Below are 230,686 nucleotides of genomic sequence, written 5' to 3'. Positions count from 1 at the left end.
CAGCCCGCCCCGTCACCCTCAGCCCGCCCCGATATTAACCAATTGGTAGCTTTGTTGCGCGGGAAGGTTGTGTGCCGTGGTATACTAACCTCATCCCCTTCCAAGATACCGGAGGCACTCATGACGTTCATTTCCACCAAAAGTTGTAGCGACCTCGTCGCTGAGGCAGAGAGCGTAATTTCCTACATTTCTGTCGACGATGCGCAGAAATTCCTCGAGACGGGCAACGCAGAGTTTATTGATGTGCGGGTCTATCGGGAACTGGAGAAAACCGGCGTGATACCGGGTGCCCATTCCTGCCCGCGCGGGTTGCTGGAATTCTGGCTCGATCAGGAAAGCCCCTATGCAAGAGAGGTCTTTACCCTCGACAAGATGTTCATCTTCTACTGCGATAACGGCTGGCGTTCGACACTGAGCACCCGGCTCGCTCAGGACATGGGCCTGCAAAACGCCCATTGCCTCAAAGGCGGGCTTGACCGCTGGACGACGGCTCAGGGCCGGGTAACTCCCTACCATTGGTAATCGCAACGCCCCTGAACCACGATAGGGCTGGCGACACTCAAAGCGCGCCTGCCCTTCGGCCCCTACACATCAATGCGCTGGACAGATCCGCCGCGAATGCGCGCCGGATTGGTCACATCGCATAAAAAACGACCCCCCTTCGTCGAAAATACGACTGCACGGGCCGGACGAACCCCTATGGTCGGCCCTGATATGCGCACGATCCTCTCATTTGCCGCCCTCTTTTTGTCCGTCATCCTGCTGCAGCTCTCGACCGGGGGCGTTGGGCCACTGGATGCGATCTCTGGCGCGGCGATGGGATTTGACAATCGCCAGATCGGCTTGCTCGGCTCGGCGCATTTCTTTGGCTTTTTTATCGGCTGCTGGTGGGCGCCCCGGTTGATGGGCCGCGTCGGCCATTCCCGCGCCTTTGCAGTCTGCACCGCCCTTGGCGCGATGGGCCTTTTGGCACATACACTCACCGATAACCCCTATGCATGGGCGGCGATGCGCATTGCATCGGGTCTTTGTGTGGCGGGCTGTTACACCGTGATTGAGGCATGGCTGAACGCCAAGGTCACCAATGAGAACCGCGGCCGCACATCTGGGCTTTACCGGATCGCCGACACCGGCGCCTCTCTGGCGGCACAGTTGATGATCGCGGTGCTGCCGCCCGCAAATTACATCTCATATAACCTGCTGGCGATCCTGTGTTGCGCCACGCTGCTGCCGCTGATGATGACGCGCGCAAGCCAGCCCAAGATACCCTCCGCACCGCGCCTGCGCCCCGGTCTGGCGTGGCGGTGCTCGCCCCTTGGGGTGGCGGGGGTTATCGTCTCAGCCCTCAGCGGCGCATCCTTCCGGATGGTGGGGCCAATCTATGGCCAGGAGGTCGGCCTGATGATCGACCAGATCGCCTTTTTCCTTGCAGCCTTTGTTCTCGGCGGCGCGCTGGCGCAATATCCCGTGGGCTGGCTTGCGGATAAATTCGACCGCCGCTGGGTGCTGATATGGCTCTCGGGCGTGTCGATGATCGCCTGCGCTTTGACCCTACCCGCAAGTGGCGGAGGCACTTTGGCGATCATGGTTTCAGCCGCCTTCTTTGGCCTGACCACGGTGCCGATTTTTTCGGTCTCGGCGGCGCACGCCAATGACTTTGCCACATCCGAAGAGCGGGTGGAGCTGTCGGCAGCCTTGATGTTTTTCTATGCTACCGGCGCGATTGCAGCCCCTTTGCTGGCCTCTGCCCTCATTGAGGCCTTCGGCCCCGGCGCATTGTTCGTCTTTATCGCGGTGGGGCATGCCGGGCTGATCATCTTTGGCCTTGCAAGGATGCGCAGCCGCGCCACCCCAACCGAACGCACCCGCTACGTCTATGCGCCGCGCACGTCATTCACGATCGGCAAGATGCTGAAACGCGCCCGTGAGGGGCGGCAGTAGGAGTGCCCTGCCTGTCGTAGGCGAGGCACGCATGTCGGTTTGCGATGCGGGACGAAGCCGCCGTTTACTAAAACGGCGCGTCACCAACAACCTTCATCCACGGCGAACGCCACTGGGGAGCCGGGTAATTATCGGGCCAAAATTCCTTTTGACGTACTATCAGGCCGTCTCTTAGCTTATGAAACGTAATAGCCCGCGCATGCATTGAACCGTCCGAGATCAGTACGTCTGAAACAGCATCATGATCAGCGAAGACAATTGATTGGATCGAAAAAGTCCATTTTCCCTCAGTAGGGTAAGCGGCATTGAAGCGAGCGAAATTTTCCCGACCGGTTAGGTATTCACAGGTTTGCGGCATGAAGTACTCAAAGTCAGGATGCAACCAAAGTGCCGCTTTCGCAAAATCATTGGTTGCCATGGCTTCCCAAAAGCTTTCAATGATCTCCCGTGTCATCTTCTGAGCCCAAGCTGTTAAGGATGAACTTTGATATTCCGCAACTGTGAAGAAGGTCAATGTGGACTCAAAGCTGCCAAACCTGAACTCCCGTTCCAGCGCGCCCAAAACAAAAAGGGCCAGCGCGCGGCCAGCCCTTTTCCGATGTCTCAGCGCATCAGCGCTTAGTGCACCTCTGAGGTCTTCGCCTCATCCGTTGCCTCCGGGCCGGCGGCGACTTCGGGGGCGATGTCATCGCCCTCCAGCATGCCGTTCACCACGCCGGACACGCCGTCCTCCATCGAGATCCCCAGTTCACGCCCCAGTGCTTTGAGCGCGGGCATCTGCACCGCCATGCCCATGATGGAATCGAGCGCCTGATTGACCACGGGTTTGTCGCCAGAGGCGCCCGCGCTGCTGTAGGCCGCGCCGCCGCCCACGCCACCGACCTGATGGATCTTGATCGAGTCGATTTTCTCGGCCGGTTTCACCATCTCTGCAATGATCGAGGGCATCGCCTCGATGCGGGCGAGGTCAACCTTCATGCGCACCAGTTCGGGCGAGAGCGCATTGTCGGCCTCGACCAGCGCGCGTTTACCTTCGGCCTCCGCCAGCATGTCGTTCTTCTTGGCCTCCGCGCGAATATTAAGCGCATCGGCCTCGGCCTGTGCTTCTTCGCGGCGGGCTTCGGCGCGGTCAACGGCGGCTTCTTTTTCGGCCTGTGCGGCCAGACGAATGCCGGTGGCCTGACGCTCCGCCTCGCGGGCGGCCTCGATCAGGACGATCTGCTTTTGACGCTCGGCCTCGGCCACCTGACGGGCGGTTGCCACGGCTTCGGTTGCTTTGGTCGCTTCGGCGCGCGCCAGATCCGCCGAGGCGCGGGCGCGGCTTTCTTCCTCGGATTTCTGCGCGATGATGACCTGACGTTCCTGCTCGGCCACCTCTAGTTCGCGCTCCTTGGTGATCTCGGCCACCCGGATCTTGCGCTCGCGCTCGATCTCGGCAGAGCGGATGGCTTCCTCTCGGGCGATGCGGGCGCGTTCGGTTTCACGCACCGAGTCCTCGGTCCGGGCGGCGATTTCCGCCTCTTGCGCCACGCGCATAGTTTCCACCTGCTGCATCTGTTCGATGCGGGCCTGCTGTTCGTCCTGATCGATCAGCAGTTTCTGGCGTTCCCCTTCCATCGCAGCGCGGCGCACGGCGACCTCTGCATCGGCGTCGATCTGCGCGCGTTCTTTTTTCGAGGTGGCGATCACCTCGGCCAGTTTGCGCATGCCCACCGCGTTAAAGGCGTTGTTTTCATCCAGCGCTTCAAACGGCGTCTGATCGAGTGCCGTGAGCGAGACAGATTCCAGCGACAGACCGTTTTTCAACAGATCCTCGGAGACCGCATTTTGCACTTCCTGCACAAAGTCGGCGCGGTTTTCATGCAGCCCGTCCATGGTCATCTGCGCGGCCACCGCGCGCAGACCGTCGATGAGCTTGCCTTCGATCATCTCGCGCAGCTGTTCCACATCAAAGGTCCGGTCGCCCAGCGTCTGTGCCGCGCGCGAGATGCCTTCTTCGGTGGCCATCACCGAGACGTAGAATTCCACGCCCACATCGACCCGCATACGGTCCTGAGTGATCAGCGCAGCCTCGTCTGATCGCTGCACCTCCAGACGCAGGGTCTTCATGTTGACGGGGCTGATCTCATGCAGCAACGGGATCACTATGGTCCCGCCGTCCATGATGACCTTTTTGCCGCCCGAACCGGTCTTCACCAGGCTCACCTCGCGGGTGGCGCGGCGGTAGAGCCGCCCCAGAACAAGCCCGATCAGGGCCACAAACATCAATATGGTGATCACGCTCACCAGCAGGAATGAAAAGTCCATCCCAATCCTCCTTCAGGTCAAAGTTTCGTTTAAATTCAAGGTGGGGCTGCCCCCGCGCGGCTCAGTCAGAGAGGGGCACGAGAACATATCGTTCGGCGCGTCGGTCACGGATCACCAGCACCTCGGTGCCCTGGGCAATCTGTTCCTGATCGCTCAGGGGTTCGGCGCGCAGATAATGGGCGTTGCCAAAACGGTCCATGACGCGGACCTCGGCGGGGCGCCCGCGGGACGCGGTGCCTTGGGTGATGGTTCCACGGCGGCGGCCGAGGGACCCTTCGGACAGGGCTTCGGTCTTGGTCTGCGGCAACAGCCGCGCGAAGGCCGCGCCAAAACCGCGTGCAAACCATAGCGCGAACACAGCTGCCGGGAGGGAAACCAGACCAGCCGGGGCAAAGATCTGGAACAGATCCCTGAGGCTGAGTTGCAAGGCCATTCCCGAAAGGCCAAAGGCCATCAACGCAGAGCCGAGCCAGATCAGAAAGGGCATCCGCCCGATGCCAAGCCAGCTGAGTACGCCGCCCCCGCCGGAAATCTCTGGCGCGGTTGCGGGCGCATCCGCCTCCAGACCGTCCAGCCCGTCGATGTCGAGCGCATCCAGATCAACGCCATCCAGCGCGTCCAGATCGACGCCGCCAATATCGAGATCCGCGTCCAGCTCCACACCGCCGGGACCATCCAGATCAGCGTCGCTGTCCCCCGCCAGAAGGCTGCCCCCGAGCAGCAATGCCAGAACTTCCATCCCCACCAATCCGAGCAAAAGTGCCAGTGCCATGGTGAAAGGGGCAAAGGCCCCGTCGAGAAGAAGATCTGTCATTCGCAAATAATATCCACTTTGTATGCCATTGTATGCAACCTATGTGGTCACGCAACCGTGAGGTTTCAAGGGCTTGGGGTTCAAATTCGTCCTTAACCTCTTGCAACCCCGCCAGTGGGTCAAGGTGAAGAGCACCGATTGCACGCCATATTTGCCGCTTTCTTCACATCGCCGGATAACATGGGGTTTTCGTACCTTCCCGCATGGGATAGATGAGCGGCCAGACAAGCGACGTGGATGGACGATATGGCCCGAATTCTCATCACCTCGGCACTGCCCTATATCAATGGGATCAAGCACCTCGGCAACCTCGTGGGAAGCCAGCTGCCCGCCGATCTCTATGCCCGCTACAACCGGGGACGCGGCAATGAGGTGATGTTCCTCTGCGCCACCGACGAACACGGCACCCCCGCCGAACTGGCCGCTGCCAAGGCGGGCAAACCCGTGGCCGACTATTGCGCCGAGATGCACGAGGTCCAGGCCGACATCGCCAAGCGGTTTGGCCTGTCGTTTGACCATTACGGCCGTTCCTCCAGCCCGCAGAACCACGCGTTGACCCAGCATTTCGCGGGCAAGCTGGAAGAGGCCGGGCTGATCACCGAAGTGTCGGAAAAACAGGTCTATTCCAACGCCGATGGCCGCTTCCTGCCCGACCGCTATATCGAGGGCACCTGCCCCAACTGCGGCTTCGAGAAGGCGCGCGGCGATCAGTGCGAGGAATGCACCAAGCAGCTCGATCCGACTGACCTCATCAACCCGCGCTCGGCGATCTCGGGTTCGACCGACCTTGAGGTGCGCGAAACCAAGCACCTGTTCCTACGCCAATCCGCAATGCGCGACCAATTGGATCAATGGATCGACAGCAAATCTGACTGGCCGGTGCTGACCACCTCGATCGCCAAGAAATGGCTGCATGACGGCGACGGCTTGCAGGACCGGGGCATCACCCGTGACCTCGACTGGGGCATCGCGGTCAAAAAAGGCACCGAGGACTGGCCCGGCATGGAAGGCAAGGTCTTCTACGTCTGGTTCGACGCGCCGATCGAATATATCGCTGCTGCTGGCGAATGGGCCGAGGCACACGGCAAATCGGATGCGGACTGGGAGCGCTGGTGGCGCACCGACAAGGGCGCGGATGATGTGAAATACGTCCAGTTCATGGGCAAGGATAACGTCCCCTTCCACACCCTGTCCTTCCCTGCGACCCTGCTGGGATCGGGCGAGCCGTGGAAGATGGTGGATCACCTCAAGTCGTTCAACTACCTGAACTATGACGGCGGCCAGTTCTCTACTTCGCAAGGGCGCGGCGTGTTCATGGATCAGGCACTGGAGATCCTGCCGTCGGACTACTGGCGCTGGTGGCTGCTGTCCCATGCCCCCGAAAGTTCCGACTCGGAGTTCACATGGGAAAACTTCCAGCAATCCGTGAACAAGGATCTGGCGGATGTGCTTGGCAACTTTGTCTCGCGCATCACCAAATTCTGCCGCTCGAAATTTGGCGAGCAGGTGCCCGAGGGAGGCGCATGGGGCGAGCAGGAACAGGCCCTCATTGAGGAGCTCTCCACCCGCATCGGCGCTTATGAGCGCCACATGGAGGCGATGGAGGTACGCAAATCGGCGCAAGAGCTGCGCGCGATCTGGGTTGCGGGCAATGAATACCTGCAATCTGCCGCGCCGTGGTCGGTGTTCAAGGAAGACCCCGAGCGCGCCGCTGGCCAGGTGCGTCTGGGTCTCAACCTGATCCGTCTCTATGCGGTGTTGTCGGCCCCCTTCATCCCCGATGCCTCTGATCGCCTGTTTGAGGCATTGGGCACCGAGGATCGCGACTGGCCCGAAGACGTCGCCGCAGCGCTCGCCGCCCTGCCCGCAGGCCATACCTTTACCGTGCCGGAGGTGCTCTTTGCCAAGATCACCGACGAGCAGCGCGAGGAATGGCAGGCGCGTTTTGCAGGCGGACGCGACGCCTGATCTGCTGCTGCGGATGGTTTAAAGATCAAAAGCCGCACCTGAGGGGGCGGCTTTTCTCATTGGTTTTGCGCTCGTCCCAACAGGTAAAGACCGAGCCGTCAGCAATCAGGACAATCAGGCGGCAGAAGCGTCAATCACACGCAATTCTGGCCAGAACTCCAACCACTTCTTCGCCTTCTTGCGATATGTGACCGGATCAAAGGTTTCATGTTCAGCAGGGCGAACCGTCAAATCCTGTAAATCCCTAAACCCTTGTGGCGCATAGACCTCGTACCCTGCGCGCTCTGTCTTTCGCACGCCAACCATACACGCCTTCGCGAGAAACCGGTCGACGCCTTCTGTGGCGCGAGACAAGGGTTTGTAAGGAATGCCGAATTTCACCTCATACCACAGGTGCACCCGCGCTTGATTGCGAATCTCAATATCCGCATCGACTTCCCCTAACTCCTGTAGTGCCCGTTGAATGGCTTCATCTTCGGCCTCCCACGACAGATCGGAGGCGTCGAAATAAAATACATCGTAATCGGTGATACCAAACTCCGGAGGCCGACCGGTTTGTTGGTTCCACACGGTTTGAAAAAGACACCCAGCAACCAGCCATGCATCCTTCAGGCCGGTCGCACTCAGACCGTCCAGAACCTGATCCACAACCGGGTTGCCGCGCACAACCGTTAGAAACTCATCTTCCGTCACCGCCAGCCACCATTTATGCCCTTACCTTTGAATGTGAAATTGCGCGCGCGAACCTTGCCTGTCAAAGATATCCGAAAATCAGGACGCCATTGTGACGCCCGCCCTCCTGACCTATTGCAGAAGTCACCGGCAACGACGAAGGTGCCGCCATGGCAACCGAATTAGAGTTTTCCATTTCTGCGCTGACCGCCCCGGCGAGACGCCACATCCGGGTGTTTCAGGTACATCAGTTCCTTGATCGTTTTGCGATGGGTTTGACGGTTGCCGTTGTCGCGCTGGCGTTGACCGACCGTGGCATGGACCTGTTCCAGATTTCCCTGCTTTTTGGGATCTACTCCATCACCACCATGGCGATGGAACTCCCATTTGGGGGCTTGGCCGATAACATTGGGCGCAAGCCGGTTTTTCTGGCCGCGGTTGTTGCCAGCCTGATCTCCCTCGCCCTGTTTCTTTCAACCCGCGATTTCTATGTTCTCGCGCTCTCTTTTGCCTTCATCGGCTTTGGACGTGCGCTTCGGTCGGGCACGCTGGATGCGTGGTTTGTTGAAACATTCAAAGCAGTTGCGCCCAATGTGGATGTGCAGCCCGCACTTGCCAAAGCGCAGTGGGCCAATGCCATGGGCTTGGCTGTGGGGGCCGTATTGGGAGGCATACTGCCCGATCTGTTTGGCCCGGCGGCAGAGAGATTGGGTTTCAGTCCCTATGATGTTTCTTATGCGGCGAGCATGGCTGTGATGCTTGGCGTGTTCGCCTACACCCTGCGTGTCATTGTTGAAAAACCGCGCCCGCTGAACCTGCAAGCTCTGAAACAGGGGTTTGTCTCCGTCCCGCTGGTAATCAAAGACGCAGGCCTGCTTGCGCTGCGGCATCCGGCACTGTCGGTGCTTTTGGCGGCTTTAGCCTTGTTCCTGATGGCGAGCAACCCGGTCGAAGTGATCTGGCCCACGCATGCAAAACCGATGCTGGACGAAAGCTATGCAAATACGCTCATTGGTGTGCTGACTGCGGCGTATTTCTTTTCTATCGCCTTTGGGGCGTCGCTCTCCCCTCGCATCAGTCGGATTTTCAAACGGCGACATGCCACGACGCTTGCGGCGGCGTTTGCAGGGTTGGCCGTGGTTCAGATTGCACTGGCCCTCCAAGGCGGCATCATCGGCTTTGTTGTGGTTTTTATCCTCTATTCCGTTTGCCTTGGGATAACCGAGACGCCCGCCAGCAGCATTTTGCACAGATGCGTCGAAGATCACCAGCGCTCGACCATGCTGTCTCTGAGGTCGCTGATGCAGCAACTCGGCGGCGCGTTGGGGATGGTCTTTGCGGGTGCTGTCGCTGAGATTTACTCCACGCCCACGGCATGGATGATCGGCGCGGTGTTTCTGTTTGTCGCCGTGTTTCTGATCTCTGTGCTCGCAAGGCGGCTCGCCGCAGAGGTTGAATAACGGCCCCGCAAGCGCACATTGCCCCATCAAACCCCACCCCTTGGGGCAGGGTTTGATCGCCGGAGCGCCGCCTGTCAGAGCAGGACTTCTCCCCCCTCCCCCGGCAAGAGCAGGTTCCACTCGGGCCTCAACGCAGCATGCAAGCGCTGCATCACCTCTGGCCCTTCGCGAAAGAGGGAATAGGTTGTGTGGTGCACCGGCAGAACGGAGCGCGCGCCCACCTGTGCGGCGAAATCCATCGCCTGCCCCCCATCCATGGAAATCTGCCCCAGCGCCCCATCACCGCCGACCGCACCGATATGCGGAATAAACAGATCCGGGGTGTCCTGCTGGGCCAGCGCCTGCGCCACCGGCTCGGCATGGAACGTATCGCCCGCCCAATACAGACGCTGCACCTGCGCACCACGGCTGGCCTCGATCATATAGCCATTGCCAAGGCCCAGCACCGCCGAGATTTGCGGGTTGAGCGAATGCACCGCAGGCAAGGCAGTGACCCGGACCTCACCACTGGGGCCGTTGAACACACGCGTCGCCCCGTGCCGCAAGGCCTGTGCGCCATAGCCCTGCTGCCGCAGATGCTCTGTGTCATGCTCCGGTGCCAGCAAGGGCAGGCTGCGTTCCAGCCAGGCTTGGGCCTTCTGGTCGAAATGATCCTCGTGCAGATGGCTCAAGAGCACCAGATCCGGGCTGCTGTGCGTCAGCCCCGGAAAGGGCGTCAGCCGGGCGTGGGTCTTGATATTCGGGCCTTTGGCAAGGTCAAACATCTCATTGGGGTCCCCCATCACAAAGGCCTCTTCTCCTTCGCCAAGGCAGGGATCGGTGAGAATGCGCAGGCCTGCGGCTTCGATCTCCATCATCGCGCCTCCCAGCCAACGCACCGTCAGGGGGGCCGTCGCACTGCGCGCGGTGGCGGGCAACAGGCTCGCTGCGGCAACCGCAACACCGGATTTTAGAAAGCTACGTCTGTTCATCTGCTTCTCCACTTCTGATGAAGCGGATGTAACCCCTCGCATATGGCGAAATAATCGCCATAATACTGCAGACACTAAACGAGATAATCGCGCAATGAACGATCTGCAAAACATCGAAACCTTCGCCGAAGTCGCGGGCCAGTTGAGCTTTGCGGGCGCGGCGCGACGTCTGGGTCTGCCGCCCTCGACCGTCACCAGCCGGGTGCGGGCGCTGGAACAGAGCCTCGGCGTGCGCCTCTTGGATCGCACAACCCGCAGCACCGCCCTCACCGCCGAGGGCGCGGTGTTTCTGGAGCGCTGCCAACGGGCCTTGGCCGAGATCGAGGCGGCGCGCAGCCTTGTCTCGGCCGATGTCAGCGCCAGCGGGCCGGTGCGGCTGTCGGTGCCAACTGCCCTTCCGATGGACCAGCTGGCCCGTCTCACCCGGGACTTTCTAGCGCGCCACCCTAAAATCCATGTCGACATCACCGTGGAGGATCGCGCCACCGATTTTGTCCGCGACGGGATCGATGTCGCTCTGCGTGGCAATCGCCCCGGCGGCGCGGATCTGATTGCGCGGCTCCTGTCGCAGATGCCGGTGCAGCTGGTGGCCCCGCCGGGGCGGCTGCGGGATGAGAGCCTGCCGATCCTTGGTCCCCTCACCCGGCACCTGAACAGCAGCCCGCTGCCCGGACAGGCCCATTGCGAATCCTTTGCACTGGCGCGGGAACTGACGCTGGCCGGTGCCGCCCGCGCCTGTCTGCCACTGTCACTATGTGAGCAGGATGCCAAAACGGGCTCTGTCGAGATTGCGCCCCCACCACCGGGGGTAGAATCGCAACTGGGGCTTTACCTCGTCTATCAGGACCGCCGCCACCAGCCGCAGCGCGTACGCCTGTTCATAGACGCGCTGGTGGCTGAGTTTTCCTCCCCCTCCGAGCCAGCGCAAAGTCGCTGAGCACGGCGAAATCCTGCGATAAATCCACATCTGCCCTGTTTTCAGCGCCGTAAATCCCCACGTCGGCATTGGATAAGCCAAAGGAAACAGGAGGGATATTTAATCAATTGACATATCCGACCAAATAAATCAGGTATAAGGCAATCCAGCCAACCTGTGTGTCACACGGGCCAGCCGACAACCTGAACCTTGCGCCCCGCACATGTTGAAACTCTCTGGCCAAACACCAACACATAGTGACCGCGACACAGATCCGCTGCCGTTGTCGGATTTGTGGCACAATGTCCTGTCGGGAGAGTTGCCGCAGCAGAGCTTTTGCTTTGAGTGGCTGTTCGACAAGGTGGAGCAGAAACAGAGGTCTCCCCGATGAGCAACCTGAAACCGATTTCCCAAGAAGACATTGCCGCAGCTGCCCAGCCTGAAACCTACCCGACCTACCACGCCGAAGATCTGACCCGCGGCGGTGTGCAGGCCCGCATTCTTCTCAATGGTCAGATCTATTCGCTGCGCATCACCCGCGCAGGCAAGCTGATCCTGACCAAGTAATTCACCCCACGCGCAACAGCGCCACAAATACCAAAGTTCCAGCGAGGATATACTTCATGAAAACGCCGCTTCTCACCGGTGCCGCCATTGCGGCTTTGACCGTAGGCACATCGGCCGCTTTCGCAGCTTCCAAAGCCGATGTTCTGACCAATTACGCAAACATCGCCGAGGCAAAATACGAAGACAGCCTGATCACCGCAAAGGCGCTTCAGGCCGCTGTTGATGCGCTGATTGCGGACCCTTCGGCTGAAAACCTTGAGGCCGCGAAACACGCATGGCTGGCGGCGCGTGTCCCGTACCAGCAGACCGAAGTCTACCGTTTCGGCAATGCCATCGTCGACGACTGGGAAGGCAAAGTGAACGCATGGCCGCTGGATGAAGGCCTGATCGACTATGTGGACGCCTCTTATGGTGGCCCGACCGATGAAAATGCCGCCGCAGCGCTGAACGTGGTCGCCAACCCGGAGTTCACCCTCTCTGGCACGACAATTGACGCCTCTGACATCACGCCCGAGCTGCTGGCCGAGACCCTGCACGAGGCCGACGGTGTCGAAGCCAATGTGGCAACCGGCTACCACGCCATCGAATTCCTGCTCTGGGGTCAGGATCTGAACGGCACCGAGCATGGCGCGGGCGAGCGCGCATGGACGGACTATGCGGCTGGCGATGACTGCACCAACGGCAATTGTGACCGCCGGGGCGCTTACCTGAAAGCGGCGACTGATCTGCTGGTGTCCGATCTTGAGTGGATCACCGCGCAATGGGCCGAAGGCGGCGAAGCGCGCGAAACCGTGCTTTCGGACGAGGACGCAGGCATCACCACGATCCTGACCGGCATGGGTTCGCTGTCTTATGGCGAACAAGCGGGCGAGCGGATGCGTCTTGGCCTGATGCTGAACGATCCCGAGGAAGAGCATGATTGCTTCTCCGACAACACCCACAACAGCCACTACTACGATGGTCTGGGCATCCAGAACGTCTACTTGGGCGAATATGTGCGGGTGAACGGCGATCTGGTGTCCGGTCCAGCGCTGGCCGATCTGGTCGAAGCGGCGGATTCTGAACTGAACGCGGAACTGACCGGCAAACTCTCCACCACCATGATGAAGCTGGGCCGCATCAAGACGGCGGCCGAGGCAGGCTTCTCCTATGACCAGATGCTTGCGCAGGGCAGCGATGCCGGCGAAGCACTGGTCATGGGCGGCGTGGACGCACTGGTGGATCAGACCCGCTCCATCGAGCGCGCGGTTGCCGCACTGGAGCTGGACGGTGTCGCCATTGAAGGTTCTGACTCGCTCGACAACCCTACGGCGGTTTTTGAATAATACAGATCAGGTCCCCGATCTGACAGGAGTCGCGCCCCCGTGTGCGGCTCCTTTTTTGTGTGCGCTAATCTTCACAATATGCGGCGCTCACGATTTCCTGAGCAAATCTGTCTTATTTATCCTTGAAAACTTATTCTTTTGCTCAGATATTGAGGCGAGCAAGTAGCCTATAGAATCTCTTGGGATAACAGCCCCGCCATGATCATCTGCCACTGCACTGCGATCTCGGATCACGACATCCATTCGGCCATCGACTGGATGCGCGCCTCTGACCCGCAAACCATTATAACTCCTGGGAAAATTTATCGCGCCCTCGGCAAGAAGGCGGATTGTGGCGGTTGCATGTCGCTCTTTCTGGACACCATGCGCGCCAACGCTAAGGTTAGTGTACCTGCACATCTGCAGAACCTACGTACAGCCATTTCTCCGGAGAGCAATTATGAAGGGCGACCCCAAAGTCATCGAATATCTCAACAAGGCGCTTAGGAGCGAGCTGACGGCGGTTAGCCAGTACTGGCTGCATTATCGCCTGCAACAGGATTGGGGCCTCGGCCACATGGCCAAGAAGAGCCGCGAGGAAAGCATCGAAGAGATGAACCACGCGGACAAGCTGATCGACCGGATCATCTTCCTCGAAGGGCATCCAAACCTGCAAACGCTTGATCCCCTGCGCATCGGCCAGACGCCCAAGGAAACCTTGGAATGCGATTTGGCCGCAGAACAAGAGGCCCGCGCCCTCTATAAGGAAGCGGCAGAGTACTGTAGGACCAATGGTGACTTCGTCTCTGAGGAGCTGTTCAAAGAGCTGCTGGCCGACGAAGAAGGCCATATCGATTTCCTGGAGACCCAGCTTGAACTGCACGACCGCGTTGGCGAAGAAAAATACGCGCAACTCAACGCCTCCAAGATGGACGAAGCCGAGTAACACGGTCTTTCTTCTGAGTGCGGCCCTCACTCTGGTGCTGGCCGCACCGCTTCATGCAACCGACCGCGCCGCCCCTCCCGCACCAGATGGTCTGTCGGAGCCGCATCTCTCCTTTCTGCCCCGCACCAAAGACGAAACCAGCCGCATTGCGCGCGTCACCGCCCCTGCGCGCGATTTCACCGCGCCCGAGCCATTCGAGGAAAACCCCGCCGGGGCCGCCACCCTGCCCTTTCGCAACGACCGCGAGGTTTTCAGCACGCCGCCCGTGAACCTGACGTTTGAACAGGGTCTGGAGTTCCGGCTGGGCGAGGCCTTGTTTGACAAACTCTGGGTGTTCTCGCCGTCCTCGACCCGCGCGTCTGATGGGCTTGGTCCGGTCTACAACGCCCGTGCCTGCCAACGCTGCCACATCCGCGATGGGCGCGGACATCTGCCCGAGGGGCCGGACTATCGCTCTGCCTCGACCTTTCTGCGCGTCTCCATTCCCGGCCCGGTGTCCCCCGCATTGCGCGCCATTCCCGACTATATCGGCATGTCGCCAGAGCCGACCTATGGCTGGCAATTGCAGGATTTCTCCAGCCCCGGCGTCAATCCCGAATACCGCCTGTCGGTGACCTACACCGAGGAAGAAATTACCCTGAATGGCGGCGAGGTGGTCAGCCTGCGCAAGCCCTCGTTTGAAGCCACCGCGCTGAAATACGGCCCCCTGCATGCCAAGGCGATGCTCTCGCCGCGCGTGGCTCCACCGATGATCGGCCTTGGCCTCCTGGAGGCGATCCCGGCGGCTGATATCCTCGCCCTTGCCGACCCCGACGATCAGAACGGCGATGGTATTTCAGGGCGGCCAAACCTCGTGTGGTCCAAGGAATTTGGTCAAGTGATGCTGGGGCGCTTTGGCCTCAAGGCGGGCACCGCCACCATCCACGAACAATCCGCTGCGGCGTTTTCCGGCGATATCGGCATCTCGACACCGCTGTTTCCGCAGCCCTATGGCGATTGCACAGCCTTGCAGGACGCCTGCCGCAGCGCGCCGCACGGCGACGGCGACGTGCGCGTCACCGAAATTGACCAGCCCAATATGGATCTGGTCACCTTTTACAGCCGCAATGTCTCGGTGCCTGCCCGCCGCGATCTGGACGCACCCGAGGTGCTGCGCGGCAAATCCGTGTTCTATGACAGCGGCTGTGCCAGTTGCCACCAACCCAAATTCGTCACCCACCGCCTGCTGGACCGCCCCGAGCAGAGCTTTCAGCTGATCTGGCCCTATTCCGACCTGCTACTGCACGACATGGGCGATGGCCTTGCTGACAACCGGCCCGAAGCGCGCGCGACCGGGCGCGAATGGCGCACCGCACCGCTCTGGGGGATTGGTTTGACGCAGCAGGTTTCAGACCGTGCCACCTTCTTGCATGATGGCCGCGCCCGCACCTTGCTGGAAGCCATCCTCTGGCATGGTGGCGAGGCACAAGCCGCCCGCGACACCGTTGTCGCCTTGCCCCCCGATGATCGCGCCGCCCTTATCACCTTTCTGGAGTCTCTTTAATGTCTGTCTTGTCTCGTCTGGCGTCCACCGCCTGCGCCCTTGTTGCCCTCACCGGAATGGCACGCGCGGATGCGCTCACGGATGCGGTCATCGACCAGCATATCCTGCCCACCTACGCGCGTCTGGCCACCGAGACTGCCGAATTTGCGACCCTTACAGAAAGTGACTGCGCCCCCACATCAGAGGCCGTGCGCACCGCTTGGGGTGAGGCCTTTGACGCATGGGTTGCGGCCAGCCACCTGCGTTTTGGCCCCTCCGAGGCCGACAATCGCGCCTTTGCCATCGCCTTCTGGCCCGACAGCCGTTCCAAGACCCCAAAGGCCCTGCGCAGCCTGCTGTTGGACAGTGACCCGGTGGTCAACACGCCCGAGGACTTCGCCACCGCCTCGGTCGCGGTACGCGGGTTTTATGCGCTGGAGTACCTCTTTTATGACCCCACCTATGCGGATCTGACCTCCCCGGGCTATGCCTGCGCGTTCGTCAAAGCAGTCGCGCAAGATGTGTCACGAAACAGCACCGCGATTTTGACCGATTGGCAAGAGGACTACGCCGACAAGCTGCGCCACCCCGATGACCGCTACCGCAGCGATGAGGAAGCGCATCAGGAACTGTTCAAAGCGCTCACCACCGGGTTGGAGATCCTCGCCGATATGCGCCTTGGCCGCCCGCTCGGCACATTTGACACCCCGCGCCCCAATCGCGCCGAGGCGCGCCGCTCCGGCCGTTCCTTGCGCCATGTGCAGATCCAGTTGGATAGCCTGCGCCAACTGGCACAACTCCTGTCCGAAGGCGATCAGGCGCTCTCGCAACATCTGACACAGCTGTTCGACAAGGCCGACCGCCACGCCGCGAACCTTGCCGATGACCCGAGCTTTGCCGGGGTGAGTGATCCGCAAAAACGCTTTTTGTTGGAAACGCTGCAACAGGATGTACGCGAGATCAAAGAAATCGCCGCACTGGACCTTGGCCCCACGCTGGGGGTGGAGGCCGGGTTCAACGCGCTGGATGGCGACTGACCCGACACTTCACAACCCGTTCCGATCAAAGACAGGAGTTCACAAATGCCCTCTCGACGCGGCTTCATTGCAGGCTTGATGGCCAGCAGCATGGCCCCTTCCGCCACTTGGGCGGACGCGGGCGCGCCCGCCTATCTCTCTGCGGGCAAGGACGAACTGGGACTGTTTGTGGTCGCGGGGCTGTCTGAGGCGGGCGAGGTGCTGTTTCGCCACGCGCTGCCCGACCGGGGCCATGCCGCCAGCGCTCATCCCACCCGGCCCGAAGCGGTGGCCTTTGCCCGCCGTCCCGGTCGATTTGCCGATGTCATCGACTGCCGCAGCGGCGCGCAACTGGCGCGGCTGGAGCCACCGGAGGGGCATCACTTCTACGGTCATGGCGTGTTCTCCCCCGAAGGCGAGGTGATGTATACGACCGAGAATGCCTTCGAGAGCGGCGAAGGCATGATTGGCGTCTGGAACGCCCGCGACTATCGCCGCATCGGCCAGTTTCCCTCCGGCGGTATCGGCCCGCATGAGATGCTTTTGCGCCGCGACGCCCCCGGTCTTGTGGTGGCCAATGGTGGCATCGAGACTCACCCGGACACTGGCCGCGCCAAGCTCAACATCCCCTTTATGCGCCCAAACCTCAGCTATCTGAGCCTGTCGGGCGAGATACAGGAGCAGATGGAACTGCCCTCGGACCTGCATAAAAACTCCATCCGCCATATCGCCGTGCGCAGCGATGGCACCGTGGGGTTTGCCATGCAATGGCAGGGCGATCTGGGCGCAGACGTGCCCATCGTAGGCCTGCATCACCCCGGCGACGCGCCGCGCCTGATGGCAGCGGACGACCCGCGCTTGCGCAACCTCAATGGCTATGGCGGCTCCATCGCGTTTTCTGGCGATGAGACGCAGATCGCCGTGACCTCACCCCGGGGTGGTGTGGTGCAGGTGATGGACTGCGCCAGCGGTGCTTTGCTGGCCGAACATGCTCTCCTGGATGTCTGCGGCCTTGCGACCCTGCGCGAAGGTTTCCTCGCCAGCACCGGAACGGGTGCCGTGGCGCGGATCGGCACAGAGGTTGAACACCTCGCCACCGCGCCGCTGGCCTGGGACAATCACCTGATCCCACTCACCTGAGGGCACGAAGGGCGGCCCCGACCTCGGGTCGGGGTGAAGCCCCCTCCCGTGGGGGAGGTCGGGGTGACCCTGCCCTTGTCCGGGCAAAACCCAATTCAAATTCCGGGCGCCCCCTCCGCACCTGCGCGAGGGGCTTTCGTTTTGCGCCCGATGCACACTAGAACGAAATCCACACGTGACAAAACGCGCGACGTTCTCTATATGCATCCATGAAAAGGAAAGCTCATGGATGCAAATGATCGCCAAAACGAAATCCTCTCCCTGCTCACACAGCAGGATCGTGTCGAGGTTGAAGACCTTGCGCGCCGCTTTGGTGTCTCTTTGCAGACCGTGCGCACTGACCTGCGCGATCTGTCTGCCCGTGGCCAGCTGAGCCGCGTCCATGGCGGTGCCGTGCGCATCAGCTCCGCCGCCAATCGCGGCTATGCCGAGCGCCGCAGCCTCAATGCCAGCGGCAAACGCGCGATGGCCGCACTGGCCTCCGATGTGATCCCTGAAAACTGCTCCATCGCGCTCAATATCGGCACCTCAACCGAACAGGTGGCGCGTGCGCTCTCCGGTCACAAGGGGCTGACGGTCCTATCCAACAATATCAACATTATCAATATGATGATGGGTATGGAGGCGCGTGATCTGATCCTTGTGGGTGGCACCATCCGCCAAAGCGACGGCGCGATTGTCGGCGAAGAGGCGGTGGAATTCATCAACCGTTACAAGGTCGACTACGCCGTCATCGGTGCCTCCGCCATGGACGCAGACGGCGCGATCCTCGACCACGACGCCCGCGAAGTCTCCGTCGCCCGCGCCATCCTCAGAAATGCCCGCACGCGCATCCTGATGTGCGACGGCAGCAAATTCGACCGCTCCGCCCCCGTGCGCATCTGCGCCCTCGCGGAACTGGATTTTGTCATCACTGACCGCCCTGTTCCAGCAGATTTTGCCGAGGCCGCAGCCGCGTCCGGCACCCAAATCCTGATCGCAGACGGCGGCCCCGAAACCGAAAGCAGCGAAAATGACTGATACGCCCAAGACCTCCGACATCACCGATCTGTTCATCATCGGCGGCGGCATCAACGGCTGCGGCATTGCCCGCGACGCCGCCGGTCGCGGCCTCTCCGTGACATTGGCCGAAATGAACGACCTCGCCTCCGCCACCTCCTCGGCCTCGACCAAACTGTTCCACGGCGGCCTGCGCTATCTGGAATATTTCGAATTCCGTCTGGTGCGCGAGGCCCTGATCGAACGCGAGGTGCTGCTGCGCGCCATGCCGCATATCTCATGGCCGATGCGCTTCGTGCTGCCCTTCCACAAGGACATGCGGTTCGACAACACAACGCCGACCTCCAAACTGCTGACCACCTTCATGCCATGGATGAAAGGCCGCCGCCCGGCGTGGCTGATCCGGCTGGGTCTTTTCATGTACGACACACTCGGCAAACGCGGCATTCTGCCCGGCACTGCAACCGTGGACCTGACCACGGATGAGGCAGGCAAGCCCCTGAACTCCAAATTCAAAAAGGCGTTTGAATATTCCGACTGCTGGGTCGAAGACGCCCGCCTCGTGGTGCTGAACGCCCGCGACGCCGAGGCCCGCGGCGCCGAGATCATGACCCGCACCGAGGTTGTGAATGCCACCCGCCACGCGGATCACTGGGAAATCCACCTGAAGGATCTGGCCACCGGTGCAGAAACCACCCGCCGCGCAAAAATGCTGGTGAACGCAGGTGGTCCATGGGTGGCCGATGTGCTGCGCCAGAAGCTCGGCCAAAACAGCCGCGAAAACGTGCGCCTCGTGCGCGGCAGCCATATCGTGGTACCAAAACTCTACGACCACGGGCGCTGCTATTTCTTCCAAGGGCAGGACGGGCGCATCATCTTTGCCATTCCCTATGAGGAGGATTTCACCCTCATCGGCACCACCGACGCTGATCACCCCGATCCCGAGACCAAACCCATCTGCACCGAGGAAGAGCAGGACTATCTGGTCAAATTCGCGTCGAACTATTTTGACACACCCGTGACACGCGACCAGATCGTCTGGACCTATTCCGGCGTGCGGCCCCTTTATGATGACGGCGCCAGCTCCGCCTCTGCCGCGACACGCGAATATGTGCTGACGCTCGACAAGACACAGGCCCCGCTCCTCAATGTGTTTGGCGGCAAGATCACCACCTACCGCAAACTTGCCGAGGCGGCGCTGGATAGAATCAACGAGGTCTTCCCAAGCCTGCCGTCGGAGTGGACCGCAGGTGTGCCCCTGCCCGGCGGCGATTTCCCGGTCGAAGATGTCGCCCGCTTGCGCGAAAAATTGGCGCGCGAGTATCCCTTCCTGTCGGCCTACGCCACCCGCCGCCTGATCCGCGCCTATGGCACCGAGGCCTGGGCCATTCTGGGCGACGCCAAGGCGCAGAGCGATCTGGGCCAGAGCTTCGGCGCGACCATCACGGCCCGCGAACTTGACTGGGCGATTGCCCGAGAATGGGTGCGCACGGGCGAGGATTTCCTGTGGCGGCGCACAAAACTCGGCCTGCGTTTGGACCCTGATGCGCGCACTGCGGTCGACGCTTATATCAAATCCCGCGTCACCGACTAACAAAACAGACTGACAAAAGAGAGGGGCACAACGCCCCTCCCTCTTCTAACTCAAAATATCCCGGAGCGCGAGGCAGCGCCTCGCATCCCCGCTCACGACACACGCTGAGGTTTCAGAACTCCACGCCTTTCTGAGCCTTGATGCCAGCCCGGAACGGGTGCTTCACCTGCGCCATCTCGGTCACAAGATCGGCGATCTCGATCAGTTCTTCCTTCGCGTTGCGCCCGGTCAGCACCACATGGGTCATCGGCGGCTTATGCTCGACGAGGAACTCCAGAACCTCCTGCAAATCCAGATACTCATAGCGCAGCGCGATGTTGATCTCATCGAGTAGCACCATGGTGTTCTTCTCATCGAGGATCATCTCCTTGGCCTTTTCCCAGCCCGCGCGGGCTGCCGCAATATCGCGGGCCTTATCTTGCGTTTCCCACGTAAACCCCTCGCCCATCGCGTAGAACTGGCACAGATCCGAGAAATTCTCCTCAATCAACGTGCGCTCGCCGGTCTGCCACGCGCCCTTGATGAACTGCACCACCGCCGAGGGCATGCCATGGGCGATGCAGCGCATGATCATGCCGAATCCCGAGGACGACTTGCCCTTGCCGGGGCCGGTGTGAACGATGATGAGACCTTTTTCGCCATCTTTGGTTTTCATCATCCGATCACGGGCGGCCTTTTTCTTTGCCATCTTTGAGGCATGGCGTGCCGCTTCTTCGTCGGAGATGTCGGTTTCGCTACTTGCGTTGGTCTGGTCGCTCACGGGGTCGCTCCTGCTGTTTGGCCCCATGTCTTGACAAAGAGTGCCCCCATGGCGCAAGGGATTTTCGTTGGTTCCCGAAGGTGACACCCTTCGGGCGAAGAGGGAATGTGACAAGGCACGCCGCAGCGCGCCCCAAGCACAGCCGCCCCCGCGACCGTGACCGGAGAGGTCTCCCGACGCCACTGGCGCACCCCTAGGGGCGGCACCGGGAAGGCGGGACGACCGTCAGCGCCCCACCCGGGTCTGGCATCCGCAAGCCGGGAGACCTGCCAGCGTGTGTGAAACCGGCGGACGGGGTGTGCCGCGACCGGTTGAGGGCCTGCCACACGTGGCACGCGCCCCCATCTGGCCTGCCCCGCCTCGCCGCTGAGGAGGAGAAAAGGCCGCATGGGAGAGACCCCCAGCCAGAGCCCGGAGCCGGTTGTCCTGACCGTCTGCACCACCTGTCGCCAGACCGGCAGCGATCCCGAAGCCATGCGCCCCGGCCGCATCCTTGCCGACCGTCTTGCAGGCAGCGCGCTGCCCGAAGGCGTCACCGTGCGCGGGGTCGAGTGCCTTTCGGCCTGCTCGCGGTCCTGCACGTTGCATCTCTCCGGTGGCCCTGCCCGCTGGAGCTATATCTACGGTGATCTCGATCCGGATGCCCATCTTGAGGATATCCTCGCCGGTGCTGCGGCTTATGCGGCGACCGAGGATGGGTTTGTGCCATGGCGCGAACGCCCGGTGGTGTTTCGCAAACAATCCATCGCCCGCATTCCGCCCGTCTCCATGCCGAGCGTTGCGCTGACCCCGACACCCGCACCCGAGCGTCACGACTCTTCCAGTGACACCCCAGACACGCCTGCCACCGAGCTTGCGCAGGATTGACCCGAAAGGCCCATTTCACATGACCACATTGAACAAGATCCCCGTCACCGTCATCACCGGCTTTCTGGGGGCTGGCAAAACCACTCTGATCCGTCACCTGATGCAGAACCCGCAGGGCAAGCGCCTCGCGGTGGTGGTGAATGAGTTTGGCACCGCCGGTGTTGATGGCGACATCCTGAAATCCTGTGCCGATGACAATTGCCCGGCGGAAAACATCATGGAACTCGCCAATGGCTGCATCTGCTGCACCGTGGCCGATGATTTCATCCCCACCATCGAGAGCCTGATGGCGCTGCCCGAGCCGCCCGAGCATATCGTCATTGAGACCTCCGGTCTGGCGCTACCGAAACCGCTCCTCAAAGCCTTTGACTGGCCCGCCATCCGCTCGCGCATCACCGTCGACGGGGTGATCGCCCTGGCCGATGCCGAGGCCGTCGCCAAGGGCCAGTTCGCCCCCGACCTGGACGCCGTGCAGGCCCAGCGCGAGGCGGACGAGAGCCTTGATCACGAAACACCGCTGTCCGAGGTCTTCGAGGACCAGATCTCCTGCGCCGATATCGTGCTGTTGTCCAAGGCGGATCTGGCCGGCGAGGCGGGCGTCGAGAAGGCCCGCGCGGTGATCGAAGCCGAGGCCCCGCGCAAGCTGCCGATCCTGCCAATGACCGAAGGGGTGATCGATCCCCGCGTGATCCTGGGTCTGGGCGCTGCCGCCGAAGACGACCTCGACGCGCGCCCAAGCCACCATGACGGCCACCACGATCATGAACATGACGATTTTGAGTCCATCGTGGTCGAAATGGGCGAAGTCTCCGATCCCGAAGACCTGCAAAAACGGATCATCGAGATGGCCCGCGCCCGCAACATCCTGCGGGTGAAGGGCTATGTGGCCGTGGAAGGAAAACCAATGCGAATGCTCGTACAAGCGGTGGGTGAACGTCTGCGCGCGCAATACGACCAACCCTGGGGCGCGCAGCCGCGCAAGACCCAGCTGGTGGTGATCGCCGAGCATGATAACATCGACACAGCAGGCATCCACGCCGACCTCGGGGCCTGAGTTTCAACACCAAGGGCGCTGACCTCTCGCCGTGAGGTCCCGCCCGACCCTCCCCCCCGGGAGGGCGCTTCGCACCCACCCGGGGTCAGACGCTGCCCTCTCCGATTTGAACGAAGCGGACCAACCTCATGCACGTCGTCTTCCGCGAAAGCCACGGGCTCGGAGAAACAGACACCCCCTATGACGTCGGGCAGACCCCCGGCGATCTGGTGGTGCTGTCCTTTTCCGACAGCGATCTCGGCGCATTCGCGGCGGGCTGGCATCGCGCGGACGGCAAACTCCCCTCCACTCGGCTTGCCAATCTGGTGGCGCTCAAACACCCGCTCTCGGTCGATGTCTACGCCGAACAGACCTTAGAGGGCGCAAAGGGTGTCTTGGTCCGGCTGATCGGTGGCGAGAGCTATTGGTCCTATGGTTTGGCCACGCTTCAGGATCTGGCACGGCGCAAGGGCATTGCGCTGGCGATCCTGCCCGCCGACGGTCAGGAAGATCCGCGCCTTGATGAGCTGTCCACCCTGCCGGTTTCCACCCTGCGCCGCCTTCAGGCGCTGTGCGATGCGGGCGGTGCTGTCGCCGCGCAGGCGGCACTGGCGCAACTGGCGCTGGCCTCTGGCCTTTATGCCAGCCCGGTGATCGGCAAGAAAACCGTGCCGGATTTCGGGTTCTACGACCCCGACCGGGGCGCGCTGGATGCCCTGCCCGAGATCGACAAGCCCTTGGTGCTGGTCAGTTTCTATCGCTCTTATCTGACGTCTGCCGACACCGCCCCTGTGGATGCAATAATCCATAGCCTGCGCGCGCGCGGGTATGCCGCCTATGGGGTCTTCGCGCCGAGCCTCAAGGTCCCCGACGCGGTCGACTGGCTGCGCGCAGAACTGCCCGCCCTGAGCCCCGCCGCACTCATCAACGCGACCGCCTTTTCCGCGCAGGGACGCGATGGCAGCGCCTCTCCCCTGAGCCTCACGGGCTGTCCGGTGTTTCAGGTGGCGCTGTCCACGGCCCGGCGCAAGGATTGGGATCTGGCGGATCGCGGCTTGTCGCCTGCGGATCTGGCCATGCATGTGGTCCTGCCAGAGGTGGACGGTCGGCTGTTTGCCGGTGTTGTCAGCTTCAAATCCCCCACCAAACGCGATCCCGATCTGGAATATTCCCGTTTCACCCACCGCGCCGATCCGGAGCGAGTTGAGGCGGCGCTGGATCGCATCGAGGCGCATCTACGGCTCGCCCGCCAAACACCTGCCGACAAACGCCTTGCGCTGGTGCTCTCGACCTATCCGGGGCGCGATTACAACCTCGCTCACGCGGTGGGGCTGGACGCGCTGGCCTCAACGTCTGAGATTTTGCGCGCCCTTGCGACCGAGGGCTATGACGTCACCGCCGAGGCAGACCTTGGCGCGCGGCTCTCGGATGAAACGCTGACATGGCCGCTCTCGGACTATCTCGCAGCACTCGCCCACCTGCCCGCCAGCTTGCGCGCGGATCTCACCGCGGCTTGGGGCGCGCCCGTGCAAGACCCCGCGATCAGGGACGGCCTCGTGCACTTTCGCGCGCTGCGTGCGGGTAAGGCACTGGTCGCGCTGCAACCCGAACGCGGTGACGTGCAATCCCGCGATGACGACTATCACGACCTCGACCGCACGCCGCGCCATGGCTACGTCGCCTTCTATCTCTGGCTCCAAAGGCAAACGGATGTGCTGGTGCATGTGGGTGCCCATGGCACGCTGGAGTGGCTGCCGGGCAAGGCGGTGGCACTCTCGGGGCAGTGCTGGCCCGAGGTGCTGGCGGGGGATCTGCCGGTCATCTATCCGTTTATCGTCAATGATCCGGGCGAGGCCGCGCAGGCCAAGCGTCGCATCGGTGCCATCACGTTGGGCCACATGCCGCCACCTTTGGCACAGACCACGCTGCTCGACGGGATGACCCGCCTGGAAAGCCTTCTGGATGAATATTCCACAGCCGACGGGCTTGATCCTGCGCGCCGTGACCGGCTGATCGCCGACATCCGTGCCGAGGCACAGGGCACCGGCGTCGAAGACGACCTGGGCATCCCCGCCGACGCCTCGGCGGCAGAGGCCATCACCCGCATCGACCGCTTTGTCTGCGACATCAAGGAAAGCCAATACGGCGAAGGTTTGCATATCTTTGGTCAGGGCGATCACGGCGCGGCAGAGCTGCGCGGGGTGCTGGACGCGCTGGCGGGCAAGCTGGTCTCCCCCGGCCCGTCTGGCTCGCCCTACCGGGGGCGCTCGGATGTGATGCCCACGGGGCGCAACCTCTTTACCACCGATCCCCGCGCGGTGCCGTCGCGGGCGGCGCAGGCGCAAGGGGTCAAGCTGGCGGAAGAGCTGCTGCGCCGCCACCTGCAGGACCATGGCGACTGGCCGAAGGGTTTGGTGGTGGACCTCTGGGGCTCTGCCACCATGCGCACGGCGGGCGAGGAATTTGCCATGGCGCTGCATCTTGCGGGTCTTGCCCCACAATGGGACGCAGGATCAGAGCGGGTTTCGGGCTTTGAGATCATCCCGCTGGCCCTTTTGGGCCGTCCGCGCATCGACGTGACGCTTCGGGTCTCCGGCCTGTTTCGCGACGTGTTTCCCGGCCTTGCCCAAATGTTCGAGGCCGCCGCTGCCGCGTTGAGCGCCCGCGATGAGGACTCAGGCGACAACCCCTACCTCAAGACCACACCACGCGTCTTTGGCCCCAAGCCCGGACTATACGGCCTTGGCATGACCCAGCATCTTGATGACTACTCCGAAGAGGCCCGCGCGGCAGCGGGCGAGGCCTGGCTTGCGGCCTCGTCGCATGCGATTGACGCAAAAGGGGACATCCACGAGGCGCGCGCCGCGCTTGAAGATCGGCTGCACAGCGCCGACAGTTTTGTGCATCTGCAGGATCTGGCGGAAACGGATGTTCTGGTCGCCTCAGATTACGCCGCCCATGAAGCAGGCTTTGCCGCCGCGATGAAGCGTCTGGGCGCTGAGGCTCCGGCGCTTTATCACATGGACGCCACCCGTCTGGACCGCCCGCAGGCGCGCAGCCTGCAGGAGGAAATCGCCCGCGTCACCCGCGCCCGTGCCTCTGACCCGCATTGGGCGACCTCAATGATGAACCACGGCTTTCGCGGCGCGGCAGAGATTGCGGCAACGCTTGATCACATGGCAGCCTTTGCACATCTGGCCCAGGTGGTGCCCGCGCATTTGTTTGACCTTTATTTCGAGGCCACACTGGGGCGCGACGATCTGGTGGCATTTCTGGAGCGTGAAAACCCCGCCGCCCTTCAAGCTATGCGGGATCGGTTCAACGCTCTGCGCGACGCAGAGCTTTGGGTAACGCGGCGCAATTCGATCCTTGCCAGACTTGAGGGCGCGGCATGAGCACCGCCCCCAAGGTCTATGGCTGGTGCCCCGGCGCGCTGAGGCCGATGATGTCCGGCGACGGTCTGGTGGTGCGCATCCGCGCGCCACTGGGGCGGCTCACATCTGAGCAGGCCAAGGCCGTCGCGGATCTCTCCACGCGCTACGGCAATGGCGTACTTGATCTCTCGGCGCGGGCGAACCTGCAACTGCGCGGCGTCCGCGAGGACAGCCATCCCGCCCTGATCGCAGCGCTTCAGGATCTCGGGCTGGTGGAACAGGACGCCCATGCCGAGGCACGCCGCAATATCCTCATGACGCCCTTCTGGGCTGCAGGAGACCGCAGCCACCATATCGCCCTGGCGTTGACAGAGGGCCTCGCACTGGCCGAGGACTTGCCCCTGCCCGGCAAGTTCGGCTTTGCCGTGGACGCAGGTCCGGCCCCCATATTGCAAGGCACCGCTGCCGATATCCGCATCGAGGGTGCAGGCGACAGGCTGACCTTGCGCGCTGACGGTGCCGATGTGGCGCTGGAGGTGTGCAAAGACCAAGCCGCAGCCGAGGCACTGACCCTCGCGCGCTGGTTCCTTGACCAAGGCGGCGCGTCGGAGGGTCGGGGCAGGATGCACGCCCTGCTCGCGCACCGCGCAGCCCCCGCGCGGCATGCCGCAGATGTCGCAATGGGCGCTTCGCGGCCCGCGCCCGGCCAGACCCGCAGCGGCGCATTGGTTGCGCTGGAGTTTGGCCAGATCAGCGCCGAGACCTTCGCCGCGCTTGCCGATCTCGGCCCCCTGCGCCTCACCCCCTGGCGGATGCTGTTGATTGAGAACGCTCAAGACCTCGCGCCCCTGCCCGGCCTGATCCTCAGTGCAACGGATCCGCGCCTGCGGGTGAGCGCGTGCACTGGCGCGCCCGGGTGCCTGCAGGCGCTCTCTGAAACCCGGGCATTGGCCCGCAACCTCGCCCCGCATCTGCCGGAGGGCTCCACCCTGCACGTCTCGGGCTGCGCCAAGGGCTGCGCCCATCCCAAACCTGCCGATGTGACCTTGACCGCCACCGGCACAGACCGCTTTGACCTCATTCGCAATGGCCGCGCAAACGACCGCCCCTTGCGTTCTGATCTCTCTGCGCGCACCCTGCGCGCTGCGCCGCACCTCCTGACGAAAGACACCTGACATGCTGCACACCTATGAGACCGATGGCGCCAAGATCTATGCCGAGAGCTTTGCCACCATCCGCAACGAGGCCAACCTCGCCCGCTTCACCAAAGACGAGGAGGTGGTGGCCGTGCGCATGATCCACGCCGCGGGCATGGTGGGGCTGGAGGAACATGTGCAATTCTCAGACAGGATGGCCGAAACCGCCCGCGCGGCGCTGGCGAATGGCGCGCCGATCCTGTGCGATGCCTATATGGTCTCCGAAGGGATCACCCGCCCGCGCCTGCCTGCCGACAATGAGGTGATCTGCACCCTGCGTGACCCCAAAGTGCCGGAAATGGCCCGCGAGATGGGCAACACTCGCTCGGCGGCCGCGCTGGAACTCTGGCGTCCGAAACTCGACGGGGCCGTGGTCGCGATTGGCAATGCCCCCACCGCGCTGTTTCATCTGCTGAACATGCTCAAAGACCCCGCCTGTCCGCGCCCTGCCGCAATCATCGGCTGCCCCGTGGGCTTTGTCGGCGCACGCGAATCCAAGGAGGCGTTGATGGAGGATCTGCCGGTGCCCGCGATGATCGTCAAAGGCCGCCTTGGGGGCTCTGCCATCACGGTTGCCGCAGTGAATGCGCTGGCCTCATGGAAAGAATGACCATGAACGCGCCCAAACTCGGCAAAGTCATCTGCGCAGGCCTCGGCCCCGGCGATCCGGACCTGATGAGCGTTAAAAGCTGGCGCGCGCTGCAAGGCGCGACCCATGTGGCCTATTTCCGCAAGGCAGGCCGCGCAGGGCAGGCCCGCGCCATCGTCGAAGGCATCCTGCCCGAGGGCGTCACCGAATACCCGATGGAATATCCTGTCACCACCGAGATCCATTTCTCCGACCCCGAGTATAACCGCCAATTGGCCGCGTTTTATGACCAATGGGCCGACACATTGGCCGAGATTGCGGCGACGGACACGGTGGTGGTGCTCTGCGAGGGCGATCCCTTCCTTTATGGGTCATTCATGCATCTGCACACCCGCCTTGAAGGCCGCGCGGAGGTGGAAATCATCCCCGGCATCACCGGCATGTCCGGCTGCTGGACCGCCACCGGCCAGCCGATCACCTGGGGCGATGATGTTCTGACGGTCGCGATGGCAACCCTCTCGGAAGAAGAACTAACCAAACGGATCCGGGAAACGGACGCGCTGGTGGTCATGAAAATCGGCCGCAACCTGCCCAAGCTGCGCCGCGCGCTTGAGGCTGCAGGCCGTCTTCAGGACGCATGGCTGGTGGAGCGCGGCACCATGCCAAGCCAGACGGTGCAAAAGCTCACCGAGATCACCGGCGACGTGCCCTATTTCTCCATCGTGCTCTTGCACGGGCAAGGACGTCGCCCATGAGGGATGCGCAAAAAGGCTGGGTGGTGATCGCGGGGCTTGGCCCCGGTGACGAACGCATGGTGATCCCCGAGGTGCAGGAAGTTCTGGCCGAAGCCACAGACGTGGTTGGCTATATCCCTTACGTGGAGCGCATCGCGCCGCGCGCGGGGCTGACGCTCCATGCCAGCGACAACCGGGTTGAGGTGGACCGCGCCACACAAGCCCTGCAGATGGCAGCAGAGGGCAAACGCGTGGTCGTGGTCTCCTCCGGCGATCCGGGGGTTTTTGCCATGGCATCGGCGGTGTTTGAAGCACTGGAAGACGGGTCCAAGGCGCAGCCCGCGTGGCTCGACCTGGAGATCCGTGTGCTGCCCGGCATCACCGCCATGCTGGCGGCCGCAGCGGCGATCGGCGCGCCGCTGGGGCATGATTTTGCGGCGATCAACCTCAGCGACAATCTGAAACCGTGGGAGCTGATCGAACGCCGGTTGCAACTCGTGGGTGAGGCAGGTCTGGCGATGGCCTTTTACAACCCGCGCTCCAAATCCCGCCCGCATCAGTTTGCCCGCGCTCTGGACGTGCTGCGCGCGGCCTGTGGCGCGGAAACCCTCATTACCTTCGCCCGTGATGTCACCAAACCGGGGCAGGAGATCCTCACCGTACCGCTCAAGGATGCCCGGCCAGAGATGGCAGACATGCGTACCGTGGTGATCGTTGGCAATCGCGACACGCGACGCGTGGGGCCTTATGTCTACACGCCGCGCTTTGCGCCCGGTCATCAACCCGGGCAGACCCCGACCGGCAAGGACACCTAAGCGCCGTGCTCCAGCCAGCGCATCACCTCAGCGACAGTGCCCAGCACCGGGTGTGCGGGCACCTTGGGTCGGTCGATCATCACGACCGGCAAGGAGAGAGCGCGCGCGGCACTCAGCTTGGCCTCGGCACCCGCGCCACCGGCGTTTTTGGCCACGATATGCGTGACCTTGTGCTGGCGCATCAGGGCCTCATCACCGGTCGCTTCAAACGGTCCCCGCGCCACAACCACGCTGGCATCGGGCAAAGACAACGGTGCCTCCGGCGCATCCACCAGCCGCAGCAGATAGTGGTTTTTGGGCTTTGCCGCGAACTCCGCCACATGTTGCTTGCCGATGGCCAGAAACACCCGCGCGCGCGCCTCCGGCAGGGCGGCAACGGCACCTGCCATATCCGCCACATGGACCCAGTGATCGCCCGACTGCGGCTGCCATGCGGGGCGCTCAAAGGCCACCAGCCTCACCCCAGCCTCAGCGCAGGCCCGCACCGCGTTGGTGCTCATCTGCGCGGCAAAGGGATGGGTGGCATCGACCACATGGGTGATCCCCTCGCGGCTGAGATAGTCGACCAATCCAGACACGCCCCCAAACCCGCCGATACGGCAGGGCAACGGCTGCTGTGCCGGGCGCGCGGTGCGGCCTGCGTAGGAGAACACCGCCTGACGCCCGGCCACCGGATCGTCCGAAACCCAGGCTTGCGCCAAATGCGCCGCCAGATGCGAGGCTTCGGTGGTGCCGCCCAGAAGCAGGAGCTTGGTCATGTCTGATCCTTTGACAAAGGGCGGTGCGCGCCCGTGGCTGACCCTGATCGGGCTGGGGGAAAATGGCCCCGAAGGCCTGTCGGATGCAAGCCGTGCAGCCCTTCGGGCCGCAGAAATCATCATCGGCGGGCCGCGTCATCTGGATCTGGTCGATGCAGGCGCGCGCGGGCAGGCCTGGCCCGTACCCTTTTCCACCGCACCGGTGCTGGCCGCACGCGGTCGCGCGACGGTGGTTTTGGCGTCGGGCGATCCCTTCTGGCACGGCGCAGGCGGCAGCCTGCTGCGCGATCTGGACCGCTGCGAGTGGACGTCCCATCCGGCGCACTCCTGCTTTGCGCTGGCCGCCAATGCGCTAGGGTGGAAGCTGGAGGACACGCTCTGCCTGGGTCTGCATGCCGCGCCCTTCGCGCGCCTGCGCCCGATTTTGGGCCGTGGCACCCAAGCGATCTGCACCCTGCGCGATGGCGCGGCGGCGGCGGAACTGGCTGCCTATCTATGCGAAATCGACTTTAGCGCCAGCGAGATCACCGTGCTGGAGCGCCTTCGCGGACCACGAGAACGCATCCGCACGACCACCGCCCAAGGGTTTGACTTCACCGACATTGACGCCCCCGTGGTGGCAGCACTCACGGCATCAGGCACGGGCCTGCCGCAGGCGTCCGGCCTTGAGGATGCACTCTTTGCCAGTGACGGGCAGATCACCAAACGCCCCATCCGTGCGCTGACGCTCTCGGCCCTTGCCCCGCGTGTGGGCGAACATCTGTGGGATATTGGCGGCGGATCGGGGTCTGTCTCGGTGGAATGGTGCCTTGCGGCCCAAGGGGCCACGGCAACCACATTTGAGGCCCGCCCGGATCGGCTCGAGAACATTCGCCGCAATGCCGAGGCTTTTGGCCTTTCGCATCGCCTGACAGCCAGTGAAGGCCGCGCGCCGGAGGTGCTGGAGGGCCACCCCCCGCCCGATTGCGTATTTATCGGCGGCGGAGGGTCGCAGGCCCTCATTGCCCACCTCTGGCAGATCCTGCCCGCAGGCACGCGCCTTGTTGCCAATGGTGTGACGCTGGAGACAGAAATCTTGCTGATGCAGGCTCATGCCAGCCATGGCGGTCATTTGCTCAAGGTGGAAATCGCCGAAGCTGGGCCTTTGGGCACCATGCGCGGCTGGGAACGTGCCCGCCCCGTGATCCAATGGAGCGTCACCCGATGATGGTCGCAGGCTTTGGCTTTTCCAACCGCGCCACCGAGGCAAGCCTTGCGGAGGCTTACAATGCGCTGCAAACGCGCCCGGATCGGGTGGTCACCCTGCGTGCCAAGGCCGACAGCCCCGTGTTTCGCGCCTTTGCGCTGGCCCAAAACCTCATGGTCGAGACCCTTGATGAGGACCAGATCGCCGGGGTCGCGACCCCCACCCTTTCGCCGCGTATTCATGCGCGGTTCAACACCGGATCGGTGGCCGAAGCCTGCGCCCTTGTGGCAGCGGGCGCAGGCGCGCGGCTGATCCAGAGACGATGTGTGACCACGGACGGGCTTGCCACCGTGGCGCTTGCGGAGATGATAGAGAGATGACCGTTCATTTCATTGGTGCCGGACCGGGTGCCGCCGACCTGATTACCCTGCGCGGGCGCGACCTGATCGCGGCCTGCCCGGTGTGCCTTTATGCTGGCTCTCTGGTGCCCGAAGCGCTGCTCAGCCATTGCCCCGAGGGGGCCAGGATCATCAACACCGCGCCGCTGTCGCTGGATGAGATCATGGCAGAGATCGCCAGTGCCCACGCCGCCGGACATGATATCGCCCGGCTTCATTCCGGGGATCTGTCGGTCTGGTCCGCCATGGGCGAACAGCTGCGCCGCCTGCGCGATCTGAATATTGCTTATGACATCACCCCCGGTGTGCCTGCCTTTGCGGCTGGTGCGGCGGCGCTGGGGACCGAACTCACCCTGCCCGGCGTTGCGCAATCGCTGGTGCTCACGCGCACGTCGGGGCGTGCCTCGGCGATGCCCGAAGGCGAGTCGCTGGAGAATTTCGCCGCCACCGGCGCAACGCTGGCGATCCATCTTTCGGTGCATGTGCTGGACGATGTGGTGGCACGGCTCACGCCCGCCTATGGCGCAGAATGCCCGGTGGCCATCGTCTGGCGCGCCAGTTGGCCGGATCAAAAGATCGTCAAGGCAACGCTTGGGTCCATTATCGAGGCGACCGAGGGCGCGCGCGGACGCACCGCGCTGATCCTCGTGGGCCATGCCCTGGGCGCGGAAGACTTCGCCGAAAGCTGCCTTTATGGCGCGGATTATGACCGCCGCTATCGCCCGCAAAGTGCCGACAGCCCTTGGTCGGAATGGAGCGAAGGGGATGATTGATCGCGCGATGTGGCACACCAAGGTCAGCGCCCGAGCCTGGCTGGGGGCGCAAGCGACACGAGCGAATGAGGATTGGCACATATGACCCACTTCCCCAAAGGCCTGATGATCTCCGCGCCCTCCTCCGGCACCGGCAAGACCACCGTCATGCTGGGCCTGCTGCGCGCGCTCAAGGACGATGGTCTGACCGTGCAGCCCTTCAAGAGCGGGCCGGATTATATCGACCCGGCGTTTCACTTTGCGGCCGCCGGACGAGCGTCCTTCAACCTTGATACCTGGGCGATGGACAGCGCGCTGCTCGATGCCGTGACCACCCAGGCCCAAGGCGCTGATATCTGCGTCGGCGAGGGGTCGATGGGCCTCTTTGACGGGGTCGCCACGCGCGGCCAGTCGGGCTTTGGCTCCTCGGCAGAGACCGCGCTCAGGATGGGCTGGCCGGTGGTGCTGGTGATCGATGTGGGCGGTCAGGCACAATCCGCCGCCGCCACCGCGCTGGGGTTCAAAATGTACAACCCCGACCTGCCCTTTGCGGGCGTGATCCTGAACCGGGTGGCCAGCCCCCGGCACGAGCGGCTCACCCGGCTCGGGATGGAGCGCGCAGGCGTTAAGGTGCTTGGCTCGCTGCCCCGGCGCGGTGATCTGACTCTGCCCGAACGCCACCTTGGCCTCATTCAGGCGGTGGAGCATCCCGACCTTGAGGCCGCGATTGCGGGCTATGCCGCCTTTTTGCGCGAAAACGTCGATCTCGACGCGATCCGTGCAGCGGCCAGCACCGCTGCCGCGCCCGCGCCGCGCGCCCTGCCTCACCCGCCTGCGCAGCGCATCGCATTGGCGCGCGATGCCGCGTTTTCCTTTACCTACCCACATCTGTTGGAAGGCTGGCGTGCCGCCGGGGCCGAGATCCTGCCGTTTTCGCCCCTGAAGGATGAAGCCCCCGCCACCGACGCCGATCTGGTCTGGCTGCCCGGCGGCTATCCGGAGTTGCATGGTGCCACACTTGCCGCTGCCGAAAACTGGCGCAAAGGCATGGCAAGACATGCTGAGACCAAACCCGTTCATGGCGAGTGCGGCGGCTATATGGCGCTGGGCGAGGCCCTGATCGACAAAGAAGGCACCCGGCACCAGATGGCGGGGCTCCTCGGGCTTGTCACATCGTATGAGAAGCGCAAATTCCACCTCGGCTATCGCCGTGCGGAGTTGCAAGCGCCGATGCCGGGCTTTGACAGCGGTGCTTATTTGCGCGGGCATGAGTTCCATTACTCGACCATTCTGGATGAGCCCGACGCACCGCTGGCGCGTGTCATGGACGCTGACGGCAATCCGGTCCCCGAAACCGGATCGATCAAGGGTCATGTCACCGGCACCTTTTTCCACCTGATCACCGGAGAGCACGCATGAGCGGATTTGTCAGCTTTGTCTCCTCCGGGCCGGGTGATCCTGATCTGCTGACGGTAAAGGCCGTGAAACGTCTGGAGGCGGCGGATGCGGTGTTGTTTGACGACCTGTCCTCCGGCCCGATCCTGTCGCATGCGCGGGAGGATGCGGATCTGGTGGGCGTGGGCAAACGCGCAGGTCGCCCCTCGCCCAAGCAGGACCACGTGAGCCAGCTTCTGGTGGATTATGCCCAATCCGGTGCCCATGTGGTGCGGTTGAAATCCGGGGATTCCGGCGTCTTTGGCCGCCTTGAGGAAGAGATGATCGCACTGCGCGCTGCTGGCATCAAGTATGAGATCATCCCCGGCGTCACCGCAGCCTCTGCCGCCGCCGCCGCCGCTGGCATCCCGCTGACCCGGCGGCTGACCGCGCGCCGGTTGCAGTTCATCACCGGCCATGACGTGACCGGAGGCCTGCCCGATCACATGAACCTTGCGGCCCTTGCCGACCCTGAGGCAACCACCGTGGTCTATATGGGCAAGCGCACCTTTGCGGCGCTGCTGTCCCTGCTGCTGGAGGCCGGCCTGCCGCAGGACACGCCTGCGCTGGTGGCGCTTGGGGTCTCGACGCCCGCGCAAGAGCTGCACCGGGTGACGGTGGCCACCCTGCCCGAGCTGTTGGAGGCGATCACATCGCCTGCGCCGGTACTGATCCTATATGGGCCACTGGCAGAAGAAGACGCCCCCGCCCCGGCATGACACAGCCCATGATCTCGCTCTGCCGTACCTGCCGCGACGCAGACCCTACGCTGCCCGACCAACTGGCGGCGGCGCTGCGCGCGGCGGGGCTTGCGGCGGAGGTGCAAGAGGTCGATTGCATGTCAGGCTGTGCCCGTCCGCAGACCCTCGCCGTGCGCCAGAGCGGCAAGACCGCTTATCTCTTTGGCGAGATCACCACGGCGGACCTGCCAGATATCATCACCTTTTTGCGGCTCTATGCCGCCAGCGCCGACGGCACGGTGAGCGATGCGCGCCCACTGGGCGATCTGCGTTTCAAGGCGATCGCACGCATCCCTGCGGCCTCAAGCCAGACCGCAACGCCACCCACTCAATCGCAGGGCTAGATGACGGGAACGCGCGCCGCAAAGGCGGTTTCATGCTTGACCGATCAGACCCCGACACCGCAATATCACCGCTATACGGTGTCCCAGAGCGCACAGCGCCGGGACTGAAACGGGAATGAGGAACGGCGGACCCAATCGCGGCGCCCGAGCCTCAACCGCCCCCGCGACTGTGAGCGGAGAGCGACATTCAGCATCCACTGGCCCCGCGCCGGGAAGGAGAATGATCGCCGCGACCCGCAAGTCAGGAGACCGGCCGTATCAAACGAGGACAGTTAATGTGCCGTCGGGTGTGACGGTACGGAGGACGAATAATGACGACCAAAACGATCAAATCGACCGCCTCTGCCGGCAGCATCATCCCGGTGCTCTTCGCCGTGGTTCTGGGGCTGGGGATCATCACCGTGACGGGCCATGTGCAGGCCTCGACCCTGCATGATGCGGCGCATGACGTGCGCCACGCCACCGGCTTCCCCTGCCACTAAGCAGATGTTTGGACGCATCCTGACCAGCGCGCTGTTCGCTGGTGCTGCAGCGGGGCTGATTGCCGCCCTTCTGCAGCTTTTCTTCGTGCAACCTGTGCTGTTGCATGCCGAGCTATATGAATCCGGCGAGCTGGTGCATTTCGGCGGTGAGGCCGTTTCCGCCCATCCCGATTTGCCCGGCCTGTTTGATGAGCCGATGCGCAATCTGCTCAGCATTCTGTTCACCATGCTGACCTACACTGGCTATGCACTGGTGATGGTGGCCTTGATGTCTCAGGCCGAGCGGCAGGGCCATGAGATCACCGCCCGGCATGGGATCATCTGGGGGCTTGCGGGCTTTGTCACGTTTCACTTCGCTCCCGGTCTGACACTGGCGCCAGAAGTACCCGGCGTCGCTGCCGCAGATGTGGGCGCACGGCAGGTCTGGTGGGTCGCAACCGTCGCCAGTGCAGGGGTTGCCATGTGGCTGATCGCCTTTGGTGGCAATCTGGTGGCTTATGTGATCGCCGCATTGTTGCTGGTGGCTCCGCATGTGATTGGCGCGCCAGAGCCTGATAGCTTTACCGGTCCGGTGCCCACTGAAATTGGGGCGCTTTTTGCGGCACGTGCCTTTGGGATTGGCATGGCGGCATGGGTCTTGCTTGGCGCGTTCTGTGCCTATTTCTGGCAGTCTGAGACCGCACACGCAGAGGCCACCGCATAAGCTGACGCCTTTCTGCCCCCGCCGCTGCAACAGGTATCGGGCGGCGGGGTTAACACAGGGCGGCCCCTTCGCTGTTCTTACGAAAGCCCCTCTAACATATTGAGATCACATGTCCCGTTCGCTTGCGCTTTTTGCCATTGGCCTTGTTTTTGGGGGTGGTATCGGTTTTGTCACCGCTGCCGGAAATGGTGTGGTCTTTGAAGGTCACGACCATAGTAATCCCGCGCATCATGGCGGCACCACCGGGATGATGGCGCACGATCATTCAGCCATGGTGAACACCCCCGCGGGTGACGCCCCCCCAAGGGTCGAAATCAGCGTAACGCCCGATGCGATGTCAGGTTGGAACTTGCAGGTGGAAACGCAAAATTTCCGTTTCGCTCCAGAACATGCCTCAGGCGCGGATCAGCCCGGCGAGGGCCACGCCCATGTCTATGTAAACGATGAGAAATTCGCGCGGCTCTATGGCGCATGGATGCATATCCCTGCCCTCCCCGAAGGCGGCGCGGAGGTCAAAGTCTCGCTCAACTCCAACAGCCACGGCATGATCGCGGTCGATGGCGTCCCGGTCGAGGCGACACTCTGGGTCGGCGGTCAGTAACCCTGCCCTCTTGACCTCTCTCCCAGAGGCCCCCATTGCGGTCAGACCACTAGAACGAACGGAGAGCGCCCATGCTCCAGCTTTGCCTGATCGGGATCGGCACCGGCAACCCCAAGCATCTGACGCTGGAGGCGGTAGAGGCGATCCGCGCGCAGGATCTGATCCTGATCCCCCATAAGGGCGCTGGCAAAGACGACCTTGCAGGCCTGAGGCAAGCAATCTGTGCAGAGGTGCTGACCGGCGTGGCGCATCCGCCCAAGATTGTTGAGTTTGACCTGCCCGTGCGCGATCCGGCCACAGCAGATTATCGCCAGCGCGTGGACAACTGGCACGATGCTATCGCGGAGGTCTGGCAGGCTACGCTGGCGGCATATCTGCCCGAGGGCGGGCAGGCAGGGTTTCTGGTCTGGGGCGATCCCTCGCTCTATGACAGCACCATGCGTATCGCCGAGCGCCTGAAGACGCGGATGGAAATGCAGATGCGAGTGATCCCCGGCATCACCTCAATTCAAGCGCTGACGGCGGCGCATGGCGTACCGCTCAATCACATCGGCGCACCGGTGCAGATCACCACCGGTCGCCGCCTGCGTGATACGGGCTGGCCTATGAGCTGCGACACGCTGGTGATTATGCTGGATGGCGAATGTTCCTTTCAGAGCATTGCGGCCCCCGAACACGTGACGATCCACTGGTCCGCCTATGCGGGTATGGCCAATGAGATCAATATCGCGGGGCGGTTGTCTGAGGTTCAGGAAGAGATCCTCGCGACCCGCGCCCGTGCCCGCGCGGAACATGGCTGGATTATGGATATCTACCTACTGGAACGCTTAGGCTGACCACTGGCTGCCCTTATCACCGGCGCTGCATAACATCGGCTCGGGTGGGCTCCCGTTGGGCGTGGCGCCGGATCTCACTATGTTCAAAAGGCAAAGGTTTGCTGATACTCTTGATATGAAAGGGCAGGCAAATGGGTGAAAACGAACAGACTAGAGTTTCCTACTGGGTAAATGTTTCTGTCGTTGGGCCTTCCTTGCTGTTGGCAGGCGCTACGATAGCCGCGATCCATCTGCTTGTTCCGGTTCTTTCGCCATTATTGTTGCGGCCTACACTCTAAAATTCTCTTTTGAAATATGTGCTTGGCATAAAATTAAGGCTGAAGATCGAAGCAAATATCGGGAACCCTGCCGCTTCATGAATTATAACTCTGTATTGTCAGTAAAGATGGAGTGGTTCCTATTTGGGACTGGCTTTATTGCATTTTCCCTTTGGATGAAATTTGGTCCATCCGTTAGCGGTTAGTCCATCTGGGTAGGGTATGACATGCTGCTGAAAAGCGGCTTCGGCGGCGTTAGGTCGATTATCGGTTAGGACTCGCGGCGACTGCAACAGCCCCATTAGCGATACCCTGAGCTACCCGGCTGCCCCTCGTCGAGACCGCAGCCGGGCGCGCGCCGAATTTAAGTCACCCGCGAGCGCACTTGGTATTTGGGGTCTTTCCAGCTCTCGCTTTTCATCACGTCCTCAAGGATCTCTGCGGCGCGCACGACATCCGCCTGATCCAGATAGAGCGGCGTAAAACCAAAGCGCATGATGTTGGGCGCGCGGAAATCACCGATCACGCCACGATCAATCAGCGCCTGCACCACCGCGTAGCCGTCCGCAAAAGCAAAGGACACTTGCGAGCCGCGCACATCTGCATCGCGCGGGGAGGCAAGGGTCAGATCCGGGCAACGGGCTTCGACTTCTGCGATAAATGTCTCGCAAAGCGCCACAGACGCGCCACGGATTTCCTCCATGGAGACCCCCTCCCAGACATCCAATGCGGTGTCGAGAATCGACAGTTGCACAATGGGAGGCGTGCCAACGCGCAGGCGCTCGGTGGTCATGGCGGGACGGTAGTCGGGTTCCATCGCAAAGGGTGCGTCATGACCAAGCCAGCCCGAGAGCGCAGGCTCCACCTCCAGCACGATGTCGGGGCGGGCATAGATAAAGGCAGGCGCGCCGGGACCGCCGTTGAAATACTTGTAGGTACAGCCCACCGCGAACTCTGCATTACAGGCCGTCAGATCCACCGGCAAAGCGCCCGCGCTATGGGCCAGATCCCAGATCATCACCGCACCGTTTTGATGCGCTCGCGCCGTGATATCCACCATGTCGTGGCGGCGACCGGACCGATAATCCACCTCCGTCAGCATCACCACAGCCACATCGTCGGTGATCGCATCGGCGACCTCTTCGGGGGCGACGGTGCGCAGCTCATAATCCTTGCCGATGGTCGAAATCAGCCCCTGCGCCATATAGAGATCGGTCGGGAAGTTGCCGGTATCCGACAGGATCACCCGGCGTTCCGGGCGCATTTTCAGCGCCGCCGCAAGAGCCTGAAAGACTTTGATCGAGAGCGTATCGCCTGTCGCCACGCTGCCCGGTGCAGCCCCGATAAAGCCTGCAATCCGGTCGCCCACTTTTTGCGGCAGGGCCATCCAGTCAGCTGTATTCCACGCCTTGATGAGCTGAGTGCCCCATTCCTGCGTGAGGGTTTTGACAGCCCGCTCCGCCGCGCCCCTGGGCAGGGGGCCGAGTGAGTTTCCGTCGAGGTAGATCATGCCCTCTGGGATGTCGAAGAGGTGTTTTTTGGGCAGGTTGGTCATGTCAGAGATCGCCTCTCAGGGTCCAGAGTTCGGGGAAGAGCTCAACGCTCAGCATGCGGCGCAGATATTGCACGCCAGACGTGCCGCCGGTGCCGCGTTTAAAACCGATCACACGTTCGACCGTGGTGACGTGGTTGAAACGCCAGCGGCGGAAATAGTCCTCAAGGTCTACCAGCTTTTCGGCCAGCTCGTAGAGCGTCCAATAGGTGTCGATGTCATTATATACTTTGAGCCAGCGCGCCTGAATATCGTCATCCAGGGCATGCGGTGCATCCAGCACCGGCGCTGGCAGATGATCGGTGTGGCCATCCACGGTCTGGAACAGGTAGCGATTTACCTCATCATAGAAACTGGGGCGGGCCAGTTCTGCGCTCAACATCGCGTGGACCTCTGGCACATGTTCATGCGGGCGCAGCATGTTTGGGTTGCGATTGCCCAACACATATTCAATCAGCCGGTATTGATGGGACTGGAAGCCCGAGGATGGCCCCAAAGCCTCGCGAAAGCGGGTGTAATCCGCCGGGGTCATGGTGCGCAAAACGTCCCAGGCGCTGTTCAACTGTTCAAAGATCCGGCTCACACGGGCGAGCATCTTGAACATCTCCGCGGTCTGGCCCTGTTGCAGGGCGGTGCGGGCGGCCTGCAGTTCATGCAGCGCAAGCTTCATCCACAATTCACTGGTCTGATGCTGGATGATAAAGAGCATTTCGTCATGAGCATCGCTCTTGCAATGCTGCTGATCCAGAAGCGCATCCAGATGCAGGTAATCGCCATAAGACATCGCATCGGCAAAGCCCATCTTTGCCCCCTCTTGTCCGGGATTATAGGCTGAATCGCTCATGATGGACCTCTCGTGCAATATGCGGGCGGCCCTCTCGGAGGGCTGCATGGGCCAGACGGTATTGCGCCATCGCCAGTGACGCAAGGAAAAAGCTTTAAGCTTAAAAGATGCCGGGTCATCGCCTGCATATGTCCGCAGGCGATGACGCCTCAACTCTGGAATATCGTTAAATAATCTGAAACAACCCTGAGAAGACCCCAAAGCGGATAGCAATTCCCATGACAGCGTCATACTGTCAGCCCGTGGCATCGTTACTTCGCAATGCCAAGTTCAGGAGAGAGGCGTATGGCCAAGGCAGAGCTGCCAGTGATCATTGGAATAGCGGCATCGGCAGGTGGCTTGGAAGCAACCACGTCGCTGGTGAAAAATCTCCCCGCCAAGGCCAATGCCAGCTATGTGGTGGCGCAGCATATGTCGCCCACGCACAAGAGCCTGTTGTGGTCGCTGATCGGGCGCGAGACCGAACTGCCGGTCATCGAACTGAAGAACGAAGACCTCACCCCACAGCCCGACACCATCTACATCGCGCCGCCCAATTTCGATGTCATCATGGACAACGGAAAAATTGGCCTGCGAGAACCCAGTGGCCACCCCGGCACGCCCAAACCACTCGCCGATCGTCTGTTCAAAAGCCTCGCGGATGAATGCGGCGAGCGTTGCGTGGGGATTGTCCTGTCTGGCACTGGCAGCGATGGCAGCTACGGCATCCGCGCCATTCGCGAAGCGGGTGGCGTGACCATTGCGCAAGAAGCAGGCACCGCAAAATACGAGGGCATGCCGTCTTCGGCCATTCACACCGGTTGCATTGATCTGACCATGTCACCGGATATGATCGGGCAGCAGCTCACCGGGATTTTGGCAAGTCCGCGCGATTTTGCAGAACTCAAGAGCTTTACCGGCAATCCCAGCAAGCTGCTCGATCTCTATCATATTCTTCTGGCGCGGACCGGGGTGGACTTTCGTGAATATAAGGAAACCACCATCAACCGGCGCATTGCCCGCAGAATGGTTGCGCAGGATATCGACGTCTATGACGATTACGTAGAATTCTGTCGTGAGAACGCCTCCGAGGTGGATGCGCTCTATAAGGACATGATGATCTCGGTCACGCGCTTTTTCCGCGACCAATCCCAGTTCAACCAGCTGACCAAGGTCATCCAGACCATGGTCGAAGAAAATCAGGATCGTCAGCTCCGGGTTTGGGTCGCAGGCAGTGCCACCGGCGAAGAAGCCTATTCCCTCGCCATTCTCTTTGCAGAGGCCATGGGCGGGTTGGAAGCCATCCGCAAAGAGCGCATCCAGATATTTGCAACCGACATCGACACCCAAGCACTGGAGGTGGCGCGCCGCGGGGTTTACCCGCTCTCGGCTGCCAATGACGTGCCGCGCCACTATGTGGATGATTATCTGCACATCAGTGGCGACACGCTGGAAGTCGACAAACACCTGCGCGCGGTGGTGCTGTTTTCCCGGCACAACATCATTCAGGACCCGCCCTTCATCAATATGGATATGATCAGCCTGCGCAATCTGCTGATCTATTTTGGCTCCTCGCTGCAGGAAAAAGTCCTGTCGCGGATGGCCTATGCCTTGGTGCCCAACGGCAAGCTGTTTCTTGGGTCGTCCGAGACCGTGGGGGCCATGCATGGGCATTTTGAAACCCAGTCCCTGCCCGACAAGATCTATTCCAAACGCGGGCTGCGCCAAAGCGTGCAGGCAACGGCGAATTTCCTGCCGCTTACGACCCTTCATCGCGGCACGCAGACACAAACACGCAACGCATCGAACACGCAGACGTTCGATATGTTCGAGACCCTGATCCGGGTTTTGGCTCCAAACGGATTTATCGCCACCCGCGACAATGTCATCATTCGCATCATCGGTGATATTTCCGACGTCACCGAACTGAACGAAAACAGCGCCTTGCTGAGGCTTTCGACCAAGATCCTAAAATCCGATCTGCGCCCGGAAGCGGCCAGCCTCATCACCCTGTGCCTGCGCAGCCAAACCGTGCGTTCTGGCCGTTGGTACAACATCAAGGGCGCCGATTTCGATCAACTGCGGCTGACCTGCTACCCCCTGTTGATGGAAGGTGACGGAGAGGACCACGTCCTGTTCTCGGTCGAAAAGCGCGAGGCACAGCCGCGCAATCTAACCTCCGATGATATGACCAACCGCGACCGGATGGTCTATGTGCGCCAAATCGAGGATGAAATCGCCTCGACCCGCGAAGCATTGCAACAAACGATCGAAGAGCTGCAAACCTCGAACGAGGAGCTGCAATCGGTCAACGAGGAAATGCAGGCCACCAACGAGGAACTGCAGGCCACCAATGAGGAATTGGAGACCTCCAACGAGGAGTTGCAGGCCACCAACGAAGAACTGATCACCGTCAATGAAGAGATGCAGATCAACTCCACCGAGTTGCAGCAGCTCTCTATTGAGTTGGCCGCCATCCTTGAGGCGACCCCCTATCCGACATTGGTGGTCGACCCCGCTTTGCAAATCCGGCACGGCTCGGACGCAGCGATCCGCTATTTTGGCCTCTCGGAGTTGCCACAGAGCGGCACCCATGTCAGCGCCTGCGTGGACGCGAACGGGATGCCCCATCTGGTGCCCAAAGTGGCCGAGTGTTTCCGCCATCGTGAAAGTGAAACACTGGAGTTCGATGATGACAATGGGGCCAAAACCCTTACGTTTACGCCGATTTTCAAAGGGATCACGCAAGACATCATCGGCGTCATCGTGACCGTGCTCTAGGCGCAGGGTTGAGGCGGTAGCTCTCTCGTCGAATCGCCAACCTCTCCCTTCCGAGCGTTGCGCAGCATGGCCCGCGCTGCGACTCAGCCATGCACGGCAAAAAACACGCGTCGTGCTGAAAATTCGTGCCCTCGCTCATAATGGCGAGGGGGCGTTTCACAAAAAGCAATTGGCTCAAGCCAAGCTGCCAATAAAGCATCATTAATTTAATTACACCCAGCATCGGCAAGGAATAACGGCACGATTATTCCAACCTGTCCAGTCTTGTATTAACAAACGCAACCTTTAGGGTATTAATATCGCGCTTTTTAAATCTGATGGTGACCCCCGTGTATGAGGTAAGTGAATACGCCAGCAATATGCTGACCGTTGAAATTCGTGAAGCGGCAGGGGGTAGAGATCAAACCGTTGCAGCGGTTTCCCTACATTCAGACCAATTGAAAAACACTCTGCATTTTTCAGGACGGCGCAGTATTACCGATGTTTTTCACCCGGATTTTGCTGACTATCTTCAAAACCTTATCGCCCGCGCGATTGATGCACCGATGGTGCTAACCGATCCCGATGTCATCCAGTCCTTTGGTGGCGCAGTGGTGGCGCGGATGCGCATGCTGGTCAACAAGGCGATGGATGGAGGACGCCACATCACCGTCCGGTTCACCTATTTCATCGGAGCGATGTCGCGACTGTTTCGACGGGACGAGTTTGGTCACCATATGCCGCTGCCTCACCGCGAACGCGCTGCTGTGCAAGCCCTCGATAGCATTTGTACACCTCTCGCAAATATCGCGACGCATCTCGACCGTATTCTGGAAAACCGCAGCGCAACTGAATCGGTGCGCTCACGTCTGCGCAAGATCGAGGATGAAACCGTCGAGTTGAAGTTCTACACCGAGTTGCTGCGCCGCTATGTGGATGATTGCGCGCGCGACCGCGCCAGTGATGAGGATGAGCATCTGCTCACCGCAGAAGAAGGTCGGCTCAGCACCGCGATCGAGGAGGTGGAGCGTATGATGCACGACAAACAGACGTCTCGCACAGCGCTACAGACAGCAGCGATAGAACCCTAGCCGCGCGACGGGATCTGATGGCCGAAGGTCTGAGGAACAGTCCTACCCTTCACTCTCGGCGCGTGCCCAATCTCTATCCAGACGCATCAGGTTTTGCTTTAGCGCCTCAAAGCTACGCGGCTTTGAGAAATAAAACCCTTGCAGAATATCGCAGCCAATTTCGCCAAGAGTTTTTGCTTTTTCGATAGTATCGACCCCTTCGGCAATGATCTTCACATCCAATGTATGCGCCAGATCCACAACCGAGGCGACCATACGCTCGGCACGTTCACTTTTACCAAGTGGGAAAATAATATTTCTGTCTATTTTCAAGGCATCAGGTTCGATATTCAAAACGCCATTGATTGAGGCATGTCCCGAGCCAAAATCATCCACGTCGATCTGAAAACCCATATCTTTTAACGCATCAATACAGAAAATAAGCGCTTCGCCCTCATCTTCGCAGGAAATAGATTCCAGAATTTCAAATGCGAAGTTCTCACGGTGATCGGGGATGCGGGCGCGAACGCTCTCGATAAAGCTGGGCTGCATGATGCGTGGCGCGCTGACATTAAAGGCCACGCGCGGCACAAGGATGCCCTCTGCCCGCAGGCTGTTCATCTGCGCCACTGCGGTGTCGAAAATGCAGCCGTCCAACTCTGCTTCAAGCCCCAGCTGCTTTGCGATGCCGAGGAATTTGTCCGGTGTCAGCACCCCAAGGTCAGGATGTTCCCAACGTGCGAGCACCTCAACCCCCGCCAATTGCCAACTGCGGGCGTCATGTTGCGTGTGATAATATGGCGTAATTTCACCCTGCTCGATCGCATAGGGTAAACGGTCCGACAGGGCGCGCTCTTCCAGCGCCTGCGCCCGCATTTCTGGGGTGAATACTTCCACGGCGGCGCGCCCCGACGCTTTGGCGCGATAGAGCGCGGCATCGGCATTGCTCAAGAGTTCACTGGCGCTGATCGTGCCCGGCTCCCCATGGGCCACACCAAAACTGGCACCGAAATTGCAGCGTTTATTGCCCCATGCCACCGGCTGCAGCACGGCCTCCAGCACCCGCTGCGCCAGCGTTTCAGCCTGCCGCAGCGTCGTACCAGTCCGGCATAGAACGACAAATTCATCGCCGCCCACTCGCGCAGGAACATCACCCGCCTTGGTATGCGCGCGGAGCACATCAGCGACATGGCAGAGCACAAAATCCCCGGCTTCATGCCCAAGGATGTCATTGATTTTCTTGAACCTATCCAGATCGATACGCACCAGTGCCACGGACTCGGTTTCCAGCCTGCGTGCCAGTTCACGATCCAGATGACGACGGTTTGGCAACTGCGTGAGCGGGTCGCTGAGGGATTGCTGCTCCAGCCGATCTTTTGCTTCTTGCAGGGCCTCCGCCGCACAGCGTTGCTCGCGCTCATTGCGGACCAATTCCGTGATGCAAATCCGTGTGACGACCTTGTCGCCAAAATCGGTCTCGTTGACACGAGAAATAATGTGACGGTCGCCGGAAAGCTCCAGCTGGGTTTCTGTGCGATAATCATGGCTCAGGACGCGCTGATTATAATTATTGACGTAGTCCTGCGGCGACATCCCGTTGAGCGCATAATGCCCAGCAGCCACTGCATCTGCGAGGATTTCCGGCAAGGTCATACCGGGGATCACCTTATCAGGACAGCTGTGGCTGAGTTCGCGGTACGTATCGTTACAGGTCAGCAGGCGGTTTTCCTCGTCAAAGATGGCAAAGCCATCTTTTGATGCCCCCATTGCAGCCGTCACGCGCTGTGACATCCGGTTCAACTGGCGCGCCTGATCGCTGTGCAGATGCCACGCCCGCGCCAACTGACGCGCGAGAAACACAAAGAACATCACCAGACAGAGGCTGATCAGCGCGGTGCCGCCTTTGACCACGCGCACCAGGCGCTCCTCCACCAGATCGACATACGGCCGAAACGAAAGGCTCAATTCCTGCAGGCGCTTGACACCATCCGTGAGCTTTACGTTGAGGGCAAACGGGCTGCTTGATCCGTCGGTGGTGGCGGTCTCGCCTCGCATCATAGATAGCAGCAACTCATCCGTGTGGATCGCCTCAGCGAGCCCTTTTTCGCAGATTTCAAACGCCGGCGCGGCTCCCAGCAACCGAAAGCCCTGACGCTCAATGCCGGAGAGGTTGTTGATACACCAACGCGCCTGTTCACTTGCATATTCCAGAATGCCGTGCAGCTCGCGGGCGGGTTCCTGACCAAGCGCCGGGTTTTGTTGCAAAATTTCGAGCGACCGATGCATCAGTCCCAAATGCACCAAGTTTCGCGCGCGGTATTCGCTCGCCAGTGTCAGGTAGCGATAGCCCAGAAAGGACACACCAACCTGCAATGCCAAAATCAGCGCGAAAAACACAAGCGCCTGTCTCAGGCTCATCAAACTGGTCTCCCCGACCGCAACCATTCCCACATCGCTCTGACAGTAAGGCTATTTGTTTTCGGAAAACCTAATGTGCGGCGGAGATTAATGTCGTGGTTAATGCAGTATTTTCATGCCAGTGCAAGCTGTCCGGGAACGCGCTTGCCTTTACCGTGCTTTTCAGAGCTCATACGCCGCGAAACCACTGAACAGACGACAGGAGCGAGCATGAAAGCAGTTTTCAACACCGCACGCGGCACCGCGCGGGACACTTTGGTGCTGAAGGAAACCGACACCCCTGCCCCCGGTCCCGGAGAGGTTTTGGTCGCCATGCGTGCCTCCGGGGTGAACCCATCTGATGTGAAATTGCGCTCTGGCGCGCAGGGGCCAATGATTGCGGAACAGGTCTTGGTCCATAACGATGGTGCAGGTGTCATCGAGGCGGTTGGCGACGGCGTCGGCCCTGCGCGGATCGGCCAGCGCGTCTGGCTCTATAATGTGAACCGCTCCGTTGACGGCTTGGGTCAGGGGCCACTGGGTACGGCTGCGCAATACGCCATTGTGCCCGCGCATCTGGCGGTAGAGCTACCGGAAGCGGCCAGTTTTGAGGCGGGCGCCTGCATTGGTGTGCCTGCCATGACCGCGCATCGCGCGTTGATGTGGGCCGGGGCAGTCGCAGGCAAAACTGTACTGGTGACCGGCGGTGCCGGCGCGGTCGGCCACAGCGCCATTCAAATCGCCAAAGCCAAGGGCGCGCGGGTGATCGCCACCGTTTCCTCTGAGGCCAAGGCCGAGATCGCGCGCGACGCGGGCGCGGATGAGGTGCTGAACTACAAAAACGCGCCTTTGGCCGATCAGTTGACGCAGTTGCTGGGTGCAGGCGGCATCGATCATGTGGTTGATGTGGATATTGCCGCACATATGGAGATTTATCCGCAAATCCTAAAGCTCAATGGCTCGGTCGGGGCCTATGCGTCGGCCAGTGACCTGACGCCCGCCCTGCCCTTCTATCCGCTGGCGTTCCGCAACATCCAGATACAGCCGGTCTTTGTGTATTCCATGAGCGACGCGGCCAAGGCTGAGGCCGTCGCCGACATCAACGCGCTTTTGTCGGCTGGACAGCTTGCCCCGCGCATTGATCGCAGCTTTGCCCTTGAGGACATCGCCGCCGCGCATGAAGCGGTTGAGGCGGGTACGTTGGTCGGCAATGCCATCCTGAAGATCTGATCAGCGCGTTCGTCATAGAACCAGATCGCTAGACTGGCCGTGTAAACAAAAAGGGGCCCCGTATCATCGCAGGATCATCACATGATCCTCGCGGGGCCCCATTTGATATCGTCTCGGTCCGTTCACCTGAGGATGGGATCAGCTGATATGCGCGGTGGCCTCAATCTCGACCAGCGCGCGATCCTCTACCAGCCCCGCAACGATCAGCATCGACATGGCCGGGAAATGCTTGCCAAAAACGTCACGGTAGGCAGCGCCCACTTCGGCCTGATGGGCGAGATACTCCTGTTTGTCGATCACGAACCACGTCAGCCGAGTCACATCCGCGGGTTTACCCCCGGCAGCCTCAACAATGGCGCGAATGTTTTTCAACGCCTGCCGCATCTGGCCAACGAAATCATCCGATACAAATTCCTTGTTCTCGTCCCAGCCGATCTGGCCGCCAATATGCAGCACGCCGTCATGGGTCAGCATGCCATTGGCATAGCCTTTGGCCGGAGCCCAACCCTCGGGGTGAATGGTTTGATGGGTCATGTCTGCCCTTTCATGTCTTTCTCAATTTTCGTTCTAATTGATGCAGGCCACGGCGCGGGGCGTCCCTGCGCGTTGATATGCACCAAGGTCGTCTCTGTCGCAAAACGCAGCTCTTCGCCGCAGGTTGCGGTCATTTCATAGGCGAGCGAGGTCTTCCCGATCCGCGTGACCACAAGGCGCAGCACCAGTTGGTCGCCATGGCGGCTGGGAGCAGAAAACCGCGTCTGGATATTGGCGGTGGGCACGCCCGCAGTTTGATGCATGTCCTCAAACGGCCAGCCCAGAACATCGGCGAACCAGCCCTCGACGCAGTCGTTCATCATCTCGAAATAGCGCGGGAAAAAGACGATCCCCGCCGGGTCGCAATGTTTGAACAGCACTTTCTGTGGCATCTCATACATGGCTCATACCCCCACGTAACGCTCTGAAATCTCTGGGGTCAGGGCCGCCATGGCCCCGCTCCAGACGGTTTTGCCGCGCTCCAACACCACCGCGCGATCACAGACCTGTTCCAGCTCCGCCAAAGTCTTGTCGATCACAAGGATCGCCATATCGGTGTCCTGTTTCAGCCGGTTGATCGCCGCCCAGATTTCCTGACGGATGATGGGCGCAAGCCCCTCTGTCGCCTCATCCAGAATGAGCAGGCGCGGGTTGGTCATCAGGGCGCGGCCAATCGCCAGCATCTGCTGCTCACCGCCCGAGAGCGACGCTGAAAGCTGGCTCTGACGTTCACCCAGACGCGGGAACAGTTGCGTGACGCGGCCCATGTCCCAGTCACCGGGGCGGCTGGTGGCAAGAAGGTTCTCCGCCACCGTAAGATCGCGAAAACAGCGCCGCCCCTCCGGCACCAGACCAAGGCCCAGACGCGCGGCCTTGTGACTTGGCAGCGCGTGCAGGTTCTGGCCTGCAAACTCCAGCGTACCGCCTGCGGCGATCATGCGGCAGATCGCCTTGACGGTGGTGGATTTGCCCATGCCGTTGCGGCCCATGAGCGCCACCACCTCGCCCGGATTGATGTCGAGATCGACACCAAACAGGGCCTGGCTCACGCCATAGGATGCGGTGAGGGATTTGACGGACAAAAGACTCATGCGCTTTCTCCCAGATAGGCTTCGCGCACGCGCGGATCGCTGCGGATCTGATCGACGCTGCCAGTGGCGATGACCTCGCCATAGACCAGCACGCTGATCCGGTCCGCGAGTGCAAAGACCGCGTCCATGTCATGTTCCACCAAAAGGATCGGGGCCTCTTGGCGCAGACTATCAAGGAAACCGGTAAGGTTCTTAGACCCCTCTGCGCCAAGGCCCGCCATCGGTTCATCCATCACGAAAGCCTTTGGCGCGAGCGTCAGCGCCACGGCGACCTCCAGCTGGCGGCGCTGACCATGGCTCAGGTCGGCGCAGCGCTTGGTCTTGTGTTCACCAAGGCCAACCCGTTCCAGCGCCGCCTCGGCACCGGCACGCAAAGACCTGTCACCAAGCGCTGCCGACCAGAACCGCCACGGCCTGCCGCTGGCGCCCATGGCGCCGAGGATGGCGTTTTCCAGCACCGTGTCCTCCATTGCCAGCGCCGAGATCTGAAAGGTCCGCCCAAGCCCGGCCCGCGCCCGCTGATCGGTGCTGAGGCCGGTCACATCCTGACCCATCAGCTCTACGCGACCTGCATCCGGCGTAAGTGAGCCGCAAATCTGGCCGATCAGCGTGGATTTACCTGCCCCATTGGGACCGATAATGGCGTGAATTTCGCCGGGGCGCAGATCAATCGAGATATCATTGCTGGCCTTCAGCGCGCCGAAGGATTTGGTGATTCCGTGAGTTGCAAGAATGGTCTCAGTCATGGGTCGCCTCCTTGCCTGCCACCAGCCCGGTGATGCCACCGCGCGCAAAGAGCACGACCGCCAGAAGGATCAGCCCAAGGAAGATGTGCCAGAACTCGGTGATCCCGCCGAGGAAATGTTCCAGCGCCACAAAGGTCACAGCCCCTGCAACAGGCCCAAACAGCCGCCCCACCCCGCCGAGGATCACAAGGATCATGATCTCGCCCGAGAACTGCCAGCTGAACATCGTCGGGCTGACAAAGCGGTTGAGATCGGCAAAGAGCGCCCCCGCAAGGCCGGTAATGACGCCGGAAATCACAAAGGCCACCAGTTTCAGGCGCATCGGGTCCATGCCCACGGCCTCAACCCGCGCGGGCACCTGACGCGCCGCGTTCAGGGCCAGACCAAAGGGCGCGCGACGCAGGCGGGCGGTGAAAATCAACACCACCACAAGAATCGCAAGACACAGCCCGTAGAACTGGATAGGGGCCAATGTGTTGAGACCCGGAAAATCGTTGCGGACATAGATCGACATGCCGTCTTCGCCGCCATAGGTGCTCCACGAAATCGCGAAGTAGTAAAACATCTGACCAAAGGCGAGCGTGATCATGATGAAATAAGCCCCGGTGGTGCGCAGGCTCAGGATGCCAATGACCAATGCTGCAAGGGCCGAGACGACAATGGCCAGAAGCCAGATCACCGGCATGAACTTGGTGCCTTCGATCACCAACGGCCATTCCATCAGCGGGGTGTAGCTTTGGGCGTGGTGGGCCAGGATGCCCATGGCATAGCCGCCAATCCCAAAGAAAACCGCGTGGCCAAGGCTCACCAGACCACCGATGCCCAGCGCGATGTTCAGCCCCGCCGCCGCAAGCGCAAGGATCACTGCACGGGTCGCCAGTGTGATCGTAAAGGGCTCATCCGTCATCACCGCCCATGCAGGCACGGCAATGAGACCCAGCAGCAGGGCTGCATTAAAGAGTGTTTCTCGGCTCATGCGCGCGCTCCGAACAGGCCAGAGGGACGCCAGATCAACACAAGGCTCATCAGGATATAGATCGACATCGAGGCGATCGACGATCCGGCAGAGGTGGCAGGGGCTGCGTCCATAAAGAGTTTCAGCACTTCGGGCAGGAAGATCCCGACCAATGTGTCGGTAAGCCCCACCAGCAATGCGCCGATAAACGCGCCCTTGATCGATCCGATCCCACCGATCACGATCACCACGAAGGCAAAGATCAGCACGGGTTCCCCCATGCCCACCTGCACCGACTGGATCGCGCCCACCAGCGCACCGGCGAGACCGGCCAACGCAGCACCTAGGGCAAAAACCAGCGTATAGAGTTTCGAGATATCGACGCCCAGCGCCGCGATCATTTCGCGGTCGTTTTCGCCCGCGCGGATCTGAATGCCGATACGCGTGCGCTCAATCAAGAGCCACAGGCCAAACGCCACCAGCAGCCCCACGCCAATCAGCGCCAAACGATACAAAGGATACTGGATGCCGCCGGGCAAGGTCACCGGCCCCGACAAGGCATCGGGAATGTCCAGAAACAGCGGAAAAGACCCAAAGACCCAGCGTGTGCCCTCGGAAAAGATCAGAATGAGCGCAAAGGTAGCCAAGACCTGATCGAGATGGTCACTGTCATAGAGCCTGCGGATCACCGCGACCTCGATCACAGCCCCCGCAAGGGCCGCTGCCGCAAGGGCCGCGACCAACGCCAGCACAAACGACCCGGTGACACCCGCCACAGCCGCCGCCGCAAAGGCCCCAACCATATAGAGCGAGCCATGGGCGAGGTTGATAAGCCCCATGACGCCAAAGATCAGCGTCAGCCCTGCCGCCATGAGAAAGAGCATGACGCCGGATTGCAGCCCGTTCAGCACCTGCTCGATGATAAGTATCGTGGACATATGTCTTCTTTCAGGTGTGTCCCGGCCCGCAGGTTCCGCAGGCCGGGCGCGCCTCACTTACATCTTGCACGCGTCCACATAGGCGTTTGCATGATCCTCGAGAGCGGTGCCGACGATCTTGTTGGTAAAGACGTCGCCTTCCTTGATGACCTCACGCACATAGACGTTCTGGATCGGGTGATTGTTGGCGGCAAAGGAGAACTCCCCCCGCACAGAGGCAAAATCCGCCTCTTTCAGGGCCGCAGCAAAGGCCGCGTCATCATTCACATCCGCCTTGTCGATGGCCGACAACAGCAGGTTTGCAGTGTCATAGCCCTGCGCCGCGTAGATCGACGGCAGGCGGTCGTATTTCTGCTGGAAGGCCGCGACAAAAGCCGCGTTGGCCTCATTGTCCAGATCCTTGGACCATGTAGAGGAGTTCTTGACCCCCACGGCTGCCTCGCCCACCGCTTGCAGGATACCCTGATCAAAGCTGAAGGCAGGACCGACCACGGGCAGATCGACGCCGCTGTCGGCATATTGCTTCAGGAAGGAAATCCCCATGCCGCCGGGCAGGAAGAAGAACACGCTGTCTGCGCCAGACGCGCGGATCTGCGCGATTTCAGCCGCGTAATCCGTCTGCCCCAGCTTAGTATAGACCTCACCCGCCAGATCGCCCTCGTAGAACCGCTTGAACCCGGTGAGGCTATCGATACCGGCAGGATAGTTCGGCGCGAGGATGAAGGTGTTCTTGAACCCGGCTTGGGTTGCATATGCACCCGCACCCTCATGGAGGTTATCGTTCTGATAGGACACCGAGAAATAGTTGGCGTTGCAGCCCTTGCCCGCCAGTTGCGCGGGCGCCGCGTTGGTTGAGAGGTAAAACAACCCCTGCGCTGTGGCGGCAGGCACTACGGCCATGGCGAGGTTTGACCAGACGATACCGGTCAGCACGTCGACCTTTTCTGATTGAATCATCTTATCCGCAAGCTGCACCGCGATATCGGGCTTGCGCTGGTCGTCCTCGATGACCACCTCGACATCATCACGGTTGGCTTTTTCCATCGCCAGCATGAACCCGTCGCGCGTGTCGATACCGAGGCTCGCACCGCCGCCCGAAAGCGTGGTGATCATCCCGACTTTGACATCCGCCATCGCTCCGCCCGCGGCCAGCGCCGCGGCCGCTGTGGCCAACATTAGCTTCTTCATGATCAAACTCCCTGTTTGTGGTTGGTTTGTTTTATTATTCAACGAAGCCGGAACCGCTGGATCTTGCCGGTCTGCGTCTTGGGCAAACTGTCGGCAAAGATGATGCTGCGGGGATATTTGTAGGGGGCGATGGTCGCCTTCACATGGGTCTGCAAGTCTTTGATGAGCGCGTCTGAGGGCGCAAATTCTGCATTCAGCACCACATGGGCCTGCACGATATGACCGCGCTCCTCATCGGGGGCACCGATCACTGCGCATTCAGACACTGCCTCATGCGCCAGCAATGCCGCCTCCACCTCGGGGCCTGCGATATTGTAGCCAGCCGAGACGATCATATCGTCGTTGCGCGCGGCAAAGTGGAAATAGCCCTCCGCGTCGCGGATAAAACTGTCGCCGGTGATGTTCCAGCCATCCGTAACATACCCGGCCTGACGGTCGTCGTTCAGATAGCGGCACCCGGTCGGCCCACGCACCGCAAGGCGGCCAACCTCGCCATCGGGCACAGTGTTGCCTTCGTCATCGACCACCTTGGCCTCATAGCCCCCCACGGGTTTGCCGGTGCAGGCCGGGCGGTGGTCGTCAAAGCGGTTGGAGATGAAGATATGCAGCATCTCGGTCGCACCGATCCCATCCAGCATCGGCTTGCCGGTCTTGGCCATCCAATCGTCGTAGACGGGTTTCGGCAGGGTCTCCCCGGCGGAGACGGCGGCACGCAAGCTGCTGAGATCCGCCCCCTCTTCCATTGCGGCGAGCATCACCCGATAGGCGGTCGGCGCGGTAAAGCACACGGTCGCGCGGTATTTCTCGATGATCTCGATCATATTGGGCGGGGTGGCCTGTTCCAAAAGCGTCGCGGTTGCCCCGAACCGTAGCGGGAAAATCGCCAATCCGCCAAGCCCGAAGGTAAAGGCAAGTGGCGGAGAGCCAACAAAAATATCCTCAGGCACCACATTCAGCACATCGCGCGCATAGCCATCGGCAATGATCAACAGATCGCGGTGGAAATGCATGGTCGCCTTAGGCTCTCCGGTCGACCCGGAGGTGAACCCCAGAAGTGCCACATCATCGCGCCCGGTCTGCACCGCCTCAAAGCGCACCGGCTTTTCCAGCGCCAGCCTGTCGAGTTCGGCGTCGTGGTTGGAGGTCCCGTCAAAGCCCACGACGCGCTCAAGCACGTCACACTCTGCCGCGCAGATCTCCATCTCCTCCATCAACCGGGTATCGCAGAGGGCAAACTGGATCTGTGCCTTCTCGACATATTTCTTCAGCTCTGCGGCCCGCAGCATCGGCATGGTGTTGACCACAACCGCGCCTGCCTTGGTCGCAGCCAGCCAGCAGGCGACCATCGCCGGATTATTGGCGGACCGGATCAGGATGCGGTTGCCGGGTTTGACACCGAGATCCTCCACCAGCGCATGCGCCAGCCGGTTGGTCCAGTCGGCAAGCTCCTTGTAGGTGCGCTGCCGCCCGTTACCGATCAGTGCAGTACGGTCGCCAAAGCCCCGCTCCACCATCGCATCCGTCAGCTCGACGCCCGCGTTCAGATGATCCGGGTAATCAAACCCATCCAGCAGGAAATCCGGCCATTGTTCCAGCGGCGGCAGCGCGTCGCGGGTGAATGTGTCGGTATGTGCGGTTGCGCCCAGTTTCATGACTTGCCCTCCATCGCCATCATGGCTTGCCGCGCGATCACCACGCGCTGCACGTCACTGGCCCCTTCATAAATCCGCAAGGCTCTGATTTCGCGATAGAGTTTTTCGACCATCGCACCAGAGCGCACGCCCTCACCACCAAAGAGCTGCACCGCCTTGTCGATCACAACCTGCGCCGCCTCGGTCGAGAACAGCTTGGCCATCGCCGCCTCGCGCGTCACACGCGCAGCACCGCTGTCCTTGGTCCATGCGGCCCGGTAGACCAATAGGGCCGCCGCATCCACATCCAGCGCCATATCGGCGATATGCCCCTGCACCATCTGCAAATCAAAGAGCGGCGCACCCTGCACGTGACGCTCTGTGACACGTTGCAAGGCCTCGTCCAATGCGCGACGCGCAAAGCCCAGCGCCGCCGCCGCCACCGTGGAGCGGAACACATCCAGTACTGACATGGCAATGCGGAACCCCTGCCCCGGCGCGCCGATCATGGCGCTTGCGGGGATACGCACATCCGTAAACCGCAAGGTTGCCAGCGGGTGCGGCGCGATGGTCTCCAGCCGCTCCACCACCTCAAATCCGTCCAGATCCGGCGTCACAATAAAGGCCGAAAGCCCCTTGGCCCCCGGTGCCTCACCCGTGCGGGCAAACAACGTGTAGACATCGGCAATCCCACCATTGGAGATCCAAGTCTTTTCACCATTCAAAACATAGTCATCGCCATCACGCACCGCCGTCATGGTGGAGTTCGCCACATCCGACCCCGATTGCGGCTCCGTCAGCGCAAAAGCGGCAATCACCGCACCGCTGCGGGTTTTGGGCAGCCACGCCGCCTTCTGCGCATCGGTCCCGAACAGCGAGATCGCCCCGGTGCCAAGCCCCTGCATGGCAAAGGCAAAATCCGCCAGCCCGTCGTGACGCGCAAGGATCTCACGTGACAGACAGAGCTTGCGTACATCAAGGCTCTCACCGCCCTCCCCCTCGCCCGTGGGCCGCAAAACGCCTGCCGCGCCAAGGTCGGCCACCAGCTTGCGACAGGCTGCATCGGTGTCACCGTGATCGATCGCCAGCCCGGAGGCCACGGCCTCAACCTGCGCCGCCCAGTCGCGGTGCTCTTGGTCAAAAAAAGGCCAATTCAGAAAACTCTGGTCCGCCACGTTATCTTCCCCGTTGTTTTCATCTTCTTGTTAAATATCCTCGCCGAAGGCGAAACACGGCGCTCTCAGTCGCCTTCAAACACTGGCCGCTCTTTGGCGACAAAGGCCTCGTAGGCACGGCGGAAATCATTGCCCTGCATGCAGATCGCCTGCGCCTGCGCCTCGGCCTCGATGGCTTGTTCAAGGCTCATGGACCATTCCTGCGCCAGCATGGTCTTGGTCATGCCATTGGCAAACGTCGGCCCCTGCACGATGCGCTCCGCCATCTTCATGGCTTCCGCCTCCAGCGCGTCGCCCGTCACCACGCGGTTGAAAAACCCCCAGCGTTCGCCTTCTTCGGCTCCGAGCGAACGCCCCATATAGAGCAGCTCCGCCGCGCGGCCCTGACCGATGATCCGAGGCAACATCGCACAGGCCCCCATGTCACAGCCCGCAAGCCCCACACGGTTGAACAAAAAGGCCACCTTTGCCTCAGGGGCGGCAATGCGCAGATCGCTGGCCATCGCCATGATCGCACCGGCCCCGGCACAGATACCATCCACCGCCGCAATCACCGGCTTGGTGCAATTGAGCATCGCCTTCACCAGATCCCCGGTCATGCGGGTGAAGGCCAAAAGCTCCTTCATGTTCATCTTGGTAAGTGGGCCGATGATGTCATGCACATCGCCGCCAGAGGAAAAATTGCCGCCATTGGGCACGATCACCACCGCATGCACCTCGTCCGAATAGGGCAGTGCCCGGAACCAGTCGCGCAGCTCGGCATAGCTGTCGAAAGTCAGTGGGTTTTTACGCTCTGGCCGATTGAGTGAAATGCGGGCAATGCCGCCCTCGATGGTGCAATTGAAATAGGTTGTGTCGTGCAGGCTCATGTGAGGTCGTCCTTAGAAGTCTGGTTTGCGCCTATGGGCTGGATCTGATCCAGAAGCGCGCTCATATCCGTGATGTCATCTGCGCCAAGGCCCGCCATCATCTCATCGATCCATGCCTCATGCTCGGCGGCAAGGCGGGCGAACTCTGCCTCACCCGCAGGGGTCAGGCGCGCCACCTGCGCACGGCGATCTCCGGGCACCGCAACCCGCAGCGCGAGGCCATCGTCGGTCAGCCGATCCACGATGCCTGTTACATTGCCGTTGGAGACGCGCAGAAACTGCGACAGCTGGCTCATCTTGAGGCCTTCGGGATTGCGCGACAGCGCCGACATCACATCAAAACGCGGCAGCGTGGTATTGTGGCGATCCCGCAAGCGGCGGCGCAACTCGGCCTCGATACTGCCAGAGGTCTTCAAGAGTTTCAGCCACAGACGCAGACGGGCCTTGGAGGCCGCATCGCGGACCTCTGCGCGCGGGTTTGCGCTGCTCATATCTCGCCCCCCGTCAGGGCCAAGGCATGGCCGTTGACCGAGGCCGCACCGCTCGACGCCAACCACAGCGCCGCATCCGCAACTTCCACCGGCTGCACAAAACGCCCCTGCGGATTGTCCGCCTTGAGCGCGCCCGCCGCGTCCTCGGCGCTCATGCCCGTCTTGGCGCGGATATTGTCGATACTGCGTTGAAGCATCGGCGTTTCCACAAACCCCGGACAGATCGCATTCACGGTAATGCCGGTACGGGCCAGTTCCTTGGCCAGACCGCGGGTCAGCCCCACCACCGCATGTTTTGCAGCGCAATAGGCGCTGACATAGGGGTAGCCTTTGAGCCCGGCGGTTGAGGCCACCGCGATCATGCGCCCGCGTCCTGCTTCCTTCATGCCCGGCAGCACCGCCTGCCAGAGGTTCACCACGCCGTTGAGGTTCACCGCCATCATGGCATTCAGCATCTCTGGCTGCATCTTGGCAAAAGGCACGCTTTCGGCGGCACCCGCATTGGCAAGTGCCACGCTAACCGGCCCGCGTGCAGCCGCCGCGCGCGCCACGGCGGATGTGACGCTCGCTGCGTCGGTCACATCGCAGACCTCATAAGGAAGCCCCTGCTCAACAAGGGTTTTCTCTGTGCGTCCCATCAGGGTGACCGTGGCCCCCGCTGCGGCAAAGGCCTGCGCGCAGGCCGCCCCCACTCCCGTGCCACCGCCGGTAATCAGGATGTGTTCTTGGCTCAAATCTCTGCTCATGCGCGCAAGCTCTCCGCTTCTTTGTCCGCCAACCGCCAGCTTTGATCGCGGCCCGCCTGATAGGGCAACGGCCAGTCCGGAGCGGCGCGGTCGCCGATCTTGGTCCCCTCACGCAGAGTCCAGTAGGGATCGGCCAGATGCGGGCGACCCACGGCCACCAGATCGGCCCGGCCCGCCATCAGGATCGAATTGGCGTGATCGGCCTCAAAGATATTGCCCACCGCCATGGTGCAGATCCCCGCCTCATTGCGAATCTGGTCAGAGAAGGGCGTCTGGAACATACGACCATAGACGGGGTTGGCATCGATGGTGGTCTGACCGGCAGACACGTCGATCAGATCCACCCCCGCCTCCCAGAAGGCACGAGCGATCTTAACCGCCTCGTCCGGGGTGACGCCATCCTCGCCCACCCAGTCATTGGCGGAGATGCGCACCGACATCGGTTTGCCCTCGGGCCAGACCGCGCGCATGGCGGCAAAGACTTCCAGCGGGTAGCGCAGACGGTTTTCAAGACTGCCGCCGTATTCATCGCCGCGCTGGTTAGAGACCGGCGACAGGAACGAAGAGATCAGATAGCCATGGGCCGCGTGCAGCTCGATCATGTCGAACCCCGCACGATCCGCCATCTCAGCCGCGCTCACGAATTGATCGCGGACCTCGTCCATCTCGGCGCGGGTGATTTCGCGCGGGGTGGCGTTCTGGTCGGACCATGGGATCGCAGAGGCGCTGACGATATCCCAATTGCCCTCTGGCAGCGGCGCATCCATCTCGTCCCAACCGAGCTGAGTGGAGCCTTTGCGCCCCGAATGACCGATCTGGCAGCAGATCTTGGCATCCGTCTGCGTATGTACGAAATCGGCAATGCGGGACCAAGCGGCCTCATGTTCCGGTGCATAAAGGCCCGGACAGCCGGGGGTAATGCGGCCCTCTGGCGAAACGCAGGTCATTTCCGTGTAGACCAGCCCGGCACCACCCTTGGCCCGCTCGCCATAATGGACCAGATGCCAGTCAGTCGGGCAGCCATCCACGGCTTTGTACTGTGCCATGGGAGAGACGACGATGCGGCTCTTGAGGTCCATGTCGCGCAGGCGGAAGGGCGCAAACATCGGCGCGCGCAGCGGCGCATCCTTGGGCGCACCGGCCTGGGTCATGAACCAGCGTTCCGCACTCTCAAGCCAGTCCTTGTCGCGAGCGCGTAGGTTTTCATGGCTGATGCGCTGGCTGCGGGTCAGCATCGAATAATTCAACTGCACCGGATCAAGATCAAGATAGCGCTCTACCCGCTCGAACCACTCCATTGAATTGCGTGCCGCAGACTGCAAGCGCAGCACCTCAAGACGGCGCTGGTCTTCGTATTCGTCAAAGGCGCTTTGCAGGTCAGGCTTTTCATGCAGCAGATCGGCCAGCGCGATGGCGGATTCCAGCGCCAGTTTCGATCCCGATCCGATGGAGAAATGCGCCGTCGCCGCCGCATCGCCCATCAGCACCACATTTTCATGGCTCCATTTTTCGCACAGAACCCTTGGGAAACGAATCCAGGCCGAGCCGCGAATGTGGTTGGCATTGGTCATCAGCGCGTGACCACCCAGATGATCCTTAAAGATCTCTTCGCAGACCTTGATGCTCTCCTGCTGGCTCATGGAGCCAAAGCCAAAGGCGTCAAAGGTCTCTTGCGTGCATTCCACGATGAAGGTCGCGGTGTCGTCATCGAACTGGTAGGCATGCGCCCAGACCCAGCCGTGCTCGGTTTCCTCAAAGATGAAGGTGAACGCATCCTTGAAGGTCTGGTGGGTGCCCAGCCAGACAAAGTTACACAGACGCGTGTCCACATCCGGTTTGAACGTCTCTGCATAAAGGCTACGGGTGCGGGAATTGAGCCCATCGCTTGCAACAACCAGATCGTAGTCCTTGCGATAATCCTCGGCACTTTTTGCTTCGGTCTCAAACTGCAAATCGACGCCCAATTCGCGTGCACGCTCTTGCAGCAGGATCAACAGCTGCTTGCGTCCAATGCCGCAGAACCCGTGGCCAGAGGACACCTGCCGCGTGCCTTTGAAATGCAGTGCCACGTCGTCCCAATAGGCAAAATGCGCCCGGATCGACTGCGCACTTGTGGCGTCATTGGCGGCGAGATTGTCGAGCGTCTCATCCGACAGCACCACACCCCAGCCAAAGGTGTCATCGGCGCGGTTGCGCTCGATCACGGTGACGTCGTGACCGGGATCGCGCAGCTTCATCGAGATCGCGAAATACAGGCCCGCAGGCCCCCCTCCCAAGCATGCAATGCGCATCTGATCCTCATCCCCAATTCGGTTATTGATGGGAGAAGGTTCTGCGCATCTCAAAACAATTTCAAGCTTGAAATTTCTATTTTTAAAGTATTAACTGTGACGCCGCGTCAAATACCCTCGGACACGCGCCCATCACCATGCAGATTAATGCGTTGTTTTTACTAGAAATAACCTGCGTCACCACAACCAAAACAACGCTCTGATTGCGATACGCCCCCCTTTCAGCACCCCATAGGTTTCACATGCAGGGCGTCATCCGGCGCGGGCTTTGTCCACCACTTCTCCGAGTCGCGTGGTGAGCCGCGCTCTACCAGACCCCGGTTTCAGCGAGCATCGGCCATGAACTTGCTAGCGGCGCAGGCCCCGGAAGCGCGTGGTCGCAATACCAGATCTCCTCAGGCTGCACGTCCACGATCCGCTCTGCGCCCTGAAAGCGCGCCACACGGTCGGGGGTCCAATCAACCGTGGCCAATCCAGTGAGAAAGATCCCGGCCCCGCTGCTGAAATCGGGGATAAACAGCCCAACGCGCCCGTCGGCCTCGATATTGCCAAGCGTGTTGAAGAAGCGGTTGCCCGAAAAATCCGGAAACGACAGCGAACCATCGGCATTGATCGTCAGAAATCCGGGCCGCCCGCCGCGATGCGAGGCATCGATGCCATCGGCTGGATCGTCCGACATCTCCGCCGCGCGCGAGGCGATAAAGAAGGTATCGGCCTGCGCCACCAAGGCGCGGCTGCGCGCGTCCCAATCGGGCAGTGCGGTCGCCACCGGCGCGGGCGGATTGGCGGGCCACAACAGATCGCGCGTCTGGATATACTGCGGACAATTGCCAAAGCTCAGGTCCACAGCGATCTCGAACCCCTCGCTATTGACCGCACGAATGGTGCCATTCATCCGGTTGCGACGACGGCTGGACAGCTCCATGCCAACCACGCCCACTTTCGCACCGGGCCGGACATCGAGCCAGAGTGTATCGCCCAGCACCGGCCGTGCCCCCACCGCAAGACGCCGAGGATCGCGTGCACGCAGGAACCCGACCTCGCCCACCGCAGGCGTCGCCCAAACCTGTCCCCGCGCATCCAGCAGGCCGAGGAACAGCACCGGCAGGCTCTCGAAGAAATCGCGGTGCTGTTGCGGCATTTCCGGACGGATGGCATGGGCCACCCGCTCTCGATAACTCTCTGCCACACCCGCCCGGCGTTGCAGGATCAGCTCACCTGCGTGAAAGACATGGTTTGCACGGGACATGCGGGCGCTCCTCAGGCGATTTCGGGAATGAGGGAGGCCTGCATCGGCACAAAGCCCTTGATGCCCTGCACCCGGTCGATCCACGCCCGCACCAGAGGATAGTCCGCAAGGCTCACGCCCCCTTCCGGCGCATGGGCGATATAGGCGTAGACCGCGACATCGGCGATCGTGGGGCTATCGCCCACAAGGAAATCCCGCCCCGCGATCATCCCCTCCATCAGACCAAGGAATGCGTGGCTGGCCTCGCGGGCTGCACCCGTCTCGGGCGTGTCTCCCGCGCCGATCAATGTTCGCCACCGCGCGCGTGAGGGGCCGGTTGCCACATGCGACACTGTCAGCGACAACCAGCGCTGCACCTCGGCAGCGGGTTTGGGCGCAGTCGGCAACCAATCGGTCGCCGCACCATAGGCCTGCACCAGATAGACAAGGATCGCATTGGAATCCGCAACCAGAGTGCCGTTGTCGTCAATCACCGGCACCTGACCCAACAGGTTGAGCTCTAAAAACTCCGACGCTTTATGCGCGCCCTTCAGCAGGTCGACCTCAATGAGCTCATACGGCAGATCTAGGATCGACAGCATCATCTCCACCCGGTGGCAGTGACCAGAGAGCGGGTGGCGGTAGAATTTGATCGGGGCGGCGTTGGCGGGGAAATCGGGGGTCATCTGGTTTTCCTCAGAGGTCAAAGGCCAAGATCGCTCAGGCTCGGGTGGTCGTCAGGGCGACGTCCCAGCGGCCAGTGGAACTTGCGATCTGCTTCGGTGATGGGATGTTCGTTGATGGAGGCATGGCGTTCTTCCATCAGACCGTTCTCGTCAAACTGCCAGTTTTCGTTGCCATAGGCGCGGTACCAATGGCCGCTGTCGTCGCGATATTCATAAGCGTAGCGCACCGCGATCCGGTTGTCGTCAAAGGCCCAAAGCTCCTTGATCAGCCGATACTCCAGCTCGCGCGCCCATTTTCGGGTCAGAAAGGCCTCGATCTCGGTCCGGCCGACGGGAAACTCAGCGCGGTTGCGCCAGCGGCTATTGTGCGTATAGGCCAGCGTCACCTTGGCGGCGTCCCGGCTGTTCCAGCCGTCCTCGGCAAGGCGTACTTTCTCGATTGCGCTTTCACGGGTGAAGGGCGGCAGCGGTGGGCGGGGCGTGAGGGTCATTTTGATCTCCAGTTGTGGCGCGGTGGTCAGCGCCTCTGGTGACAGAGATAAATCACCCCGTTGTGTAAAATAATACGACATGAAAGAAAGAGATAATTTCAGATTTCGATAGCAATCAGGACAAAATCCATGGACCGCGTTCAAAGCATGCAGGTGTTTGTCGCCGTGGCGGAGGAAGAGGGCTTTGCCGCCGGGGCCCGCCGGGTGGGCCTGAGTGCGCCATCGGCCACACGGGCGATCAACGGCTTGGAGGCGCAACTGGGTGCGCGGCTTTTTACCCGCACCACCCGGCGCCTGCACCTGACCGATGTGGGACGGCGCTATCTGGACGATGTGCGCCATATCCTGACTTCCTTGCAGGCCGCCGATGATGCGGCGCGCGGGGCAGCCAGCGCGCCGGTGGGACTGCTGCGGCTGACCTGCCCCAATGAGTTCGGGCGGATATATATCCTGCCGATCCTGCTGGACTATCTCGATCAATACCCGGAGATGCGGGCCGAGCTGGTACTATTGGACCGGGTGGTGAATATCGTCGAAGAGGGCTTTGACGTGGCCCTGCGGATCGGGCATCTGCCGTCCTCAACGCTGTCAGCGGTCAAAGTTGGCGCGGTGCGCCGGGTGGTCTGTGCTGCGCCCTCCTACCTTGAGAGATACGGCACGCCAGTGATTCCGGCAGACCTTGCTGCGCATCGCATCGTGGCGATCAACGCGGTCTCTTCCGCGACGGAGTGGAGGTTTGGCACCGACCAACAAGACGCCGTGCGCATCACGCCGCAGCTCTGTGTCAGTACCGTTGCGGCCGGGCTGGACGCTGCACGCGCAGGCTGGGGCATCTGCCGGATGCTGTCCTATCAGGCCGGACGCGATGTGGCTGCGGGACATCTCGCCTGCCTACTGGAGGAGTTTGAGCCAGACAGCATGCCGATCCATTTGGTCCATGCAGAGGGGCGGCGCGCACCGGCAAAGGTACGCAGCTTTATCGATTTTGCCCGCGACCGGCTGCGCGCGGACCCCGTCCTTCAGGCGTTATCATCCAGCAAAGGCTGTGGGCTGAGCGCTTAAAAATCTAAGCCAAAATCGACTGTGCGCGCCGAATGCGTCAGCGCCCCCGAGGAGATATAGTCCACGCCTGTGGCCGCAATCGCCGCCACCGTGTCGCGTTTGACGTTGCCGCTGGCCTCCAGCGCCAGACGTCCGGCGTTGATCTGGACTGCCTCGCGCAGCTGATCCGGCGTCATATTGTCCAAGAGCACCACGGAAGCACCGCCGACCTCTAGGACCTCACGCAGCTGATCCAGCGTGTCCACTTCGATTTCCACCGCCATCATATGGCTGGCATGCGCCTTGGTGGCGTCCAGCACCGCGCGGATACCGCCCGCAGCCGCGATATGGTTGTCCTTGATGAGGATCGCATCCGAGAGCGAATAGCGGTGATTGAACCCACCGCCATGCAACACTGCGAGCTTTTCCACCATGCGCAGGCCAGGCGTGGTTTTGCGAGTGCAGGTGATGCGCGCCTCGGTGCCGCGCGTCTCAGCCACCATGGCTGCTGTCAGGGTGGCGATTCCAGTCAAGCGACCGGCAAAGTTCAGCGCCACCCGTTCGCCCATCAGGATCGAGGCTGCTTTGCCCTCGATCTCCATCAGCACATCGCCGGGCTGACAGGCGGCCCCATCTGCAACGAGGGTGTTCACCCGCAGGTTGGCATCGACCAGCCGGAACGCAAGTGCCGCTACCTGCATGCCAGAGACCACGGCCTCCTCGCGGGCGCGCAGGCGTGCGGAATAGGTCACATCGTCCGGGATCACCGCGCGGGTGGTCACATCGCCATAAGAGCCGAGGTCCTCCATCAGGGCGGATTTGACCAGGGGGTCGAGGATCAGGTCAGGCAAAGTGGCAAAACTCATGGGGTCTCCGGCTGGGGTAAAGGCGCTTCAAGCAAGCTGTCGCGCAGCGTCTTGGCCGCATCCCAGGTCAGACGGGAGCGGTGCGCGAGAGCAGGCAAGGTTTCGGGGAAATCGGACCGCTCATGCGCGCCACGGCTTTCTTCGCGCAGCAATGCGGCGGCGGCGATCATGGTGGCGGCGGTGCAGATGTTTTGAAAGCTCTCGCAGGTGGGTTGTTTGGCGCAAAGGGCCGCAATCTCGCGCAGTGCTGTGCGCAGCCCATCAGCGTTGCGCACAACACCAACATTGCGGGTCATGCATTGACGCAGGGATGCCACAAGCGCGGGATCAGCCCCCGCGCCGCCGGGGGGCAACTCAAGATCAACCGGCGCAGCCTCGCGGAGTGCGCTAAGCTTCTGTGCAATATCTTCCGCCGCGCGACGGGCATAGACCAGCGCCTCCAAGAGACCATTGGAGGCCAGACGATTGGCGCCATGCAGCCCCGTCGAGGCACATTCGCCACAGGCCCAAAGCCCCGCAAGCGAGCTGCGCCCGTCCAGATCGGTGGCAATTCCGCCCATATGGTAATGCGCGGCGGCGGCCACCGGGATCGGCTCCTGCGTGGGGTCGATGCCATTGCGCGCGCAGGCACTGCTGACCGCCGGGAACAGCGTGGTGATGTCCGCGCCGATTGCAGCCCGCGTATCCAGAAGTGGGCGCTTGCCCGCCTGCGACTGCGCAAAGATCGCCCGCGCGACCACATCGCGCGGCGCAAGCTCCGCGTCGGGATGTTCGTCCAGCATGAACCGCGCGCCGGCGGCATTCACAAGGATCGCGCCCTCACCGCGCAACGCCTCGGTGGCCAGCGGGGCCGGGTCCTCGCCCACATCCATCGCCGTGGGGTGGAACTGTACGAATTCCGCATCGGCAATCTCGGCACCGGCGCGGGCGGCCATACCAAGCGCCTGCCCTCGGATGCGTGGAGGGTTGGTGGTGATCGCATAAAGCCCGGCGCTGCCGCCGCCAGCCATCAAGACAGCACTGCCGCGCAGTAGCACCGCAGCTGATCCTTCTGGCGCTGAAGAGGTCAAGCGCACGCCGCTAACGGTGCCATCGCGAACCTCCAGCCCTTCGGCCAGCACCCCTTCGATCACCTGGATCGAGGGCGTCGCGCGGACCCGTTCGATGAGGGCGCGCATGATCTCGGCCCCGGCCTGATCGCCCTTGACCCGCACCACGCGGGCAAAACTATGCGCCGCCTCGCGCGACATCACATAGCCGCCGTCCTCGGTACGATCAAAGGGCGCGCCAAGCGTGGTGAGGTCAAGGATATGCTCGCGTGCCTCGCGGGTGACCAATGCGGCGACCTCGGCATCCACAGTGCCAGCACCGGCGCGGGTGGTATCAATGGCATGCGCCTCGGGACTGTCGCCCGCATCCATCGCCGCCGCCACGCCGCCCTGCGCCCAGGCCGAGCTTGCCCCCTGCCCCAACGGATCAGGCGAGATCATCACCACCGGACGCGGTGCCAGCGTCAATGCCGCGTAAAGCGCCCCCAGCCCGGCGCCGATGATGACGATGCGGTTGCTCTGGATGTCCTGAGAGCTTTCCATACGGCGCTTAGATGCCCAGCTTGCGCGACAGGTCGATCATCGCCTGCACCGCGTGACGGGCTTTTTCGGCCATCTCGGCCTCAACCTCAACCTGACCTTCCATGGAGTGCAGCGACCACAGGACCTTTTCCAGCGTGATCTTCTTCATATAGGGGCACATGTTGCAGGGGCCGACAAACTCGACCTCGGGAAGCTCATCCGCGATATTGGACGCCATCGAGCATTCGGTAATCAGCAGCGCCTTTTCCGGTTTTTCATCGGTCACATATTTCAAGATACCGCTGGTGGAGCCGGAGAAATCGGCCTCCGCCACCACATCCGGCGGGCATTCCGGGTGGGCGATCAGCCGGGTGCCGGGGTTCCATTCGCGGAAATCGCGCAGATCCTGGGCAGAGTATTGCTCGTGCACGATGCAGGAGCCTTCCCACCAGACCACGTTCTTATGCGGCACATCGCGGGCCACGTTCTGCGCCAGATATTGATCCGGCGTCATGATGACCGTGTCGCTCTCCATCGCGCCGACGATCTGCGCCGCGTTGGAGGAGGTGCAGCAAATGTCAGAGGCCGCTTTCACCTCGGCAGTGGTGTTCACATAGGATACCACCGGCGCACCGGGATACCGGCGGCGCATCTCCTCGACCCCTTCGGCGGTGATCGATTCCGCAAGGCTGCAGCCTGCTTCTATATCGGGCATCAACACCGTTTTGGAAGGGCTCAGGATCTTGGAGGTTTCGGCCATGAAATGCACGCCGCATTGCACGATCACATCCGCCTCGACTTCGGTGGCCTTGATCGCCAGCTGCAGGCTGTCGCCGACAAAATCGGAAATGCCGTGGAAAATCTCGGGCGTCATGTAGTTATGGCCAAGGATCACCGCGTTGCGCTTGGCCTTCAGCTCATTGATCGCCTTGACGTATGGGGCATAGAGCACCCAATCGACGGGCGACACCACGCGGGACATGCGCTGATAGATATCAGACATGGACTCGGCGAGTTCGGGGTTCGGAGTGAGATCGTAGTGCTGGGACAATGCGCTGCGCAGCACGGGAATATCGAGCGACATGGCTGGGTTTTCCCCTCGTATGGTCGCGGGCCGCCTGAAGATCGTAACGGCACCGAAAAATCGGACGCGGTTGTGGAAGAGCGCTCGCGTCCGGTCACGCCTCGCATAGTACCATGCGAGTATGGGCCTGTGCATACCCGCAGGACCCTGACCGTGCAAGCATCCGCCCACCCGTCACCACACCAAGCGTCACATTTTCGTCATGCCCATGGACGCGGCGGCGCGGATCGCGCAATCAGAGGGAGATTGCAGAAGTATCGCCGCACATATGCGGCCTATACTGCACCCATGATTTGTCCCAGAACGAGGATCGCCATGAAACGCATGTTGTCTCTTGCCCTTGCCCTCGCGCCGCTTTCGGCGTGGGCCTCTCCCGATCCGGCGGACTGGCCCACTGTGCTGGAGGAAGCGCAGGGTCAGACCGTGCATTGGCATGCGTGGGGAGGCTCCACCGCGACCAATGATTTTATCGCATGGGTCGGGGAACGGCTCGCGGACGACTACGACATCACGCTCACTCATGTGAAACTGGAAAACACTGCCGATGCGGTGACGCGGGTGCTGACAGAGAAATCCGCAGGTCAGGACGAGGATGGTGCGGTGGACCTGATCTGGATCAACGGCGCCAATTTCGCCTCCATGAAAGACGCCGATCTGCTGTTTGGCCCCTTCGCCGAGGCGCTGCCGAACTGGCAGTATGCCAACACGGAGAACAGCACCCTGACGCATGATTTTACCGTCCCGACCGAGGGCTATGAGTCCCCATGGGCGATGGCGCAGGTGGTGTTTATGCATGACACCAAAGACCTGCCCGAACGCTTAGGCTCTATGGATGCGCTCTTGGACTGGGCCCGCAAACACCCCGGCCGCTTCACCTATCCGCAGCCGCCGGATTTCCTCGGCACCACTTTCCTGAAACAGGCACTGGTCGACCTGAGCGACAACCCCAAGGCGCTCTCTGAGCCCGTCAATGAAGACAATTATGTCGAGGTGACTGCGCCGCTGTGGGCTTTCATTGAGGAGCTGACGCCGCTGTTGTGGCGTGAGGGACGCGCCTACCCACCCACCGGCCCGCGCCAACTGCAACTGATGAACGATGATGAGATTGATCTCGCGATTTCCTTCAGCCCCGGCGAGGCCAGTACCGCAATCGCCAATTATCAACTGCCTGAAAGCGTGCGCACTTTCGTGCTCGACAAGGGCACCATCGGCAATGCGTCCTTCGTGGCGATCCCTTATAATTCAGGTTCCAAGGCTGCATCCATGGTGGTGGCAAACTTCCTGATGTCGCCGGAGGCCCAGTTGCGCGCCCAAGACCCCGAGGTGCTGGGCTATGGCACCGTGCTTGATATGAACGCCTTGCCGGTTCAGGATCGCGCCGCCTTCCGCACGCTGGATCTGGGAATTGCGACGCTTTCGCCAGAGGAACTCGGCGCTGTGCAGCCGGAACCACATCCGAGCTGGATGACCCGGATTTCCGAGGATTGGGTGGCCCGCTATGGCGTTGGCAACTGAGCCTTAGATCGCAACCTCTGTGCGCCCCTCCCTTGCCCTGCCCCCGGTCCTGCCGCTGCTGACCATATTGGTTCTCATCGGGCCTGTTCTGGCCGGGCTGTGGGGCACCATTAGCGCGGCCTTCGGACATCTGCCGGTGGCGGGGCTGCAGGGGCCGTCGCTGACGCCGTTTCAGACGCTGTGGGAATGGCCGGGGCTGTCGGCCTCGGTGCGTCTCAGCCTTGTAACGGGCGGGCTTGCCACATTTCTTTCGCTGGCGATCACGCTGCTGCTGCTCGCAGGTTGGTCCGGTACGCGTCCCTTTCGTGCGGTCCTGCGGCTGTTGTCGCCGCTTTTGTCGGTACCGCATGCCGCCGCCGCCTTTGGGCTGATGTTCCTGATCCAACCTTCGGGCTGGATTTCTCGCGCGCTCAGCCCGTGGCTCACGGGCTGGCAGCGCCCGCCCGATGTGTTGTTGGTGCAGGACCCGATGGGCCTAGCGATGACGCTGGGGCTGGTGGTCAAGGAGGTGCCATTCCTGCTGCTGATCAGCCTCGCGGCCCTTAGCCAGATCGACACCCAAGGCCGCCTGCGCGTTGCCATGGCGCTTGGATATGGGCGCATGGCCGCATGGATATTTGGCGTGCTGCCCGCGCTTTATGCTCGCATTCGTCTGCCGGTCTATGTGGTGCTTGCCTACTCCATGTCGGTGGTCGATGTGGCGGTGATCATTGGGCCCAACACGCCGCCGCCGCTGTCCGTACAGATCGTGCGCTGGATGGGAGAGCCGGACCTTACGCTGCGCACGCTCGCCTCGGCGGCGGCATTGCTGCAACTGGCACTGGTCATTGGCGCGCTTCTGCTCTGGCACGGGGGGGAACGTGCGCTTGCCGCACTGGGCCGACGTCTGATCTACCGCGGGCCGCGCCTGTCGCGGGATGGCCTCTGGCGCGCATTTGGTCTGATAACGTCTTTGCTCTGTGTGGGGCTGGTTCTGGCCGGGCTTGCGGGGTTGCTGGTCTGGTCTTTTGCCGCCAGATGGAGCTTTCCCGACGTTCTCCCCGACGGCTTTAGCCTGCGCAGTTGGCAGCGCAACGGCCCCGCCGCGCTAGAGACGCTCACGACAACCTTTGCCATTGCCCTTGCCGCGACCCTTGCCGGGCTGATCCTGACGCTGGGGTGTCTTGAAACCGAAGAGCGCCGCAATCTGCGCCTCACGCGCAAGGGGCTTTGGCTGTTGTATTTGCCGCTTTTGGTGCCACAGACCGCCTTCCTGCCGGGCATGCAGACGCTTTTGCTGGGCTTTGGCATCGACCGCACGCTCTGGGCGGTGATGCTCGCGCATCTGGTCTTTGTGCTGCCCTATCTGCGCCTGTCCCTCGAAGGCCCCTACAAGGCGTGGGATGCGCGCCTTGGTGCGGTGGGCGCGGCGATGGGGGCCTCTCCGAGCCGTATTTTCCTGACCCTGCGGCTGCCGATGCTCTTGGCCCCGGTGATGACTGCGCTGGCGGTGGGTATGGCGGTCTCGGTCGGGCAATATCTGCCGACGCTCTTGGTGGGCGGCGGGCGCATCCAGACTCTCACCACCGAGGCCGTCGCCCTTGCTGCTGGTGGCGACCGCCGTGCCATTGGCCTATACGGGCTGTTGCAAACGGCGGCGGCACTATTGCCATTTGTGCTCGCGCTGACCCTGCCGCTGATCGTCTGGCGCAACCGGAGAGGACTGCAACATGGCTGAGAGCCTGAGACTGCGCGCCCTGCGCATCAAACACGGCAACCGCCCCTTGCTGGAACTCGACCTCACCGTGCCCCCCGCCACCATCCTGAGCGTGATGGGACCATCAGGCGTGGGCAAATCCACTCTGCTCGCGGCGATCACCGGGCAGATGAGCGCGGATTTCAGCCTTGAGGGCGAGATCCTCCTGAATGGCCGCGACCTCTGCCCCCTGCCCCCACAGGCGCGCCGTGTCGGCATCCTGTTTCAGGATCACCTGCTGTTCCCGCACCTGAGCGTCGGGGCCAACCTCGCCTTTGGCCTCGCGCCGCAGGTCCGAGGCCGCGCCCGTCGCACGCGCATCAAAGACGCACTGGCAGAGATCGGCCTTGAAGGCTTTCACGACCGCGACCCGGAGACGCTCTCGGGTGGTCAGAAAGCCCGCGTAGCGCTGATGCGAATGCTGCTCTCCGAGCCGGATCTATTGTTGCTGGACGAGCCGTTTTCCCGACTGGACGCCACCCTGCGCAGCCAGATGCGCGATCTGGTGTTCACCTTCGCCCGCGACCGCGCGCTGCCGGTGCTGATGGTGACACATGACGCCGCAGACGCCGAGGCCGCAGGGGGGCCGGTTGTTCAGTTGGAGCCGTGAGGGGCTGGGGCGAAACATACGAGACTATCCGGGGCCGTAAGGCAAAGCCGCACGGCCCGCGCCTGACCTTCCCCCCGGGAAGGCGCTTTCGCACCTCCCCAAGGTCAGGCACGGGCCTTATGTTTCTACTGTCATAGAAAAAGAAGGTAAGCTTTCGGGTGGACTTGAAGGTCCCCCATCAAATGTCGTTCCGAGTAGGTACCTCACCGCCGCATTCACATTTTCAACAGCTTCGGGTGCAACGGCAAGGCCTCCCAAAATAGTTGAAACGATAACAAGCGCTCCAATTATTTTTCTCCACGAAGGATCGTCTTTGACAAGTTCGGCTTGCGCGGACAAAAGGTATTCTTCGATCCTCTCACGATCGTCGCTATTCAAACGACTGTCGTTGGAAATCAGAAATATTGCACGTTCGACATAATTGCCGATAACTGTCAAATCAACACCGGACGGTTTGAGCACCTCTCGATCCTCTTCCAACCGTCTCCAGAAGTATTTTTCTGCTAGGTCATGTTGACAAATGGCGCACCCAGAGCCGGATGGATGTGATGTCGATGAACCCGAGGTAACTTTCTGCAGTTTTGTCATACCGGGTAGCAACGCGGCGGGCGTTCTTGAGCTTATTGAAACACCGTTCGACCAGGTTTCTCAATCGATACAGCCCATGATCCACGCCGACGCGCATCTTGCGGGTCTTTCGCATCGGAATTTGGGTCAGGATATCACGTTCATTCATGTTTTTCCGAATGCGATCAGCATCATAGCCCCGATCTGCCAGTAGCACTTTCGGCTCAGGCAGATTATCAGACATGACGAGATCAAAACCAAGGTAGTCCGAAGTTTGCCCCGGTGTGATGTCTGTTCTCATGGGCAACCCGTGCGCGTTGACGCGGAGGTGGATCTTGGTCGTGAAGCCACCTCTTGAACGGCCAAAACCCTGTCTCGGAGTCCCCCTTTTGCGCCCGCTGCTTGATGATGCGCGCGAATAACAGTGCTGTCGATCATTTGGAGAGCGTTTGGAACGGCCCCGCTTTGGTTCAAGGCTTCGAGTATGTCCTCCCACAGCCCAGCCAACGTCCAGCGCCGGAATTGGCGGTAAACACTGGACCATTTGCCAAACTCTTCGGGCAAATCTCGCCAAGGTGATCCGGTGCGTGCAATCCAGAATATCCCATCCAGTACAAGGCGATGGTTGGTAGGCTTGCGCCCATTCCGGGCTCGGATCGCAAGAATGAAGTATTCAAACAGCGACCACTCGTCGTCGCTCATCAGGTTTCGGGGCAAGCTGATCTCCATAGCAGATACCAGCTTGAAACACGTCGAAGCCCCAGTGTGAATCCCTTTTGTCAACATGTCCTAAACTTACCAATGAAAGCAACCTGTCCAAATCAACGATAATCTTGCGAAGCGGAACTCCCTCGTCGTTATCCAAAATTCTTTCGCGTCGAATATTGAGATATCTAAAAATAGCTTGAATTGCGGCAGGGAGGACTATGCTCGGATGCTTGCTATGTTTCTCAAGCTCGATTGATACGCTGAATTCAGCCGCCCGGTGATACAATGGGCTATTATCAAGAAGCTCCGAAACTTTCTGAAATATCTCTGGAGCAGCATAGCGCACGGAACTTTGGAAATCTGACAATCTAGTCTCAATAGTCCTCAGGAGTGCAAGCGCTTCATCTGCTCCCACTATCCGATTGACAAGTCCCAACCCCCACAATTCGATTTCTGGCTGTTTTCTAGCAACTTCAAAAAGGAAGATCCGAACTTTCTTCAGATCTTCCTCCAGTTGTCTAACCTGATGCCAATCCATCAAGCCTCACCGCACAAACTTCTTGTGCTTCAGGCGCTTGGGCTCCAATGCGTCCGGTCCCAGACGACGTTTCTTGTCTTCCTCATAGTCTTCGAAGTTGCCCTCGAACCACTCCACATGCGCGTCACCTTCAAAGGCGAGGATGTGGGTACAGATCCGGTCGAGGAAGAAACGGTCGTGCGAGATCACCACGGCGCAGCCGGCAAAATCGACCAGCGCATCCTCAAGCGCACGCAGGGTTTCCACGTCGAGGTCGTTGGTCGGCTCGTCGAGCAGCAGCACGTTGCCGCCTTCCTTCAAAAGGCGCGCCATGTGGACGCGGTTACGCTCACCCCCAGAGAGGAGGTTCAGCTTCTTCTGCTGATCGCCGCCCTTGAAGTTGAACGAGGAACAATAGGCGCGCGAATTGACCTGCGCATCGCCCAGCTCAATAATCTCGGCGCCGCCGGAAATCGCTTCCCAGACGGTGTCATTGTCGTTGAGGTCGTCGCGGGATTGGTCAACGTACGAGAGCTTCACCGTGTCGCCATAAGTGACGGAGCCCTCGTCGGGCTGCTCCTGACCGGTGAGCATCTTAAACAGCGTCGATTTACCAGCACCGTTGGGGCCGATCACGCCGACAATGCCACCGGGCGGCAGCGAGAAGGACAGCCCTTCGACCAGCTGCTTGTCGCCATAGTGTTTGCCGAGGTTTTCGACCTCGATCACCTTGCCACCCAGACGCGGGCCATTGGGGATGACGATCTGGGCGCGCCCGACCTTTTCCCGCTCGGAGGTGTTGGCCATCTCGTTATAGGCGGCGATACGGGCCTTGGATTTGGCCTGACGGGCTTTTTGACCCTGCCGCATCCATTCGAGTTCGCGCTCCAGCGTTTTCTGCTTGGCTTTGTCCTCGCGGGCTTCTTGCTGCAAACGCTTGGATTTCTGCTCCAGCCAGCTCGAGTAGTTGCCCTCGTAAGGAATGCCGCGCCCCCGGTCGAGTTCCAGAATCCAGCCGGTGATGTCATCGAGGAAGTAACGGTCGTGGGTCACGCAGAGGATGGTGCCCTTGTAGTCGATCAGGTGCTGTTGCAGCCAGGCGATGGTTTCCGCGTCCAGGTGGTTGGTCGGTTCGTCGAGCAGCAGCATATCGGGCGCTTCGAGCAGCAGTTTACACAGCGCCACGCGGCGTTTTTCACCGCCCGAGAGATCTTTGATCGCCGCATCATCCGGCGGGCAGCGCAGCGCCTCCATGGAGACATCCACCTGACTGTCGAGATCCCAGAGGTTCTCGGAATCGATGGCGTCTTGCAGCGCGGTCATCTCTTCCATCAGCTCGTCGGTGTAATTTTCAGCCATTTCAACCGCGATCTGGTTGAAGCGGTCGACCTTGGCCTTTTTCTCGGCCACGCCCAACATGACGTTTTCACGCACGGTGAGGCTCTCGTCGAGCTGCGGCTCCTGCGGCAGGTAGCCAACCTTGGCCCCCTCAGCCGACCAGGCCTCACCGGTGAAGTCCGTATCCATACCGGCCATGATCTTCATCAGGGTCGATTTACCGGCACCGTTGACGCCGACAACACCGATTTTCACGCCGGGCAGGAAGGACAGATGGATGTTTTCAAAGCATTTCTTGCCACCCGGGTAGGTCTTGGAGACGCCCTGCATGTGGTAAACGTACTGGTAGGAGGCCATGGGATTGCTCCGTCATTAGGGGAAAGAGTTTGGCCGCTGTGATAGCGCGTGCGACGGGCAGGAGCAATCGCTGCCGTGCAGGTGCGCAAGCGGGCAAGTCATCGCGCGCCTTGCCGTAACGTCACTGACCATATTCTGACCACATTTATCTACAATTCTTCCAGACATGCAGCCCGTATCCGCAGAAGCGGAGAGTCGCAGAACGCCGGGCGAGGCAACAGGAGACCAAATATGATCGTGGCAGCACTCATCCTTGGGGTTATAAGCGGGGCATTGTCCGCGCTCAGTGCAGGGCTGTTTTTTGATGTGAGTTTTTGGCTCTGCTGTGCTATATATATGTCGACAGGGCTCTTTGTGACGGTGCTAACGCTCTTTGTTGCAACAGTTTTGCGCGCGCGGCGCGAGGACACAATGGAACGCGACGACCGGTCCATCGCCCATGCCTAAGGTGGCTTATGATCCGGCGATGTGCGGGTGTGGAAATAAGCCCTTTTTGTTTCTGGCGCGATCCCGCTCAAACAGCATCAAACACCGTCGCGTTAACCTTTTCTCAATACAATTCTGCTAGTTTAGGATGAGTGGCTTTGAACAAATCAATTAAAGATTGAACATCAAAGCACCGTAATTCGGCTTGATCTTGGGTCGAAAACTGACTGAGGGAGGATCGCAAACAATGGCTTTCGCTGGATTGCTCCTAGGCATGGTTGCCGGGCTGATCACCGCCTCCATCGGGTATATCGCATTGGATCTGTCGATCTTGATCTGCCTGCTTATCTATTCCTTCGTCGGCGCCCTCAGCACATTGAGTGTCACGCTGCTTGCGCATTTTCTGCACAACCGTTCGTCCGAGTGGGAGTCAAACTCCTCGCATGAAACCGCAGTTGGCTGACACCTGAGAGATCACTCCTCGACGCAAGTGAACACTTCTAATCCCGGTCGCCGTGGGCGGATTTAGACATCCAACTTGAACGCACATTTCGGTGATAGATGTGCCACTTCTCATGCTGGGTCATATCAGATGCGCGCCTGTCCGCCCCTGATCCTGCGCGACAACAAACCGAGTGCCGCGCAAGCCGTTGCCTTCCCCTGCTAAATCTGCGCATCAATCCGATGATGAGACATGCGTATCCCTATCTCGCGCCCGGCATGACCGTGGGCCTATTGGGTGGATCTTTTGATCCCCCCCACGAAGGTCATGTGCAGATCTCGCGCGCGGCACTGAAACGCTTTGGTCTGGATCAGTTGTGGTGGCTGGTGACCCCCGGCAACCCGCTGAAGGAAAACCCGCCTGCGTCCATGGCCCGTCGCGTGCAGGCGGCCCGCGAGATCATGGACCACCCAAAGGTGCGCATCAGCGATATCGAAGCCCGCCTCGGCACGCGCTACACCGCCCAAACTCTACGCGCCTTGCGCAAGTCTTACCCCCGCGTGCGGTTTGTCTGGCTGATGGGGGCGGATAACCTCGCTCATTTTCACCGCTGGAAAGATTGGCGCGAAATCCTCGACAGCGTTCCAGTGGGGGTTCTGGCCCGCCCCGGCGAACGCATTTCCGCCAGGCTGTCTCCGGCCGCGCGCATCTACAGTCGCTACCGCATTCCCGCCGCACAGAGCCAGCGGTTGGCGCGGGCTGATACGCCTGCCTGGTGTTTTCTCAATGTCCCAATGATCGACGCCTCATCCACCGAGATCCGCAAACGTGGTGGCTGGTCCGAATGACCCACGCCCGGCGCAACCGACGTGCCACGTCACAAAAACTTCTTGGTGATATGACCTTCAAAGCATTTGCCCTTGGCTTGGGAATTTGATTCACAATGTTCACCATGATTTCACGTCGTCGCTTCCTCAGCACCGCCCTCGCAGGTCTCGCCACCGGCCCGGCCCTCGCCAACGCCCCCGGCCTCACCCCGCGCCCCAAGGCACGCGGTGTCAGCCCCTACACCCCCGGTGCGGACGGGCTGGAGGCCATCCTCAAAGGTGCAGGGCTTTCGGGCGAAAGCGCCTGCGTGGTCGCAGATGCCCGCACCGGTCGGATACTTGAAAGCGCGCGGGGCGACGCCGCGCTCCCCCCCGCCAGCGTCGCGAAGGTTTTGACCGCGCTCTATGCGCTCGACTCGCTGGGCGCAGGCTACCGTTTCCGCACGCGCCTGATTGCCACAGGTCCACTCAGCAACGGCATCATCCAAGGCGATCTGGTATTGGCCGGAGGGGGTGATCCCACTCTCGACACCGACGCGCTAGCCGATCTTGCAGCCCAGATGAAGGCCGCCGGGGTACGCGGTATCTCTGGCCGTCTGTTGATCTGGGACGACATGCTGCCCTATGTGCGCTCCATCGACCCGGATCAGCCCGACCACATCGGCTACAGCCCCTCGGTGAGCGGTATTGCCCTGAATTTCAACCGGGTTCACTTTGAATGGAAACGCGCAGGCGGCAGCTGGGCCATCACCATGGACGCCCGCACTCAAAAATACCGCCCCGATGTCTATACTTCCAAGATGGCGCTCGCCCGTCGTGACTTGCCCGTCTACAGCTATCAGGACAAGGCAGGCGTCGATCACTGGACCGTTGCCAGCGGGGCGCTCGGCAATGGTGGCGCGCGCTGGTTGCCGGTACGCAACCCGGCGCTTTATGCAGGGGATGTCTTTCAGACGCTGTCGCGCGCAAATGGCATCTCGCTGCCCAACCCCAAAGTGACCGCCTCGCTGCCCGGCGGCAATGTCATCGCACAGATCCAAAGCGCACCCCTGCCGGACCTGCTGGAAGCGATGCTCAAATATTCCAACAACTTGATGGCCGAAATGATCGGCATGACCGCAACCGTCAATCGCGGCAGCCGTCCCTCCAGCCTCAAATCCTCCGCTCAGATCATGAACGATTGGGCGCGCAGCAACCTTGGAATGCAGCGCTGTCGGATGGTGGATCACTCTGGCCTTGGCGAAGAATCCCGCCTCACCGCAGACGATATGGTGCGCGCGTTGATCGCCTCGCGCCGCACCGGCGCGCTAAAGCCGCTGCTAAAGCCCTATTATTTCAGCGACGCCAAAGGCCGCCCCATAAAGACCCACCCGGTCAAGATCGCAGCAAAGACCGGCACGCTAAACTTCGTCTCCGGCCTTGGCGGTTTTATCACCACCCCGGACGGCAATGAGCTGGCATTCGCGATCTTCAGCGCCGATCAGCGCGCCCGGACCAAAATCAGCCGCGCCGAACGCGAACGCCCCCGCGGCGGGCGCAGCTGGAACACGCATGCCAAGAAACTACAAGAAAGCCTGCTGGACCGCTGGGGGCAGGTCTACGGCTCCTAACCCACATAAAAAAGGGGCGCTCCCTCGCGCCCCTCTCGTTCCATAAGACATCTCTTCTAACCAGAAATATCCCGGAGCGCGAGGCAGCGCCTCGCATCTCGCCCACATACACGCCTCAGACCATGTGACGTGCGCGCGAGCCCCGTTCAATCGCCGCCGCATGCAGCCGATCCACATTCAGCTCATAGCGGATCTCTTCCAGCAAACGCAGCTCACCTTCGTTCAGCTTGCCATCCGCCGCCGCCACATCGCAGGCCAGCGCATAGCAGGTCTCGGTGAGGCGCTCGGGCAGGATATCTCGCACCAAACCAAACAGCGCATCCAGCCCGTCTTCCTGCTCAAACAGGTCAAAGACCGTGCGCGAGACGGCTGCAATCCGATCCGCATCATATTCGGCAAAGATCGGCAGCATATTGACCGCATTCTGGATCTTCACCAGCTCAGCGGTGCGAATGTCCTCGTCCGATGCCGACACAGCCACCATAACCGCCACAAGGCAGTCCTGCGGGGTCAGCAACTGGATGGTCTCTTCTGTCATCTAGGGCGTCCTTTGTGCCTGAAACTGCGGATTTTCTCCTCCTCCAAGAATAAGCCCCCCCCTGCCCCGCATACAACAATGCACCGCGCGAAAAGTGGTTTTCCGCCCATGCTCAGAGAACGGCGCTTGTTGACTCACGCTGCACAGGCACAATAGAGAAGCGCGTCGGTGTGCATGGTGCCACCACACATCCCTGAAAAAGACGCTGACTGGAGTACATCATGTCTGTTCTGCGCGAAGAAGCTCTGAAGAGCAAAGCCTGGCCGTTTGAAGAAGCACGCCGTGTTCTCAAACGTTACGCCAAGGGCGCGCCAGAAAAGGGCTATGTCCTCTTTGAGACAGGTTACGGCCCTTCCGGCCTGCCCCATATCGGCACCTTTGGCGAGGTGGCCCGCACCACCATGATCAAGACCGCCTTCGAAGTGATCTCCGATATTCCGACCAAGCTGATCTGCTTTTCGGATGATCTCGACGGGATGCGCAAAATCCCCGGCAACGTGCCCAATTCCGAGAGCCTCACGGAGCATCTGCAAAAGCCGCTTACTTCGGTGCCGGACCCGTTTGGCACGCATGACAGCTTTGGCCATCACAACAACGCCATGCTGCGCCGCTTCCTCGACACCTTTGGGTTCGAGTATGAGTTTTATTCTGCGACCGAATTCTATGGCTCCGGCCAATTCGACGAGGTTTTGAAGCGCGCAGTTGAAAAATACGACGACATCATGGCGATCATGCTGAAGTCCCTGCGTGAAGAGCGCCGCCAGACCTATTCCATCTTCCTGCCGATCCACCCGGACACCGGCCGCGTACTTTATGTGCCGATGAAGAAAGTCTGCGCTGAGACCTACACCATCACCTTTGATGATGAGGACGGCAAGGAATGGACCCTGCCCGTCACCGGCGGCAATGTGAAATTGCAGTGGAAGCCTGACTTTGGCGCACGTTGGGCCGCGCTTGGCGTCGATTTTGAGATGTACGGCAAGGACCACTCCACCAATACGCCGATCTATGACGGCATCTGCCGGGTGCTGGGCCAGCGCGCGCCGGAGCATTTCACCTATGAATTGTTCCTCGATGAAAACGGCCAGAAGATCTCCAAGACCTCCGGCAACGGTGTCTCCATCGACGAGTGGCTGACCTACGCCTCGACCGAGAGCCTCGCGTATTTCATGTATCAAAAGCCCAAGACCGCCAAGCGGATGCATTTTGACGTGATCCCCAAGGCGGTGGATGAATATCACCAGCAATTGCGGGCCTATCACGGTCAGGACCTGAAGGCGCAGCTCAACAATCCGGTCTGGCACATCCACGGCGGCAACGTCCCGCAGTCGGATATGGTGGTGCCGTTCTCGATGCTCTTGAACATCGCCAGCGTCTCCAACGCCGAGGACAAGGAAACCCTCTGGGGCTTCATCAACAAATACGCGCCCGACGCCACCGCCGAGACCCATCCCGGCATGGATCAGGCCGCAGGCCATGCGGTGCGCTACTTCAATGACTTCGTGAAGCCCGCAAAAACCTACCGTCTGCCCACCGATCAGGAGCGCGCAGCCCTCACGGATCTGGCCGATGCGCTGCGTTCGCCAGAGGCGGCACTGGCGGTCATCGCCAAGAAAAACGAGATGGTCGGCAACGATGATCCGCTGCCCGAAGCCAATTTTGCCGACGACGAGTTCCTGCAGTCCGTGGTCTTTGCCATTGGCAAGATCCACGGGTTTGAGCCCCTTCGTGCGTGGTTCTCCGCGATCTACGAGGTGCTTTTGGGCGCGAGCCAAGGTCCGCGATTTGGCGGCTTCATCGCGCTTTATGGCGTTGAGGACACCATCGCGCTGATCGAGAGCGCCTTGGCGGGCGAATTGGCCTAAAGGTCACTTTGAACACAAAACTTCTGACGGGCGCGCTGTATCTCAGGGCGCCCGTTTTGCGTTCCCTATCGTCAGGCGAGCATAAATCGCCTTCCTTAAAAATGCAGACGCCCCGGCTCCGCTTCAGAGAGCGCAAGGACGGAATCATAGAGCACCATGATATCGGCGGGGATCTCTGATCTCAGCTTGATCCCCGTCAACAACTGGTTGGGTTCCTGCTCTACTTGCCGCCCGATAAATTTCAAAGCTGTGATACTTGTGGTCACGCGCGCGCCACTGATAAAACGGTGCCCCATCTTCTGCCCAGCCAGCTCTGCGCCATAGCCATCCAGACGCCGCAACGCCATCGACCCCATCGTGTTGCGGACACGAATATTGGTCTGAAACACGGTCACTTTTCCCTCGGCCTCGTAGTAGCGCCCCCAGAATTCTTGGGGGACAATGGTGCCATCGGCACGCGCGGCCTGATTATATCGATAGTACAACCCGCCGGTTTTCTGGGGGATAAAATGCGTGAGGCTCAGGACGAACTGATCACTCGGGTCTCCATAGCGAGTGACCTCCCAATAAAACCCCGGTTCGACCAATCCTGTGTTGGGTGATGCGTTTTCATTAAACAACTGGTCTAGCGGCATTTTCTCAGGATCTGTCTCTCTCGTGACAGCTTGTCCGGCCAAACTGTCCAAAGACACACCAAGCGCCGATGCGATCCGGTATGCCGTCGCCAATGAGGGGATGTTCTCACCGCTTAGATACCGGTTGAACTGCTGCCGATTGAGGCCCGCGTTCTTGCAGATGTGAGCGATTGCCCCGCGTTTTTCAACAAGCTCACCGAGCTGCGCACAGAACAGATCGCGCTCAAATGCACTCCCGCTCTTGTTTTGGGATTCCTCAGACACTTTAGGCACTCGTTAAAATGAATGTTTCAATAGATACGCATCCGCTTACTTTAGCAGCAAATACGTGACGGACCACTCGAATATTCTGAATTCCTTGCGCAGAAGTTTTTAGAAAACCAAAGTTACGAAATTCAACCAGAGGCCTATGTGCGCTACCATCATAAACGTCAGAGTGTTGCGCAAAGGTATGTCCCTCCCAACTTCACCGGGGTGCAGCGCATCTGACGAACGCAGAGAAAAGCCTTTGAACCGGGTTATGGTGTTTTGGATGAATGGTGTTGTCATTTGGGTCGATGCAGAGAGCAGTGAGGCAATCGTCTGGTGCGAGGACCATGACGAACTGGCTTATTGCGACCTATCCCTTGAAGAAAGCATCCGCCCTTGCACGCCCGGCCTTTGGGTCACATTTCGCCTGAAGGACGATACCGGAGTGCGCGTTGCATATGACATTGCTCCAGCCGCTCATCCCGACTCGCCTGATCTTGCTTTGCTTCTGCGTTCACCTCTTCAGACGGGCTTTCTGCTCTAGCCTGTCCGCACGCCACTCACGGCATGGGGTCCCGCTGCGGGACCCCATTTCCTTTGGGCGCAAGCCTGCGCCGGGTGTTGCACATGGAGCGTACGCTCTCCTGAGCGAGAGTTAAATTCAAACTGGTAAAACCCTTCCTCACTCCCGGCGTGGTGGAACAGGAAAGGGTTTTTCATGAACAAGGCAATCACCGACGGTCTGCAACTGATGCCGCCCGCGTTTAGCGACGGATTGGGCGTCTGGTCCAGCGGCGACGGCACACCCGGCTCTGACACCTATGACGGGGCGGCAAATGCTGCCGTGGTTGCGGGGGACGCCGATTTTGGCGGCTGTCTGGAGCTGCAAAAGACCGACAGTACCCAGCGGCTGCGCTACATGGGCGAAACGCCGATCCTGCCGGGCTGCTACCTGCGGGTGACCGCCCGCGTCAAAGCCATGAGCGGCGCTTTTCCCACCGTGCGCATCGCGGGCTGGGTCGGGGCGGCCAACAACTCCCATGTCTCTGGCGTGATCGAGAGCGGCCCCGGAATCACCCTCAACGCCTATGGCGAGGTGGTCGAGGTGCAGGCCATCGTCGGCACCGGCAGCAGGTCGGGTGTCGATATGCCCTGGGGGCTGGACGCCGCCTACGGGCATCTCGGGCTGAATCTGACCGGGGCCAATGGTGGTGTGATCCGCGTCGACGACATCGTGATCGAGGACATCACCAGCGTCTTTTTGCGCGATATGCTGAGCGTGGTGGATGTGACCGATTTTGGCGCTGTGGGCGATGGCACCACCAATTGCCACGCCGCGTTCGAGGCGGCGGATGACGCCGCCAATGGCCGTCGCATTCTGGTGCCCGAGGGCGAATTTCGGATCAACAACACGCTGTCGCTCAATCATGATGTGATCTTTGAGGGCACATTGTCGATGCCCGACAGCGCCATGCTCCTGCTGACCAAGAGCTATGACTATCCGACCTATGCGGCGGCGTTTGGGGATGAGGAACTGGCCTTCAAGAAGGCGTTTCAGGCGCTGTTGAACAGTGTCGATCACGAAAGCCTCGATCTCGGCGGGCGCAGCATCGCCGTCAGCGGCCCCATCGACATGCAGGCAGCGGTGCCCAACCGGACCAGCTATGCCACCCGCCGCTATATCCGCAACGGCCAGTTCACGGCGCAGACGGGCGCGAGTTGGGATCATGACGTGGTCACGGCGCAGGCGACCTATGACAGCTCTGACAAGAAGAAACTGACCAATGTGGCCAATATCTCGGCCATTCCAGTGGGCGCGCTGGTCGAGGGTGCAGGTGTCGGGCGTGAGGTCTATGTCACCGCAAAGAACGTCGGCGCGACCGAGTTGACCCTGAGCCAGCCCTTGTATGACGCCGAAGGGACGCAGAATTTCACCTTCACCGCGTTCAAATACATGCTGGATTTTTCCGGCTTCTCTGCGCTGAAGAAGTTCGGCATCTCCGGCGTGGAATTCCAGTGTAATGGCGTCGCCAGCGCGTTGCGTCTGGCGCCCGCAGGCACCGTTTTTGCGTTGCATGACTGTTTCTTCACCCGCCCCAAGGCGCGCGGGATCACCTCGATCGGCAGCGGCTGTCAGGGCATGCTGGTGGACAATTGCCAGTTCCTGTCGGACGAAGACGCCATGGATGTGGCGGATCGCGAGAGTATTGCGCTCAACGTGAACTCCAACGATGTGAAGCTGCGCCACAACCGCGCCACGCGGTTCCTGCATTGGGCGGTGATGGCCGGGTCGAACCACACGGTCACCGGCAACCATTTCTTTCAGGGCGACAGTGTTGCGGGCGGCATCCGCACCGCCGGGATCGTGGTGACGGATACCTATGCCTCGCACACGATTTCCGAGAACTACATCGACAACTGCTTTATCGAGTGGACCAATGAATATGACGCAAACCCCGATTTCAGTAGCGGGTTCTCCTTTGCGGCCATGTCGATCACCGACAATGTGTTCCTCAGCGGCGACGTGGCGAGCTGGTTCAGCTATATCGTGATAAAGCCCTATGGCAGCGGGCATTTTCTGAATGGGGTATCGGTCACTGGCAACAAGTTCCGGTCGATCAACGGCACCATCGACCGGGCCGAGCGGGTCGATACCAGCTTTGCCACTCTCGATTTCTCGCGCTCAAAGGACGTGTTCTTTGACGCCAACAGCTTTCACAACGTCAGCACCCAGTGCCGCAACCCGCTGCGGGTGGAGTTCGACCAGAATACCGCTGCCAGTACCTGGACCATACCCACCGGCGGCACGCTGCCGTTTCAGGGCTACAGCCGCGCGGTGGATGCGGTGATCGTTGAGGGATCACTGCGCGGCAGCAGTGGCGCGGTGGTTTATCCCGGCCACTATGTGCGTACGCAGGAAGGCAGCAACAATGACGAGATCGACATCGTCTGGGAACAGGCCGTGCGCGGCACCGTGCGGGCGCTGATCCGCATCGACCGCTAGGCGCTCAGGCCCAGATCGGCGGGGGTGAGCACATAGGCTTTGCCAAAACCGCCGTTCAAAAAGGCCTCATCAATCTGGAACCGCACGAAGTGGAAATCGGCAAAGCCGATGTAGAGCTTGGCCTTGGGGTGGCGGCGCAGATACTGCGCGGCCATCTCCTCATGCGCGGGGCAGGCGTTGGGCAGGATCTCGGCGCGGCCATTGAGCGTGAGGCGTGGATGAGTCAGCGGATCGCCCTTGTCGCCGGGCTCCCCGATCAGGAGCGACACCTGCGGGCGCGCGGTGATCGCCTGCGTGTGCTGCGCCAGTGTAGACACCAGAGAGATCGGTCGCCCCCCAGTATCCAGCGCAAAGGCCACGCGGCTCTGGACCGGGTGACCTGCCGCGCTGAGCGTGGCCAATGCGGCAAATGTCGCGCTCTGCATCAAATCGGACGCAAGGCCGCGCGCCTCAGCATCGGTGGCGCGGATGGGTGATTTTGGGTCTTTCGGGGTATTTGTATTTTCTGGCACGGCTGCGCTCTCCGGTTTGCAAAACAGGCCGGGCGGGCGGATCACGATCCGGCTGGCGAGGCTCAAAACCTGTGCCACAACTCCACCGTCAGTCCAAGCCGCTCCGCGCCAAAAGACCGCAACTCCAACCCGGTCAGCACTTCTTGTTGAGGTGAAAGCTGCCAGCGCAGCCCCGGCAGCGCCTTCCAGATCATCTCACCGCCGTCTGGCTGATAGAGTTCTGTACGCAGGATCACAGAAGGTCCGGTTTTGCGCGCAATCCCCAAGGCGCTGTCGAGCTTCCATGCGGCGAGATCCCCGCCGCGCCGCCACTCGCGTGTGAGATCAAAATTAACCCAACCATCGCGGCCCTGCCAAGACAACCCGCGGCCCGCAGAGAGGCTGAGCCGCCGCATGCCGGACCACTGCGCCCCTTCGCGCCCGAACCCGCTTGCAAGCTCAAACGCTAATTGCCAGCCCTGATCCGATTGGCGCAGTGGCAGCCGCGCGAACACAAGAGCATGGGCGCTCTTGGTCCTCATATCCGTGCTGTGATGCAAATCGAGACCAAAGGTCAGCCGCCGCGACACCCCATAAGCGACATAGCCGCTGAGCTCTTGTCCGGACGCGCGCGCCCTGAGCGCGGTTGAGGTGAAACCACCGCCCTTTTGCTCCAGCCACGCGCCCGCCAAAGCAGGCAGCGACCACAGCTGGCCAATAAGAGCAATGAGGATGGGCAGACGCATCGGCCAAGCCTTTTGAAATCACACCCACTCCACCTATGGTAGAGCAAGCCGATGTAGACTTTCAAGCGCATTGGATTACGCTTTGAGAAGGGAGGACGTTCTCATGCCGACAATCAAGAAGTCAGACGATCTACAGACGGTCATCACCACATTCGAGGTCACGCCGGGCACCTGTCAGGATTTGATCGACACGCTGGAGGCCGCCTATGCAGAATTCATCTCGCATCAGCCGGGATTTATCGCCGCCGGGCTGCATGTGAATGACGCACAAACGCGGGTCGCCAATTACTCGCAATGGCAAAAACGTGAGGACTTTATGGAGATGCTGCGCTCAACAGAGATGCGCAAGCGCAACCGAGCGCTAAATGCGCTGTGCCGCAGTTTTGAGCCGGTGATGTATGATGTGGTCACGACATTCGGCTAGGCTCGGGATCAAAGGGGCCCCTTAGCGCGGCACAGCGAGCGCCGCGCGTATCATGGTATAATTGGCACCGATCGCATCCGCGATGTCTTGGAGATGCGGCTTTTGCAGCGGCCTCGTCGCGCGCAGGAGTGATGCCCTCGCCTCTTCCATCGCGCGCAGGGTTTCACGTTTCACCGCCTCCTGCGTGCCGGGTTTGATCGCGCCATAGCTCATGATGCCTCGGCGCAAGCGCGTCGCGGTGGGGTCGGCATTGGCTGCAACCATCGCGCCAACCCGCTGCTCTACGCTGTTGAGCGCCTCATAGGCGGGCAGATAATCAATGCTTCCTTTGATCAGTCGCGCCGCAATATTGTAAGATTTCACAATACAATCAAAGCGGTAAGCTTCAAACAGCTGAAGGCACAAGCCAACCTCATGCTCCAGCGTCCGCACCACTTCGCGCGTTGTACGCTGATTGACTGTATTGCTGGACCCGTCACCCGCCGCGATAAAATTTCGCGCCATCGCTAAGGGGGCATTGAGACACAGAAAAATAACAAAAACACTGATCAAAACACGCATGATCAACCCATCCTTTCGATGAGATCACCTGCGTGAGAATACCATAAAATCTGTCGCGAGCGTATAGCACTCTGCGCACGCGCGAGGGGGAAAAGCGCGGCTTATTTGGCTTTTTCAGGATAGAGCACCCGACATTGCGCGGCGGCCTCTGCGGCGCGGCTTTGGGCGGCGGGCAGCGCGTCCTGGAGCCGACGCAGTTTCTTGCGCTCTTCTTTTACGTCGATACTGACCGGGGTCTCAATCGTGCGATAATAGGTCTCTGGACAGGGGTAGTAGCCGACCACTTTACCGTCGTTGACCCGTCGGCAACTGTAGAAAACCGTCTCTGGCACGGTCTGTCGATGGATCGCGTAACCGCGCGTGATATTGGCTTCGGTCTCTTTGATCTTGTTTAGAATCTGCGTTTGTTCTGAGGCCCCTTTGCGGATGCATCGTTCCTGAGGCGTGGCGCAGGCGGCGAGCACCGCAAGGGCAGAAAGGGTCAGAGAGACACGGAACATGAAAGGCGTCCTATGATTGCAGCAAATCGGTTTTATTATGCCAATACCTTAGCAGATATGCCCTTGTTATTCGATATCAACGCCAACCCCGTGCCCCGGCAGCAAAAAGCCATTGGGGCTGTTTACTCTGCCACCTCGGCCACCGCGAGTTCGGCCAGTTTCAAAATCGCATCGCGGCTGTCGGCAATCGCAAGGAAGCGGGCGTTGTGGCAGAACTTCGCGCCCTTTACCCCGGAGGCCTGCTCCAGCGCCGCATCGGTAAGTCCCGCCCATGCGGCAGGCAGATCGGCGCGGGTCTCGAACGTGTCGTCGCCAGTGCGGATCGTGGTCAGCGCCCAATCGGAATTGCGCGGGTGGACCACAAACAACAGATGGTCCGCGCCCGCGCGCTCGACCGCGCCGCGAAAGGGCATGCCCATAGGCAGTTCCAGCACACGGCCTGTGCCTGCATCCTTGATTGCGGTCAAAACCACATCGGCGGCACGCAGCTTGGCCGCCTTATGGCGGATGCGGGCCTCAACAATGGCTCTGGCCACCGTGAGCGCCGCATGAAAGGCCGTATCATCGGCCCCCTCGCTGCGGTCATCAAACACCGGTTTCAGGCTCTCCAGCAGCACCGGCAGCGTGAGGCCTGCAAACAGCGACCCCGCCTCTGCCGTGTCCACCGCGCCATTGTCCAACAGGTCCACAGGGCGCACAAAATCCTCGTCGAATGCGGCGTGGACCTGCTCCAGATCTTTCTCCGGCACCGCCTGCGCGCGCAGATAGTCACGCCCAAACTCCGCCCAGATCAGACCAAAGGAGCTATAAGGCTGCCCATTCGGGCGCAGCGGGTTGGGGCGCTGGTGGTGGTCGAAAATCCCGGCACCTGCATCAAATTCACCACCCACATCATAGATGATCCGCCCTTCAGCCGGGGTGATCCAAGATTTGTCGCGTGTCCGTACCAGCTCTGCGTCAGGATAAAGGCGGCTCAGGATGACGGTCGAGAGCAGTTCATCCGCGTGAAAACCGCCCGAATGGGTGACAAGATGGGAAATGGTCATGGGCGCGCCTCGCGTAGCAGGGGCGACCTTGGGCCGCCTTTTGGGGTGCCATGGGCAATAGCGCGCGCAACGTCAAGCGTCACCTTGTTGCGGCCCATAGGATTGCGCGCATTTAACTAAAAATCGCTCCCCCAAAGGCCGCGTCACCCGCCGCTTTGGGCCGAAACCTCTGTAAGACGCTGCATAAACGCGCGCAGGGTCGGCTCCATTGCTTTGATGTTGAGCGCAACCCCGCGAGCGTTTGGGTGGATGCCGTCATCTTGCATAAACGCCCCCATTTGGGCCGGGTCCTCGCCGGTCTCTGCCGCCATGCCAGCAAAGGCAAACGGATGCAGAACCAAATCATAAGCCTGCGTCAGGTCGGGGTAGATACTGTCAAAGGCAGCCTTGTAATCCGCGCCGTAGTTGCCCGGCGCCTGCATGCCGATCAGCATGACCTCCGCCCCCGCCGCGCGCGAGGCCTCTATGATGCGGGTCAGATTGGCGCGCGTGTCTTCGGGCGGCAGGGCGCGCAACAGGTCATTGCCGCCCAAGAGCACAATCACCCCATCGGGTTGATCCGCCAAGGTCCAGTCGATCCGTGCCGCGCCCCCTGCGGTGGTGTCGCCAGATACGCCCGCGTTGGTCAGCGCCACATCATAGCCTTCGGTATCGAACCACAGCTGCAGTTGCGCAACCAAGCCCTGATCCTGCGGCAAGCCGTAGCCCTGCACCAGACTGTCACCAAAGGCGGTAATGCGCAGGGGTTCTGCCCACGCAGTGGTCAAAAGCAAGGGAATGCTAACCAAACTGACCACAATTTGCCTAAGAAACTTGCGCATGGCTTTGGACACTCCATATCCATTTGAGATCAAAAAGACAGGTAGCCCCATATGAGCAACGACGCCCGCCCCGTTCTTACACTTCAAGATGTGCATTTGTCGCTCAATGGCAATACCGGCCCGGTACGTATCCTCGAAGAGATCACTCTGGATGTCGAAGCGGGCGAGACGTTGGCGCTGGTGGGGCCATCGGGGTCCGGGAAGTCCTCGCTCTTGATGGTGATGGGCGGGCTGGAGCAGGCAACAGGTGGTAGCGTGCGCGCCATGGGCGAGGATCTGACCCGGCTGAGTGAGGACGCCCTGGCCCGGTTCCGCCGCGCCCATATGGGGGTGGTGTTTCAGAGCTTTCACCTGATCCCGACGATGACGGCGCTGGAAAATGTCGCCACACCGTTGGAACTGGCCGGCGCGCGTGATGCGTTTGACCGCGCCCGCGAGGAACTGAAGGCCGTGGGGCTGGGCCATCGCTGCGATCATATGCCCGCGCAGATGTCCGGTGGCGAACAGCAGCGGGTGGCACTGGCCCGTGCGGTGGTGACACGGCCCGAGATCCTCCTGGCGGACGAACCCACAGGCAATCTCGATCAGGCCAATGGTGCACAGGTAATGGATCTGCTGTTTGACCTGCGCGACCGGCATGGCTCCACGCTGGTGATGGTGACACACGCGCCTGAGTTGGCCGAGCGCTGCGACCGCACCGTGCATTTGCGCGATGGTCGCATCCAGACAAGCGCCCAGCGTGAGGCGGCGGAATGAACGCTGAGACAGCGGCTCCGAGCCAGCTTCGCCTTGCGTGGCGCTTTGCCCTGCGCGAATTGCGCGGCGGCCTGCGCGGCTTTCGCCTGTTTCTTGCGTGCCTTGCGCTGGGGGTCGGTGTCATTGCCGCTATCGGCTCCATTCGGGCGTCGATCGAGGCGGGGCTTGCGCGCGAAGGCGCGAGTCTCTTGGGGGGCGATGCGGAGCTGACATTCACCTATCGCTTTGCTTCCGAGGATGAATCCGCCTGGATGGAGGAGATCGCCCGTGATCGCTCCGAGGTGGTTGAGTTTCGCTCAATGGCCGTGGTGGGGGAAGAACGCGCGCTGACCCAGGTAAAATCGGTGGATGCCGCCTACCCTCTGCGCGGTGAGGTCCGCCTGACCTCGGGCCACCCCCTGCACGCGGCACTGGCTGAGGTCGATGGCCGCCCCGGCGCGGTGATGGAAAAGGTACTGGCTGACCGGCTGGGCCTGAGCGCGGGCGACGGGTTTCGCCTTGGCACGCAGGAGTTCCGCCTGAGCGGCCTCCTCGCGTGGGAGCCGGATGCCGCCGGGTCCGGGTTTTCCATCGGGCCGCGCACCTTGGTGCACACCGACGCCTTGGCGCAATCGGGCCTTTTGGCACCGGGCACGCTCTACTCCACCAAATACCGCCTGACCCTCCCCCCCGAGGCTGACTTGCAGGCGCTGGAACAGGACGCCCGCGCACGGTTTGAGGACAGCGGCATGCGCTGGCGCGATGCCCGCAACGGCGCGCCGGGAATTGCGCGTTTTGTCGAACGTCTGGGCGCGTTTCTGGTGCTGGTCGGCCTCTCTGGTCTGGCGGTCGGGGGTGTCGGAGTCTCAACAGCGGTGCGCGCGTACCTCGCCACCAAAACAGAGACCATCGCCACCCTGCGCACCCTCGGAGCGGAACGGCGGGTGATCTTTCTGACCTATTTTCTGCAAATCGGTGTGCTGTCGCTCTGCGGGATTGCCCTCGGGTTGCTGCTCGGCGGGCTTGGCCCGCTGTTGCTAGGGCCGTTGATCGCGGCGCAACTACCCTTTCCGGCGGTGTTCTCGGTCTACCCCAGCGCGCTGGCGGAATCGGCACTTTACGGTGTTTTGACTGCATTGCTGTTCACCCTCTGGCCCCTGGCGCGTGCGGAACGCATCCGGGCGGCGGCGCTCTACCGGGATGCGGTGGGCGGGAAAATCCATTGGCCCGCGCCACGGTACATCGTCGCGACACTTGCGACGCTTGGCCTTCTGATCGCCGCCGCGGCCTTCTTTAGCGGAGCACCGGAACTGGCGCTCTGGACCGCTGGCGGGTTGATCGGCGCGCTCATCGTGCTGCTGATTGCCGGGGCCGCCATTGGCGCGCTGGCGCGGATGGGCAATCGGGTGGCACGGGGGCGACCGGCCCTGCGCTGGGCGCTGGCGTCCATTTCGTCGACCCGCGAGGGCGCAATGCCGGCGGTGCTGGCGCTGGGGCTTGGCCTCACGGTGCTGGCCGCGATTGGCCAGATCGACGGCAACATGCGCCGCGCCATTGCGGGCAACCTGCCGGACGTGGCGCCGTCCTATTTCTTTGTCGATATTCAGCGCGACCAGATGCCCGCCTTTCTGGAGCGCGTCGAGGGGGACCCACAGGTCAGCAAGGTCGACAATGCGCCGATGCTGCGCGGCATCATCACTCGCATCAATGACCGCCCGGCCAAGGAGGTTGCGGGCGATCATTGGGTGATCCGGGGCGATCGCGGCGTGACCTATGCGGCCGCCAAACCCAAAAGCACCAAAGTGACCGCAGGCGCATGGTGGCCCGAGGATTACAATGGGGAGCCACAGATCTCCTTTGCCGCCGAAGAGGCCGAGGAAATGGGCCTGAAACTCGGCGATACCATGACCATCAACGTGTTGGGCCGCGACATCACCGGCACCATCACCAGCTTCCGCGAGGTGGATTTTTCCAACGCGGGCATGGGGTTTGTGCTGACCATGAACGAGGCCGCCCTGCGGGGCGCGCCGCATAGCTATATCGCCAGCGTCTATGCCGAAGAGGAGGCCGAGGCGGCAATCCTGCGCGACGTGGCCCGCGCCATGCCCAATATCACCGCAATCCGGGTGCGCGACGCGATCAATCGCGTGTCCGAAATCCTCGGCCAACTGGCCACCGCCACCGCCTATGGCGCGGCCGCGACCTTGTTCACGGGTTTTCTGGTTCTGTTGGGTACGGCGGCCGCAGCGGAACCTGCGCGGCGCTACGAGGCGGCGCTCTTGAAAACGCTTGGCGCGCCGCGCGGTCAGATCCTGCGCAGCTTTGCGCTGCGCTCGGCCCTGCTGGGCGCGGCGGCGGGGAGTGTGGCACTGTTGGCGGGCATCCTTGGCGCATGGTCGGTGAGCCATTTTGTACTGGAGACCGACTATGTGGTGATCTGGCCCAATGCGCTTGGGGTGATCGGCGGCGGCATCTTGGTGACGCTCTTTGCCGGGCTGGCCTATGCGCTGCGCCCGCTGGCCGCTCGGCCCGCCCGGGTGCTGCGCGCGCGCGACTAGGGGCGCAGCCCTCTAGGCGTGCGCGGTCACCGCAGGACCCGGACAGGACACGGGTGCCAAAATGCGTTGCAGATCAAAGTTATCGCAGGTCAGGCTTTCCAATGTGACCCCGTCGAGCGCACTGTAAAAGGCCTCTCCTGCGCGGCTGAGCGCATCGCGCAGGCGGCACGCCTCCACCAAAGGGCAGGTGTTGTCGACATCGGCAAAGCACTCCACCATCGGCAGACCGCCCTCGACCTGCCGGAATACATCGCCAATGCAGATGTCGGCGGCGGAGCGGCTCAGGTTCAGCCCGCCATTGCGCCCGCGTTGTGTTTTCAAAAACCCAAGCTGGCTCAGCTGATTGACCACCTGTGCCAGATGATTCTCCGAAATGTTGCAGCGCTGCGCGATTTCGGATTTTGTAACGAGGCGACCCTCATTGAGGGCGCAATACATCAGCAGACGGACCGCGATATTGGTTCTTTTTGTGATACGCATGTCTGGGGCCCTCTCCCATTGGCGGCGATGGCCCACTGTTGCAAATTAGGACAAAAAGCGGTTTGACATACATCAAAGCTCGCTCAGAAAACGACAAGGCCCCATGACACCGCATTTCTTCGGCTTCGGCAGCCTCGTGAACATCGCCACCCACGTTTACGGCAACACCCGCCCCGCGCGCCTGCAAGGCTGGCGGCGTGCATGGGTCCATACGCCTGAACGTGATCTGGCATTCTTAAGCGTCACCGCCGCCCCCGGCAACGTGATCGAAGGGCTGCTGGCCGCCGTGCCGAATGGCGACTGGGCCGCATTGGATGAGCGGGAAACCGGCTATGTGCGGGTGGATGTGACCGCGCAGGTGGGACATGACATGGCCCCTGCCCCGCAAATCTCGCTCTATCAGGTGCCCGAAGAGACGCAGGACCGGGACGCCAATGGCCACAAGATCCTGATGAGCTATCTCGACGTGGTGCTGCGCGGCTATACAGAGGTCTTTGGCGAAGGTGGCGCGCGGGCTTTTATGGCGACAACAGATGGCTGGGACACGCCGATCCTCGATGATCGCGCCACCCCGCGCTATCCGCGCCATCAGGAGATGACCACAGCCGAGCGCGCGTTCCACGATGCGCTGATCGCGGAGGCTGGCGCACGGGTTCTGGCGGACAGCCAATGATCTCGCGCGGCCTCCTGCTGCTGCGGCGCATTGTGCGCCAACTGTGGTTTCGGGTGGTTGCGATTTCGCTGTTCTCCTTGCTGGCGCTCGCGGTGGCCCCCTTGCTGGCCCCTGTGCTGCCGCAAGAATGGGAAGATCGCTTTGGCCGCGATGCGGTACTGCCGGTTCTGACGATCCTGGCCTCCGGCATGCTGGCGGTGACGACATTTTCGCTGAACGTCATGGTCAGCGCCTATCGCACGGCTTCCTCCATGGCGACACCGCGGGTCTATCGGCTGCTGCTGGAAGACACCGTCACCCAGAGCGTGCTGGCGACCTTCACCGGCGGCTTTGTCTATTCCCTGAGCGCGATCATTCTGTTTCGGGCGCAACTCTACCCGCCGGGGGCGGCCTTTGTGGTGTTTGTGATGACGGCGCTGGTGGTGGTGCTGATCGTGGTCGCAATCCTGCGTTGGATCGATCACCTGTCGGATTTGGGCAGCATGGATCACACGTTGCGCCTGATCGAAACCCGCACCTGCACCAGTCTGCAAGCCCGCAAGGACACGCCTTGTCTTGGTGGCTGTTGCGGCACGAGCGCGCCGCCATCAGATGCCCGCCCCATTGCAGCAACCCAAAGCGGATTTGTCCGTTATGTGGATATGGCCGCGCTGAACGCACGCGCTGACGAGGCGGGCGTCACCCTCTACCTCACCCGGCTGCCCGGTGAATTTGTCCTGCGTGGCCGCCCCGTTGCGGTGGCGGAGGGGGCTGACGAGGCCTTTTGCGAGGAGGCCTGCGACCTCATCGATATCGGTGACATACGCAGCTTCGAACAAGACCCGACCTTTGGGCTGACCTTGCTGGCGGAAACCGCGCAGCGCGCCTTGTCCCCCGGCGTCAATGATCCGGGCACCGCCTATGAGGTCATGGGGCGCATCACCCGCCTGTTATGGGAAAACCTGCCCGAAGACACGAGCGCCACAAAGGCAGAGGCGGATTATCCGCATGTTCACCTGCCGCCTGTGACAGCCAAAGACCTGCTGAAGGTGAGTTTTCCACCCATCGCGCTTTATGCAGAAGATGCGCCAGAGGTCATGGCATGGATGGAGACGTCGCTCAAAGCGCTGGAACATCACTCCAACACCGCCATGACAGAGGCCGCCCGCGAGATGCGCCGCAGCTATTTTGACGCGCAGTAGCCCATAAAAAAGCGGACAGAGCCTGCGCCCTGCCCGCTTTTTGTCTTGGATATTTCCCGGCTCAGCCGCGCGCGCGCACGGTCTGCATCAAGGCCAGCAGCGCCGACATGTCGGGGCCGCGCTCCATGCCGGTTACGGCCTTGCGCAGCGGCATGAACAGACCCTTGCCCTTGCGGCCAGTCTTTTCCTTCACTGCGGCGGTCCATTTGCCCCAGCTCTCAGAGTCGTAAGGGCCTTCGGGCAGAAGGGTCATCGCTTCGGCGATAAAGTCTTTGTCCTCGTCGGCAATCAGCGGCTCCGCCCCGTCGCGGCACAGAATCCACCAGCCCTCAAGATCCTTGAGCGTGGTGATGTTTTCCTTTGCGACCGCCCAGAAGGCCTCCTGCTTGTCCGCTGGCACACCGATCCCATCAAGCTCTGCCTTGACGGTCTCCACCGGCAGAGTTTGCAGGTAGCGCGCGGTCAGCGGGTAGAGGTCTTCGGCGTCGAATTTGGTCGGAGCAGAGCCAAAACGGTTGATGTCAAACCCCTCGATCAGCTCTGCCATATCGGTGCGCAATTCCACCGGATCAGAGGACCCCAGACGCGCCATCAACGACAGAAGCGCCATCGGCTTCACACCCGCCTCACGCAGATCGCGCAGCGCCAACGTGCCGAGGCGTTTCGAGAGCGCCTCCCCTTGCGGGCCGGTCAGGAGCGAGTGGTGCGCAAATTCCGGGTGACCAAAGCCAAGGGCCCCCATGATCTGGATCTGCGTCGCGGTGTTGGTCACATGGTCAGAGCCGCGCACCACATGGGTGACGCCCATATCGGTGTCATCCACCACCGAGGCGATGGTATAAAGCACCTGCCCGTCACCGCGGATCAGCACCGGGTCCGAGACAGACGCCGCATCAATAGAGATGTCGCCAAGAATGCCGTCGGTCCACTCAATGCGTTCCTGATCAAGCTTGAAGCGCCACACACCATTGCCACGCTCGGCGCGCAGGGCGTCTTTTTCGTCCTCCGACAGCGCCAGTGCGGCGCGGTCATAGACCGGTGGTTTGCCCATATTGAGCTGTTTCTTGCGCTTGAGGTCGAGTTCGGTCGGGGTCTCGAAGGCCTCGTAGAACCGGTTGATCTCGCGCAGCTTGTCGGCGGCCTCGGCATAACGGTCGAGCCGCTCGGACTGGCGTTCGACCTTGTCCCATGTGAGGCCAAGCCATTCCAGATCCTGCTTGATCGCGTCGACGTATACCTCTTTCGAGCGTTCGGGATCGGTGTCATCGATGCGCAGGATGAAGGTGCCGCCAGCCTTGCGGGCGATCAGATAGTTCATCAAGGCGGTGCGCAGGTTGCCCACGTGGATATAGCCGGTGGGCGACGGCGCAAAACGGGTGGTGGTCATCGCAAATCTCCTGTTGAGGTTGCTCTGTCACAGGCGCGCGGAATTGTCCAGTTTTCGCGTCTGTCGCTGCAAAGATGCGCCCCTGTCGGGGCGCGGCCTCCGGCGGGGATATTTGGGAGAAGTTGAAGGCGGTGTGGTGCTCCCACGCATTCGTGATCGGGCTTCAGGGGACTTTGCGGGCTAGCGCGCTAGGCTTGGATCATACCACTCAACAGGGAGACCAAGAGGATGACACTAAAGCTATCCCGCCGTGCCGCGCTGGCCGGTGCCGCCGCCGCCCCGATTGCCGCCAGTGTTGCTGCGCCCCTGCGGGCCGCTGGCGAAGGGGGTGCCATGAAACCCTTGCATGCCCGCGCCTTCAAGGTTGGCGATTATACCGTGCACAGCCTGCTTGCGGGCAGCACCGGGCGCGATGGGGTGAAAGATATTTTTGGCGGCGGGGCCTCGGATGAGGCGTTTGCAGAGGTCGCTGAGGAGAATTTCATCTCAGACACCAGCGCGCAGTTCTATTTCACCCCGACGCTGGTTGATACCGGCGCGGAGAAAATCCTGTTCGACACAGGCCTCAACGCGGGCGGCATCACATCGGCGCTGGCAGATGCAGGGGTAACCCCTGAGGAGATCGACGTGGTGGTGCTGACCCATATGCATGGCGACCACATCGGCGGCATGACGGATGACAGCGGCGCTGTGACATTCTCCAATGCGCGCTACGTGACGGCGGCGCGGGAGTATGACCACTGGACCGGCCTGCCCGAGGGCAATGGCGGGGCGGATCGGGTGCGGGCCAAGGTGGCGCCGCAGGCCGAGAAGATGAGTTTTATCGAGGATGGCGGCACGGTGGCCTCCGGGGTGACCGGCATGGCGGCCTTTGGGCATACGCCGGGGCATATGGTCTACATGATCGAGAGCGGCGGGCAGCAACTGCTGCTGACAGCGGATCTGGCCAATCACTATGTGTTCCCCTTTGCCCATCCCGAATGGCAGACCAGTTTCGACACCGACAAGGATGCGGCCTCGGCAACGCGGCGGCGGGTGCTCTCAATGCTGGCAGACAGCCGCACGCCAATGATCGGCTACCATATGCCGTTCCCGGCTGCGGGCTATGTGGAGACGCGGGGCGACGGGTTCAGGTTTGTCCCGGTCAGCTATCAGATGATGGGTTAAGACCCAAAGCGGCTCAGGCGGAAGGGGCGCGGGTCCACAATGGGCGCGTCCCCCGTCACCAGATCCGCAGTGAGCCGCCCGGCACCGGGTCCAAGGCCGAAGCCGTGCCCGCTGTAGCCCGTAGAGACAAACAGGCCGGGGCGGGCCTGTACTTCGGAGATCACCGGAATTTCATCCGGGGTCACATCAATCAGGCCACCCCAGCTTTGAGTGACATCGGCCTTTTCCAGTGCCGGGAAGGCATCGCGCACCGCCACAAGCCCACGGCGCAGCGCCTTTTGCGAGGGCTGAGGGTCAAGCACGCGGGTTTCCTCAAAGGCGGTACGGTCCTGCCCTGTCCAGGGGCGGGCCTCGCGGGCCTCAATGCGCCAGCGGTTGGAGAGGCGGAACCGCAGGGCGGTGACATCCTGCAGAAAGGCCGGAATAAAGCGGTGCCCGATGCGGAACGTGTCGGGCACGATGTCAAAGGTGTTTTCGCCGCCCGAGGCAACGGTATAGCCGCCATCAGCGCGTTTGCGCAGACCAAAGCCCGCCGCCCAGAGCGCGGTTTCAGGGACACCCTCGACCGGAGAGAGGCGCATCACGGAATTGAGCACCTTGAGTTGTGGCAGGAAGATGCCCTCGTTGCGCAGGAACAGGCGCGACCAGGCCCCGCCCGCTACCACCACAGCTGTTGCGGTCACGCGGCCCTTTTCGGTGACAACACCCCGAATGCGCCCGGCTTCCACATCCAGTGTGCGCACAGCACAGCCAGCGACCACCACGGCCCCTTTGTCGCGCGCAGCCGAAGCAATTGCATGCGTGGCCATCTGCGGTTCGGCGCAACCGTCCTGCGGCGTGTGAAAGCCCGCACGCAACCGATGGCCATAGCCCGGTGTCAGCGCCTCCAGCGCCGCGCCGCGCAGCATATGGCCTTCACCGCCAATCGCCTTGAGATGCTCCGCCCAGGCCAACAACTCCGCCTCGCGCTTGCGGCTGCCTGCGGTGAACATGATGCCGCGTTTAGCATAGCCCGTCGCGTAGCCGGTACGTGCGTCGAGTCCCTCCCAGATGCGCTGGGAATGGGTCATCAGTTCCATCTCGCGGGGGTCACGCTGCGACATGCGCACCCAGCCCCAATTGCGTGAGCTTTGTTCGCCCGCAATCTGACCCTTTTCGCACAATAGCACCGAATGGCCCCGTTCAGCGAGTTCCAGCGCCGTGGATGCGCCAACGATTCCACCGCCGATCACGACGACATCAACCGCGTTTGGCAGCACGCGGTCCGAATTGAAATGAGGCAGCTGTGGTCCGGGCATGGGTCAGTTCTAGTCCGTGGGCGAAGAGCGGGTCTAGCCGCGTATAAGGCTCTGTCGGCCAGTTCCTCTGGCCTGTGTTCTTCCGGCCTCAATCAAGGCCGGAACCACCTTGTTTTCCGAATGCGCCGCAGCGTTTTTTCAGCTGGGATCACGCCAGCGATTGACAATCGGATAGCGCCGATCAAGCCAGAAGGCGCGCTTGGTCAGGCGGGCACCGGGTGCGGACTGAAAGCGCTTGTATTCGCTGATATAAAGCAGGTGCTCGACCCGTTTTGCCACGTCGCGCTCAAAGCCTGCGGCGACGCAATCCGCGATAGATCCGTCCTGATCCACAAGGATATCGAGAATCGCATCCAGTTCGGGATAGTCCGGCAGGGAATCGCTGTCTTTTTGGTCTTCGCGCAACTCGGCTGAGGGGGGCTTGTCGATGACATTGGGGCGGATCACCTCGCCCGAGGGGCCCATCATCCAGTCCCGGTGATTGGCATTGCGCCAGCGGCAGGTTTCAAAGACCCGTGTCTTGTAGAGATCCTTGATCGGATTATAGCCGCCGTTCATATCGCCGTAGATGGTGGCATAGCCCACCGCGACCTCGGATTTATTGCCGGTGGTCAGCAGCATCTCGCCAAATTTGTTGGACATTGCCATCAACAACAGTCCGCGCAGGCGGGACTGGATGTTTTCCTCGGTGAGATCCGCGTCACGCCCCGCAAAAAGCGGTGCCAGCGTGTTGGTGATTGCTTTGCGCCCTTCGGAAATCGGAACATAGTCGTAATGCACGCCCAGCGCCTTGGCGACCGCCTCGGCATCCTCCAGCGAGTCCTTGGAGGTATATTCCGAGGGCAGCATGACGCAGCGCACGTTCTCCGCGCCCAGCGCATCGACCGCGATCGCGGCCACGATGGCAGAGTCCACACCACCCGAGAGGCCAAGCAGCGCTTTCTTGAACCCGGTCTTGCCCATATAGTCGCGCAAGGACAGCACCATGGTGCGATAGTCCTGCTCCCATGCATCGGGCAGATGCGCCTTCTCGCCCTCTTTGATGCGCCAGCCATCGGCCGTGCGCTCCAGATCGAGCTGCGCGATGCATTCGTCAAAGACCGGCAATTGAACCGCCAATGCGCCATGCGGGTTGAGCGCAAATGTCCCACCATCAAAGACCTGATCGTCCTGACCGCCCACCATGTTGAGGTAGATCACCGGCAGGCCGGTTTCGACCGCGCGGGCCACCATGTGGTTGTAACGGGTTTCCATCTTACCGCGATAATAAGGCGAACCGTTGGGGATCAGCAGGAACTCGGCACCGGTTTCTTCTAGCGTCTCGGCGACATCCTCATGCCAGCCGTCCTCGCAGATCGGGCTGCCGATACGGGTATTACCAACGGAATATGGCCCGCCCAACGGCCCGGCATCAAAAATCCGCACCTCGTCAAACACCGTTTCATTCGGCAGGTGGTGTTTCAGGCATTTGGACGCGATCTTGCCACCCTTCAGGATCAAGTAGGCGTTGAAAAGCTTGCCATCCTCGACCCACGGGCTGCCAATCGCCAGCGCCGGACCCTCTGCCGTGGCTGCGGCCAGTGCCTCCACCTCGGCAATCGCGGCCTGATGAAAGGCCGGTTTCATCACCAGATCCTGCGTATTGTAGCCGGTAATGAACATCTCCGGCAGCGCCACAAGGTCAGCCCCGGCGTCGCGCCCCTCTTGCCATGCGCTGAGCGCCTTGGCGGCATTGCCAGCCAAATCGCCAACGGTCGGGTTCAATTGCGCAAGCGTGATGCGAAAACTATCGGCCATCTTACGGGTCCTCGAATTCATCTCTTACCCAGCCATGTATCAGATCCCCGCCGAAGGGAAAGCCTAAGGGGGCAAAACCGTTGCGACCAGATCGCCGCTGACATAGGTTCGCGGTCAAGCAACCCAATTTCCAGGCAGCTCTCGAAGAACTTGAGGCAACTGAGGTTTCCATGATCCGCATCGGCTCCACACTTATCCTGACTTCCCTGCTGGCGCTGACCGCTGCGGGTGTCGGGACTCCCGCATTTGCACAGGACGGACAGGTCCTGACCACCCAGGACGAAATCGGCGGCGTCTACGAGGGGGAGTTCAAGGGCGGGCTGCAACATGGTCAGGGCACTTATAAATTGCCCAATGGCTATGAATACTCCGGCCAATGGGTCGATGGCGAAATTCGCGGCAAAGGTATCGCGCGCTTTCCCAATGGCTCCGTCTATGAGGGGGATTTCTCCAAGGGCAAACCCGAAGGTCTGGGCAAGATCACCTTTGCCGATGGCGGCACCTATGAGGGTGAATGGCAAAACGGCGTGATCAACGGCCAAGGCATCGCGATCTACGCCAATGGCGTGCGCTATGAGGGCGCATTCGTCAACGCCAAGCATCATGGCCGCGGCATTATGCAAAACCCCGGCGGCTATCAGTATGAAGGCGATTGGATTGAGGGCCGTAAAGAAGGCACCGGAAAAATCACCTATCCCGATGGCACCACCTATCAGGGCGGCATCAAGGACGGCAAGCTCGACGGGCTTGGCACGTTGGTGATGCCGGACGGGCTGAAGTATGAGGGCGAATGGGCTGACGATCAGATGAACGGCACCGGCACGCTGACCCAACCCAACGGCGACGTCTACGAGGGACCGCTGGTCAATGGCCGCCGCCATGGCGAAGGCATCCTGCGCTATGCCAATGGCGATAAGTATGAAGGCCGGTTTGAGGATGACCTGCGGCAGGGTCAGGGGACATTCACTGGCACCGATGGCTATATCTACACTGGTCAGTGGCAGGCCGGGCAGATCGAAGGCCAAGGCAAGGTGACCTATCCCGACGGATCGGTCTATGTGGGCGATTTCCGCGATGATCTGGCCCATGGCACCGGCAAAATCACCTACCCCGATGGCTCCACCTATGAGGGCGAATGGGTCGCTGGCGTCATTGAGGGCGAAGGCAAAGCCACCTATGCAAATGGCGCAATCTACGAAGGCAGTTTCAAAAACGCCAAGAACGACGGTCAAGGCGTGATGACCTCACCCGAAGGCTACCGCTACGAGGGCGGCTGGAAAGACAGCCTGCGCCACGGCGAGGCTAAAGTGACCTATGCGGATGGCTCGATCTATGAAGGCGAGTTTGCAAATGGTCAGCGCCATGGCACCGGTAAAATCACCCGTCCCGATGGTTTCAGCTATGAGGGCGAATGGTCCGAGGGCAAGATCAGTGGCAAGGGCATTGCCACTTATGCCAATGGCGACATCTACGAGGGCAATTTCGTGGATTCCAAACGTCAGGGGCCGGGCACCATGCGTTACGCCTCTGGCCAAGAGGCCTCCGGCACTTGGGAGAATGGCGCGCTGAAATCCTCAGCCGATCAACCGGCTGAAACTGAAGGCGGCAGCGACTAACCTTTCGCATGGCCACGCTCCTTTATCTTGTCTTTGGGCGCGCGCTGCGCCAACAACAGCAGCTCTCTTACAGCATCCTCTCCGCCCTGAAACAGGGGCTGGAGGGGGTGGAGATCCTGCTGATGTGCGATGAGGCCAATCGCCGCCCGGATCTGCCTGTGCGCCATCATATCCTGTCAGCCGATCAAATCGCACAATGGACGGACGCCGGGCGCAGGTCTGCCCGGGCGCAGCTTCATGCGCTCAAACTAACCCTTTCAGAAAGCACCGCCCCGGTCTGCTGGGTGGCAACGGACACTGCGTTTAAGGCACCTCCCCGTGAGATGACCGAGCGCATCACGGCGCAGGTGCCCTTGTTCTATGATCGCGACGGCTGGCTGGCGGGGCGCCCGGACTGGGCGCCCATCATTGACGCCTGCAAAGGCACCGCGCTTGAGGCCCATATTCATAGCAGTACCGAAGTCCTGAACACGGGGATTTTAGGCCTGACCCCGGCAGAAATTTATTTCATAAATCAATCATTAGAGCCGCATAAATCGCCGGTAAACGATCCAATTATTGACAATTTCGAACAAACATACCTCGGCGCACTTCTGTCGAAAAACGCGCAGGAATTCCACTTTGCCAACGATACGGTGAGCCAATATTCAAACTATATGCGGCATGTGTATCATGGGCGCTTTGATGTTATGTTTCCGCATGGGCGGGCTGTGAACCTGGAACTTGTTCAAAAGTTACCCACAATAAATGAGCCGCCTAAACCCTTGTCCCTGAGACTAAAAGCAAAAGCATACTCAGTGCGCCACGGGCTTGGGCGCGGCACGGAGTTTGGTTATCTCGCTTATCTCTGCGCCTTTGCCGCCCCAACGCCGGAGGGGCGCAATGTCTGGGCCAACATCGCGCTCGATATGATGGAACGCTCGGCGCGCACGCCTGACAAACTCGCCAAGGATTTGCCCAAACTGGCACCGAATGCCCTGGCGCTCGCCGAGCTGTCGCCCGAGACAGAAGACAGATGGCGCAAGTTCTGGATGAGCAAGACCCGCTAAACCTTTTCGCCCGCCTCCAGTTTGGCAAGGAACGCCTCGGCCTCCTGCAAGATCACATCCCGCTTGTCAGCGTCCATCCGATCCCACGTGCGGTACATATTGCCCATACGCGGATTGCCCTCAAACCGATCCCGGTGACGGTTCAGAAAATGCCAGTAAAGCAGATTGAACGGGCAGGCCCCCTCGCCCGTTTTCTGCTTCACCTTATAGGCGCAACTGGCGCAATAGTTGGACATTCTATCGATATAGGCTCCGCTGGACACATAGGGCTTGGAGGCAATGATGCCGCCATCGGCAAACTGGCTCATGCCGACCGTATTGGGGGCCTCCACCCATTCAAACGCATCCGCATAGACCGCCAGATACCAGTCGTGCACCTCGGCGGGATCGATCCCGGCCAGCAAGGCAAAATTGCCGGTCACCATCAACCGCTGGATATGGTGGGCATAGGCTTCTTCTTGTGTTTGCCGCACCACTTGCGACAGGCAATGCATCTCGGTTTCCGCCCCCCAATAGAGCGATGGCAAGGCGCGCGTCTGACCCAGCGCGTTGCGGCTGGGGTAATCCTCGCCCTCGATGAAATAGATGCCGCGCACAAATTCGCGCCAGCCCAGGATCTGGCGAATGAACCCCTCCACCGCATTGAGCGGCGCACGCCCCGCCTGCCATTCTGCCTGTGCGGCCTCGCAAACCTCAAGCGGTGACAGCAGGCCGATGTTCAGATAGGGCGACAGGATCGAATGATAGAGCCAGCGCTCATCCGTCATCATCGCGTCCTGAAAATCACCAAACTGCGGCAGGGCATGGGTGATGAAATGCGCCAGCGCCTCCAGCGCCTGATCGCGGGTGGTGGCAAACCAAAACGGGCGCAACTCACCAAAATGCTTGCCAAACCGTGCCTCGACCAGATCCAGCACGTCCTTGACGTCGTCATCTGGCTCAAACCGGGGCGGGCCAGCATGGTCGATCTCCTTTGGTGGCGCTTTGCGGTTCTCGGAATCATAGTTCCACTTGCCGCCGGCGGGGTCGTCCCCCTCCCTCAACAGGCCGGTTTTCTTGCGCATCAGGCGATAGAAATACTCCATCCGGAGCTGCTTTTTCCCCGCTGCCCAATCGGCAAAATCCGCGCGTGTCGCCAGAAAACGATCATCCGCGTGGAAATGAACCTTGAGAGGTGCGTATTTCAGCGCGCGGATCAGCCGCCACTCGCCGGGCGTGGTCGCCAGCACCTCGGAGGCGTCAAATTCCTCGGCCCGTCGCAACAGCTCCCCCACGATGCTGTCAGCGCCCTCCTCATCCAGACGGCGATAGGCCACCTGCCAGCCCTGCTGTCGCAAATGGGTAGCAAACTTGCGCATCGCTGCCAGAACCAGAGCGATCTTTTTGGGGTGATGCGGCACATATGTGCCCTCATCCATCACTTCGGCCATGACCACCACATCGCGTGCGGGATCAGCCGCCTTTAGCGCTGATAATCCTTCGGACAGCTGGTCGCCCAATACTAATATAAGCCGTGTCATGACCGGCATAACTGGCGTGATGCGCGGGGAATTCCACTCTTTGCTTTCAACTTCTTATAAATATCCAAATCCAACCGAAGTCTCAGCACACCACGGTCGCTGCAGCGCAGAGAAATTTGTCCCTTTTCATTCGCCTCATGGCCTGTATAACTCAGGCCATGACCACGTATCCGCATATCCAGATTGCCGACGCTGCCACCTGCAGCGCGCTTTCGCGTGGCCTACTGCTCCTAATCCGCCTCTGAGCGTGCCATCCGGCGCGCCCGCTCAGAGGATGTGCATGCGCGCCAAGGATTGGACCCTACCCCCCGAACAAAACGCCTGACGTCCCCGGGGATCAGAGCAAGAAAGACATCTGACATGACTAGCATTACCGACACCGTGAACCCGCAGGATCGCGTTCTCATTTTTGACACCACCCTGCGTGATGGCGAGCAGAGCCCCGGCGCCACCATGACCCATGATGAAAAGCTTGAAATTGCCGAGCTGTTGGACGATATGGGCGTCGATATTATCGAGGCAGGCTTTCCGATCGCCTCCGAAGGCGATTTCAAGGCCGTGAGCGAGATCGCAGAACGCTCCAAGAATTCCGTGATTTGTGGTCTGGCCCGCGCCAACCTCAAGGACATCGACCGCTGCGCCGAGGCCGTGCGCAAGGCCGCCAAGCCGCGTATTCACACCTTTATTGGCACCTCGCCGCTGCACCGGGCCATTCCGAACCTCACCATGGATGAGATGGCCGAGCGCATCCACGACACCGTGACCCATGCGCGCAATCTGGTGGACAACGTGCAATGGTCGCCGATGGACGCGACCCGCACCGAGTGGGATTACCTCTGCCGGGTGATCGAGATCGCCATTAAGGCGGGTGCGACCACCATCAACATCCCCGACACGGTAGGCTACACCGCCCCGCGCGAGAGCGCCGACCTGATCCGCCGCCTGATCGAAACCGTGCCCGGCGCGGATGAAGTTGTGTTCGCAACCCACTGCCACAACGACCTTGGCATGGCGACCGCAAACTCGCTGGCAGCTGTCGAAGCGGGCGCACGCCAGATCGAATGTACCATCAACGGTTTGGGCGAACGCGCAGGTAACACCGCGCTGGAAGAGGTGGTGATGGCGATGCGGGTGCGCAACGACATCATGCCGTTCCAGACCGGGATCGACACCAAGAAGATCATGCATATCTCGCGCCGTGTCGCCACGGTTTCGGGTTTCAACGTGCAGTTCAACAAGGCCATTGTCGGCAAGAACGCCTTTGCTCATGAGAGCGGCATTCACCAGGATGGCATGCTCAAGAACAAGGAAACCTTTGAGATCATGCGCCCCGAGGACGTGGGTCTTGCGGGGACTTCGCTTCCTTTGGGCAAACATTCGGGCCGCGCGGCGCTGCGCGACAAGCTCACCAATCTCGGCTACGAGATCGGGGACAACCAGCTCAAGGACTTGTTCGTTCGCTTCAAGGAGCTGGCCGACCGCAAGAAAGAAGTCTTTGACGACGACATTATCGCGCTTATGCGCACCAGCGGCGATGAGGATGATCATCTGAAACTGGTCTCGATGAAGGTGGTTTGCGGCACCGGTGGTCCGGCAGAATCCACTGTCGAGATGGAGGTTGACGGCAAGGACGTGACAGAAACCGCCGAGGGCGACGGTCCGGTGGATGCGACCTTTAAGGCGATCCGCAAGATCCACCCCAACGCCGCGCATCTGCAGCTTTATCAGGTACATGCGGTCACGGAAGGCACTGACGCGCAGGCGACGGTTTCTGTGCGCCTCGAAGAAGATGGCGTCATCGCCACCGGCGACAGCGCCAACACCGACACAGTTGTGGCCTCCGCCATGGCCTATATCGACGCACTTAACCGCCTGATCGTGCGCCGCGACAAGATGGGCGAAGGCGCAGACTCGCGTGAGATTTCCTATAAGGACGTCGACTGACACCGCAGCTTGCTGCAAAAAACGACAGCAAAAAGGGCGCCCGAAGCGCCCTTTTTCTTTGTCGCGGTGACGGCCCTCATAGAGTGCCTTAACGGAAACGCCCGCCTGCCTCGATCACTTCGATCTGATAGCCATCAGGGTCCGCAACAAAGAAGAACCGCGCGACACGCTCTCCGGCGGGGCGAAAATCCACGATATCACGCGGCGTGCCACCGGCCGCCTCGACCTTGGCGCGGGCATGTTCCAGATCCTCAACCACCAGCGCCAAATGGCCATAGCCATTGCCCAACTCATAAGGCTCGCTCTGTGCTTTGTTGATTGTCAGTTCCAACTCAAAGCTGCCTTCGGGCGCGGTCAGATAGATCAGCGTGAAATCATCGAAATCAAGACGGTCGGCGATCTCCATGTCAAAGGCCGCTTTGTAGAAGGCCACGGAGGCGGCCTCATCAAGGACACGGATCATACTATGTGCGATTTTGGCCACTATGACCTCCATTCAATTGTTTGAAATGTCGCGAGATCAGCGCCCTTAGAGCGCGGCGCGAATTTTCTCGGCGTGGGCGGCGATTGCATCCATATCGCCCATTTGCCCCGGCGCACGCGGAGAGACACCCTCGTGACGGGGCAACACATGGAAATGCAGATGGAAAACCTCCTGCCCGCCCGCAGCCTCGTTGAATTGCTGGATCGTAACCCCATCCGCATCAAAAGCAGCCTTGCTGGCCTGTGCGAGCTTTTGCACGGTGCGGATTACAGCCTCCAGTTGCGCGGAGCTGGCATCCAGCACGTTGCGGCAAGGTGTTTTGGGGATCACCAGCAGATGCCCGTCAACGCGTGGCATGATATCCATGAAGGCCAGCGTGTCGTCATCCTCATAGACGCGGGTGGAGGGGATCTCACCGCGCAGGATTTTTGCGAAAATATTGTCGTCATCATAGGCGGTCATGGTCGACTCTCTCCGTATCAAAGGCCCAACGCAGGCGTCATGCTTGGGTGTCGCAGTCTCTGCAGATGCGGTCAAGCAACTGGTCTATGCCCACCGCGACCGCTACGTTCGGGGCATCGCGTAGACCGGATTCGACCGTAATGCCGGCAAAAAACTCAAGGGGGCGCGACAATTATTCTTGATCCAGATCAAACTCCGCCATTGAAGGGCCGGGCAGGCCATTCTAAAACCGGCAAGAGTCCAGAGCCGCCGGGAATCTCTCGTGCGGTCTCTGAGGAGTATTAACAGGAGGCACCCAAATGGCAGACGCAGCCATTCAAGGTCACGGCCACGAAGACGAGCGGAGCTTTTTCACCCGCTGGTTTATGAGCACGAACCACAAGGATATCGGTATCCTTTACCTGATCGTTTCGGCGCTCACCGGCTTCATTTCCGTCGCATTCACCGTCTACATGCGACTCGAACTTATGGAACCTGGTGTTCAGTACATGTGTATGGAAGGCTTCGCCTCCGACCCCTGTACCCCGAACGGCCATCTCTGGAACGTGCTGATTACTGGCCACGGCATCCTGATGATGTTCTTTGTCGTCATCCCGGCCCTGTTCGGCGGTTTCGGCAACTACTTCATGCCGTTGCAGATCGGCGCGCCGGACATGGCGTTCCCGCGGATGAACAACCTTTCGTTCTGGATGTATGTGGCCGGTACCGCGCTGGCGGTGTGCTCGGTCTTTGCACCGGGTGGCAACAACCAGCTTGGCTCCGGTGTGGGCTGGGTGCTGTATCCGCCGCTTTCAGTCAAGGAAGGCGGTTTCTCGATGGATCTGGCGATCTTCGCCGTGCACGTCTCCGGTGCCTCCTCGATCCTCGGCGCGATCAACATGATCACCACCTTCCTGAACATGCGTGCCCCCGGCATGACGCTGTTCAAGGTGCCGCTGTTCAGCTGGTCGATCTTCGTCACCTCTTGGCTGATCCTTCTGTCCCTGCCGGTTCTGGCGGGCGCGATCACCATGCTGTTGATGGACCGCAACTTCGGGTTCACCTTCTTTGACCCCGCAGGCGGCGGCGACCCGATCCTCTATCAGCACATCCTGTGGTTCTTCGGCCACCCGGAAGTGTACATCGTGATCCTGCCGGGCTTTGGCATCATCTCTCACGTGATCGCCACCTTCTCGCGCAAGCCGGTGTTTGGCTATCTGCCGATGGTCTGGGCGATCATTGCGATTGGTGTTCTGGGCTTCGTCGTTTGGGCGCACCACATGTACACCGTCGGCATGAGCCTCAACCAACAGGCCTACTTCATGCTCGCCACTATGGTGATTGCGGTTCCGACCGGGGTGAAGGTTTTCTCGTGGATCGCAACCATGTGGGGCGGCTCCATCGAGTTCAAGGCACCGATGGTCTTTGCCTTCGGCTTCCTGTTCCTGTTCACCGTTGGTGGTGTGACCGGTGTGGTTCTGTCACAGGCTGCGGTCGACCGTGCCTATCACGACACCTATTATGTGGTTGCACACTTCCACTACGTGATGAGCCTTGGTGCGGTCTTTGCGATCTTCTCGGGTATCTACTTCTACTTCGGCAAGATGACTGGCCGTCAGTATTCCGAGCTGGGCGCGCAGATCCACTTCTGGATGTTCTTCATCGGCGCAAACCTGACCTTCTTCCCGCAGCACTTCTTGGGTCGTCAGGGCATGCCGCGTCGTTACATCGACTATCCCGAAGGCTTTGCATACTGGAACAAGATCTCGTCCTACGGCGCGTTCCTGTCCTTTGCCTCCTTCATCTTCTTCTTTGGTGTGGTGATCTATTCGCTGCTGCGTGGCGCACGCGTAACCCAGAACAACTACTGGAACGAATACGCTGACACGCTGGAATGGACCCTGCCCTGCCCACCGCCAGAGCACACCTTTGAAACCCTGCCTAAGCAGGAAGATTGGGACAAAGGCCACAGCCACTAAGCCTGGCCTGACCTAACCTGATCTGAAATCAAAACGCCCCGGAGCCTCCCGCTTCGGGGCGTTTTCTTTTGTGCCACCGATCCAGAACTGGCGGCCATTTCACTCGACAGCCTGCGCATGAGAGCTAAAATGCGCCCCATGCCCTATGACTGGACACGTCCCCCCAGCGATCAAGATGGCGAGTTGCACCTGTGGCCCCATCAATCGCTCCAACCCGAAGGCTATGTGCGCTTTCTGGGGGTGACGGCTGCGTTGATCACGGTGCCGCTGCTGCCACTGATGGGCACGCCGTTGTTCTGGGCGCTGATCCCATTTCTCACGCTGGCCGTATTCGGGATGAAATACGCCCTCGATCAGAACCGCCGCAATGCGCAGGTGCTGGAGGTGCTGCGTCTTGGGCCAAAGGACGCGGAGTTGATCCGCTCCGATGGACGCGGCAACACACAAAGCTGGCGTTGCAATCGCCATTGGGCCGAGGTCACCCTGCACCATGAACGCGGGCCGGTGCCTAACTACGTAACCCTGCGCGGTGCCGGTCGAGAGGTGGAGATCGGGGCCTTCCTGTCCGAAGACGAGCGCAAAGCACTATATGAGGATCTGCGAAATTCCATTCGTCAGAGCGCTGCCGTCACGTCACATCAGGACTAAACGGCAGCAAAAAACCCCGGCTCGCGTCTCGAACCGGGGTTTATCTATCTCTTGATTGTCACGCTCTGGGCGTTGGCCTCAGCAGCCACCAGCCGAGCAGAGCTGATCTTTGACCATCGGGCCAACTTTACCGAAATCCATTTGGCCGGTGTATTTGGCCTTCAGCGCGCCCATGACTTTGCCCATGTCGCGAATCGATTCGGCGCCGGTCTCATTCACAGCGGCTTTCACCGCATTGGACACCTCATCCTCCGAGAGCTGCTTTGGCAGAAACTCTTCGATGATCTCGATCTCATTCATCTCGCGCTCCGCAAGGTCGAGCCTTCCGCCCTCCTCATAGGCGCGCACGCTTTCTTTGCGCTGTTTGGTCATCTTACCGAGGATGGCGAGAATATCTTCGTCGCCGATGCCGCCCTCTTCGCCGTCACCGCGCGCTGCGATTTCACGGTCCTTGATGGCAGCATTGATCAGACGCAGAGTGCAAAGGCGTTCCATCGCCTTATCCTTCATTGCCTGCTTGAGGGCCTCGTTGACCCGAGTTCGCGTATCCATGTGTTCTCTTCGTCCATGTGGAACAAGAAGAGGCAGTATTAATCAAATCCACGGTAACATTCAAGCTCTCGGGATTGCACGCGACGCAGGCCCGTTATCGGCTTATCTGTGCTTGACCCCACGCTATGCGAGACTTATTGATGCGCGAATTTTGCCCGCATGGAGAGTCGAGTCATGGTCGAAACCGTTTCGCCGAAGCCAACCGCCTGCCTGGCCCTTGCAGATGGCACCGTGTTCTACGGACACGGGTTCGGCGCCACCGGGCGATGCGTGGCCGAGCTGTGCTTTAACACCGCAATGACCGGCTATCAGGAAATCATGACCGACCCCTCCTATGCGGGTCAGGTCGTCACCTTCACCTTCCCCCACATCGGCAACACTGGCGTCACCCCCGAGGATGACGAAACCGCCGACCCCGTCGCCGCGGGAATGGTCGTGAAATGGGATCCGACGCTGGCCTCGAACTGGCGCGCCACCGAAGAACTCAAGTCCTGGCTCACCCGCACCGGCCGCATTGCCATTGGCGGCGTCGATACCCGCCGTCTGACCCGTGCGATCCGCCAGCAAGGCGCACCGCATGTGGCGATGGAGCATAACCCGGACGGGAATTTTGACCTCGAAGCGCTGGTCGCCGCTGCGCGTGCATGGCCCGGCCTTGAGGGCATGGATCTCGCCAAGGACGTGACCTGCGCGCAATCCTACCGCTGGGACGAGATGCGGTGGGCCTGGCCCGATGGCTACAGCCGTCAGGAGGATCCAAAGCACAAGGTGGTCGCCATCGACTATGGAGCAAAACGCAACATTCTGCGCTGCCTTGCGTCCGCCGGATGTGACGTCACCGTGCTGCCTGCCACGGCGACCTCTGCAGAGGTCCTGGCACATAATCCCGATGGTGTGTTCCTCTCCAACGGTCCCGGCGACCCGGCAGCAACCGGTGAATATGCGGTGCCGATGATCAAGGACATCCTTGATAAAACTGACCTGCCGGTCTTTGGGATTTGTCTTGGTCACCAGATGCTTGCACTGGCATTGGGCGCAAAGACCACCAAGATGAACCACGGTCACCACGGGGCCAACCATCCGGTCAAGGAACACGGCACCGGCAAGGTTGAGATCACCTCGATGAACCACGGCTTTGCGGTCGATGCACAAACCCTGCCCGAGGGTGTGGAAGAGACGCATATCTCGTTGTTTGATGGCTCCAACTGCGGCATCCGCATGAAGGATCGCCCGGTTTATTCCGTCCAGCACCACCCCGAAGCCAGCCCCGGCCCGCAAGACAGCTTTTACCTGTTTGAACGTTTTGCGGAAGCAATGGCGGCGCGCAAGGCCTGATCAGCGGCCACAGCACAGTTCAAAACCGCCCGGTTGCCGCTGCAGCCGGGCGGTTTCTTTTACGGTGACTTTCCCATCTGTTGCGGGTGTTTAACTTAGACGCTGGCCACAGCTCTGTTAGCTATAAGCTATGGGCAAGAACCAGATGGACCTGCACCGGAGCAGCCGCGTGCTCTATCGCCGGTCGGCGCGACCGGGCAGTTTGCGTGATCCGCCGTCTTCCTTGGATCTGGGCAATCTCCACCAGCAGCATTTGGAAAATATCGCGCGGCTTGAAAACACTCGCCGCGCGGCTCAGTTGCAGCGGATCGGCACTGAGCGCCCCGATCAGGATATTCTTGCTCTGCGTCCTCCTGCCTTTTGGTTGCGACATCAGGCGGTGCCATTGGAAACCTTGGGGCATACCGCCCTGATCCTGATGGCTGACCCCACGGGGTTGCCGGAATTAAAACAAGAGCTTGCGGGGAATTTTCACGACCTAGTTCCCATACCGACCCCCGCGGCAGAGATTGAGGCAACCCTGCTTCAGGTGTTTCGGCAAAAGATGACACAAGCGGCGTCAAACAGCGTCTCCCCTGCTCTCAGCTGCCGGACGTTTGACTATCAAGCAGCCCGCGCCCCAGCGTTTGCGATTGCGGCGCTGTTTGTGCTGTTCGCATTACTGGTTCCGCAGGTCGTTATCGCTTTTCTGGCCTTTGGTGCGTTGTTGACCTTGGTATTGTTCACAACCCTCAGGATCACCGGTCTGCTGGCGGCCAGACGCGCAAACCAGCCCAAGATTGAGCCCCAGAACGCCGCCCCGATGATCTCCATGCTGGTGCCGCTTTATCGCGAGGCGGAAATTGGCAAACATCTGTTGCGCCGCCTGTGTCGCCTCACCTACCCGCGTGCCCGCATGGAGGTGCTCTTGGTGCTGGAAGAAAGTGATGAGGTCACGCGCAACGCCGTGAAGTGCGCTGATCTTCCCGACTGGTTTCGGGTGGTTGAGGTGCCGGGTGAGGGCTCTCTTACCACCAAACCTCGGGCGATGAACTACGCGCTGAACTTCTGTCATGGCGAGATCATCGGCATTTGGGATGCAGAAGATGCACCAGAACCAGACCAACTGGAAATCGCCGCGCAGGCGTTTTCCCACGCACCACCCGAAGTGGCCTGTTTCCAAGGGGTTCTGGATTTCTATAACCCCACCCGCAATCTGATCTCGCGTTGCTTTACGCTCGAATATGCGGGCTGGTTTCGGGTGCTGTTACAAGGCATCGCGCGGCTGGGGCTGGTGGTTCCGTTGGGCGGGACCACCCTGTTCATCCGACGCGATGCCCTCGAGAACCTCGGCGCGTGGGATGCACATAATGTCACCGAGGACGCCGATCTTGGCGTGCGCCTTGCCCGCGCAGGCTATCGCACAGAAATGCTGCCCACGACCACCTATGAAGAAGCCAACAGCCGCATCACCCCATGGATCAAGCAACGTTCACGTTGGCTCAAGGGGTTTATGATGACCTATCTGGTGCATATGCGCGCGCCCAAGCAGCTGCTGCGCGACATCGGCTGGTGGCGTTTTTTGGGCGTTCAGGCGTTCTTCCTCGGCACTTTGGGACAATTTCTATTGGCCCCGGTGTTGTGGAGTTTCTGGCTGGTGGCACTGGGCCTGCCACATCCGCTAGAGGGTGCGCTGCCGCCCGGAGCGCTGCACGTCACCGCCGGGGCGCTTGTGGTCTTTGAGGTGCTTAACTTTTGCATCTGGATCAGCGGTGCACGCGCATCAGGCCGCCCGTTGCTGGCCTTTTGCGCCCCGTTGATGCCACTCTATTTTGCGCTTGGCTGTTTTGCCGCCTACAAAGCCCTGTGGGAGGTTTTTGCCGCTCCGTTCTTTTGGGACAAGACCGCTCACGGTGATCACGGCGGCACGGCGGAGGAGTAAATCAGCCGCCGCGCGCACCTGCGTCCTGCTTAAGGCGCGTGGTGAAGGCGACCGAGATATGATCCTTCAACGCTTGCCCCGCCGCAGCCTCATCCCGGTTGGCGATGGCTGCGACGATTGCCTTATGCTCGTCTTGCGCAATACGCCCGCGCCCTTCGGCTGCCAGTGACGTGGTGGCCATCAACGCCATTGAGCGATGCACCAAATCCAGCTGCTGCACCAGATAGCGGTTATGTGAGGCCAGATGGATTTGCTGATGAAACCGCCGGTTTGCCTTGGCAAGCTCTACCGGTTTGTCGACCAGCGCATCATCTGCCGCGACCATATCGCGCAGAACCTGCACTTCCTCATCGGTGGCATGGCGCGCAGCCAGCGCCGCAGCCAGCCCTTCTAGCTCGCGCCGTACCACATAAAGCTCGGCCATCTGGTTGTGATCGAGGGAGGCCACAATCAGCGAACGGCCATCGCGTTCCAGCAAGCTCTGGGTTTCAAGCCGTTGCAATGCCTCGCGAATAGGGGTGCGCGACACGCCAAATCGATCGGCCAGATCGTTCTCCACCAGACGGTCGCCGGGTTTGAACATTCCAACGTCGATGGCGTCGAGGATCAGCCCATAGGCGTCTTTCTGGGTGCTGTTCTTCGTCTGGCTCATCGGCGCTTTGCCCTCCATTGCACCGCAACTTTCTACGCTTTGCCAGCGCTGCGATCAAGTCTGAGGCGGAATGCGCCTCATGCTAATCCATTGCGAATCCGAGACATAGCGCCTAGGTCTCGGATTATGGTCAAGCAATCCTTCTCTCATGTCGAACATTGGGTGTTCGATCTCGACAATACGCTCTATCACCCTTCGGCCCGACTGTTTGACCAGATCGAGGCGAAGATGATCACTTATGTGATGGACACGCTCGGGATCGATCATGGGGCCGCCGATAAGCTGCGCGGCGATTATTGGCGCAACCACGGCACTACGCTGGCGGGGTTGATGCAGGAACACAGTATCGACCCCGAGCCGTTTTTGGTGGCGGTACATGATATTTCGCTCGACCATCTGGAGCCCGATCAGATGTTGGCAGGCCATATCAAAGCCTTGCCGGGGCGCAAAATCGTCTACACCAATGGCTCTGCCCCTTATGCGGAGCGTGTTCTGGCCGCGCGGGGGCTCTCGGGGCTGTTTGACGGCATCTACGGCGTTGAGCACGCAGATTATCGCCCCAAACCAGAGCGCAGCGCCTTTGAACGGGTGTTTGCGCAAGCCGGCGTCGAGACCGCCAAGGCGGCGATGTTTGAGGATGACCCGCGCAATTTGACCGCGCCGCATGCGATGGGCATGCGCACGGTGCATGTGGCACCCGAGGTCTTTGAGGGCGATCACATCCATCATCACACCATGGATCTGACGGAATTTCTGGGCCACCTGCGGTAGCCTGTCGCAGCGACCAAAATGCACATGTTTTAGTCATGTTTTGCGCCCTATATCGCAGGGCGACACGACATGACGGAGCCTGACATGACCGCCTACACCCTGCCGCCGAAGCTCACGACCTTTGAGCGCATTATCTTTCGTGTGCCCGTGCTGGGCCGCATCTGGAAAGAGGTGAGCTATGGCGATGAGGGCAACATCTACTACGCGATTGCCACATTCATCAGCCTCTGGGGTATTTCCATCATGCTGTTTGGCCTGCCCGGCCTCTATTTACCTGCACTCGCTCTGGTGCCGGTGATGTGGATCATATTGATCCTGATTTCGCGCGGCTGATCCCCCTGCGGCACAGAGCCGCTTGTCATTCGCCCGCCCCGCGCCCTATGTCTCCCCTCATAGCAACAGCGCGGGGCCGAGGTGATGAGCGAGACATGTGACATCCTGATTTCCGGGGGCGGCATTGCCGGGCTGACCGCTGCGGCGACATTTGCAGCGCGCGGATTTTCCGTGATCTGCGTGGACCCGACGGCCCCTGTGACCGCGCGCGAGGATGCGGGCGCGGACCTGCGCACCACGGCGTTTCTGCAACCGGCAAAATCACTGCTGGAGGATGCTGGCCTCTGGGCGCGGTTGGCCCCTTATGCCGCACCTTTGCAGATTATGCGCATTATTGACGCGGGCGGTGCTGAACCTGAACCGCGTGTGGTGCGAGAGTTCAATGCCGAAGAGATTTCCGAATTGCCCTTTGGCTGGAACCTGCCCAACTGGCTGTTGCGCCGCGAAATGCTGTCGCGCATCAACGAGTTGGCCAATGCGGAATTTCGCCCCGGCGTTGGCACCCAAAGCCTGTTCACCCGTACGGGAGAGGCCCGTGTGACCCTGAGTGACGGCGCGCGTGTGCGGTGCAAACTGGTGCTGGCCTGTGATGGGCGCGCGTCCCCCATGCGCGAGGCGGCAGGGATCGAGGTGCAGACCACCCGTTACGGACAAAAGGCGCTGGCCTTTGCGGTGACCCATGATCTGCCGCATGAAAACGTGTCGACCGAAATTCACCGCACCGGTGGCCCCTTTACGCTGGTGCCCCTGCCGGATCTGGACGGGCGGCCCTCGTCGGCGATTGTCTGGATGGAAACAAATGCCAACGCCGACCGGCTCGCAGCCCTTGATGAAGCCGCATTTGAAGGCGAGATGAACACCCGCTCCTGCGGGGTTCTGGGGTCGCTGAAACTGGCCTCGCGCCGCACCCTTTGGCCCATCATCAGCCAGCGCGCCGAACAGCTGGTGGGCGAGCGTCTGGCATTGATGGCCGAAGCGGCACATGTGGTGCCACCCATTGGGGCACAGGGGCTCAATATGTCGCTGGCAGATTTGCGGGTGCTGATGGATCTGGTGGAGGCGCGCCCCGAGGGGCTGGGCGATCAGGCGATGCTGGATGCCTATGAGAAAGCCCGTCACAGCGACATCAAATTACGGGTCAGCGGTATTGATCTGCTGAATCGCGCGTCGATGATCGAGGCCCGTCCGCTCCGGGATTTGCGGGCCGGTGGGCTAAACGCGCTTTATTCCCTGCCGCAGGTGCGCAAGATGCTGATGCAGATGGGACTTGGCGTGCGATAGAAAACGGGCCTGTCCTGTGGGACAGACCCGTGCCTCCGGCGGAGGTATCTTTGAAAAGATGAAGCGGTGTCAGAGCACTTGGTCGAGCACGGTTTTCAGCCGCGACAGCGTGCCGTTGACGTCATAGAGCTTATCAAGACCAAAGAGGCCAAGGCGGAAGGTCATGAACCCCTCAGGCTCATCGACCGCGAGCGGCACGCCCGCGGCGATCTGCATGCCTTGGTCGGCGAATTTCTTGCCATTCTGGATCTGCGGATCGTCGGTGTAGCTGACAACCACGCCCGGCGCGCCAAAGCCTTCGGCCGCCACGGAGGTGACGCCTTTTTTCGCGAGCATTTCACGCACGCCATTGCCCAGTTTCCACTGCGCCTCGCGCAAGCGTTTGAAACCATATTCTTTGGTCTCCGCCATAGTATCACGGAACATGCGCAGCGCATCTGTGGGCATGGTGGCGTGATAAGCGTGGCCGCCGTCCTCATAGGCTTGCATGATCGCGCGCCATTTCTTGAGATCGAGGGCGAAACTGTCGGAGGTGGTCTCGTCCAGTCTCGCAAGCGCGCGTTTGGAGAGCATCACCAGCCCCGCAGACGGCGACGCGCTCCAGCCTTTTTGCGGAGCGGAAATCAACACATCGACACCGGTGGCCTTCATATCGACCCACGCGCAGCCAGAGGCGATGCAGTCCAGCACCATCAGCGCGCCGACCTCATGGGCGGCCTCCGCCATTTGAGTCACGTAGTCATCCGGCAGGATCACACCGGCCGCAGTTTCCACATGGGGCGCAAAGACGATGGCGGGTTTTTGGTCGCGGATCGCCTTAACGACCTCATCAATGGGGGCCGGAGCAAAGGGCGATTGCGCGGTATTGCCGGTCTGGCGCGCCTTCATGACACTGGCGGATTTGGTCAGGCCGCCTGTTTCAAAAATCTGGCTCCAGCGATAGGAGAACCAGCCATTGCGCACCACCAGCGTGTCCTGATTGCGGGCAAACTGGCGCGCGACCGCTTCCATCGCATAGGTCCCACCACCAGGCACCAGCGCGGTCGCATCTGCCTTGTAGACCTCTTTCAGCATGGCGTTGATGTCCAGCATCACCCGCTGGAACTCCTTTGACATGTGATTGAGGGACCGGTCGGTGAACACCACCGAGAACTCATCCAGACCATCAGGGTCGACTGCATCCAAGAGGGCCATGAGAAATCTCCTTGCTGCAATAGGGTCGGCTGAGGCCGGTTGTCTCTGTCATGGCAGAGCCGCCCCTCTGGCTCAAGCGCCACGTGGCTACAGCTCTTGTCGTAAAAGCCGTTAAATGCGCATCAGCCCAAGGGGCCGGGGCGGCGTTCTTCGGACAGGAGCACATTGGCGTCCACATTGCCCGCCCCCGGCAATGTCATGATCCGCCGCCGCAGGACGCGTTCGAAATCGGCAATGTCGCGGGCCACCACCCGCAGGCGATAGTCGTAAAACCCCAGCACATGCTCCACCGTCTGCACCTCCGGGATGGCCGAGACCGCGCGCTCAAAGTCATCAAGGCTGACACGCCCTTTGGTGGCCAGTTTGACGCCGACAAAAACGGTGACGCCGAACCCCAGTTTCTCCAGATCGAGATCTAGCACCCGATGCGACAGAATCCCTGCCTCCTCCAGTCGCTTGATCCGTCGCCATGTGGCGGGCTGGCTGAGGCCAAGCGCGCGACCAAGTGCGCCTGCGGTCTGGGTTGCGTCCTCCGACAGGGCCCGCAGGAGTGCCAGATCAATTTCATCCAATTCTATCATAGCGGCAGCGCCGTCCGTGTGGTGATCCGCGCCACATGCATCAGTGCCTCAATATCGGTGATATTCGGCAGTTGCAGGATGCGATCCCGATACAGCGCCTGATAGTGGGCCATATCGCGCGCAATCACGCTGAGGCGCACATCAACCTGCCCGAGGAAGGTTTGGATCTCCAGCACCTCCGGGATTTCGCGCGCGGCGGGGATGAATTCATCAAAAGCGCGTGGGTTGGTCTTATCAAGCGTCACCCGCAGTGAGACCTCAACCGCGTAGCCTAAGGCCTGCCAGTCGATGACCGCCCGCGTGCCCTTTACGACACCACCCTCACGTAACTTCTCCAGCCTGCGCGACAGGCGCGAGGCGGTGAGTCCCAGCCGATCTGCCAGATCCGGCAGCGATTGGATCGGGTCCTCCTGAAGATTGCGCAATATGCGCCTGTCGAGGTCATCAAGCATGATTGCTACGATAGTCTACATTATCACGAATAGATACCGCGAAAATTGGTGAATTCATACACGAATCGCTCTCGCATCACCCGCTCTGCCGCCTATGCTCGCTGACAGATAGAAACTCAGGTCAAAGGATTGATCCGATGCGTGTGTACTACGACCGCGACTGCGACGTGAACCTCATCAAGGAAAAGAAAGTCGCCATCCTCGGCTATGGCTCGCAAGGTCACGCGCACGCGCTGAACCTGCGTGACTCTGGCGCAAAGAACCTCGTGATCGCACTGCGCGAAGGCTCTCCTTCTGCCAAAAAAGCCGAAGCCGAAGGCCTGCAAGTGATGGGCATCGCCGAAGCGGCTGCCTGGTGTGACGTCATCATGTTCACCATGCCCGACGAGCTTCAGGCCGAAACCTACAAGAAATACGTCCACGACAACATCAAGCCGGGTGCGGCGATTGCATTCGCCCACGGCCTGAACGTGCACTTTGGCCTCATTGAGCCGAAAGAAGGCGTTGACGTCATCATGATGGCCCCCAAAGGCCCCGGCCACACCGTGCGCGGCGAATACACCAAAGGCGGCGGTGTGCCCTGCCTTGTGGCCGTTCACAATGACGCATCCGGCTCCGCACTCGAAACCGCGCTGTCATACTGCTCCGCCATCGGTGGCGGTCGCTCCGGCATCATCGAGACCAACTTCCGCGAAGAATGCGAAACCGACCTATTCGGCGAGCAGGCGGTTCTCTGTGGCGGTCTGGTTGAACTGATCCGCTGCGGGTTTGAAACCCTCGTTGAGGCAGGCTACGCGCCGGAAATGGCCTATTTCGAGTGCCTGCACGAAGTGAAGCTGATCGTGGACCTGATCTACGAAGGCGGCATCGCCAACATGGATTACTCCATCTCCAACACCGCCGAGTACGGCCAGTATGTCACCGGCCCGCGCATCCTGAAGTACGACGAAACCAAAGCCCGTATGAAGGAAGTCCTCGCCGACATTCAGCAGGGTAAATTCGTGCGCGACTTCATGCTGGAAAACGCCGTGGGTCAGCCGACCATCAAAGCGTCCCGTCGTGCCAACGACGAGCACGCGATCGAGGCCACCGGCGCCAAACTGCGTGAAATGATGCCTTGGATCTCTGCCGGCAAGATGGTCGACAAGTCCAAAAACTAAGGACCCCGTTTGCGGAGCTAAGACTCCGCAGCCCGGACCTCTGCAGGGCGCCTCGGGACACCGGGGCGCCTTTTTCACGGTGTGACACGCTTCGTTCTGGAACGAAGCATGCCTCATTGACCTTTCCTCGCACCAGAGGTCATCTGCCCGCACGGCACCCGAGTTCAGCCCGTGCACATTGTCAGGAGAAAATCATGCCGGAAATCGCCCCCCGTTACTGGGCCATGGTGGCCGCCTTAGGTCTCACTTGGGGCGGGACCTTCATGGTGGTCGAACTGGCACTGCGCGGGATCACCCCGTTTTGGCTCGCGTCCGGGCGGATCGGCTTTGCGGCGCTGTTGCTGACCGCGATCTGGGGCCTGCGCGGATTTCAACTGTTTAAAGACCGCCCAAACTGGTGGATTGTTATCTTCATTGGCGTCTTGAGCTCCACGCTGCCGTTCATCCTGATCAGCTGGGGCTTGCAGCATGTGACCTCCGGTTTTGCTGGGGTCAGCATGTCGGCCATCCCGCTGATGGTTCTGCCGCTGGCGCATTTCTTCGCCTCAGAACCCCTGACCCTGCGCCGCCTGATCGGTGTGGTCATCGGCTTCTTCGGGGTCGCTTTGCTGATCGGTGGACAAGCCTTTGAAAGCAACGGCTCCGATCTGGAGTGGGCCGGTCGCCTTACCTGCCTGACCGCTGCCGCCTGCTACGCGGTGTCATCCATATCCATGCGCCGCTTGCCAGAGGTCGACTCCGTTGGCCTTGCCGCAGTGCTGCTCTTGATCGGCACCTTTGGCATCATCCCCGCCGCATGGATGGTCGAAGGCCCGCCACCCGTCATCTCGTCAGAAACCTGGATGTGGTTGGCAATTTTAGGTCTGATCCCAACCGCCGGAGCAAACCTGTTGCGCGTCTTGGTCATTCGCGGTGCAGGACCAACCTTCATGAGCCTCACCAATTATCTGGTCCCTGTCTGCGCCGTTTTCTTTGGTGCGGTGTTCCTCAGCGAAGCCCTGCCGGGCACGCTTTTGTGGGCCTTGGGCCTGATCCTCGCAGGAGTAGCACTCAGCCAATACGGCGCCTTGAAACGCCTGTTTGGCCTGACCTGAGGCTCAGGCACTAAGGCAAAATTCCCACTTGTTCAGCTTTTCAAAAATATCCCGGGGGTGAGGGCTTCGCCCGAGGGGGCAGCGCCCCCTCTCGCGCGCCGAGTCAAAGGCTCGGCGCGCGGGTCCGCCCGGACACCCGGGCGGAAAAACCTCAACTCGTCGCCGCCTCCACAGCAGCGACCACATCATCCACCGCGCGGTTCAGGAGGTCTGGATCCTCACTCTCTGCCATCACTCGGATCAGCGGCTCAGTGCCGGATTTTCGGATCAAGAGACGCCCATGCCCATTGAGCTGCCCTTCCGCCTGCGCAATCGCATCCTGCACCGCATCCACCTCTAACGGTACCTGCCCCGCCTCAAAGCGTACATTTTTCAACAACTGCGGCACCGGTTCAAACTGCTGTGCCAACTCAGAGGCTTTCTGCTCCCGGCGCACCATCTCGGCAAGGAAATGCAGCCCCGCCATCAGCCCGTCGCCGGTTGTGGCATAGTCGCTCATCACGATGTGGCCGGATTGCTCACCACCGAGGTTAAAGCCGCCCTGCCGCATTCGCTCCACCACATAGCGGTCACCGACCCCTGTGCGCTCAAGGCCGATGCCACGATCATTCAGGAACCGTTCCAGACCGAGGTTGGACATCACCGTTGCCACCAGCGCACCGCCGCTCAACCGCCCGTCCTCAGCCCATGCGGACGCCAAAAGCGCCATCAGCTGATCGCCATCAGCAACGGTGCCGGTCTCATCGATCACCACCACCCGGTCCGCATCGCCATCAAGGCAGATCCCCACATGGGCACCATGCGCCACCACGGTTTCTGCGGCGACAGCGGGCTTGGTAGAGCCGCAGCCGCGGTTGATGTTCTTGCCGTCCGGCGACACACCTACCGGGATCACATCCGCGCCCAGTTCCCACAGTATTTCCGGAGCAGCTCGATGGGCCGCGCCATTGGCGCAATCGATCACCACCTTCAACCCGTCCAGACGCATATCGCGTGGCAAAGAGCTCTTTACCCGCTCTCCATAGCGAAAACGGGCATCATCAATCCGTTTTGCGCGACCGATATTGTGGGACTGTGCAGGCTCAACCCCCGCCTCGATCAGCGCTTCCAGCTCCAGTTCCACCTCATCGGAGAGCTTGTAGCCATCGGGGCCAAAGAATTTGATGCCATTGTCTTCGGCCGGATTGTGGCTGGCGGAAATCATCACACCCAGATCTGCACGCATCGAACGCGTCATCAGCCCCACCGCAGGTGTTGGCACCGGCCCCAGGAGCAGCACGTTCATCCCCGTCGAGGTCAGCCCCGCCGTCAGCGCGTTTTCAAACATATAGCCAGACAGCCGTGTGTCCTTACCGATCACCACCCGGTGCACGGTATCTGTTTCACGGCGAAAATACCGACCGACAGCTGCTCCAATACGCAGCGCCATCTCGGCAGTCATGGGATGCAGATTGGCCTTGCCACGCACCCCATCGGTTCCAAAGAGTTTGCGCATCAAAGCTGCTCCTCTGTCCGGCGCACCGCCGGAGGGTCCAACAGCTGCCGTAATCTCGTTATCTCGTGGCTTGCCACAGGCGCAGCGCCTGCGCCGTTTCCGCCACATCATGCACCCGTAGCAATTGCACGCCTTGGGCAAATCCCGCAAGTCCTACGGCAATAGAACCCGGCGCACGCCGTGCAGCTTGCGGTTCTTTGCCAATCGCGCCAATGAATCCCTTGCGCGAGACCCCCAGAAGGATCGGACAGCCAATACCGTGAAACAGGCTCAAATTGCGCAGAAGCGCCAAGTTATGCGCCTCGCTCTTGCCAAACCCGATGCCCGGATCAATGACAATCTGTTCACGCAAAACACCGATGGCCTCCAGTTGGTCCACCTGTGCGGCAAGGAAATCATAGACGTCGAGCACCACATTTTCGTAATGCGGGTTTTCCTGCATGGTTTGCGGATCCCCTTGTGCATGCATCACGCAGACCGGCACCCCAGCCTGTGCCGCCAGCGGCGCCAACGCGGCATCGAAGGTAAAGCCCGACACGTCATTGATCAGCGACGCGCCCGCCTCCAATGCTTCCATCCCCACAGTCGCTTTGCGGGTATCTATGGAAATCGCCACCTCGCTTGCCTCGCGGATCGCGGCGATCACTGGCGCGGTGCGGGTGATCTCTTCCAGCTCTTCGACCTCAGCCGCGCCGGGGCGGGTGCTTTCCCCCCCCACATCAATAATCGAGGCCCCGTCTGATACCATCTGCAAAGCCGCGTCGCGCGCTGAGGTCAGCTCGTCATGCTGACCGCCGTCAGAAAAACTGTCCGGAGTGACGTTGAGAATGCCCATGATATGCGGATGGGTCATATCGAGCCCGGCAATTGCGGCGCGGCGGCTCATCAGACGGAACCGGACCTCTTCTGGCAATAGACCCGCCGGCACGATACGGGGCGGGGCCAAACGATCTAAAACTTCGACCTCAGTGAACCAAAGCGCGCTGCCGGCAAGATGAATAGCGCCCTCGGGGCGCGCATCTCCATGACGAACCAGGGGGCGGTAGTAACTCACAGGTTATGTTGCTCCTCAGCATGGGCGCGCAGGGGCACACCGGGGTTGTCCGGGAGCTCCGCGCCGATCACGATCATTTCTTCTGCTTCGAAAGTAGAAGCGAACCACGCCGCAAGTGCAACCGCATTCGACGGCGGCTCGCTTGGCCCCTCGACCGCATCCAGAACAATCTTGGACGGCGCCCAGACGCAAATCTGGCCATTCTTCATCGCCCAGTCGAGCTCTGTGCGTGTTTCCACCACTTTGCAGCGTTCATCCCTAGCAGCCAAGCGCCATGCATTTTGCTCAATTGCCAGCAAATCAATGCGGCGCTGGGTCCATTTATGCCCGGTTTGCGGCAACGCCAGCTCATGCGCCCCCACACAGAGGATCAGTGGCCGTTCGCGGCATTCCATCTGGTCGATCCAGCCGGTCAGATTGTCACTGTCGATTGCGGTATTGGACAGGAACATCAGCCGAGGGTGTGGTTTGATGTCCTCTTCTGTCTCATGCGACACCTGATCCGAGGAACGCACGATCTCCACGCCGAGTTTGCCGGGACCTCGGTCCAATTTTTCGATACGCACAAACGCGCGCACCGCCTGCGGCTCCCACAGGATACGTTCCGCAACCCGCTCGGCGAGGGTTTCCAACAGCGCCAGACGTTCGCGGGCAAGCTCATGGGCAATAGCCTCTGTCACCTTGTCATAGGACAGGATGCGATCGACGTCGTCGTCCAGATCCGCAGGCAGCGGCGCAATCTCTACCACCACATTGAAACAGACCCGCTGCGTGGTGCCGCGCTCTTGCTGAAATGCGCCGATTTCAACCTCGACGATATGATCGCGCAGGGAAATCCGATCCAGCGGCCCCGGACGTGCCGTCGCGGCGGACCGCTCTGAGGGATGCGCGAAGGCGAGGTGGATATCGGAACTCATGGTGTGGCCCTCGGCTGGCTTAGAACAGGAAGGAGGCTGTGTCAGGAGTCACAGTCTTAGGTCCGTTCAGGCCAGATAACAGGCTCAGACCCGCCGTGCCAGAGCCGGAAAGCGGCGTCTGGCGATCTCTGGCGGGGAAAATCGCGTCGCTTATTTTGCCGCCGTGCGGAAACGCTCGTCACGGTAGAAAAGATGCACGCCAATACGCGCGGTCTTGGTAAACTTGCGCGACCAACGCGGTTTTACCGCTGTGGTGTGATAGTAGGTGGCACCCTGCGTGAGTTTCGGGTTCACCCCGTCTAGGATCAGCCGCGCCACCTTGGCGACACGTTCAAACGCGCGTGGCTCGCGGATTACTTCCTTTTGACCATCACAGGTATAGGTGAACTGGCACTGATATTTGCGACCTGTGCCCTGATTGATCACGCCACAGAACGTATTGGGGAATTGTGAGCTCTTGACCCGATTGCGGATCACCTCAGCGACCGCGAATTGACCTTTGACGGTCTCGCCCCGCGCCTCAAAGTACAGCGCTTCGGCAAGGCACGCAAACTCACTGCCGCCAGACGCTTCGGGTCGGCTATCCAAGAAGGCCCGCGTGTACTCGACCTGCGTGACTTCTTTGGTTCGGCTTTGGCGTTTTCCACCCAAAAAGCGTAGCATACGCTCCTTTGGCGCGGCCTGAAGCGTTGACTGCTCCTGTTTGAAAAGCGCATCCAGCCCCATGTCTGCAGAGGCAATGCTACCGCATAGTGTTGCCGCGATCACTGCGACACACATCAGATTCCGTTTCATTCAGGGTACCCCCGGTCCAACTGCCTGCAGCGGCATTCCGACCGCAAGCGACGGCTTCGGGTAACGGAAATGTATCAAAACGTCCACCCAAGCGGACGTATACCCGTTATGCCCCAAGGCTTACATCGATGCGGCGATGTCTCTTTTGCCGCCGAAGAACCCTGAATTCGTTAATTTTTTATGTATGTCGGCGCTATTCGGCCGGTTTTATCGGCGATCGCCAATTGCGCCGCCGCAAGCCGTGCAACGGGCACTCGAAAGGGGGAGCAGGACACGTAATCAAAGCCCGCCTCGCGGCAGAACGCGATTGATTCGGGGTTGCCACCGTGCTCACCACAGATCGAGAGGGTGATTTCAGGCTTTGCCATCCGTCCCCGCTGTACACCGAGTTGCAACAGCTCTCCGACACCATCCACATCAAGCACGTGGAACGGATCTTCTGCAAAGACACCCTGCTGCACATAGGCCGACATGAACCGCCCCGCATCATCGCGGGACAGACCATAGGTCATCTGCGTGAGATCGTTGGTGCCAAAGCTCAGGAAGGCGGTGTGAACAGCAATCTCATCAGCGCGCAGCGCCGCTCTTGGGGTTTCGACCATGACGCCCAGACGATAGGTGAAATCTGCCCCGCGCTCGGATTTCACTGCTGAGGCGACCGCATCAATCCGGGCCTTCACCAATTCCACCTCACGCTTGGCCGACACCAGCGGGATCATGATTTCCGGCACCACCGGTGCCCCATCGCGTGAGGCTTCCAGCGTGGCCTCAAAAATCGCACGCGCCTGCATGTCGTAGATCTCGGGCACCGTCACCCCAAGCCGCACACCGCGCAGCCCCAGCATAGGGTTGTACTCACCCATTTCCTCCACCCGGCGGGTCACATCGCTGACCGGAAGGCCCAAGGCCTCGGAAAGCTCGCGCTGACCGGCGGTGGTGGTCGGCAAAAACTCATGCAGAGGTGGGTCAAACAGGCGAATGCAAACTGGCATCCCTTCCATGATCCGAAACAGCTCGCGGAAATCCTTCCGCTGCATCGGCAACAGGCGCGCCAGCACCGCAGCCCGGCCCGATGAGGTCTCGGCAAAGATCATCTCCCGCATCACTGTCAGACGGCCGGGATCAAAGAACATATGCTCTGTCCGACAGAGCCCAATCCCTTGCGCATTGAAATTGCGCGCGGTTTGCGCATCCGCGGGCGTGTCAGCATTGGCCCGGATCTCGATGTCACGCGCCGCATCGGCCCACCCCATCAGAGTCGTAAGCGCATCGTCTTCCGCCGCCTCGGTCATTTTTGGCTCTCCCGCCAAAACCTGACCCGAGGTTCCATCCACAGTGATCGTCTCTCCGGATTTGAAAATCCGCCCATCCGGCGCGGTTAACTGCTTGCGTCGACTATCAAATCTCAGGCTGGAGGCCCCCACGATACAAGGCAGCCCAAGCCCGCGCCCGATCACCGCCGCATGGCTGGTCATGCCGCCTTTTTCCGTGAGAACACCGGCCGCTGCATGCATGCCACGCACATCCTCCGGCGAGGTTTCACGCCGCGCCAGAATGCACGGCTCGCCGCGCGATTTGCTGGCCTGCGCCTCTGTCGCGGTGAACACCAGCCGGCCCGTGGCAGCACCGGGGCTTGCGGCGATCCCGCTGCCGATCACATCGCGTTTTGCGTCCGGGTCCACCTGACGGTGCAACAATTCATTGAGTGAATGCGCGTCCACCCGCATCACCGCCTCCTCCGGTGGGATAATCCCGTCTTCGGCCAGCCGCACCGCAATCCGCACCGCAGCCTGAGCCGAGCGCGTCACCCGCACCCCATCCAGAATATGCACGCGGCCATTCTCGATCACGAACTCCACCTGCATCTCCGCCCGCAGCTTGACCCGCATCAGGGCCGCATGGGCCTTTAGCTCCGCAAAGGCTTCGGGCGCCAACTCTTCAAGCGAAGGACCGCGTTCGTCCTGCTCCAGATAGATCGCTTCCGCATCGACCCCCAGCGCATCCCGCCCCTGACTTTGGCTCAGATACCGGCCCGTGATCTGTGGCAATCCGGTTTGAGAGTTCACAAGCTGCAGCACGCCAGAGCCGCATTCGCCCTGCCCCAGCCCCGGCACCATTTCCTGCACCACCAGCCCAAGCCCGGCATCCTCAGGCGCGCCCTTGGCCGCCCGCAACAGCCGTGCCGAAGTGCCCTCCCACGCGCGCGCCATCGACCTCAGCACCGCCGCCAGCTGTTCGCCCGGATCTTGGGGGAACGGCTCTTCGGCCTCAGCCTCATAGGCCTGCAACATCTCGCTCAGCGCATCGGGGCCGCCATCCTCGACGTCCTCGAACACATCCGGGTCCAGCCGCGCCACATGCACCGCATAGGACTGCACAAACCGCAAATAAAGCGCCGCCGCCGCATCCGCGCCAAGCGTGTCGCTCAGATCCACGAACCGCGCATCATTCATGCCAATGTTCAGCACCGCACCGGGGCCACCCCAGTCGGGATCTTCCGAGGATGGGCGCACACACAGCAGCGCATCGGGACGCAGATCCGCAAGGATCGCCTGCACGTCGACCATATAGCCTTCGGCGATCTCATGCACCGCATCAAAGGACAGCGCCACAGTCTGCGGCACCGGCAGGTTCAACCGCACCAGCCGCTGCAAACATTTCGCCCGCCCGCCATGCGTCTGATTGGCAATCGGCGCGGTGGCCGTGATCAAAGTGGCCTTCGGGGTAGTATCCATCGGTTCGTCCCCTGTGTGTTTCTGCAATGCAGCGATCCTCCCTGATCCCGAGCATAATGCGCGCAATCACTCCCGCAAGGAAAAGCATGCAGAAGCTACAACAAAAACGGCCCTCACTAAAAATAGCGAGGGCCGTTGATCACGCGAGTTGGCGCGAAGGATCAGCCCTCGATGCGGCTCAGATCAGCCACTTGACCGCAAACCTTGCGGATCTGGCTCAGCAGGTTCAGCCGATTGCGGCGCACCACCTGATTGTCGGAATTGACCTGCACCGCCTCAAAGAAGGCATCCACCGGCGCGCGCAATGCGGCCATGCCGCCCATGGCGGCCGCGAAATCCTCGGCCTCGATGGCCGAGGAGATCGCCCCCTCGTTTGCGGCAAGCGCATCAAACAGGGCGGCCTCTGCCGCATCCTCGATGAACTTCTTGTCGGCCCCGTAGGAATACTCGACCCCGTCTTTTTCCTCGGCCTGTGACAGGATATTGTTGGCGCGCTTGAACCCTTGCAGCAGGTTCTCGCCATCCTCCGACGACATGAATGCCTCCAACGCGCGGGCACGTTTCACCAGAAGCGTCAGGTCGTCATTGCCCTCCATCGCAATACAGGCGTCGATCACATCGTGACGAATACCCTGATCGCGTAGGAAGACTTTTAGACGGTCGTGGAAGAAGGATAGGAGGTCGTTCGCCTTAGACACGACTTCATCTGCCGCAGCTTCCGTGTCTGATGTCCCCATCGCCTGAATGTAAAGCTCAGCGGCCGTCGCCCGATCTAACTTGCCCACCTGAACGTCCTTCAAGGGAACTTGCTTAGAAGTTGCATTGGAGAAGCGAAGCGTCAAGTCATGTGAAAAAACCGCGTTGCCAATCACCGAAGAAAGGACAAACCGTACGTCATTCTCCAGCACCAGCCGGATCACACCAAGTGCGGCACGACGCAGCGCATAGGGGTCTTTGGACCCGGTGGGCTTTTCATCAATCGCCCAGAACCCCGTGAGCGTGTCGATCTTGTCGGCCAGCGCCACGGCAACCGACACTGGCTCTGTCGGCACCTCATCGCTGGGGCCCAAGGGCGAGTAATGCAGCTGACAGGCATTGGCCACTTCTTGCGGCAGCCCGGCGGCCTCGGCGTAATAGCGCCCCATCAGGCCTTGCAGTTCAGGGAACTCATAGACCATCTCGGAGCTGAGATCCGCCTTGGCGACCTTCGCCGCCTGTTCCGCCAGATCCGCATCCGCGCCCACGACGGGGGCGATTTCGCGCGCCAGCGCCGCGATCCGGTCGATGCGCGCGGCTTGGGTGCCGAGCTTGTTGTGGAAGGTCACATTCTCCAGAGCCGCGATCCAATTCTGAAAGCCCTTTCGAGCGACAAAGGCGTTATTTTCGGCACCTTCAAAAAGGGCATCGGGAACAAATTGGTTTTTAGCAGGCTCGGCAATCGAACGCAGGTCGTTCTCCCAGAAGAACTTCGCATCCGCCAGACGCGCGCTCAGCACCTTTTGGTTGCCCGCCAGAATGGTGGCGCCATTGTCGGCGGTTTCGCGGTTGGCCACGGTGATGAACTTCTCGATCCGCCCCGTCTTGGGGTTCTTTACCGAGAAAAACTTCTGGTGTTCCTTCATCGAGGTCTGCAGCACCTCCGGCGGCAGGTCGAGGAACTCCGCATCAATCGAGCCCATCAGCACCACCGGCCATTCCACCAGACCCGCAACCTCGGCCAGAAGACCCTTGTCGTCCACCACTTCAAGGCCCGACGCAAAGGCCTGATTGGTGGCATCCTGCCAGATCGCCGCCTCCCGCTCCTTGGGGTCGAGCACCACAAAGGCGCGTTTCAGCTTGGCGGCGTAGTCCTCAAAGCTGGTGACAGAAATCCGCGCGGGCGCCATGAAGCGATGACCCCACGTTGCGTCGCCGGATGTGATACCGTCGATATCCAGCGGGACCACCTCGCTGCCGTCTTCGCGCGTCAACACGCACAGGATCGAATGCAGAGGCCGCACCCAGCGCAAAGACCCAGCACCCCAGCGCATGGATTTGGGCCATGGGAAGTTGCGAATGGTGTCTTCCAACACTTCGGCGATGATCTCTGCCGCCGGGCGACCCGGTTTCTCGATGATTGCAAAATAGACCGCTCCCTTGGGGGTGTCGCGTTCCTCAAGCTGATCGCGGCTGAGCCCCGCACCGCGCAAAAAGCCCTCAATGGCCTTTTCGGGTGCGCCCACCTTGGGGCCCTTGCGCTCTTCGCGCACGGTGGGGGAATGCTCCAGCAGATCCTCGATCGCCAGCGTCAGGCGGCGCGGCGTGGTCAGCGCATGTGCGCCGGCATAGGTCAGACCCGCCTCGACCAGACCGTCGGTCATCCGCTTCTTCAAATCTTCGCCTGCGCGCGCCTGCATACGGGCGGGGATTTCCTCGGAGAAAAGTTCGATCAGAAGATCAGCCATTACGAGTCCTCAACGGTTCGGATCTGCCGTGCGTTCACGGCAATAAGGGATGTGGCAACAGACGCGCCTGCGCCCGTCAGTTGGTTTGCGGCCGTTTGGGGCATTCCTCGCCCACAATGGTGCCGTCATAGGCCTTTTCGCCACAGTTGTTCAGTTCGTGCCAGACGTAACCCCGGCCATCTTCAGTGATGGCCACGATACGGTCGACACCAAATTCGATATTCTTTTCAGAGATAAACGCCATCGCCTGACCGTCATGCAATGCCTGCCCGATGGTATTAGCGTCAAAGCAATCAAACCAGTTTGGCGCATTACGCGGCTCACGCGCGTCAGACAGCTGATAGAGCTGCGCCACCTCCGCCGGTTTCAGCGGCGTGGTGAAACAGGCGCGATAGCGGATCGGAGAGCTATCGGCATCAATTGCCTGAAAGTTTCCATAGGCGATGGGTTCCGGCGTCTCGCCTCCGATCGGCAGCAACACGACATCCTGCCCCGGCTTTTCAACGACGTCGTCATAAAAGCCGTAGACCTGTAGGTAGTACATCGCGATCCCTGCCACAAGGCCAGAGACGATGAGAATGATCGACAGGATTTTACCGGTCATATCAGATGCTCCCTTACGCCGCTCAGGCCGCTGTTTCGCCCGCGGTCTCGCCGGTATGCCCGCCCGCCTCGGTCAACACAAAGGCATCGGCACATTGTTTTGCAAGCGTGCGCACGCGCCCGATGTAGGCCTGACGCTCGGTCACAGAGATCACACCGCGCGCATCCAAGAGGTTAAAGATATGCGAAGCCTTGATGCACTGGTCATAGGCCGGATGCGCCATGATGATGCGCTTGCCGGTCTTGGGGTCCATATGCTCCTGGGCGAGGATTGCGGCACATTCGGCCTCGGCTTCCTCGAAATGACGCAAGAGCACCTCGGTATTGGCCACGTCAAAGTTCCAGCGCGCGTATTCTTCTTCAGTCTGCTTGAAGATATCGCCATAGCTCAGCGGTTGTGGCGATTGCGGATCGTTGAAGGGCATGTCCATCACGTGATCAATGCCGAGGATATACATCGCCAGACGTTCCAGACCGTAGGTCAGCTCGCCCGAGACCGGGTGGCAGTCATGGCCGCCGACCTGCTGGAAATAGGTGAACTGGCTGACTTCCATACCGTCGCACCAGACCTCCCAGCCCAACCCCCAGGCGCCCAGAGTCGGGCTTTCCCAGTCGTCCTCGACAAAGCGGATGTCGTGCAGTTCCATATCGACGCCGATGGCCTCCAGTGAACCGAGATAGAGCTCCTGCAAGTCCGGCGGGCTGGGTTTGATCAGCACCTGATACTGGTAGTAATGCTGCAAGCGGTTCGGGTTTTCACCGTAGCGCCCGTCCGTGGGGCGGCGCGAGGGCTGCACGTAGGCTGCGGCCCATGCGTTGGAGCCAAGCGAGCGCAGCGTGGTTGCCGGGTGAAAGGTGCCCGCGCCCACTTCCATATCGTAGGGCTGCAGGATGGCGCAGCCCTTGGAGGCCCAATAGGTCTGCAAACGCAGGATGATCTCCTGAAACGAACGCGGGGCTGTGGTCTGGGTCATGTCTCTTCCCCTCTAGGGCATCGGCGCGCCCGCCTCATGAGAGCCACCGGAAGCCCACACAGACGGTGCAATGTTCGACCGTCTTCCTATGCAAGCCCCCCGGCGGGGTCAACGGCCCCGTGCGTTGCAAACCCCAGCGAGACCGCAGACAGGGGGAAAATTCACGTCGAAGTGTCGAAGATGAGAAACAGATGCATATAACACGCAGATGTGCGGATTCTCGCCGTTTCCTTTTGGCACACAAAATGGTTACCTGCGCGGCGAACAAAATCCGTTTCTTCGTACAGAGGATTAGCAATGAAGAACCTATTTGCCTCGGTGTTGTGGGCATTGATCCTGTGCTTTGCGGCGCTTCCGGGCGTCTCACAGGCGCAGCAATCCAATGCCGGAGGCGTCTGGATTCAGGTCGCCGCCCGCCCGTCGCTGAGCGAAGCGCAGGAAGAGGCACGTGATTTCGCCGCCCGCCTTCCCGATGTGTCAGGATATGCGCTTGGCGGGGGCTGGTATGGCATCGTCATCGGCCCCTATGCACGCCCCGACGCCGAACAAGTGCTGCGTGTCTACCGCGCTGAGGGCCAGATCCCGCGTGACAGTTTCATCACCTTCACAAGCAACCTGCGCACTCGCTTTTATCCTGTAGGAGCCGAGTCGGAAGGAACGGCCCCGGTGCCGCTGGCGGGTTCCGAAGTTGAGGCCGCCCCCGCGGAGGATGCCGCTTCCGACGTCACCCCAGATGTCGCAGTGGCCGATGAAACCCCGGCTCAGGCGCGCCAAAGCGAACGCGCCCTCACCCGCGAAGAACGCATGGACCTGCAAATCGCGCTGAAAGCGGCCGGGTTTTACAACTCTGGCATCGATGGCGCTTTTGGTCGTGGCACCCGCGCGTCTATGTCTGATTGGCAAGTGGCACGCGGCTATGAGGCCACCGGTGTTTTGACCACCGGCCAACGCAAAGCGCTTATGGACGAATACAACGCACCGCTGATTTCCACCGGCATGGCGTCATATACCGACGAAGCCGCAGGCATCTCGCTGGATCTGCCGTTGAACGAAGTGGCCTTCAGCCGCTACGAGCCGCCTTTTGCGCATTTTGAGTCCTCTGGCGATCTTGGTGCGCGTGTGCTTCTGATTTCGCAGCCCGGCGACCGCCGCACGCTCTATGGTCTTTATGACATCATGCAGACGCTGGCGATCATGCCGCTCGAAGGTCCGCGCGAACGCACCGGCGACCGCTTCACCCTCGAAGGGCGCGACAGCAAGGTGGTCACATATGCAGAGGCACGCCTGATTGATGGGGAGATCAAAGGCTTTACCCTTGTGTGGCCCACAGGGGATGAGGCGCGCCGCACCCGTGTACTGGCTGCCATGCAAGAGAGCTTTACCCGTCTGGATAATGTGCTCGACCCGGCTGCAGGCATGGATGATGCACAATCCATTGATCTGGTCTCGGGTCTGGAAATCCGCAAACCGCGCCTGTCGCGCTCGGGCTTCTTTGTGTCGGGCGACGGTGTGGTAGTGACCACCGCAGATGTGGTGAACAGCTGCGGCAGCATCACCGTGGATCGCGACGTAACCGCCGAAGTGCTGCTGAGCGATAGCGAGGCGGGTATTGCAGTGCTGAAACCGACCGAAGCACTTGCGCCAATGGCAACCGCACCGCTTGCCTCCACCGCGCCACGCCTGCGCAGCGCGCTTGCGGTTTCTGGCTACTCCTACGGCGGTGTCCTCGGCGCGCCGAGCCTCACTTGGGGCGCGCTCAGTGACCTCAAGGGCTTGCAGGGTGAGGACTATCTGGCCCGTCTGGAACTCGCCGCTCAGCCTGGTGATGCCGGTGGTCCGCTTTTGGACAAGGACGGCACGGTGCATGGCATGCTGTTGCCCGTTGTGACCGATGGCCCGACATTGCCCGAAGGCGTGCGGTTTGCGCTCAAAGGTGAGGTGATCCGTATGGCCCTTGAAAAAGCGGGCGTCGGCCTGCCCGCAACAGAAGCCTCCACCACTGGCGAGATGCCATTGTCGCTGCTGCAAAAAGAGGCCACCGGCCTTACGACGCTGGTCAGCTGCTGGGACTAAGACCTCCCATGCCCCGAACATCAAAAGGCTCCCGAAGATCACTTCGGGAGCCTTTGTTTTAAGGCCGGATCACACGTGCACGTGACCCGGGTCTGATCCTGTCATCAGCCTTCGATTGCGGAAATCATATCGACACGGGTGCCGTGACGACCGCCCTCAAATTCAGTGTTGAGGAAAGCATCAACGATTTCCAGCGCCAGCCCTTCGCCCACAACACGCGCACCGATCGACAGCATATTGGCGTCATTATGGGCGCGGATCATCTGGGCGGAGAATGTATCAGAGCAGACACCACAGCGGATGCCTTTGACCTTGTTGGCGGCCATCATGATGCCCTGACCAGTGCCGCACAGTAAAATGCCCAAGTCGCTTTCACCTGCCGTCACGTGACGCGCGGCGGCCTCACCGTGTTTGGGGTAATGGGTGCTCTCCGGCGTGGTGGGGCCAAGATCGGTCACGCTATAGCCGCGTGCCTCGATATGTTTGACGATGGTTTGACGCAGCTCGATGGCGGCGTGATCACTGGAAAGAACGATGCGTTTACTGGCAATCATGATGCGGTCATCCCGTTTCCCGGCCCGGATCATTGGGCCGGTGGTGGTGGATCAGAGGGGGTTCGCCCCGCACATAGCGGGTTTTGCCTTGATCGCAAAGACCCCGCATGACCGCATCCTCAGTAGGCGTGGACCTGACCGTCCCAAGTGTGGAAACACCCCGTGGTGTCGAGCGACAGAACGTCAAATTCGTTAATCAGTCCCAAGGCGCATTCCTGCACCGAGATATCACCGTCCTGCCCCCCCATATCGGTGCGTACCCAGCCAGGATGATAGATCCCAACCGCGATACCTTCGGGTTTGAGGTCGGTTGCGAGATTGCGCCCGATATTGAGCGCTGCCGCCTTAGAGGCGCGATAGGCATAAGATCCCCCCGGCGCGCGGGCATGGCTAGCCATCTGCGAGGAGATAATCGCGATCTTCGGGGCCTCAGCGAGTTTCAGGTTTGGCAGCATCGCCTGCACGGTTAGGAACACACCGGTCACATTCACCGCCAGAGACTTCGCCCAAACCTCAGCGGTATAGTCCTTCAGCGCCATGGATTTATCGAGGTAGACGCCTGCATTGCAAATCAGCAGATCAACCGGGTCGCCTTTGATCTGCGCCGCAAAGCGCGCTTGCTGGCCCGGATCACTTACATCAAGCCGCGTGCCCGAGGAATGATCGCGCGAGGTGCCCGTCACCCGGTCGCCACGCTCAGTCAGCCGTGTTTTCAGCTCGCGTCCGATACCGCGGCTGCTGCCTGTCACCACCACATGCATTGGCGGTCTCCTTCCTGTCTGCTCTGCCTGCTCCTATCCGCAACCGGTCCCAGCGAGTCGCAAGATAGGTCTGCCTTAGTTGGTCTTGCGTGTGGGCGCAAAGGGCAAGGGCAAAACCGGCACGCCTTCTTCGATCAGCGCTTTGGCCTCTTCCGGCTTTGCCTCGCCATGGATCGAGCGCGTGGGCGCATCACCCAGATGCATCTCGCGCGCCTGTTTCACGAAATCCTTGCCGACATAGTCTGAATTCGCCTCGACCTGTTTTTTGAGCGCAGAAATCGCCGCTTCCAATTCATTCGATGGTGTCGAAAGCGATGTCGGGGCCGGCGCGACCTGTTTCGGTGCAGCTGGCACAGTGTCAGATGAAGTTTCTGACGCGGGTGCGGAGGCCGCTTTGCGACCGGGGCGCACTCTAGGCGCCATCAGAGCCTTTTCCACCTTAGTAGATCCACAATGGGTACAGGCAACCATGCCCGTGCCTAAAAGCTTCTCGTAGGCCTCTGCCGATTGGAACCAGCTTTCAAAGCCATGTCCTTCAGCGCATTTCAGTGCATAACGTATCATTTTTTGTCTCGTGCTCAGAGGCGACGATTAAATACGGCTGGGCGAAGTTTGCAAGGGTGGCCGTGCCTGGAACCACCCGCCCTGTCATTACAGGCCCTTTGGCGAGAATGAACGCAGCAAGGCCGCCAATTCTGGCTCGGCCACTTGTTTCGCTGCGCGGCTCAACGACATCCACACCCGCAAGCGGTCTTCGCGTTCAGGAAAACGGTCTGCGAGCTTGTACACCTTCAGGGCAAACACATCCACCCGGCAGCGCAAATTTGGTGCGGCCTCTCGCACCTTATCATAGGTAAACCGACCGATTGGCATGTCCAGCGTCTCTCCTGTGACGCCCGCCTCTTCCCATGCCTCGACACCAGCCGCCTGAGCCGCTGATTTCCCCGCCATCGGCCAGCCTTTTGGGATGATCCAGCGCCGTGTCCGCCGAGATGTGACAAGCAACACTTTGACCCGCCCTTTGGCGGTGATCCGATAACACAGTGCCCCGACCTGCTGGTGCAGGGCCTGCTGCTCGCCTTGCGGCCTGACTGCTTCCAAGACCTCTGACATGGGTCTCCTGCCTTTTTACTCTTTAAAATTGCGGCCCAAACACGGGCCGACCAAATAACACGCGCCTCAAGATTGCGAAAAAATGGTTAACATTCCTTTTACCCCTCTTCACCGTGCAATCCAGAGGAGCAATAGGTATGGGCGTTTTGACGCCGGTCGGCGGGTATGATCACGATACCGCGTCGCTCAGTATACGCTCTCAGCTCAAAAGCCGCTGTTGCAGGCGTTCCACCATCTGCGGATAGGGCGTATCGGCCTCGAGTGCGAGGCGACGCAGCGCAAAATGCACATGCGCCATTTCCTGATAATAGCCCGAGTAGACATAGTTGACGCTACCGCCCGCCACAGCCCCCAGAACGGGCACCATCTGCGCGGCGAGCTTTGGGCCAAGCGCCACTGCCAAGCGCGGGGCTACGGCTGCGATCAATTGCGACAATCCTGCGCCAGACAGCCCCAATCGCAAGGTCAGGAACCCCGTGTCCGCCCCATCATCATGCGCCATAGGCCCCGCAGCGGCAAAAACCTCGACCGCATCAAAACGCACGCTTTTGGCATTGGGATCAAAGCCATACTCCTGCGCGACACCCTGAATGCTGCGCATCAAAAAGGTCGTTGTTGCAGGCAATTCCACCAATGCGCCCGGCAACCCGGCCGCGCCACCCACCATGCCCATGGTGGTACTGACCCAGCGATTGGTCTGTGCCGGCTGATCGGGCAGCACGCGACGGCTAAGCGCCGCCCCCCGAACAGAGAGATGCAACGCCTGCAAAACCGCGCCCTCAATCGCGCTGCGCACGGGCCTCGGCATACGGCGCATCAGGTCTTCTCCCTGACCGCCCAGCGCATTCAACAACCGCATGCCAAAATGCCCCGCCGCCCGGTAGCGAGCGGCAATCGCATCCAATTCTGCTTCGACATCGCGCACCGTCAGGCTGCGCTCGCTGCTCTCCAGAATTTCACCCGGCAGTTCGCCCATGTCTGACCTCATCCCTGCTGCGCCTGCCATAAGAGATCAGAAGCCACGTCCATGGTTTCAAGGTCTGGGCATCGCATCCGGGCCTTGAGTGTTACCCCTGCGCCGCACCGTTCCAGCGCGCCACGCGCCCCTGCACCCCCTGCCATGCATTTGGGCTCAGGTTCAGGCCCAGAATACGTTCGGGGTTGGTCGGCGGTGGCATCTCCACGCCCTCAAGCCGCACGAAGCCAAAGCGCTGATAATAAGGGGCATCCCCCACAAGGATCACACGTTGCCAATGGCTGTGCTCCGCCTTCCACAGGCTGTCGCGGATCAATGAGGCACCGATGCCCTCGCCTTGCCGTGTCGGGTGAACTGCCACCGGCCCCAACAAAAGCGCGTCGCTGTCACCGACATGAACGGGCCAAAACCGGATCGCACCTGCCAAAATGCCATCACTGTCGCGTGCCACCTGACTGAGAGCACGCACCGGGGCGACATTGTCGCGCAGACGATAAGAGGACAAAGCCGTCCGTCCCGGCGCAAAGCACAGGTCATAGAGGGCTTCCACCTCCCAGGAATCCTCCGGCATCTCCGGCGCGATTGTGATCACGTGTCTCAGGCTCCGTCTGCTGCGCTTTGCGACCACAGGGCCAACTCGACGCGGGGGTGGATTTCGCCCTAGCACGGGCGTAAGTCTGGGGCAAACACTTGGAGACATAGAATGTTCTACCGCCCCGAGGATGGCCACGGCCTGCCCCATAACCCGTTTAACGCCGTCGTGACCCCCCGCCCCATCGGCTGGATCTCCACGCGCTCCAGCGCAGGCGTCAACAATCTCGCGCCCTATTCCTTTTTTAATGCCGTTGCTTATGTGCCGCCGCAGGTGATGTTTGCCTCCACCTCGACCAAGGCGGATCAGGATGGCACCAAGGATTCCATGGCCAATATCCGCGAGACCGGCGTCTTTTGCGTCAATATCGTTGAATACGCCATGCGCGATCAGATGAACAAATCCTCTGCAGCACTTGATAAGGGCGTCGACGAGTTTGCCCATGCGGGGCTTGAGGCGGTTGCATGCGAGACGATCAACTGCGCCCGTGTCGCAGGCGTGCCCGCTGCACTGGAGTGCAAGCTCACCCAGATCATCGGCCTGCCCGGCGAGGCCAACAAAGTGGCCTTTGGCGAGGTGGTTGGCGTGCATTTGCGCGATGATTGCCTTGTGGACGGGATCTTTGACGTGACCAAGTACCAGCCACTCTCGCGCCTTGGGTATCGCGATTATGCCAAGGTCAGTGATCTGTTCGCGCTGACGCGTCCGGACGACTGAGATGCCGCTCCCGGACCCCAAGATGCGCCACCCGATCATCCTGCCCGATGGCTCTCCACATGCAGGCACGGTGCAGCTGGCGCGCGCGGTAGAGAACCCGAACTTCATCGTCGGCGACTACACCTATGCATCGGATTTTGATCCGCCACGGGACTGGGGCAGCCGTCTTGCGCCCTATCTTTTTGCAGGCGCGCGCGAGCAGCTGAAAATCGGCCGGTTCTGCCAGATTGCCCATGGGGTGAAATTCATCACCGCCTCGGCCAACCATGCACAAGAGGGCCTCAGCTGCTATCCGTTTCCGGTGTTTGATCCCGCGCAGATGGCCGGGTTTCAACCCGACACCCGCGACACAGTGATCGGCAATGATGTCTGGATCGGCTACAGCGCGTTGATCCTGCCCGGTGCCCGCATCGGTGATGGGGCCATTATCGGCGCAGGTGCTGTGGTGCGTGGCACAGTCCCCCCTTATGCAATTATGACCGGCAATCCGGCCACCATTGCCCGCCACAGGTTCCCTAAGCCGCAGATTGCCCGTCTTTTGGCGCTCAAATGGTGGGACTGGCCAGCAGAGCTGATCCTGCGCGCAGAGCCCGCCATTACATCTGGCGATCTCGACATGCTCGAAGCGCTCGCGCCCGACTGATCTGCCGCTTTGGCGCGCAACCTCCTTTTTAAAACAAATAAGCCGCGGTCCCATTTGGGACCGCGACCGCTTTGCTAACTTGCCTGTCAGATCTCAGTGACCGCCCAGAATGCCGGTTTTCACCGAGTAATCCACCGCCAGACCATATTCAGGGTCATCGTCGCTATCGACCATCAGATGACCCGCCTTCGAGAGCAACTGGTGACAATCGCGGCTCAAATGGCGCAGCTGCAACGCTTTGCCCGCCGCCGCATATTTTCCGGCCAAAGCCTCGATCGCCTGCAACGCCGACTGATCCACCACGCGCGAGGCGGCAAAATCAACGATCACCACATCCGGGTCGTTCTCGATATCAAACAGCTCGATAAAGCCGTCCGTAGAGCCAAAGAACAGCGGGCCTTGGATCTCATAGACCTTGGCCCCTTGCTCGCTGACACTGTCGCGGGTGATCGCATGAATGCGGCGGGCGTTGTTCCACGCATAGGCCAAGGCCGAGACAATGACCCCAACCACCACGGCAATCGCAAGGTCGGTCATGACTGTCACCACAGTCACCAGCACAATGACGAAGGCATCGGTGAGCGGCACCTTGGTCATGATCTTAAAGCTGTTCCACGCGAAGGTGCCGATCACCACCATGAACATCACCCCCACAAGGGCCGCCAACGGAATCTGCTCAATCAGCGGGGAAGCCGCAACGATGAACAGCAACAGAAACAGGGCGGCCGCAATCGCCGCAATCCGGGTTCGCCCGCCAGAGTTCACATTGATCATCGACTGACCAATCATGGCGCAACCACCCATGCCGCCAAAAAAGCCGGTGACAATGTTAGATGTCCCTTGCGCGATACATTCCTGGCTCGCACCGCCGCGTTTGCCGGTGATCTCCCCCACAAGGTTCAGGGTCAATAGGCTCTCAATGAGGCCAATCGCTGCCAAGATCACCGCATAGGGCAGGATGATCTGCAGGGTCGCCCAATCGAGTGGCACCATCGGGATGTGGAACATCGGCAAGCCCCCCTCAATCGAGGCCATATCCCCAACCCGCGGCACATCCAGACCAAATGCAATCACGATAATCGCCGTAATCCCAATCCCCGCGAGCGGTGCCGGGATCACCTTGGTGAGCTTGGGCATACCCCAGATGATCACCATCGTCAGCACCACCAGCCCCAGCATCATCAAAAGCTGTGGCCCTGCGAGCCATTGTTCGCCGTTGCTACCCGGCTGTTTAAACTGCGTCAGCTGCGCAAGGAAAATCACGATGGCCAGGCCATTCACAAACCCCAGCATCACCGGATGCGGCACCAGTCGGATGAACTTCCCCCAATGCATCACCCCCGCAATCACCTGCAGGATGCCCATGAGAACCACAGTCGCAAAGAGATATTCGACGCCGTGGTCTGCAACCAAGGCAACCATCACCACCGCCAGCGCGCCAGTCGCGCCGGAAATCATACCCGGACGCCCCCCGATCAGCGCCGTAATCAGCCCCACCAGAAAGGCTGCGTAAAGCCCCACCAGCGGGTGCACGCCCGCGACAAAGGCAAAGGCTACAGCCTCCGGCACCAGCGCCAGTGCGACCGTCAGCCCCGACAACAGCTCGGTGCGCACACGGGCCACGGTAAAGCCCTCATCCTGCATGATGGAAAGATTGGGAGGAGAGATATTCTTGGCCAGAAGGCCCAGTACGCCGCGTGTCATGACACCAAAACCTGTAAATTCGGGAAGCTTGTTTTGAGCGCCTGTTAGCGCCATTGACCCCGCGACACAAGGCAAGGCAAGAAAACAAGGGCCCATAGCGTCGCAGCCGCCCAATGCGAGGGCAGCATGCCACAGATAGGTCAGCTTTATTGTCTCAATATATGCGACACCTCCAAAGGCTGACGCATGATCCCTTTGCGTTGCGCGCCACACACTTGCGGCGCTCATTCCAGCGTCACGCGCCCAGAAATGCATCACTTAATTTATGGATTTTTTTGAAACTCTTTAGCCCGAAGACGAATTCCACCGTAGCGCGCGCAGAGTAAAATTGTTACAAATCAGGCAGTAACTGCGCAATCTGTGCAATGCCTCGATCTTAAACGTGAAGAATTCTCAACCGATGCCTGCAGCCATTGTTCTTGCTTTGATTGGCAAGGCCTCACAAGCTGAGCGTGACATCAAATAACGCCCGCGCACTTTCTACGTCGCATCGAAAGTCGCGCAGCATGGGACAACAGGGTACCGCGACGGGCTTTTCAAGATGACGATTACCTTTCATCTCAACGGTGAAGAGGTCTCGCTTCCAGAACCCCAGCCAACAACAACGCTCTTGGACTGGCTGCGCGAGGACCGCGGTCTCACCGGCACCAAGGAAGGCTGCAACGAGGGCGATTGCGGCGCTTGCACTGTGATGGTCACCGACCAAAGCGGTGCCAGAGCGCTGAACGCCTGCATCCTCTTCCTGCCGCAACTCCACGGCAAATCCATACGCACGGTCGAAGGGGTCGCTCATCCGGATGGCACCCTGCATCCGGTGCAACAGGCAATGGTCGATCTCCACGGCAGCCAATGCGGTTTTTGCACCCCAGGCTTCATCATGTCGATGGTCACCGCCCATACCAATGGTGCCATCGATCATGACGACCAGCTCGCCGGCAACCTCTGCCGCTGCACCGGCTATGCGCCGATCACCCGTGCCGCCGAAGCCGCCCAAGGCGCCCCTGTGCCGGAGCATATCAGGCAGGATTCATCCTTCATCTTCTCAGAAATATCTCGGGGGGAGGTCGCAGACCGGGGGGCAGAGCCCCCCTCCGACATCCCTGTGGCAGCGCCCCCTTCTACCTTGCGTCCCAGATCCTCGGATGAGCTGGCTGCAACCTATGCAGCCCGCCCCGATGCCACGCTGATCGCCGGAGCCACCGATGTCGGGCTTTGGGTCACCAAGCAATTGCGCGATCTGGATGATGTGATCTTCCTTGATGGCTGTACGGATCTGAAGGGCATCACCATCAGCGAAACAGAGGTCCGCATCGGGGCAATGGCGGATATGAACCGTGTCCGCGCCGCCCTTGAGCCGCTCCATGCCTCCTACGCCGAGATGATCCGCCGCTATGCCAGCCAGCAGGTCCGCGCCGCTGCGACCATCGGCGGCAATATCGCCAATGGCTCTCCCATCGGGGACAACCCGCCTGCCCTCATCGCCTTGCGCGCCACATTGCACCTGCGCCACGCAGACACCCGCCGTGCTATCCCGTTGCAGGACTTCTTTATCGACTACGGCAAACAGGACCGCGCCCCGGGTGAATTTGTCGAGGCTGTGAGCTTTGCGCGCCAACCCGACAGCCTCAGGGTCTATAAACTCTCCAAACGCTTCGATCAGGATATATCTGCGGTGTTGGGCGCGTTTAATGTCACCGTGGTCAATGGCAGCGTGACCGCAGCCGCCATCGCCTTTGGTGGCATGGCAGCCATCCCGAAGCGCGCCGCGCATGTGGAGTCCGCCCTGATCGGCCAGCCGTGGACAGACGCAACGATCAAGGCCGCCAAAGCCGCCTTTGATCAGGATTTCACTCCCATGAGTGACATGCGTGCCTCCGCCGCCTATCGGCTGGACTGCGCCCGCAATATGCTCACGCGCTATTTCACAGATCTGAACGGCGCCTCTGAGCATGTGTTGGAGGTGGGCCTATGACTGTTGCAAAACCCCTGCCCCATGATGCGGCAACCCTGCATGTGACGGGCCAGGCCCGCTATGTCGATGACATCCCCACACCCAAGGGCACGCTGCATCTGGCCTTTGGCCTTGCACCGATTGCAAAGGGCAAGATCACCGCGATGAACCTCGCGGAGGTGCGCGCCTCTCAAGGTGTTGTCGCGGTGCTGGCGGCGGAAAATTTGCCGTTTGACAATGATGTGTCGCCTTCGGCCCATGACGAGCCGCTGTTGGCCAAAGGAGAGGTGCATTATCTGGGTCAGCCGGTGTTTCTGGTGGTCGCGACCTCCCATCGCGCCGCCCGCATTGCCGCACGAAAAGGCAAAGTAGAATACGCCGAAGAGGAGGCGCTGCTGACACTGGAGGCCGCTCTTGCTGCCGACAGCCGCTTCGAGGAAGGCCCGCGCATTTATCAAAAAGGCGACGCCTCTGCCGCCATCGCTTCGGCGGCACATATGATCGAGGATACCTTCGAGATCGGCGGGCAGGAGCATTTCTACCTCGAAGGTCAGGCCGCCCTCGCCCTGCCACAGGAGGATGGCGGCATGATCGTCAACTCCTCCACCCAACACCCCACCGAAATCCAGCATAAGGTGGCCGAGGCCATTGGCCTGCCGATGCATGCGGTGCGCGTCGAGACCCGGCGGATGGGGGGTGGTTTTGGCGGCAAGGAAAGTCAGGGCAACGCGCTGGCCGTCGCCTGCGCCGTGGCCGCGCGCCTCACCGGCAAAGCCTGCAAGATGCGCTATGACCGCGACGATGACATGACCATCACCGGCAAGCGCCATGCGTTTCGGATTTCCTACCGCGCGGGCTTTGATGCGGAGGGGCGGATTGAGGGCGTCGAGTTTACGCATCTGGTCAACTGCGGCTGGGCGCAGGATCTGTCGCTGCCGGTGGCAGACCGCGCCATGCTACATGCCGACAACGCCTATGCAATCCCCGCGATCCGCATCGAGAGCCACCGTTTGAAAACCAACCTGCAAAGCGCCACCGCCTATCGCGGCTTTGGCGGCCCGCAGGGAATGGTCGGGGTCGAACGGGTGATGGATCATGCGGCGCATGTTCTGGGGATTGATCCGGTCGAACTCAGGGTGCGCAATTACTATGATGCGCCTGATGCGGGAGGCTCTGCCGCGGCCTCGAGCAAAGGGGGCTCTGCCCCCCGGCCTACGGCCTCCCCCCGAGATATTTCTAAAAAGCTGAAGGACAATACAACGCCCTATGGCATGTCGGTCACGGATTTTGAACTGCATGAGATGACGGCGCAGTTGCTGGAGAGTTCGGACTACGCGGCGCGACGGGCAGAGATCGCGGCCTGGAATGTAAAAAACGAGCGCCTGAAGCGTGGGATGGCGTTTTCACCGGTGAAGTTCGGGATTTCCTTTACCCTCACGCATCTCAATCAGGCGGGGGCTTTGGTGCATGTCTATCAGGACGGCTCCATCCATCTCAACCATGGTGGCACCGAGATGGGACAGGGATTGTTCCAGAAGGTCGCGCAAGTGGCAGCCGCGCGCTTTGGGGTCGATCAGGCGCGCGTGAAGATCACCGCGACCGATACAGCCAAGGTGCCCAATACGTCGGCCACGGCGGCCTCTTCGGGGTCGGATCTGAACGGCATGGCGGTGAAGGCCGCCTGCGACACCATTCGCGACCGCATGGCGGCGCATTTGGCGGAAGTGCATCAGCAACCGATCTCAGCGGTCGTGTTTGAGGGAGACAAAGTCAGGATCGGCTCTGAGGAGATCAGCTTCGAGGCGGCGGCGACGCTCTGTTACACGGGCCGCGTGAGCCTGTCGGCCACAGGATTTTACAAGACCCCCTCGCTGGAGTGGGACCGGATCAAGGGCGCGGGGCGGCCGTTTTTCTATTTTGCCTATGGGGCGGCGGTCACGGAGGTCGTCGTGGACAGGCTGACCGGTGAAAACCGCATCCTGCGCACGGATATTCTGCATGATGCGGGGGCGTCGCTGAACCCGGCGCTGGATATTGGTCAGGTGGAAGGGGCCTATGTGCAGGGCGCAGGTTGGCTCACCACCGAAGAACTGGTCTGGGACGATAAAGGGCGGCTCAGGACGCATGCGCCGTCGACCTACAAGATCCCGGCCTGCTCTGACCGACCCGATGTGTTTAATGTGGCATTGTATGACGGCCAGAACCGCGAAGACACTATTTATCTCTCCAAGGCGGTGGGGGAGCCGCCCTTTATGCTGGGGATTTCTGCGTGGCTGGCGCTCTCGGATGCGGTTGCGGCCTGTGGCGATGACTATCCGCATCTGAATGCGCCGGCCACGGCAGAGGAGATCTGGCGTGCACTTGGGACACAGCGCGATGGGGTTTGATGTCGACGCCCTCAGGGCCGCCGTCGCGGCCCATGGCCGTGTCATCCGTGTTGTGGTGGCAGAGGTCAAAGGCTCCGCCCCGCGCGAGGTAGGGGCCGCGATGCTGGTCTGGAGCGGTGGGCAATCTGGCACCATTGGCGGCGGCGCGCTGGAGTTCGAGGCGGCAGAAGCTGCGCTGGGTTTGAATGTCCCTCGCAAGCTCACCACCCATGCGCTCGGGCCGGATCTGGGTCAGTGCTGTGGTGGCTCAGTCACCCTACTAAGCGAGATTTACACGTCAGAGGATCTGGCCCGCCTTCAGGGGGATGTGATCGCACGCCCGATAAAGCCCGAACCGCAACCTCTTGTGGTAACGCGCCTTTTGAATGCTGCCCGTGCACAAGGACAGCGCCCCCAGCCACAAATGATCGCAGGTTGGATGGTGGAGCCGGTTGCGCGCCCAACACAGCCGCTTTGGATCTGGGGGGCTGGCCATGTAGGGCGCGCGCTGGTGCAGGTGCTGTCGCCTTTACCCGAGTTTGAAATCACTTGGGTCGATGCGCTGCACTCAAAGTTCCCGGAACGCGCCCCTGAGTGCGTGACTGCCTTGCCCGCACAGGAACCGGACCGGTTGGTGCCGCACGCCCCCTCTGATGCGCATCATCTGATCCTGACCTATTCCCATCAGCTGGATCTGGCGCTATGCCATCGCCTGCTGGGGCATGGCTTTGAATTTGCAGGGCTGATCGGATCCAAGACCAAATGGGCACGGTTTCGCGCGCGTCTTTCAGCGCTCGGGCATAGCCCAGAGCAGATCGCGCGCCTCACCTGCCCGATCGGGCAGCCCGAAATGGGCAAACACCCGCAGGCCATCGCCATCGGCGTGGCGGCAGAACTCATGGCGCTTTCGCAGCGTTTGGACTTGAAAAAGGAGCATAGCGCGTGAGCACGCCTCCCCTTCTGACCATCGAGGGCCTCACCAAGGCCTACCCCGGCGTGGTGGCCAATGACCATGTCTCCTTTACCATCGGCGAGGGCGAGGTGCATGCACTTCTGGGTGAAAACGGCGCGGGTAAATCGACACTCGTCAAGATGATCTATGGGCTTGTGAAGCCTGACAGTGGCCGGATGACCCTGCGCGGTGCGAGTTATGAGCCTGCCGAACCCCGTCAGGCGCGCGCCGATGGGATCGCGATGGTGTTTCAGCATTTTTCGCTGTTTGACGCGCTCAATGTGGCGGAAAACATCGCGCTGGGGATGGAAAGTCCGCCCGCCCTGCGTGATCTGGCCGCCCGTATCCGCGAGGTTTCCGAGGCTTATGGCCTGCCGCTTGATCCGTTCCGCACCGTCGGCGATCTGTCGGCGGGCGAACGTCAGCGGGTGGAGATCATCCGCTGCCTGCTGCAAGATCCGAAGCTGCTGATTATGGACGAGCCCACATCGGTTCTGACACCACAAGAGGTGGAGATCCTGTTCGAGACCCTGAAGAAGCTGAAGAGCGAGGGCACGTCGATCCTCTATATCTCTCACAAGCTCGAAGAGATCCGCGCGCTTTGCGATCACGCGACAATCCTGCGATTGGGCAAGAACGTGGGCGAATGTGTGCCGCGCGACACCTCGGCCCGCGACATGGCGGAGCTGATGGTGGGCACCGCCCTCAAGACGCCCGAACGCGGTGCGCGGGAATTTGGCGATGTGGCCTTGGATATCACAGGCCTGTCGCTGCCTGCGCCTTCGGCCTTTGGCACCACATTGAAGAACGTGCATCTGGCCGTTCGGCGGGGCGAGATCCTCGGTATAGGCGGCGTTGCGGGCAACGGTCAGGATGAGCTTTTGGCGGTGATGTCGGGCGAGGTCACTTGCGCCCGCGATGCCGTGAAATTTGATGGCCAGCCGATTGGTCACATGGGGCCGACCGCGCGCCGCGCACTTGGTGTGCTGACCGCCCCCGAGGAACGTCTGGGCCATGCAGCAGCGCCTGATATGAGCCTGACGGAAAATGCGCTTCTGACCGGATCGGTGCGCGAGGGGCTGGAAAACAACGGCTTTCTCAAATGGGGCGCGACCAGGACCTTTGCCGAAAAAATCATCAAGGCGTTTGATGTGCGCACACCGGGGCCGGAGAATGCAGCGCGCTCGCTCTCTGGTGGGAATTTGCAGAAATTCGTCATTGGCCGCGAGGTGTTGCAACGCCCGGAAGTGCTGGTGGTGAACCAGCCCACATGGGGGGTGGATGCGGCAGCAGCGGCGGCGATCCGGCAGGCCTTGCTCGATCTGGCGGCAAATGGCGCGGCGGTGATCTGCATCAGTCAGGATCTCGATGAGTTGATGGAAATCTCCGACAATTTTGCCGCCCTTAATGAGGGTCGTCTGTCTGCCCCGCGCCCCACGGCGGAGCTGACGGTGGATGAGATCGGCCTGATGATGGGCGGTGCACATGGCATGGAAGTGGCGCATGTGTAGCGCACCTGTCGCGGACTTTGGGGATGTGACGTTTGGGGCGGGAGCCTCCGGCGGGGATATTTGCAAGAAGATGAAGAGAACCGGACCACAAAGATCCGGCCAAGAGGGACAATAGGGATGATCCGGCTAGAGAAACGACCGCAGCCGTCTCGGGCGTGGTCGATGGCGACGCCACTGGTGGCGGTGCTGGCGACCATGGTGATGGGGGGGCTGCTGTTTGCCACCCTTGGCAAGAACCCGGTGGAGGCGATCCGCACCATTTTCTGGGAGCCGCTGTTTGGCGAGTTTGCGTTCTATTACCGCCCGCAGCTATTGGTAAAAGGCGCGCCTTTGGTGCTGATTGCCATTGGCCTCAGCCTGGGCTTTCGCGCCGGGATCTGGAACATCGGCGCGGAGGGGCAATATATCATCGGCGCGCTCACGGGTGCGGGTGTGGGGCTGGCGTTCTACCCGATGGAGTCCTGGATCATCTTTCCACTGATGGTTCTGGCGGGCGCTTTTGGCGGCTGGGCCTGGGCGATGATCCCTGCGGTGCTGAAGACACGGTTTGGCACCAATGAGATCCTTGTGTCCCTGATGCTGGTCTATGTGGCCGAACAGCTGCTGGCGTCTATGTCGCTAGGGTTGATGAAGAACCCGGAAGGGTTTGGCTTTCCGGGTTCGCGCAACCTGCAACAATATGACAGTGCCCATAACGCCGAGCTGATCGCCGGGACCGGCATGCACTGGGGCGTGGTTGCGGCGCTGATCGCGGTGATTTTCTCTTATGTGCTGCTCAACCGCCATATGCTGGGTTATCATATCCGCCTGACCGGCGAGGCACCGCGGGCGGCAAAATTCGCAGGGGTGAAACCCGCCCGGCTGATCCTGTTCTGCCTTGGGGCCTCTGGCGCACTGGCGGGGCTTGCAGGGATGTTTGAGGTCTCTGGTCCGTCTGGGCAGGTGTCGATCGACTTCAACGTGGGCTATGGGTTTACCGCGATTATCGTGGCCTTTCTGGGCCGCCTGCATCCGGTGGGCATCCTGCTGGCGGGCGCATTAATGGCGCTGACCTACATTGGCGGCGACATCGCGCAGGGCAATCTGGGTCTGCCGTCCGCGGCCATTCAGGTGTTTCAGGGCATGCTCCTGTTCTTCCTGCTGGCGCTTGATCTGCTCACCAACTATCGCATTGCAATTGGCAAACCGGAGGTGGCGTGATGGATCTGTCTGCTATCAACCCAGTCCTTCTGATCGCGTCTCTGATGGTGGCTGCAACGCCCTTGTTGCTGGCGGCAATCGGTGAGCTGGTGGTGGAGAAATCCGGTGTTCTGAACCTCGGCGTCGAGGGGATGATGATCGTCGGGGCGATTGCGGGGTTTGCCGCCGCCGTAGAGACAGGCTCACCCCTGTTGGGATTTGTTGCCGCCGCCATCGCGGGGGCGCTGCTGTCGCTGCTGTTTGTGATCATGACCCAGGTGGCACTGGCCAATCAGGTCGCCTCGGGTCTGGCACTGACGCTTTTCGGCCTGGGGCTCTCGGCCCTGATGGGGCAGAAATATGTGGGTGTGAAACCGCCGCAGATGGGGCGTATCGACATTCCGGTCCTCTCGGATCTGCCGGTCTTTGGGCGCATTCTCTTTGGCCATGATGTTGTGCTCTACTTCGGGATCGCGCTCACGGCTGCGGTCTGGGCGGTGCTCAAGTACTCCCGCGTCGGTCTGATCCTGCGCGCGGTGGGCGAAAACCATGATGCAGCGCATGCGCTGGGATATAAAGTGGTCAAGATCCGCACGCTGGCGATCCTGTTCGGTGGTGCCTGTGCGGGGCTGGGTGGGGCTTACATCAGCCTGATCCGCGTGCCGCAATGGACCGAGGGGATGACCGCAGGCATCGGCTGGATCGCCCTTGCGCTGGTGGTCTTTGCCAGTTGGAAGCCCTGGCGGGCGCTTTTGGGTGCCTATCTTTTTGGCGGCGTCACCGTGGTGCAGCTTAATCTGCAGGCAGCGGGCGTTGCTATCCCAGTGGAATATCTGGCAATGTCGCCGTATCTGATCACCATTCTGGTGCTCGTTATTTTGTCCGCCGACAAGAGCAGCGCGCCTGCGTCGCTTGGCCGGAGTTTTCACGCGTCTCGCTAACGCCGGGGGCGTATGACAGTTGCGGGATGTTTTGCCCGAACCGTTCAAGACCAGTCCAGTCTCGGATGAAACCGGGGCGGACATTCAAACATGGAACCAATCAGGGGGAACCCATCATATGAAACTCACCAAACTTCTTGCCGGTGCTGCTGTTGCACTGGGTCTGGCCGCCGGTGGCGCGCTGGCTCAGGACCCGACCAAGGTCGGCTTTGTCTATGTTGGCCCTGTCGGTGATGGCGGCTGGACCTATGAGCACGATCAGGCACGTCTGGCCGTGGAAAAGGAATTCGGCGACAAAGTCGAAACCGTCTATGTGGAAAATGTCGCCGAAGGTCCCGATGCCGAGCGCGTGATCACCCAGATGGCGCTCCAGGGTGCTGACCTGATCTTCACCACCTCCTTTGGCTACATGGACCCGACCATCAACGTCGCCAAGAAATTCCCGAACGTGAAGTTTGAGCACGCCACCGGCTATAAGCGCGCCGAGAACGTCTCGACCTATTCGGCACGTTTCTACGAAGGCCGCGCTGTTCAGGGCACCATCGCGGGCCGTATGACCGAGAGCAATATTGTCGGCTACATCGGCTCCTATCCGATCCCCGAAGTGATCCGCGGCATCAACTCGGCCTATATCCACGCCAAGAAGGTGAACCCCGACGTCCAGTTCAAGATCGTCTGGGCCTTCACATGGTTTGATCCGGCCAAAGAAGCTGACGCCGCCAAGGTTCTGATCGAACAGGGCGCAGACGTGATCCTGCAGCACACCGATTCAACCGCGCCGCAGGCTGCAGCGCAGGCGGCGGGCAATGTGATCACCTTTGGTCAGGCCTCCGACATGGCAGAATATGCGCCCAAGCCGCGCGTTTCCTCCATCATCGACAACTGGGCACCTTACTACATTGCCCGCACCAAAGCAGTGATGGACGGCACTTGGAGTTCTGTTGACACATGGGACGGTATTGGCCCGGGCATGGTCGGCATCGGTGAGATCTCGGATGCAGTTCCTGCCGAGGTGAAAGCCGAAGCACTGGCCCTGAAGGATGCAATGGCATCTGGTGAGTACCACCCTTTCACTGGCCCGCTGAAAAAGCAGGACGGCTCCGACTTCCTTGCTGAAGGTGAGACTGCGGACGACGGAACCCTTGCCGGCATGAATTTCTATGTCGAAGGTATCGAAGGTTCGATCCCCGAGTAACGCCCCACAATACTTGGTGTATTTGGAAAGACCCGTCCTGTGTGGCGGGTCTTTTCGTGTCTGTTGGCCGTGAAGGTTGCGCTCCCGCCCGTCGCCAAACCCGCAGAAAAATCCTGCGCATTCGCTCCCGTTGGGGGTGGCCGTGCGTACCCCATATGGGGCACGCACGGCGGCCTTTTGTCCGGGATCCCCGGACAAAAGGCCCGGCCCAACTCCGAAGGTAGGTCTGACCCAAAAGGGTCAGGGCGCCTGAAGCGGCGGGAGCCCCCGCGCGCGGCTGGGCGCGTCGCTACCTGTTGGAAAACACACGTGCCGCCAACAACACCCGCGACAAAGCAGTGGCAAAACACAGCGCCCCAAAAACATACGCTAGCGGTATAAAACCTTGAGGCCAGAGGCACAGCAGCACAAAAAAGCCAATGGTCTCTGCCCCCTCCAGAATACCGCCCGTAAAATAAAGGGTCTTCACTCCTCGCGCCGCAGTTTGCATGTCATGCTTTTCCGCAAGCACGGCATAGCCGAGAAAGCTCGCACCATTGGCGTAAAAGCTGCACAAGAGAAACGCTCCGGCCAAGCCATTGATCTCTGGCGCCAGCGCCACAAACCCCAGCGGCACCGCACCGTAGAAGACAAAATCACATACGATATCAAGATAGCCGCCAAAGTCGCTCGGCGCATGACACCGGGCCACCGCACCGTCCAGACCATCCGCCAACCGCGATGCCAAAAGCGGCACCAACGCCCAATAGGTCAAACCCAACGCTATCATGACAGCCGACATCAGGCCAAGCGCCAGACCGGCTACAGTGACCTGATTGGCGGTCACCCCAAAGGCGGCCAGCCGCGCCCCTTGCGCGTTCAGGATCGGATCAATGAGAGGGCGGATTTTGGCGTCAAACATCCCCTTGATCTAGCGGCTAAAGGTTGAAACATCCACTCACGTTGCCGCTGCCGGATTGTGAAGACTGAGACACCGCTGCTTCGGATCACAAAATCGCATCGAGCTAAACTCTGCGTTGCGCGCCCTCCGGGCGCGTGTCAGTCTCCGCGCCATGACACATGTATCCCGCCCCCCGCTCACCACCCTGGATGGTCATGAGATTGGCCGTTTTGCCTTTGGCTGTATGCAGTTCGGCGGCCGCGCCGACGTGCAGGCCTCGTCCGAGATGTATGCCGCCTGCCGGGAGGCGGGCCTGCGCCATTTCGACACCGCGTGGCTCTATACGGACGGGGCAACTGAGGAGATCCTTGGCAAGTTGATCGCCGCTGAACGCGAGAGCCTTTATGTGGCCACCAAAGTGGGCTTCACGGGTGGGGCCAGCGCCGCAAATATGCGCGCGCAGTTTGATCAAAGCCGCGCACGTCTGGAACTTGATCAGGTGGACCTTCTCTATTTGCACCGCTTCGATTCAGAGACGCAACTAGAGGACACGCTCACCTGTTTTGCAGAGCTGCAGCAAGAAGGGCTGATCCGTCATATCGGGCTTTCCAACTTTGCCGCATGGCAAGTGATGAAGGCGGTTGCGCTGGCCGCACGTCTTGGCCTTCAGATTGATGTGTTGCAGCCGATGTATTCACTGGTCAAACGTCAGGCCGAGGTGGAAATCCTGCCCATGTGTGCCGATCAGAATATCCTGCCTGTGCCGTATTCTCCCCTTGGCGGTGGCCTTCTGACCGGAAAATACGCCAAGGGCGGCAGTGGACGGTTGAGCGAAGATGAGAAATATCGCGCCCGATACGGTCAGGATTGGATGCACCGTACCGCGCAGGACCTTCTGCAACTGGCGCAGGAGCAAGGCACCGACCCGGCGACGCTGGCGGTCGCATGGGCTGCGCATCACCCCGCTCGCCCCGCTCCGATCCTGTCGGCGCGCTCTGCCAGTCAGCTGGCCCCTTCGCTTGCAGCCACAAAGTTTGAAATGTCCCCGGCGCTATACGCCCGCATCGAGGCCCTGAGCCCCCGCCCTGCCCCCGCGACTGATCGGCTGGAGGAGGCATGACCGATTTTCTCGTCATCGGCGGTGGGGTAGCCGGGATCGCTGCAGCTGCGCATCTGGCAGAGCTCGGCTCGGTACTCTTATTAGAGCGTGAAGATGCGTTGGGCTATCACGCCTCGGGGCGGTCTGCGGCGATGTTTGAAGAAGATTACGGCCCGCCCGCGATTAAGGCGCTGTCTCGGGCCAGCCGGGCCTATCTCGCGGCCCCCGGCGCGGGGCGCGACAGCTACCTCAGTCCGCGCGGATTGATGCTGGTGGGCCGTACCGACCAGAGAGAGGGGTTTGAAACGGATCTGGCCACCCTGGATCTGGAGGAAATCCCCGTCGCAGAGGCACGCGCACGGGTGCCGATCCTGAACCCCGAAACGCTTGCCTTTGCGGCAACCCATGAAACCGCAACCGATATCGACACGGATCGGCTGATGGGGGACTGGGCAAAACTGCTGCGCCAACGCGGGGGCAAGACGCTCACGCGGCAGGAGGTCACAGCGATCACGCGCCATGAGGCAGGCTGGCGGGTCGAAACCCGCAATGACAGCTTTGACGCGCGCCAGCTCGTGAACGCGGCAGGTGCATGGGCCGATATCATTGCCGAGATGGCAGGCGTGGCCCCGGTGGGTCTTCAGCCCAAGCGCCGTTCCATGGCACAGCTACCCGCGCCCGAAGGCCATGATGTGAACGGCTGGCCGATGCTGATGGGCGTGCATGAGGCATGGTACGCCAAGCCACAGGCGGGAAAGCTGCTGGTCTCCCCCGCCGACGCGGACCCCGTACCTCCACAAGACGCATGGGCCGATGACATGGTGCTGGCCGAAGGGCTTGCGCGCTATGAGGAAATGGTCACCACACCCGTCACGCGACTGGAAACCAGCTGGGCAGGTTTGCGCAGCTTTGCGCCGGACGGCGTTCCTGTCTTTGGCGAAGACCCGGCTCAGGCGGGGTTCTGGTGGTATGCAGGGCAAGGCGGCTATGGGTTCCAAAGCGCCCCCGCCTCTGCCCGGCTGCTACGCGCGCTGGTGGCAGGCGATACACCCGAGATCAGCGCCGATATTGTCCGCACCCTATGTCCCGGGAGGTTTCGATAATGCCCTTTCGATCGGTTCCCGGACAGGCCTCTGTGGCCGAGGAGAGTGAGGGCGGCAAGCTCTTTGCCCCTTCTGCGGCGCGCAATCTGGCACCGCTTCTGGAGGTCGTGGAGCGTCACGCCCCCCCCAAAGGTCAGGCATTGGAAATCGCCAGTGGCACCGGACAGCATGTGGTCGGCTATGCGAGAGCCATGCCCGGACTGCAATGGCAACCAAGCGATATTGACCCAAGCCGCCGCGCAAGCGTTGATGCCCACGTCACCGAGGCGGGCGTGCAGAATGTCGCACAGGCCGCAGCTCTTGATGCCACAACACAAGGATGGGGCGCGCTGATCGGGCCTTTTGATTTGATCGTGCTGGCCAATCTGTTGCATCTGATCAGCGCGCATGAAGCCCGCACACTCCTCTCGGAGAGTGCCACCGCCTTGACCCCCGGTGGTCGTTTTCTGATTTATGGGCCCTTTGCGCGGAATGGTTTGTTGGTGAGCGAAGGCGATCAGAACTTTCACGCCGCTCTCACCGCTCACGATCCCGACATTGGGTACAAGGATGCTGAAACCGTCACGGAATGGGCCGCTCTGGCCGGATTGAGTGTTGCGAGCCCCGTGGAGATGCCTGCCAACAACCTGTGCTTGATTTTGTCACGCACATGAGATGTGCAAAAATTTGACAGTTTTGTAACACGGGCCTCTCAAAAAACGGCAACTGCGCGCTTAATTCAAAACCAAGCAGCAGTTGCAAGGTTCCCCATGGCTCAGACCCTCCGCCCTTTCGTCACCGATCTGCAGGCTGTCGGCCTCAGACCCTTGTTTGCGTCTCTCTGTCTCACAGTCACCCTTGGGGCGACATCTGTCTGGGCGGATCCTGATTTCTTGGAAAGCCTCGATTTTGATGGCGATGGGATGGTCACGGTCAGCGAGGTGGCATTGGTGCGAAATCAGCAGTTTACCCAGATTGACCGCGATGGGGACGGGAAGATCAATCCCGAAGAATTCGACCGTTCGCTGCAGAATGCCAGAGCCCGCTTTCGTCAGATGGGGCAAGGCTATCAGGCGCACAATGCAAGTCCCGGTCGCATTGATGCGTTTACGTTTGCTGATACCGATGCGGATGGGTTTATTTCTCGGCGTGAATTTCACCGTCACTCCGACCGTTTTGCCCATAGTCTTGATCGTGATGGAGACGGCATCGTCTCGCATGCCGACATGCAGCGTTAGATCAAAAACGCCGACGAAAGTGCGTTGCGCCGGTAGTCTGAGCCGCTTGAGACCATGGATGACGCAAGATCAAGTGCTGCCTCAAAATCCTCCGGTGCCTTAACCTCAGAGACGCCGCTTTGCGCCGTAATACCTTCCGGCAATTGCGGCTGGAGGATCTTGCAAACCTTCTGGCCCAACTCGAAGCACTCAAACGCGCGCCAGCCTGCGAGGCCGATCATGAATTCATTGTTGCTCAGCCGATAGAGACGCTCGCGGGCGCTGAGAAGTGGCAGAATTGAGGCGGCGACTGTGACCATAATCTCATCCGCGCGCGCTCCCTCTCCTTGCGTGCGCAAACCCATCAGCCCATCGAGCCGCACCACCACAATCCCCACGGGCAAATTGTCAGCGATCAGGCTTCTGTCCAGTTCCATTCGCGCGCGCGAATAGGCCCGCGTAAGAGGATCACGGCCTTCATCCCCGTCGAGCCTTGCGCGCAACGAGACGATCTCACCCTCGGCAAGCCAAAGATAGGCAGAGGTGATGATCCCCGCCGCCAGCAGCCGGCCCGCGTTGCCAGCATCGCCATGATAAAGCACCACCAAGGGCACCATCACGATCAGCACAAGCCGCGCCGGTTGATACTGCGACGGTGGCGCTGCAAAGCGCAGCCCCACCAGGGTCGGGAACATCCAAGTTGCACCGGAGAGACCCACGTAGAATGTGGTCAGGATCACGGTTGCAGTCAGTACAGCCACAAGAATTGACAGAGGTACGAAAGCCTCGCGTTCCAGATGCAGCGCCACCATATTGATCAGGATGATTCCGGCCAAAACCACCAGAATGGCGCTCAATGCCCAATGCGCCAGCAACACGCTTTTGAAGGCCAGCCCCAAGAGCAACAACACGCAGAACCCACGGGTGGCTGTATCAAGGCGGCGCGCTGGGATGTCCGCAAAAACGGCTAGGAACTTACTCGCGATCACTGTCTCTTTAACCTCCGGCGCCCTGTTCAAAGACGCCGCAACACTCGCATCATTATTTCGCAATTCGTCTGGGTAACCAAGCGAAAAGCGCCCCGGTTGTACCGGAGCGCCTGAGGGAGATTTCCGTCACCACAGCCCGCCAGTGCAGGCAAAGGCTGCAGAGTTAGCCGTCCTTGCGGATAACCTCGTTCTTGGGGTCATAGGGGCTGTCGCAGGTGACAACCGCATCCCAGAGCTTGTCTTGCATTTTGACCTTCAGCTTGGTGCCTTCGACCGCGTGCTCGGGTTTGACGTAGCCCATGCCGATGGACTTCTCAAAAGCGACGGAGTAGCCGCCGGAGGTCAGACGGCCGACGCGAGTGCCATCCTCTGCATAGAGCGCCTCGCGGCCCCACGGATCGGCATCACTTGGCCCGTCGATCAGCAGCGTGCAGCATTTCACGCGCACGCCGGTTTCTTCCAGCTTGGCCTTGCCGTGGAAATCTTTGGACAGGTCCACAAAGCGCGGCAGGTCGGCCTCAAGCGGGGTGGCATCCCGGCCCAGCTCGTTGCCAAAGGCGCGGTAGGATTTCTCCTGACGCAGCCAGTTCTGCGCGCGGGCGCCGACCAGTTTCATGCCGTGCTTCTCGCCCGCCTTCTCCAGCAGATCGAAGAGGTAGTTCTGCATTTCGATCGGGTGATGCAGCTCCCAGCCCAGCTCGCCAGTATAGGCCACGCGGATCGCATTCACCGGGCACATGCCCAGTTCGATCTGCTTGGCCGACAGCCACGGGAAGCGCTTGTTAGAGAGCGCAGTGGCCGGGTCGGCGTCGTTGATCACCTCTTTAAGCACATCGCGGGATTTCGGACCTGCGATGGCAAAGACGCCCCATTGAGTGGTTACATCCTGAATCTCAATGTAGCCGAACTCCTCCATCTTGTCCTCTGCCGCCTTGCGCAAGAAATCGGCGTCATACTCGGACCATGCACCGGCAGAGACGAGGTAGTAGTTGTTCTCGCCATTGCGCACGATGGTGTATTCGGTGCGGGTGGTGCCGTTCTGGGTCAGCGCGTAGGTCAGGTTGATCCGGCCAACCTTCGGCAGTTTGTTGCAGGTGAACCAGTCGAGGAATTGGGTGGCACCGGGGCCTTTGACCACATGTTTGGTGAAAGCGGTTGCATCCACAAGGCCAACGCCCTCACGGATCGCTTTGGCCTCGTCAACTGCATGCTGCCACCAGCCGCCGCGACGGAACGAACGGGCGTCGTGGTCGAAATTATCCGGCGCATCCACAGGGCCGAAGTAGTTCGGACGTTCCCAGCCGTTCACCCAGCCAAACTGAGCGCCACGGGCTTTTTGACGTTCGAACGCAGGCGCGGTGCGCAGCGGGCGCGCGGCGGGGCGCTCTTCGTCCGGGTGATGCAGGATGTAGACGTGCTCGTAGCACTCTTCGTTCTTGCGGGCTGCGAATTCGGTGGTCATCCAGTTCGACGAATACCGTTTCGGGTCGAGCGACGCCATGTCGATCTCGGCCTCACCGTCCACCATCATCTGCGCCAGATAGTAGCCGGTGCCGCCCGCAGCGGTGATCCCGAAGGAGAAGCCTTCCGCCAGCCACATGTTGCGCAGACCCGGTGCCGGACCCACCAGCGGGTTGCCATCGGGGGTGTAGCAGATCGGGCCGTTGAAATCGTCCTTGAGGCCGGATTCGGCGCAGGAGGGCACACGCTCGGCCATCGCCATATACTGATCCGCAATCCGGTCCAGATCGAGCGGGAAGAGGTCCGCGCGGAAGCTGTCCGGCACGCCGTGCTCGAACCGCGCCGGTGCGCCGTGTTCATAGATGCCGAGAATCCAGCCGCCGCGCTCTTCGCGGGCATAGGATTCATTGTCGGCGTCACGGATGACGGGGTGCTCCGGATTGCCGGCCTCGCGCCATTTGACCAGCTCGGGGTCTTTGTCCATGACGATGAAGGTGTGTTCGACCGGGATCGCGGGCATCTTGATGCCCAGCATCTTGGCGGTGCGCTGCGCATGGTTGCCGCTGGCTGTCACCACATGCTCGGCGGTGATGACGACTTGCTCGTCGCTCTCAACGAGATTGCCGCCCTTCTCGACCATCTTGGTGCAGGTGACTTCCCAATGGGTGCCAGTCCAGTGAAAGGCATCGGCCTGCAGTTTGCGGTGAATTTCAACACCGCGCTGACGGGCACCCTTGGCCATCGCCTGGGTCACATCTGCGGGGTTAATATAGCCATCTTCGGTGTGGTAGATCGCGCCTTTGAGGTCGCCGGTCTCAATCAGCGGCCAGCGCTCCTTGATCTGCTCCGGGGTCAGCCACTCATAGGCCACATCGCAGGTCTCTGCGGTGGAAGCATAGAGCATGTACTCGTCCATGCGTTCCTGCGTCTGCGCCATACGCAGGTTGCCCACAACGGCAAATCCCGCATTGAGGCCGGTTTCTTCCTCAAGGGTTTTGTAGAAATCCACCGAGTACTTGTGGATGTGGGTGGTCGCATAGGACATGTTGAACAGCGGCAGCAGACCAGCGGCGTGCCACGTGGAGCCCGATGTAAGTTCGTCGCGCTCGATGAGCATGACGTCGTCCCAACCAGCCTTGGCCAGATGATACGCAATCGAAGTGCCGACGGCGCCGCCGCCTACGACCAGTGCTTTGACTTGGGTTTTCATGAGCCCGCTCTCCGAGTTCTCTGATTCACAATTGAATCGGTTATGACGCAGACTGTGGCAGAGACGCGAAATCAGTCCGACGCAAAAAATGACAAAACCGACTTCGTGTCAGAGTTTCGAAGCAAAGCGCGACCCTGGGCGGGCGACAGGATATTTCGCGAAGCTGAATTTTAGCAGTTCAGCACGTTGCCGCGACGTACGCAGGGGCGCTGCGACGGGCTCTCTTCCGCTGAAGCGGCCTCTACGTCCTGCGGTACAGCCAGCGTGGTCGGCGCGGGCGGAGGCAACAGGACCACCTGTTCCATCTCGAGATCTTGCCCCATCATCTGCGCCTTGGCCACCGCAAGGCCACGCAGGGCGCGAAACGCCACATCCAGCGGGGAGGTCACCTGCTCTTCCGGTGAACGAATGCGACCATCGGAGGATACCTGAAGCGATTGCGGCCGACCAAGCCGACGCTGCAATGTCGCAAGATAGGCATTGGGTTCATAGGTCCCAATCGTCTGTCCCACCGCTTTGGCCCGCATGTCGTAGTCGATACCCACCATCACGATCCCGCACAGCAAGACGAAGGTATAGAGCCGAAACAGCCTAAGTAATTTTCTGATGATAAACATGTCATCCCACCTCTTTGCCACTATCGCTGCTAACAGTGGGATCAGGCAGAATTTGGGCCTTATATCGGAAAAAAGATGCGGCGTGACCGCCGCATGTCTCCTCCCTATTCCGGCGTTACCCGTCGCTGAGGATTTTACCCGGGTTGAGGATATTGTCGGGATCAAGGGCAGCTTTTACGGCTGCCATGAACCGGGTGGTCTCGCCCAACTCGCGGATCAGATAAGGGCGTTTCCCCTGCCCAATGCCGTGTTCGCCGGTACAAGTCCCCTCCATGGAGATCGCCAGATCATTGAGCCAGCCGACATATTCATCCGCCTTGGCCCGTTCTTCGGCGTTTTCCATATCGATCAGCAAGAGGGCGTGGAAATTACCATCCCCCACATGGCCAACCATCGGGGCCATCAGCCCCATCTCCTCGGCCTTGGCGCGAGACGCAGAAACACATTCAGCCAGCCGCGAGATCGGCACGCAAACATCGGTCGATATCCCCTTGGCACCGGGGCGCAATCCAAGGCTGGCCCAGTACATATTGTGACGCGCCTGCCAAAGTTTGTTGCGCTCTTCTGCGGTCGACGTGGCAGAGATGTCAAAACCACCAAATTCCTCGGCGATCTGGGCAAACATATCAGCCTGCTCAACGACGCCCGCGTCAGAACCGTGGAACTCCAGAAGCAACAGCGGCACCTCTGGCAAATCCAGACCGGAGTGTTGGTTGGCCGCCCCGACGCTCATTTCATCAAGGAGTTCAATACGCGCAACAGGGATACCATATTGAATGGTCATCATCACCGCGCGGCAGGCATCATCCACCGATCGAAACGAGCATCGCGCCGAGCGGATCGCTTCGGGGATGCCCTGCAAACGCAGGGTGATTTCCGTGATCAGGCCTAATGTGCCCTCAGAGCCGACCAGAAGGCGGGTCATATCGTAGCCCGCAGAGGATTTTTTCGCCCGCGATGCTGTGCGAATTATGGTGCCATCTGCCATCACCGCTTCAAGGCTGAGAACATTGTCCTTCATGGTGCCATAGCGCACTGCATTGGTACCGGAGGCGCGTGTCGCCACCATGCCACCAAGCGAAGCATTGGCACCGGGGTCAATGGGAAAGAACAGACCTTGGTCACGCAGATAGGTATTGAGCTGTTCCCGCGTCACCCCGGGTTGCACCACCACATCCAGATCCTCTGGGTGTACCGCAAGGATCTTGTCCATCCGCATCATATCAACGCAAATCCCCCCGGCAGGCGCATTCACATGTCCCTCTAGCGAGGTGCCTGTCCCAAACGGAATGACCGGAACGCCGAATTCTGCGCAGATCTTCACAATATCGGACACTTCCTCACGAGAGGTAGGAAAAACCACTGCATCCGGGGCTTGGTTCTCGATCCAAGTGGTGGTGTGCCCATGTTGTTCGCGCAACGCCTGCCCGGTTTGCATCCGGTCGCCAAATTTCTCCGAAAGCGCCTCAACTGCTGCTTTGATACCGCCTTCATTGCGGGGCAAGGTGGTGGCCTGAACCATAATGATGTCCTTTCAGAACGTGCGAAGGATCAACAAGGCGCGACACGCAACTTGCCTTGTTAACAATCAATTGAGCGGACTCTATGCCGATGGTCTTATCATCACAAGCCCATGGCGCGCTGAGGGGTCTGAAATGCGAGGCTCTGCCTCGCGCTCCGGGATATTTGTCGTTAGAAGAGAAGCGGAACTCAGTCCTCTTCTAACGCAAAATATCCTGGGGTGAACTGGCCGTGAGGCCAGGAGGGGCAAAGCCCCTGCTCACATCAATGACCGAGCGCGATGCCTTCGCGGCGCGGGTCTGCACCGCCTTTAAGACCTTCACCAATTTCAATTGCATGCAGACCGGAGTTGAGATCGCGGATATTGACCTCAAATCCCATGTCCGTTAGCGCAGCCTCGAAGGACTCGGCCTCTGTGCCGGCCTCCAGATCATAGGTGCCAAAACGGTTCACCGCATGTGGCAGCGACAGCGCTTCCTGCACGTTGAGCCCCCAATCGGCCCAGCCCACAATCGCCGTGGCCACATAGCCGATGATGCGACTGCCGCCCGGAGAGCCAATCGCAAGAACCGGTTTGCCGTCCTGCATCACGATGGTCGGCGCCATTGAGGAGCGAGGACGTTTGCCCGGCTCCAATCGGTTCGCTATCGGCACCCCATCGCTATGGCTGCGGAAAGAGAAATCGGTCAGTTCGTTATTCAACAGGAACCCGTTGGTCATCAGACGCGAGCCAAACCCATTCTCGATCGTCGTCGTCATCGACAGCACGTTGCCGTATTGGTCGACGATGGAGATATGCGAGGTCGAGGGGAACTCGATGCTTTCGTCATCGGCCCAGATCAGCGCGTGGTCAAACTCGGGCGTGCCAGGCGCGACGCTGTCCAGTGCCGTGTCGCCTTGCAGCAGCTTTGCGCGCTCTGCGAGGTACTCGGCATCCACCAACCCTTTGGTGGGCATCGGCACAAAATCACTATCGGCCATGTAGCGGCCCCGGTCGGCAAAGGCGAGGCGCGAGGCATCCCCGATCAAGCGCCAGCTGACCGGATTGTCCGCCCCAAGCGCTGCCAGATCATAGGGTTCAAGCATGCCAAGGATCTGCCCCACGGTGAGCGCGCCAGAGGACGGCGGCCCCATGCCGCAGGCTTCATAAGCGCGGTAGCTGGCGCAGACCGCCGGGCGTTCCTTCACCTGATAGAGCGCCAGATCAAGCTCCGACAGAACGCCCGGATTGCCAGCAGCGCTTTGCACCGTGCGGACAATATCCGCCGCAACGGGGCCGGTATAGAACGCATCCGTGCCCTCCATCGCAATGCGGCGCAGCAGATCTGCGTAAGGCTGGTTGGTGATGACCTGACCGGCCGCTAGCGGGGCACCCTCAGGCAAGAAGTAGGCCGCGGTCTCGGGGAACCGGCCTAGGCGCTCCGAGTCGTTTGCAATCGATTCCGCCATCCTGGGCGACACGGCAAAGCCCAACTCTGCCAGCCGGATCGCATCGGTAAACAGCCCACCCCAGTTGAATTTACCCCATTTGCGATGTGCCGTCTCCATCAGTGCCGGTGTGCCCGGCGTGCCGACGGAACGACCGCCCACTACCGCGTCGAAGAATTTCAACGGCTCGCCATTATGATCCTGAAACAAGGTCGGGGTCGCCGCAAGCGGCGCGGTCTCGCGCCCGTCAAGCGTGCTGAGCGCGCCAGTCTTGGCGTCATAATAGACAAGGAACGCGCCGCCACCGAGGCCGGAGGATTGCGGCTCCACCAGCCCCAGAACCGTTTGCACCGCCACCATCGCATCTGCCGCCGTGCCGCCTTCGCGCAATACCCGTGCACCGGCCTCGACCGCGAGCGGGTTGGCAGCGGCGACCATCCAGTCATCCGCCAGCACCGGCTCGCCCGCGTTGCGGGACGCCATCGCGGCAGATGCCGCATCAGAGAGCACCAGGCCTGCCGCACCGGGGCCGATGGTTGCGGTTTCAGGCGCAACCGCATCTGCGGCCTGCTGGGCGATCAAAGGCGTTGCAAGGGACGCCAACAGCGCCCCGCTCCAGAATATAGGTCTCATATCTTCCTCCCAAACCGCGCAGCCCGGAATCTGCCGGGTGTTACGCTTACAACATAGAAGGCACCACCTGATCCGGTGGACGGTGCCCATCTTCAAATGTCTTGATGTTCAATAGAACCTTTTCACCCATCTCGATCCGGCCCTCAATCGTGGCGGATCCCATATGCGGCAGCAGCACCACATTGGGCAGTTCGCGCAGGCGCGGGTTAATCGTGGTGCCGTGTTCATAGACGTCAAGGCCACAGCCTGCGATTTCACCGCCGCGCAAGCCCCGTGTCAGGGCGTTCTCATCAATCACCTCGCCGCGTGACGTGTTCACGATCACCGCATCCGGTTTCAACAGCTTCAGGCGGCGGGCGTTCATAAGATGAAAGGTCGAAGGCGTCGACGGGCAGTGGATCGAAATCACATCCATCCGCGCCACCATCTGATCGAGGCTCTCCCACCAGGTGGCTTCCAGCTCTTCTTCGACTTCGGGGCGCAGGCGGCGGCGATTGTTGTAATGGACCTGCATGCCAAAGGCGCGGGCACGGCGCGCAACCGCCTGGCCAATACGCCCCATCCCTAGGATACCAAGACGACGCCCCGCCAGACGCCCCCCCAGCATTGCCGTCGGGGACCAGCCCTCCCAGTCGCCGCGCTGCATAATAGCGAGACCTTCGGGAATACGGCGCACGACCGCCATGATCAGCGCCATGGTCATATCGGCGGTGTCATCTGTCAGCACGCCGGGTGTGTTGGACACCAGAATGCCACGCTGACGCGCGGTCGCGACGTCGATATTGTCGACCCCGGCGCCATAATTGGCGATCAACCGCAACCTTTCGCCCGCCTGCCCCAGCAGGCCCGCATCAATCGTGTCGGTGACTGTGGGCACCAGCACATCGGCCTCTTTCATGGCCGCGGCCAGCTCTTCGCGGCTCATCGGGGTGTCATCGGTGCGCAACCGCACGTCGAACAGCTCACTCAGGCGGGTTTCCACCGGCTCTGGCAACCGTCGCGTAACAACAACACTCAGGCGTTCTCTGGGCACGTGCCTTCTCCCTCGGGCTATGCAAGTCGATCCATTCCATGGCATCGTGTCGCAAGATAATTGCGGGCACAAGCACCCTTCCGCCCGAGCTTGCGTTACGATATGAGCAGATGCAGGATCAGCGGGTGGCGGGATCATAAAAACAAGGCGCCCGGGACAATGATGGGCATTGAGGCCGTGCAGAAAATCACTGAAACAAAAGGTCGCCGTCGCGGCCTAAGCGCAGCAAATGCTGTGCGGCAGGCGCTATGTGTGCTTTTGATGGGCTGCTTTCTGGCGGGCGCAACATTGGCGGCTGCAGCGCAGGATGGCACCAGTGCCAATGGCACGGGACCAAAGCTCGGCCCGGTGACGAACCTGCCGCTGCCTCGGTTCGTTTCCATGAAAGCCGCCGAAGGAAACGTGCGCCGCGGGCCCTCGCTCAATCATCGGATTGACTGGGTTTTTAAACGGCGTGGCATGCCACTTGAGGTAACTGCCGAGTACGGTCATTGGCGGCGGGTGCAGGACCGTGACGGACAAGGCGGCTGGGTGCATTACGCGCTCTTGTCGGGGATTCGCACCGTATTGATCGAAGAAGACATGCTGCAGGTGCGAGCCCGCCCCCAAGAAGGTGCACCCGTCGTCGCCGCTTTTGAACTTGGCGTTGTGGCGCAACTGGGGGCCTGTGATCCCAGCTGGTGCGAGGTCACCGCCGGAGGTCACACCGGCTGGACGCGCAAGGAAAACCTATGGGGCGTAGACGCGGACGAGCTGCGCGAATAGACGCAGCCCCCTCACCCTTCGGCGGCCACCCGTAAAGCACGCCCTCCGGGTCCACGGCCCGATGTGCGCGACGTCGGGGCCAGATAGCGCCGGATCAACATACAGCGGTGTGCAAACACTTTTTCATCCGTGAACGGCGCAGCCTCCATATGGGCGCGGCGCATCAACATCGCCAAGGTTTCACGCTCATCGCTCAGCACAGCGAGCGTTTGTGCCAATCGTTCGGTATCTCCCTGCGGCACCAGAAGTCCCCCACCGCTACCGGCAATAAGATCCCGCGCATATGCGCCCTCGTAGCCCACAATCGGCGTGGCACTGGTAAGTGCCTCGATCAGGCAGCGCGGCGACTCGGCGGTTTTGTGGCAAAACAGGAAAACATCGGCGCGCTGCAGACGCGCACGCACATCTGCATGATTCTCGACGAACCCCGGAAAACGCACCTGATCACACAGGCCCGCACGCCGGATACGGTTGCGCATCATTGGTAAACAGCTGCCATCCCCAAGCCATTCTGCCTCGAAGGGCACGTTGAGCACAGAGAGGCGTTCCAGCACGGAGATCCAATCGGCGGGGCCTTTCATGCCTTCGGCACGGCCCGCATAGACGATTCGCAGCGGCCTTTGGCGAAGTTCGCTGAGTTTGACCTGCAACGCCTGATCGCTGATGTGATCCGCTCCGGCAATATGTATGTCGTGCACCAACTGCGGATTACGGCTGAAACCCGCATAGGCGTCATAAGTCTCTTTGCCGTGAAACAGGCCCAGATCGGCACGTGAAATCAGCGTGCGCTCCAACCACGCCATGGGGCGACGATAAAGGCGCGATTTCAGGCGCTGTTTCCAATCACCCCATTCGCGGGATTTGAGCAGCACGTCGGATTCGACACGATCCGTCCAGATGGCAAAGCGCTTGCGCAAACGCAGCGCTTCCAGCGCACAGACCGCCCCCCAATCGCCAAACAACCCGCCAATGGCAAAACTCAGATAATCGGCCTCAGCCACAAGCGCCTTCAGGCGGCGGCGTTCGCGCGGCCATACGCGCAAGAAATGCTGCGGGCTAAAGGCCGAAGGCACGGTCTCCACTCGCACGTCCGGCAGTTCGCTCAACGCCTCCGCGAGTGGCATCCAGCCCTTTGGCACATCGGCATTTTTTTCCGGCATGACAACGGTGACTCGGGCGAAATGACGCGACCAGAGACGCAGGCCGTTCACCGCCTGCCGCTCGACATAAAGCGCGTCTGCATCCCGGTAGACCGGAACCGGCGCATATATAAACAGATGGCCTGCAGCCGCTGTCCGCATAGTTTCATTCTCCGTTGCGCTGAGAGAGGAGACGATCGCCTCACTCAACACGGCACCCTGCCGTTCATCTGGATCGAGGCAGCCCGGGGGCGCGGTTCAGTGCCCCCCGCATTCCGTACCGCGCCCGCTCCGGTGTCAGGGCATTAACCATCACGCCCCTTAAGCCATGTTAACCATGCACCCGCAGCGATACTCAAACCAACGACAGAATAGCCGAAACGCGCAAATGGACAGGGGGAACCTTCGCAGGGATAGATCATATCCTGAAAGGTTAGGGTTAAGTTCTATCCGTCGCTGCGCAACAATCCCGCGAAGTCGCATGGAGACAATTGCCTTGTGCCGCCTCGTGGTCTAGGAGAGGCGTGTGAACATCATGCCTGCCCGGCGCTGGCTTTGTGCCGCTGACCGGACGGGCAATAGGTGACGCGACGAACGCGCACCGATTTGACGACGAACAACAGCTTCCGAATTCGCAGAAAGGTTGTGAAACATGGCAGAAAATTCAACGCCGGACATTTTGTATACCATTGTAGACGAAGCGCCCGAGCTGGCCTCGGCATCCTTCCTGCCGATCATCCGCAAGTTCGCGGATGCCGCCGGTGTCAGCGTCGGCACCAAGGATATTTCTCTGGCGGCCCGCATCATCGCGACCTTCCCCGAGAACCTGACCGACGACCAGCGTCAGAGCGATGATCTCGCCGCACTGGGCGAGTTGGTAAAGACCGCAGACGCCAACGTCATCAAACTGCCGAACATCTCCGCCTCCGTGCCGCAGCTGGTTGCCGCCGTCGAGGAACTGCAGGCACAGGGCTACAAGCTGCCCGACTACCCCTACGAGCCGTCCACCGACGCGGAAAAGGAAATCCGTGCCCGTTACGACAGCATCAAAGGCTCTGCCGTGAACCCGGTGCTGCGCGAAGGCAACTCTGACCGCCGCGCCGCCAAGGCCGTAAAGAACTACGCCCAGAACAACCCGCATTCCATGGGTTCTTGGGCCTCCGACAGCAAAACCAAAGTCTCGTCGATGCCAGGCAATGATTTCTATGCAAACGAGAAATCCGCCACCATCACCGCCGATCAGGCGGGCGACGCAAAGATCGAATTTGTCGCCAAGGATGGCGCGGTTACCGTGCTGAAGGACGCATGGCCGCTGACCGAAGGCACCGTGGCCGATGCGACCTTCATGTCCGTAAAGGCGCTGTCGAGCTTCCTCGAAGGCGCGATTGAAGACACCAAATCCGATGGCACCATGTTCTCGCTGCACATGAAGGCCACCATGATGAAGGTCTCCGACCCGATCATCTTTGGTTACGCGGTGAAGGCCTGGCTGAAGCCGGTGTTCGACAAATACGGCGCGGAGCTGAAGGCGCTGGGTGTCAATGCAAACTCCGGCATGGGCGACCTCCTGGAGCGCGTGAAAGGCAATGCCGAAATCACCGCAGCCATTGAGGCCGTGCGCGCCGAGCGTCCTGAAATGTACATGGTCGACAGTGACAAGGGCATCACCAACCTGCATGTACCCTCCGACGTGATCATCGACGCCTCCATGCCGGCGGTGATCCGCGCAGGCGGCAAGGGCTGGGATTCCCAAGGCAACAAGGGCGACGTGAACTGCGTCATCCCCGACAACTGCTATGCCACCGTCTACGACGAAACCATCAACTACTTCAAAGCCAATGGCGCGCTGGACGTGACCAAGGCAGGTTCCGTCGCCAACGTCGGCCTGATGGCACAAAAGGCCGAGGAATACGGCTCCCACCCGACCACGTTTGAGGCACCAGCAGACGGCGCTATTCGCATCGTTCTGGCCAACGGCGAGACCCTGCATTCGCATGACGTCGAGGCTGGCGACATCTGGCGCGCCTGCACCGTGAAGAAAGCACCGATCGAGAACTGGATTCAGCTGGCGCTGGACCGTCAGCGTCTGACCGGGTCTGAGGCGATCTTCTGGCTTGATGCCAACCGCGCCCATGACGCCGAGCTGATCAAATACGTGACGCCCGCGCTGGAAGCGGCAGGTGTTGCGGATAAGTTCCTGATCCTCGCGCCGCGCGAAGCAACCCGTCAGAGCCTTGAGACCATCACCGCAGGCAAGGACAGCATCGCCATCACCGGCAACGTGCTGCGCGACTACCTCACTGACCTGTTCCCGATTCTGGAACTGGGCACCTCGGCCAAGATGTTGTCGATCGTGAAGCTGATGAACGGTGGCGGCCTGTTTGAAACCGGCGCTGGCGGTTCTGCGCCGAAGCACGTGCAGCAACTGGTTGAGGAAAACCACCTGCGCTGGGACTCCATGGGTGAGTTCTGTGCCCTTGGGGAGAGCCTTAACTTTCTTGCCGATGTAAAAGGCAACAAGAAAGCAGGCGTGCTGGGCGCAGCAGCCGAGGTTGCAACCCAAGGCATCCTCGACAACAACAAATCGCCAGACCGCAAAGTCGGCCAGCCCGACAACCGCGACAGCCACTACTGGTTTGCCCGCTACTGGGCAGAAGCGCTTGCAGCCCAGACCGAAGACGCAGAACTGGCAGAACACTTCGCCCCCATCGCCGGTGCGCTTGCAGCCAGCGAAGATGCAATCCTGTCGGAACTGGCAGCCGCACAAGGCGCGCCTGCCGATATCGGTGGCTACTACCACCCGTCTGTTGAGAAAAAGGCTGCAGTCATGCGCCCCTCTGCAACGCTCAATGGCATCATCGGTTAAGTCGACTAAACAAACGATAAGAACTTGCAACGCCCGGCCTTGTCCGGGCGTTGTTTTTTAGGGCCAGCGCCATCTGTGACGCGCGACAGTTTTGAATTGCATTTTGTGAATACCTGCTGACCGCCTTTGTATCAGACCCCTTCTGTAAAGTCGGCGTTAGTATTTTTGGCGCAAAAAGGGAGCCAATCGAAAACACGCAAGGCCTACCACCATGCCCGCCGCATTTTACGGATTATCCTATAGGATCTACGCCCTCGTGGCGCTTGCGCTCATCGCAGCCGCAAGCCTGACCTTCTTCACCCTCAACCGCGCATCTGATGCCGCATATGACCTTCGAGCAGAAGAACTGCGTCATATCACCGACGTTGGGCGCAGCCAGATTGAGGCCTATAACAACCGCGTAGAAGCCGGTGAAATCACGCTTGAAGAGGCCAAGGCCGCCGTCAGCCAGATTCTGAATGACCTGCGGTTTGGTGACAACGGCTATATCTACGCCTTTGACAGCGACATCGTCTATTCCGTCCACCCTTTTCGTCCGCAGTGGGTTGGCGGAGAAAGTCAGCGCAATCTGAAAGACGTGCATGGCAACAAAATCTTTGAGGCGATTCTCGGGAATTTGGATGAGAACGGGCAGTCCGTCTCCACCATCTACTTTGAGAACCCCGCGACCAAAGAGGTAGAACCCAAACTGACCTATGCGCAGTATTACGAACCTTGGGATTGGTATCTGGGGACCGGCGCTTACGTGAATGACATTGAGGCTGATATTGCTCAGATGCGTATGCGTGCTTTGGTTGGATTGGGCGTTGCATTGGCGGTGCTGATCGGCGTTTCGCTTCTGATCATTCGCAGCATGCTGCCACCGCTGAATGCGCTCAAGGGGCGTATGGCGACGATGGCTGATGGCGATCTCGACTCTGATGTGCCGGGCCTCACGGACCGCAGTGAAATCGGCCAAATGGCCCATGCGGTCGCCAATTTCCGCGACGGGTTGCAGATGCAGGCCGCACTGGAAGCAGAGGCGCACATCAAGGATGAGGAACGCCAACGCGTCGTGGCCATCCTCAGCCAACGTCTGGCGAAATTCGCCCAAGGTGATCTGACCGTGCGCGTTGATGACGCCATGCCGGAAGAGTTCCGGCAGGTGGCAGAGGACTTCAACGCGACTGTGACGCAGATTTCCGATCTGATGCGCAAGCTGATGGTCGGCGTGGAGCGCATCGAGAGCGAAAGCGAAGCGCTCGACAGCTCCTCGCGAGAACTGGGCATGCGGACAGAAACGCAGGCCGCCTCGTTGGAGGAAACCTCCGCCGCCCTCACAGAGCTTTCGGCATCGGTTAAAAATTCTGCTGAGGAAAGCCGCGCCGCCTCTGAGCGCGTTCAGCAAGCCAGCGACCGCACGGAGCGTGGCGCGCAGGTGGTCCGTCGCACCATTGATGCAATGCGCGGAATTGAGGAAAGCTCAGCCAAAATCTCCAGCATCACCTCGCTCATTGACGACATCGCATTCCAGACCAGCCTTCTGGCCCTAAACGCCGGGGTCGAGGCTGCCCGCGCTGGCGAAGCGGGCCGTGGATTTGCGGTCGTCGCTGGTGAGGTCCGTGCCCTGGCCGGCAAATCATCGGATGCGGCACGTGAAATCGCGGAACTGATCACCAACGCCAGCCGCGAGGTCGAAACCGGCGTCGCTCTGGCGCGTGATTCCGGCACCGCGCTGGACGAGATCAACGAGCATATCTCGGCGATCAATGAAACCGTCAGCGCTCTTGCAGAAGCCGCCCGCGAGCAATCCACCGGCCTGTCTGAAATCACCTCCGCTGCGGACCAACTGGATCAAGTCACCCAGCAGAACGCGGCAATGTTTGAGGAAACATCGGCGGCAACCCAACGCCTGCGGGATGAAGCCAACACTCTGGCGCAAAACGCTCGCCAGTTTCAGGTGGAGAAAGACGACACAAGCGCATTGCGCCGCGCGTCGTAAACACCGCTCACAAGAGCAAACGCCGCAATCCATTAACCGCCCGCGTTCAGACGCGGGCGGTTTTCTTATATAATCAAGGGTGTTAGCTGAAATTCTCGCGCGTTCAAAGGCGTGCGAATTTCGCGTCTAGACGCGCCGCTTCCTGTGCCAACCCAAAGGGCGCGTTGACCACGAACATCCCCGACCCCACCATCCGGTGCCCTTCACGCGCAGGCGGGAACCGCACCTCATGGCGCAGCGCATCCGGCAAGCCCTGCCCTTCAAGCGTTGCAAGCATCGACTTATGGCTGCCATCGCTCAGCAGCGGATACCAAAGCGCAATAACGCCTACGTTCCACTTGCGATGCAGTTTCGCGATGATACCGGGAATGCGCGTGTAATCGGTTTTGATCTCGTAACTCGGGTCTATCAGCACCAGCCCCCGACGCGGTTCTGGCGGGGCCAGCGATTGCGCCATTTCAAACCCATCCTGCACATGGACTTTCGCGCCGCTGCCGCGCATCGCGTCCCGGAGTGCCGCAGCTTCTTGCGGGTGAAGCTCTGCCAGATGCAGCTTATCGATGGGGCGCAACAATTCTGCCGCGATCTGAGGAGACCCCGGATAGCTGGTTGCGCCATGTGCCGCCCGCACACGATCCAACGCCCGTGCGTAAGGATGATCGGGCGCAAACCAATCCCGCGCGATGTCGATACCCTGCGCCGCCTCACCGGTCTTTTGCGCCTCGGCAGACGCCAGATCATAGAGCGCCCGCCCCGCGTGGGTTTCCAGATAGCTCAATGGCTTATCCTTGCGGGTCATGTAGTCCAGCATCCACGCCAACAGCGCGTGTTTTTGAACATCGGCGAGATTACCCGCGTGATAGATATGTTGATAGGACAGCATGGTCCTCCCTTAGCTGCAATGCAGGCGTTGCGAAAGGGGCAGCGCTCACGCTCCCTAAACCAAATCTCAACCACATTGCGGCACAGTGAGAGGAGAAATTACCCGCAGAAGCAGGTCCATATGCCCCTCAGAACGAGCCTCACATCCGGCGTTTTCATTGCGCTTACGCTGATCTTTTCCAGCTGGAACAGCGCCCTTCATGCCAATTCTGCAGGGTTTTCTCTGGTTGGCGATGGCGGTTTCTTTATGCGGACCTCTGCCCCATCTGCACGCGACGTGGTGCTCAATGATGATGCGACCGGCCGCGGTGCCGTGTCGATGAATCCGGGTGCAGCCAGCCTGTTTCGAGGCCGCAGCAGCGGCAGCCTCTTTGCACGTGCGGCCGTGGCGGTGGGCATCGATGTCGCGGAAATCATGAACGTCATCGCAAGTGCTGAGGCCGGCAAGGCCGATTATGACGCCGTCCAACATGGCGCAAAAATCAAGCCCCCGGCAGACCCGACAGACATGACATTGCTGGAGATCTACACTTGGATTGACGCCACACCCGGGCAACCACATGCCATCGGGCGCTATCAGTTCATCCCCGCCACACTGCGCCGTCTTGTCAAACACCAGGGCGTCCCGCTTGGCCGCAAGTTCAACAAAGATCTGCAGGATCAACTTGCACATCAGTTGATCGAAGAGGCGGGGCTGTCTCAGTTCAAAGCCGGTGACATGACCCAGACCACATTCATGAACAACCTCGCCAAGATCTGGGCTGGGCTCCCAACCTCCAATGGGAAATCCTACTATCACAACTACGCAGGCAACCGCGCCACCGTCAGCTGGGACAGCTATAAGGCCCGCATGGATGCTATCTTTTCGAGCTAGGGCGACGCCTTGATGTGATTCCTCCACCTTTGAGGACGCAATTGGCCCGTTTCACAAGCGAAAAGACGCTAGGTGAACCCAATACTCCCTTTTACGGCAGGCCCGCCATGCTTATAAGGTCAAAGTCTGCGGCCCGACGAAAGAGTCGCGGCCCGGCAATTGCAGTACTTACAGGATCCCTTTTACATGGCGCTCTTCGGAAATCTCGGCGGTCTGTTCACCTCGGACATGGCCATTGACCTCGGTACTGCAAACACGCTGGTTTACGTCAAAGGCCGCGGCATCATCCTGTCGGAGCCCTCTGTGGTCGCGTATCACGTCAAAGATGGCGTGAAAAAGGTGCTCGCAGTCGGTGAGGACGCCAAGCTGATGCTCGGTCGGACCCCCGGCTCCATCGAGGCGATCCGCCCGATGCGCGAAGGGGTGATCGCGGACTTCGATACTGCCGAAGAAATGATCAAGCACTTTATTCGCAAGGTACATAGACGCTCCACCTTCTCCAAGCCGAAGGTCATCGTCTGCGTCCCGCATGGCGCAACCCCGGTGGAAAAACGCGCGATCCGCTCGTCAGTGCTGGCCGCCGGTGCGCGCCGCGCAGGGCTGATCGCAGAGCCGATTGCGGCAGCCATCGGCGCTGGCATGCCTATCACGGACCCAACCGGCAACATGGTTGTCGACATCGGCGGCGGCACCACAGAGGTGGCTGTTCTGTCCTTGGGCGACATCGTTTACGCGCGCTCCGTGCGCGTCGGTGGCGACCGTATGGATGAGGCGATCATCTCCTACCTGCGCCGCCAGCAGAACCTGTTGATCGGTGAGGCCACGGCCGAACGCATCAAAACCTCCATTGGCACCGCCCGCATGCCCGACGATGGCCGTGGCCAGTCGATGCAGATCCGGGGGCGTGACCTTTTGAACGGGGTGCCCAAAGAGATCGAGATTTCGCAGGCTCAGGTCGCCGAAGCTCTGGCCGAACCGGTGCAGCAAATCTGCGAGGCGGTGATGACCGCATTGGAAACCACACCGCCTGATCTGGCCGCGGACATCGTGGACCGGGGCGTCATGCTGACCGGTGGTGGTGCGCTCTTGGGTGATCTGGATCTGGCGCTGCGCGAACAAACTGGCCTTGCGGTCTCGATCGCGGATGAGAGCCTGAATTGTGTGGCACTGGGTACCGGCAAGGCGCTTGAGTACGAAAAGCAGCTGCGCCACGCGATCGACTACGACAGCTAACGCCCCGCCCTGATCGGGCATGCCCTTGGTTTTGATTGACTTCTGGAAGGAGAGCCTTGGCCAAAGACCGGTCACAGCGCGAAGATTACGCCGGTCCGCTCAAGCGATTGCTTGTCGGGATTTTGGTGCTTGTGCTGGCGGTGATTTTTCTGGTCTGGCGGATCGACAGCCCTCGCGTGGAACGGTTTCGCGCACAGGTGGTGGATGCAGTGGTGCCCAATATGCAATGGGCGATGGCACCGGTCACTGGCGCAATCAACCTCGTACGCGACTTTCAGAGCTACCAGCGTCTGTCAGAGCAAAACCGGGAATTGCGGTCTGAACTCCGCCAGATGCGCGCGTGGAAAGAGGCCGCGCTGCAGTTGGAGCAGGAAAACGCGCGCTTGCTGGATCTGAACAATGTGCGTCTTGATCCGCAGCTTACCTATGTGACGGGCGTGGTGCTCGCCGACTCAGGCTCCCCCTTTCGTCAATCGGTGCTTTTGAATGTGGGCGCGCGTGATGGCATCCAAGACGGCTGGGCCGCGATGGATGGGATCGGGCTGGTCGGTCGGATTTCTGGCACCGGGCTTGATACTGCGCGGGTGATCCTTTTGACGGACGCCGCCAGTGCCGTGCCTGCGACGCTACAGCCTTCGGGGCAATCCGCATTGGTAAGTGGCGACAACACCGCAGCACCTTTGCTGAACTTTGTTGAAAACCCTGAATTGGTGCGCCCCGGCGACCGGGTCGTGACCTCGGGCGACGGCAAAGTCTTTCCACCGGGTCTTTTGATCGGTCAGGTCGCACAAGACCGCGCCGGACGCCTGCGGGTACGTTTGTCTGCAGATTATGAGCGACTTGAGTTCCTGCGGGTGCTGCGTCATCAGGGCAGTACGCCGATCACCGATCCCGGTGCCCTGATCGCACCCGTTCCCGAAGACATGATCCCGCTGCCGCGCCCCGATGGGTTTCTTGAGGGCGCAACGCCCACCGAGACACCGGAAGAGGCTGACAATGGCTAAGACCTCTCCGGCTGCGATCTGGCTCATGCGCGCGATCTTTGCCGGGTTGGCGCTTCTGTTCATGTTCTTCCACCTGCTGCCGCTCGACACCATCCCCCGACGCTGGAGCCCGCCGGATTTCCTGCTGGCGATGGCGCTGGCATGGTCATCGCGGCGGCCAGATTTTGTGCCGCCGCTCCTGATCGCGATGGTGATGCTGCTGGCCGATCTTTTGTTCCAGCGCCCACCCGGACTCTGGGCGCTCTTGGTGCTGTTGGCCTGCGAATTCCTGAAATCGCGCTTGTCGACGCATCGCGAAACGCCATTCTTGGGTGAGTGGGTCGCGGTCAGCATCGTCATGATTGCCATCGCTTTGCTCAACCGGATGATCCTTGGCATTCTGGCCGTGGATCAGGCGCATATTGCGCTGATTCTGGTGCAGGTCATCATGACCATTGCCGCTTATCCGCTTGTGGTTCTGATAAGCCAGAGCCTGTTTGGAGTGCGTCGTCTGTCGGCGGCGGATGCAGAAACCCTTGGAGCGCGCCTGTGAAACGCAATCAGAAAGATCAGGACCACAGCCACCGCATGCTGACCCGGCGCACCTTGGTGCTGGGTGGTTTACAGCTTGGGTTTACCGGTGCCTTGGCGATGCGGATGCGGTTCTTGCAAGTCGATCAGGCCGACCAGTTCCGACTTCTTGCAGAAGAGAACCGCATCAACATCCGCCTGCTCGCGCCCAGCCGTGGCGAGATCTATGATCGCAATGGCAATATCATCGCGCAAAACTCGCCCTCATACCGGATTGTGTTGGTCCCCGAAGACGCAGGTGATGTGGAGCAGGTGATTGCCAATCTGACCCGTCTGCTGCCGCTTGATGAAGAAGATCTGGAGCGCGCGCGCACGGAAATGCGCCGCTCGCGACCATTCCTGCCGATCACGCTGGCGGACCAGATTTCGTGGGACGATATCTCTAAGGTTGCGGTGAACGCCCCTGCCCTGCCCGGCATCACGCCAGAAGTCGGCCTGTCGCGTGTCTACCCGCAAGGCTCTGATTTTGCGCATGTTGTGGGTTATGTCGGCCCGGTCTCGGACTATGATCTGTCAAAGATGGAAAACCCAGACCCCGTCCTGCTGACCCCGCGTTTTCAATTCGGCAAAGTGGGTTTTGAATCCAAACAAGAGGAAACCCTGCGTGGCAAAGCAGGCATCAAACGGGTCGAGGTCAATGCCGCAGGCCGCGTGATGCGCGAACTCGACCGGCGCGAAGGCGAAGCAGGCGCAGATATGCAGCTCACGCTGGATGCAGATCTGCAAAGCTATGTGCAGGCCCGTCTTGGCACCGAAAGCGCGGCCGCCGTGATCATAGACGTGGAAAATGGTGATCTGCGTGCGATCTGTTCGAGCCCCAGTTTTGATCCTAACCTGTTTGTGCGCGGAATATCAGTTGCCGATTACCGCGCGCTCACCGAAGACCCCTATCGCCCGTTGGCCAACAAAACGGTTCAAGGCACCTACCCGCCCGGATCGACCTTTAAAATGGTCACCGCCCTTGCGGGTTTGGAAGCTGGCGTCATCACGCCTGAGGAAACAACCTGGTGCCCCGGCTATCTAGAGGTTTCCGGTCGGCGGTTCCACTGCTGGAAACGTGCGGGACATGGGCATGTTAACCTGTTGGACTCGCTCAAAAGTTCCTGTGACGTCTATTACTACGACCTTGCCATCAAGGTCGGCATCGATCGGATTTCAGAGATGGCAAACCGGCTTGGTCTCGGCATCCGCCATGATATCCCGATGTCTGCGGTGGCCGCAGGTCTGGCCCCGAATCGCGAATGGAAATCGCGCACCTACGGTCAGGACTGGCTGGTGGGCGACACCGTGAATGCCTCCATCGGTCAGGGCTATATGCTGGCCTCTCCCATGCAGTTGGCGGTGATGACAGCGCGCCTTGCATCGGGCCGCGAGGTCTCTCCGAGATTGGTCAAATCCATCAATGGGGTAGAGCAACCCTCCGGCGCAGGTGAGCCGATCGGGCTCAATGAAAACCATCTCAACCATGTGCGCAAATCCATGTATGCGGTCAGCAACGACCGACGCGGCACGGGCTACCGCTCGCGCATTATCGGGGACGGAATGCGCATGGCCGGGAAGTCCGGCACCAGTCAGGTGAGGAACATCACCGCCGCGGAACGCGCATCGGGGGTTATCCGAAATCAGGATTTGCCATGGGAGCGCCGCGACCACGCGCTGTATGTGTGTTACGCCCCTTATGACAAACCGAAATACGCAGTCGCCGTCGTGGTTGAACATGGCGGTGGCGGCTCTTCTGTTGCGGCCCCTGTTGCGCGCGATGTGCTGTTGCAGGCGCTTTATGGTGGCACCCCGCCGCTGGAGGCATATCCGGCTGGTGACCGGCGCAAGATCGAAGCACAACAAGAGCGTCTTGAACGCGAGATGCGCCAGCGCACCGAGAGCGGCGGGAGTGATCGGGCATGAGCTATCTTGAGTATCACGCAAAATCGACCCCAACCGGGCTGCGCAAGATCCTCTTTCTGAACTGGCCGCTAGTCCTGTTGCTGTCTGCGGCTGCAGGTGTTGGCTTCTTGATGCTGTATTCTGTGGCGGGTGGTTCTTTCACGCCATGGGTCGAACCGCAGGCCAAGCGTTTTCTGCTCGGGCTGGGCGTCATGCTGGTGGTGGCAATGGTGCCAATCTGGTTTTGGCGCAATATCTCGGTGGTGGCCTATCTTTTGGCCTTGGTGCTGTTGGTAGCAGTGGAGTTCTTCGGCTCTGTCGGCATGGGCGCGCAACGCTGGGTCGACATTGGGCCCATTCGTCTACAGCCTTCAGAGTTGATGAAAATCACCCTCGTGATGGTGCTTGCAGCCTATTACGACTGGCTTCCGGCAAATCGCACATCGCGGCCCCTGTTTGTGTTGCTGCCACTGTTTTTGATCCTCGCACCGACTTTTCTGGTCCTCAAGCAACCCGATCTTGGCACCTCCATTCTCTTGCTGGCGGCAGGGGGCGGCGTGATGTTTCTGGCAGGTGTGCACTGGGCCTATTTTGCAGCGGTGTTTGCCGCAGCAGGGGGGCTTGTGGCGGCCGTATTTCAAAGCCGAGGCACCGATTGGCAACTGCTAAAGGACTATCAGTATCGCCGGATCGACACCTTCCTTGATCCATCCCAAGACCCTCTGGGTGCGGGGTATCACATCACCCAATCCAAAATTGCCCTAGGGTCCGGCGGCTGGTCAGGGCGCGGTTTCATGCAAGGCACCCAATCGCGGCTGAACTTTCTGCCGGAAAAGCAGACCGATTTTATCTTCACCACGCTCGCCGAGGAATTCGGGTTTGTTGGCGGTGTGATGCTGCTGTCGATCTATGTGATGATCATTGTCTTTTGTGTCTCCACCGCGATCTCGGCCAAGGACCGTTTTTCGTCGCTGGTCACACTTGGGATCGCGCTGAATTTCTTTTTGTTCTTTGCAGTCAATATGTCGATGGTTATGGGGCTTGCACCCGTTGTGGGCGTACCGTTGCCACTGGTCTCTTATGGCGGGTCGGCGATGCTGGTGCTTTTGGCAGCCTTCGGCATCGTGCAGAGCGCCAACGTCCACCGCCCGCGCTAACGATCAAGACGCCCACCTCCGATCCCGTCCCGCACAAGGGCGAGCAAGGGGCTGTCCAAATCCCGCAAGCGATGCACCAAACCTATGGTGCGATGCACATCTGGCCATGGTGCGAACTGCGCCTTGGGCGCGTGCCGCGACAGACCGCGCCATCTTGGCAGCACCGCCTGGCCCACCCCGTCCTCCACCATCTGGGCAATGGTCTCCAATGCATCCATCTCAACCAGAACCGCAGGATCATGAACACGCGCGTTTAGCGCGGACCAACACACCGCCCCTCCCCACGCATCGCGTGAATAGACCAGATAGGGCAGTTTGTCTGAGGGTCCCTGCACGGGGCTGAGCAAGCCAATCGGCTCATTAAGAAGTGGCTGAAACCGCAATGATTTCGGTAACGCCATAGGCGGCTCCACCACCACAGCCACGTCGATTTCTTCCGCTTCCAACAGCGCAAGCAATCCAGACGAAGTCCCCGGAACCAAACGCAGATCCACCTCAGGGGCAGTGGTACGCAGATGCCGCAGCAGAGGTGCGGCCCAATCTCCCAATGCGGTAGAAATCGCCCCGACGCGCACGGTGCCTGCCATCCCATGCCCTCGTAGATCAGCACGCAGATCTCCTTCCAACCGTATGAATTCCCGCAGTCGCGGCAACAAACGGCTGCAGGCATGGGTAGGCCGCACCATGCGCCCCTCACGCCGCAGCAGCGCAACCCCGAGATCACCTTCCAACGCAGCAACCCGTTGCGACAGCGCTGAGGCCGTCACGCCAGCACGTCGCGCCGCAGCGGCAATGGAACCTTCGTCGACGATGGCCAACAGGCTGGCAACAAATCGCGTGTCCACAGTTTTCCTTACGATTGAACCTTCAAAAACAAGCTAGCATGTTAAGCTCTCGAAGCGCTATGCAGAACTCAAATGCAATGCAACCGCAGGAGACGCCGAATGAGCATCTTTCACCTCGCCTATCACGTCGACGATCTGGACGCCGCGCGCAGCTTCTATGCAGAGACACTGGGCTGCCGCGCCGGACGCAGCACCGACAGCTGGATCGATTTCGATTTCTTCGGCCACCAGATATCGCTCCACAAGGGCACACCCTTTGAAACCGCCAAAACCGGCCGGGTTGGCGAACACCTCGTGCCGATGCCGCATCTCGGGGTGATCCTCCCTCAGGATCAGTGGGAACGCCTCGCCGAACGTCTGCACGAGGCTGGCGTGGAGTTTGAGATCCCCCCGACCACCCGATTTAAGGGCGAGCCGGGCGAGCAAAGCACGATGTTCTTCTATGATCCTGCCGGTAACCCCATCGAAGTCAAAGGTTTTGCAGATATGGACGGGGTCTTCGCCACATGATCAACGCGCTGTTTGCCGCCCGTCCCGAACGCTGGGAGACCTATGAGGCCCCGCTCAAAGCCGCATTTATCGCCAATGGGCTGAAGGTCGATCTGCGTCAGGATTTTGCACCCGAAGACGTCGACTACATCGTCTATGCACCTAATTCGGGCGTGCAGGATTTTCGCCCCTACACGCGCTGCAAAGCGGTTTTGAACCTCTGGGCAGGGGTTGAGAAGATCACCGGCAATGAAACTCTGACCCAGCCCCTGTGTCGGATGGTTGATCCGGGCCTCACCCAATCCATGGTCGAATGGGTCACCGGCCACGTGCTGCGCTACCATCTGGAAATCGACCGGTCCGTCGCATTGCAAGACCGCTGGCAGCCCTATGTGCCACCATTGGCAGAGGAACGCCCGGTGACCATCCTCGGCCTCGGCGCGTTGGGTCACGCCTGCGCCAAAGCGCTGACTCAGCTGGGCTTTCCGGTATCGGGATGGTCGCGCACCGCCAAGGATCTGCCGGATGTGACCTGCCACCACGGCTCCGGTGGTCTCAAGCCCGCGCTCGCAAACGCGCAGATCGTGGTGCTGCTGTTGCCAGACACCCCGCAGACAGAAAACATCCTGAACGCACAGAGCCTCGAGTATCTCCCCCAAGGCGCGCGCCTGATCAATCCGGGGCGTGGGCCGCTGATCGATGACACGGCTCTGCTGGCTGCGCTGGACAGCGGTCAGATCGACCACGCAACGCTGGATGTCTTCCGGGTGGAGCCCCTGCCCCACGACCATCCCTACTGGGCACATCCGCGCGTCACGGTCACACCGCATATTGCCGCCGAAACCCGGCCCCTCACCGCATCGCGCGTGATTGCAGAAAACATCCGTCGCGGCGAGGCAGGCGAGGACTTTGTGCATGTGGTAGATCGCGAGCGCGGCTACTAATAAAGAAGGGCGCCGCATCGCGCCCCTCTTCATCTTTTCCAAAATACCTCCGCCGGAGGCCGCGTCCCCGCAGGGGGCGCTTACGTCGCTGCCAGCCCGCGCCCTTTCAAAAGCGCCTCAACACCGGGCAACCGTCCCCGGAACGCCGTATAAAGATCCGCCGCATCCTCAGACCCACCCTTGGAGAGGATATGCGCCTCCAGCGCCTTGGCACGTTCGGGGTCAAATGCGCCCCCTGCCTCCTCAAAGGAGGCAAAGGCATCCGCGTCCATCACCTCTGACCACATGTAGCTGTAATAGCCCGAGGAATAGCCATCGCCCGAAAACACATGCGCAAACTGCGGCGTTGCATGGCGCATGACAATGGCTGAGGGCATGCCGATCTCGGCCAGAACTTCGGCCTGTTTTTCCATCGGATCAGCGGGGGCGGCACCATCGTGGAATTCCAGATCCACCAGTGCCGAAGCGACATATTCCACGGTCTGAAAGCCCATGTTGAAGGTCGCCGCCCCCAACACCTTATCGAGCATTGCTTTTGGCATCGGCTCGCCAGTTTCGGCATGGGTGGCAAATTCTTGCAGCACCTCGGGCACTTCGAGCCAATGCTCATAAAGCTGGCTCGGCAGTTCCACAAAATCACGCGCCACGGAGGTGCCGGAGACACTCTCGTAGGTCACATCCGACAGCATCTGGTGCAGCGCGTGGCCGAACTCGTGAAACAGCGTGCGCGCATCGTCATAGGACAACAGCGCCGGGTCCCCTTTGGCAAAATTGCAGACATTGACCACGATGGGCGTCTGCGCCTCGGGGAACCTCGCCTGCGCCCGCATCGTCGAACACCATGCACCCGAGCGTTTGGAGCCACGGGCAAAATAATCACCGATGAACACCGCCAGATGCTTGCCGTTCCGGCTCACCTCCCACGCGCGGCAATCCTTGTGATAAAGCGGCACATCAAGCGGTGCGAACTCCAGCCCAAACAGACGATTGGCACAGGCAAAGGCCGCCTCGATCATCCGGTCAAGCTGCAAGTAGGGCTTCAGCTCTGCCTCATCGAGGTCATGTTCAATCTTGCGGCGTTTCTCTGCGTAATAGTGCCAGTCCCACGGCTCCAGATCGCCGTTGATGCCATCCTTATGCATCATCCGCGTCAGCACCTCGGCGTCCTTGTCGGCCTGCGCCTTGGCCGGCCCCCAGACATCCATCAAGAGGCCGCGCACGGCCTCTGGCGTCTTGGCCATTTCGGTTTCCAGCTTGTAGGCGGCGAAATTCTCATAGCCCAGCAGCTTGGCGCGCTCTTCGCGCAGAGTCAGGATTTCAGCGGCAATTGCGCGGTTGTCGTGGTCACCGCCATTCGCGCCACGCGCCGCCCAGGCGCGGAATGCTTTTTCGCGCAGATCCCGTCGGGGCGAAAATTGCAGGAAGGGCGTCACGATCGAACGCGCGAGCGTAATCACCGGACCGGACGCGCCTTTTTCCTCGCCCGCCGTGCGCGCGGCTTTGACCACAAATTCGGGCAGGCCTTCGAGATCGGTCTCCGAGAGCTCCATGAACCACGCCCGCTCATCCGCAAGGAGGTTTTGGGTGAAATTGGTCCCAAGCGTTGCCAGGCGCGATTTGATCTCCTGCATGCGCGTATCTTCCGCACCCTGAAGCGCCGCGCCGCCACGCACAAACCCACGATGGGTGAGCATCAGCACACGGGCCTGCTCGTCCGTCAGATCAAGATCATCACGCTGCTCCCAGACCGCCTGCACTCGGGCATAGAGCGCCTTATTGGCGGTGATTGCAGAAAAATGCGCGGCCAACTTGGGCGAAAACTTCCGCTGCAGTGCCTCACGCGCCGGGTTGCTGTCCGCCCCGGCGACCGAGAAGAACACCGACAACACCTGCTCAAGCGGCTGACAGGGGGTCTCCAGCGCCTCCACCACATTGGCAAATGTAGGCGGCTCGGGATTGGTGGCGATGGCCTCGATCTGCGCCTGATGGGCAGCAAGGGCCTGATTGAGCGCGGGGGAAAAATCATCGTCAGAAATCTGATCGAAGGGCGCAATCCCAAAGGGTGTTTGCCAGTCGCGCAGCAGCGGATTTGTCATGTGAGGTCTCCTTTGGGTCGACGCTAGCGCCTTCCCCTCCGACCTGCAATCTGTCTGCAGCACTTCGGTTTTTACGCCTGCAATACGGCCTGCCCCGCTATCGCTGATCCTGCTTGTTGCGCAGATGGCGTTCCAGTGCGCGCAGGCCCAACGACAGGGAAATGGTCATCGCCAAATAAATCAGTGCCACCATGTTGTAGGTCTCGAAATAGCGGAAATTGCTGGCCGCCGTGACCTTGCCAAGCTGGGTGATGTCGAGAACACCAAGCACGGACACCAGCGAGGAATCCTTGACCAGCGCCACAAAATCATTGCCAAGCGGCGGCAGGATCGTGCGGATCGCCTGCGGAAATACAATGAACCGGAACCGCTGCCAGCAGTTGAGACCCAGCGCCTGCGCCGCCTCGACCTGACCTTCGGGTACCGATTGCAGGCCTGCGCGAAACACCTCGGCGATAAAGGCGGAATAGGCGATCATCAGCGCCACAATGGCGCGCCACAACAGCGGGAAGTTTCGCGTGCGGATGTCCTCCAATCCGATGAAACTGCCCAGCCAGTTGCGCAGATCCACCAGGGCCGGTGCCAGCACAAAGGCCACATAAAGCAACAGCACGATGATCGGCACGCCGCGCACCACTTCGACGTAGAACCGGCAGGTCTGACGCAGTACAAGCCAGCGCGAATCCGCGCCTAGCGCCAGCGCCATGCCCAGAACTGAGGCCGAAAAGAAGCTCACAACCGTCACAAAGACGGTGATCCCCACCCCACGCCAGAGCGTGTTCATGATCTGGGCGTAGACATCGCTGCGCGCAACCTCAATGCCCAGATAGACTGCCGTGAGCCCGACGGCCACCAGCCACCACGGGAAATCTTCTTTGTCTTCGCGCTTGTGGCGATTGGTCATGTGCTTGCCCTGTCACGACAAACCCCGGCCTACTGTCTGGCCGGGGCGGTATAAAATTCAAAAAGAGAGGCTCTTATTGGCCCATCTTATAGTCGAGGAACCATTTCTTATTGAGCGCATCAAGCGTGCCGTCCGCTTTCATTTCCGCCAGCGCCGCATTCACCGGTTCGACCAGATCGCTGCCTTTGGGAAAAATAAAGCCGAAATCTTCGGTGCCGAGCGGTTCACCCACGATTTTGAACGCCCCATCAGAGGCGGCGACCACCCCGGCAGCAGCAGTGCTGTCCGAGAGCGCCAGATCAACATCACCAGCGCGCAAGGCCTGCAGCGATGCGCCAAAGGTTTCAAAGAGTTTGATGCGCGGATTGGCCTCATCACCATCCAACACATCATAGACAGTCACATAAAAGGGCGTGGTGCCGGGCTGGGCCGCGGCCAGCAGGTCCTCGTCGGCTGCAAAACCCGCAGCATCGGCGAACCGGTCCTCATCGCCTGCCACGATCATGCGCATCTGCGAGGTCAGGTAACTGTCGGAAAAATCCACCTTTTCCTTACGGTCGTCGCGAATGGTGATGCCATTCATGGCGATGTCGTATTGGCTCGCGGTGATCGCCGGGATCATCGCATCCCAGCTGGTGTTTTCATAGACCACGGTCATGTTCAGCCGCTCAGCGATCTCGGCGACGGCGTCATATTCCCAGCCGATGGCCTCACCGCTGTTTGGGTCAATGAACTGCAACGGCGGATAGGTGTTTTCGGTCGCGAATACGACCTCGCGCCCCTCAAGATCCGGCAGATCGGCGGCAAAAGCGCCAGTGGCAAAGATCGCCGTCGCAAGGGCGCTCAGGGCAAGGGTGCGGGTCATAATCAGTTTTCTCCTGTCGGGGCCGGGTTGCCATTATGGGGTCCACAAATGGGACAATCGGCACGCGCTTTCAGCGCTATCCGGCGGGTTTCACCATAGAGACCATCGTAGATCAACATCTGTGAGCGCAAGACCTCTCCGGCGCCAGTGATCTGTTTCACGGCCTCTACAGCCATCATTGCGCCCAATACGCCGGGCAAAGGTCCAATCACGCCTGCTTCGGCACAGCTCGGTGCGAGACCTTCGGCGGGGCTTTCTGGGAAGATACATTGATAGCAAGGGCCACCTATGACGGGATCAAAGACGGAAATCTGACCCTCCCATTGCGACAGCGCGCCCGAAATCAGCGGTTTTTTCTGAGCAACCGCCGTGCGGTTGGCGAGATATCTGGTGGCGAAATTGTCTGTCCCGTCGAGGATCAGATCATAGTCGGCAAAAAGTTCCGCCGCCAGTTCATCGCTGAGGCGGCGATGATAGGGACGCACCTCAACAAAGGGGTTCTGCGCCTCCATCGCAGCCTGCGCGGAAAAGACCTTTGGCATACCGATGTCTTGATCGCGATGAATAATCTGTCGCTGCAGATTGGCGTTTTCCACCACATCGTCGTCGATCACCCCGATGGTGCCAACACCTGCTGCTGCGAGATACTGAAGCGCCGGTGCGCCCAGCCCCCCGGCCCCGATCACCAGAACCTTTGCATCCTTCAGACGTTTTTGCCCCAGACCGCCCACTTCGCGCAGCACAATATGGCGCGCATAACGGTCCAGTTCTACATCACGAAAAGGAGCCTCGGTTTTTTGCGTCTCCGGGGTGTTGTCATTGGCCTCGACACGTTGGCGCAGGCGCTTCAACACCGCAGTATAAAGCGCGACGATGACACCAACGCCACCCAAGATCAGCCACAGACTGGCAGAACCGCCGGTCGCTTCACGCAGCGGACTGCCCTCAGGCAAGGTGAGCTGAATAAGCAAGACCGCCGCATAAAGCAGCCCCAGCAGCGCCATGCGCATTGGGCGGGAGAAACCGACCAGACGACCGCCCCACCAGATCAGCCCAGCAAGCCCGAGGACCAGAATCATACCGGCTTGGCTCCGGCACCGGTGGAACCAAAGCCCCCGGCCCCACGCTCGGTGCTGTCAGAGAAGTCCTCAACCTCATTCAAGGTTGCACGCAGCACTGGCACAAACATCAGCTGCGCGATGCGTTCGCCCGGCTCAATACGGATGGCATCGGTGCCCGGCGGGTTCCGGTTCCATGCGCTGATAAACACTTGTCCGGTGTAGTCAGCGTCAATCAACCCGACGTTATTGCCCATCACCAGACCCTTTTTATGACCAAGACCCGAACGCGGCATCACAAGGGCTGCGCAGGCATTGTCGCCCATGTAAAACGCAAGCCCAGACGGAATGAGGACAGCGGGCGCTTGTGCTGCGATCTCCATTGGGGCGTCGATACAGGCAAAGAGATCAATCGCCGCAGAGCCTTGGGTCTGATAGCTGGGCATTCCCCAGTCCCGAATACGCGGGTCGATGATTTTCACTTCTACCGCAAAGGGCGCTGCAGTCATGGGGCTATCCTTCTTACGCTTGCGTCATATGGGCCTGTCTCACCCACCTGTGCGCAGCGTTTATGCCCCGGAACGGCAGGCAATTGCCACATGGTTCTTGAAGCTGCCGCACATCCTCGCACGCGACAGCTTTCACGCGCGTCCTCAGACGATGGTAACGGCCACACCAATCAGCTCTCGGCCGTCCTTTTGGCGGAACGGCGTAAAGGTCATCTCGTGGTTTTCCCCACCAAATTCAGCGTTTTCGACCAGCGGTGCGCTGGAGCGAAACACCTGCGAAATCCGCGATGTCAGATCTGGCAGCCCTTCCACCGGCGCACATTGGCTGATGTGAATGCCGGATTTTGGCAACGAATCCAGTTCGAACATGGTCATGGCCTGCCGCGATGCATGCCGAACCTGCAACGCCTGATCCACCACGAGCATGACAAATGGATTGGCGCGCAACACGGCGGTCAATTCCGCGCTCACATGCTGGATTTCGGTCGAGTTGACCTGAATTTCCTCGTTGACGGTGATCAGTTCCTCGTTGGTGGACTGCAATTCCTCATTCGAGGTCTCAAGCTCCTCGTTGGTGGATTGCAATTCCTCATTCGCAGCCTGCATCTCCTCGTTGACGGACTGCAGTTCCTCATTTGCGGTCTGCAACTCTTCGATGGTTTGCTGCAACGCTTCGCGGGTCGAAATCACCTCATCCTCGATCTGACGGATGTAGCGATCCTGCTCTTGCGGGTCGAGATGTTCGGGGCTTGCGGTTTGCTCTTCCTTGATCCGGGTCTCCACCGCGATCAGCACGACGCTGGCCCCATCGCCGTCACCATCACTGGGCGCGGCAATCGGGTAGCAGGTCAGGCGCACCTGTTCATGATCGGACCGGGGCAATGGATGCCATTGCCCACTGCGCACACCACTAGACCGCAGCGCGACGTTGATGAGGCTAGAGGCCTCGCTGCGCAGGGACGGAATCAGGATCTTCAGATCGACTTGCAGCCCCGAGCTTTCCGTAAGCGCCGTCACATAAGAAATATCGCCAATAATCCGCAGGATCGCCCCCGTCGAACTCGCAAGGAACCCGTTGGGTGCAAGCACCCGGATCAGGCTATCAAACTGGCGGGTCGAGCCATGATGACGGTTCTTATCCGCCAAGTAACGAACCGAGGTCTGCTCTTGCGCAGGGCGCGGAGAAGTCTCTTCCAGAAAAGACTGCAACGCCGGTTTGCGCGTCATTGCACGCTTGCGGTAAATCCGGTCGGAGGGGGTGGTGGGTTCAAAGATGTTTTCCATCGACCCCACGGTCTCGGCCGCGCCCAAAAACAGCAATCCACCTGGAACCAGAGCATATCCAACCCGCGCCAGTACCTTATCCTGAAGGGGGCCATTGAAATAGATCAACAGGTTGCGCAGGCTGATGCAGTCAAGATTGGTGAACGGCGGATCCTGAATGACATTGTGGCGTGAAAACAGAACAAATGCCCGCAGCGCCTTTTTGACCTCAATGGTTTCAGTGCGCTCAACAAAGTAGCGATCCACCAGTTCGTCCGGGATGTCGCTGACTGCAGAGATCGGATATTCCCCCCGCCGCGCCACATCCAATGCCTGCTGGTCGATATCGGTGGCAAACACCTGCAGGCGGCGTTGCGCCACTTTTTCCAGCCCCCCCATCGCCTCCAAAAAGAGGATCGCAACCGAATAGGCCTCTTCACCGGTGGCACAGCCCGATACCCAGACACGCACGGTGCGCTGGTCAGAGGCATCCATTTTCGAGACCATAGCCTCGATATTGGACTTGAGCGCCTCAAACTGCTGCGGATCGCGAAAGAACCGCGTCACCGAAATCATCAGATCTTTGTAGAGCGCATCGACCTCTGCCAGATCACGGCGGCAGAAATCCACATAGGCGTTATATTCGGAAAACCCCAATGCAAGCATGCGCCGCGCGATGCGGCGATTGATGGTGGAGGCTTTATATTCCCGAAAATCCACCCCGGTGCGCGCCGTCAGGATCTGAAACAGATCAGAGAGCTTGTGCGGTTTGTAGTGCAATTCCTGCAGTTCGGTAAAATCACGCGGACGCGAGAGAATCTTGCCCAGATGTTCGCCAATTTCGCTCGGCAAGAGCGTGAGATCGACGCATCCGGTTTGCAGGGCCGACGACGGCATGCCGGAATATTTGGAACTGTCTGGATCCTGCGCAATGGTGATCCCGCCCACCTCACGAATGGCACGCACCCCGTAGCTGCCATCGCTGCCAGTGCCCGACAAAATAATAGCGGCACAGTTCTCGCCGTATTCCTCCGCCATGGTTTTAAACAGACGGTCGGCCAGCGGTTTGGGACGTCCACGCTGGCCATCCGGTTCCCGCAATCCCAGCTTGCCCCCTTTGGCGATCACCACATCCTGACCGGGCATCACCACATAGATGGTATTCACCTCCGGCCAGATGTCCTCTTCGGCGGTCAGTTCCTTCACCGGCAGCCGGGTTTCGCGCGCGATCAATGCGCTCAGCATGCTTTTATGTGTCGGGGACATGTGCTGGGCAATGACATAAGAGGCCGAATTCTGCTCCCCCAACTCCTGCACCAGCTCTGAAAGAGCCTCCAAGCCGCCAGCCGAGGCGGCAATGCCGACCATAAAGGGAATAGTGTGATCGCTCATTTGCGGGTCCTCATGGACGAAACCTTGTTTTCTGGCCTGTCGTGCGCAAGCCTTTAAAAAGGCCTCGGTATTTCTCGGGCGCTACAATAACAACTTTAGAAAAATTACGACTGCCACTTCTCAACCACGCTAGCACGCTGGGTGGCGAGTGAAAATCATTTGTGGTTCAAAAATTTACCTCAAAGAGCTTGATGCGTCAGCGCACTGCTTCTTGCATCAGGAGCGCCGTGGCCGCATCGCGGATCATCTCTTCGCTGGCGGGTTTTTGAACCACCAAGCCCCGTTGCGGTTGGATGGAGAGCGGCTCAAGACCTTCTGCATCCGCCATCAGCAAAGTGGGAATTCTCTTGGCGTTGGCCAGTGCCACAGCACGTTCGCACACACCCGTCCGAAGCCGAAGCCCTAAGAAGCAAATGTGAAAATCACGCTCACGCATCATCTGGCAGGCATCAACCTCGCTCAGCGACAGATGCGGCAGGCCAATGCGGTACATGCGTATCATGTTACACAACAGCTGGCCGAGCAGGATGTCATCTTCCAACACCAGAATGTCACGCTCTGCCAATGCCATCAGCTTGCGCCCCAAATGGGTTTCAGCCCGCTTGGGTAGGGGAATTTAACTTTGCGACTCATCACCTGCGACACCTCCGATATGATCTTTTCCGATCATCTGGGGGTTGTTTTACCTCTTAATCGCTTAATTCCCTATCGTTCGAGCGTAAAAAACGAAGGCACGAGTTTCACGCACAAACCCTGCCTAATTGGTATAACCGGCAATTCCGGTTGAAGGCTTTGCAGTTTTATTGCTGTCAATTCCCCGAGATTGGCGAGGACAGCGCGTTGCAGATTTTTTCGGCCAACCGCGCGGCCACCTGCTCTTTTGACATCCGCGGCCAATGCTGCGCCCCATCAGCAGTGATCAGCACCACTGCATTTTCCGTCCCCCCCATGATTCCCGTGGCGGGTGATACATCATTGGCGACGATCCAATCGCAGCCTTTGCGAAGCCGTTTTGCCGTGGCGTGCTCCACCACATCGTTTGTTTCCGCTGCAAATCCGACCACCAGACCGGGTCGTCCTTCGGCACGGGTCGAGACATCGCGCAGAATGTCTGGGTTTTCGGCAAATTCCAGACGCGGCATGCCGTCCTTGGTTTTTTTGAGCTTGCGATCCGACGCAGATGCCACGCGCCAATCCGCAACCGCAGCGGCAAAAACGCCCGCATCCGCAGGCAATGCCGCATCCACAGCGGCCTGCATCTCACGCGCGGTTTCCACAGGCACCACCTGCACCCCCTCAGGAGGGCGCACCGTTGCCGGGCCCGTGATAAACACTACTTCCGCACCCAATGCCTGCAGAGCACGGGCCACCGCTGTCCCTTGCGCCCCAGAGGATCGGTTGGCGATGTAGCGCACGGGATCAATCGGCTCATGGGTCGGGCCAGATGTGACGACAATACGCTTCCCCTTAAGCGGCCCGGCCTGAAGCTGCGCAGCGATGGCGCGGACGATTTCATCCGGCTCCGCAAGCCTGCCGGGACCGTATTCACCACAGGCCATCCCCCCGTCATTTGGGCCGACAACCTGAACCCCATCGGCCCGGAGCTGCGCCAGATTGCGTTGGGTTGCCGGATGCTCCCACATGCGCACATTCATTGCAGGCGCCAGCAGCACGGGCGTGTCGGTCGCCAGCAGCAGCGTCGAGGCCAGATCGTTCGCATGCCCTTGTGCCATCTTTGCCATCAGATCCGCAGTCGCCGGGGCCACCACCAATAGATCCGCGCTGCGCGACAATTGGATGTGCCCCATCTCCGCTTCTGCAGTCAGGTCAAACAGATCCCGGTGCACCGCAGACCCCGCAAGCGCCGAGACCGACAAAGGTGTTACAAACTCCTCGCCAGCGCGGGTCAGAACAGGCGTCACACGCGCGCCCTGATCTTGCAGCCGCCGGATCAACTCCAGCGACTTATAGGCCGCGATCCCGCCGCCAATAATCAGCAGAATGTGTTTTCCTGACAGCATGATACGCCCTCGGTGTTTGGGTTCTCCGGGCAAAACAAACGCCCTCGCCCACCCTAGTTAATCGGATGTGCAAGGGCAAACACTGCCTCACATGCCTCTGTGCATCAGTTGAAGGCCGCGCAAGGATCCGGGCGCGCCACCGGATCGGATGAGATCACCACATCAAAGGTTCCGTCAATCTGCCCATCCTCCGCCTGACCGAGGGAGAACACCGAAAGCTCCGGCGCTGCATAGCGCAGATAGACCACCGCGCCGCGATCCAGTCTTGCATGACCATTTCCCGTTACGATCACCACTGGCCCCGCTTTGGCATTGTCCGCACCCTCATGTGCCCGGAGCGCGGCCCGCGCCAGTGATGCATCCCGAAGCCGCTGAACCTCGACCATACCGGGCAAGAGATCATGCGGTAGCGCATTACAATGCGCGGCTTGTTGGTCGGCCTCACGTTCGGATTGCTCTTCTTCTGACAAAGCCATGTCTAGCCCAAACCGGGCTGCGTCTTCTTGGCCAAAATAGGCCACACCGCCCTTTGCCACCGCAGCGCGCGCCTCTGATCGTGGCACCGCCGCCCCCCAATGTTGAGCTGCGGGAGAGGCGACAAAGATCGGCTGATACATAGAAAACTCCGGCCAGCCACTTTCTGCCCACCCCAGCACCTCGCCCAGTTGCGCCGGTTGAGCGAGCACCTCTGGGTTCAACAGCTGCGCCTGTTCCTGCGTCAGCATCTCCCAGACCACAGCAACCGGATTGATCGCGGCAATGACCTCAGCCTGCACCTGATGATGGGCCGGATTATCGTGAACTTCGCCAAGCAGGACGATATCGGCTTGCTTGGCCTTCTCGATAACGGCTGCCAAATCAGGGTTTTGCCCGGCGTTGGCAGCGAATGTATAGGGCAGAAGAGCAATTGCGGCGGCTGCCAGATTAAATTGCAGACCCTGGGGTCCGCCCTTAAAATTCAGTATTCTCATGCGAGAAAGTTCTGCACCTCACGCGACTGACCTTCAAGGCTCTTTCTCATCTTGAGGAATGCCGCCGCCTCCAGTTGGCGGACGCGCTCTTTGGACAGGCCCAGCTCATTTCCGAGACTTTCGAGCGTGCGGGACTCCTCGCGCAGCTTGCGCTCGCGCACGATAAAGCGCTCACGTTCATTCAACCCGTTGAGCGCCGTCACCAGCCACTCACGCAGCTGTCTGCGATCATGATCTGCCGCGACGCGCTCTGCCGCCTGTTCGCTGTCATCTTCCAGCGCGTCGATCCATTCGCGCCCGTCCTCATCCGCTGATTGCACAGCGTTCAGCGAAAAATCCGCGCCCGCAAGGCGGCCATCCATCATCTCCACATCGCGCAGGGGCACGCCGATTTCTTCGGCAACCATCTGGTGCAGCTTGTGGCGATCCAGTTCCACGCCATCGCTCTCAGCTTCGCGTTCGAGCTGCGCTTGCACACGGCGCATGTTGAAAAACAGTGACTTCTGCGATGATGTCGACCCTGTGCGCACCATCGACCAGTTGCGCATCACATAGTCCTGAATCGATGCTTTGATCCACCAGACCGCATATGTCGAGAAGCGCACCCCACGGTCGGGGTCGAATTTCTCCGCAGCCTTCATCAGGCCCAGTCCCGCCTCTTGGATCAGATCGTTCATCGGCGCACCGTAACGACGGAACTTTGAGGCCATCGAGACCGCAAGCCGCATGTAAGCCGTGATCAGGCGATGCAGCGCCTGCACATCCTGATGATCCCGCCAGGCGTAGGCCAAGGCCAATTCTGTCTCTGCATCCAGAAGCTCGGCTTTCATCGCGCGCTTCGGGAGGGGGTTTTCGGTGGTCTCGTCCAGTGCCATTTTAAACTCCCTGTTCTAAGAACTACGTTGACAACGTGTGAGGGCGGGCTTTGGTTCAAAAATAAATATGCCGGATCTTTGAAAGATGCCCATCGCATCCCGGTGAACGGTAGGAATGCAAATTGCCTGAGCGGCCGCATCTTTCGGCGCGACGCGCAGTATGCTTACAACTTTGAGGATAACTAACTTGGCCAGCAAAGTCACAATTATTCTCGGTGGTGCCGCCTCGGGAAAGTCCGAATTCGCCGAGCAAGCCTGTGTTAAAACAGGCAAAAACAAAATTTATTGGGCGACTTCACAAATATTTGACCTTGAAATGAAAGAGAAAGTCGCGCGCCACCTTACTCAACGCGGCCCCGACTGGACCACAATCGAAGACCCTTATACCGCAGCGACAGCCTTTGAGAATACTCAACCAAAGGATGTAGTCCTTATGGACTGTGCGACGATGTGGCTGACTAATCATTTGATAGCTGAGCATAATTTGGAAAAGGAAACAGACCGCCTTCTGTCTGCAATTGAGACATGCCCGGCAGAGGTGATTGTGGTAACGAATGAAACCGGTCTTGGGATCGTTCCCGAAAATGCCTTGGCGCGTCGCTTCCGTGAGGCGCAAGGACGTTTGAACATCGCGCTTGCTGCAAAAGCCGACTGCGTTGTGCTGGTAGCGGCAGGCTTACCCATGGTGTTGAAAGGCGCGTTGTGATCACCCGTTTCCACATGATACGCCACGGCCCGACCCATGCAAAATGCATGGTAGGATGGTCGGATGTGCCCGCAGATTTGTCGGATACCGAGGCGCTCAGACGCCTGTCAGACGGCTTACCAAGTGGGGCTTTGGTGATCTCTTCTGACCTAGACCGTGCGGTTGCCACCGCTGATGCGATTCAGGGCAAACGTCACCGCCTCCCCCACGCACCCGATCTGCGCGAAATGCACTTTGGCGATTGGGAATTGCGCCGCTGGAAAGACATCGACGCCGAAAGCCCTGATCACATTCGCGCCTTTTGGGAACAGCCGGGTGACATCGCTCCCCCCAATGGCGAGAGCTGGAACGCGCTGATGCGGCGTGTATCACATCAGTTTGATACGCTTGCACAAGATCACAGAGGACAAGACATCATTGTCGTCGGACATTTCGGTCAGATCCTCTGTCAGGTGCAACGGGCCTCGCGTTTGACCGCGACCGAGGCCTTTGCGCAGAAAATCGACAACCTCTCTCTGAGTCAGATTTATCATAGCGCTGAGGGCTGGCGTGCGGGCGATATAAATCAAATTTTGTGATACATTACGCAACAAACATTAGTTATGCTGATGACGAGCGCACGGCTATCCTAGCTCCATGACATATACACTCTACATCGGTGATCGCATGTATTCCAGCTGGTCTTTGCGCGGCTGGCTCATGCTCGAGAAGTTCTCGCTGCCCTATGACGCGCAGCTTGTGGGGCTTTATTCTGGAACCATGGCGCAGGACCTCGCGGACCTCGCCCCGGCGCGTCTCGTGCCCACCCTGAAGTTGCCTGATGGCACGGTGGTCGGCGAAACGATGGCGATGGCCGAAACCCTCGCGGAGCGCCACCCGGACGCGGGCTTGTGGCCGCAAGATGCCACGAGCCGCGCCACCGCGCGCTGGCTTTGTGCTGAGATGGCCGCAGGGTTCAGCGCCCTGCGCAGTGCCTGCCCCATGCAACTCAGCCATATATGGCAAGGTTTTCAACCCTCTGAGGCGGTTTTGACAGACCTGCGGCGGATCGAGGCGCTCTTTGCACATGCACGCAAGATATCTGGTCACGCAACCGGGCCGCTCTTTGGCGCATATAGTCTGGCAGAGGTGTTCTACACTCCTGTTGCGGCACGGATCGTTGGCTATGATCTGCCGGTCTCTGACGCGACCCGCGCCTATTGCATCGACCTCCTGCGCGATCCAGCCGTGCTGTCGTGGCAAGAGGCCGCACGCGAGGTGCGGTATGATCCCGAGCCCTATCTGCTGGATCTGGACCGCAAGCCATGGGCGCTCTGACATTCACGCTGCACGATTTCGCGGAGGCTTCACGCCACCCTTAACCAATCAGTAACCACGATTTCCAATGCTGTCCCTTGAGGATCTCATCCGAGATTTCCCCGGGGGCAGCTATGATTTCACGCGCACAAACTGTTGCATTTCAGGGTGTTGAGGCCTGCCCGGTGGAGGTGCAATGCGCTGTGGCACCGGGGCTTCCGGCCTTTTCCATCGTGGGTCTGCCGGACAAGGCAGTAAGCGAGGCGCGTGATCGTGTGCGTTCAGCACTGGCGGTGATGTCGATTGCCTTGCCGTCGAAGCGGATCACCATCAACCTGTCACCTGCAGATTTGCCCAAAGAGGGCAGCCATTTCGATCTGCCCATTGCGGTCGCCCTGCTCGCAGCCCTTGAAATACTACCTCCAGAGGCAGCCAATGAGACCCTCTCGCTTGGTGAGCTGTCACTGGATGGGACGCTGGTTGCAATCACCGGCGCACTGCCCGCAGCCCTCGCCGCCGCGGAGCAGGACCGCACGCTCCTGTGCCCGAAAGGGTCGAGCGCGGAGGCCGCTTGGGTCGAGGCCGCAACAGTCATCGGCGCGGCCTCCCTGTCGGAATTGATCCGCCATTTCACCGGACAGGGCGTGATTACACCTGCACAGCCGGGCGAGGTCATTGATGGCCCACCCGACAAGGATCTGTCGGACGTCAAAGGACAAGAGGTTGCACGGCGCGCACTGGAAATCGCCGCTGCAGGACGCCACCATCTGCTGATGAGTGGTCCACCCGGGGCTGGGAAATCCATGATGGCCGCGCGCCTGCCATCGATCCTGCCACCGCTCACGCCGCAAGAAGCGCTGGAAACATCGATGATCCATTCCATCTGCGGTCTGATCGAGGCCGGAGGAGTCAGCCGCGCGCGCCCCTATCGGGCACCGCACCACACGGCCTCTATGGCGGCCATCGTTGGCGGGGGGCGGCGGGCACAACCGGGCGAAATCAGCCTTGCGCATAATGGCGTCTTATTTCTGGACGAATTACCCGAATTTGCCCGCGCCGTTCTGGAAACCCTGCGCCAGCCTCTGGAAACAGGAGATGTTATGGTCGCGCGGGCCAATGCGCATGTGCGCTATCCGAGCCGTTTCATGCTGGTGGCCGCCGCTAACCCCTGTCGGTGTGGCTACATGACCGACCCTGCGCGTGCCTGCCCCCGCGCACCAAGCTGCGGAGCGGATTACATGGGGCGCATCTCCGGCCCGCTGATGGACAGGTTCGATCTTCGCATAGAGGTAGAGCCCGTGGCCTTTGCCGATCTGGAACGCAGCCGCCCCGGCGAAAGCTCGGCAACTGTCGCCCAGCGGGTGGCACAGGCCCGCGCCATACAGGCAGAGCGATATGCGGCTTGTGGTGGGGCGAGTGTGAATGCCGACGCCGAAGGACGCGTTCTGGAAGATGTCGCCCAGCTCCAAGACGACAGTCGCGCACTCATGATGCAGGCCTCCGAACATTTCGGCCTCAGCGCGCGGGGGTATCACCGGGTGCTGCGAGTCGCCCGCACGATCGCCGATCTGGACGGCGCGCCCGAGATCGCGCGTGATCACGTCGCCGAGGCCCTCTCGTATCGCTTGCCGCGTTGAGATCAGAGCCTAGAGGTTCATGCGGGCGAAATAGGCAATATCGCAAAGCGACCTGCGCGCCTCAGGAATCCAACCATCAAACAGGTGCCAGACATGGGGCGCTGTGGGGTGCAGATACTCTGAGACCTCTGCACCAGATCCACGCAGATGCTCCGCCATGCGGCGACAGTCATCAAACAGGATTTCGGTTTCGCCATACTGTAACAGAACCGGCGGACAGTCGGGAAACGCGGCAAATAGGGGCGATACTCGTGGATCAGCAGGCTGCATGCCCGCTGGAACCACATAATCCACCAGCTCTCTGATGCGCGCGACCGGCAGAAAAGGATCCCGGTCTGCGTTGCGGGTCAGGCTCTCACCACTCAGGGTCAGATCACACCACGGCGACATGGCAAACAGGGCCGCTGGCGGCGTGCCCGCGCGGCACAGATGCGACAGCAGCGCCAGTGCCAGCCCGCCCCCTGCGGAGTCCCCGCCAATCACCACATCAGAGGGGGCATACCCCGATGCGATCAGATGCGCCCACGCCGCAACGGCTGCGTCAAAGGCCGCCGGAGCGGGCTGCTCTGGCGCGAGCGGATAATCCGGGGCGCAGACCTCCAACCCAGAAAGGCGCGAAAGCCGACCCAGCATCGCCGCGTGGCTCTTGGAGCTACCCGCGATATAGCCACCGCCATGAAAGTAAAGGATGATTTTACCCGGCGTGCAGGGACCACACCGGATACGATCCAGCCCCGCGCGATCCGCGATATGGCACAGGTATGGCGGCGTCTGAAACACCAGACGTGCGGTGCGCTCAAACGATGCGCGCGCCTCTTCTGGCCCTTTGACACGCTGCAACCGGGGCCGCACCAGATGGCGCAGCCCTGCCACCAACAGGTTAAGTGCGCGGCTCACGCAACACGTGCCTCGATGGCCTCCCAGACCTTTTCGGCGATATTGACGCCGTTGAACCGCTCCAGCTCCTGAATGCCGGTGGGCGAGGTCACGTTGATTTCGGTCAGGTAATCGCCAATAACGTCGATGCCCACAAACACTTGGCCCCGTTCCTTCAAGAGCGGGCCAATTGCGGCACAGATTTCTAGGTCACGGTCGGTCAGGCCGATTTTCTCAGGCCGTCCGCCCACATGCATGTTGGAACGTGTTTCACCCGCAGCGGGCACGCGGTTGATCGCCCCCACCGGCTCACCATCCACGAGGATCACCCGCTTGTCGCCATTGGACACATCGGGCAGGAATTTCTGCACAATCAGCGGCTCGCGGCTGAAACCAGTGAACAGTTCATGCAACGACGACAGGTTGCGGTCATTGGCATCCAGCCGGAACACACCAGCCCCGCCATTGCCGTAAAGCGGCTTCAGGATCACATCGCCATGTTTGGCCTTGAACGCCTTGATGGTGTCGAGATCGCGCGCGATCGTGGTTGGCGGTGTCAGTTCCGGGAAGTCCAGAACCAGCAGTTTTTCCGGGTAGTTGCGCACCCAGAAGGGATCGTTGACCACAAGCACGTCGTCCTTCAGCCGGTCCAACAGATGCGTCGAGGTGATGTAATGCATGTCAAACGGCGGATCCTGACGCAGCCAGACAACATCGAACTCCGCCAGATCGACCTCGCGGAGGTTGCCTAGCTTAGCCGGGGTGCCAGCCACACGTTGTACGACCATGTCATGACCACGCGCGGTGATGCGCCCTTCCTGATAGGCTAGCTGATCGGGGCCATAGTAAAACAGCTCATGACCACGCTTTTGCGCTTCTTCGGCAAGGCGAAAGCTGCTGTCGGCGTTGATGTCGACGCCCATGATCGGGTCCATCTGAAAGGCAATTTTCATAACATGTGTCCCTTGTTTCATCACCGATACATGGCGCAGGCTTTAGCCATGTTCAATGGCTCAGCCATGGCCATAGGCATTTTCGATAATTTCCACGTCACCCGCCCCCCAGACCAACACCACATCAAGGCGCGTCTCAGTGAGCTGGCCCTTGGGTTCGCCATCCAGAAAGGCGGCCGCGCTTGCCATCACCCGCTGCATTTGCGCAGGCAAAATGCGGGCTGCAGCGCGATCACGGGTGGAGCTGGATTTCACCTCGGCAAAGATGACCTCTTCACCATTTCTAAAGATCAGGTCGATCTCGCCATGTGGGCCACGCCAGCGCGTTTCGGCCAAAGCATATCCACGGGCGAGATAGGCACGGGTGGCAATCTCCTCGGCAGCAGCACCCGCGATGTGAGACCTTTGTCCTCGCGCCTGCCCGCCCTGCCTCATGATCTCCGCCCTCAGCTCTCGCGTGCGATCTGCAACGCTTGTTGATAGATCTTGCGGCGCGGTTCGCCATGCGCCTCGGCCACAATCGCGGCTGCATCCTTGACTGAATTATCACGCAGCGCCGCGCGCAAATCGGCCTCCAGATCAGCAGCGCTGGTTGCAGCTTCTCGCTGCCGGTCCACCAAGATTACGATTTCACCTTTCACCGGGGCTTCAGCAAGCCCTGAGGCGAGATCCGAGAGCGTTCCCCGGCGCACCTCTTCGAATTTTTTGGTAAGCTCACGGCACAGCGCAGCCTCACGCCCGCCAAGGACCTCCGCCATATCCAAAAGCGAGGCCGCAACGCGTTTGGGTGATTCGTAAAACACCAAGGTGCCGGGAATATTCGCCACCTCTTCCAGACGCTTACGCCGCGCGCCACTGGCGTTAGGCAAAAAACCTGCAAAGAAAAACGCATCTGTCGGCAGGCCTGCGAGGGTCAATGCGCAAAGTGCTGCAGAAGCGCCCGGTGCGGCCGTCACCAGATGGCCCGCCTGCGCGGCCTCGCGACTGAGGTCATAGCCCGGATCGGCGATCATCGGCATGCCCGCCTCAGATGCATAGGCCACCGATTTGCCCGCGGCGAGGTCCGCCATCAGGCGTGCGCGCGCGCCAGCGCCAGAGTGATCGTGATAGGCAACCACTGGACGATCCCCGAGGGGCACCCCGTGGATTTCAAGGAGTTTACGCATAGAACGCGTATCCTCCGCCGCGATGACGTCGGCGGAGGCCAGCACGTCAAGGGCGCGCAGAGTAATGTCGCGTGCGGTGCCGATGGGAGTTGCGACAAAGTATAACCCCGGCGGCAAACTGACGATTTTGTGATTCACGCTGGACCCGCTTTTCTGGTCGTCTATGATCGCTCCGAACCAAAACGGGTACGCGAAGCATATCGTCGCGGCCCGGAACAGGGAGTTTATGCGCTTTATGTTTGCTGTTTTCAATCGGGCCCGCAAGGTTGTCCTGACCGCCACCGCAGTTGTTGCCACTGCACTCGTTGCCGCCTGTGATCCCGGTGCGATTTCCAGCGGTGGGCCCACCATCAATACTTCGAAACCTGTGCCGGTCGCTTTGCTGGTGCCGCGCGGCTCTGTTCAGCGCGGTGATGACGTACTGGCTAAGAGTTTGGAGAATGCCGCGCGTCTGGCGATTGCCGACCTGAACGGTGTGCAGGTGGACTTGCGGGTCTATGACACCGCGGGCAATCCACAAACCGCCGCTGCCGTCGCAACCCAAGCGGTGCAAGACGGCGCGCGCATCATCCTCGGCCCGGTTTACGCTGAGGCCGCCAATGCCGCGGGCATCGCTGCGGCCAAGCGTGGCGTGAACGTGCTGGCGTTTTCCAACAACACCTCCATCGCAGGCGGTAACGTCTTTGTGCTGGGGTCTACCTTTGAAAACTCTGCCCGCCGCCTGACCCAATACGCAAAGCGCCAAGGCAAGAGCAATATGGTCGTGGTCTCCGGCAATAACGCCGCAGGCCAGACCGGCCGCGCCGCGATTCAGCAGGCTGCGGTGCAGAGCGGGATGACCGTTGCGGGCAGTGTGAGCTATGATCTGTCCCAGCAGGGCGTGATCAATGCGATCCCGACCATCACCCAGAGCGTTCGCCAAAAGAACGCAGACGTGATGTTCCTGACCGCCACCACCGCAGGTGCGCTGCCGCTGTTGACCCAACTGCTGCCCGAAGCGGGTGTTGCAACCACAGATGTGCAGTACATGGGCCTGACCCGCTGGGACATTCCGGCACAAACGCTGGAATTGCCCGGCGTGCAAAACGGATGGTTTGCGATGCCTGACCCGCAAAAGTCCGGCTCTTTCCGTGCCCGCTACCAGTCCGCCTATGGCGCTGCACCTCACCCGATTGGCGGGTTGGCCTATGACGGCATCGCCGCCATTGGTGCGCTTGTCAGCTCTGGCAATTCCGGTGCGCTGACCGGTGCGGCACTGACACAATCCGCAGGGTTCCAAGGCACAGGGGGTATCTTCCGCCTGCGTCCTGATGGCACCAATGAACGTGGCCTCGCCATCGCAACGATCAAGGACAAGAAAGTCGTCATCATTGACCCAGCGCCCCGAAGCTTCCCAGGAGCCGGTTCCTGAACCGGCGGACGCCAACGACAAAACCCATCCCGAACCTCTGGGGTCGCTGATCTGCGACCCCAGTATGATTTTTGATACCGATGCGATCCGCCTGCGGGTTCAGGATTTGGCTCAAGAGGCCCAGGGCGCAGAGTTTCGCGCCGCTGTGGTGGCGCTATTGCGCGACGCCAATAAGGCCGGACGCAGCGCCATTGCCGAGGCTTTTGAATTGCAGCCCTTCGCGGCGCGGGAATTGGCCCGGTCTTATACCTATCTGACCGATGGGTTGGTCACGACGGCGCTCATGGCCGCCGTGGATGTGCTGCACCCGATCGCCACCCCCACCACCGGCGAACGGATTTCTGTCTTTGCGGTGGGGGGCTATGGCCGGGGTGAGATGGCGCCGTTTTCCGACGTCGACCTGCTGTTCCTGACGCCCTATAAGATCACCGCTTGGGCGGAGAGCGTGATTGAATCCATGCTCTACATCCTGTGGGATCTGAGGCTGAAGGTCGGCCATTCCAGCCGCACCATCAAGGACTGCATCCGCCTCGGCTCTGAGGATTTCACCATCCGGACCGCCATGCTGGAGCACCGGTTTCTGGCCGGTCACGGCCCCCTCGCGGCAGAGTTGGAAGAGCGTTTGGCCAAGGATCTCTTTGCCAAGGACGCCGCAGAGTTCATCGACGCCAAGCTGGCCGAACGCGATGCGCGCCACCTGAAGCAGGGCGAACGCTACATGGTGGAGCCCAACGTCAAGGAGGGCAAAGGCGGCTTGCGCGACCTGCAATCGCTGTTCTGGATCGCCAAATATCTCTACAAAGTGCAGGACGTGGCCGAACTGGTGCCCCTCGGCCTGTTTCGCCCCGAAGAGTTTGATTTCTTTGCAAAGGCCGAAAACTTCCTCTGGGCCGTGCGGGCGCATCTGCATCTGAGTGCGGGGCGCGCCACCGAACAACTGACCTTTGACATGCAGGTGCAAGTCGCCGAACGCATGGGCTATCAGGACACGTCTGGCCGGCGCGCGGTCGAGGTCTTCATGCAGGATTATTTCCGTCACGCCACGCAAGTGGGCGATGTGACCCGCATCCTGCTCTCTAAACTCGAGGACAGCCAGCTCAAGAGCGAACCGCTGCTGGAGCGCATTTTCCGGCGCAAACCGCGCGTCAAACCCGGCTATAAGATCAATCACAACCGTCTGGAAATTGCCGACCCCGAGAGTTTCCTGCAGGACAAGCTGAACCTGTTGCGCATGTTCGAAGAAGCCCTGCGCACCGGCCTGCTCTTGCATCCTGACAGCATGCGACTGGCGCGCGGCAACCTGCATCTGATTGATGACGAGATGCGCAACAACCCGGATGCGCGGCGGATCTTCATCGACCTTCTGCTGAAACACGGCAACCCGGAGCGCGTGCTGCGGCGCATGAATGAACTTGGCGTTCTGTCGACCTTCATCCCGGAGTTCGAGCCGATCGTGGCGATGATGCAGTTCAACATGTATCACTCCTACACGGTGGATGAGCACACGATCCAGGTGATCTCCAACTTCTCTGCCATTGAGCGGGGCGAGCTGGAGGACGAGTTGCCGCTGTCGTCCTCGCTGATCAAACAGGGCGTCAATCGCAAGGTGCTGATCATCGCCATGCTGCTGCATGACATCGGCAAGGGACGTCCGCAGGACCATTCTATTCTTGGCGCGCAGATCGCCCGCAAGGTCGCGCCTCGGCTGGGGCTCAACAAATCCGAATCCGAGACCGTGGAATGGCTGGTGCGCTACCATCTGCTGATGTCGGACACCGCACAGAAACGCGACATTGCCGACCCGCGCACGGTGCGCGATTTTGCCAAGGCGGTGCAGACGGTCAAACGGCTGGACCTCTTGCTGCTGCTAACGGTCTGCGACATTCGCGGCGTTGGCCCCGATACGTGGAACAACTGGAAAGCGGTGCTCTTGCGCGCGCTTTACAACCAGACGCGCGATGCGATGGAGAACGGGCTGGAGGCCTTTAACCGCGAGCATCGCGGCACCGAGGCCAAGAAACGCCTGCGCAAGGCCCTGCCCGACTGGGAAAAATCCGCCGTCAAACGCGAAACCGCCCGCCATTATCCGCCCTATTGGCAGGGGCTGCATGTCACCGCGCATGTGGATTTTGCCGAGATGCTGCGCGAGATCGACAGGCTGGATGACCCTTCGGCCATGCTGGTGCGCCTGCACCCGGACGAGGACCGCGACGCCACCCGCGCCTGTTTTGTGATGCCGGACCATCCGGGCATATTTGCCCGTATCGCGGGCGCGCTGGCGTTGGTGGGGGCCAATGTGGTCGATGCGCGCAGCTACACCACCAAGGACGGGTTTGTGACCGATGCCTTCTGGATTCAGGATGCCGACGGTCACCCGTTCGAGGCCTCCCGCCTGCCCCGTCTGCGCAGCATGATCGAGAAAACCCTGCATGGTGAGGTGATCGCCCGCGACGCGCTGAAATCGCGCGACAAGATCAAGAAGCGCGAGCGTGCGTTCCGGGTGCCGACCCATATCACCTTTGATAACGATGGTTCCGATATTTACACCATCATCGAGGTGGACACCCGCGACCGCCCCGGCCTGCTCTATGATCTGGCGCGCACCTTGGCGGCGGCGAACGTCTATATCGCCAATGCAGTCATTGCGACCTATGGCGAACAGGTGGTGGACAGTTTCTACGTGAAGGACATGTTCGGTTTGAAATACCACTCCGCAGCCAAGCAGCAGTCGCTTGAGAAAAAACTGCGCGAAGCCATTATCGACGGTGCAAAGCGGGCCGATACATGAAGCCGATCAAATTGATGTCCGGCTTCATGACAGTCGGATTCTGGACGCTGGCGAGCCGAGTTCTGGGCTTCATGCGTGAAATCCTGATCGCCGCCTATATTGGCCCTGGTGTTCTGGGGGATGCGTTTTACGCCGCCTTCCGCCTGCCCAATATGTTCCGCCGTTTCTTTGCCGAGGGCGCGTTCAACGCGGCCTTCGTGCCGATGTTTGCCAAACGCTGGGAGGCGGATGAGAACCCGCAGGGCTTTGCTCAGGATGCGTTCAACCTCCTTGCCGCCTCGGTTTTGTTGCTGACGGCATTGGGCATGGTGTTCATGCCAGCGCTGGTGCTGCTGACCGCCGGCGGTTTTGACGGGGATGCGCGGTTTGATCTGACCGTCGGCTATGGCCGCATCGTCTTTCCCTACATCCTTTGCATGTCGCTGGCCGCACTGTTTTCCGGCGTTCTGAACGCCACCGGGCGCTTTGCCGCCGCCGCGGCGGCGCCGGTGCTGTTGAACATCCTCGCCTGCGCCGCAATGATCGCGGGCGCCTTGCTGGGACAAGACGTGATCGACTGGCTGGTCTGGGTGATCCCCTTAGCAGGCATTGCGCAACTGGCGTTGGTCTGGAGCGCGGCCGCGCGTGCGGGCATCTCCCTGCGCCCCGGATTACCCCGCCTCACCCCCGAGATGAAGCAACTGGTGCGCGTCGCCCTACCCGCCGCCCTCGCGATGGGGGTGACACAGGTCAATCTGGTGGTGGGTCAGGCAGTTGCCTCCAGCTACGCCGGTGCGGTCTCCTGGCTTTCGCTGGCGGATCGGCTCTATCAATTGCCGCTTGGCGTGGTGGGCATCGCGGTGGGCATCGTCTTACTGCCCGATCTGTCGCGCCGCCTGCGGGCCGGAGACGATCAGGGCGCGCAGGATGCGCTGTCGCGCGCGGGCGAGTTTTCCCTGCTGCTGACGATCCCATCCGCCGTGGCCTTTATCGCTGTTCCGCTGCCGCTGGTCTCTGTCCTTTATGAGCGTGGCGCAACGGGGCCGCAGGATGCGGCAGCTATTGCTATGGCCGTGGCCATCTACGGCGCAGGGCTGCCAGCGTTTGTGCTGCAAAAAGTGCTGCAACCGCTTTATTTTGCGCGCGAAGACACCCGCAGCCCGTTTCACTACGCGCTTGTGGCAATGGTGGTGAACGCGGTTCTTGCGGTCGGCTTGCAACCTGTCTTTGGCTGGCTGGCCCCGGCTATCGCCGCCCCGGTCGCGGGCTGGGTGATGGTGTTGCAACTCTGGCTCGGCGCACGGCGCATGGGGGCGGCGGCGCAGTTTGACGCGCGCTTTCAACGCCGGTCCTTGCGCATCGCACTGGCATCAATTGCCATGGGCGGCGTCTTGTTTGCCGCCGCCGCGCTGCTCGGCCCAGCATTGGCAACGGCCTACTGGCGCTACCTCGCCCTGTTGGCGCTGATCGTAATCGGTGCGGTGGCCTATTTCGCCATCGGCCAGATCATCGGGGCCTTCAGATTGTCGGAGTTCAGATGGGCCCTGCGGCGCGGCAAAGCCTGACCGCAGGGACCCAACCCATCACCGTTCCTGACGCAGTTTCTGCAAGATCCGCGCCCACCCGCCGGGCACCAGAAAGAACGACATCATAAATCCTGTGCCAAAGCCCGCGAGGTCGGCCACCCACTCCGGGCTGCCGCCAAAGATCAGGCCAAAGAGCAGTTGAATGCCCATCAAGAAGGCAATCAGGGAGAACGCCCGATATTGCTGCGCCCCCACGGTCGCGAGCGACAGCCACAACAGATGGGTAAACCCACCAATCAGCCCGTAGACCGCCGGAAAGCCCCCGATCAACGCCACATTGCCGCCCACCAAGAGCGCATAGGCCAGCGCCCCGCCGATGGCAGAGCCGAGAAAGATCAGCACCACGGCAATCTCTCCCATGGCTTCGCCTACCATCTTGCCCATGGCCAGCAGGAACACACAGACAAAGATCGTCTGGGTGAAGGCCCCATGCACAAAAGCGTAGGTGACAAAGCGTTTTAAGATGTCAAAGGGCCATGTGCCGCTCTCCCACATCCACCAGAAATACTGCGCGCCAAAGCCGTATGCCTGCAGCGCGCTCAATCGCCAGCCGACCGCTTCTGGCCCACCGATCAGGCCGCGCGCGCCGAGCGAAAATACAATCTCGATCCCAAGGATCACGATCACCAGAGCCACCACCACCGGTGGCAGCGCGTTAAAGGGGGATTGGTTTTGATCTTGCATTGGTCCTGCTCTCCGGCGCTCTCTCGCGCTCTCTGCGGGTCTAGGCCTGTTGACGATACTCTGCGCCATGGGTAAGCGACGATGGTGCATAATTCCAGACGGGAGTTTTCGACGATGAGCGAAACCAGCTTCACCCCGCGTGTCTTTTCAGGCATCCAGCCTTCGGGCAATCTGCATTTGGGGAATTACCTCGGTGCATTGAAGCGGTTCGTCGACTGGCAATCGCGGGATGTGGAATCCATCTACTGTATGGTGGATCTGCATGCGATCACCGTCTGGCAAGACCCGGCTGATCTGAAAAAGGCCACCCGCGAGCTTTGTGCGGGTTTTATCGCCGCCGGGCTTGATCCGGAAAAATCCATTCTGATCAACCAGAGCCAAGTGCCAGAGCACGCGCAACTGGCATGGATCTTCAACTGCGTCGCCCGTATGGGCTGGATGCAGCGGATGACCCAGTGGAAGGATAAGGCAGGTAAAAACCAGCAAAACGCCTCGCTGGGTCTGTTGGCCTACCCGTCCCTGATGGCCGCCGACATCCTGATCTACCACGCCACCCATGTGCCGGTGGGCGAGGACCAGAAACAGCACCTTGAACTCACCCGTGATATCGCGACCAAGTTCAACCACGACTACGGCGTTGATTTCTTCCCGCTAACCGAACCGGTGATTGAGGGCGCGGCGACGCGGGTCATGAGCTTGCGCGATGGCTCCAAGAAAATGTCGAAATCAGATCCTTCTGATGCAAGCCGTATCAACCTCACCGATGATGCGGACACCATTGCCAAGAAGATCCGCAAGGCCAAAACCGACCCCGAGGCCCTGCCTTCGGAAGCAAAAGGGCTGGAAGAACGCCCCGAGGCGCGCAACCTGGTGAATATCTATGCTGCGCTCTCTGGTCAGACTGTGGATCAGGTGCTGGCGGATGTGGGTGGCAAGCAGTTCTCGGAGTTCAAGCCGATGCTGGCCGATCTGGCGGTTGAGAAAATGTCGCCGATCACCACCGAAATGGCCCGGTTGATGGAAAATCAGGACGAGATCGACAAGATCCTCGCCCGGGGCTCGGAGCGCGCACGTGAGATCACCGCACCGATCCTGCGCAAGACCTACGACATCGTTGGCATGGTTGCCCCGGTCGAAATCTGACCTGCGCAACACTGACGTCCAAACACGCGAAGGGCCGCCCAAAGGGTGGCCCTTACGTTTATGTGATGCAACTTTCGTCCGACTTCTGCGTTCATGGGGCACAGTCATGTGCTGACACAGGAAAGGACTCGCAATGAAACCGGGATTTTTCAAATCGGCCACCGCATTGGCCGTCATCGCCTCATTGGCAGCGCCGATGCCGGGGGTGGCCCAAACTGAAGGCGATGCAAAATTCGACCTCAGCAAAATGAGCGAGACCGAAATCGCTGCACTTGTGGAGCGTTGCCGAGAAGGCGCCGAGGCGGATGCAGAGGCAGACGGAGCTGACCCCATTGCCAAGTTCTGCGCACAATATGGTGAGGGCACCTATGATGAGGCGCTGCCGGTTGAGTTGCAGTCTGGCTCAATTCTGTCGGCCTTGGCACCGGCCGCTGAGGAGGTGAGCGACCTCGAACAGAAGCTGGAAGAGGCGGCAGACGCTGAGCCAGAACCCGCAGCAGCAGCGGACGCCGGGGAAAATGTGCAAGAAGCGCCCCTCGATGAGGCCTCTGCTGAGGAGGCTGAAGAAACCACTCCCCCCGCCGATACGACTGATAGCACCGCTGAAACAGAGCCTGCAGAGGCAGAGCAATCTGCCGAGGTCGATCAAGTAGAAGGCGCTTCAACTGACGCAGACGCGGCAGTTGAAGCAGAACCAACCACCGATGAGACCGCTGAGGCCCTAGCGGAGGAACTGGCGGCAGAAAATACCGACGCCACCACTGAGGCTGAGGCTGAGGCTGAGGCTGAGGCTGAGGCTGAGGCTGAGGCTGAGGCTGAGGCTGAGGCTGAGGCTGAGGCTGAGGCTGAGGCTGAGGTGGCCGAGACCGCTCCTGTTGACAACCCCGAAGTCACCGAACGCAACAGTCAGGAACAAGCCGACGCATTGGCGGAAACCCAGACCGAAACCACCGCAGCCGCCGCCGCAGGGAATGATGCGGAGGCCGAAGCTGAGGTGATTGAAGAGACCGTGACTGAGGACACCGCGCGCAGCTCTGCCGAGGAATTCGACACCAAGGTGAACGAAACCGCCGCGACCGAAGACGCCGCCCCCGCCACGCCAAGCGCAGAAGCCGATAAAGACGATGGCCTGTCCAAACTGGAAAAAGCGGCCCTCCTCGGGCTTGGCGCTTTGGCAGTTGGGCAATTGCTGAAATCTGGCGAGACCGTGGTCTCTAACAGCGGTGACCGCGCGGTGGTTGAACAGGACGGCCAGTATCGCGTCATCAAAAATGACGACGCCCTGTTGCGCCAACCCGGCTCCAACGTGAAGACCTACCAGTTTAAGGACGGCTCCACCCGCACCGTGGTCACACGCGAGGACGGCATTGAGGTGGAAACCATCCGCGCCGCCGATGGCCGTGTGTTGCGCCGCAGCAAGACCCTGACCGATGGCCGCACAGTGGTGTTGTTCGACGACACGCAAGAGGCTGAAAAGGTGGTGGTGACAGAGCTGCCCAAAGCTTCGCCAAACCGCAGGGCTTTCTCGACGGATGGCAGCATCTCCGCCGAGGATCTGGCCGCTGCACTCGCAGCCCAGCAACCCGAAGGGATCGACCGTCGATTCTCGCTGGCACAGGTGCGCAACATTGACGCGGTGCGCCGCTTGGTGCCGGAAATCAACGTCGACAAGGTGACCTTTGAAACCGGCTCCTCGGTGATCCGCCCGGAACAGGCCGAAGAGCTGACGGACCTTGGCAATGCGCTGCGCCAGATGGTCGACACAAACCCGACTGAGGTGTTCCTGATTGAAGGTCACACTGATGCGGTGGGCGCAGCGACCTACAACCTTGCGCTCTCTGATCGCCGGGCAGAAACCGTAGCGCTGGCCCTCACCGAGTATTTTGACGTGCCACCGGAAAATATGGTGATCCAAGGCTATGGCGAAAGCGATCTGGCGGTGCCGGTGCTGGACGCCGAGCGCGCCAATCGCCGCGTCACCGTACGGCGGATTACACCGCTTCTGGCAGCGCGACAGTAAGCGCGGTCAACAAAAACAAAAATGCCCCGGCACATCGCCGGGGCATTTTTTATTTTGCGAGCAGGCCAGCAAAACCGACCTGCCGATACCGAGATCAGGACGGGCACGCGGCCTTATAGGTCGACCCGTTGGCGTTGCGATACGTGCACTGACGTGGTGCGTTTGCACCAAGCTGCGCGCCGACGGCACCGCCCACAAGCGTCGCCGCGGTTTTACCGCTACCAGACCCAACCTGATTGCCCACCGCCGCGCCAACGAGCGCACCAGATACGGCGTTGATGTCCTGATTGTCGGTACAGCCCGCCACTGCGAGTGCGGAAGCAAACAATGCTGCGATCACACCTGAAGTCTTTGACATTTTCCCATCTCCTGAATGGTTCACGTTTCTTTGGTGTCGTCATCCCGCAAAGAGCGCATCAGCCGCGCACTACCTTCAGATCCATCACGGGACGGACGATAAGCCTCTGTTATACCTAGACCGTTCAACAGCCTTTCCAAGCGAAGAGATTTTGACACAGCAATAGATTGCCGATGACACCCCCCTAAATCGGCGGGTGTCCGAGCGCATCTTGTGGAAACTGTTGTACGGCTATGGATACAGCCGGTTCATCTGGCGCAGCGATCGCCCAAGACGGTGCTCACAGCCCCTGAACGCCCTCAAGCGTCAGGCGCGCGACCAGATCGGCATAGCCTTTGCGGTCTTCGGTGTCGGCATCGGCATTCCACATGTAATGCCAGTTCAACATGCCAAAGACAGACATGGTGACCGCGCGCAGCTTGCCCTTGTCCGCACCAAGCGTCTCGGGTGCGGCGTCGCGGATGGCGGCGCTCATGAATTTCACCATTTCACGCTGATAGGCGCGCAGATGCTCCTGTTGTGGGTCCGGCAGGGCCGAGATCGCGTTGAGCTGCACCTTGTGCTCGTGATCCGCGCCCTCATAGGCCAAGAGCACCTCCGTCAGGATACGTCTCAGCCGCGCCACCGGGTCCAGATCGCTCAGGTCCATCTGACAGACCCGATCCCGCAGCCTGCGCAGGTAGCTGTCCAGCAGGTCAAACAGCAGCGCGTCCTTGCCCTCGTAATAGTGGTAGATATTCGCCTTGGAGATCCCGCAGGCGCGCGCGATCTGGGTCATCGAGGCCCGGTCATAGCCTTCTTCGGCAAACAGCCGCGCCGAGGCCGACAGGATCAGCGCGCGCTTTTGGTCGTGGTCTTTGGCAATGGTCCGGGCCAAGGGCGGTTATCCTTTCTCGCGATTGTCGACGACGCGGCGCGCCTTGCCCTGCGAGCGTTCGACACTGCCGGGCTCGCCTACCGAAATCTCTGCCGAGATGCCAACGATATCCTTGATCCGCTTGGCCAACTGCTTGGTGCAGGCCTCGCGCTGTTCGGGTGCGGTGACCGCTGGCAAAACCTCAACATGGATGCGCATCGCGTCCATTCGGCCCTTGCTGTAAAGCTCGATCTGGTAATAGGGCGCGAGCGCCTCCACTGTCAGCATCTGCTCTTCGATCTGGCTGGGGAAGACGTTGACGCCGCGCAGGATGATCATGTCGTCCGACCGCCCGGTGATCTTGGCCATCCGCCGCATGGTGCGCGCAGTGCCCGGCAGCAGGCGTGTCAGGTCACGGGTGCGGTAGCGCACCATCGGCAGGCCTTCCTTGGTCAGCGTGGTAAAGACCAGCTCGCCCAACTCGCCATCGGGCAGCACCGCGCCGGTTTCGGGATCAATGATTTCCGGCAGGAAGTGATCCTCCCAGATGACCGGCCCGTCCTTGGTCTCCACACATTCATTGGCAACGCCCGGCCCCATGATTTCCGAGAGGCCGTAGATATCGACCGCATGCATATCAAAGGCCGCCTCGACCTCGCGGCGCATCGCATCGGTCCAGGGTTCCGCGCCAAAGACGCCAACCTTCAGCGAAGAGCTGCGCGGGTCGATCCCCATGCGGTGATATTGCTCAAGGATGTTGAGCATATAAGAGGGCGTCACCATGATGCCGTCGGGGCGGAAATCCTCGATCAGCGTCACTTGCTTTTCGGTCTGGCCGCCCGACATCGGCACCACCGTCGCGCCGAGGCGCTCAATGCCGTAATGCGCGCCAAGCCCGCCGGTGAACAGTCCATAGCCATAGGCGTTATGCACCATGTCGCCACGCCGCAGGCCGGACGCACGCAAGGACCGCGCCAGAAGGTCCGCCCAGGTGTCGATGTCCTTTTGCGTGTAGCCCACCACTGTCGGCTTGCCCGTGGTGCCAGAGGACGCATGCACCCGGAGGATCTGCTCGCGCGGGACTGCAAACATGCCGAAAGGATAGGCGTCGCGCAGATCACCCTTGGTGGTGAAGGGAAACTTCGCCAGATCCGACAGCTCTTGCAAATCGTCCGGGTGTACCCCGGCCGCATCGAACCGCGCCTTATACATCGCCACATTATCGTAGGCATGGCGCAGCGACCATTTCAGGCGCTCCAATTGCAGGCTGCGGATCTCGTCGATGGACGCGATCTCGATCGGGTCAAGGTCTGACCGGTTGGGTGTCAAATCTATCATTGGCGTCCTCCGTCGCGGGATAGTCCTGGTGCCGCTTAATCGCGGAGCATAGGCGCATCGGTTTCCTCAAACAGATGCCCTTTGATGGCGCGCGAGCAGCCGCGCATTTCTGCAATCAGCTGTCCGTCCTGATTTTTGACGCTCACGTCATAAAGACCGCTGCGCCCGGTCAGCGAGACCTCGCGGGCCTCGGCCAGCAACCGGTCCCCTTGGCGCCCCGGCGCGATAAAGCTGATCATATTGTGCTGTGCCACCGTCGCCTGGTTGCGGCTGTTGCAGGCAAACGCAAAAGCGCTGTCGGCGAGCATGAAGATCACGCCGCCATGGCAGATCCCATGGCCGTTGCAGTGATGCGCCTCGACGGTCAGGGCCAGCGCGGCACTGCCCTCGTCGACACGTTCGATGCCCATACCAGCCCATTTGGAAGCCTGATCGTCGGCCCACATGGCGGCGGCGGATTTCTCGGCGCGGGTCTTTGCGGTCATGCTCATGGCTTATTCTCCCCGAAATACCGGCTGGCGCTTCTCAAGAAATGCCCGCACGCCCTCGGCGTAATCCGCGCTCTCGCCACAGGTTTTCATCGCATCCGCCTCCCGCTCCAGCTGCTCGGCCAGCGTATAGGCCCCCGAGGTCTGGATCAGCGATTTGGTCAGGCTCAGCCCCAGCGTTGGTCCATCCGCGAGCTTGGCAGTCAGGGCGCGTGCCTCGGTCATTAGCACGTCATCGGCGACGCATTTCCAGATCAGCCCCCAGTCGGCGGCCTGCTCGGCGCTCAAAGGCTCTCCGGTCAGTGCCAGCGCCTTGGCGCGGGCCTCGCCCAGCAGGCGCGGCAGGTGATAGCTGCCAGCCGTGTCGGGGATCAGCCCGACTTTGGCAAAGGACTGGATGAATTTCGCGCTCTGCGCTGCCAGCACGATGTCTGCGGCCAACGAAAGGTTTGCCCCCGCCCCTGCCGCCACGCCATTCACCGCGCAAACCACCGGAAACTCCAACGCGCGGATCAGGTTCACCAGCGGCGCATAAAACGTGCGCACCGTGTAGCCCAGATCCACCGGGCCACCCGCCGCATCCGGGTTACGCGCTGACAGGTCCTGCCCCGCGCAAAAACCGCGCCCCGCGCCCGTCAGCAAGAGCGCCCGCTTGCCAGAATCACGCGCCTCTTCAAGGGCGGCACGCAAGGCCAGATGCATCTCATCGGTAAACGCATTGAGCCGATCCGGGCGGTTCAGCGTGATCTCGCACCACGTCCCGTGATCCTGTGTCAGAATACTCTGTTCCATGATGCCTCCCCTCGCAGCGGCGGGCGATCAAGCGCCCGATTGGGAAAAGACTTGCATAAACCGACCGGACGGTCAATATATCTGATCAGGAAAATGGGCCGCCCCGAAACCGGGCGCAGGCACGTTGCACAACAGACTTCAGGGAGACCCGAGACATGTGCCCGAAAGATGTGGCGAGCTTTGCCGCCGGAGAATGGATCGCACCGGACAACAGCGCACGCGAGATTGCCTCAGCCATCACCGGAGAGGTGATCGCCCGCGCAGGCAATGCCACGCTCGATGTGCAAGCGATGCTCGATTATGCCCGCACAACCGGCGGGCCCGCCCTGCGCGCCATGACCTTCCATGACCGCGCCCGCATGCTCAAGGCGCTGGCGCAGCATTTGGACGCCCACAAACAGGACCTGTATGACCTCAGCTTTGACACTGGCGCGACGCAGAAGGACCACCTGATTGATGTGGATGGCGGCATCGGCACGGTGTTTGTCTTTGCCTCCAAGGGACGGCGCGAGATGCCCGACAGCACCGTCTATGCAGACGGCGCGGTCGAGCAACTGTCGCACCACGGCAGCTTTATGGGCCAGCACATCTGCACCTCGCTGCCCGGTGTTGCGGTACATATCAACGCCTTCAACTTCCCGGTCTGGGGCATGTTGGAAAAGCTCGCCCCCACCCTGCTCGCCGGTGTTCCGGCCATTGTAAAGCCGGCCACCGCCACCTGCTACGTCACCGAAGCCGCCGTGCGCCTGATGCTGGACAGCGGTCTTCTGCCCAAGGGCGCGCTACAGTTGGTGAGCGGCGGCATTGGCGATATGCTGGACCGGCTGACCTGTCAGGATGTAGTGAGCTTTACCGGCTCTGCCGCGACCGCGCTGAAGCTGCGCCAAACACCTGCAATCGTTGAAAACTCCGTGCGGTTCGTGGCGGAACAAGACAGCCTCAATGCGTCGATCCTCGGCCCCGACGCAGCACCCGGCAGCGCGGAATTCGACCTCTTTCTGAAGGAAGTGCAGCGCGAAATGACCACCAAGGCGGGGCAGAAATGTACCGCAATCCGCCGCATCATCGTGCCCGACGTACAGGTTGACGCCGTTATCGAGGGGCTGAGCGCTGCCCTTGCCAAGATCACTATTGGCGACCCACGCGCCGACAGCACCCGCATGGGCGCGCTGGTCTCCGCCGCGCAGAAACGTGATGTGCTGGAGCAAGCCGCCAAGATCGCAACCGAAGCCACCCGCGTCTTTGGCGACCCCGACGACTTCACCGTTGAGGGCGCCGACAAGGACAAGGGTGCCTTTGTGCCGCCGATGCTGTTTCATTGTGCCGACCCGGATGCCGCGCGCCACGTGCACGACACCGAAGCCTTTGGCCCCGTCTCCACCGTGATGGGTTATCGCGACCTTGCGCATGCCGCCGCACTGGCCAATCGCGGCCAAGGCTCCCTCGTGGCCTCGCTCATCACTGCCGACCCTGCGGTGGCGCGTGAGGTGACGCTGAACATCGCGGCCTTCCATGGGCGGGTCTATATCAACAACGCCACCTCGATGAAGGAATCCACCGGCCACGGCTCCCCCCTGCCCCATATGGTGCACGGCGGCCCCGGTCGCGCGGGCGGTGGCGAGGAACTGGGCGGTGTGCGTGCGGTGAAACACTACATGCAACGCACCGCAGTGCAGGGCTCGCCCGAGATCCTGTCGGCCATTACCGGCAAATGGGTGCCCGGCAGCCCGGAGACCACCGGCCCGGCGCACCCCTTCACCCGTCGCTTTGGCGACTTGGCCATTGGCGAGACGCTTCACACTGCGCCGCGCACCGTGACCAGCGACGATATCGCCCATTTTGCGCAGTTCACGGGTGATACGTTCTATGCCCACATGGATGACGCCGCCGCCGAACGGAACCCGTTCTTCCCGGGCCGCGTCGCACATGGCTATCTGCTGTTGTCCTTTGCTGCGGGCATGTTCGTGCAGCCGGACGAGGGTCCGGTTCTGGCCAACACCGGGCTTGATAACCTGCGGTTCATGAAACCGGTGGAGCCCGGCGACAGCATCAAGGTGCGCCTCACCGTCAAGGCCAAGACCCCGCGCAACGAGGAATATGGCGAAATACGCTGGCACGTGACGCTCACCAATCAGGACGACGAACTGGTGGCGGAATATGAACTGCTGACGATGGTTGCATTCTGACCGCACCCACCTCGGATGTGATATCAGCATATTTTGACGGGGCTGGCGCTCAATCGCGCCAGCCCCTATCGTGTTTTTATGACACTGGACACACATGACTGGTTTGCCACCGCGCTTTCATCGCTTGCAGAGCCGCAGGGCCAGCGGGTCTGGTCCATCATCATTTCATTTCTCGGCGACATGGCGCAGGATGAGGGCGCAGGCATCAGCAGCGCCGCCCTGACCCGTGTGATTACCCCCCTTGGGATCAAGCCCGAGGCCATTCGCGTTGCCCTGCACCGCCTACGCAAGGACGGCTGGACCGAGAGCGAGCGTCGTGGCCGTGGCTCGCGTCATTTCCTGACACCCTATGGTCGCGCGCAATCTGCGCTGGTTACGCCACGGATATATGCCCGTACCGCCTGCCAGACGCAGGCGTGGCATCTGCTGATCGCGGGCACGCCCGAGGGTCTGGAAGCGCTGGACGCGCTCGGTGAGCACAGACCGCAACGGGCGATCCGCATCAACCGTCATACTGCCCTTGCTACAGGACACGCAGAGCCTACCGCGACAGCCGCTTCAGACATGCTGGTCGCCAATATTGAGATTGCCCATGTCCCACAGTGGCTCCAAGAAGAACTGTTCCCGGAGCCATTGCGCCAAAGCTGCGCCGAGCTGGATCGCGCCCTTGCTCCCCTTGGCCCGCCCCCTGAACTAAGCCCGTTGCAACGCGCCTGCCTGCGCACGCTGCTGGTCCATCGCTGGCGTCGCATTGCACTGCGCCACGCAGATCTGCCGGGTGCCTTTCACCCCGGCGACTGGGCCGGGGAATCCTGCCGCTCACGGGTCTTCGCCCTTCTCGATCAGCTACCGCTGCCGAAACTGATCGAGCTTGAAGATGCCTCCCCCCTGCCGTCGGCACAGATAACGCCCCTCGCAGCAGAGGTAACTGACTGAGTTCAAACAAGATGCGGTAGGGCGTGGAAAAAACTTCCTGAAAATTCCGCATCTTTTTGTTTTCGCACTTGACCCTATCGGTGGCATTCCGTAAATCGCCTCCACGCAGCGAGCGGCGGAGTAGCTCAGTTGGTTAGAGCAGCGGAATCATAATCCGCGTGTCGGGGGTTCAAGTCCCTCCTCCGCTACCACTGTTTTCAATCCCAACATTGAAACAGTTTGTGACCTTCCTCTTTTGGCATTTGAGACCTGAAACTCCGTGCGGGTTTGCTGCAATTTGCTGGGAAAATTGCACCGATCCTTAAGGATACCCGGTCTACTCTCGCCCATATGAGCATCCGACCGGCCCCTTTATCCAAGGACGACGCCTCTGATCGTCTGACTGCGCCCGCGCCCCCGCGCGAGGGCACGCTGCACGAGTTGCATGTCACCAACGCCATGCTGGACGGGATTGAGGCGATGACGAGCGCCGAGACCCAGGAAACAGTCCTGCAGGCGCTTAGCGACACGCTCCAGTCCACCACCGGCGCGCAAGAGGTATTGGTCTTCGGCGATGTGGGCGAACGCCACTTCGGCAGCCCAGAGAGCCAACCGGCCGTGCTGTTTCCGCCAAAATGCGGAAGCGCGCTGGAGGTTGAGCAAATAGAGTGGTTCGCGCGTCGTCGCCAGATCCGTGATCTCAGCCGTTGTCGCACCCCCGCCGCTGCCAACCTGTCCGGCCATAACGAGGGCAGTTTGATCGCCACGCCCTGCCGTCGCAAGAACGGCCGACTCATGGTTGTGCTGTGCTGGCATCAGGAACCCGGCTTTTTTGACGAGAGCAAAGCACAGGTTCTGTCCCGCCTCACCGCCATCACAAGTCATGCACTGCGCGGCATCCGCATGGACGACCGCCAATCGCTGCTCGCCTCGGTTCTTGAGAATGCCGAGGTTCCCGTGATGCTGGTCAACCCCGCCGATCAAGGCGGCGATGTGGTCTATGTGAACGCCGCGTATGAGGTCATGTCCGGGCGCACACTCTCTGAAATGCTGGGCATGATGTTTATCACCGAGCGGTTTCGCCCCGGCGCGGATCTGGACAACCTGTGCAGCGCCTTTGCCGACGGCCAGCGGGGACGGTTCCGCATCCTAAACACCAAAAAGGACGGTGCCCCATTTCTCGATGAGATCAGCCTGACCCCGATCCGCAGCGATTCTGGAACGCTACGCTACCTTTTGGCCACCCACACGGATGTCACCGAACACGCGCAAACGCAGCTGGTGGTGCATCAGCTCGAACAACGTATTGAATCCGCGATGGAGGCTGTCACCAGCGCTATCCTGGCAACCGGCGCCGACGGCGAGGTGCTTTATACCAACACCGCCATGCGCAGTCTCCTACACGAATTATACGGCACCGAGATGCGCCCACATCAGGCCATCGCCACCTTTATCAAAAGCGTCGAAGACAGTGACCAGCGGGTCGAGGTCACCTGCAGCGACGGGACCATTTTCCTTGTGCGCAGCTTTGACAGCAGCGAAGGCGGCCGCGTCATCACCGGCACAGATATCACGGACATCAAGCGCACAAAACGTGTGCTGCAGCAGCGCGCCGCCGCCATGGACAGCACCGCCGAGGGCATCGCCATTGTCGAGCGTACCGCCCGCATCAACTATGCCAACCCGGCATTTGCCCGCATCTTTGGCACAGAAAATCCCGACGACATCATTGGGGAGAGCTGGTGCAAAGCCTTTCGTGACGAAGACGTCGCCCGCCTCTCCTCAGAGGTTCGCCCAAAGGTCGCAACCGAAGGCTCTGCGCAGATCGAAATGCGGGCCAACTTGGCGGATGGGGAGCGCACATTTGAGGTCTGCGTCACCCGCATTGACGAAAAAATGCGCATCGTGGTGGCGCGCGACATCACCCGCCGAATTGAGTATGAAAGAGCCCGCACCAGCTTTGAGCAAAAGCTGCATGACTTCGAGAAAAACGAGAGCATAGGCCGTCTGGCCGCTGGCGTTGCACATGATTTCAATAACTTGCTGGCGGTGATCAACGGGCACTCCGCCTTGCTGAATGACCGCACGCCGCCGGATAAGGTCCAACTTTATTCCAACCGCATCAGCGAGGCATCTTCGCGCGCGGCAAAGATGATCAACCGCTTCCTTGATCTTGGCATGTCCACCGATCAGCAAAGCATGATCGACCTGCGCAATTTGTTGACGGAATCTCAGGATCTGCTGCACAGCGCATTGTCTGCCGACACACGCTTTACGCTGGATCTGGACGAAGACGAGATGGAGATGCTCTGCTCGCCGTCCGATCTGCTGCGTGTGGCGTTGAACCTCGTGCAAAACGCTCAGGACGCATTGGGTAACAAGCCCGGTCGCATCCACCAATGCCTCAAACGCCTGCCCGGCGTTGATCTGATGGATCTGCGGCTTGATGTGGGACAGATCGACCCGGACCAGATCTATGCGCGTTATGCCGTCGAGGACAGCGGCAGCGGCATTCCCAGCGACGTGCGGGAGCGTCTGTTTAATGAACATTGCTCCACCAAAGGCCAGCGCGGCAGTGGCATTGGCATGATGGCAATCGCTGAAATCATACGGAACCACGACGGTGCTATTCGCCTTTTGACCGAAGAAGGCAAAGGCACGCGGGTGGAAATCTTCCTGCCGCTCTCAGATTACTCTCTCACCCGGATCAGCGAACAGGACATCGGTTCCGTGCGGCTCGACGGGCAGTTGGTGTTGCTGGTGGATGATGATGCGCAGGTCGCTGAATCGATTGCCGCCTTTCTGGAGCGCCTCGGGGCCGAGGTCAGCATCTGCCTGCACCCCGATGAGGCTCTCGAAGCCATTGAAGAAGATCCGGGCCTGTGGTCCTTCCTTGTGACCGACTACAATATGCCGGGACAAAACGGCGGCCAGCTGGCGCGGGCGGCGAAAACCGCGGATGGGGATTTGCCGATCGTCATCGTCACAGCACTCGCACGCAAGCTCTCTGATCCCAACCTGACCGAAGATGTGATCAGCGCCTTGCTTGGGAAACCTGTTGATCTCAACACGCTCGCCCATTTGATCGCGCAACACGGTCGCATCAACAACGCCGAGTCCGCGTAGCAGCCCCTTCGCCGCCCGCAGAACGCGGGCGAAGACCGCAAAACAGAATATTAGGAAACATATGCAACCCTTTGGGGATGCGCACTGCCCTGCCGTAAGGAGAACTCCCTGTGTTGCTGAAACCTTCGAGTGTTTCACTCAAGCTCAAACTACCCGTTCTGATGGTCGCCCTCACGGTGGCATTTGTGGTGACGGTGTCGTTCCTGATCTATACGATGGCAGAACGCAGCATCCGGGAAAATGTCGCCTCCGCCAAAGCCTCCAAGGCACAAGCCGGGGCGCAGGCGCTCAGTTTCAGCATTGGCGCAGCACAGCGCGATGTGGCAAATCTCGCCGCCCTGCCCACCACGTTTCGCGCAATCAACAATTTTGAGCGCGTGATCGGCATGGTGGAGGCGGATGATAAGATCGGCTACCTGAAAAAACACTTCATCACCGACAATCCCAACGCCGAAGACCAGCGCGCAGAACTCGTGGACCCGGGTGATGGCTCTTATTACAGCCAATCCCATGTCACCTATCACCCGACATTCGTACAAACAGCCACGCTCAACCGCTATTCTGATATTTACCTGATCACCCCGGCGGGGCTTGTCGCCTACACGGTTCAAAAGAATGGAGATTTCGCCGAAGAAATCACCGGCGACCTGCTCGCGGACAGCGCGTTGGCCCGCGTGGCACAGGCGGCACTGAATGCAGAACCCGGCAGCGTCGTCGTGGAGGATTTCTCCGCCTACAGCCCTGCTGACAGCGTCGGCGCCTTCCTTGCTTCCCCCATCCTGAACAAACGCGGCCAGCCCGTCGGCGCAATCGCGGTGCGTATTGGCACCGATTTTGTGCAATCCGCCCTCAGCGCCAATCTTGAGGCAGACGGGCACGAGAACATCTTCTTGGTTGGCCCCGATGGCACCGCAAAAAGCCCCGGCATGATCCCCGGTGCCTTTGAAATGCTGAGCAAACTTCCAGACGCTCCGCATATCACCGCCGCCAGTCAGGGCGAGGCCGGTCAGTTCGCGCAAACGCAGACCGCATCCGGCGAACCCGCTGCCGCCGTCGTGATCCCATTGGCACTCAACGGGTTTAACTGGTCGGTTGTCATGGAAACCGATGATGCCGAAGCCTTTGCGATGATTTACCGTATTCGATGGATGGTCCTGTCGCTGATTGGCGCGTCCGTTGTAGTGTCCATCGGCGTCTCCTGGGCCGCGGCAAACCGTGTGACCCGGCCGATCCACCACCTGCGCGACGCCACCAATGCCTTGGCGCAGGAAGACTACGACATCGCCATCTCCGGGCTGGACCGTGGCGACGAATTTGGCGACCTTGCCCGCAGCCTCGACACGTTTCGCGACAAACTGAAGCTCGCGGATGAGGCCGCAGCCAGAGAAGAAGAAGCCAAGCGCGAGACCGACTATGTGGTCGAGGAAATGAGCCACGCCCTGTCGCAGCTTCAGGATGGCAACCTGATCTGTGAAATCGACGGCCCCTTCTCGCCTGACTATGAGACCCTGCGGGAAAACTACAATCACAGTCTGCAAAACCTGCGCAATTCCCTGCGCGAGGTGGTCGAAGCCGCCCGGCATGTGGACCGCTTCTCGCAAGAGCAGCGCGCCTCTGCCAACGAAATGGCTGAACGCACCGAAAGCCAGGGCTCCACGTTGGAGAAAACCGCAACCGCGATGCAGGATCTGACCCAGCGTTTGCGCGACACCGCAGAAAAGGCGACCGAGGTCGACAGCACCATGCGTGGCACGCGCCGCGAAGCGGAACAAAGCAACGAAGTGGTGCGCTCTGCCGTTGCGGCGATGGATCAGATCCAGCAGGCGTCTTCTGAGATCTCAAAGATCATCAATATGATCGACGACATCGCGTTTCAGACCAACCTCCTTGCCCTAAATGCCGGAGTTGAAGCCGCCCGCGCAGGCGAGGCAGGCGCCGGATTTGCTGTTGTCGCCTCAGAAGTCCGCAACCTTGCGCGCCGCGCATCCGAAGCCGCAGGTGAGATCAAAACCCTCACCTCCACCAGCGAAGAGCATGTGGCAAACGGGGTCTCCATGGTGGACAAAGCCGGCAATGCACTCACCAGCATTATTGAACAAGTCACATCCGTGAGTGACCTGATTTCGGAAATCGCAGGTGGGGTGCAGCACCAATCGCAAGGGCTTGAGGATATCAATGCGGCCATCCGTGAATTGGACTCCGTGACCCAGCAGAACACTGCAATGGCCGAAGAAGCCTCCGCCTCCAGCCAGTTGTTGCAAAGCGAGGCCCGCACGCTTTCGCGCGTGACCGGGCGCTTTCAGATCGACACCCCGATGAGCGCAGATGCCCCTTCCTCGTGGGACAGTGACGCACATGATGCGCCCACTGCTGCCCGTTCGGCCTGACTTCGCCCGAGACATCAGACAGGCAAACGCGAGGCTCCCGTGCATGTGATGTCGGGGCCTTGCGTTTTTTGTTAAAACGAGGGATCAGCCTTCAACGTGCCTTGCAAAAAGTTTGCGCCCGCAAAGATTTGAGCGCACTATTGGCGCGAAAACGGAGAGAGTGCTGCACGCATTTCGGGTGGCGTCGTGATCAGGAGGGGCCATGTCAGAGTCAAAAATCCGCAATATGGAAGAGCTGGCCAGCGTCAGCGGCATCTCGCGACCCACTCTTTCGAAATACTTCAACGACCCCGAGAGTGTCCGCGCTTCGACCCGCAAAAAGGTTGAGGCCGCTCTAGAGACCTATGACTATCAGCCCAACATCTACGCGATGAACCAGAATCGGCGGCTGACCAAGAATATCGGCATCGTTGTGCCCTACCTCGCCGACCCGTTCTTTGCCGAGATCGCACGCGTGATCGAAAATCTGGTCATTCAAGGTGGCTTCCGCCCGATCCTCCTCAGCTCTCATGGCGGTACCGGGCAAGAGATCGAAAACCTCGACTCACTGCGCTCAATCCGACCGGCCGGGGTTTTGCTGGCCCCGCTGGGTCGCAACTCTGACGTGGCCGCGATCGAACGCTTCTGTGCTGATGTGCCAACCGTTTTATTTGACAACAGCATTGGCGATCTGGGCGAAGCCTTCTTTGGTCTCGACAATCCTCAAAGCATTAAAATGATGGTGAATTACCTCTTTGAGACAGGCGAGCCGCCGATTTTCTTTGAGATGCGGACACCCACCAACCCCAATGCCTATAAACGCCGCAATGCCTATATTGAGTCGATGGAAGCCTTGGATCTAGAGCCCAAGTTGATCCAGATCGAAGGCGATACATGGGACTTTGAAGACATTGGCTACCAAGGCGGGTTGGAGGCCATACGCACGCGCCAACTGACCACTGACACTGTACTATGCTCAAATGACCGTCTGGCGATTGGGTTCCTGGCCGCCGCCTATGAATGCGGACTTCGGGTTGGGTCAGGGACGGGCTGCGCCCTGCGTGTCGCGGGACACGACGACCACCCTTATGCGCGCTTCACCTGCCCACCGCTCACCACCGTGGCACAGGATTATTCCGCCATCGCAACCCGCAGCGTTGAGGCGATTCTCAAGCTGATCGAATCGGGTGAGCGCGCAGAGCAACGCGACACCACCCTGTTTGAAGGCACATTGATCAAACGCGCCTCCGCCTGAGCGACACCCTAAGTGCTTGAGTTCACATCACTCACCATTATAATTTTACGCGCGTAAATATTTTATTGACGATAACCCCTCCCGCGCCCTACCGTGATCGCATCACATCCAGACACTAGGGAGGAAACGGATGTACCTGAGAAACGCACTTTGTGCGGCATCTGCACTTGCAGTCATGGCGGCTGGCGCCGTTCAGGCCGAAACCACGGTGACCATTGCCACCGTCAACAACGGCGACATGATCCGCATGCAGGGTCTGGCTGACGATTTCACCGCACAACACCCCGACATCAAACTGGAATGGGTCACGCTTGAGGAAAACGTGCTCCGTCAACGTGTCACACAGGACATCGCCTCAAAGGGCGGTCAGTTCGACGTGATGACCATCGGCACCTATGAGGTCCCGATCTGGGCCAAGAATGACTGGCTGGTCTCGCTCAACGACATGCCTGCGGAATGGGACGCCGACGACATCCTGCCCGCGATCCGTGGTGGTCTGACCGTTGACGGCAACCTCTATGCCGCGCCATTTTATGGCGAAAGCTCCATGGTGATGTACCGCACCGACCTGATGGAAAAAGCGGGCCTTGAGATGCCCGACGCCCCCACATGGGAGTTCATCAAGGAAGCCGCCGCGGGCATGACCGACAAGGACAACGAAGTCTACGGCATCTGCCTGCGCGGCAAGGCCGGCTGGGGCGAGAACATGGCCTTCCTGACCGCCATGTCCAACTCCTTTGGCGCCAAGTGGTTCGATGAGAACTGGACCGCGCAATTTGACTCCGAGGCATGGAAGACCACCCTCACTTTCTACATGGACCTGATGACGAACTACGGCCCTCCGGGTGCTTCTACCAACGGGTTCAATGAAAACCTGTCGCTGTTCCAGCAGGGCAAATGCGGCATGTGGATCGACGCCACAGTTGCGGCATCCTTTGTGACCAACCCTGACGACTCCACCGTGGCCGATAAGGTCGGCTTTGCTCTGGCACCGGACAATGGCCTGGGCAAACGCGGCAACTGGCTCTGGGCCTGGACGCTGGCGGTTCCGGCTGGATCCGACGCCACCGATGAGGCCAAAACCTTTATCGAATGGGCCACCTCCAAGGGCTACACCGAGCTGGTCGCCTCCAAGGAAGGCTGGGCCAATGTGCCTCCGGGCACCCGCACCTCGCTCTATGAGAACCAGAACTATCTCGACGCCGCACCCTTTGCCGAGATGACCCTGAACTCGATCAACGCCGCCGACCCGACCAACCCTTCTGTGGACCCGGTCCCCTATACCGGCGTGCAATTTGTAGCGATCCCGGAGTTTGCGGGCATCGGCACGCAGGTCGGTCAGGAATTCTCGGCAGCACTGGCCGGTCAGCAATCCGTGGATGAGGCGCTTGCAAAAGCACAGGCCCTCACCACCGACGAAATGGAAGCCGCAGGCTACTGACGTCACTCCTCCTCGGCCAGGGCTTTCGCATCTCGCGAACCCTGGCCCTTTTTCTCTCTGTCGCAGTCTTGGATGGGCCTGACCCATCTGACGAGGAGTCCCCCATGGCAACCCAGCATTCCCGCTCTGCCGCGCGCATCATGATGGCCCCGGCTGTCATCCTGCTGCTCGGCTGGATGCTCGTTCCGCTGACAATGACCCTTCTGTTTTCGTTCAAGAAGTATCTCCCCCTGCGGGGCGGCGATCTGGGTTGGGTCGGCTTTGACAACTACATTCGTTTTGTTTCGTCCTCTGCCTTCTGGCCCAGCGTGCAGGCAACGCTTGTGATCGTCGGCGGCGTTCTGGCCATCACCGTCATCTTCGGCGTGTTGCTGGCGCTGCTTCTGGATCAGCCGATGTGGGGACAGGGGATCGTGCGAATCCTTGTAATTGCACCCTTTTTCGTGATGCCAACTGTGTCCGCACTGGTCTGGAAGAACATGTTCATGGACCCCGTGAACGGGCTCTTTGCGCATCTTTGGAAAGCCTTCGGCGCGGAGCCGATCTCCTGGCTCTCCGAGGCGTCGATGCAGTCGATCATCCTGATCGTCAGCTGGCAGTGGCTGCCCTTTGCGACCCTGATCCTGCTGACCGCGATCCAGTCGCTCGACAGTGAGCAGCTTGAGGCGGCAGAGATGGACGGCGCAAGCCCCTTCGCCCGCTTTGGATATATCATCCTGCCCCACCTTGGCCGGGCGATCACCGTTGTGGTCCTGATCCAGACGATTTTTCTGTTGTCGATCTTTGCCGAGATCTTCGTGACCACCCAAGGCTCCTTTGGCACCCGCACCCTGACCTATCTGATCTTCCAGCGCGTCTTGGAAAGCCAGAACGTCGGCCTCGGCTCTGCCGGCGGTGTCTATGCCATCATCCTTGCCAATATCGTTGCCGCATTCCTGATGCGCATCGTCGGCAAGAACCTCGACGCGTAAGGGAGGACCACCGATATGGCACGTTCCGTGACCCAACAACGCAAGGCGATCAACACCGTCGCCGCATGGGCGGTTGGTCTTTTGATCTTCTTCCCGATCCTCTGGACCATCCTGACCTCCTTCAAGACCGAGGCGCAGGCGATCAACGACCCGCCGCTGTTCTTCTTTGACTGGACGCTGGAAAACTACGCCGTGGTGCAGGAGCGCTCTGACTACATGCGCTTTTTGTGGAATTCGATCGCGATTGCGGGCGGCTCCACCGTGCTTGGCATCATCATCGCAATCCCGGCGGCGTGGTCGATGGCCTTTGTGCCCTCCAAACGCACCAAGGATATCCTGCTTTGGATGCTCTCGACCAAGATGCTGCCTGCGGTGGGTGTTCTCTACCCGATCTATCTGATCTTCATCCGCCTTGGGATGCTCGACAGCCGCACTGGCCTCATCATCGTGCTGATGCTGTGCAACCTGCCGATCATCGTCTGGATGCTCTACACCTATTTCAAGGAAATCCCCGGCGAAATTCTCGAAGCAGCGCGGATGGATGGCGCAGGCCTCAAAGAAGAAATCCTCTATGTGCTGACGCCGATGGCGATCCCGGGCATCGCTTCCACGCTGTTGTTGAACATCATCCTTGCGTGGAACGAAGCCTTCTGGACGCTGAACCTGACGGCCGCCAAGGCCGCGCCTCTTACGGCCTTTATCGCCAGCTACTCCAGCCCCGAGGGCCTGTTTTACGCAAAACTCAGCGCGGCCTCCACCATGGCCATCGCGCCGATCCTGATCCTTGGCTGGTTCAGCCAGAAACAACTTGTGCGCGGCCTGACCTTTGGCGCTGTGAAATAAGGACGACGAAATATGGGACGTATTACACTCGACAAAGTCACCAAGAGTTTTGGTGCAACAGAGGTCATCCCGCCGCTGGACCTGACCATCGAAGACGGCGAATTCACAGTTTTCGTTGGCCCCTCGGGCTGCGGTAAATCCACGCTCCTGCGGCTGATTGCCGGGCTTGAGGATGTGACTTCCGGCCAGATCCGCATCGACGGTCAGGATGCCACCATGACGCCGCCCGCCAAACGCGGCCTTGCCATGGTGTTTCAATCCTATGCGCTCTATCCGCATATGTCGGTGCGCAAAAACATCGCCTTTCCGATGAAAATGGCAGGCATCGACGAAGCGGAACAGAACCGCCGGATCGAGTCTGCGGCCAAGGCGCTCAATCTCACCGACTATCTGGAGCGCAAACCCGGCCAGCTATCGGGTGGTCAGCGCCAGCGCGTCGCCATTGGCCGCGCCATTGTGCGCGAACCTGCGGCGTTCCTGTTTGACGAGCCGCTCTCAAACCTTGATGCGGCACTGCGTGTAGGCATGCGGATGGAGATTTCCGAACTCCATAAAAAGCTTGCCACAACAATGATCTACGTGACTCACGATCAGGTCGAAGCCATGACCATGGCCGATAAAATCGTGGTGCTGCGTGCCGGTCATATCGAACAGGTCGGCAGCCCGCTGGAATTGTATCACAGCCCCCGCAATCTCTTTGTTGCAGGCTTCATCGGCTCGCCAAAAATGAACTTCATCGAAGGGTCTGAGGCCGCAAAATACGACGCCCACACCATTGGCATCCGCCCCGAACATATCGCGATCAGCGACAGCGGTGGCGCTTGGTCTGGCGTGGTTGGCGTGTCTGAACATCTGGGATCCGACACCTTCTTTCACATCCATGACACCGGGCTGGCAGAGACGATCACCGTGCGCGCCGACGGCGAGGTGGGTTTTCGCCATGGCGACCGGGTCAGCCTCACCCCGCGCACGGAAGTAATGCACCGCTTTGACGCGCAAGGCCTGAGGATCACCGCATGACACTACGCGGACACTGGATGAGCTGATGACGACTCTGCCCCTTTCAAATGACACTCTCGCCGCCCTGCCCGAGACCATCGCCCGCCCCTCTTATGACCGCACGGCGCTGACTCCCGGTATCGTCCACATCGGGCTTGGTAATTTCCACCGCGCCCATCAGAGCTGGTATCTGCACCGGCTGATGCAACAGGGAGAGGCTCAAGACTGGGCGATCCTTGGTGCGGGCGTGCGCCCCTATGATGCCGCGATGCGCACGCGTTTGCTGGCACAGGATTGTCTCACCACCTTGATTGAATTGTCCCCCGACACAACCTCGGCCGAGGTTGTAGGGTCGATGATCGACTATCTGCCGATTGAGGACGGAAACGGCGCGCTGATCGCCGCCATGGCCCGCCCCGAGATCCGCATCGTGGCGCTGACCGTCACCGAAGGCGGCTATTACCAAGACCCGGTTGCAGGCGGTTTTGACCTCGCGCATGCCGACATTCAGCACGATATCACCACCCCCAATGCGCCGCGCACAGCCTTTGGGGCGATCGTCGCGGCCCTTGGACAGCGCCGCGCCTCAGGCACTGGGCCTTTCACCGTGCAAAGCTGCGACAACCTGCAGGGAAATGGCGATATCACCCGCCAGACCGTGCTTGGCCTTGCGCGCGCCGTGGATGCAGAGCTTGCGGATTGGATCGCGGCGCACTGCACGTTTCCAAACTCCATGGTGGATTGCATCGTCCCCGCCACCGGCCCGGCGGAGATTGCAAAAGCCGCAGAGATGGGCGTCGCCGATCAGGCCCCTGTCACGCATGAGCCTTTCCGCCAATGGGTCATCGAGGACAGTTTTTGCGCCGGGCGTCCCGATTGGGACAAGGTGGGGGCGACCTTCACCGATGCGGTACATGCCTATGAGACGATGAAAATCCGCATTCTCAACGCAGGCCATCAGGTGATCGCCAACGCGGGCGAGCTGTTGTCCTGTGCTACCATCGCAGACTGTATGGAAGACGCCGATATCCGGTCTTTGTTCGAAAAAGTCGAAACCGAAGAGATCGCGCCTTATGTGCATGCGGTGCCAGAAATCACACCCGAAGCCTATGTGGCGCTGATTGCATCGCGGTTTTCCAATCCTGCAATCCGTGACACCACCCGACGCGTGGCCTTTGATGGCTCGTCACGGCACACGGGCTTTGTGCTACCGATTTTGCGCGATGCGCTGGTGGCGAATGCCAGCATTGATGGCCTCGCCTTGGTTGAAGCGCTCTGGGCAAGGATGTGCGCCGGCACGCGCGAGGACGGCAGCGAAATCGCAGCCAATGATCCAAAGTGGCAGGAATTGCAGACAGCCGCGTTCGCCGCAAAATCTGCCCCCTCCGCATGGCTTCAACAGGCGGAATACTACGGCGACATTGCACAAGACACCCGCTTTGCAGAGCGTTTTTGCCATTGGCTCTCTGTGATCTGGACCAATGGCACCCGCGCGGCCTTGCAGGCCTATGCGCGCAGCTAGCACTCCGGTGATGCGCGCCCCAAAGGGGGCGCGCAGCTCAACACCCCGGCGCTTGTGAGAGGTCGGTAAGACCAAGATCTCCCAGAGATTTCAGGCTCGGTTTGGATTTCGACAGATGGTCCAACCTCTGCCCCAGACCGCTCAGGCGGGGATCAGACAACATCAGGCAGGATTGACGCATATGGCCGCTTTCGTCGCAAACCGACTGACAACGCCAGTCGAGCGGTGACATTTGAACCTCGGGCGCGTTTACCGCGCGCCGATCGCCCAATTCATCTTGTACGCCCAGACTATGGTGCGTTGCCTGATCTGCGTCATCTGGCAGTCGTGCCTGCGCGGGACCAACCAGTGCCATGATCGCTAAAGCGCCCACCATAAGGCAGTTCACAAAGCCGCACCGGCCTCCCGCACGTCTCTCTGAGATTTCAGTCATTCACAAATGTCCCCTGCCCTTGCAAAACACCGGACCACTCCGGGTCCGATGCGCGCAAAGGTCACTCACCCAATGCGCCACCCCGACGCAGGAACAAGATGCAGGAGATTTATTAACCTCTGCCTTCCGCAGCGTGAAACCCCGCGCAGAAAGTAAGGAAAAATTCAGAAAAATTTCGCAAAGGTGAAAGCACCTGTTACGCCACTGTGACGCTATTCCAGCGCCATTGGCTCGGTGTCGCCGCTGTCTTCGAGGTGCCAGACCGCGTGCCAAGTGCCGCCGGTGCGCCGCAGTTCCAGATAGTTGCGCTCTGCGGTGTAGCGGTGTTTTTGCCCCGGAAGCGGATGGATGCGGATCGGATGCCCCGACACCGGCGCATCGCCCAGACCGGCAAGCGTGCCAAGACTGCGCGCATAGCCCTGTGGCGGCGCGCGATGCGCAATGCCCGAAGCCACAAGCTGATGCACGCGCATCTCATCGGGGCCCATCTCCGCGCGGGTGGCAAGGTGGATTTCTCCCGACAGAACCGTCACCGGGGCAGTCTCGCGCCACTTCAGAACCTGTTTCAGCATCCGCACCCATTCGTCGCGATGCGCACGGCTTTGCCACTGGTCGCGCAGGTCATCCTCGTATTTCTGCATCGTCGGGATCATCATCATGAGCCCCTCAACCAGCGAGAGCCGCGGCCCCAGCAAAGGAACGCTGGAGATCAGGAAAGTATGCTCCGTGCCCGGCTCCATGGCCTCGGTGGCGGACCAGCCATAGGCTCCCATGACCTGACGCCGTCCCCGCTCAGCGCGCAAATCCGGTGCCAGCAATGTCACCCCCGGCAAGGCCCGCTGCCACGAAAGCGAGGTGCCGGTCTTATCCAGAAACAGATCGGGGATATCGGCCTCGATGGCGGCGTGCTGAAACAAGAGGTACATTTCCCGTGCCACCCGGTAGAGACGCTGGCCCACTTCTGAGTAGGTTTTGCTCCGATAGAGCGATCCCCAGCCGTCGCAAATATCGTGATCGTCCCAAATCGCCAGTGTTGGCACCCGTGCCATAATCCATCTTGGTGCCTCGCCAAACAGGGCCTGCACATAACGCTCGGCAAAGCGCTGGCGCAAATGTTCCGCCAGATCCTCCAGTTCTTCGGCGTTGCGGGGGCGATCCACTTTGTCTGGCCAGTCTTCGCTGAGGGGATGGCCCTGCGTGGCCTCATCGGCGTAGATTTGATCGCCCCCTTGCAAAAGCAGCGCAAAAGGCGCGCGGCGATGCTCGTCACACATATGCGCCCACA

Annotated in this window: 205 protein-coding genes, 1 tRNA gene, 1 pseudogene and 2 riboswitches (1 of these 209 cut by a window edge); of the genes and pseudogenes, 107 read left to right on the top strand and 100 right to left on the bottom strand. The window is 60.6% G+C overall.

All coding sequences use genetic code 11. The annotated features are described in order from the left end of the window. Positions 1-120: 120 nt before the first annotated feature. Together K529_RS02915 and K529_RS02910 are read left to right on the top strand one after the other, a co-directional pair. Positions 121-522 carry a rhodanese-like domain-containing protein gene (locus K529_RS02915; protein ID WP_005638506.1) on the top strand — a complete coding sequence of 134 codons (402 nt, stop codon included), beginning with the start codon at positions 121-123 and terminating at the stop codon, positions 520-522. A 192-nt stretch (positions 523-714) separates the two neighbouring features. Continuing rightward, positions 715-1,941: an MFS transporter gene (locus K529_RS02910; RefSeq protein WP_046002459.1), complete on the top strand. Its 1,227-nt coding sequence runs from the start codon at positions 715-717 to the stop codon at positions 1,939-1,941. Between the two features lie 67 nt (positions 1,942-2,008). On the opposite strand, the gene K529_RS02905 is transcribed toward K529_RS02910, so the two are convergent. The 3 genes from K529_RS02905 to K529_RS02895 form a co-directional block, all read right to left on the bottom strand. Then, complete coding sequence (locus K529_RS02905) at positions 2,009-2,455, bottom strand: nuclear transport factor 2 family protein (protein ID WP_198528108.1); 447 nt, start codon at positions 2,453-2,455, stop codon at positions 2,009-2,011. Positions 2,456-2,559: 104 nt separating this feature from the next. Then, positions 2,560-4,248: a flotillin family protein gene (locus K529_RS02900; protein ID WP_046002401.1), complete on the bottom strand. Its 1,689-nt coding sequence runs from the start codon at positions 4,246-4,248 to the stop codon at positions 2,560-2,562. 61 nt (positions 4,249-4,309) lie between these two features. Further along, positions 4,310-5,062, bottom strand: coding sequence for an OB-fold-containig protein (locus K529_RS02895; RefSeq protein ID WP_046002400.1), 753 nt, complete (start codon positions 5,060-5,062; stop codon positions 4,310-4,312). A 246-nt stretch (positions 5,063-5,308) separates the two neighbouring features. Here K529_RS02895 and metG point away from each other — a divergent pair, with 246 nt between their 5' ends. Then, positions 5,309-7,030 carry a methionine--tRNA ligase gene (gene metG, locus K529_RS02890; protein WP_005618035.1) on the top strand — a complete coding sequence of 574 codons (1,722 nt, stop codon included), beginning with the start codon at positions 5,309-5,311 and terminating at the stop codon, positions 7,028-7,030. Positions 7,031-7,144: 114 nt separating this feature from the next. Here metG and K529_RS02885 read toward each other — a convergent pair whose 3' ends face one another. Further along, positions 7,145-7,723: a nucleotidyltransferase family protein gene (locus K529_RS02885; protein ID WP_005618037.1), complete on the bottom strand. Its 579-nt coding sequence runs from the start codon at positions 7,721-7,723 to the stop codon at positions 7,145-7,147. A gap of 149 nt (positions 7,724-7,872) precedes the next feature. Here K529_RS02885 and K529_RS02880 point away from each other — a divergent pair, with 149 nt between their 5' ends. After that, entirely contained in the window at positions 7,873-9,162 is a 1,290-nt protein-coding gene (locus K529_RS02880; RefSeq protein WP_005618038.1) for an MFS transporter, read from the top strand. Positions 9,163-9,236: 74 nt separating this feature from the next. On the opposite strand, the gene K529_RS02875 is transcribed toward K529_RS02880, so the two are convergent. Further along, a complete protein-coding gene (locus tag K529_RS02875; RefSeq protein ID WP_005618041.1) occupies positions 9,237-10,133 on the bottom strand; it encodes an MBL fold metallo-hydrolase in 897 nt (298 codons plus the stop codon). Between the two features lie 94 nt (positions 10,134-10,227). Here K529_RS02875 and K529_RS02870 point away from each other — a divergent pair, with 94 nt between their 5' ends. From K529_RS02870 to glpD, 10 genes are all read left to right on the top strand, one after another. Further along, positions 10,228-11,070, top strand: a complete 843-nt coding sequence (locus tag K529_RS02870; RefSeq protein ID WP_046002399.1) for a LysR family transcriptional regulator — start codon at positions 10,228-10,230, stop codon at positions 11,068-11,070. Between the two features lie 366 nt (positions 11,071-11,436). Continuing rightward, the gene (gene hemP, locus K529_RS02865) at positions 11,437-11,616 is read left to right on the top strand and encodes a hemin uptake protein HemP (protein WP_005628449.1); all 180 of its coding nucleotides are present in this window, start codon (positions 11,437-11,439) and stop codon (positions 11,614-11,616) included. Positions 11,617-11,672: 56 nt separating this feature from the next. Next, positions 11,673-12,941, top strand: coding sequence for an imelysin family protein (locus tag K529_RS02860; protein WP_005628451.1), 1,269 nt, complete (start codon positions 11,673-11,675; stop codon positions 12,939-12,941). 198 nt (positions 12,942-13,139) lie between these two features. Beyond that, positions 13,140-13,427, top strand: coding sequence for a (2Fe-2S)-binding protein (locus K529_RS22995; RefSeq protein ID WP_005628454.1), 288 nt, complete (start codon positions 13,140-13,142; stop codon positions 13,425-13,427). Further along, positions 13,381-13,866 carry a bacterioferritin gene (gene bfr, locus K529_RS02855; RefSeq protein WP_005628455.1) on the top strand — a complete coding sequence of 162 codons (486 nt, stop codon included), beginning with the start codon at positions 13,381-13,383 and terminating at the stop codon, positions 13,864-13,866. The genes K529_RS22995 and bfr overlap by 47 nt, the downstream gene beginning before the upstream one ends. Before the next feature lie 34 nt (positions 13,867-13,900). After that, a complete protein-coding gene (locus K529_RS02850) occupies positions 13,901-15,409 on the top strand; it encodes a di-heme oxidoreductase family protein (protein WP_080929597.1) in 1,509 nt (502 codons plus the stop codon). Next, positions 15,409-16,425, top strand: coding sequence for an imelysin family protein (locus tag K529_RS02845; RefSeq protein ID WP_052699539.1), 1,017 nt, complete (start codon positions 15,409-15,411; stop codon positions 16,423-16,425). The genes K529_RS02850 and K529_RS02845 overlap by 1 nt, the downstream gene beginning before the upstream one ends. Before the next feature lie 45 nt (positions 16,426-16,470). Further along, positions 16,471-17,544 carry a DUF1513 domain-containing protein gene (locus K529_RS02840; protein ID WP_046002397.1) on the top strand — a complete coding sequence of 358 codons (1,074 nt, stop codon included), beginning with the start codon at positions 16,471-16,473 and terminating at the stop codon, positions 17,542-17,544. Between the two features lie 225 nt (positions 17,545-17,769). Beyond that, complete coding sequence (locus tag K529_RS02835; RefSeq protein WP_046002396.1) at positions 17,770-18,564, top strand: DeoR/GlpR family DNA-binding transcription regulator; 795 nt, start codon at positions 17,770-17,772, stop codon at positions 18,562-18,564. Further along, on the top strand, positions 18,557-20,137 hold the full coding sequence (gene glpD, locus K529_RS02830; RefSeq protein ID WP_005684275.1) for a glycerol-3-phosphate dehydrogenase: 1,581 nt from the start codon (positions 18,557-18,559) through the stop codon (positions 20,135-20,137). The genes K529_RS02835 and glpD overlap by 8 nt, the downstream gene beginning before the upstream one ends. A gap of 112 nt (positions 20,138-20,249) precedes the next feature. Here glpD and cobO read toward each other — a convergent pair whose 3' ends face one another. Continuing rightward, a complete protein-coding gene (cobO, locus tag K529_RS02825; RefSeq protein ID WP_046002395.1) occupies positions 20,250-20,924 on the bottom strand; it encodes a cob(I)yrinic acid a,c-diamide adenosyltransferase in 675 nt (224 codons plus the stop codon). 24 nt (positions 20,925-20,948) lie between these two features. Further along, positions 20,949-21,185: riboswitch (cobalamin riboswitch) on the top strand. 99 nt (positions 21,186-21,284) lie between these two features. Between cobO and K529_RS02820 the strand changes: the two genes are divergently transcribed. From K529_RS02820 to cobJ, 7 genes are all read left to right on the top strand, one after another. Further along, on the top strand, positions 21,285-21,764 hold the full coding sequence (locus K529_RS02820; protein ID WP_009176785.1) for a DUF1636 family protein: 480 nt from the start codon (positions 21,285-21,287) through the stop codon (positions 21,762-21,764). 19 nt (positions 21,765-21,783) lie between these two features. After that, positions 21,784-22,818 carry a cobalamin biosynthesis protein CobW gene (gene cobW, locus K529_RS02815; RefSeq protein WP_046002394.1) on the top strand — a complete coding sequence of 345 codons (1,035 nt, stop codon included), beginning with the start codon at positions 21,784-21,786 and terminating at the stop codon, positions 22,816-22,818. Between the two features lie 128 nt (positions 22,819-22,946). Further along, complete coding sequence (cobN, locus tag K529_RS02810; protein WP_046002393.1) at positions 22,947-26,192, top strand: cobaltochelatase subunit CobN; 3,246 nt, start codon at positions 22,947-22,949, stop codon at positions 26,190-26,192. Next, a complete protein-coding gene (gene cobG / locus K529_RS02805) occupies positions 26,189-27,346 on the top strand; it encodes a precorrin-3B synthase (protein WP_046002392.1) in 1,158 nt (385 codons plus the stop codon). Before cobN ends, cobG begins: the two co-directional genes overlap by 4 nt. A gap of 1 nt (position 27,347) precedes the next feature. Continuing rightward, on the top strand, positions 27,348-27,977 hold the full coding sequence (locus K529_RS02800) for a precorrin-8X methylmutase (protein WP_046002391.1): 630 nt from the start codon (positions 27,348-27,350) through the stop codon (positions 27,975-27,977). Continuing rightward, a complete protein-coding gene (locus K529_RS02795) occupies positions 27,974-28,711 on the top strand; it encodes a precorrin-2 C(20)-methyltransferase (RefSeq protein ID WP_040642261.1) in 738 nt (245 codons plus the stop codon). Before K529_RS02800 ends, K529_RS02795 begins: the two co-directional genes overlap by 4 nt. After that, a complete protein-coding gene (gene cobJ / locus K529_RS02790; protein ID WP_046002390.1) occupies positions 28,708-29,505 on the top strand; it encodes a precorrin-3B C(17)-methyltransferase in 798 nt (265 codons plus the stop codon). Before K529_RS02795 ends, cobJ begins: the two co-directional genes overlap by 4 nt. Here cobJ and K529_RS02785 read toward each other — a convergent pair. Further along, entirely contained in the window at positions 29,502-30,263 is a 762-nt protein-coding gene (locus K529_RS02785; RefSeq protein WP_046002389.1) for a cobalt-precorrin-6A reductase, read from the bottom strand. The two genes, cobJ and K529_RS02785, sit on opposite strands and share 4 nt — an antisense overlap. Here K529_RS02785 and K529_RS02780 point away from each other — a divergent pair. The 10 genes from K529_RS02780 to cobF all read left to right on the top strand — a co-directional run bounded on the left by K529_RS02780 (position 30,262) and on the right by cobF (position 37,739). Continuing rightward, positions 30,262-31,470, top strand: coding sequence for a bifunctional cobalt-precorrin-7 (C(5))-methyltransferase/cobalt-precorrin-6B (C(15))-methyltransferase (locus K529_RS02780; RefSeq protein ID WP_046002388.1), 1,209 nt, complete (start codon positions 30,262-30,264; stop codon positions 31,468-31,470). The two genes, K529_RS02785 and K529_RS02780, sit on opposite strands and share 2 nt — an antisense overlap. Continuing rightward, positions 31,467-31,829 (top strand): cobalamin biosynthesis protein, encoded by a 363-nt coding sequence (locus K529_RS02775; RefSeq protein ID WP_046002387.1) that lies wholly within the window; start codon positions 31,467-31,469, stop codon positions 31,827-31,829. Before K529_RS02780 ends, K529_RS02775 begins: the two co-directional genes overlap by 4 nt. Then, the gene (gene cobM, locus K529_RS02770) at positions 31,826-32,620 is read left to right on the top strand and encodes a precorrin-4 C(11)-methyltransferase (RefSeq protein WP_046002386.1); all 795 of its coding nucleotides are present in this window, start codon (positions 31,826-31,828) and stop codon (positions 32,618-32,620) included. The genes K529_RS02775 and cobM overlap by 4 nt, the downstream gene beginning before the upstream one ends. 81 nt (positions 32,621-32,701) lie before the next feature. Beyond that, positions 32,702-34,018, top strand: a complete 1,317-nt coding sequence (locus K529_RS02765; protein ID WP_110590709.1) for a cobyrinate a,c-diamide synthase — start codon at positions 32,702-32,704, stop codon at positions 34,016-34,018. Continuing rightward, the gene (gene cobA / locus K529_RS02760; RefSeq protein ID WP_009176318.1) at positions 34,015-34,752 is read left to right on the top strand and encodes a uroporphyrinogen-III C-methyltransferase; all 738 of its coding nucleotides are present in this window, start codon (positions 34,015-34,017) and stop codon (positions 34,750-34,752) included. The genes K529_RS02765 and cobA overlap by 4 nt, the downstream gene beginning before the upstream one ends. Next, positions 34,749-35,117 carry a DUF1636 family protein gene (locus K529_RS02755; RefSeq protein WP_052699538.1) on the top strand — a complete coding sequence of 123 codons (369 nt, stop codon included), beginning with the start codon at positions 34,749-34,751 and terminating at the stop codon, positions 35,115-35,117. Before cobA ends, K529_RS02755 begins: the two co-directional genes overlap by 4 nt. Positions 35,118-35,178: 61 nt before the next feature. Then, positions 35,179-35,389: riboswitch (cobalamin riboswitch) on the top strand. A 39-nt stretch (positions 35,390-35,428) separates the two neighbouring features. Then, positions 35,429-35,599 carry a CbtB domain-containing protein gene (locus K529_RS22990; RefSeq protein ID WP_005625666.1) on the top strand — a complete coding sequence of 57 codons (171 nt, stop codon included), beginning with the start codon at positions 35,429-35,431 and terminating at the stop codon, positions 35,597-35,599. A gap of 4 nt (positions 35,600-35,603) precedes the next feature. Beyond that, positions 35,604-36,302, top strand: coding sequence for a CbtA family protein (locus tag K529_RS02750; protein WP_005625664.1), 699 nt, complete (start codon positions 35,604-35,606; stop codon positions 36,300-36,302). A 109-nt stretch (positions 36,303-36,411) separates the two neighbouring features. Further along, entirely contained in the window at positions 36,412-36,903 is a 492-nt protein-coding gene (locus tag K529_RS02745; RefSeq protein WP_005625662.1) for a hypothetical protein, read from the top strand. Between the two features lie 71 nt (positions 36,904-36,974). After that, the gene (gene cobF / locus K529_RS02740) at positions 36,975-37,739 is read left to right on the top strand and encodes a precorrin-6A synthase (deacetylating) (protein ID WP_005625660.1); all 765 of its coding nucleotides are present in this window, start codon (positions 36,975-36,977) and stop codon (positions 37,737-37,739) included. Positions 37,740-38,360: 621 nt separating this feature from the next. Here the strand turns inward: cobF and kynU are convergent. Both kynU and K529_RS02730 read right to left on the bottom strand, forming a co-directional pair. Then, entirely contained in the window at positions 38,361-39,551 is a 1,191-nt protein-coding gene (kynU, locus tag K529_RS02735) for a kynureninase (protein ID WP_005625657.1), read from the bottom strand. A 1-nt stretch (position 39,552) separates the two neighbouring features. Beyond that, positions 39,553-40,392 (bottom strand): tryptophan 2,3-dioxygenase, encoded by an 840-nt coding sequence (locus K529_RS02730; protein ID WP_005625654.1) that lies wholly within the window; start codon positions 40,390-40,392, stop codon positions 39,553-39,555. A gap of 285 nt (positions 40,393-40,677) precedes the next feature. On the opposite strand from K529_RS02730, the gene K529_RS02725 reads away from it, so the two are divergent. After that, a complete protein-coding gene (locus tag K529_RS02725; RefSeq protein WP_005625650.1) occupies positions 40,678-43,152 on the top strand; it encodes a CheR family methyltransferase in 2,475 nt (824 codons plus the stop codon). A gap of 329 nt (positions 43,153-43,481) precedes the next feature. Then, positions 43,482-44,222: a hypothetical protein gene (locus K529_RS02720; protein WP_227512282.1), complete on the top strand. Its 741-nt coding sequence runs from the start codon at positions 43,482-43,484 to the stop codon at positions 44,220-44,222. A gap of 42 nt (positions 44,223-44,264) precedes the next feature. Here K529_RS02720 and K529_RS02715 read toward each other — a convergent pair whose 3' ends face one another. Beyond that, positions 44,265-46,619 (bottom strand): putative bifunctional diguanylate cyclase/phosphodiesterase, encoded by a 2,355-nt coding sequence (locus K529_RS02715; protein ID WP_046002457.1) that lies wholly within the window; start codon positions 46,617-46,619, stop codon positions 44,265-44,267. 210 nt (positions 46,620-46,829) lie between these two features. Between K529_RS02715 and K529_RS02710 the strand changes: the two genes are divergently transcribed. Then, positions 46,830-47,828, top strand: coding sequence for an NADPH:quinone reductase (locus tag K529_RS02710; RefSeq protein WP_046002383.1), 999 nt, complete (start codon positions 46,830-46,832; stop codon positions 47,826-47,828). Between the two features lie 138 nt (positions 47,829-47,966). On the opposite strand, the gene K529_RS02705 is transcribed toward K529_RS02710, so the two are convergent. The 16 genes from K529_RS02705 to K529_RS02630 all read right to left on the bottom strand — a co-directional run bounded on the left by K529_RS02705 (position 47,967) and on the right by K529_RS02630 (position 62,888). After that, entirely contained in the window at positions 47,967-48,362 is a 396-nt protein-coding gene (locus K529_RS02705) for a RidA family protein (protein ID WP_005668931.1), read from the bottom strand. After that, positions 48,359-48,763, bottom strand: a complete 405-nt coding sequence (locus tag K529_RS02700) for an acyl-CoA thioesterase (RefSeq protein ID WP_005668934.1) — start codon at positions 48,761-48,763, stop codon at positions 48,359-48,361. The genes K529_RS02705 and K529_RS02700 overlap by 4 nt, the downstream gene beginning before the upstream one ends. Before the next feature lie 3 nt (positions 48,764-48,766). Beyond that, positions 48,767-49,453: an ABC transporter ATP-binding protein gene (locus K529_RS02695; protein ID WP_046002382.1), complete on the bottom strand. Its 687-nt coding sequence runs from the start codon at positions 49,451-49,453 to the stop codon at positions 48,767-48,769. Further along, the gene (locus tag K529_RS02690; protein ID WP_046002381.1) at positions 49,450-50,199 is read right to left on the bottom strand and encodes an ABC transporter ATP-binding protein; all 750 of its coding nucleotides are present in this window, start codon (positions 50,197-50,199) and stop codon (positions 49,450-49,452) included. Before K529_RS02690 ends, K529_RS02695 begins: the two co-directional genes overlap by 4 nt. Then, a complete protein-coding gene (locus K529_RS02685; protein WP_046002380.1) occupies positions 50,192-51,175 on the bottom strand; it encodes a branched-chain amino acid ABC transporter permease in 984 nt (327 codons plus the stop codon). Before K529_RS02685 ends, K529_RS02690 begins: the two co-directional genes overlap by 8 nt. After that, a complete protein-coding gene (locus K529_RS02680) occupies positions 51,172-52,092 on the bottom strand; it encodes a branched-chain amino acid ABC transporter permease (RefSeq protein ID WP_005611349.1) in 921 nt (306 codons plus the stop codon). Before K529_RS02680 ends, K529_RS02685 begins: the two co-directional genes overlap by 4 nt. A 57-nt stretch (positions 52,093-52,149) precedes the next feature. Next, positions 52,150-53,280 (bottom strand): ABC transporter substrate-binding protein, encoded by a 1,131-nt coding sequence (locus K529_RS02675; protein WP_040641395.1) that lies wholly within the window; start codon positions 53,278-53,280, stop codon positions 52,150-52,152. A 38-nt stretch (positions 53,281-53,318) separates the two neighbouring features. Then, a complete protein-coding gene (locus K529_RS02670) occupies positions 53,319-54,932 on the bottom strand; it encodes a benzoate-CoA ligase family protein (protein WP_005611356.1) in 1,614 nt (537 codons plus the stop codon). Further along, positions 54,929-56,086, bottom strand: a complete 1,158-nt coding sequence (locus K529_RS02665) for an acyl-CoA dehydrogenase family protein (RefSeq protein ID WP_046002379.1) — start codon at positions 56,084-56,086, stop codon at positions 54,929-54,931. The genes K529_RS02670 and K529_RS02665 overlap by 4 nt, the downstream gene beginning before the upstream one ends. 65 nt (positions 56,087-56,151) lie before the next feature. Continuing rightward, complete coding sequence (locus tag K529_RS02660; RefSeq protein WP_005676149.1) at positions 56,152-56,955, bottom strand: enoyl-CoA hydratase family protein; 804 nt, start codon at positions 56,953-56,955, stop codon at positions 56,152-56,154. Continuing rightward, entirely contained in the window at positions 56,952-57,446 is a 495-nt protein-coding gene (locus K529_RS02655; protein ID WP_009176319.1) for a MarR family winged helix-turn-helix transcriptional regulator, read from the bottom strand. The genes K529_RS02660 and K529_RS02655 overlap by 4 nt, the downstream gene beginning before the upstream one ends. Next, positions 57,443-58,192: an SDR family NAD(P)-dependent oxidoreductase gene (locus tag K529_RS02650; protein ID WP_046002378.1), complete on the bottom strand. Its 750-nt coding sequence runs from the start codon at positions 58,190-58,192 to the stop codon at positions 57,443-57,445. Before K529_RS02650 ends, K529_RS02655 begins: the two co-directional genes overlap by 4 nt. Further along, positions 58,189-60,483, bottom strand: coding sequence for a bifunctional salicylyl-CoA 5-hydroxylase/oxidoreductase (locus tag K529_RS02645; RefSeq protein ID WP_046002377.1), 2,295 nt, complete (start codon positions 60,481-60,483; stop codon positions 58,189-58,191). Before K529_RS02645 ends, K529_RS02650 begins: the two co-directional genes overlap by 4 nt. Positions 60,484-60,790: 307 nt before the next feature. Beyond that, complete coding sequence (locus tag K529_RS02640; RefSeq protein WP_046002376.1) at positions 60,791-61,732, bottom strand: pyridoxamine 5'-phosphate oxidase family protein; 942 nt, start codon at positions 61,730-61,732, stop codon at positions 60,791-60,793. Positions 61,733-61,743: 11 nt separating this feature from the next. Further along, positions 61,744-62,397: a glutathione S-transferase family protein gene (locus K529_RS02635; protein ID WP_046002375.1), complete on the bottom strand. Its 654-nt coding sequence runs from the start codon at positions 62,395-62,397 to the stop codon at positions 61,744-61,746. 17 nt (positions 62,398-62,414) lie between these two features. Further along, positions 62,415-62,888, bottom strand: a complete 474-nt coding sequence (locus tag K529_RS02630; protein WP_005664909.1) for a nuclear transport factor 2 family protein — start codon at positions 62,886-62,888, stop codon at positions 62,415-62,417. Positions 62,889-63,017: 129 nt separating this feature from the next. Here K529_RS02630 and K529_RS02625 point away from each other — a divergent pair, with 129 nt between their 5' ends. Continuing rightward, positions 63,018-63,950, top strand: coding sequence for a LysR family transcriptional regulator (locus K529_RS02625; RefSeq protein ID WP_046002374.1), 933 nt, complete (start codon positions 63,018-63,020; stop codon positions 63,948-63,950). Here the strand turns inward: K529_RS02625 and nadC are convergent. From nadC to nadA, 3 genes are read right to left on the bottom strand one after another with little or no spacing between them, the layout of a single operon-like run. Continuing rightward, positions 63,947-64,795 carry a carboxylating nicotinate-nucleotide diphosphorylase gene (nadC, locus tag K529_RS02620; protein WP_005654312.1) on the bottom strand — a complete coding sequence of 283 codons (849 nt, stop codon included), beginning with the start codon at positions 64,793-64,795 and terminating at the stop codon, positions 63,947-63,949. The two genes, K529_RS02625 and nadC, sit on opposite strands and share 4 nt — an antisense overlap. After that, entirely contained in the window at positions 64,792-66,387 is a 1,596-nt protein-coding gene (locus K529_RS02615) for an L-aspartate oxidase (RefSeq protein ID WP_046002373.1), read from the bottom strand. The genes nadC and K529_RS02615 overlap by 4 nt, the downstream gene beginning before the upstream one ends. 7 nt (positions 66,388-66,394) lie before the next feature. After that, positions 66,395-67,450, bottom strand: a complete 1,056-nt coding sequence (gene nadA, locus K529_RS02610) for a quinolinate synthase NadA (RefSeq protein WP_005655310.1) — start codon at positions 67,448-67,450, stop codon at positions 66,395-66,397. Positions 67,451-67,765: 315 nt separating this feature from the next. On the opposite strand from nadA, the gene K529_RS02605 reads away from it, so the two are divergent. The 3 genes from K529_RS02605 to K529_RS02595 are packed head-to-tail and all read left to right on the top strand — an operon-like array spanning position 67,766 to position 71,310. Further along, a complete protein-coding gene (locus tag K529_RS02605; RefSeq protein ID WP_005655308.1) occupies positions 67,766-68,965 on the top strand; it encodes an ABC transporter substrate-binding protein in 1,200 nt (399 codons plus the stop codon). 19 nt (positions 68,966-68,984) lie between these two features. Continuing rightward, on the top strand, positions 68,985-70,682 hold the full coding sequence (locus K529_RS02600; protein WP_046002372.1) for an ABC transporter permease: 1,698 nt from the start codon (positions 68,985-68,987) through the stop codon (positions 70,680-70,682). Further along, positions 70,675-71,310 (top strand): ATP-binding cassette domain-containing protein, encoded by a 636-nt coding sequence (locus K529_RS02595; protein ID WP_046002371.1) that lies wholly within the window; start codon positions 70,675-70,677, stop codon positions 71,308-71,310. The genes K529_RS02600 and K529_RS02595 overlap by 8 nt, the downstream gene beginning before the upstream one ends. A gap of 117 nt (positions 71,311-71,427) precedes the next feature. On the opposite strand, the gene K529_RS23405 is transcribed toward K529_RS02595, so the two are convergent. The 4 genes and pseudogenes from K529_RS23405 to ettA form a co-directional block, all read right to left on the bottom strand. Then, complete coding sequence (locus K529_RS23405; RefSeq protein ID WP_131664987.1) at positions 71,428-71,772, bottom strand: hypothetical protein; 345 nt, start codon at positions 71,770-71,772, stop codon at positions 71,428-71,430. A 46-nt stretch (positions 71,773-71,818) separates the two neighbouring features. Beyond that, positions 71,819-72,579, bottom strand: a pseudogene (locus tag K529_RS22985) (IS5 family transposase). Further along, positions 72,551-73,123 (bottom strand): hypothetical protein, encoded by a 573-nt coding sequence (locus K529_RS02585; RefSeq protein WP_065317468.1) that lies wholly within the window; start codon positions 73,121-73,123, stop codon positions 72,551-72,553. The pseudogene K529_RS22985 and the gene K529_RS02585 overlap by 29 nt, the downstream one beginning before the upstream one ends. A gap of 6 nt (positions 73,124-73,129) precedes the next feature. Next, positions 73,130-74,797 (bottom strand): energy-dependent translational throttle protein EttA, encoded by a 1,668-nt coding sequence (ettA, locus tag K529_RS02580; RefSeq protein WP_005622036.1) that lies wholly within the window; start codon positions 74,795-74,797, stop codon positions 73,130-73,132. Positions 74,798-75,028: 231 nt separating this feature from the next. Between ettA and K529_RS02575 the strand changes: the two genes are divergently transcribed. From K529_RS02575 to dacB, 4 genes are all read left to right on the top strand, one after another. Further along, a complete protein-coding gene (locus tag K529_RS02575) occupies positions 75,029-75,244 on the top strand; it encodes a hypothetical protein (RefSeq protein WP_005622035.1) in 216 nt (71 codons plus the stop codon). Between the two features lie 226 nt (positions 75,245-75,470). Further along, positions 75,471-75,686: a hypothetical protein gene (locus tag K529_RS02570; protein WP_005622033.1), complete on the top strand. Its 216-nt coding sequence runs from the start codon at positions 75,471-75,473 to the stop codon at positions 75,684-75,686. A gap of 224 nt (positions 75,687-75,910) precedes the next feature. Beyond that, positions 75,911-76,513 (top strand): nicotinate-nucleotide adenylyltransferase, encoded by a 603-nt coding sequence (locus tag K529_RS02565; RefSeq protein WP_080929641.1) that lies wholly within the window; start codon positions 75,911-75,913, stop codon positions 76,511-76,513. A 104-nt stretch (positions 76,514-76,617) separates the two neighbouring features. Then, positions 76,618-78,102, top strand: coding sequence for a D-alanyl-D-alanine carboxypeptidase/D-alanyl-D-alanine endopeptidase (gene dacB / locus K529_RS02560; RefSeq protein WP_046002832.1), 1,485 nt, complete (start codon positions 76,618-76,620; stop codon positions 78,100-78,102). 115 nt (positions 78,103-78,217) lie between these two features. On the opposite strand, the gene K529_RS02555 is transcribed toward dacB, so the two are convergent. Beyond that, on the bottom strand, positions 78,218-78,640 hold the full coding sequence (locus K529_RS02555; RefSeq protein ID WP_005635429.1) for a tellurite resistance TerB family protein: 423 nt from the start codon (positions 78,638-78,640) through the stop codon (positions 78,218-78,220). Positions 78,641-78,861: 221 nt separating this feature from the next. On the opposite strand from K529_RS02555, the gene K529_RS02550 reads away from it, so the two are divergent. Beyond that, positions 78,862-80,505, top strand: a complete 1,644-nt coding sequence (locus K529_RS02550) for a lysine--tRNA ligase (protein WP_005635432.1) — start codon at positions 78,862-78,864, stop codon at positions 80,503-80,505. 95 nt (positions 80,506-80,600) lie between these two features. On the opposite strand, the gene K529_RS02545 is transcribed toward K529_RS02550, so the two are convergent. Then, positions 80,601-81,404 (bottom strand): helix-turn-helix transcriptional regulator, encoded by an 804-nt coding sequence (locus K529_RS02545; protein WP_005635435.1) that lies wholly within the window; start codon positions 81,402-81,404, stop codon positions 80,601-80,603. A gap of 703 nt (positions 81,405-82,107) precedes the next feature. Here K529_RS02545 and K529_RS02535 point away from each other — a divergent pair. After that, entirely contained in the window at positions 82,108-84,393 is a 2,286-nt protein-coding gene (locus K529_RS02535; RefSeq protein ID WP_046002828.1) for a glycosyl hydrolase family 28-related protein, read from the top strand. Here K529_RS02535 and K529_RS02530 read toward each other — a convergent pair. Both K529_RS02530 and K529_RS02525 read right to left on the bottom strand, forming a co-directional pair. After that, positions 84,390-84,983: a HugZ family pyridoxamine 5'-phosphate oxidase gene (locus tag K529_RS02530; RefSeq protein ID WP_227511917.1), complete on the bottom strand. Its 594-nt coding sequence runs from the start codon at positions 84,981-84,983 to the stop codon at positions 84,390-84,392. The genes K529_RS02535 and K529_RS02530 overlap by 4 nt on opposite strands. After that, on the bottom strand, positions 84,968-85,630 hold the full coding sequence (locus tag K529_RS02525) for a hypothetical protein (protein ID WP_046002827.1): 663 nt from the start codon (positions 85,628-85,630) through the stop codon (positions 84,968-84,970). Before K529_RS02525 ends, K529_RS02530 begins: the two co-directional genes overlap by 16 nt. Positions 85,631-85,733: 103 nt before the next feature. On the opposite strand from K529_RS02525, the gene K529_RS02520 reads away from it, so the two are divergent. Further along, complete coding sequence (locus K529_RS02520; protein WP_005664059.1) at positions 85,734-86,054, top strand: antibiotic biosynthesis monooxygenase family protein; 321 nt, start codon at positions 85,734-85,736, stop codon at positions 86,052-86,054. A 21-nt stretch (positions 86,055-86,075) separates the two neighbouring features. Here K529_RS02520 and K529_RS02515 read toward each other — a convergent pair whose 3' ends face one another. The 4 genes from K529_RS02515 to K529_RS02500 form a co-directional block, all read right to left on the bottom strand. Continuing rightward, positions 86,076-86,615, bottom strand: a complete 540-nt coding sequence (locus tag K529_RS02515; RefSeq protein ID WP_046002826.1) for a hypothetical protein — start codon at positions 86,613-86,615, stop codon at positions 86,076-86,078. Positions 86,616-86,716: 101 nt separating this feature from the next. Next, a complete protein-coding gene (locus tag K529_RS02510; protein ID WP_005664176.1) occupies positions 86,717-87,115 on the bottom strand; it encodes a hypothetical protein in 399 nt (132 codons plus the stop codon). Positions 87,116-87,237: 122 nt separating this feature from the next. Next, positions 87,238-88,161 (bottom strand): MYG1 family protein, encoded by a 924-nt coding sequence (locus K529_RS02505; RefSeq protein WP_005652304.1) that lies wholly within the window; start codon positions 88,159-88,161, stop codon positions 87,238-87,240. Between the two features lie 143 nt (positions 88,162-88,304). Then, positions 88,305-88,982, bottom strand: a complete 678-nt coding sequence (locus tag K529_RS02500) for an arylesterase (RefSeq protein ID WP_040643373.1) — start codon at positions 88,980-88,982, stop codon at positions 88,305-88,307. 51 nt (positions 88,983-89,033) lie between these two features. Here K529_RS02500 and K529_RS02495 point away from each other — a divergent pair, with 51 nt between their 5' ends. Next, positions 89,034-89,738 (top strand): ABC transporter ATP-binding protein, encoded by a 705-nt coding sequence (locus K529_RS02495; protein WP_046002825.1) that lies wholly within the window; start codon positions 89,034-89,036, stop codon positions 89,736-89,738. After that, positions 89,735-92,275, top strand: coding sequence for an ABC transporter permease (locus K529_RS02490; RefSeq protein WP_046002824.1), 2,541 nt, complete (start codon positions 89,735-89,737; stop codon positions 92,273-92,275). The genes K529_RS02495 and K529_RS02490 overlap by 4 nt, the downstream gene beginning before the upstream one ends. Positions 92,276-92,287: 12 nt before the next feature. Here K529_RS02490 and K529_RS02485 read toward each other — a convergent pair whose 3' ends face one another. Next, a complete protein-coding gene (locus K529_RS02485) occupies positions 92,288-92,755 on the bottom strand; it encodes an RrF2 family transcriptional regulator (protein ID WP_005671293.1) in 468 nt (155 codons plus the stop codon). Positions 92,756-92,858: 103 nt separating this feature from the next. Here K529_RS02485 and K529_RS02480 point away from each other — a divergent pair, with 103 nt between their 5' ends. Then, positions 92,859-93,428, top strand: a complete 570-nt coding sequence (locus K529_RS02480; RefSeq protein WP_046002823.1) for a gamma-glutamylcyclotransferase family protein — start codon at positions 92,859-92,861, stop codon at positions 93,426-93,428. Then, a complete protein-coding gene (locus K529_RS02475; RefSeq protein WP_005652490.1) occupies positions 93,425-94,609 on the top strand; it encodes a DUF2254 domain-containing protein in 1,185 nt (394 codons plus the stop codon). The genes K529_RS02480 and K529_RS02475 overlap by 4 nt, the downstream gene beginning before the upstream one ends. 61 nt (positions 94,610-94,670) lie before the next feature. Here K529_RS02475 and gltX read toward each other — a convergent pair whose 3' ends face one another. Beyond that, the gene (gene gltX, locus K529_RS02470) at positions 94,671-95,996 is read right to left on the bottom strand and encodes a glutamate--tRNA ligase (RefSeq protein ID WP_005652488.1); all 1,326 of its coding nucleotides are present in this window, start codon (positions 95,994-95,996) and stop codon (positions 94,671-94,673) included. 228 nt (positions 95,997-96,224) lie between these two features. Here gltX and K529_RS02465 point away from each other — a divergent pair, with 228 nt between their 5' ends. Next, positions 96,225-97,163: an MBL fold metallo-hydrolase gene (locus tag K529_RS02465; protein WP_046002822.1), complete on the top strand. Its 939-nt coding sequence runs from the start codon at positions 96,225-96,227 to the stop codon at positions 97,161-97,163. On the opposite strand, the gene K529_RS02460 is transcribed toward K529_RS02465, so the two are convergent. Continuing rightward, complete coding sequence (locus K529_RS02460; protein ID WP_046002821.1) at positions 97,160-98,461, bottom strand: NAD(P)/FAD-dependent oxidoreductase; 1,302 nt, start codon at positions 98,459-98,461, stop codon at positions 97,160-97,162. The two genes, K529_RS02465 and K529_RS02460, sit on opposite strands and share 4 nt — an antisense overlap. A gap of 138 nt (positions 98,462-98,599) precedes the next feature. Continuing rightward, complete coding sequence (locus tag K529_RS02455; RefSeq protein WP_005618695.1) at positions 98,600-100,258, bottom strand: NAD+ synthase; 1,659 nt, start codon at positions 100,256-100,258, stop codon at positions 98,600-98,602. A gap of 170 nt (positions 100,259-100,428) precedes the next feature. Between K529_RS02455 and K529_RS02450 the strand changes: the two genes are divergently transcribed. Together K529_RS02450 and K529_RS02445 are read left to right on the top strand one after the other, a co-directional pair. Beyond that, positions 100,429-101,874: an MORN repeat-containing protein gene (locus tag K529_RS02450; protein ID WP_005618692.1), complete on the top strand. Its 1,446-nt coding sequence runs from the start codon at positions 100,429-100,431 to the stop codon at positions 101,872-101,874. Between the two features lie 8 nt (positions 101,875-101,882). Beyond that, positions 101,883-102,923, top strand: a complete 1,041-nt coding sequence (locus K529_RS02445; RefSeq protein WP_005618690.1) for a hypothetical protein — start codon at positions 101,883-101,885, stop codon at positions 102,921-102,923. On the opposite strand, the gene K529_RS02440 is transcribed toward K529_RS02445, so the two are convergent. Continuing rightward, a complete protein-coding gene (locus K529_RS02440; RefSeq protein ID WP_005618678.1) occupies positions 102,920-104,443 on the bottom strand; it encodes a cryptochrome/photolyase family protein in 1,524 nt (507 codons plus the stop codon). The two genes, K529_RS02445 and K529_RS02440, sit on opposite strands and share 4 nt — an antisense overlap. Before the next feature lie 360 nt (positions 104,444-104,803). Between K529_RS02440 and K529_RS02435 the strand changes: the two genes are divergently transcribed. Then, the gene (locus tag K529_RS02435) at positions 104,804-106,387 is read left to right on the top strand and encodes a 2-isopropylmalate synthase (protein WP_005618676.1); all 1,584 of its coding nucleotides are present in this window, start codon (positions 104,804-104,806) and stop codon (positions 106,385-106,387) included. 88 nt (positions 106,388-106,475) lie between these two features. Here the strand turns inward: K529_RS02435 and K529_RS02430 are convergent, their stop codons facing one another. Continuing rightward, positions 106,476-106,871 (bottom strand): VOC family protein, encoded by a 396-nt coding sequence (locus tag K529_RS02430; RefSeq protein ID WP_005618673.1) that lies wholly within the window; start codon positions 106,869-106,871, stop codon positions 106,476-106,478. A gap of 45 nt (positions 106,872-106,916) precedes the next feature. Then, entirely contained in the window at positions 106,917-107,333 is a 417-nt protein-coding gene (locus tag K529_RS02425; RefSeq protein ID WP_005618671.1) for an HIT family protein, read from the bottom strand. Positions 107,334-107,632: 299 nt separating this feature from the next. Between K529_RS02425 and K529_RS02420 the strand changes: the two genes are divergently transcribed. Together K529_RS02420 and K529_RS02415 are read left to right on the top strand one after the other, a co-directional pair. Continuing rightward, positions 107,633-109,291, top strand: coding sequence for a cytochrome c oxidase subunit I (locus tag K529_RS02420; protein ID WP_005618669.1), 1,659 nt, complete (start codon positions 107,633-107,635; stop codon positions 109,289-109,291). A 129-nt stretch (positions 109,292-109,420) separates the two neighbouring features. Beyond that, a complete protein-coding gene (locus K529_RS02415) occupies positions 109,421-109,939 on the top strand; it encodes a DUF2244 domain-containing protein (protein WP_005618668.1) in 519 nt (172 codons plus the stop codon). Between the two features lie 78 nt (positions 109,940-110,017). Here K529_RS02415 and K529_RS02410 read toward each other — a convergent pair whose 3' ends face one another. Further along, a complete protein-coding gene (locus K529_RS02410; RefSeq protein ID WP_005618666.1) occupies positions 110,018-110,491 on the bottom strand; it encodes a GatB/YqeY domain-containing protein in 474 nt (157 codons plus the stop codon). A 174-nt stretch (positions 110,492-110,665) separates the two neighbouring features. Between K529_RS02410 and carA the strand changes: the two genes are divergently transcribed. Together carA and K529_RS02400 are read left to right on the top strand one after the other, a co-directional pair. Further along, positions 110,666-111,826, top strand: a complete 1,161-nt coding sequence (carA, locus tag K529_RS02405; protein ID WP_005618664.1) for a glutamine-hydrolyzing carbamoyl-phosphate synthase small subunit — start codon at positions 110,666-110,668, stop codon at positions 111,824-111,826. 130 nt (positions 111,827-111,956) lie between these two features. Then, the gene (locus K529_RS02400) at positions 111,957-113,747 is read left to right on the top strand and encodes a glycosyltransferase family 2 protein (protein WP_005618661.1); all 1,791 of its coding nucleotides are present in this window, start codon (positions 111,957-111,959) and stop codon (positions 113,745-113,747) included. Between the two features lies 1 nt (position 113,748). Here K529_RS02400 and K529_RS02395 read toward each other — a convergent pair whose 3' ends face one another. After that, entirely contained in the window at positions 113,749-114,399 is a 651-nt protein-coding gene (locus K529_RS02395; RefSeq protein ID WP_193600276.1) for a GntR family transcriptional regulator, read from the bottom strand. A 126-nt stretch (positions 114,400-114,525) separates the two neighbouring features. Between K529_RS02395 and K529_RS02390 the strand changes: the two genes are divergently transcribed. From K529_RS02390 to K529_RS02380, 3 genes are all read left to right on the top strand, one after another. Continuing rightward, positions 114,526-115,170 carry a pyrimidine 5'-nucleotidase gene (locus tag K529_RS02390; RefSeq protein ID WP_005618657.1) on the top strand — a complete coding sequence of 215 codons (645 nt, stop codon included), beginning with the start codon at positions 114,526-114,528 and terminating at the stop codon, positions 115,168-115,170. A gap of 84 nt (positions 115,171-115,254) precedes the next feature. Beyond that, positions 115,255-115,503, top strand: coding sequence for a hypothetical protein (locus K529_RS02385; protein ID WP_009176789.1), 249 nt, complete (start codon positions 115,255-115,257; stop codon positions 115,501-115,503). Between the two features lie 84 nt (positions 115,504-115,587). Beyond that, the gene (locus K529_RS02380) at positions 115,588-116,784 is read left to right on the top strand and encodes a UbiH/UbiF family hydroxylase (protein WP_046002820.1); all 1,197 of its coding nucleotides are present in this window, start codon (positions 115,588-115,590) and stop codon (positions 116,782-116,784) included. Positions 116,785-116,853: 69 nt separating this feature from the next. On the opposite strand, the gene K529_RS02375 is transcribed toward K529_RS02380, so the two are convergent. The 3 genes from K529_RS02375 to K529_RS02365 form a co-directional block, all read right to left on the bottom strand. Further along, a complete protein-coding gene (locus tag K529_RS02375) occupies positions 116,854-117,978 on the bottom strand; it encodes an aminotransferase class V-fold PLP-dependent enzyme (protein WP_005632930.1) in 1,125 nt (374 codons plus the stop codon). Between the two features lie 122 nt (positions 117,979-118,100). Continuing rightward, positions 118,101-118,559, bottom strand: coding sequence for an Lrp/AsnC family transcriptional regulator (locus K529_RS02370; protein ID WP_005632927.1), 459 nt, complete (start codon positions 118,557-118,559; stop codon positions 118,101-118,103). Continuing rightward, positions 118,556-119,011, bottom strand: coding sequence for an Lrp/AsnC family transcriptional regulator (locus K529_RS02365; RefSeq protein ID WP_005632924.1), 456 nt, complete (start codon positions 119,009-119,011; stop codon positions 118,556-118,558). Before K529_RS02365 ends, K529_RS02370 begins: the two co-directional genes overlap by 4 nt. A 137-nt stretch (positions 119,012-119,148) precedes the next feature. Between K529_RS02365 and ilvC the strand changes: the two genes are divergently transcribed. Together ilvC and K529_RS02355 are read left to right on the top strand one after the other, a co-directional pair. After that, positions 119,149-120,171, top strand: a complete 1,023-nt coding sequence (gene ilvC, locus K529_RS02360) for a ketol-acid reductoisomerase (RefSeq protein ID WP_005632920.1) — start codon at positions 119,149-119,151, stop codon at positions 120,169-120,171. A gap of 194 nt (positions 120,172-120,365) precedes the next feature. Then, on the top strand, positions 120,366-121,265 hold the full coding sequence (locus K529_RS02355; RefSeq protein ID WP_005632913.1) for a DMT family transporter: 900 nt from the start codon (positions 120,366-120,368) through the stop codon (positions 121,263-121,265). Positions 121,266-121,416: 151 nt separating this feature from the next. Here the strand turns inward: K529_RS02355 and glmM are convergent, their stop codons facing one another. The 8 genes from glmM to K529_RS02315 all read right to left on the bottom strand — a co-directional run bounded on the left by glmM (position 121,417) and on the right by K529_RS02315 (position 132,282). After that, positions 121,417-122,760, bottom strand: a complete 1,344-nt coding sequence (gene glmM / locus K529_RS02350; RefSeq protein WP_065317467.1) for a phosphoglucosamine mutase — start codon at positions 122,758-122,760, stop codon at positions 121,417-121,419. Between the two features lie 58 nt (positions 122,761-122,818). Then, complete coding sequence (gene folP, locus K529_RS02345) at positions 122,819-123,814, bottom strand: dihydropteroate synthase (protein ID WP_005659180.1); 996 nt, start codon at positions 123,812-123,814, stop codon at positions 122,819-122,821. Next, positions 123,811-124,731, bottom strand: a complete 921-nt coding sequence (locus K529_RS02340; RefSeq protein ID WP_005659183.1) for a dihydroneopterin aldolase — start codon at positions 124,729-124,731, stop codon at positions 123,811-123,813. The genes folP and K529_RS02340 overlap by 4 nt, the downstream gene beginning before the upstream one ends. A 150-nt stretch (positions 124,732-124,881) precedes the next feature. Further along, entirely contained in the window at positions 124,882-125,526 is a 645-nt protein-coding gene (locus K529_RS02335) for a cell wall hydrolase (RefSeq protein ID WP_005659184.1), read from the bottom strand. A gap of 170 nt (positions 125,527-125,696) precedes the next feature. Continuing rightward, entirely contained in the window at positions 125,697-128,261 is a 2,565-nt protein-coding gene (locus tag K529_RS02330; protein WP_046002492.1) for a putative PEP-binding protein, read from the bottom strand. Positions 128,262-128,422: 161 nt separating this feature from the next. Continuing rightward, the gene (glyS, locus tag K529_RS02325; protein ID WP_005626186.1) at positions 128,423-130,705 is read right to left on the bottom strand and encodes a glycine--tRNA ligase subunit beta; all 2,283 of its coding nucleotides are present in this window, start codon (positions 130,703-130,705) and stop codon (positions 128,423-128,425) included. 76 nt (positions 130,706-130,781) lie between these two features. Beyond that, positions 130,782-131,309 carry a DUF6446 family protein gene (locus K529_RS02320; RefSeq protein ID WP_005626189.1) on the bottom strand — a complete coding sequence of 176 codons (528 nt, stop codon included), beginning with the start codon at positions 131,307-131,309 and terminating at the stop codon, positions 130,782-130,784. 22 nt (positions 131,310-131,331) lie between these two features. Beyond that, on the bottom strand, positions 131,332-132,282 hold the full coding sequence (locus K529_RS02315; RefSeq protein ID WP_005626192.1) for a glycine--tRNA ligase subunit alpha: 951 nt from the start codon (positions 132,280-132,282) through the stop codon (positions 131,332-131,334). 297 nt (positions 132,283-132,579) lie between these two features. On the opposite strand from K529_RS02315, the gene K529_RS02310 reads away from it, so the two are divergent. Beyond that, a complete protein-coding gene (locus K529_RS02310; protein WP_005626195.1) occupies positions 132,580-134,355 on the top strand; it encodes a trypsin-like peptidase domain-containing protein in 1,776 nt (591 codons plus the stop codon). Between the two features lie 104 nt (positions 134,356-134,459). Here K529_RS02310 and rpiB read toward each other — a convergent pair whose 3' ends face one another. From rpiB to K529_RS02280, 6 genes are all read right to left on the bottom strand, one after another. After that, positions 134,460-134,909, bottom strand: coding sequence for a ribose 5-phosphate isomerase B (gene rpiB / locus K529_RS02305; protein WP_005626198.1), 450 nt, complete (start codon positions 134,907-134,909; stop codon positions 134,460-134,462). 119 nt (positions 134,910-135,028) lie between these two features. Continuing rightward, entirely contained in the window at positions 135,029-135,670 is a 642-nt protein-coding gene (locus tag K529_RS02300; protein WP_005626202.1) for an SDR family NAD(P)-dependent oxidoreductase, read from the bottom strand. Positions 135,671-135,745: 75 nt separating this feature from the next. Continuing rightward, positions 135,746-136,234 carry a DUF1178 family protein gene (locus tag K529_RS02295; protein ID WP_005626205.1) on the bottom strand — a complete coding sequence of 163 codons (489 nt, stop codon included), beginning with the start codon at positions 136,232-136,234 and terminating at the stop codon, positions 135,746-135,748. Between the two features lie 87 nt (positions 136,235-136,321). Then, positions 136,322-136,783 (bottom strand): NUDIX hydrolase, encoded by a 462-nt coding sequence (locus K529_RS02290; protein ID WP_005626208.1) that lies wholly within the window; start codon positions 136,781-136,783, stop codon positions 136,322-136,324. A 199-nt stretch (positions 136,784-136,982) separates the two neighbouring features. Next, on the bottom strand, positions 136,983-137,759 hold the full coding sequence (locus tag K529_RS02285; RefSeq protein WP_005626211.1) for an EcsC family protein: 777 nt from the start codon (positions 137,757-137,759) through the stop codon (positions 136,983-136,985). A gap of 91 nt (positions 137,760-137,850) precedes the next feature. Then, positions 137,851-138,351 (bottom strand): GNAT family N-acetyltransferase, encoded by a 501-nt coding sequence (locus tag K529_RS02280; protein WP_005626214.1) that lies wholly within the window; start codon positions 138,349-138,351, stop codon positions 137,851-137,853. Between the two features lie 111 nt (positions 138,352-138,462). On the opposite strand from K529_RS02280, the gene K529_RS02275 reads away from it, so the two are divergent. Then, the gene (locus K529_RS02275; protein ID WP_005626217.1) at positions 138,463-139,068 is read left to right on the top strand and encodes a flavin reductase family protein; all 606 of its coding nucleotides are present in this window, start codon (positions 138,463-138,465) and stop codon (positions 139,066-139,068) included. 1 nt (position 139,069) lies between these two features. After that, positions 139,070-139,711, top strand: a complete 642-nt coding sequence (locus tag K529_RS02270) for a CatB-related O-acetyltransferase (protein ID WP_005626219.1) — start codon at positions 139,070-139,072, stop codon at positions 139,709-139,711. A gap of 93 nt (positions 139,712-139,804) precedes the next feature. Here the strand turns inward: K529_RS02270 and K529_RS02265 are convergent, their stop codons facing one another. Further along, positions 139,805-141,415, bottom strand: coding sequence for a SulP family inorganic anion transporter (locus K529_RS02265; RefSeq protein WP_005626221.1), 1,611 nt, complete (start codon positions 141,413-141,415; stop codon positions 139,805-139,807). A 541-nt stretch (positions 141,416-141,956) separates the two neighbouring features. Here K529_RS02265 and xdhA point away from each other — a divergent pair. The 7 genes from xdhA to K529_RS02230 all read left to right on the top strand — a co-directional run bounded on the left by xdhA (position 141,957) and on the right by K529_RS02230 (position 151,510). Then, a complete protein-coding gene (xdhA, locus tag K529_RS02260) occupies positions 141,957-143,387 on the top strand; it encodes a xanthine dehydrogenase small subunit (protein ID WP_005626223.1) in 1,431 nt (476 codons plus the stop codon). Beyond that, positions 143,384-145,753: a xanthine dehydrogenase molybdopterin binding subunit gene (gene xdhB, locus K529_RS02255; RefSeq protein ID WP_046002493.1), complete on the top strand. Its 2,370-nt coding sequence runs from the start codon at positions 143,384-143,386 to the stop codon at positions 145,751-145,753. The genes xdhA and xdhB overlap by 4 nt, the downstream gene beginning before the upstream one ends. Next, complete coding sequence (gene xdhC, locus K529_RS02250; RefSeq protein ID WP_040642921.1) at positions 145,743-146,678, top strand: xanthine dehydrogenase accessory protein XdhC; 936 nt, start codon at positions 145,743-145,745, stop codon at positions 146,676-146,678. Before xdhB ends, xdhC begins: the two co-directional genes overlap by 11 nt. Continuing rightward, positions 146,675-148,195, top strand: a complete 1,521-nt coding sequence (locus tag K529_RS02245; protein WP_005633092.1) for an ABC transporter ATP-binding protein — start codon at positions 146,675-146,677, stop codon at positions 148,193-148,195. The genes xdhC and K529_RS02245 overlap by 4 nt, the downstream gene beginning before the upstream one ends. A 117-nt stretch (positions 148,196-148,312) precedes the next feature. Further along, on the top strand, positions 148,313-149,395 hold the full coding sequence (locus K529_RS02240) for an ABC transporter permease (RefSeq protein WP_005633093.1): 1,083 nt from the start codon (positions 148,313-148,315) through the stop codon (positions 149,393-149,395). Beyond that, on the top strand, positions 149,395-150,315 hold the full coding sequence (locus tag K529_RS02235) for an ABC transporter permease (protein WP_005633095.1): 921 nt from the start codon (positions 149,395-149,397) through the stop codon (positions 150,313-150,315). Before K529_RS02240 ends, K529_RS02235 begins: the two co-directional genes overlap by 1 nt. Before the next feature lie 118 nt (positions 150,316-150,433). Further along, positions 150,434-151,510, top strand: coding sequence for a BMP family ABC transporter substrate-binding protein (locus K529_RS02230; RefSeq protein WP_005633096.1), 1,077 nt, complete (start codon positions 150,434-150,436; stop codon positions 151,508-151,510). Between the two features lie 289 nt (positions 151,511-151,799). Here the strand turns inward: K529_RS02230 and K529_RS02225 are convergent, their stop codons facing one another. Beyond that, a complete protein-coding gene (locus K529_RS02225) occupies positions 151,800-152,411 on the bottom strand; it encodes a CDP-alcohol phosphatidyltransferase family protein (RefSeq protein ID WP_005633097.1) in 612 nt (203 codons plus the stop codon). A gap of 151 nt (positions 152,412-152,562) precedes the next feature. Here K529_RS02225 and K529_RS02220 point away from each other — a divergent pair, with 151 nt between their 5' ends. The 4 genes from K529_RS02220 to K529_RS02205 all read left to right on the top strand — a co-directional run bounded on the left by K529_RS02220 (position 152,563) and on the right by K529_RS02205 (position 155,809). Further along, positions 152,563-153,510, top strand: a complete 948-nt coding sequence (locus tag K529_RS02220; protein WP_046002494.1) for an aldo/keto reductase — start codon at positions 152,563-152,565, stop codon at positions 153,508-153,510. After that, the gene (locus K529_RS02215; protein ID WP_046002495.1) at positions 153,507-154,592 is read left to right on the top strand and encodes an NAD(P)/FAD-dependent oxidoreductase; all 1,086 of its coding nucleotides are present in this window, start codon (positions 153,507-153,509) and stop codon (positions 154,590-154,592) included. Before K529_RS02220 ends, K529_RS02215 begins: the two co-directional genes overlap by 4 nt. Further along, positions 154,592-155,245 carry a DUF938 domain-containing protein gene (locus K529_RS02210; RefSeq protein ID WP_005648044.1) on the top strand — a complete coding sequence of 218 codons (654 nt, stop codon included), beginning with the start codon at positions 154,592-154,594 and terminating at the stop codon, positions 155,243-155,245. The genes K529_RS02215 and K529_RS02210 overlap by 1 nt, the downstream gene beginning before the upstream one ends. A 96-nt stretch (positions 155,246-155,341) precedes the next feature. Continuing rightward, complete coding sequence (locus tag K529_RS02205) at positions 155,342-155,809, top strand: EF-hand domain-containing protein (protein WP_005648046.1); 468 nt, start codon at positions 155,342-155,344, stop codon at positions 155,807-155,809. On the opposite strand, the gene K529_RS02200 is transcribed toward K529_RS02205, so the two are convergent. The 6 genes from K529_RS02200 to K529_RS02175 form a co-directional block, all read right to left on the bottom strand. Then, complete coding sequence (locus K529_RS02200; RefSeq protein ID WP_005648050.1) at positions 155,806-156,777, bottom strand: nucleotidyl cyclase domain-containing protein; 972 nt, start codon at positions 156,775-156,777, stop codon at positions 155,806-155,808. The genes K529_RS02205 and K529_RS02200 overlap by 4 nt on opposite strands. A 163-nt stretch (positions 156,778-156,940) precedes the next feature. Beyond that, positions 156,941-159,448 carry a GcvT family protein gene (locus K529_RS02195; RefSeq protein ID WP_046002496.1) on the bottom strand — a complete coding sequence of 836 codons (2,508 nt, stop codon included), beginning with the start codon at positions 159,446-159,448 and terminating at the stop codon, positions 156,941-156,943. A gap of 170 nt (positions 159,449-159,618) precedes the next feature. Next, on the bottom strand, positions 159,619-160,065 hold the full coding sequence (locus K529_RS02190) for a hypothetical protein (protein ID WP_005625246.1): 447 nt from the start codon (positions 160,063-160,065) through the stop codon (positions 159,619-159,621). Between the two features lie 115 nt (positions 160,066-160,180). After that, the gene (locus K529_RS02185) at positions 160,181-161,587 is read right to left on the bottom strand and encodes an FAD-binding oxidoreductase (protein WP_005625244.1); all 1,407 of its coding nucleotides are present in this window, start codon (positions 161,585-161,587) and stop codon (positions 160,181-160,183) included. 263 nt (positions 161,588-161,850) lie between these two features. After that, positions 161,851-163,647 (bottom strand): gamma-glutamyltransferase, encoded by a 1,797-nt coding sequence (gene ggt, locus K529_RS02180; RefSeq protein ID WP_046002497.1) that lies wholly within the window; start codon positions 163,645-163,647, stop codon positions 161,851-161,853. Between the two features lie 46 nt (positions 163,648-163,693). Continuing rightward, complete coding sequence (locus tag K529_RS02175; RefSeq protein WP_005623130.1) at positions 163,694-164,680, bottom strand: 2-hydroxyacid dehydrogenase; 987 nt, start codon at positions 164,678-164,680, stop codon at positions 163,694-163,696. A 159-nt stretch (positions 164,681-164,839) separates the two neighbouring features. On the opposite strand from K529_RS02175, the gene K529_RS02170 reads away from it, so the two are divergent. After that, positions 164,840-165,445: an SH3 domain-containing protein gene (locus K529_RS02170; RefSeq protein ID WP_005623134.1), complete on the top strand. Its 606-nt coding sequence runs from the start codon at positions 164,840-164,842 to the stop codon at positions 165,443-165,445. A gap of 11 nt (positions 165,446-165,456) precedes the next feature. Here the strand turns inward: K529_RS02170 and K529_RS02165 are convergent, their stop codons facing one another. Next, complete coding sequence (locus K529_RS02165) at positions 165,457-166,746, bottom strand: glycosyltransferase (RefSeq protein ID WP_005623137.1); 1,290 nt, start codon at positions 166,744-166,746, stop codon at positions 165,457-165,459. Between the two features lie 490 nt (positions 166,747-167,236). Here K529_RS02165 and K529_RS02160 point away from each other — a divergent pair, with 490 nt between their 5' ends. Both K529_RS02160 and K529_RS02155 read left to right on the top strand, forming a co-directional pair. Next, on the top strand, positions 167,237-169,450 hold the full coding sequence (locus K529_RS02160; RefSeq protein ID WP_005623140.1) for an NADP-dependent isocitrate dehydrogenase: 2,214 nt from the start codon (positions 167,237-167,239) through the stop codon (positions 169,448-169,450). A gap of 211 nt (positions 169,451-169,661) precedes the next feature. Then, a complete protein-coding gene (locus tag K529_RS02155) occupies positions 169,662-171,431 on the top strand; it encodes a methyl-accepting chemotaxis protein (RefSeq protein ID WP_005623143.1) in 1,770 nt (589 codons plus the stop codon). A gap of 103 nt (positions 171,432-171,534) precedes the next feature. Here the strand turns inward: K529_RS02155 and K529_RS02150 are convergent, their stop codons facing one another. After that, the gene (locus K529_RS02150) at positions 171,535-172,314 is read right to left on the bottom strand and encodes a 23S rRNA (adenine(2030)-N(6))-methyltransferase RlmJ (RefSeq protein ID WP_005623144.1); all 780 of its coding nucleotides are present in this window, start codon (positions 172,312-172,314) and stop codon (positions 171,535-171,537) included. Between the two features lie 120 nt (positions 172,315-172,434). Between K529_RS02150 and K529_RS02145 the strand changes: the two genes are divergently transcribed. The 6 genes from K529_RS02145 to rodA all read left to right on the top strand — a co-directional run bounded on the left by K529_RS02145 (position 172,435) and on the right by rodA (position 179,035). Then, positions 172,435-173,187: a lysozyme family protein gene (locus tag K529_RS02145; protein ID WP_005623147.1), complete on the top strand. Its 753-nt coding sequence runs from the start codon at positions 172,435-172,437 to the stop codon at positions 173,185-173,187. Between the two features lie 186 nt (positions 173,188-173,373). Continuing rightward, a complete protein-coding gene (locus K529_RS02140; protein ID WP_005623148.1) occupies positions 173,374-174,420 on the top strand; it encodes a rod shape-determining protein in 1,047 nt (348 codons plus the stop codon). Between the two features lie 56 nt (positions 174,421-174,476). After that, positions 174,477-175,424: a rod shape-determining protein MreC gene (gene mreC, locus K529_RS02135; protein WP_005623150.1), complete on the top strand. Its 948-nt coding sequence runs from the start codon at positions 174,477-174,479 to the stop codon at positions 175,422-175,424. Continuing rightward, positions 175,417-175,956, top strand: coding sequence for a hypothetical protein (locus K529_RS02130; RefSeq protein WP_005623153.1), 540 nt, complete (start codon positions 175,417-175,419; stop codon positions 175,954-175,956). Before mreC ends, K529_RS02130 begins: the two co-directional genes overlap by 8 nt. Then, positions 175,953-177,899: a penicillin-binding protein 2 gene (gene mrdA, locus K529_RS02125; RefSeq protein WP_005623156.1), complete on the top strand. Its 1,947-nt coding sequence runs from the start codon at positions 175,953-175,955 to the stop codon at positions 177,897-177,899. Before K529_RS02130 ends, mrdA begins: the two co-directional genes overlap by 4 nt. Further along, positions 177,896-179,035 (top strand): rod shape-determining protein RodA, encoded by a 1,140-nt coding sequence (gene rodA / locus K529_RS02120; RefSeq protein ID WP_005623158.1) that lies wholly within the window; start codon positions 177,896-177,898, stop codon positions 179,033-179,035. Before mrdA ends, rodA begins: the two co-directional genes overlap by 4 nt. Here the strand turns inward: rodA and K529_RS02115 are convergent. Beyond that, positions 179,032-179,880 (bottom strand): LysR family transcriptional regulator, encoded by an 849-nt coding sequence (locus K529_RS02115; protein WP_005623161.1) that lies wholly within the window; start codon positions 179,878-179,880, stop codon positions 179,032-179,034. The genes rodA and K529_RS02115 overlap by 4 nt on opposite strands. Positions 179,881-179,979: 99 nt before the next feature. Here K529_RS02115 and K529_RS02110 point away from each other — a divergent pair, with 99 nt between their 5' ends. Both K529_RS02110 and K529_RS02105 read left to right on the top strand, forming a co-directional pair. Continuing rightward, complete coding sequence (locus tag K529_RS02110; RefSeq protein WP_005623164.1) at positions 179,980-180,390, top strand: VOC family protein; 411 nt, start codon at positions 179,980-179,982, stop codon at positions 180,388-180,390. Continuing rightward, on the top strand, positions 180,387-181,313 hold the full coding sequence (locus K529_RS02105) for a 2-hydroxyacid dehydrogenase (RefSeq protein ID WP_005623166.1): 927 nt from the start codon (positions 180,387-180,389) through the stop codon (positions 181,311-181,313). Before K529_RS02110 ends, K529_RS02105 begins: the two co-directional genes overlap by 4 nt. Positions 181,314-181,393: 80 nt before the next feature. On the opposite strand, the gene K529_RS02100 is transcribed toward K529_RS02105, so the two are convergent. The 10 genes from K529_RS02100 to K529_RS02055 all read right to left on the bottom strand — a co-directional run bounded on the left by K529_RS02100 (position 181,394) and on the right by K529_RS02055 (position 193,267). Continuing rightward, positions 181,394-183,409, bottom strand: a complete 2,016-nt coding sequence (locus tag K529_RS02100) for a M3 family metallopeptidase (protein WP_005623168.1) — start codon at positions 183,407-183,409, stop codon at positions 181,394-181,396. A gap of 97 nt (positions 183,410-183,506) precedes the next feature. Beyond that, positions 183,507-184,313, bottom strand: coding sequence for an amino acid ABC transporter permease (locus tag K529_RS02095; protein ID WP_005623170.1), 807 nt, complete (start codon positions 184,311-184,313; stop codon positions 183,507-183,509). 73 nt (positions 184,314-184,386) lie between these two features. After that, complete coding sequence (locus K529_RS02090) at positions 184,387-185,178, bottom strand: transporter substrate-binding domain-containing protein (RefSeq protein WP_005623172.1); 792 nt, start codon at positions 185,176-185,178, stop codon at positions 184,387-184,389. Positions 185,179-185,180: 2 nt separating this feature from the next. Then, a complete protein-coding gene (locus tag K529_RS02085) occupies positions 185,181-186,257 on the bottom strand; it encodes a HesA/MoeB/ThiF family protein (protein WP_005623175.1) in 1,077 nt (358 codons plus the stop codon). Next, positions 186,254-186,745: a dUTP diphosphatase gene (gene dut / locus K529_RS02080; RefSeq protein ID WP_005623178.1), complete on the bottom strand. Its 492-nt coding sequence runs from the start codon at positions 186,743-186,745 to the stop codon at positions 186,254-186,256. Before dut ends, K529_RS02085 begins: the two co-directional genes overlap by 4 nt. Before the next feature lie 144 nt (positions 186,746-186,889). After that, positions 186,890-189,400: a CheR family methyltransferase gene (locus K529_RS02075; RefSeq protein ID WP_005623182.1), complete on the bottom strand. Its 2,511-nt coding sequence runs from the start codon at positions 189,398-189,400 to the stop codon at positions 186,890-186,892. A gap of 196 nt (positions 189,401-189,596) precedes the next feature. Continuing rightward, positions 189,597-189,971: a hypothetical protein gene (locus tag K529_RS02070; RefSeq protein WP_040642496.1), complete on the bottom strand. Its 375-nt coding sequence runs from the start codon at positions 189,969-189,971 to the stop codon at positions 189,597-189,599. A 238-nt stretch (positions 189,972-190,209) separates the two neighbouring features. After that, complete coding sequence (coaBC, locus tag K529_RS02065; RefSeq protein WP_005623188.1) at positions 190,210-191,421, bottom strand: bifunctional phosphopantothenoylcysteine decarboxylase/phosphopantothenate--cysteine ligase CoaBC; 1,212 nt, start codon at positions 191,419-191,421, stop codon at positions 190,210-190,212. 104 nt (positions 191,422-191,525) lie between these two features. Continuing rightward, entirely contained in the window at positions 191,526-192,392 is an 867-nt protein-coding gene (locus tag K529_RS02060) for a ChaN family lipoprotein (RefSeq protein ID WP_005623192.1), read from the bottom strand. Further along, positions 192,389-193,267, bottom strand: coding sequence for an RNA polymerase factor sigma-32 (locus tag K529_RS02055; RefSeq protein ID WP_005623195.1), 879 nt, complete (start codon positions 193,265-193,267; stop codon positions 192,389-192,391). The genes K529_RS02060 and K529_RS02055 overlap by 4 nt, the downstream gene beginning before the upstream one ends. A 187-nt stretch (positions 193,268-193,454) precedes the next feature. On the opposite strand from K529_RS02055, the gene cobU reads away from it, so the two are divergent. From cobU to K529_RS02035, 4 genes are all read left to right on the top strand, one after another. Beyond that, a complete protein-coding gene (cobU, locus tag K529_RS02050) occupies positions 193,455-193,973 on the top strand; it encodes a bifunctional adenosylcobinamide kinase/adenosylcobinamide-phosphate guanylyltransferase (RefSeq protein WP_005623198.1) in 519 nt (172 codons plus the stop codon). Beyond that, positions 193,970-194,551, top strand: a complete 582-nt coding sequence (locus K529_RS02045) for a histidine phosphatase family protein (protein ID WP_005623202.1) — start codon at positions 193,970-193,972, stop codon at positions 194,549-194,551. The genes cobU and K529_RS02045 overlap by 4 nt, the downstream gene beginning before the upstream one ends. Before the next feature lie 58 nt (positions 194,552-194,609). Then, complete coding sequence (locus K529_RS02040; RefSeq protein ID WP_046002499.1) at positions 194,610-195,290, top strand: glutathione S-transferase; 681 nt, start codon at positions 194,610-194,612, stop codon at positions 195,288-195,290. 113 nt (positions 195,291-195,403) lie between these two features. Further along, the gene (locus K529_RS02035) at positions 195,404-196,906 is read left to right on the top strand and encodes a YifB family Mg chelatase-like AAA ATPase (RefSeq protein WP_046002500.1); all 1,503 of its coding nucleotides are present in this window, start codon (positions 195,404-195,406) and stop codon (positions 196,904-196,906) included. Between the two features lie 9 nt (positions 196,907-196,915). On the opposite strand, the gene K529_RS02030 is transcribed toward K529_RS02035, so the two are convergent. The 4 genes from K529_RS02030 to rsmI are packed head-to-tail and all read right to left on the bottom strand — an operon-like array spanning position 196,916 to position 200,039. Beyond that, entirely contained in the window at positions 196,916-197,803 is an 888-nt protein-coding gene (locus tag K529_RS02030) for an alpha/beta hydrolase fold domain-containing protein (protein WP_046002501.1), read from the bottom strand. Continuing rightward, positions 197,800-198,735: a glutathione synthase gene (gene gshB, locus K529_RS02025; protein WP_005646945.1), complete on the bottom strand. Its 936-nt coding sequence runs from the start codon at positions 198,733-198,735 to the stop codon at positions 197,800-197,802. Before gshB ends, K529_RS02030 begins: the two co-directional genes overlap by 4 nt. A 60-nt stretch (positions 198,736-198,795) precedes the next feature. Then, complete coding sequence (locus K529_RS02020) at positions 198,796-199,170, bottom strand: YraN family protein (protein WP_005646943.1); 375 nt, start codon at positions 199,168-199,170, stop codon at positions 198,796-198,798. Positions 199,171-199,181: 11 nt separating this feature from the next. Beyond that, on the bottom strand, positions 199,182-200,039 hold the full coding sequence (rsmI, locus tag K529_RS02015; RefSeq protein ID WP_005646939.1) for a 16S rRNA (cytidine(1402)-2'-O)-methyltransferase: 858 nt from the start codon (positions 200,037-200,039) through the stop codon (positions 199,182-199,184). Positions 200,040-200,127: 88 nt separating this feature from the next. On the opposite strand from rsmI, the gene K529_RS02010 reads away from it, so the two are divergent. The 3 genes from K529_RS02010 to murJ are packed head-to-tail and all read left to right on the top strand — an operon-like array spanning position 200,128 to position 205,644. Then, the gene (locus tag K529_RS02010) at positions 200,128-201,312 is read left to right on the top strand and encodes a penicillin-binding protein activator (protein WP_005646936.1); all 1,185 of its coding nucleotides are present in this window, start codon (positions 200,128-200,130) and stop codon (positions 201,310-201,312) included. Continuing rightward, complete coding sequence (locus K529_RS02005) at positions 201,272-204,100, top strand: [protein-PII] uridylyltransferase (RefSeq protein WP_005646934.1); 2,829 nt, start codon at positions 201,272-201,274, stop codon at positions 204,098-204,100. The genes K529_RS02010 and K529_RS02005 overlap by 41 nt, the downstream gene beginning before the upstream one ends. Beyond that, positions 204,097-205,644, top strand: a complete 1,548-nt coding sequence (gene murJ / locus K529_RS02000; protein WP_046002502.1) for a murein biosynthesis integral membrane protein MurJ — start codon at positions 204,097-204,099, stop codon at positions 205,642-205,644. The genes K529_RS02005 and murJ overlap by 4 nt, the downstream gene beginning before the upstream one ends. A gap of 18 nt (positions 205,645-205,662) precedes the next feature. Here the strand turns inward: murJ and K529_RS01995 are convergent, their stop codons facing one another. Then, a complete protein-coding gene (locus K529_RS01995; protein WP_005644502.1) occupies positions 205,663-206,349 on the bottom strand; it encodes a rhomboid family intramembrane serine protease in 687 nt (228 codons plus the stop codon). Between the two features lie 114 nt (positions 206,350-206,463). On the opposite strand from K529_RS01995, the gene trpS reads away from it, so the two are divergent. Further along, positions 206,464-207,492, top strand: a complete 1,029-nt coding sequence (gene trpS / locus K529_RS01990) for a tryptophan--tRNA ligase (RefSeq protein ID WP_005644500.1) — start codon at positions 206,464-206,466, stop codon at positions 207,490-207,492. Between the two features lie 133 nt (positions 207,493-207,625). After that, positions 207,626-209,512 (top strand): OmpA family protein, encoded by a 1,887-nt coding sequence (locus K529_RS01985; protein WP_065317466.1) that lies wholly within the window; start codon positions 207,626-207,628, stop codon positions 209,510-209,512. 94 nt (positions 209,513-209,606) lie between these two features. Here the strand turns inward: K529_RS01985 and K529_RS01980 are convergent, their stop codons facing one another. The 5 genes from K529_RS01980 to paaG all read right to left on the bottom strand — a co-directional run bounded on the left by K529_RS01980 (position 209,607) and on the right by paaG (position 213,344). Beyond that, entirely contained in the window at positions 209,607-209,870 is a 264-nt protein-coding gene (locus K529_RS01980; RefSeq protein ID WP_005670053.1) for a glycine zipper 2TM domain-containing protein, read from the bottom strand. Positions 209,871-210,150: 280 nt separating this feature from the next. After that, positions 210,151-210,747 (bottom strand): TetR/AcrR family transcriptional regulator, encoded by a 597-nt coding sequence (locus K529_RS01975; protein ID WP_005670050.1) that lies wholly within the window; start codon positions 210,745-210,747, stop codon positions 210,151-210,153. 6 nt (positions 210,748-210,753) lie between these two features. After that, a complete protein-coding gene (gene paaK / locus K529_RS01970; RefSeq protein ID WP_046002504.1) occupies positions 210,754-212,064 on the bottom strand; it encodes a phenylacetate--CoA ligase PaaK in 1,311 nt (436 codons plus the stop codon). 35 nt (positions 212,065-212,099) lie between these two features. After that, positions 212,100-212,549 carry a hydroxyphenylacetyl-CoA thioesterase PaaI gene (paaI, locus tag K529_RS01965; protein WP_040644284.1) on the bottom strand — a complete coding sequence of 150 codons (450 nt, stop codon included), beginning with the start codon at positions 212,547-212,549 and terminating at the stop codon, positions 212,100-212,102. A gap of 9 nt (positions 212,550-212,558) precedes the next feature. Beyond that, a complete protein-coding gene (gene paaG, locus K529_RS01960; RefSeq protein WP_046002505.1) occupies positions 212,559-213,344 on the bottom strand; it encodes a 2-(1,2-epoxy-1,2-dihydrophenyl)acetyl-CoA isomerase PaaG in 786 nt (261 codons plus the stop codon). A 155-nt stretch (positions 213,345-213,499) separates the two neighbouring features. Here paaG and paaZ point away from each other — a divergent pair, with 155 nt between their 5' ends. From paaZ to K529_RS01905, 11 genes are all read left to right on the top strand, one after another. Further along, positions 213,500-215,530, top strand: coding sequence for a phenylacetic acid degradation bifunctional protein PaaZ (gene paaZ, locus K529_RS01955; protein ID WP_046002506.1), 2,031 nt, complete (start codon positions 213,500-213,502; stop codon positions 215,528-215,530). Between the two features lie 78 nt (positions 215,531-215,608). Further along, a complete protein-coding gene (locus tag K529_RS01950; protein WP_046002525.1) occupies positions 215,609-216,466 on the top strand; it encodes a PaaX family transcriptional regulator C-terminal domain-containing protein in 858 nt (285 codons plus the stop codon). 114 nt (positions 216,467-216,580) lie between these two features. Then, positions 216,581-216,657: transfer RNA gene (locus K529_RS01945), tRNA-Met, on the top strand. Between the two features lie 139 nt (positions 216,658-216,796). Further along, a complete protein-coding gene (locus K529_RS01940) occupies positions 216,797-219,571 on the top strand; it encodes a PAS domain-containing hybrid sensor histidine kinase/response regulator (RefSeq protein ID WP_005640465.1) in 2,775 nt (924 codons plus the stop codon). A gap of 110 nt (positions 219,572-219,681) precedes the next feature. Beyond that, positions 219,682-221,958, top strand: coding sequence for a methyl-accepting chemotaxis protein (locus K529_RS01935; RefSeq protein WP_005640463.1), 2,277 nt, complete (start codon positions 219,682-219,684; stop codon positions 221,956-221,958). A 202-nt stretch (positions 221,959-222,160) separates the two neighbouring features. Beyond that, entirely contained in the window at positions 222,161-223,192 is a 1,032-nt protein-coding gene (locus K529_RS01930; protein WP_005640461.1) for a LacI family DNA-binding transcriptional regulator, read from the top strand. A 130-nt stretch (positions 223,193-223,322) separates the two neighbouring features. Further along, positions 223,323-224,633: an ABC transporter substrate-binding protein gene (locus K529_RS01925; RefSeq protein WP_005640459.1), complete on the top strand. Its 1,311-nt coding sequence runs from the start codon at positions 223,323-223,325 to the stop codon at positions 224,631-224,633. 104 nt (positions 224,634-224,737) lie between these two features. Next, complete coding sequence (locus K529_RS01920; RefSeq protein ID WP_005640457.1) at positions 224,738-225,604, top strand: carbohydrate ABC transporter permease; 867 nt, start codon at positions 224,738-224,740, stop codon at positions 225,602-225,604. Positions 225,605-225,619: 15 nt separating this feature from the next. Next, positions 225,620-226,447, top strand: a complete 828-nt coding sequence (locus tag K529_RS01915; protein WP_005640455.1) for a carbohydrate ABC transporter permease — start codon at positions 225,620-225,622, stop codon at positions 226,445-226,447. Positions 226,448-226,459: 12 nt separating this feature from the next. Continuing rightward, positions 226,460-227,467, top strand: a complete 1,008-nt coding sequence (locus tag K529_RS01910) for an ABC transporter ATP-binding protein (RefSeq protein ID WP_046002507.1) — start codon at positions 226,460-226,462, stop codon at positions 227,465-227,467. Positions 227,468-227,492: 25 nt separating this feature from the next. Further along, positions 227,493-228,968, top strand: coding sequence for a mannitol dehydrogenase family protein (locus K529_RS01905; protein ID WP_005614371.1), 1,476 nt, complete (start codon positions 227,493-227,495; stop codon positions 228,966-228,968). A 37-nt stretch (positions 228,969-229,005) separates the two neighbouring features. Here K529_RS01905 and K529_RS01900 read toward each other — a convergent pair whose 3' ends face one another. Together K529_RS01900 and K529_RS01895 are read right to left on the bottom strand one after the other, a co-directional pair. Next, positions 229,006-229,401 (bottom strand): hypothetical protein, encoded by a 396-nt coding sequence (locus K529_RS01900; RefSeq protein ID WP_005614367.1) that lies wholly within the window; start codon positions 229,399-229,401, stop codon positions 229,006-229,008. Between the two features lie 212 nt (positions 229,402-229,613). Further along, a protein-coding gene (locus K529_RS01895; protein WP_005614364.1) for an alkaline phosphatase D family protein crosses the window boundary here: on the bottom strand, positions 229,614-230,686 show its 3' portion. It continues 349 nt past the right edge of the window; the window shows 1,073 of its 1,422 coding nt (coding positions 350-1,422); the start codon falls outside the window, past its right edge; its stop codon occupies positions 229,614-229,616.

Origin of the sequence: Tritonibacter mobilis F1926 (assembly GCF_000376545.2) — a bacterium.
Lineage (GTDB): Bacteria > Pseudomonadota > Alphaproteobacteria > Rhodobacterales > Rhodobacteraceae > Epibacterium > Epibacterium mobile.
Note: the sequence above shows the minus strand (reverse complement) of the source record. Positions and strands in the feature narration are given on the sequence as shown.

Excerpts from the sequence above, each read along its gene's own strand:
- K529_RS02915 (WP_005638506.1), top strand. The coding sequence starts at position 121 with ATGACGTTCATTTCCACCAAAAGTTGTAGCGACCTCGTCGCTGAGGCA.
- K529_RS02910 (WP_046002459.1), top strand. The coding sequence starts at position 715 with ATGCGCACGATCCTCTCATTTGCCGCCCTCTTTTTGTCCGTCATCCTG.
- K529_RS02900 (WP_046002401.1), bottom strand. The coding sequence starts at position 4,248 with ATGGACTTTTCATTCCTGCTGGTGAGCGTGATCACCATATTGATGTTT.
- K529_RS02895 (WP_046002400.1), bottom strand. The coding sequence starts at position 5,062 with ATGACAGATCTTCTTCTCGACGGGGCCTTTGCCCCTTTCACCATGGCA.
- metG (WP_005618035.1), top strand. The coding sequence starts at position 5,309 with ATGGCCCGAATTCTCATCACCTCGGCACTGCCCTATATCAATGGGATC.
- K529_RS02880 (WP_005618038.1), top strand. The coding sequence starts at position 7,873 with ATGGCAACCGAATTAGAGTTTTCCATTTCTGCGCTGACCGCCCCGGCG.
- K529_RS02875 (WP_005618041.1), bottom strand. The coding sequence starts at position 10,133 with ATGAACAGACGTAGCTTTCTAAAATCCGGTGTTGCGGTTGCCGCAGCG.
- K529_RS02870 (WP_046002399.1), top strand. The coding sequence starts at position 10,228 with ATGAACGATCTGCAAAACATCGAAACCTTCGCCGAAGTCGCGGGCCAG.
- hemP (WP_005628449.1), top strand. The coding sequence starts at position 11,437 with ATGAGCAACCTGAAACCGATTTCCCAAGAAGACATTGCCGCAGCTGCC.
- K529_RS02860 (WP_005628451.1), top strand. The coding sequence starts at position 11,673 with ATGAAAACGCCGCTTCTCACCGGTGCCGCCATTGCGGCTTTGACCGTA.
- K529_RS22995 (WP_005628454.1), top strand. The coding sequence starts at position 13,140 with ATGATCATCTGCCACTGCACTGCGATCTCGGATCACGACATCCATTCG.
- bfr (WP_005628455.1), top strand. The coding sequence starts at position 13,381 with ATGAAGGGCGACCCCAAAGTCATCGAATATCTCAACAAGGCGCTTAGG.
- K529_RS02845 (WP_052699539.1), top strand. The coding sequence starts at position 15,409 with ATGTCTGTCTTGTCTCGTCTGGCGTCCACCGCCTGCGCCCTTGTTGCC.
- K529_RS02840 (WP_046002397.1), top strand. The coding sequence starts at position 16,471 with ATGCCCTCTCGACGCGGCTTCATTGCAGGCTTGATGGCCAGCAGCATG.
- K529_RS02835 (WP_046002396.1), top strand. The coding sequence starts at position 17,770 with ATGGATGCAAATGATCGCCAAAACGAAATCCTCTCCCTGCTCACACAG.
- glpD (WP_005684275.1), top strand. The coding sequence starts at position 18,557 with ATGACTGATACGCCCAAGACCTCCGACATCACCGATCTGTTCATCATC.
- cobO (WP_046002395.1), bottom strand. The coding sequence starts at position 20,924 with ATGGGGCCAAACAGCAGGAGCGACCCCGTGAGCGACCAGACCAACGCA.
- K529_RS02820 (WP_009176785.1), top strand. The coding sequence starts at position 21,285 with ATGGGAGAGACCCCCAGCCAGAGCCCGGAGCCGGTTGTCCTGACCGTC.
- cobW (WP_046002394.1), top strand. The coding sequence starts at position 21,784 with ATGACCACATTGAACAAGATCCCCGTCACCGTCATCACCGGCTTTCTG.
- cobN (WP_046002393.1), top strand. The coding sequence starts at position 22,947 with ATGCACGTCGTCTTCCGCGAAAGCCACGGGCTCGGAGAAACAGACACC.
- cobG (WP_046002392.1), top strand. The coding sequence starts at position 26,189 with ATGAGCACCGCCCCCAAGGTCTATGGCTGGTGCCCCGGCGCGCTGAGG.
- K529_RS02800 (WP_046002391.1), top strand. The coding sequence starts at position 27,348 with ATGCTGCACACCTATGAGACCGATGGCGCCAAGATCTATGCCGAGAGC.
- K529_RS02795 (WP_040642261.1), top strand. The coding sequence starts at position 27,974 with ATGACCATGAACGCGCCCAAACTCGGCAAAGTCATCTGCGCAGGCCTC.
- cobJ (WP_046002390.1), top strand. The coding sequence starts at position 28,708 with ATGAGGGATGCGCAAAAAGGCTGGGTGGTGATCGCGGGGCTTGGCCCC.
- K529_RS02780 (WP_046002388.1), top strand. The coding sequence starts at position 30,262 with ATGTCTGATCCTTTGACAAAGGGCGGTGCGCGCCCGTGGCTGACCCTG.
- K529_RS02785 (WP_046002389.1), bottom strand. The coding sequence starts at position 30,263 with ATGACCAAGCTCCTGCTTCTGGGCGGCACCACCGAAGCCTCGCATCTG.
- K529_RS02775 (WP_046002387.1), top strand. The coding sequence starts at position 31,467 with ATGATGGTCGCAGGCTTTGGCTTTTCCAACCGCGCCACCGAGGCAAGC.
- cobM (WP_046002386.1), top strand. The coding sequence starts at position 31,826 with ATGACCGTTCATTTCATTGGTGCCGGACCGGGTGCCGCCGACCTGATT.
- K529_RS02765 (WP_110590709.1), top strand. The coding sequence starts at position 32,702 with ATGACCCACTTCCCCAAAGGCCTGATGATCTCCGCGCCCTCCTCCGGC.
- cobA (WP_009176318.1), top strand. The coding sequence starts at position 34,015 with ATGAGCGGATTTGTCAGCTTTGTCTCCTCCGGGCCGGGTGATCCTGAT.
- K529_RS02755 (WP_052699538.1), top strand. The coding sequence starts at position 34,749 with ATGACACAGCCCATGATCTCGCTCTGCCGTACCTGCCGCGACGCAGAC.
- K529_RS22990 (WP_005625666.1), top strand. The coding sequence starts at position 35,429 with ATGACGACCAAAACGATCAAATCGACCGCCTCTGCCGGCAGCATCATC.
- K529_RS02750 (WP_005625664.1), top strand. The coding sequence starts at position 35,604 with ATGTTTGGACGCATCCTGACCAGCGCGCTGTTCGCTGGTGCTGCAGCG.
- K529_RS02745 (WP_005625662.1), top strand. The coding sequence starts at position 36,412 with ATGTCCCGTTCGCTTGCGCTTTTTGCCATTGGCCTTGTTTTTGGGGGT.
- cobF (WP_005625660.1), top strand. The coding sequence starts at position 36,975 with ATGCTCCAGCTTTGCCTGATCGGGATCGGCACCGGCAACCCCAAGCAT.
- kynU (WP_005625657.1), bottom strand. The coding sequence starts at position 39,551 with ATGACCAACCTGCCCAAAAAACACCTCTTCGACATCCCAGAGGGCATG.
- K529_RS02730 (WP_005625654.1), bottom strand. The coding sequence starts at position 40,392 with ATGAGCGATTCAGCCTATAATCCCGGACAAGAGGGGGCAAAGATGGGC.
- K529_RS02725 (WP_005625650.1), top strand. The coding sequence starts at position 40,678 with ATGGCCAAGGCAGAGCTGCCAGTGATCATTGGAATAGCGGCATCGGCA.
- K529_RS02715 (WP_046002457.1), bottom strand. The coding sequence starts at position 46,619 with ATGAGCCTGAGACAGGCGCTTGTGTTTTTCGCGCTGATTTTGGCATTG.
- K529_RS02710 (WP_046002383.1), top strand. The coding sequence starts at position 46,830 with ATGAAAGCAGTTTTCAACACCGCACGCGGCACCGCGCGGGACACTTTG.
- K529_RS02705 (WP_005668931.1), bottom strand. The coding sequence starts at position 48,362 with ATGACCCATCAAACCATTCACCCCGAGGGTTGGGCTCCGGCCAAAGGC.
- K529_RS02700 (WP_005668934.1), bottom strand. The coding sequence starts at position 48,763 with ATGTATGAGATGCCACAGAAAGTGCTGTTCAAACATTGCGACCCGGCG.
- K529_RS02695 (WP_046002382.1), bottom strand. The coding sequence starts at position 49,453 with ATGAGTCTTTTGTCCGTCAAATCCCTCACCGCATCCTATGGCGTGAGC.
- K529_RS02690 (WP_046002381.1), bottom strand. The coding sequence starts at position 50,199 with ATGACTGAGACCATTCTTGCAACTCACGGAATCACCAAATCCTTCGGC.
- K529_RS02685 (WP_046002380.1), bottom strand. The coding sequence starts at position 51,175 with ATGAGCCGAGAAACACTCTTTAATGCAGCCCTGCTGCTGGGTCTCATT.
- K529_RS02680 (WP_005611349.1), bottom strand. The coding sequence starts at position 52,092 with ATGTCCACGATACTTATCATCGAGCAGGTGCTGAACGGGCTGCAATCC.
- K529_RS02675 (WP_040641395.1), bottom strand. The coding sequence starts at position 53,280 with ATGAAGAAGCTAATGTTGGCCACAGCGGCCGCGGCGCTGGCCGCGGGC.
- K529_RS02670 (WP_005611356.1), bottom strand. The coding sequence starts at position 54,932 with ATGAAACTGGGCGCAACCGCACATACCGACACATTCACCCGCGACGCG.
- K529_RS02660 (WP_005676149.1), bottom strand. The coding sequence starts at position 56,955 with ATGAGCCTGCACGACACAACCTATTTCAATTGCACCATCGAGGGCGGC.
- K529_RS02655 (WP_009176319.1), bottom strand. The coding sequence starts at position 57,446 with ATGAGCAGCGCAAACCCGCGCGCAGAGGTCCGCGATGCGGCCTCCAAG.
- K529_RS02650 (WP_046002378.1), bottom strand. The coding sequence starts at position 58,192 with ATGAGCAGAGATTTGAGCCAAGAACACATCCTGATTACCGGCGGTGGC.
- K529_RS02645 (WP_046002377.1), bottom strand. The coding sequence starts at position 60,483 with ATGCGCATTGCATGCTTGGGAGGGGGGCCTGCGGGCCTGTATTTCGCG.
- K529_RS02640 (WP_046002376.1), bottom strand. The coding sequence starts at position 61,732 with ATGTCCCGTGCAAACCATGTCTTTCACGCAGGTGAGCTGATCCTGCAA.
- K529_RS02635 (WP_046002375.1), bottom strand. The coding sequence starts at position 62,397 with ATGACCCCCGATTTCCCCGCCAACGCCGCCCCGATCAAATTCTACCGC.
- K529_RS02630 (WP_005664909.1), bottom strand. The coding sequence starts at position 62,888 with ATGACCCTCACGCCCCGCCCACCGCTGCCGCCCTTCACCCGTGAAAGC.
- K529_RS02625 (WP_046002374.1), top strand. The coding sequence starts at position 63,018 with ATGGACCGCGTTCAAAGCATGCAGGTGTTTGTCGCCGTGGCGGAGGAA.
- nadC (WP_005654312.1), bottom strand. The coding sequence starts at position 64,795 with ATGAGTTTTGCCACTTTGCCTGACCTGATCCTCGACCCCCTGGTCAAA.
- K529_RS02615 (WP_046002373.1), bottom strand. The coding sequence starts at position 66,387 with ATGGAAAGCTCTCAGGACATCCAGAGCAACCGCATCGTCATCATCGGC.
- nadA (WP_005655310.1), bottom strand. The coding sequence starts at position 67,450 with ATGTCGCTCGATATTCCCGTGCTGCGCAGCGCATTGTCCCAGCACTAC.
- K529_RS02605 (WP_005655308.1), top strand. The coding sequence starts at position 67,766 with ATGAAACGCATGTTGTCTCTTGCCCTTGCCCTCGCGCCGCTTTCGGCG.
- K529_RS02595 (WP_046002371.1), top strand. The coding sequence starts at position 70,675 with ATGGCTGAGAGCCTGAGACTGCGCGCCCTGCGCATCAAACACGGCAAC.
- K529_RS02585 (WP_065317468.1), bottom strand. The coding sequence starts at position 73,123 with ATGGATTGGCATCAGGTTAGACAACTGGAGGAAGATCTGAAGAAAGTT.
- ettA (WP_005622036.1), bottom strand. The coding sequence starts at position 74,797 with ATGGCCTCCTACCAGTACGTTTACCACATGCAGGGCGTCTCCAAGACC.
- K529_RS02575 (WP_005622035.1), top strand. The coding sequence starts at position 75,029 with ATGATCGTGGCAGCACTCATCCTTGGGGTTATAAGCGGGGCATTGTCC.
- K529_RS02570 (WP_005622033.1), top strand. The coding sequence starts at position 75,471 with ATGGCTTTCGCTGGATTGCTCCTAGGCATGGTTGCCGGGCTGATCACC.
- K529_RS02565 (WP_080929641.1), top strand. The coding sequence starts at position 75,911 with ATGAGACATGCGTATCCCTATCTCGCGCCCGGCATGACCGTGGGCCTA.
- dacB (WP_046002832.1), top strand. The coding sequence starts at position 76,618 with ATGATTTCACGTCGTCGCTTCCTCAGCACCGCCCTCGCAGGTCTCGCC.
- K529_RS02555 (WP_005635429.1), bottom strand. The coding sequence starts at position 78,640 with ATGACAGAAGAGACCATCCAGTTGCTGACCCCGCAGGACTGCCTTGTG.
- K529_RS02550 (WP_005635432.1), top strand. The coding sequence starts at position 78,862 with ATGTCTGTTCTGCGCGAAGAAGCTCTGAAGAGCAAAGCCTGGCCGTTT.
- K529_RS02535 (WP_046002828.1), top strand. The coding sequence starts at position 82,108 with ATGAACAAGGCAATCACCGACGGTCTGCAACTGATGCCGCCCGCGTTT.
- K529_RS02525 (WP_046002827.1), bottom strand. The coding sequence starts at position 85,630 with ATGCGTCTGCCCATCCTCATTGCTCTTATTGGCCAGCTGTGGTCGCTG.
- K529_RS02520 (WP_005664059.1), top strand. The coding sequence starts at position 85,734 with ATGCCGACAATCAAGAAGTCAGACGATCTACAGACGGTCATCACCACA.
- K529_RS02515 (WP_046002826.1), bottom strand. The coding sequence starts at position 86,615 with ATGCGTGTTTTGATCAGTGTTTTTGTTATTTTTCTGTGTCTCAATGCC.
- K529_RS02510 (WP_005664176.1), bottom strand. The coding sequence starts at position 87,115 with ATGTTCCGTGTCTCTCTGACCCTTTCTGCCCTTGCGGTGCTCGCCGCC.
- K529_RS02505 (WP_005652304.1), bottom strand. The coding sequence starts at position 88,161 with ATGACCATTTCCCATCTTGTCACCCATTCGGGCGGTTTTCACGCGGAT.
- K529_RS02500 (WP_040643373.1), bottom strand. The coding sequence starts at position 88,982 with ATGCGCAAGTTTCTTAGGCAAATTGTGGTCAGTTTGGTTAGCATTCCC.
- K529_RS02495 (WP_046002825.1), top strand. The coding sequence starts at position 89,034 with ATGAGCAACGACGCCCGCCCCGTTCTTACACTTCAAGATGTGCATTTG.
- K529_RS02490 (WP_046002824.1), top strand. The coding sequence starts at position 89,735 with ATGAACGCTGAGACAGCGGCTCCGAGCCAGCTTCGCCTTGCGTGGCGC.
- K529_RS02485 (WP_005671293.1), bottom strand. The coding sequence starts at position 92,755 with ATGCGTATCACAAAAAGAACCAATATCGCGGTCCGTCTGCTGATGTAT.
- K529_RS02480 (WP_046002823.1), top strand. The coding sequence starts at position 92,859 with ATGACACCGCATTTCTTCGGCTTCGGCAGCCTCGTGAACATCGCCACC.
- K529_RS02475 (WP_005652490.1), top strand. The coding sequence starts at position 93,425 with ATGATCTCGCGCGGCCTCCTGCTGCTGCGGCGCATTGTGCGCCAACTG.
- gltX (WP_005652488.1), bottom strand. The coding sequence starts at position 95,996 with ATGACCACCACCCGTTTTGCGCCGTCGCCCACCGGCTATATCCACGTG.
- K529_RS02465 (WP_046002822.1), top strand. The coding sequence starts at position 96,225 with ATGACACTAAAGCTATCCCGCCGTGCCGCGCTGGCCGGTGCCGCCGCC.
- K529_RS02460 (WP_046002821.1), bottom strand. The coding sequence starts at position 98,461 with ATGCCCGGACCACAGCTGCCTCATTTCAATTCGGACCGCGTGCTGCCA.
- K529_RS02455 (WP_005618695.1), bottom strand. The coding sequence starts at position 100,258 with ATGGCCGATAGTTTTCGCATCACGCTTGCGCAATTGAACCCGACCGTT.
- K529_RS02450 (WP_005618692.1), top strand. The coding sequence starts at position 100,429 with ATGATCCGCATCGGCTCCACACTTATCCTGACTTCCCTGCTGGCGCTG.
- K529_RS02445 (WP_005618690.1), top strand. The coding sequence starts at position 101,883 with ATGGCCACGCTCCTTTATCTTGTCTTTGGGCGCGCGCTGCGCCAACAA.
- K529_RS02440 (WP_005618678.1), bottom strand. The coding sequence starts at position 104,443 with ATGACACGGCTTATATTAGTATTGGGCGACCAGCTGTCCGAAGGATTA.
- K529_RS02435 (WP_005618676.1), top strand. The coding sequence starts at position 104,804 with ATGACTAGCATTACCGACACCGTGAACCCGCAGGATCGCGTTCTCATT.
- K529_RS02425 (WP_005618671.1), bottom strand. The coding sequence starts at position 107,333 with ATGACCGCCTATGATGACGACAATATTTTCGCAAAAATCCTGCGCGGT.
- K529_RS02420 (WP_005618669.1), top strand. The coding sequence starts at position 107,633 with ATGGCAGACGCAGCCATTCAAGGTCACGGCCACGAAGACGAGCGGAGC.
- K529_RS02415 (WP_005618668.1), top strand. The coding sequence starts at position 109,421 with ATGCGCCCCATGCCCTATGACTGGACACGTCCCCCCAGCGATCAAGAT.
- K529_RS02410 (WP_005618666.1), bottom strand. The coding sequence starts at position 110,491 with ATGGATACGCGAACTCGGGTCAACGAGGCCCTCAAGCAGGCAATGAAG.
- carA (WP_005618664.1), top strand. The coding sequence starts at position 110,666 with ATGGTCGAAACCGTTTCGCCGAAGCCAACCGCCTGCCTGGCCCTTGCA.
- K529_RS02400 (WP_005618661.1), top strand. The coding sequence starts at position 111,957 with ATGGGCAAGAACCAGATGGACCTGCACCGGAGCAGCCGCGTGCTCTAT.
- K529_RS02395 (WP_193600276.1), bottom strand. The coding sequence starts at position 114,399 with ATGAGCCAGACGAAGAACAGCACCCAGAAAGACGCCTATGGGCTGATC.
- K529_RS02390 (WP_005618657.1), top strand. The coding sequence starts at position 114,526 with ATGGTCAAGCAATCCTTCTCTCATGTCGAACATTGGGTGTTCGATCTC.
- K529_RS02385 (WP_009176789.1), top strand. The coding sequence starts at position 115,255 with ATGACCGCCTACACCCTGCCGCCGAAGCTCACGACCTTTGAGCGCATT.
- K529_RS02380 (WP_046002820.1), top strand. The coding sequence starts at position 115,588 with ATGAGCGAGACATGTGACATCCTGATTTCCGGGGGCGGCATTGCCGGG.
- K529_RS02375 (WP_005632930.1), bottom strand. The coding sequence starts at position 117,978 with ATGGCCCTCTTGGATGCAGTCGACCCTGATGGTCTGGATGAGTTCTCG.
- K529_RS02370 (WP_005632927.1), bottom strand. The coding sequence starts at position 118,559 with ATGATAGAATTGGATGAAATTGATCTGGCACTCCTGCGGGCCCTGTCG.
- K529_RS02365 (WP_005632924.1), bottom strand. The coding sequence starts at position 119,011 with ATGCTTGATGACCTCGACAGGCGCATATTGCGCAATCTTCAGGAGGAC.
- ilvC (WP_005632920.1), top strand. The coding sequence starts at position 119,149 with ATGCGTGTGTACTACGACCGCGACTGCGACGTGAACCTCATCAAGGAA.
- K529_RS02355 (WP_005632913.1), top strand. The coding sequence starts at position 120,366 with ATGCCGGAAATCGCCCCCCGTTACTGGGCCATGGTGGCCGCCTTAGGT.
- glmM (WP_065317467.1), bottom strand. The coding sequence starts at position 122,760 with ATGCGCAAACTCTTTGGAACCGATGGGGTGCGTGGCAAGGCCAATCTG.
- K529_RS02340 (WP_005659183.1), bottom strand. The coding sequence starts at position 124,731 with ATGAGTTCCGATATCCACCTCGCCTTCGCGCATCCCTCAGAGCGGTCC.
- K529_RS02335 (WP_005659184.1), bottom strand. The coding sequence starts at position 125,526 with ATGAAACGGAATCTGATGTGTGTCGCAGTGATCGCGGCAACACTATGC.
- K529_RS02330 (WP_046002492.1), bottom strand. The coding sequence starts at position 128,261 with ATGGATACTACCCCGAAGGCCACTTTGATCACGGCCACCGCGCCGATT.
- glyS (WP_005626186.1), bottom strand. The coding sequence starts at position 130,705 with ATGGCTGATCTTCTGATCGAACTTTTCTCCGAGGAAATCCCCGCCCGT.
- K529_RS02320 (WP_005626189.1), bottom strand. The coding sequence starts at position 131,309 with ATGACCGGTAAAATCCTGTCGATCATTCTCATCGTCTCTGGCCTTGTG.
- K529_RS02315 (WP_005626192.1), bottom strand. The coding sequence starts at position 132,282 with ATGACCCAGACCACAGCCCCGCGTTCGTTTCAGGAGATCATCCTGCGT.
- K529_RS02310 (WP_005626195.1), top strand. The coding sequence starts at position 132,580 with ATGAAGAACCTATTTGCCTCGGTGTTGTGGGCATTGATCCTGTGCTTT.
- rpiB (WP_005626198.1), bottom strand. The coding sequence starts at position 134,909 with ATGATTGCCAGTAAACGCATCGTTCTTTCCAGTGATCACGCCGCCATC.
- K529_RS02300 (WP_005626202.1), bottom strand. The coding sequence starts at position 135,670 with ATGCATGTGGTGGTGACAGGCAGCAGCCGCGGTATCGGACGCGAGCTG.
- K529_RS02295 (WP_005626205.1), bottom strand. The coding sequence starts at position 136,234 with ATGATACGTTATGCACTGAAATGCGCTGAAGGACATGGCTTTGAAAGC.
- K529_RS02290 (WP_005626208.1), bottom strand. The coding sequence starts at position 136,783 with ATGTCAGAGGTCTTGGAAGCAGTCAGGCCGCAAGGCGAGCAGCAGGCC.
- K529_RS02285 (WP_005626211.1), bottom strand. The coding sequence starts at position 137,759 with ATGGGCGAACTGCCGGGTGAAATTCTGGAGAGCAGCGAGCGCAGCCTG.
- K529_RS02275 (WP_005626217.1), top strand. The coding sequence starts at position 138,463 with ATGTTCTACCGCCCCGAGGATGGCCACGGCCTGCCCCATAACCCGTTT.
- K529_RS02270 (WP_005626219.1), top strand. The coding sequence starts at position 139,070 with ATGCCGCTCCCGGACCCCAAGATGCGCCACCCGATCATCCTGCCCGAT.
- K529_RS02265 (WP_005626221.1), bottom strand. The coding sequence starts at position 141,415 with ATGACACGCGGCGTACTGGGCCTTCTGGCCAAGAATATCTCTCCTCCC.
- xdhA (WP_005626223.1), top strand. The coding sequence starts at position 141,957 with ATGACGATTACCTTTCATCTCAACGGTGAAGAGGTCTCGCTTCCAGAA.
- xdhB (WP_046002493.1), top strand. The coding sequence starts at position 143,384 with ATGACTGTTGCAAAACCCCTGCCCCATGATGCGGCAACCCTGCATGTG.
- xdhC (WP_040642921.1), top strand. The coding sequence starts at position 145,743 with ATGGGGTTTGATGTCGACGCCCTCAGGGCCGCCGTCGCGGCCCATGGC.
- K529_RS02240 (WP_005633093.1), top strand. The coding sequence starts at position 148,313 with ATGATCCGGCTAGAGAAACGACCGCAGCCGTCTCGGGCGTGGTCGATG.
- K529_RS02235 (WP_005633095.1), top strand. The coding sequence starts at position 149,395 with ATGGATCTGTCTGCTATCAACCCAGTCCTTCTGATCGCGTCTCTGATG.
- K529_RS02230 (WP_005633096.1), top strand. The coding sequence starts at position 150,434 with ATGAAACTCACCAAACTTCTTGCCGGTGCTGCTGTTGCACTGGGTCTG.
- K529_RS02225 (WP_005633097.1), bottom strand. The coding sequence starts at position 152,411 with ATGTTTGACGCCAAAATCCGCCCTCTCATTGATCCGATCCTGAACGCG.
- K529_RS02220 (WP_046002494.1), top strand. The coding sequence starts at position 152,563 with ATGACACATGTATCCCGCCCCCCGCTCACCACCCTGGATGGTCATGAG.
- K529_RS02215 (WP_046002495.1), top strand. The coding sequence starts at position 153,507 with ATGACCGATTTTCTCGTCATCGGCGGTGGGGTAGCCGGGATCGCTGCA.
- K529_RS02210 (WP_005648044.1), top strand. The coding sequence starts at position 154,592 with ATGCCCTTTCGATCGGTTCCCGGACAGGCCTCTGTGGCCGAGGAGAGT.
- K529_RS02205 (WP_005648046.1), top strand. The coding sequence starts at position 155,342 with ATGGCTCAGACCCTCCGCCCTTTCGTCACCGATCTGCAGGCTGTCGGC.
- K529_RS02195 (WP_046002496.1), bottom strand. The coding sequence starts at position 159,448 with ATGAAAACCCAAGTCAAAGCACTGGTCGTAGGCGGCGGCGCCGTCGGC.
- K529_RS02190 (WP_005625246.1), bottom strand. The coding sequence starts at position 160,065 with ATGTTTATCATCAGAAAATTACTTAGGCTGTTTCGGCTCTATACCTTC.
- K529_RS02185 (WP_005625244.1), bottom strand. The coding sequence starts at position 161,587 with ATGGTTCAGGCCACCACCTTGCCCCGCAATGAAGGCGGTATCAAAGCA.
- ggt (WP_046002497.1), bottom strand. The coding sequence starts at position 163,647 with ATGAGACCTATATTCTGGAGCGGGGCGCTGTTGGCGTCCCTTGCAACG.
- K529_RS02170 (WP_005623134.1), top strand. The coding sequence starts at position 164,840 with ATGATGGGCATTGAGGCCGTGCAGAAAATCACTGAAACAAAAGGTCGC.
- K529_RS02165 (WP_005623137.1), bottom strand. The coding sequence starts at position 166,746 with ATGCGGACAGCGGCTGCAGGCCATCTGTTTATATATGCGCCGGTTCCG.
- K529_RS02160 (WP_005623140.1), top strand. The coding sequence starts at position 167,237 with ATGGCAGAAAATTCAACGCCGGACATTTTGTATACCATTGTAGACGAA.
- K529_RS02155 (WP_005623143.1), top strand. The coding sequence starts at position 169,662 with ATGCCCGCCGCATTTTACGGATTATCCTATAGGATCTACGCCCTCGTG.
- K529_RS02150 (WP_005623144.1), bottom strand. The coding sequence starts at position 172,314 with ATGCTGTCCTATCAACATATCTATCACGCGGGTAATCTCGCCGATGTT.
- K529_RS02145 (WP_005623147.1), top strand. The coding sequence starts at position 172,435 with ATGCCCCTCAGAACGAGCCTCACATCCGGCGTTTTCATTGCGCTTACG.
- K529_RS02140 (WP_005623148.1), top strand. The coding sequence starts at position 173,374 with ATGGCGCTCTTCGGAAATCTCGGCGGTCTGTTCACCTCGGACATGGCC.
- K529_RS02130 (WP_005623153.1), top strand. The coding sequence starts at position 175,417 with ATGGCTAAGACCTCTCCGGCTGCGATCTGGCTCATGCGCGCGATCTTT.
- rodA (WP_005623158.1), top strand. The coding sequence starts at position 177,896 with ATGAGCTATCTTGAGTATCACGCAAAATCGACCCCAACCGGGCTGCGC.
- K529_RS02110 (WP_005623164.1), top strand. The coding sequence starts at position 179,980 with ATGAGCATCTTTCACCTCGCCTATCACGTCGACGATCTGGACGCCGCG.
- K529_RS02105 (WP_005623166.1), top strand. The coding sequence starts at position 180,387 with ATGATCAACGCGCTGTTTGCCGCCCGTCCCGAACGCTGGGAGACCTAT.
- K529_RS02100 (WP_005623168.1), bottom strand. The coding sequence starts at position 183,409 with ATGACAAATCCGCTGCTGCGCGACTGGCAAACACCCTTTGGGATTGCG.
- K529_RS02095 (WP_005623170.1), bottom strand. The coding sequence starts at position 184,313 with ATGACCAATCGCCACAAGCGCGAAGACAAAGAAGATTTCCCGTGGTGG.
- K529_RS02090 (WP_005623172.1), bottom strand. The coding sequence starts at position 185,178 with ATGACCCGCACCCTTGCCCTGAGCGCCCTTGCGACGGCGATCTTTGCC.
- K529_RS02085 (WP_005623175.1), bottom strand. The coding sequence starts at position 186,257 with ATGATTCTGGTCCTCGGGCTTGCTGGGCTGATCTGGTGGGGCGGTCGT.
- dut (WP_005623178.1), bottom strand. The coding sequence starts at position 186,745 with ATGACTGCAGCGCCCTTTGCGGTAGAAGTGAAAATCATCGACCCGCGT.
- K529_RS02075 (WP_005623182.1), bottom strand. The coding sequence starts at position 189,400 with ATGAGCGATCACACTATTCCCTTTATGGTCGGCATTGCCGCCTCGGCT.
- K529_RS02070 (WP_040642496.1), bottom strand. The coding sequence starts at position 189,971 with ATGGCATTGGCAGAGCGTGACATTCTGGTGTTGGAAGATGACATCCTG.
- coaBC (WP_005623188.1), bottom strand. The coding sequence starts at position 191,421 with ATGCTGTCAGGAAAACACATTCTGCTGATTATTGGCGGCGGGATCGCG.
- K529_RS02060 (WP_005623192.1), bottom strand. The coding sequence starts at position 192,392 with ATGAGAATACTGAATTTTAAGGGCGGACCCCAGGGTCTGCAATTTAAT.
- K529_RS02055 (WP_005623195.1), bottom strand. The coding sequence starts at position 193,267 with ATGGCACTGGACGAGACCACCGAAAACCCCCTCCCGAAGCGCGCGATG.
- K529_RS02040 (WP_046002499.1), top strand. The coding sequence starts at position 194,610 with ATGACATATACACTCTACATCGGTGATCGCATGTATTCCAGCTGGTCT.
- K529_RS02035 (WP_046002500.1), top strand. The coding sequence starts at position 195,404 with ATGATTTCACGCGCACAAACTGTTGCATTTCAGGGTGTTGAGGCCTGC.
- gshB (WP_005646945.1), bottom strand. The coding sequence starts at position 198,735 with ATGAAAATTGCCTTTCAGATGGACCCGATCATGGGCGTCGACATCAAC.
- K529_RS02020 (WP_005646943.1), bottom strand. The coding sequence starts at position 199,170 with ATGAGGCAGGGCGGGCAGGCGCGAGGACAAAGGTCTCACATCGCGGGT.
- K529_RS02010 (WP_005646936.1), top strand. The coding sequence starts at position 200,128 with ATGCGCTTTATGTTTGCTGTTTTCAATCGGGCCCGCAAGGTTGTCCTG.
- murJ (WP_046002502.1), top strand. The coding sequence starts at position 204,097 with ATGAAGCCGATCAAATTGATGTCCGGCTTCATGACAGTCGGATTCTGG.
- K529_RS01995 (WP_005644502.1), bottom strand. The coding sequence starts at position 206,349 with ATGCAAGATCAAAACCAATCCCCCTTTAACGCGCTGCCACCGGTGGTG.
- trpS (WP_005644500.1), top strand. The coding sequence starts at position 206,464 with ATGAGCGAAACCAGCTTCACCCCGCGTGTCTTTTCAGGCATCCAGCCT.
- K529_RS01985 (WP_065317466.1), top strand. The coding sequence starts at position 207,626 with ATGAAACCGGGATTTTTCAAATCGGCCACCGCATTGGCCGTCATCGCC.
- K529_RS01980 (WP_005670053.1), bottom strand. The coding sequence starts at position 209,870 with ATGTCAAAGACTTCAGGTGTGATCGCAGCATTGTTTGCTTCCGCACTC.
- paaK (WP_046002504.1), bottom strand. The coding sequence starts at position 212,064 with ATGATAGATTTGACACCCAACCGGTCAGACCTTGACCCGATCGAGATC.
- paaI (WP_040644284.1), bottom strand. The coding sequence starts at position 212,549 with ATGACCGCAAAGACCCGCGCCGAGAAATCCGCCGCCGCCATGTGGGCC.
- paaG (WP_046002505.1), bottom strand. The coding sequence starts at position 213,344 with ATGGAACAGAGTATTCTGACACAGGATCACGGGACGTGGTGCGAGATC.
- paaZ (WP_046002506.1), top strand. The coding sequence starts at position 213,500 with ATGTGCCCGAAAGATGTGGCGAGCTTTGCCGCCGGAGAATGGATCGCA.
- K529_RS01950 (WP_046002525.1), top strand. The coding sequence starts at position 215,609 with ATGACACTGGACACACATGACTGGTTTGCCACCGCGCTTTCATCGCTT.
- K529_RS01940 (WP_005640465.1), top strand. The coding sequence starts at position 216,797 with ATGAGCATCCGACCGGCCCCTTTATCCAAGGACGACGCCTCTGATCGT.
- K529_RS01930 (WP_005640461.1), top strand. The coding sequence starts at position 222,161 with ATGTCAGAGTCAAAAATCCGCAATATGGAAGAGCTGGCCAGCGTCAGC.
- K529_RS01925 (WP_005640459.1), top strand. The coding sequence starts at position 223,323 with ATGTACCTGAGAAACGCACTTTGTGCGGCATCTGCACTTGCAGTCATG.
- K529_RS01920 (WP_005640457.1), top strand. The coding sequence starts at position 224,738 with ATGGCAACCCAGCATTCCCGCTCTGCCGCGCGCATCATGATGGCCCCG.
- K529_RS01915 (WP_005640455.1), top strand. The coding sequence starts at position 225,620 with ATGGCACGTTCCGTGACCCAACAACGCAAGGCGATCAACACCGTCGCC.
- K529_RS01910 (WP_046002507.1), top strand. The coding sequence starts at position 226,460 with ATGGGACGTATTACACTCGACAAAGTCACCAAGAGTTTTGGTGCAACA.
- K529_RS01905 (WP_005614371.1), top strand. The coding sequence starts at position 227,493 with ATGACGACTCTGCCCCTTTCAAATGACACTCTCGCCGCCCTGCCCGAG.
- K529_RS01900 (WP_005614367.1), bottom strand. The coding sequence starts at position 229,401 with ATGACTGAAATCTCAGAGAGACGTGCGGGAGGCCGGTGCGGCTTTGTG.